Source organism: Priestia sp. YIM B13486 (genome assembly GCF_042787865.1).
GTDB lineage: Bacteria > Bacillota > Bacilli > Bacillales > Bacillaceae_H > Priestia > Priestia megaterium.
In genome coordinates, this window is the sequence record NZ_JBHZOZ010000001.1 from 115344 (window position 1) to 346029 (window position 230686).

A 230686-nucleotide genomic window follows, 5' to 3' on the forward strand; every position below is an offset into this window, starting at 1 on the left:
AAGCAAATCCGGATCTGGAAGGCTTTTGCTCATTAAATAGGAAGAAAATAAATTTTCTGAAATAGAAGAGGAAGCTACTTTTCCCTGTTCTACATCTTCTACCAATGACTGAATAGCGCCCATGATTTCGTGACGACTACCGTAATTGAGCGCGAAGTTTAAAATCAGCCCTGTGTTATGCTTTGTTTTTTCAATTGCGTTATCCACAGCTCGAATCGTATGGGCAGGGAGCTCACTTTTATCCCCCATAATACGAACTTGCACATTTTTTTCAATTAGCTCAGGCAGAAAGGTTGTTAAAAATTCCTCTGGCAGTTTCATTAAAAACTCGACTTCAGTTTTGGGGCGCTTCCAATTTTCAGTGGAAAATGCATATAAAGTTAATACTTTAACACCTAATTCATTGGCCAATCTGGTCACATGACGCACTACCTTCATTCCTTCATGATGGCCCATCATGCGAGGAAGAGCTCGTTTTTGCGCCCAACGACCGTTCCCATCCATAATAATTGCAATATGTTCAGGAACAGGGTGCTGTTTCACTTGATCTTTTCGTTCTGACAAAGACAGTGTATTTAAATCTTGACTTTTCTTCCATGCTTGAAATTTTCTTAACATGCAAAGGTCCCCCGTTGTACGCTCTCACATAAACGTGTGGCTTATGTGAGTTTTTTCTTACTACACATTATTAACAAAAAAACCCCCTGTAAACAATAGAGGGTCTTTTACAATATATTTTACCTTGAAATGACTTAAACTGCCATAATTTCTTCTTCTTTATCTTTCGCCACTTTATCCACTTTTACGATATGATCATCCGTTAGCTTTTGAATGTCATCACTGTAGCCGCGTAAATCGTCTTCAGTAATTTCACCTTTTTTCTCTAACTTTTTAAAATCATCGTTTGCATCACGGCGTACGTTACGAACCGCAACTTTTGCTTCTTCAGCATATTTTTTCACCATTTTCACTAACTCACGACGACGCTCTTCCGTTAAAGCAGGAATCGATAAACGGATAATAGTTCCATCGCTTGTAGGTGTTAACCCTAAGTCAGATTTCAAAATAGCTTTTTCAACTTCACCAATTTGTGATTTGTCATAAGGCTGAATAACAAGCATACGAGCTTCAGGCACGCTTACTTGCGCCAATTGGTTAATTGGTGTTGGTGCACCGTAGTATTCTACCGTTACGCGGTCAAGAAGTGACGCGCTTGCACGTCCAGCACGAATTGATGCTAGTTCGCGGCTAAATGATTGAATTGCTTTTTCCATTCTTTCTTTTGCGTTTTGCAACACTTGTTTTGGCATGTTTATTTCCCCTTTACAATTGTTCCAATGTTTTCGCCTGTAACGGCACGTTTAATATTGCCTTCTTCCGTAATTGAAAAAACAATTAGCGGAATATCATTGTCCATACATAATGAAGAAGCTGTAGAATCCATAACAGCTAGTCCATCTTTTAAAACATCAATATACGTTAATGTTTCGTATTTTACAGCATCAGGTACAAGCTTAGGATCCGCATTATAAACGCCATCTACGTTGTTTTTTGCCATTAAGATCACGTCAGCTTCGATTTCAGCTGCACGCAAAGCTGCTGTTGTATCTGTAGAGAAATAAGGGTTTCCTGTACCCGCGGCGAAAATAACAACGCGTTTTTTCTCAAGATGACGAACAGCTTTTCTTCTAATATAAGGCTCTGCTACTTGTCTCATCTCGATAGAAGTCTGAACTCGTGTTTGCACACCAATATTTTCTAAGCTATCTTGAAGAGCCAAAGAGTTCATTACTGTTGCTAGCATTCCCATATAATCAGCAGCGGCACGATCCATACCCATTTCACTGCCAATTTTACCACGCCAAATGTTTCCACCACCAACGACTACAGCAATTTCCACACCTAATTCATAAACGGCTTTTACTTGTTCAGCAACAGATTTGATGATAGATGGGTTAATACCAAAACCCTCTTCACCAGCTAATGCTTCTCCACTTAACTTTAATACGATACGATTATATTTTGCTTGACTCATGCTTACCTCCATCGTTAACGGTGAGATCTCTTTTGTAAAAAAGGGAACACACAGTGTTCCCTATACGGTCAAACCCTTACTTTTTAACTTGGTTCATTACTTCTTCAGCGAAGTTGTCTTGACGTTTCTCAATACCTTCTCCTACTTCAAAACGAACGAAGCTTTCAACAGTAGCGCCTTTGCTCTCAACGAACTGACGTACTTTTTGATCAGGATTTTTAACAAATGTTTGATCTAGTAAGCAAATATCTTCGAAGAATTTGCCAAGGCGACCTTCAACCATTTTTGCAACGATTTTTTCTGGTTTGCCTTCGTTTAATGCTTGTTGAGTTAATACTTCGCGCTCACGCTCAGTTTCTTCAGCAGAAACTTGGTCACGAGAGATGTATTTAGGGTTGATTGCAGCGATGTGCATAGCAACGTCTTTTGCAACAGCTTCTTCAGTTGTACCAGATAATACTGTTAACACACCGATACGTCCGCCAGCATGTAGGTAAGCACCGAATGCATCAGCATCAGTTTTTGTTGCTACAGCGAAACGACGTAGAGATAATTTTTCTCCGATTGTAGCGATTGCAGAGTTGATGTGTTCTTCAACAGTTGCACCGTTTTCCATTTTTTGAGTAGCAGCTTCAGCAGCGTCAGCTGGTTTGTTAGCTAAGATGTGAGCAGCTAATTCTTTTGTTAATTTTTGGAAACCTTCGTTTTTTGCAACGAAATCAGTTTCAGAGTTAACTTCTAAGATAACTGCTTCGTTACCTTGAGTTTCGATGTAAGTTAGACCTTCAGCAGCAATACGGTCTGATTTTTTAGCAGCTTTTGCAATACCTTTTTCACGTAAGAAATCGATTGCTTGCTCCATATCGCCGTTAGTTTCAGTTAACGCTTTTTTACAATCCATCATACCAGCGCCAGTTTTTTCACGTAATTCTTTTACCATTTGAGCAGTAATTGCCATAATGTGTAGCCTCCTTGTTTGGGTATGTAATTAATGTATATAAATGGGTTAAATCTTTTCAAAAAAAGGTGATAAAAGGCTATTCCCTCTTATCACCTTTCACGGAATTAAGCAGTAGTTGTTTCAGTTTCAACTGCTGTTTCTTCACCTTGTTTAGCTTCTAGAATAGCATCAGCAACTTTAGAAGTTAAAAGTTTAACAGCACGAATTGCATCATCGTTTGCAGGGATTACATAATCAATTTCGTCTGGATCACAGTTAGTGTCTACGATACCAACGATTGGAATGTGTAATTTTTTAGCTTCCGCTACTGCAATACGCTCTTTACGAGGGTCAATGATGAATAATGCATCTGGAAGTTGTTTCATATCTTTAATGCCGCCTAAGAATTTTTCAAGACGCTCTAACTCTTTTTTAAGTTGAACTACTTCTTTCTTAGGTAGTACTTCGAAAGTACCGTCTTCTTGCATTTTTTCGATATCTTTTAAACGTTTGATACGTTTTTGGATAGTTGAGAAGTTAGTTAATGTACCACCTAACCAACGTTGGTTAACAAAGTACATACCAGCGCGAGCTGCTTCTTCTTTAACAGAATCTTGAGCTTGTTTTTTCGTACCTACGAATAAAACAGTACCGCCGTCTGCAGCTAATTCTTTAACGAATTTGTACGCTTCTTCTACTTTCTTAACTGTTTTTTGAAGATCGATAATGTAGATGCCGTTACGCTCAGTGAAGATATATTTCTTCATCTTTGGGTTCCAACGGCGAGTTTGGTGACCGAAATGTACACCAGCTTCTAGTAATTGTTTCATTGAAATTACTGACATGTGTTTTTCCTCCTAATGGTTTTAAGTCTCCTCCGCTCATTTCATCTTCAGCCGAAACTACAAAAAGTAGCACCATCAACCGAATCAACAAGCGTGTGTAATAACACCAAAAACAAATATAGCACACTCCTTTTTCACAAGCAAGCGTTTCATTAAGTTTATTGATGAAATTTCAATAATAATTCAATTTCAGTTTTCCCTCTGTGTAAATGTTTTGCAATTTCTTCAATTGTTAAACCTTTCCCTTTTGAATAAACAGAAAATTCTTTTATCTCTTCATCTGACAAATCTTGAATTTGGTCTGTAGTTAATTCATCAAAAGGTGTGCGTATATGCTTCTGATTTTCTTCTATAGAAAGAAGTTCATGCAGCGACTGGGACGGCTCACTTTTTAGATCCACCCTTTGAACAGGCACGTCTTCTTCATCTACCAAAGGTGATTTTACGCTGCTTTTTTCCGCTTCCGAAGAAAGCGAAGTGGAACGCTCTCGAAGCTGCCTTAAAAACTGCTCGTTTTGTTCTTGAAATTCAGCCAGATATGAACTCATCGCAGCTTCCATTTTATTTATATTTTGCTGGTGCAAGCGTTCAATCCTTTTCACTTTGGTCACTTGCATATATAAAAGAATAATGCAAAACAGTGATAGACCATGAATTAAAAAACTAACTGTGAGTAAAAACCCCATCCTTTTACCTCTTCGCTAAATTATTTTACTTAAACTCGTACGCATTTTAAACAGCGCTTTCGAATGAATTTGAGAAATACGTGAAGTAGATAGCCCTAACAGCTGTGCGATTTCTGTAAAAGTTAACTCTTCTTTATAGAATAATGAAACAACGAGCTGCTCTTTTTCATTTAGCTGCTCGATAACTTCAGCAAGCTCTTGATATCGTTCTTCGTTAATTAGCTCCTCTTCAGGAGAGAGCGTTTTTTCATCTTTAATCGTATATTTTTGTTCTCCATCTTCATACTCTTTCGGCTGTTCTTCCATTGACAACACGTTAGCCAAAAAGCCTTCATTCATCGTATGAACGACATCTGCTTCTGTCATGCCTACTTCTTTTGCAACCTCACTTGGTGCAACTCTGCGCAAGTACCTTTGTTCAAGTGCTTCTGTTGCTTGCTCAATCCTTTTCGTCTTTTCCCTTGCGCTTCTTGATAACCAATCTTCTTTACGAAGCCCGTCTATTATCGCTCCTCGAATTCGAAAAGACGCATATGTATCAAACTTTAAGTCTCTACCGTAATCAAACTTTTCCAAAGCATCGTAAAGACCGATTAACCCTAAACTACGAAGCTCTTCTTTATGAATATTCTTCGGCAGCCCCACGCTAATCCGCTGAACGTGATAGTTAACGAGCGGCATATACTTTTTAACAAGCATGTTTCCCGCATGTGAGTCTTTCGTCTCTATCCATTCCTGCCAAATTTTATGTTCTTCAACTTCTTGTATACTTTTCAAGGGTCTTTCAACTCCTTTTTATAGCGCTATTAAACAGTCAGAGCGCGCTTTATATCGTTTTTATCCCTTCGTTAATCGTACGAACCTTTAAAATAGCCGTTTGAGGATCAAATTCAATTGTGCGTCCGTTGTGTCCTCCTGTAGCTTTTGCTGCAATTTCTACACTGTTTCTATGCAGCTCTCTCTCTACTGCTTGAACATTTCGAAGGCCAATTCGCATGACATCATTTCTTGGTTCAAATTGAAACATCTGCGCGCCTCCTGCTATTTTTGCTTTTAACAATTTTCTATGTGCGCCTTGTTTAATCAACATATTTATCAAATCAAAAATGGCTGTATCTGCATATTTTGCTCTATTAAAAGGACATTTAGCTCCGCTTGAATCCGGAAGCATCACATGGGCGAGCCCAGCTACTGAGTGAATAGAGTCATAAACGACAACTCCTACACATGATCCTAATCCCGCTGTTCGAAGCACTGCGGGTGCATGTGTAACATTCATCTCGGCAATTCCTACCTTAATCACTTGTTTATCATCTCTCACGATTCTTCAACTCCTAGAACCTTCAGCGTGATATCCATTATTCGTTTGGCTCACTGGAGGTGGTCTTCTAAAGAGAGCACTTTAGGTAAATTTAGAAGAACAATTAAACGGCTATCTACTTTAACGACTCCGTTTAAGTATTCTACAGCCGTTCCTTCAACTGTTTCAGGCACTGAAGCAATCGTTTTTTCATCAATATCCACTACATCATTTGCCGCATCGACAATCAAACCTGCTTCTACATCATTAAGACGAACCATAATAATACGTGTCAGCTCATGGTTAAGCTGTTCTTGCAAGTTAAAACGAGTGCGCAAATCAATAATCGGTGTAATAACACCGCGAAGGTTAATAACACCTTTTACATATTCTTTTACTCCAGGAACGCGTGTTATGTGCTGAATCTTTTCAATCGACTGCACTTCTTCTACTGAGATTCCGTACTCCTCGTCTCCTAATTGAAACACAATAATTTTCATGCCTTTCTCCCTTTCTTTTTACAGCATTTGTTATTTAATCAAAGCGTTGCAATCAATGATAAGTGCTACTTGTCCATCCCCTAAAATCGTGGCTCCTGAAATAGCAAACACACCCGGCAGATAATGACCTAGAGATTTTAAAACAATTTCCTGCTGACCGATAAAAGAATCAACAATTAACCCAGCGGTCTTTTCTCCTTTTTTCACGATGACTACTGAATAATGATCACCTTGTACTGAGTTAGGCACAGTGAATAGTTCTTTTAAATCAAGAAGAGGAATAATGGCTCCTCGAAAGTCAATAACCTTTTGACCGTGTACATGCATGACCTCTTTGGGCTGAACAATAGCTGTTTCAATAATCGAAGAAAGCGGCAAGGCATAGCGCTCTTCACTCATTTGCACGAGTAAAGCAGAAATGATAGACAGAGTGAGGGGCAGTTGAATAGAAAAACGCGAACCGTATCCTTCGTTAGAATCGATCGTTACAGAACCCCCTAGCGATTCAATCGTGTTTTTCACGACATCTAAACCTACTCCTCGTCCGGAAACATCTGAAATTTGCTCAGCCGTCGAAAAGCCCGAAGCAAAAATGAGCTCGTACACTTGTTTATCCGTCAGCGTTTCAGCTGTTTTCCCATCAACAATTCCTCGATCCAACGCTTTTTGCAGTACCTTTTCACGATTGATGCCCGCCCCGTCATCTTCTAAATCAATAAAGACATGATTTCCGCTATGATAAGCTTTAAGGCGAATCGTTCCCTTTTCATTCTTTCCGTTCTCTAAGCGTGCTTGAGGCATTTCAATTCCGTGGTCAACGGCATTTCTTAATAAGTGAACAAGCGGATCTCCAATTTCATCAATGACGGTTCGGTCCAGCTCTGTATCAGCTCCGACAATTTGAAGTTCAATTTGTTTCTCTAAATCTTTTGAAAGCTGTCTCACCATACGGGGAAAACGATTAAAAACGGTTTCTACAGACACCATACGCATATTTAAAATAATCGTTTGCAAGTCTCCCGAAATACGAGACATCCGCTCTACCGTTTCGTCTAATTCGCTATTATTCAATTCTTTTGATATTTGTTCTAACCTGCCTCTATCAATAACTAGTTCTTCAAACAAGTTCATGAGACTGTCCAAACGGTCAATATTAACTCGAATCGTCTTGTTATTTGAGGGCTGTCTTTTCTCTTCAACAGGCGATTTAGAAGGTGCTGACACAGTAACTTCCTGTATGGCTACTGCTACTTCTGGTGAAACAAGCTCCTCCATTTCTGTCTCCTTTTTTACGGGGACCGCAGCAATTTTCACACTTTCTACTTCAGAGACTTCCATAATGCTCGCCTGCAGCTTTTCTTGTGATTCGTTTGTTACTAATATAACGATAAAAGATGATTCGAATTTTTCTTGTTCGATATCTTGAACAGTTGGCGCTGACTTAATGACGTCTCCTGCTTGCTCTAACACATCAAATACCATATAAGCGCGTGCAGCTTTTAATAAGCAGGTGCGTTCAAGCTGTACGGTTATTTCAAACGCGTTAAACCCTTGGTCTGCCGTTTGGCTGAGCAGCGTTTGTACTAATTCATCGTACTCAATGGAAGAAGCTGCATGCTGTGCTACGGGTTCCTCTGCTACAATACACTGCAGCTTTTGAACAAGCAATTTGACATCAAGCTGACCATCGCCGCCTTCAGAAATAGATTGAACCATTATTTCTAGCGCATCGACTGATTCAAACAAAGCATCAAGAACTTCCGTATGAACGTCGAGTTGGTGATTTCGAACAGCATCTAACACGTTTTCCATTTTGTGAGTTAATTGTGCTAAATCATCAAATCCCATTGTTGCAGACATACCTTTTAACGTATGAGCAGACCGAAAAATTTCGTTTACATAGCCAAGATCATCGGTATTTTTTTCAAAACGCATTAGCTGGTCATTAACGTTTTGAAGATGTTCCCTGCTTTCTTCAATAAACACTTCTAGATATTGATTCATATCCATCGTAACTTTCCCTCCTATTTCTGTGCGTAGCGAGAAATAAAGCTTCCAACGTTTCGCAACGGTTCAATATAATCAACAAGTTTTGTAGAAACGGCTGATTTGGGCATCCCATAAATGACAGCTGTTTCTTCCGATTCAGCCAATATAAGCGCGTCTTTATTTTTCTTTAAATCAATAACCCCTTCCGTTCCATCCGCCCCCATTCCTGTCAACACAATAGCAAGTTTTTGATAACCTGAAATTTTACTAATTGACTGAAACAAACGATCCACTGAGGGGCGGTGTCCCTTTACAGGTGAAGAAGTATCTAAACAAATGCTAAGCTGTCCTTTTTTCTCTACAACCGTCATATGAAAACCTCCAGGCGCAATATAAGCACATCCTGAGCGAACGATTTCATTGTCTTTTGCTTCCTTCACTTCAATAGCAGCTAGCTGATTTAGTCTAACCGCTAATGATTTTGTAAAATTTGGAGGCATATGCTGCACAATAAAAATAGGTGCGTTTATGTCTTTTGAAACAGTTGATAATACTTCTTGTAGCGCACGCGGTCCTCCAGTAGAAGTGCCAATACAAATCATTTTGTTCACTTTCGTCCCCATCGGGAGGTTATATACACTGCTGTTTTGCACGTGCTGATGACTGCTTGAAGATATGTTGGCTTTACTAGCAAGCAATAGTTTAGAGATAAGCTCATCTTTCACTTTGTGTAAGTCCAGCGAAATAGCTCCCGAAGGTTTAGCAACAAAATCAACTGCGCCGTACTGCATAGCGGTCAGCGTATTTTCAGCACCTTCTATTGTTGTACTCGATAACATGACAACAGGAAGGGGCTTCACACGCATGAGCTGTTTTAACATATCTAAGCCATTCATTTTGGGCATTTCAATATCAAGTGTCACAATGTCTGGCGACAGCTCAAGCGCTTTTTTTAACCCTTCTTCACCGTTACGTGCGGTACCCACAACGTGAAAACGACTGTCACATGCTAAAAAATCGCCGATTAGTTTTCGCATAAATGCAGAATCATCTACAATAAGCACCTTTATTTCATTCACTCTAATTTCCTACCTTTCAAGAAAAAATCGTTTGAGGCGCCGAATAAACATTCCCTCGTTTTTAGCCGTTATCCTATTGTCTTGAGGAATAAGAATACTCACCATTTCTATTAGTGATATACTCGCTTTAGATGCTGGATTTTGAAGCAAAAAAGGCGTTTGGCGATTGACCGCTTTCTGGACAGCTTGATCGTTTGGTACAATACCTAATAGAGAAATAGATATGTTCAAAAACTGCTGAACAGCTTGGCTAAATCGTTCATACGTCTCATTTCCTTCTTTGTCAGAAAGCGTTTTGTTAATAATAAGACGAACCGGTGCTGATACAGAATAGGAAGCTGCTAGCTTAATAGCAGCGTAGGCATCAGTTATAGATGTAGGTTCTGGTGTTGTGACCACGATCATTTCATCTACAGCTTTTAAAAACTTAAGCACACTCTCTGACATGCCCGCTCCCATATCAAAAATCATATAATCATATTGATTTGTTAACGAATTCAATTCTTGTATTAAATGAGCAAGATCTGATGGAGACCATTCAAATACAGAGGAAATTCCTGTTCCACCAGCCACATAAGCTAAATTTTGAGGACCTTTTTTAATAATTTTCTGGATGGAAAGTTTTTTTTCTAGCAAATCGACCATCGTATATGAAGCAGTTTGCCCAATCAAAATATCAATATTTCCCATCCCTATATCCATATCAAAAAGAAGAAATCTTTGCTTTTGCTTCGTTAGCGCAAGAGATAAGTTTAATGATAGATTCGACTTTCCAACTCCTCCTTTTCCGCTTAACACGGCTAGTGTTTTACAATTCCTTAAAGAGTTTTGATGCTTCTTTAACACTTTTTCTCTTAAAACTGCTGCTTGATCATTCATCTTTCCAATCTCCAAACACATCGTCAATAAACTCTTTTATTTTAAATGCCGACACATCTTCTGGTACATCCTGCCCATTTGTTGTAAAAGCAGCCCGCTTGCCGCAATGATATAACATATTTAAAAGCGAGCCTTTACGGGTGGTTTCATCTTGCTTCGTAAAAATCAAGTGATCAACAGACAGACTAACAAAACGTTCATATACAGCTTTCATATCTGATACTTTTGACGTTAGGGCTAAAACAAGAAACGTTTGCAAATCTTCTTGAAACGTAATAATTTTCTTTAAATCATTTACATATTGCTGTTCTAAAAAGTTACGACCTGCTGTGTCAATAAAAATCACATCGTATGCTTCCGTTTCTAGCAAAGCTTTTTTAAAATCTGCTCCGTTATAACAAATCGTTAAAGGCGCATTCAAGATCGAAGCGTACGTCTTGAGCTGCTCAATCGCTGAAATTCTATACGTGTCAGTTGTAATAAATGCTATTTTTTGATTGTGTTCCAGGACACATTTTGCGGCCAATTTAGCAAGAGTTGTTGTTTTACCGACACCTGTTGGTCCTACTACACTTACATATTTTTTGAAAGGACCGCTCCATTCACTTTCTTTAAACTGATTGACAAACCAGCTCTTCGTCCACTCCATAAGTTGATTTGAGTTAGGGCGATGTAAGTAGTAGTACTCTAGCATAGAAGCCTCTATGCTTTTTAAAATAGCTTCGTCTATTTCTTGCAAACGCAAATAGGCAAACACATCCTCCACTGCTTTTGGATATGAACTTGAAGAAACCTTTGGCATTTGATTCATTTGTGAGACAAGAGTATTTAACTCACTGAGCTGCTGCTTCATAAAAGATTGATTATCTTCCATACTGGGTGCTGGCGGCGATGAATTCTTCTTTACGCTCAGCTTTTCTACAGAATCGACAGCTGCCAATACTTCTATTTTCGCCTTAGTAAATAAGCCAAGAAACCCTCCTGTTCGAATTTGTTTCGAATGTAAAATAACCGCTTCCTCACCTAAATCTGAACGAATGGCTTTCATAGCTTGCGGCATGGATGCTACTACGTATTTTTTTACTTTCATCAGATATCCACCACTCCAACACTTTGAACTTCAACATTTGCTTCTAGCTCGTTATATGATAAAACCGCCATATGGGGAAAATACCGCTCAGTGATTTGACGCACGTACATCCTCACCGCAGGAGAACATAACACAATTGGAGACTGTTCTTGAAAAGAAAGTGTTTCTGTTTGCTTGGCTATACTTTCCACGATAGCTTGTGAAACGTTAGGGTCTAGTGATAAATAATTCCCATGCTCCGTTTGTTGAACAGCTTCCGCCATCGTTTTTTCAACTTTTCCTGAAAGGGTAAGAACTCGGAGCAGACCTTCTTGGACCGTGTATTGACTGGTAATTTGTCTTGCGAGCCCTTGCCGGACGTATTCAGTTAACAAATCGGTGTCTGACGTCATTTTTCCGTAGTCGGCCAGCACCTCAAAAATAATGGGTAAATTTCGAATTGAGACGCTTTCTTTTAAAAGCTTTGCCAGTACCCTTTGAATGTCTCCAACGGAAAGAGGATTAGGCGTTACTTCCTCAATTAAAATAGGATACGTTTCTTTTGTGTGATCAATTAGTTGCTTTGTCTCCTGCCTTCCAATCAGCTCATGCGCATACGATTTTATAACTTCTGTTATGTGCGTAGACACAACCGACGGCGGGTCAACAACGGTATACCCGAACATCTCAGCCTGCTCCTTCACCGACTCACTAATCCATTTTGCAGGCATCTTAAAAGCTGGCTCTAACGTATCAATTCCTTCAATCAAATCATCATCCATTCCCGGACTGATTGCTAAATAGTGATCGAGCAGAAGCTCCCCTTTTGCCACTTCATTGCCCTTTATTTTAAGACAGTATTCGTTGGGCTGAAGCTGAATGTTATCTCTGATGCGAACAACCGGAATGACTAATCCTAGCTCAAGTGCCAGCTGTCGCCTAATCATCACAATTCGATCGAGCAGATCGCCTCCTTGATTCGTATCAGCAAGCGGAATTAATGCATACCCAAATTCAAATTCAATTGGATCAACGCTTAATAGATTGACAACACTCTCCGGACTTTTCATTTCATTGTCTTCCATCTCTTCTTCAGTAGGAGCCATTTCTTCACGAACCGCCTGATGCTTAGCCCGAGACAAATAATAGCCTCCCACTCCTAACAAAATAGCAATAGGCATTGTAATAACATCATTAATTGGCGTAATTAAACCAAGAGCCGCAATCGTTCCTCCAGTGACATAAAGCATAACTGGAAAAGCAAACAGCTGCTGTGTAATATCTTCGCTCAAATTACCTGTTGAAGCAGCTCTAGTGACGATAATACCTGTCGCTGTTGAAATCATAAGGGCTGGAATTTGACTCACTAACCCATCGCCTACTGTTAACAAAGTAAAGGTTTGGGATGCTTCAGTGATGGACATTCCCATTTGCAGCATACCGATAATAATCCCAAATAAGATATTAATAAGGGTGATGACAATCCCTGCAATGGCGTCACCTTTGACGAATTTACTGGCTCCATCCATTGCTCCATAAAAATCTGCTTCGCGCTGAATTTTTTCACGGCGGTCAATTGCTTGCTTTTCTGAAATCATACCTGCATTTAAATCTGCATCAATACTCATTTGTTTACCCGGCATCGCATCTAAGGTAAAGCGGGCAGCTACTTCAGAAACACGCTCCGCTCCTTTTGTAATAACGAGAAACTGAATGATAATTAAAATAATGAAGACAACAAAGCCCACTAACGGATTGCCTCCAATAACGAAGTGGCCAAATGTTTCCACCACTCCGCCTGCTTCTCCTGTTCCTAAGATTGAACGTGTCGTCGATACGTTCAAACCTAATCGAAACAGCGTAAGAACCAGCAGCAAAGACGGAAATACCGATAGCTCTAAAGGTTCTTTCATATTCATGGAAACGAGCAGTACAAGCAGTGCAAGAGAAATGTTAATCATGATTAAAATACTTAATAACCATGAAGGCAACGGAATAACAAGCATAACGATAATGAGTACAACACCTATAACAACTGGCAGTTCTCTTGCAGACATTAATTTTTCTCTCCTTACAATAGCGTAACGTTACATTTTATTTTGAATGCGGTATACGTAAGCTAATATTTCAGCCACCGCTTTAAAAAATTCTTCGGGTACTGCATCTCCTACTTTAGTTTGGTCAAAAAGTGCTCTTGCCAGCGGACGGTTCTCTACCATGATGATTTCATGGCTTTTGGCGATTCCTTTAATCTTTTGAGCAATAAAATCTACGCCGCTGGCTACAACATAGGGAGCATCCATTTTTTCTTCATCATATTTTAAAGCAATGGCATAATGAGTGGGGTTTGTAATGATGACATCTGCTTTTGGAACTTCTTGCATCATGCGAGACATTGCCATTTCCCGCTGCTTTTGCTTTATTTTTGATTTGATTAGAGGATCCCCTCCAATGTTTTTATGCTCATCTTTGATATCTTGCTTTGACATTCGAATATTTTTCTCGAAATCAAACTTTTGGTACAAATAATCAAGCAGCGATAAAAATAAAAGCATAAGCGAGGCTGCAAGTCCCATTTGAAAAACAAGCTTAGACAGCACAACCAGCGAGTCCCCTATACTTTTTTGAGATAAATTTAATACATCTTCTATGTGAATCCATAAGATAAAAAACGTGACGGCTCCGATACACATAATTTTCAGCGTTGACTTGATTAGTTCTACCAGCGCTCTCATGGCAAAAATCCGTTTGGCTCCGCTAATAGGGTTAATCTTTTCTAACTTAGGCTGAAGAGCCTCCGTGGAAAAAAGAATACCCACCTGCATATAATTCGCTCCGAGCGCAGCAATAAAAGCTGCGAGCATAACAGGACCTGCTGCAAGGGCTATTGAAGGAAGAAGGTGCTTAAACATTGCAAATACGCGCTCTGCCGTCACTTCCTCAAGCATATACGTTTGAAAAGCTTCTCTTAACAACTTCATCATTTGCTGTAAAAACTGTTTGGCTCCAAACAAAAAATAAAGAAAAACCATTAAAAGGATGAGCGCAGTTGTAACGTCTTGACTTTTAGCTACCTGTCCTTTTTTTCTAGAGTCTTGCTTTTTTTTAGGTGTAGCTTTTTCCGTTTTTTCTCCCGCGAAAAATTGCAAATCAACTTTTACTAAAAACAAAGCTACACCCCTCCTAATATGCGGATCATCGCGCGCATCGCTTCTATCATTTGTTCAAATATGATTTGCATCATATAAAACATGCTCCCCATCACGACAATCAGCAAAATAAAGGCAACAATAATTTTTACCGGAAACCCCACTACGAAAATATTTAACTGCGGGACGGTTCTTGCGACAATTCCAAGCGCGATATCGACTAAAAATAATGAACCTACCAAAGGCAAAGACATTTGAACAGCTACTAAAAACATCGATGAAAAAACAGTTATGATGTGTGTAGCAAATGCTTGGCTTCCCACAGGGAAAGCTACTTTGTCTAACGGAATAATTAAATAACTATTATAGATGCCGTCTATTAATAAATGATGTCCATTGGTCGATAATAAAAATAGGAGAGCAAATACATATAAATATTGACCTAGTATCGGACTTTGCGCCCCTGTCTGCGGATCTATTACGTTGGCAATCGCAAACCCAACTTGAAAATCGATGAGACCTCCGGCAATTTGAATAGCCATAATAAATACATACGCAGTCAAACCAATAAACAACCCAACAGCACATTCTTTTACTACTAAAAGTACAAACTGTGCATCTAACGAAACGACGGGTAAATCAATTGTTGTCGCAATAATGACGGATAGCGAGGCAGACAAACCTACCTTATGAACTGCCGGAATCGTTTTGTATGAAAATAGCGGAACCGTAATAAAAAAAGACGTTACCCGCACTAGCACTAGTAAAAACGCGGGATAGGATAAGATCAACTGACTCATAACTATCCTACGTACCGATACAGATTTGAAAAAATTTCATATGTAAATGAAATCATTTTTGATAACATCCACGGACCAAAAAATACAATCCCTACTAAGACCGCTACAATCTTAGGAACAAAAGCAAGAGTTTGCTCTTGAATTTGGGTAGTTGCTTGAAAAATACTAATAATGAGCCCAACTACAAGGGCCAGCAGCAATAAAGGGCCAGATACAATTAAGATCGTATACACGCCTTTTTCTGCTAACGAAATGACAAATTCTCCATTCATTGTCTATCACCTATTGAAAACTTATTAATAATGATTTAACAACTAAATTCCAGCCGTCAACCAGTACAAATAGTAAAATTTTAAACGGGAGCGAAATCATAACCGGAGGAAGCATCATCATTCCCATAGACATCAGCACGCTTGCTATAATCATATCGATAATGAGAAAAGGAATAAAAATCATAAATCCAATTTGAAATGCTGTCTTTAGCTCACTGATTGCATAAGCCGGAACGAGCGCAGTTAAGGGAATATCTTGAACAGAGGATGGTTTATCTATATCCGCATATTCTAAAAAAAGAGCTAAATCTTTTTGTCTTGTATGAGCACTCATAAATTCTTTCATTGGTTCAGCTGCTTTTTCATAGGCTTGATTCAGCGTGATTTTTTCTTTTAAAAGCGGCTGAAGCGCCTGTTCATTTACCTGAGAAAAAGTTGGCGCCATAATAAAAAACGTTAAAAACAGCGATAAACCAACTAATATTTGATTAGGAGGCATTTGCTGTGTCCCGAGCGATGTACGTACAAATGACAGCACAATGACAATTCGTATAAAGCAGGTCATCATAATTAAAATTCCAGGAGCTACCGAAAACACCGTCAACAGCAACAAAAGCTGGACAGACGTGGAAATATTTGTAGGACTGCTCGAGTTAAAGAGATTCATCACTTCATTCATCGTTCTTTTTGTTCCTTTCTAACTCTTTCAGTACGTTTTGCCTTTTTATTTTCATTTCATTCATTTCTCGCTGAAAAAGCTGCTGAAAAGAATGACTAGATTTCTCTTCTTTTTTAGAAGTCAATTTTTCTAAAAAAGACGGTAGTACGACTTTATATTCGCTCTCGTTTTTCTGTTGTTCCTCATACTGCGTGAGCAGCTGCTGTTTCTCTTGCCCTGTAATTTCTGAAAGAAGCTGCACATTTTCACCGACTCCGATGATAAAAAGCTGATTTCCAACTTTAACTACTTGTACAGATTTGCTGCTTCCAACATTTGTACCACCCAAGTTTTGTACTACTTTATTTTTTTGCAGCAGCCTTCCTTTTTTATTTACAAATTTTAAGAGCGCAAAAAGCAGCCCAATTACAAGTAAAAACGCGAATATCATCTTCACGATATCTCCAGCTGAAAGCGTAGGCGTCCCCTGGAGTTCAGTTTTTTCTTTTGAATCAGTACTCTCATTCTCTGAACACTTCTCCGTTTTTTCCAAACATTCTTTTACGGATGCAGATCCACTTTCTGCATAAACGATTTGATTTGATCCTGCTAATACGCTTATTAACAGCGCAGCAATTACGAATTTTCGCAGCAATGTCTGCCACCTCTTACTTCAACATAGTGTAAGATTAGCGGGAAAGCCCCGCCAATCTGTTGTTTATCCAATTGCTTTTGAAATTGCCTCTAATACTCGATCTGCTTGAAAAGGCTTAACGATAAAATCTTTTGCACCTGCTTGAATCGCATCAATCACCATTGCCTGCTGGCCCATGGCTGAACACATAATCACCTTAGCATCGCTTTTTATGCTTTTAATTTCTTTTAAGGCTGTAATTCCATCCATTTCAGGCATCGTAATATCCATTGTGACAAGATCTGGTGCATGCTCTTTAAATAACTCCACAGCCTGCTGGCCGTCTGCCGCTTCCGCTACTACTTCATATCCATTTTTCGTTAAAATATCTTTGATCATCATGCGCATGAATGCAGCATCGTCTACAATTAAAATTCGGTTTCCCATCTCTACTCCTCCTAAAAATCATTACTTTAGTTTGTTAATACGGTCTCTTTGACTAATAATATCGGTTACGCGAACGCCAAAATTCTCGTCAATGACGACCACTTCACCTTTTGCTATTAATTTGCTATTAATCAAGATATCTACTGGTTCGCCTGCTAGTTTATCAAGTTCAATGATTGCACCAGAAGATAATGCTAAAATCTCTTGAACCGTTCGCTTAGTCCTTCCAAGCTCCACGGTAACTTGAAGCGGGATATCAAGCAGCATGTCTAAATTTCGTGAATTCCCTTGAGGAGAAGACATGTGCTCGAACTCTGAAAACGATGCGGGCTGAACATCAACTGGTACATGAACAGGTTCTGCCTGCTGTGTTTCTTCATCCTGTATGTATTCAGCTGCCGGCGGTTCTGCTTGGTTTTCGTTAAGATCTGATTCTTTTTCAATAGAAGCTGCTGTATCTTCTGCGCTTGGAACTAAGAGCTCTTCCACCAAGCTTTTGGCAAAAGATATCGATGATAAAAGCTGCATAATATTCGAATCGATTAATGTGCCTACCTTCAAATTAAAAGAGACCTTTACAAAGACGTCATCTTGGGGAATCAGCTCTGTGCCTTCCCCTTTTTGAATATTTAAAATATCCAAGCTCGGCGGAGAGATATCAATTTTCTTTTGAAATACCGTGGACATAGACGTCGCTGCTGAACCCATCATTTGATTCATCGCTTCCTGCACTGCACTCAGCTTAATTTCATCCATGATTTCCGTCGGATTCTCACCCGTTCCACCAAGCATCAAATCTGAAATAACAGCTGCATCTTCATGTTTAATAACTAGCAAATTCGTACCAGAAAACCCTTCTGTATACTGAACTTGCACAGCGACATGAGGATTTGGAAATTCATTCGTCAGCTCTTCTTTATATACGAGCGATACAAACGGTGTGGTAATATCGACTTTTTGATTCAATAAAGCCGATAGCGCTGTTGCTGAACTGCCAAACGAAATATTTCCAATTTCGCCAAGCGCGTCTTTTTCCATTTCCGTAAAGTAATCGTCTACTTGACTTGACTTATTCGGCTCTGAAAACTCGTCAAGTGAAGAAGTTCCTTTTAACAACGCATCAATTTCATCTTGCGAAAGCATGTCATCGTTCATTCCTTTCGTTCCTCCTCTTAACATCATCTAGAATTTGCACAGCAACTTTCCGACTGACTTTTCCAGGCTGTGCAATAAATTTAGGTTGTTCCCCGACGTAAATAGTTAACGGATTATGAACGCTTGTTTGCAGTCGAATAACATCTCCTCCATCTAATGCTAGGAAATCTTCAATTGAAATATCCGCTTTTCCTAGCTCGGCTACAACCTGCAATTCCGCATCATTGATTTGTTCCTTTAGCTGCTCAACCTCTTGTACGTTAGGTTCTTTTTTAGAAGATTGCATCCAGTAATGAACGGACAGTTTGGACACAATCGGCTCAAGCGTAACGTGCGGAATACATAGATTGATCATGCCCGTTTCATCTCCAATTTGTACGTTTAATGAAATGACGATGACAATTTCATTTGGTGAAATTACCTGCAAAAACTGAGGATTCACTTCAAACTCTGATGTTTCAGGTTCAATTTCCGCAATAGAACTCCAAGCTTCTCTCATACTATCTAACGTTTTCTCTAACAAGTTTCGAATCAAGCTCGTTTCAATTTCCGTTAAGTTACTAATTTTCCCACCGCTCTCGCCTTGTCCCCCGAGCAAGCGGTCAAGCATCGCATAGGCAATGTTCGGATTGACTTCCATAATGATATGCCCTTCTAAAGGAGGGACGGCTATCACGTTTAAGATGGTTACTTTCGGAACAGAGCGAATGAACTCCTCATACGGAATTTGATCTACTGATACAACGGACACTTGTACAACGTTACGAAGCTGCGCCGAAAAGACGTTGATTAACATGCGCGCATAATTTTCATAAATTCGCGTCAAACTGCGAATCTGATCTTTTGAAAAACGCAGGGTGCGTTTAAAATCATATGTACGAATACGCTGTTTTTTATTTTCCTTTTTTAGCTCATCCGCATCCATCTCTCCGGTTGATAACGCGGATAATAGGGCGTCAATTTCATTTTGTGATAATACATCCCCTGCCACTAGCTTCCCTCCCTTTTTCTTTACTGCAACACTTTAGACGTTGTATAAATTTTAACAACATGTCCGTTTTCCATTAATTGATCAATTTGCTTTGCAATATCTGTTTCTAACGTGCTGAGTCCTTGCGTTCCTTCAAAATCTTGAGCACTCATATCTGAGAGCCTTTTGATAATAATGTCTCTTACTTGAAAATCTCTTTTTTGAAGCTCTGACGCTGCTTTTTTACTATCCATTTGAATTTTAAAAGAGATGCTGATGTAGTTATTGCTTTTTAAATTTGTTTTAATATCCGTTACATCCACAGAAGCTTTAATCACATCGTCAATAGATGGACCTTTTTCAGTACCTGCCTGCTCTGTATACTTTAGTGTCACGATAACAGCAATGCTTCCTATTAAAATAAGAGAAAGCATGATAATAATCATCTTACTAATTAGCTTATTTTTAAACACACTTTATTCCTCCGTCGTTTGCTGCAGCCCTAATATGTTAATTCGCTGATAATAGCTCGTCACTTTCTCATTCACTTCTTCAACTGAATCCTTTACCACTAGCTTTTTGTTATTCGTTAGCGTAATGGTCGTATCAGGAAATGCTTCAACCTGCTCGATGTAGAGTGCGTTTAACGTAAATGTTTTGCCGTTTAGCCTTGTTAAAGTGATCATAATTAACCGGAGTAATACCTACTCCTTCCTCCCGCCTATCGTTTTAGATTCACTAGCTCTTGCAGTATTTCATCGGATGTTGTAATAATTCTTGTGTTCGCTTGAAATCCGCGCTGTGCAACAATCATATCCGTGAATTCTTCCGATAAATCAACGTTGGACATTTCAAGGGCGCTTGAGACGAAGCTTCCTGTGCCGTTGGCTCCTGGAGCTCCTACTAAAGGACCTCCTGAGTTTACGCTTTGAGCAAATAAATTCCCCCCTGCTTTTTGCAGTCCTTCATTATTTGCAAATTTAGCAAGTTCGACAGTTTGATTACTGGAGATGTTCCCGTTAGCATCTATGATGTTAACCTTTCCATCTGCTCCTATACTGTAGCTCTTACTTGTTGAAGGAATATTTATATTCCCTCCTCCAGTTTTTTGCACGTACAGTCCATCACCCGTTACCAAATTACCACTGCTATCTAAATAAAAATTCCCCGCTCTTGTATAATAATTTGTGACTCCATCTCTTACTACAAAATAGCCGTCTCCAGAAATAGCTAAATCAAGCGGACGCCCCGTTGACTGAATGCTTCCTGCCGTTTGAACTGTATCAATTGTGCCAATTTGCGAACCTAATCCGACTTGTTTAGCATTAACACCTCCACGGTTAGCTCCTGGTGCTGTTGCTCCTGCTACCTGCTGACTTACTAAATCTTGAAACGTTGTACGTCCTTTTTTATAGCCGTATGTATTAACGTTGGCAATGTTATTTCCTAGGACATCTAATTTAGTTTGAAAATTTTTCATGCCGCTGATTCCTGAATACATCGAACGTAACATAAAATCACTCCTTAAATTTGGTTGGTTAACTGCTTACTTCTAAGATATCGTTTAGCGAAAGTACCGTATGATTTTCATCGTTGATCCTAAACGATACCTCATTGTTTTTGACGGATGCTGTTAAAATGACTCCTTGCTTTTTATTTCCTTCTTCATCTAACCACGCAGCGGTTTTACCAATTAACTCACTCCCTTTTAAAATAGGAGAAGCCTGTGACTGCGTTAAAAACGTATTGAGCGATGTGCTCATATTTGTCATTTGTTCAAGGGATGAAAACTGAGCCATTTGAGCAATAAAGTCTTTGTCTTCCATTGGATTCATTGGATCTTGATTTTGAAGCTGCGCAATCAAAAGCTTCAAAAAATCATCTTTGCCAAGCGAGCTGTTCCCCGTTTGCTTCACTGGTGTGTCCCTATTGCTTAAATACAAGTCAGACGTAATTTCATTTGTCATTGTTATCACCTATACGTTGTAGTTAATGAGCGCTGCTTCAAAAGAAGACAGAAAGGAAGCCGATTCTTCCAATTGCTGTGAATCTTGATCTTCTTCTTTTTTAAACGCTTCTTTTTCCTGTCTTTCTTTTTGCTGGTCGTTTTCATTGTTATACGACATCGCTTGTTCTGACAGTAGCACATCGATTTTATCAATTGATACATGCTGAGACGCGAGACCGTGCCGCAAAGTTGAAAGGTTGGCGTCCAATAACTCTTTTGTTTTTGCTGACGATACGACAATTCGCGCAACCGTTTCACTGTCTTTCTGAAGCATTTCAATTGAAATCGCACCTAGCTGTTTTGGAAATAACTTAATGAAAAGCTTGGATCTTCCCTCTTCAGTACTGATCGAAGCTTTACTCCATATTTTTTCAAGCTCGTTTACCAAATTGCTAGACTGTTGATAGTCAGATTTTGCTTGCCCTAGATAAATAGAGAACTGCTGAAGCTTAGGCATTTCTCCACTTCCAAAGGATGATGGCTGATTCTCTACTGTCGCTCCGGTTGTGTTTGTACCTGCAGAACTTTCGTTATTTTTTAAAGAGCTATTTGTATCTATACTTTCGCTGTGTACTACCACATCTTTTTTCCTTGGAAGCTGATTGAAAAACGGTATTTTTTCTTCTTTACGAAAAGCGTTCATATTTCTCACAGAACTTTCTGAAGATGTATGAACAGCGTCCACACCGACTTGATCAACGGATACATGCTGAGACGTGAGAGCTTGTCGTAATCTGAAAAGGCTGGCGTCTAACAGCTCTTTTGTTTTCGCTGACGATACAACTACTTGCGCAGTCGTTTCATTTTTTTGCTGAAGCACTTCAATTGAAATCGTACCTAGCTGCTTTGGCAATAACGTAACGAAAAGCTTGGATCTTCCCTTTTCAGCACTGAGCGAAGCTTTACTCCATATTTTTTGCAGCTCGTTTACCAGATCATTAGACTGTTGATGATCCAATTTCACTTGCCTTAAATCAATAGAAAACTGCGGCACTTTTTCTTCTTTAGCAAAAGCGTTCATATCTTTTACAGAACTTTCTGGAGCTGCTTGAACAGCGACCACATCGACTTGATCAACCGATACATGCTGAGAAGTCAGAACTTGCCGTAAAGTCGCAAGATTGGCGTCTAACAGCTCTTTTGTTTTCGCCGACGATACAACCACTTGCGTAATCGGTTCATTTTTTTGCTGAAGCACTTCAATTGAAATCGTACCTAGCTGTTTTGGAAATAACGTAATGAAAAGCTTGGATCTTCCCTCTTCAGCACTGAGCGAAGCTTTACTCCATATTTTTTGCAGCTCCTTTAACAGATTGTCAGACTGTTGATGATCAGATTTTACTTGCCTTAGATCAATAGAAAATTCTTGGACCTTAGGTACTTCATTAGATTTAAAAGATGATGGATTATTTTCTAACGTCGCCTCAGCCGTGTTAGCAGTGAAAGAAATTTCACTATCCTTTTTTAAACTATCCCTATCCATACTTTCGCTACGTAAAATCACATCTTTTTTCCATGGAAGCTGATTCAAAAACGGCACTTTTTCCTCTTTATGAACAGCGTCCATATCTCTTACAGAACTTTTTGGAGCCGCATGAACAACGGCGAAGAAACCAGCAGAGCGCTTTTTATGTAAGGTATCGGTTAATACACGTGGTTGTTTATGAATTTTCTCTATTTTTTCAGCAGCAGTTTTCCGCAAACCCTCAAGCTGCGAATTTGAAAGGGTCACTGACTGCAGCTGCGGTTTTTGTAGTTCTTCCATCAGCTGAGCGAACTCTGTTTGAAACGCAGATGATGTATTTTTACAAATGGTCAACAAGGTAGAAATAGAAGACAAATATTGTTCTTGACTGTCTGTTTCAGATGAAACAGGTGCCCGCTGCATGTCTGTTAACACGTGCTGCAGCTTTAGAAGCGGCTGTTCCAAATCTAGACTACTTGGAATACTGCTGAGCATATCGGCTAGATGTTCGTACAAGACAGATGGTTCATCTTCTTCACCTTCTGCTTCGCTTAACTGAATTGCCATTAACCCGACCGCCTTGAAGACGTCTTGGTCTACCGCTTGTTCATCGGATGATTTCTCCCCGCGCGTTAAAGGCTGCCCATCTAGTTGCTTAAGCTGCTGAACAACTTCTTCAAAAAAACCCTGAGTCTGAATAACAGCTGCTTTTTCATCGCAGTTTACCTTTGATGCAGCTGCTGGACGTAGTGAAATTTCCACTGTTTTCACCTCTGCTTTTATTCCTCGATCTGATCTGTTAACAATGTCGTATAGCGTGCAGCTACTTTTGGATCCATTTTTTCTAAGATTGCCGTTCTTGTACTCGCTTTGAACTGCTTAAGCATCGCGACCGCTTTGTCTTCTTTTAATTCGGCAAAGATAAGTGCTGCATTTTTAGGAGACATGTTTTCATAGGTAGCAATGACATCTTTTTTTGCCAGCTGATTGTTTTTTTGTTTTTTCGCTTCATCATCGGCTTTTTCTTCCATATCACGCATTTCAATTTTTAGTTCATCCTTTTGACGATCTTTTGTAGTGATCGTTTTCTCATAAGCTGCGATTTGCTTTTCTTTCGTGCTCAGCTTCTTTTGAAGGCTATCAACCTGCTTTTGTATTTCTTCATTGCTTTCTTGAATATTTTCATTTTTTTGCGACTGTTCACTTGATACAAACGGAATGGCGTGTGTAATACCTGAAACTTTATCATTTACATTAACGCCTAAAAGCGTCAGAACAATATAAGCCGCCAAGATGAGGAACACTGCTGGAATAAAGATTAAAAATAAAAACACTTGGCTTTTACTGTAAGACTTTTCTTCTTCGTACTCTTCTCTTAACTCTTTTTGATTAGCCATGTTTTCCACCTAATTCCTATGCAGCATATACTGCTGTAGCGACAGCTCATCCATTTGCTTCGCTTCTAACTGTTTTTCCGCGGTTATATAAGAATCGTAGTCTCTCTTTTTTAACTTTTCATACTTCTTTACTTCTATGTTCTTTTCTTCTAGCTTCAGTTTCTTTAAGTTCATTTGCTGTCTTGCAAACATGACCTCTTGTTGCAGCCTTTCAATCACTCGTTCGGCACTTGTTAAAAACTGCTGAAACGATGTAATTTCTAAAATAGAAAGCCCTTGCTTCATTTTGCCCGTATGCTGTTCAATTAGCGTTTCTTTTTCTTTTAGCTTTTTATAAAGCTTTTCACCCGCTGTTTCAAACTGCTGCAAGGATTGATTATATTGAGATAGCAGTTCATCCTTTTCATTTGACTTGATTGCCATTATTTTAGATAACCTAAATTCATATGCCATATTTACTCACCTTTCACAAACAGTTCACAGAGCTTTGTTACACTTGTTTCAAATGATGGATGTTCGTTCGTTTTTTGCTTTAAAAATGCATCAATGACAGGATGATAGTGGATGGCCTCATCAATGTAAGCAGAAGATCCTCTTTTGTAGGCACCTATGTTAATTAAGTCTTCAGAATTAGCATAGGTAGCCATTAATGAACGCAGTTTTTCAGCTGCTTCTTTGTGCCGTTCACTTACGATATGGTTCATCACGCGACTAACGCTTTTTAAGACATTGATGGCCGGATATTGACCTTTATTGGCCAGCTCCCGGTCTAGTACAATATGTCCGTCTATAATGCCTCGCACCGTATCCGAAATAGGTTCGTTCATATCATCACCGTCTACTAATACAGTGTAAAAAGCAGTAATAGATCCATGTTGATTAGTTCCTGTACGTTCAAGCAGCCTTGGCAAGCTAGCAAAAACAGATGGTGTATAACCTTTGGTAGTCGGAGGTTCACCTACGGCTAATCCAATTTCTCTTTGAGCCATTGCTACACGGGTAACAGAATCCATCATCATCATGACGCTCAGCCCCTCATCTCGAAAGTATTCAGCAATAGAAGTAGCTGTATATGCTGCTTTCATTCGAAGCAGAGCAGGCTGATCCGAGGTAGCAACTACTACAACGGAGCGCTTTAACCCTTCCTCTCCAAGATCTCGCTCAATAAACTCTCTAACTTCTCTTCCTCGCTCTCCTACAAGGGCAATGACATTGATATCTGCTTTTGTATTGCGTGCAATCATCCCGAGCAGCGTACTTTTACCAACACCGCTTCCTGCAAAAATACCTATGCGCTGCCCTTGACCTACTGTTAGCAAACTATCAATTGTTCGCACCCCTACTTCAATCGGCTGTTCAATAGGCGGACGCTCTAAGGGATTAGGGGGGTCTTGATCGGTTAAAACAAACGGCAAATATTGAGAAAGTTCAGACCCGTCTAAAGGGTTCCCTAACGAATCAAGCACTTGACCTATTAACTCTTTCCCCACGCTTACCTGCAGAGGTTTTTCTGTCGTTTCCACTAGGCAGCCAGGTCCGATATATCGAACAGACGTATAAGGCATTAAAACAACGTGCTCACCGTTAAAACCAACAACTTCTGCACGAATTTTATCTCCTCGTTCACTAAGATGAATAAAGCAAACATCTCCTATTGACGTTCTAGGTCCTTTAGATTCAATCATCATTCCTACTACTCGGCTGACTTTCCCGTACCGTTTAAAAGAAGATGTGCGCGGGATTTCATGAATGAGTTGTGCGACTTTCATGTTTACTCTCCTCTAACAAACGTTCTTTTAATTTTTTCTTCATTTCCGTTAACTGGCTATCAAAAGACGCAACAAGACGCCCATAAGAGGAGTCGATGACACAATCCATTTCCTGAAGATTTTCATCTGCATAAATAAATAGCCCGGTTTCTCCGTTCAACAAATCGAACAGTTCTCGTTTATGTTCACATACATATGCATATTTTTTCGGAGAAACAAAAAGCTGGATTTCTTTATGTTCTCTAACTTCTTTTAAAGACCTTGCAACAAGTGATAAAAATGATTCATCTCTTTGAAGCTGCTCATTTAAAATCGTTTCAGCTAGGGTGAAACCTAATTCAAAGATGATTTCTTCAGATTGATTTATATATTCGTAGTACTGATTCTTTGTTTCGTCAACAATGTTTCGCGACATGGCTAATACATGCTCATACTCTTGTTTTCCTTGAAGTAGCCCTTCTTCGTATCCTTCTTCATAGCCTCGCTTTTGTTCTTGTTGAAACAGCAGCACCTTCTCTTCTTCCCACTGCTTTTTCAAACGTTCAATTTCGTTTTGAACTTGTTTTCGGTAAGCGTCTGCCTCGGCCTTTATTATTTCAGCTTCACTGTGCGCTTGTTTAATAACATGCTGTGCATTTTCTTGCTGAAGATGCTCTTCTGTGGGCTCATCTTGTATCGGAAAACCAAACGGAATGACTTGAATGTGCTTCGCATTTTCGTCTGAAAGTTTGTTCGTATAAGTTGATTTAATGATATTAGACAATAATATCGTCTCCTCCACCTCGAGCTAGTACAATTTCACCAGCATCTTCTAAACGTCTAATTGCAGCAACGATACGTGACTGAGCTTCCTCTACATCTTTCAAACGCACAGGACCCATAAATTCCATTTCTTCTTTAAACGTTTCCACCATACGGCTAGACATATTTTTAAAAATAATAGATTTCACTTCTTCACTTGCTACTTTTAAGCTCAACAATAAATCATCATTTTCTACATCTCGTATCACACGCTGAATAGAACGGTTATCGAGCGTTACGATATCCTCAAATACAAACATTCGCTGTTTGATTTCTTCTGCTAATGCCGGATCTTGAATTTCAAGCGTATCAATAATAATTTTTTCAGTCGCTCGGTCTACTCCATTTAATACTTCAACTACTGCTTCTAAACCACCTGTTTGGGTATAGTCTTGGGTAACAGTAGCAGAAAGCTTTCTCTCTAAAATTTGCTCCACTTCATTAATGACTTCGGGAGACGTACTTCCCATCGTCGCAATCCGTCTTGCAATATCCGCTTGCCTTTCCTGAGGCAGTGATGATAAGATTTGTCCTACCTGCGGCGGCTCTAAGTAAGATAAAATAAGGGCAATCGTCTGAGGATGCTCATGCTGAATGAAATTTAACAGCTGCATAGGATCAGCTTTTCTGGCAAAATCAAACGGACGAACTTGCAAAGAAGAAGTTAATCGATTGATAATCATCATAGCCTGCTCTGGTCCAAGTGCTTTTTCTAACACCTGTTTCGCATAGCTTACTCCTCCTTTTTCAAGGTAGTTTTGAGCAAGCGTTATTTGTTCAAACTCATGAAGCACAGCTTCTTTTAAAGACGGCTCTACTTTTCTCACTGAAGAAATTTCAAGCGTTAGTTGCTCAATTTCATCTTCACTGAGATGTTTATAGATAGAAGCTGATACATCCGGACCGAGAGAAATCAACAAAATTGCTGCTTTTTGCTTTCCAGTTAACTCATTTTTTTGCATAGCCTTTACCATTAGCTTTCCTCCTAATCCTCACTAATCCATGTTCGCAGCAGTTTTGCAAACTCTTCCGGGTCTTGCTTCGCTAACGTTTCAAGATTGCTTTTTGTTTGCTGTTCAGCACTTAAAACAGGAGCTTTTTGTGCCGCTTCATATGCTTCAAAAGTTTCCTCGTACCCTTCATCATATTCCTCTTCATCAAAGTCTTGACGTCTTTTCCTAACCAACAGCACAATAAGAACAACAATAATAAGCAGCAGTGCTCCTCCGGTTATATACATCCACAATGGAATCGAACTTGCTGTGTTGTCAGCTGTTTCTTGTCCATTAAACGGCTGAACGGAAACGGTAATCTTATCGCTGACCGCGTTATCTGAGAGGGCTTTCGTATTTGCATCTTTTGAAATAGAAGTACGGACAATTGTACCTAACATTTTTTGAACGTCTGACTCAAGCGTATCGGAAACTTGTGATTTCCCTTTTGCATTGGACGGATCTATCATTACTTGAATGCCAAGATCTTGAATTTTGTATGGACTTTCGACGATTTCTTTATGAATTCTATTCACTTCATAATTAATTCGTTCTTCGTTTTTTTCGTAGTCTCCGTCTCCACTTGTTGTACTAGATGAGTAATTTGTTGTATCTTCTTCTCCTGTTCCAGCAACGCCTCCATCTTGAGCGTTTTTACCAGAAAATGTTTCATTAATTTTTTCAGCGCTAACGGCAATTCCTTGCATATTATCTTTATCAACAGGCTCTACTAGCTTTTCTTCGCGATTTTCCTGTGTAAAATCAAGATCTGCTGTAACAGAGACCATTACTTTGTCTTGACCGACCAGTCTTCCTAGCATTTGCTGTACTTGACGCTGAATATCTCGCTCAACTTCTTTTTTCGCTTCGTTCTGCGAAGCAAATGAGCTAGAAGCTGAATTCGTTTCGTTACCTTTTAAATCAAAGTACTCAAAATATTGGTTCATGATGACGATATTATCTGTAGGAAGGTTTGGCACACTTTTGGATACTAAATGATAAAGAGATTTAATTTGCTGATCATCAAATTTATAACCAGCCTTTGTATTAAGCACAATCGATGCTGATGCTTCTCCCTGCTTTTCATTCGCCCAGACGCTTTCATTGGGAAGGGTAATCATCACTTTTGCATCATTGACTCCTTGAATGTTTTTCATTAAGTTAGCCAATTCAGTTTGCATCGCATCGAGTTTTAACACATTAAATTCATTATCTGTCATACCAAAGCTCGCATTTTTCCCAAAAAACGAATAGTCGATACTTCCGCTATCAGGAATTCCTTGTGCAGCTAAATCAACTTTTAGCGAGTCAACGCTTTGTTCAGGCACCGAAATGGTTGTTCCGTTATCAGAGATTTCTGAAGGAACGCTTCTAGCATCAAGCTCTGCTTTGATTTGTCCTGTTTCTTGAGCCGATAGATTGCTATAAAGAGGGACAAATTTATCCTTGTTTAAAAAAACAGATGCTAAACTAATGACTAGAACAGCCGCAAGAGGAGCAGCGATAAGGGCTATTTTTTGTCCTTTTTTGCGGTTATTCCAAAAGACTTTCATCTTATCTCGATAAAGAGCTATTCTTTCATTCATGGTATTCCTCCGGTTATTACTATTTTCATTTTCTTTAATAACCGCTCAATTACATTTGCATTCTCATCATTTCCTGATAGGCTTCAACAGCTTTATTGCGTATTTCAAGAGCCGTTTGCATCGTAATACTTGCTTTTTGAGCAGTAATCATTACATCTTGGAGTTCGACGTTTTCTCCTTTAGCAAGCTTTTCAGTCGCTATATCCGAAGCGCGTTGAGTATTGTTTAACTCATTGATTGAGTCTTTTAAAAACGTTGAAAACTGTTGAGTTGTTTGTCCAGTGGTAGTAGAAGCTGCTGTTTTTGCTATGGCTATTTGATTGCTGATACCATTAATCATTTTATCGCTCCTTTATTTCCCAATTTCTAATGCCTTTGTTAATATACTTTTGTTTGTATTAAAGACCGTCACGTTTGCTTCATAAGATCGAGTAGCACTAATTAAATCCGTCATTTCCTTTAAAGGATCTACGTTCGGCATCTGCACGTACCCTTGGTCATTCGCATCTGGATGCGTCGGGTTATATACTAAATTAAAAGGAGTATTATCTTCTACGATATCTGTGACTTTTACACCATTGTTTTGATTTTTATTGATTTCGGAGTGTAAGACGGACGAAAAAGAAGGCGAACGATCAGACTGCATGACAACCATTTTTCTTTTGTAAGGCTGCCACTCACCATTAACGTACGTCCCTCTTGTCGTTTCAGCATTCGCCATATTAGATGAAACAACGTCCATCCTTAAACGATTGGCAGTTAAAGCTGAAGATGTAATATTCATATTTTGAAAAATAGTCAAACTTATTTACCTCCTCTAATGACTGTTTGAAGAGAATTAAATTTTCCATTTAAACGATCTACTAGCGCCTCATAGTAAATTTGATTTTCAGCCATATCCGCCATCTCTTTATCCATATCCACATTGTTTCCATTTGCTTGATAGGAAGTGTTTCCTTGCTGGGTAATCACTCGCTGGGATGAACCGGAAAATGGGATATGTTTTGAATCAGTCTGATATGCTTCTAACTCGTTATGTAATAAATCTCGGAATTCACTCGTACGCGATACGGTTTTCGATTTATAATTTGGAGTATCAACATTTGCAATATTTTGTGCAATCGTCTGCTGCTTTTGTGACGCGTAGCTAATTCCATTTTCAATTGTTTGAAAAGTAGTTGAAAACAAACTCACTTCTTACACCTGCTTATCTATTCTATTTTTCTCAAAATGAGACAAATTTCGACTTTAGTACCATAGAACTTATTGTAAGAAAAACTTCATGCAATGTCTATCCTTTTTTAAGAACTTTTGGACTATAAACCAAAATTTTCATTCGTTTTCCAAGCATATTTTAACATCAATGCTATACTTTAGCTCTATTTTTTTAATTTAAAATCAAAATATATACCATAAGTCCTGAACAATATGTAATAAAAGTAACGATTTGTAATCAACTAGTATCTTTTTACTATTTAAAGATTCTATAATATAATTTTTAGATTTTTATATGAACTTTGTTAAAGATTTATAAAAATAGTGAACGAATCGTCTTAACCCACAGCGAATCTTTTTGTACTGAGAGCATACAAAAAAGCACACGGGCAAAGCCCGTGTGCTTTTTTGTTCATAAACTTAGTTAGATTTTAATTTTTCAAGCTCTACTAAGAATTTGTTGTTAAGAACTTTAATGTAAGTTCCTTTCATTCCTAAAGAACGTGATTCGATAACGCCAGCACTTTCTAATTTACGTAGCGCATTTACGATTACTGAACGTGTAATTCCAACGCGGTCAGCAATTTTACTTGCTACTAATAGTCCTTCATTTCCATTTAACTCTTCAAAGATGTGCTCAATAGCTTCTAACTCACTGTATGATAATGAGCTAATTGCCATTTGTACAACAGCTTTGCTACGTGCTTCTTCTTCAATTTCTTCTGCTTTTTCACGAAGAATTTCCATACCTACTACCGTTGCACCGTATTCAGCAAGGATTAAATCATCGTCTTCGAACTGACGGTCTAAACGAGATAATACAAGCGTACCTAGACGCTCTCCGCCTCCGATAATTGGAACGATTGTTGTTAGTCCTGCATCAAATAAGTCTTTATTTTCAACTGGGAAAGCTGTATATTGACTTTCAATGTTTAAGTTAGAAGATGTTTCTTGAATGTTAAATAAGCTTTGAGTATATTCTTCTGGGAACTGGCGTGCTTCTAACATATCTTTCATGCGCGCATTCTCAATTTGCTGTTTAACAGCGATTCCTAATAATTTACCGCGACGGCTTACTACGAATACGTTTGATTCGATCACTTCGCAAAGTGTTTCAGCCATTTCTTTAAAGTTTACTGGTTTACCAGCTGCTTTTTGTAGCATTGCATTAATCTTTCTAGTTTTCCCTAATAAATCCATTAGTACTCTTCCTCCTGCGATTTCAGTTCTATAAAATAAATTGACTCAAATCTTTGTTTTTAGCGATTTTTTCTAATTTTTCTTCCACGTACTGTGGAGTAATCACAATTTTCTCTAATGTTACTTCTGGTGCTTCAAACGATAAATCCTCTAGCAAACGTTCTAAAATCGTATGAAGCCTTCTTGCACCAATATTGTCTGTATCTTGATTTACCTGATATGCAATTTCTGCAATCTTACGTATAGCATCGTCAGAAAATTCAATTTGTATACCTTCAGTTTCCAATAATGCCGCATATTGCTTTAATAACGCATTATCTGGCTCTACTAAAATGTTTATAAAATCTTCAACGGTTAGCTTCGTTAATTCAACGCGAATTGGGAATCGACCTTGCAATTCTGGAATTAAATCCGACGGTTTTGATACATGGAAAGCACCGGCTGCTACAAATAAAACATGATCAGTTTTGACTGCGCCATATTTTGTAACAATCGTTGACCCTTCTACAATTGGTAAAATATCTCGCTGTACGCCTTCACGTGAAACATCAGCGGAAGATGAATTACCACTTTTCTGAGCAATTTTATCAATTTCGTCAATGAAAATAATTCCGTATTGTTCTGCACGATTCACAGCTTCTTGCGTCACTTCATCCATATCAATCAATTTTTGCGCTTCTTCATTTGTTAATACTTTTCGTGCATCTTTAACAGTAAGTTTGCGCTTTTTTTGTTTTTTAGGCATAAAATTGCTTAAGGCATCCTGCATGTTCATGCCCATTTGTTCCATACCCGAACCTTGTAACATATCAAACATAGAAGGCTGTTGCTCTTCTACTTCAATTGTGACATAATGATTTTCAAGCTCTCCTAAAGCAAGCTGATGAGCAATCTGCTTGCGCTTCGTTGCAATATTCGTTTCCTCATCTTGATCAGGATCCGCATCGCTTGACTGTGTACCGTTTGAAAAAATCATTTCAAACGGATTTTTAAACGATTGCTGCTTCTTTTTACTTGGAACAAGAAGCTCTACTATCCGCTTGTTTGCATTTTCTTCTGCGCGATCACGCACGCCGTTCATTTTTTCTTCTTTCACAAGTCGAACTGACGTTTCCACTAAATCACGAACCATTGATTCTACATCGCGTCCTACATATCCAACTTCCGTAAATTTTGTTGCCTCAACCTTAATAAAAGGTGCACCGACAAGCTTAGCTAAGCGGCGTGCAATCTCGGTTTTACCCACACCTGTAGGACCAATCATTAAAATGTTTTTCGGCACAACTTCATCACGTAAAGATTCGTCTAACAGACCGCGTCGATAGCGATTTCGCAGCGCAACAGCGACCGCTTTCTTTGCCTTCGTTTGACCAATAATATACTGATCGAGCTTTTCTACAATTTGTCGAGGTGTTAAATGAGAATTCATAAAAAAATCCCCTTTCCTACAGTTCTTCTACAATAATATGATCATTTGTATAAACACATATCTCACTTGCTACATCTAAAGCTGCTTTTGCAATTTCTTTAGCTGTTAAATGTTCGCCTGCATGTTGTTTTAATGCACGTCCCGCTGATAAAGCATAATTTCCGCCTGATCCAATTGCTAAAATGCCGTCGTCCGGTTCAATAACTTCACCCGTTCCTGATACTAACAGTAAGTTATCTTTGTTCATAACAATAAGCATTGCTTCTAACTTTCGCAATACTTTGTCACTTCTCCATTGTTTAGCAAGCTCAACGGCTGCACGCTGAAGATTTCCGTTATACTCTTCAAGCTTCGTTTCAAATAATTCAAAAAGAGTGAATGCATCAGCTACTGAACCTGCAAAGCCGGCAAGAACTTGCCCTTGAAATAAACGTCTTACTTTTCGAGCAGTATGTTTCATAACAACAGCATTTCCGAACGTTACTTGTCCGTCCCCAGACATGGCACATTGACCGTTATGCTGAACCGCAAAAATCGTAGTAGCATGGAAAGTAGACAAATTAACTCCTCCTTTTATGCGCGAGGATGGTGATTCATATAAACTGCCTTTAAACGATCCTTCGTCACATGTGTGTATATTTGAGTGGTTGATAAATGTTCATGACCTAGCATTTCTTGAACTGTACGTAAATCTGCCCCTTCATTTAACATATGAGTCGCAAAAGTATGCCGCAAAACGTGTGGACTAATATGTATATTCTCAGCGGTCTTCTTTACTAACTGATCAATGACTAAGCGTATGCCTCGGTCTGTCAACGGTGTCCCCTTATAATTTAAAAAGAGCGAATGAGTATCAGAAGGAGCCTTTTTTAAAAGAAGCTTTCTTCCATTATCTATATATACTCTAAGAGCGTCCTTGGCATAACAGCCAAATGGCACGTACCGTTGTTTTTTCCCTTTGCCATATACGAGCAAAGTTTGAAGTGAAAAATCTATATCGCTAAGCTTAATAGATGCGCATTCACTCACTCGTATTCCGGTGGCATACAGCAATTCTAATAGAGACTGATTACGCTGCCCTAACGGAGTTGTTAAGTCATTCATTTGAAATAATTTCACAATCTCCTCTTCATACAGGAAGCGAGGATTTCGCTCCTCCTTTTTAGGAAGGGTAACGAGCGCAAATGGATTATCTTCTACTAATTCTTCTCTATTTAAGTAACGATAAAACGTTCTCAAACAAGAAATTTTGCGTGACATCGATCTTTTTGAATACTGCTTTTCATATAGGCGTGTTAAAAACAGCCTTGCATCAGCATATGTAACACTTTGTAGGTTTTGTATTTGCTCTTCCTGCATAAAAGACATGAAGATACCTATGTCTTTTTCATAGCAGTCAACTGTATATTTTGAATAGTTTTTCTCAATTTGTAAATATTCTAGAAAGGAATTTAATACATCTTTAACAAATTCCAATGTTATCACCTCACAAGGGCTACTAAATATTATCACAATTAAGTAGCCCTTGCAAACAATTTTGATTATTTTGTTGTAAAATTCTGAATAGTTTCCAATGCTCGTTTAGCAAGCGTTTCATTTCGTTCTTGTTTGTTTTTGATTCGCACTTCCAATTCTTTGAATAAGCCAAAGTTGGCATTCATCGGCTGGAAATTTTTTGCGTTTGTATGTGTGATATAGTGAGCCATACTGCCAATCGCCGTTTCCTGCGGCAATACAACCAATTCTTCACCAAGCACAAGTCGAGCTGCGTTCATTCCTGCCATTAATCCGCTCGCAGCTGATTCTACATATCCTTCTACTCCCGTCATTTGTCCAGCAAAGAATAAGTCATCACGCTCACGATATTGATACGTAGGCTTTAACAATTTAGGAGAATTAATAAACGTATTTCTATGCATAACTCCGTAGCGTACTACTTCTGCATTTTCTAAACCTGGGATTAAGCTTAATACTTCTTTTTGTGCTCCCCATTTTAAGTGTGTTTGGAAACCTACGATATTATATAGTGTACCTGCTGCATCATCTTGACGAAGCTGAACAACTGCATAAGGTCGCTTTCCTGTTTTCGGATCTTCTAACCCAACTGGTTTCATGGGTCCAAAGAGCATTGTTTTTTCTCCGCGTGAGGCCATTACTTCAATTGGCATACATCCTTCAAAATAAATTTCTTTCTCAAATTCTTTTAAAGGAACCGTCTCTGCATTGATTAATGCTTCATGAAAACGCTGGAATTCTTCTTTTGTCATCGGACAGTTTAAATAGGCAGCTTCCCCTTTGTCATAGCGAGATTTAAGATATACTTTATCCATATCAATGCTGTCTTTTTCAATAATAGGTGCAGCCGCATCGTAAAAATATAAATAATCTTCACTTGTTAACGCGCGCAGCTGTTCTGATAAATCTTTTGACGTTAACGGACCTGTTGCAATAACAGTTGGCCCTTGTGGAATTTCCGTAATCTCTTCATTAACAACCGTTACGTTCGGATGGTTTTTAACACTTTCCGTCACACGAGCGGCAAATTCGTGACGATCAACAGCCAGTGCTCCACCTGCTGGAACCGCACACTCGTCTGCTGAACGAATAATTACAGAGTCTAATAATCGCATTTCTTCTTTTAAAACACCCACTGCATTTGTTAATGTATTTGCACGCAGTGAATTACTACATACTAATTCAGCAAATTTGTCCGTATGATGAGCAGGTGTTTGCTTCACTGGTCTCATCTCATAAAGACGGACTTTCAAACCGCGCTTTGCGATTTGCCAAGCCGCTTCACTTCCAGCAAGACCTGCTCCGATAACATTAATTACTTGTTCATTCATTGTAAATCCTCCAACTTCATTTCTATCTTTTCTATCATTTTCCTTATTCATTCACTTGTCTGTTCCTTTTTTAACGGGACAAAGAAAATGCGACATTACTCAATGTCGCTAATAACGTTTCCATTTTAGCACATGAAGCAATGTCGCCGCATCTTATATAACTGCTATTTTTAAATTTAAAGTGTGGGAATTCATCCCATTCTCTTTTACTGCTGAGCTTCCTCTTTATAATCACAACTTGTACAGACGACTTGAGTTCCTTTTTTCTGTTTCTTCTCCACAAGCAGGTTTTCACATTTCGGACATTTTCTTGCAATCGGCTTATCCCAAGATACGAAGTCACAGCCCGGGAATCGATCACAGCCATAAAATGTACGCTTTTTCTTCGATTTTCGCTCAACGATATTTCCTTCTTCACATTTCGGGCACTTTACGCCAATCTCTTTTACAATTGGCTTTGTGTTGCGGCAGTCAGGGAAATTAGAGCATGCCATAAATTTTCCGTAGCGCCCCATTTTGTATACCATAGGTGAACCGCATTCTCCGCAATCTTCTCCGGCAGGTTCATCTTTAATCTCCACTTCGCGCATTTCTTTTTCAGCATGTTCTAAGCGTTTTTCAAAATCACTGTAAAATTCGTCAATAACACGCACCCATTGAACATTACCATCTTCCACTTCATCCAAATCGTTTTCCATTTTAGCTGTAAACTCTACATCTAAAATTTCCGGGAAAAACTCCAATACAAGCTCTAGTACAATTTCTCCAAGTTCTGTTGGAACAAAACGCTTGTTATCGAGCGCTACGTACCCGCGCTTTTGAATCGTGTCAAGTGTTGGAGCATATGTAGACGGTCGGCCAATGCCTAGCTCTTCTAATGTCTTGACTAAACGAGCTTCAGTATATCTTGGCGGCGGCTGTGTGAAGTGCTGCTTTTCATCGATGTCTTTAGAATAAGCTACTTCTCCTTCTTCTAAGTCTGGAAGAAGATTTTCTTTTTCCTCCACTTGATCATCATTGCCTTCAACATACACTTTCATAAAGCCTGGAAATTTAACTTTGGAGCCGTTTGCTCTAAATGTTACGTCTCCATTTTTCAAATCTACAGCCATTGTATCCATAATTGCAGGTGCCATTTGACTAGCAACGAAGCGCTCCCATACTAGCTTATACAGTCGATACTGATCACGCGATAAGAACTCTTTTACCTCTCCTGGTTTACGAAGAGCTGAAGTTGGACGAATCGCTTCGTGGGCATCTTGCGCGTTCGAATTTTTCTTTTCTTTACGCTTTTCCGTTGCCACAAACTGATTTCCGTATGCGTTCGTAATGTAATCTCTAGCTTCCGTTTGAGCTGTTTCTGAAATACGAGTAGAATCGGTACGCATATACGTGATAAGACCTACTGTACCTTCTTTTCCTAAATCAATTCCTTCATATAATTGCTGCGCAATCATCATTGTTTTTTTCGCTCGAAAGTTCAGTTTCCGCGCTGCCTCTTGCTGTAATGAAGACGTGGTAAAAGAAGGAGCCGCATTACGCTTTCGCTCACGTTTTGTTACTTTAGAAATTGAAAATTCATTTCCATCTAATTGTTTAACAATGTTGGTTACATCATTTTCATTCGATAGCTCTACTTTTTTTCCTTGATATTCGATCAACTGGCCTTCAAATTGGTCGTTCCCTTTTTGAAAAGTTGCTTTTACCGTCCAGTATTCTTCTGGGATAAACTTTGCAATTTCTTTTTCACGATCAATAATTAACCGCACTGCAATTGATTGAACCCTTCCGGCACTTAATCCTTTTTTCACTTTTTTCCACAGCAATGGACTGATGTTGTAGCCAACCAGCCTGTCAAGAATACGGCGTGCTTGTTGAGCATCTACTAAATCCATATTAATTGCTCGTGGATGTTTAAAAGATTCTTTAATCGCTTCTTTTGTAATCTCATTAAATACTACGCGGCAGTCCGATGCAATGTCTACATCCAAACTGTGCGCCAAGTGCCATGCAATCGCTTCTCCTTCACGGTCTGGATCGGCTGCTAGGTAAATCTTCTTTGCTTTTTTAGCCGCTGTTTTTAGTTCTTTTAAAACCGGGCCTTTCCCGCGAATTGTAATATATTTCGGATTGTAATCCTGTTCAATATCAATTCCCATTTGACTTTTAGGTAAATCGCGAACATGTCCCATCGATGCTTTTACTTTATATTTCTTTCCTAAATAACGTTCAATTGTTTTAGCCTTTGCAGGCGATTCTACAATTACTAGGTAGTCAGACATCTATTTGTTCCTCCTCAAGAGGTAGAATAAAATCTTCATTATTATTAAATATTTGGTTCTTGTTTGTCAAATGTCCAAAAGATAAGTCATACGATTTTACTACGTATCTCACTAGTATTTCATACCATGCAAGAATATGACTACTTTGAAACATTCATCTTATATACATCATTTCATCTGTAATATCAGCAGCGCTTTGCACAAGTTTTGCCCCTAATTGGATTAACTTATTCGTTCCACATGATGTTTCTTCAAAAATAGAACCCGGTATGGCAAATACTTCTCTTCCTTGCTGAAGCGCCTGGTCGGCGGTAATAAAAGATCCACTTCTTTCTTTTGCTTGCACCACCAACGTGCCTCCTGTTAATCCGCTAATGATTCTGTTTCTGCGAGGGAAAAACCATTTTGTCGGCTTCATAAACGGGGCATATTCAGAAAGCAGCAAATGATGCTGCGCAATTTCTCTTGCTAAATTTTGGTTTCCTCTTGGGTAAATATTATAAAACCCTCCGCCTAAAACTGCAATCGTTTTAGCTTTTTCAGCGATAGCCAGTTCATGAGCAGCCTGGTCAATCCCTAAGGCCAGTCCACTTACAACGACAAATTCTTCATGCAGCATCGGCTTAACAATATGAGTCAGAGCTGCAGTTCCATATGAAGTGGGGTTCCTTGTTCCTACAACGCTTAAGCTTGCCGTAGCGTGTAGGAGAGAAATCTTTCCTCTTGCAAATAATACCCAAGGCGGATCATAAATATGGCGCAAAAGTTCAGGATATTCATCATCTAGGATGGTGACACATTGAATATTCTCAGCGTCATATTTATCTAGAATATCTCGTATTGGAATAGTTTGCAAATCTTTTTTTATTTGATTAGCACGTTCAATCGAGAGAGTCAATAGTTTTTGAAGCTGTGATGGAGAGTACTCGTAGAGATTTTGTAATGAAGAATTCTGTTGAAGTAGCGTAAAAATTTGTTTCCAATTAACAGATGGACAATGTGCTAAATGAATTAATTTTTCCCGTAAATCAGACATTCTACAATCTCCTTTTTAAATGGACAAAATAGCCCCCAGTCAAAGGAGGCTATATGTCTTCTATTAATGAGTCTTACACTGCTCGTAAATGCCTTGTTCTTTTAACACTTTAATAAGTGTTTCTCCCATAACAGATGGTGTTTCAGCTACTTGGATACCGCACTCATTCATTGTTTTAATTTTTTCAGATGCTGTCCCTTTACCACCTGAAATAATAGCACCAGCATGGCCCATACGTTTTCCTGGAGGTGCTGTTTGACCGCCAATGAAGCCTACCACAGGTTTTGTCATGTTTGCTTTTACCCATTCTGCCGCTTCTTCTTCTGCCGTACCGCCGATTTCACCAATCATAATTACTGCATACGTATCTTCATCTTCATTAAACGCTTTTAATACATCGATAAAGTTCGTGCCGTTCACTGGGTCACCACCGATACCAACAGCTGTTGATTGGCCAATGCCAGCTTCAGAAAGTTGATGAACAGCTTCATATGTTAATGTACCAGAACGTGAAACTACACCTACATGACCTTTTTTGTGAATGTACCCTGGCATAATTCCAATTTTACATTCTTCCGGTGTAATAACACCTGGGCAGTTAGGTCCCACAAGGCGCGTACGTTTTCCTTCCATATAACGCTTTACTTTTACCATATCTAATACTGGAATACCTTCCGTAATACAAATAACTAAATCTAAATCTGCGTCAACTGCTTCAATAATGGAGTCAGCTGCGAATGCTGGCGGAACATATACAACAGAAGCCGTTGCGCCTGTTTTTTCTTTTGCCTCGGCAACCGTATTAAATACCGGAACACCTTCTACTTCTAAGCCGCCTTTACCTGGTGTTACGCCACCAACAATTTTCGTTCCATATTCTAACATTTGCTGTGTATGAAAAAGGCCAACTCCGCCTGTAATTCCTTGTACAATTACTTTTGTATCTTGATTAATAAATACGCTCATTCCTATCCCCCAGCCTTTCTATTTCACTAGTGAAACGATTTTTTGTGCGCCGTCTGCCATAGATTCAGCAGCTGTGATATTTAAGCCTGATTTTTGTAAAATTTCTTTTCCAAGTTCAACGTTTGTTCCTTCTAAGCGAACAACTAATGGAAGGCTTAATCCAACTTGTTTCGTTGCTTCAACAACACCTGTTGCAATAACATCACATTTCATAATCCCGCCGAAAATATTAACGAAAATACCTTTTACATTTTGGTCAGATAAAATAATTTTGAATGCTTCTGTTACTTTTTCAGCAGTTGCGCCGCCCCCAACATCCAGGAAGTTAGCAGGGTCGCCTCCGTAATGTTTAATAATATCCATCGTTGCCATTGCTAAACCTGCACCGTTTACCATACAACCGATATTACCATCTAGTGAAATGTAGCTTAAGTCGTATTTAGATGCTTCAATTTCTTTAGCATCTTCCTCTTCAAGGTCACGATATTCAAGAATATCTTTTTGACGATACAGCGCATTTGAATCAAAGTTTAACTTCGCATCCAATGCCATAACGTCTCCGTCACCTGTTACAACTAGAGGATTAATCTCTGCAATTGAGCAGTCTTTTTCAACAAATACTGTATATAAACCTGTCATGAACTTAACTGCTTTTCCAACTAGTTCTTTTGGAATATTAATATTAAATGCAAGTCTGCGAGCTTGGAATGCTTGTAAACCAATCGCAGGATCCACATATTCTTTAAAGATTTTTTCAGGCGTTTTTTCCGCCACTTCTTCAATTTCAGTTCCACCTTCTTCAGAACCCATCAATACAACTTGAGACGTTGCACGATCAAGAACTAAACCGATGTAGTATTCTTTCTTAATATCGCATCCCTCTTCAACTAACAAGCGCTTAACTTCTTTTCCTTCAGGGCCTGTTTGGTGTGTTACGAGGGTCTTTCCTAAAATATCTTGTGCATATGTACGAACTTCATCTAAGTTTTTTGCTACTTTGACACCGCCCGCTTTACCGCGTCCACCAGCATGGATTTGTGCTTTCACCACTGATACTTGTGAACCTAATTCCTTTGCTGCTTCAACTGCTTCTTCAACAGTAAAAGCTACTCGACCGTTTGGTACTGCAACCCCATATTTTCTGAGTAGTTCTTTTCCTTGATACTCATGGATATTCATTTCCCATCCTCCTAACATAATCAACCACAAAACTATACTGCACAAAATAGACTGCGCTTTCATTGTATAAAAATAATTGTCTAATTGTCTACTATTCTAGTGAAAAATATTGAAATAATAAGAAAATTGATATTTTTATGGAGATAGTACTTAACCATACCTTATGAGGTCAATGAGACTCTGCGGACGTTAAACGTACGGTTGATCATGTAAATCAACCTTCACAACTGAAGCGAACTGAGAGGAAAATAATTTACGAACTTCACCCTCTGCAATATCTCCACTTAAATAGGCTATATTCTTTTTGAGCCTAAAATCCCGCATGTGAAACATGCGCTAAAAAGCAGAGATATGCTTGGGTATCATGTTCTAGTTTACTTGGTTTTTTATTGGTGCAAAAGATCGGCGGTGTTCTGGCAAAATTCCATATTGTTCGATTGCTTCTAAATGTTGTTTTGTTCCATATCCCATATGTTTTTCGAATCCGTATGCAGGATAGCGTTCACCAAGTTCTTTCATCATTCGATCTCGCGTCACTTTTGCAATAACAGAACTTGCAGCAATGGAAATGCTTGTAGCATCGCCCTTGATGATTGACTGCTGCGAAATAGGCACCGGCAGCTTCATCGCATCAATAAGCAGTTCATCAGGCTGAACAGCTAGAAGTTCAATTGCTTCAGTCATTGCCTTTTTTGTTGCTTCATAAATATTAATAGAATCAATGACCTCTGCGTCTATAATACCTATACCGATAGCGACAGCGCTTTTACAAATTTCTTCATAAAATTCTTCTCGCTTTGCCTCTGATAACTTCTTTGAATCCGTCAAACCAGGGAGAAAAAAATCCGGCGGCAAAATAACAGCAGCAGCTACTACTGGTCCTGCTAACGGTCCTCTTCCTACTTCATCTACTCCGGCAATATAGGTTGCTCCTTGATTGTATAATTCGTTTTCATATGCCATCATTTCATCAAACTGTTTCTTCAAGCGCTCAGCGGCTTCAAATTGCCTTTGTTTTTGAATAATAACCTGCTGCACACCTTTACGCTCATCTTGCGCATATGCCTTAAATAAAGCATCTTCCGGGCTTCTCACTTGCTTTAGTTCTTCTTTTATTTCCTTAATACTCTTTTTCATTAGCTCCACCTTCTTTATATCAACATTTTCATGCGGCACTTTTACATAAAAAACGCCTCATGCTAAAAAGGCAGAGGCGTTTTTTGTTTCAGTTCGCAATGTATTGCTTACAGCTGCTGTTCAGCTTCACTTGGATCATCAAATGTAAAGGTGCCAATTTTATCCGTTCGAATTTCTCGAAGAACAAGCTCAGCCGTTTTATCGTAATCCACCATGCCGCCACCCATTAAACAGCCGCGGCGCGACCCAATTGCATCAAAAAGCTCTACAATGTCTTCAGGGATTTCATTTAAATCATAACGCTGCTTTAATTGTTCTGGGTAATGGCTAGTTAAGAAGCGCAGCGCATAAACAGCAACATCTTGCATATTTAAAATGGTATCTTTGATCGCACCCGTTGTCGCAAGCTTATATCCAACTGTTTCATCTTCAAACTTAGGCCACAAAATACCTGGCGTATCAAGTAGCTCCAGCTCATTTCCTACCTTAATCCACTGCTGTGCTTGCGTCACACCTGGACGATCTCCGGTCTTGGCGATTTTTTTACTGGCAAGGCGATTAATCAGCGTGGATTTACCAACGTTAGGAATCCCTACAATCATCGCTCGAATAGCGCGGGGTTTTTTGACTCCTTTTGCGCGCATACGGTCAAACTTCTCTTGAAGAAGTTCTTTGGAAGACGAAACAATTTGTTTCATTCCTTTACCTGCTTGTGCGTCAATAGCTAAGGCATAAATACCTTGTGCTTTGTAATAATCTAGCCACTGCTGAGTAACGCGCGGATCAGCTTTGTCCACTTTATTCAGCAATACGATTCTCGGCTTGTTCACAATAATCTCATCAATCATTGGATTTCGCGATGATTGCGGAATGCGTGCATCAACCAGTTCGTATACAATATCAATCAATTTTAGCTTTTCAGTTACTTGTCTTCTGGCCTTGGCCATGTGGCCAGGAAACCATTGAATTGTCATATTTTACTCACCTTTTATATTTTACTTTGCAAAACGCGCTTCTTTAATCGGCCAGTATACGGCGCTCGTTTTACCAAGCACCTTGTCCATGCTCACAAAGCCAATCTGACGGCTGTCTTTACTGTAGCGTCGATTGTCTCCCATCACGAACAAATAGCCTTCTGGCACGGTCTTTTTACCCGTTACGTCTTCTAGTTTAAAATCTTCGGTTAAATTACCGTCAATCACTTCTTTTTTATACTGATCTAAATAGGGTTCTTTATAAGCTTTTCCATTTACATATAGCGTATCATTTCGATACTCAATATGATCACCCGGCAGTCCGATAATACGTTTTATGTAATCTTTTTCCGCTGTAGCATGAAAAACAATAATATCAAAGCGATCAGGATCACCAATCTTATAGGAGAACTTATTTACAATCATTCGATTTTGGTCATGCAGCGTAGGCATCATAGAAAGTCCATCTACTACAATCGGTGCAAACAAGAAATAGCGAATTACAACAGCTAACAGTACGGCAATGGCGATTGCTTTTATCCATTCCCACAGTTCATTTTTCTTTCGAGCCATCTTCAGTCCTCCAACTCTTATGTCATACCTTTATTTTAAACGATAATGTTTGAAACGCCTAATAAATAAATAGAATAAAAAAATGATGACTTGTACGTCTATTTTTTACTGTCAGAGAACGAATCGTTCTAAAAAAACATTTGAAAAAAGGAGCTTGTATAAACAAGCTCCCCTTTACTATTATCGAATTTCTTTAATACGCGCAGCTTTACCACGTAATTCACGTAGGTAATAAAGTTTCGCACGGCGTACTTTACCGCGGCGCATTACTTCGATTTTTGCAATTTTTGGCGTATGAAGTGGGAATGTACGCTCTACACCTACACCGTAAGAAATCTTACGTACTGTAAATGTTTCGCTGATACCACCGCCACGACGCTTAATAACAACACCTTCAAATACCTGAACACGTTCACGAGTACCCTCAACGATATTTACGTGTACACGTACAGTATCACCAGGACGGAACGTAGGAAGATCTGTTTTTAATTGTTCTTTTGTAATCTCTTCGATTAATTTTTGCATCGCGTGTTTCAACTCCTTCCAACAGACGCTCATACCAATGCTTTTCAATCATTGCAGCGGAACATCGTTATAGGTGACCAGACATCTGCCCAAGCCACAAAATCTATCTTAGCACACTCTTATACCGTATGCAACAGAGTTTATGCATAAATTTTATGGATTTATGAAAGCTGATTTTCTTCTTTTAATTGAGCTACTAGTTTCTTTTGCTCTTCTGTTAGCTCTATCTTTTCAAGCATATCCGGTCTTCGAAGCAGCGTGCGCTTTAAAGACTCTTTTTGGCGCCACTGTTCAATTTTTTTATGATTTCCTGACATAAGTACTTCAGGAACCGTTAAGCCTCTAAAATCAGCGGGACGCGTATAGTGGGGGTGCTCTAGTAAACCGGTACTGTGTGAGTCCTGTACAGCTGAATGATTATTGCCAAGCACATCGGGAAGCAGGCGAACAACGCTATCGATCACAACCATTGCACCAAGCTCTCCTCCAGTTAATACATAGTCACCAATTGAAATTTCATCAGTTACCAGCTGCTCACGAATTCGTTCATCATATCCTTCGTAATGACCGCAAATAAAAATTAAATGCTCTTCTGCTGCTAGCTCTTCTGCTTTTGCCTGTGTATAGCGTTCGCCCTGCGGACAAAGCAAAACTACCCGGGGCTTCTTGGCTGTTTCAGTCAGCTTTTCTACAGCGTCAAAAATAGGCTGAGGCGTCAATACCATTCCAGCACCTCCGCCGTAAGGATAATCGTCCACATTTTGATGTTTGTTCGTAGAATATTCTCGGAAATTAACTACATTCAGTTCAACCGCATTTTTTTCCTGTGCTTTTTTCAAAATTGATTCACCAAAAACACCGTCAAACATAGAAGGAAATAGCGACAGTACATCAATTTTCATTAGTCCAATAACCCTTCCATTACTGTAATAACAATCTCTTTTTCATCTATATCAATAGATTGTACAACGTCGTCGATGTAAGGAATAAGAACTTCTTTTCCGCCTTTTTTAACAACCCACACATCATTAGCTCCCGGCGTTAAAATTTCTTTGACCGTTCCTACCTCTACTCCGTCTTCTGTTTTTACTGTACAGCCAATAATTTCGTGGAAATAGAATTCACCTTCTTCTAAATCCGTTAGCTGCTCCTCAGGGATTTTTACTTCGCAGTTTTTATACTGCTCAACATCATTTACGTTTTGATAGCCTTCGAATGTAAGCAGATCAAAATTTTTATGCCTGCGGTGGCTTGCTACTGTTACTTCTACCGGCTCGCTTTGCTTTTCTTTGAAGATATAAAGTTTATTTCCTTTTTCATAACGCTCATCAGCAAAATCCGTAGTTGATACAATACGAACTTCTCCTTTTACACCATGGGTATTCACAATTTTTCCAACCTTAAACCATTTCATACTTCTTCACCTCTATCTAATCTCAACAACTTTGCTATCTTTTATAATAATTGTTTTACTTTCTTTTATCTTTTCCCAATCATCGCCGATTTCTACCTCTACCAAGGCATCCAGTTCCGTTTCAACGAGTTCGCTCCCTAAAGGAAGCTTTTCTAATTGCGTCAGCTGAAAGTTCAACACTTCAATTTTTTCAAGGCGAGCGGATTTTTCTTTTTCAAACTGACTATGTAATAAAGAAGAACCTTTATTGGCTTTTTCCATGTGCTTTAACTGAAATTTCAGCTGTTCCATTTCTTTTTCAAGCGCCTGCTTGCGATTTATAAAACGATTTTCAAGATCTTGTTTGCTTGCTTCAGTTAACACTTGTTTCACAACCACTTTTTGAATAATGTTCAAAACGTTCCCTCCGCTCTCAAGATAGTGACCTTGTGCTTTTTACATGCATATTGAAATAGCTGCTTCTTGCTCGCAAAAGACTTACTGTGATCAAAACGTTCATCTTATCATAACATAAAAAAAGGGCGAGGTTATCCCTCTCCCTTTTTGATTACTCTTGAATTTTCACATACACTTTTTTACCTTGCTGTGATGCTGCTGCATTCACAACAGTTCGAATCGCTTTTGCAACGCGGCCTTGTTTGCCGATTACTTTGCCGACATCTTCTTGGTGAACAGTAAGAATGTACGTCACTTGACGTTCATCTTCTTGTTCCTCCACTTTAACATCAGCTGGGTAATCAACAAGCGGCTTTACAATTGTTTCGATTAGTGATGTCATCTCGAGTGAAATTATTTTCCTAATTTAGCATTATGGAATTTTTCCATGATGCCTTCGTTAGAGAAAAGGTTACGAACTGTATCAGATGGTTTAGCACCATTTTGTAACCATTTAAGAGCTAGCTCTTCATCGATTTTAACTTCAGCTGGTTGAACTACAGGATTGTAAGTTCCAACTACTTCGATGTAACGTCCATCACGTGGTGAACGAGAGTCTGCTGCTACGATACGATAGAAAGGAGATTTTTTAGCTCCCATACGTTTTAAACGAATTTTTACTGCCATTTTATAAAGCACCTCCGAATATGTTTCAACAAGATAATATAATATCAAATAGGTAAAATGTTTGTAAAGGTTTTTTTCTTAACACTAGAAAAATATTTTATTTTCTTTGGTTTTTCAGTCCAAATCAAGCGTTTTATCATGAAAAGAATGGAAGTTTCATACCCTTTTTCTTGCCTTTTGACATATTTGTCATTTGTTTCATCATTTTTTTCATGTCTTCAAATTGTTTAAGCAAACGGTTGACTTCTTGTACAGAACGTCCGCTTCCTTTTGCAATACGCTTTCTTCGACTTGCATTAATGATTTCAGGGTTTGTTTTTTCCGCTTTCGTCATAGAACGAATAATTGCTTCTACATGATTAATTTGCTTTTCATCCACCTGCAGGTTTTTGAGCCCCTTTACTTTATTGGCGCCCGGAAGCATACCAATCAGCTCATCAAGCGGTCCCATTTGACGCACCTGAGCAAGTTGATCTAAAAAGTCATCAAATGTAAATGACTGCGTGCGCAGCTTAGCTTCAAGCTCTTTTGCTTTTTCAGCATCTACATTTGCTTGAGCCTTTTCGATAAGCGTCAGCACATCACCCATACCTAAGATACGGGAAGCCATACGCTCTGGATGGAATGCTTCAATAGCATCCATTTTTTCTCCAAGACCGACAAACTTAATTGGTGTATCGGTTACTGCACGAATAGAAAGCGCTGCACCACCGCGCGTATCGCCGTCTAGTTTCGTTAATACAACTCCAGTTAATCCTAATTGCTTATTAAAGCTATCCGCAACGTTTACTGCATCTTGACCCGTCATCGCATCGACAACAAGGAAAATTTCGTCTGGGTTAGAAAGCTCTTTGATCTGTTCTAACTCCTCCATTAGATTTTCATCAACATGCAAACGTCCCGCTGTATCAATTAATACATAATCGTGATGCTCTTCTTTCGCATGAGCAATAGCTTGTTTCGCAATCTCCACAGGACTTACTTGATCACCTAATGAAAAAACAGACATGCTAAGCTGTTTTCCTAGTGTTTCAAGCTGTTTAATAGCTGCCGGACGATAAATATCTGCTGCTACAAGCAATGGATTACGGTTATATTTTTTACGTAATAAATTGGCAAGTTTACCGGTTGTTGTTGTTTTACCTGCACCTTGAAGTCCAACCATCATAATTACAGTTGGAGCTTTTGGAGCTACTGCAATCTTGCTTTGCTCTCCGCCCATAAGTGCAGTTAATTCTTCTTGTACAACCTTAATAACTTGTTGTCCAGGCGTTAAGCTCTTAAGAACGTCTTGACCTACAGCACGTTCGCTTACGCGCTTAACAAAGTCTTTTACTACTTTAAAGTTTACATCGGCTTCTAAAAGGGCAAGTCTAACTTCACGCATCATTTCTTTAACATCAGCTTCGTTAACTTTTCCTTTTCCTTTTAACTTTTGCAGTGTGCTTTGCAAACGGTCGGCTAATCCTTCAAATGCCATATACGCCGCCCCCTAATCTAATTTCTCGAGCGAATCAAGAAGAGAAGAAAGCTTACTGTTCTTGTGTAAGTCGGCTGCAAGTTCGTCTTTCAGTTGTTGAACAATTGATTGACGCTCTTGAAACCGTTGAAATAACAATAGCTTTTCCTCATATTGTTCAAGCATTTGCTCTGTACGTTTTATATTATCATAAACTGCTTGACGACTCACATCAAATTCTTCCGCTATTTCACCGAGGGAATAATCATCCAAGTAATAAAGTGACATATAACTTCTTTGTTTGGGCGTCAACAGCGCCTGATAGAAGTCAAATAAGTAATTCATTCTTGTTGTTTTTTCGAGCATATGCACGCTCTTTTCAACCATCTGACCGCCCCCTTGTTAAGTGAAAAGCCTTTACATGTTATTAGTTTAACTAGGCGAGGTTTGAATGTCAAGTTTTTTCCTTAACACCTCACATTTTCCCACTTAAAAGAGATGGAGATGGAGATATAACTAAATTACTTCAATTTAAAGAAGAATAAATATGAAACCTGCATCCACCCTGCTAATAAAAAAATCCGAACGATTAATCGTTCGGATCTCCCTTCAACTAAGATACTTATATCCCAGCCTCTTTTTAGATTACGCCTCTTTTTCTGTTTCTTCTTCTACAGCATTGGCAAATAACCCATAGATATATTGCTCCGTGTCAAACGGCTGAAGGTCGTCCACTTTTTCTCCAAGTCCAACGAATTTAACAGGAAGCTTCAGTTCGTTTCGAATGGCAAGAACAATTCCGCCTTTAGCCGTACCATCTAGTTTTGTTAACACAATTCCCGTCACGTTCGTTGCTTCTGAGAATGTTTTAGCCTGACTTAAAGCATTTTGACCCGTCGTCGCATCAAGTACAAGCAGTACCTCATGAGGAGCACCAGGAATTTCTCGTTCAATAACACGCTTTACTTTCTCTAATTCTTTCATTAAATTTACTTTATTTTGAAGGCGCCCTGCTGTATCACATAATAAAACATCTGCTTTTCGAGCCTTAGCTGACTGAACAGCGTCATACATGACAGCGGCAGGGTCAGAGCCTGCAGATTGCTTAATAACATCCACACCAACGCGTTCTCCCCATACTTCTAACTGCTCAATCGCACCGGCACGGAACGTATCTCCTGCTGCCATTACGACTTTTTTGCCTTCTTGTTTGAATTTATGCGCAATTTTTCCAATTGTTGTTGTTTTCCCAACGCCGTTTACCCCTACAAACAAAATCACCGTTAAATCATTTTGCTGCATATTCAGTTCACCAATCTGCTCTTCACCAGATTCATAAATATCAATTAATTTCTCAGAGATGACAGCCTGTACATCTTGAGGATCCTTAATATTACGGCGTTTCACTTCCGATTTTAAGTCATCAATTAAATCCAACACGGTAGCCACACCGACATCAGCACTAATTAAAATTTCTTCTAATTCCTCAAAAAACTCTTCGTCTACTTGACGATAGCGAGACACTAGATCATTCACGCGTTCTGAAAAAGAATTGCGCGTTTTTGATAGTCCATCTTTAAATTTTTGGGTAACAGAATCGGTTTGCATTGTAATTTTTTCTTTTAGTTTCTTAAAAAAGCTCATTCGTACCACCCTTTCATTCTATGAGTTAAACATATTGCTTTGATTCTTCTAAACGAACAGAGACTAATTTCGATACGCCAGATTCTTGCATTGTCACACCGTACAGTACATCAGCTTCTTCCATTGTACCTTTTCGGTGAGTAATAACAATGAACTGTGTTTGATTACTAAATTTGCGTAAATACGTAGCGAAGCGATGAACGTTTGCTTCATCAAGCGCTGCTTCCACCTCATCTAGCACACAAAAAGGCACCGGACGTACTTTCAAAATAGAAAACAGGAGAGCAATGGCTGTTAACGAACGCTCGCCGCCTGACAGCAACCCTAGATTCTGCAGTTTTTTCCCAGGAGGCTGGGCAACAATTTCCACACCTGTATTTAATAAATCTTTCGGATCTGTTAATTTTAAATCCGCTTTTCCTCCTCCGAATAGGGAAGAGAACACTGTACCAAATTCATTGCGGATACGAGAGAACGTATCAGAAAAACGTTTCTTCATTTCCTCGTCCATTTCTTCAATCACTTGATACAGCGTATTTTTCGCTTCGTCAAGGTCCGCTCGCTGCGTATTTAAAAATTCATAGCGCTCTGAAACGCGTTCGTATTGTTCAATAGAACCTAGGTTTACGGTTCCTAATTCATCAATTGCCAATTTAATGAGCTTGATTTTTTTCCTCGCTTCTTGAATATCTAATGTTAAAGGATATTTTTCTTTTGCTGCTTCAAAGCTAATTTCGTACTCTTCTGTCAGCTGCTGCAGACGGCTGTCTAGCTCTACGTCAATTCGATTGATTTTGACTTCTTCATCTTTTAAAGCATCCGCAATTTGTTTGTACTGACGCTGCAGCTCTTTTACAATCCTCTCTTCGTCTTCAAGTTTATTCTGGGCTTTCAACCGCTCTGATCTGGAGTCATCCATTAATTTTAACGTTTCTGTCTTTTCTTTTATTCGCTCATGCGCTGCTTCTTCGAGCTGAAGTTCACCCGAGTCGTTGCTCGTGATTTCACTCGTTAAAAGAGAAAGATCATCTGTAGTTTCAGATAAACGCTGAATGGTTTGATCAAGCTCAAAACACACTCTTTCATATTTTTCTTGCTGATTTGCGAGGAACTGTTCTTTTTTCGCAAGAAGGACTTTTACTTCTGTAAGCTCATGTTGAACCGTTTCTTTAGACGTTTGCTGTGTATGCTTGCGTGCAGCTAACTCTTCAATGTTTTTCTCTAATACATTTGCCTGCTGCTGATTTCCTTGCAAACTTGTATGGAGCTCATCAATTCGAGCAGACAAGCTCGTCTGATCTTGTCTAAAGCTAGCAATATCATGATCGTACATGGTTAAGCGGTCATTCACTGCTTTTTCTTCGATGTCAATTTGCTTTACTTCTCGGTCAGATTCCTGCTCTTTGTCTTTCAAGCGTTCCACAAATGCCTGCTGTTTATTAATTTCCTGCTGAAGCTCCTCAATCTGTGACTTTTTATCTTTCACATCTTGCTCGAGCACAAGCGTCTTTTGTTCCATCTCTTCTATTTTTGCCGTAATGGCTTCCACTTCACGCTGACGGCCTAACAAAGAGTTAGACTTTTGCTTCATTGAACCGCCTGTCATCGAACCACCGGGGTTGACGACATCTCCTTTAACGGTCACAAAACGATAGCGGTGCTGCACAAGACGGGCAAGTTCATTTGCACCTTTTAAATCATTTACTACAATAACGGTTCCAAGCAAATTTTTAATAACTCGGTCGTAGGTAGCTTCGTACTTAACAAGAGATGAAGCGATTCCTACATACGCTTCATGGCTCTCTAGCATAGAAATAGTTTGAGCGGGAACATAACGGTCTTTTACAGACGTCAGTGGTAAAAACGTAGCTCTCCCGTAACCATTTTGTTTCAAAAAGCCAATTGCCTGACGTGCACTTTGTTCGTCTTGAACGACAATATGCTGAGCTGCTCCTCCAAGGGCAATTTCAAGCGCTGTTTCATACTCTTTTGGCACATTAATTAGCTCAGCAATCGCGCCTTTGATACCTGCAAGCTTCTCATCACGCGCTTTTAATACTTCTTTTACACCGTGAAAATAACCTTCATAGTCTTCTTGCATCTCTTCCAGCATTTCTTTTCGTGATTTTGTCTGCTGTACGTACTGATAAGCTTGATAAAGAGTAGACTCTTGTTTGCGATAGGCTTGCCTTAATGACTCAAGCTTCTCTCCTTGCTGCTTATACACTTGTACAGCCTCCTGAAGCTCTTGACGAAACTGAGCAAGCCTTTTGATCGCCGCTTCTTTTCGCTGCGTTAATTCACGGCGCTGTTCTACGTATTGCTCGTTGGATTTTGTTAAACGCTGCTCTTTTTCAAACGTTTGCATTTTTTGCTGCTCTAAAAATGAAATTTCATTTCGGGCGGATGTTTGAGCGTTCGCTAATTCAAAATACTCGCTTTTCATCTGTTCAAGTTTTTCTTCTAGATTCTCGCTGTACTGCCTGAACAGCTGTTCCTGCTCAGTAAGCTTCAGACGTATCTCTTGTACTTCTTTTTGAGATTGCTCAAGATCTTTTCCTTCGCTGTCTTTTGCTTTACTTAGCTCTTGATGCTTATGAGTATACTCTTTTACTAAACGTTCCAGCTGCTCTTTATTTTGAAAGGCATTTTTCTTACGCTCTTTTAATACTTCTTTTTTGCCTTCTAGCTTTTCTACTTCTTCACTTACATATAGTAGTTTTTTATGTAAAGAGTCTAGTTGTTCATCTATTTGCTGAATGTGCAAACGAAGGGTCTGGATTTCTCCTTCACGCGTGCGAATATTCGTCGCGAGAGATTCTTCAAGCTGCTCGTGCTGAGCCATTTCAGCTTTTAATTTTTCCCATTTCTGATGAAGATCTTCAACTTCAAATACCGTAACAGCCACATCAATGTGCTCTAATTCTTCTTTTTTCTGCAAATAATCTTTTGCAATAGACGATTGAATCTGTAAAGGCTCTAACTGGCCTTCAATTTCATGAAGAATATCTACCACTCGATTTAAATTTTCTTGCGTTTCGAGAAGTCGGAGCTCCGCTTTTCGTTTACGCGTTTTGTATTTTAATACACCTGCAGCTTCTTCAAAAATTTTACGGCGCTCGTCAGATTTACTGCTTAGTACTTCTTCTACTTTTCCTTGACTGATAATCGAAAAAGCTTCTCTTCCAAGTCCTGAATCCATAAATAAATCGACAATATCTTTCAAGCGGCACGGCTGGTTGTTAATAAAAAATTCACTGTCTCCTGAGCGGTACACGCGCCTTGTAATACTAACTTCATGGTAGTCAAGCGGGAGAAACTGGTCATCATTTTCCAACGTCAGCGTTACGTCAGCCACGTTTACCGCACGGCGTGATTCGCTTCCCGCAAAAATAATGTCCTCCATTTTCCCTCCACGAAGCGATTTGGCTGACTGTTCTCCAAGCACCCAGCGTATGGCATCCGTAATGTTGCTTTTTCCGCTTCCATTCGGTCCTACTACCGCCGTTACACCTGGCACAAAATCTATCGATACTTTTTCTGCAAACGATTTGAACCCTGCAATATCTAATCGTTTGAGGAACATAGAAATCCCCCCTCACACTTGTAATCTTTTCATAGCAAATCCCCCTTTATAACGAATACGTTAAGAGGGGGATCATTTTATTTCGTTTGACTCGCTCTAATTTTCGTAATAGCTACTTGAGCCGCTTTTTGCTCTGCTTCTTTTTTCGAACGGCCTACACCAACGCCGAGCTCTTCACCATTTAACGATACGCGAGATAAGAATTCGCGATTATGCGCTGGACCTTTTTCTTGCAAAACTTTGTATTCTAATTGTCCAACTCCATCACGTTGAATCACTTCTTGAAGCTGGCTTTTGAAATCCATCACATGAGAAAAAGCACCTTCATTAATTTTTGGAAAGACAACTTTTTTTAGAATCGTTACTACCGTATCAAGCCCTTGGTCTAAATAAAGAGCTCCGATAAATGCTTCAAACACATCGGCCAGTAAAGCCGGTCTAGATCGGCCGCCTGTCATCTCTTCACCTTTTCCAAGTAACACTAGTTTACCAAAATCCATTTCATTTGCAAAAGTAACAAGCGACGGTTCGCACACAACTGCTGCACGAAGCTTCGTTAACTCACCTTCACTCATCGTTGGATATTTTTTAAATAAAAATTGTGATACGGTTAGCTCTAATACGGCATCTCCTAAAAACTCAAGACGCTCGTTGTCTTCATACGGTCTTCTGCGATGCTCATTCACATAGGATGAATGTGTAAATGCTTGAAAAAGAAGCGCTTCATTTGTAAACTGAATACCAATTTCCTTTTGAAACTCTGCAAAATTTTGCTTGAATTTCACGTTCATCTTTCGATCTCGATTTGAATATTGTTTAGGCATAAAATACCTCCGCTTACCTGCTTCAATTGTTTCGTAGTTTTTTCCTAACATCTCTCATTATAAAACGAGGTATCCTAAAAGATACACTACCTTTTCAAAAAAAAGAGGTCTTTTTTTGAAATTCTTAAAAAGAAGAGAAAGCCCCGCTGTTTAACGGGGCTTTTCATACATATACTACAGATTAAATTTGGCTCTGTATGTAATTAACTGCATCTCCTACAGTTGAAATTTTTTCAGCTTCTTCGTCAGAAATTTCGATATCAAATTCCTCTTCAAGCTCCATTACAAATTCAACTACGTCTAGAGAGTCAGCACCTAAGTCTTCTTTGAAACTAGATTCTAGTTTCACTTCACTTTTGTCTACACCAAGACGATCAACAATGATTGTTGTTACGCGTTCTAGTACCTCTGCCATTGTTCTTCACCTCCCCTCAAGTCATTATAGATGATTTCCATCTAAAATACTATGGTTGAATAATAAAGTTTATCGGCCGCCTAGTAAACGTCCCTTTGTACTTTATCACCAAATTACACTTTTCGTAAAGTGCCTTTTTTACATCACCATTCCGCCGTCAACGTGAATCGTTTGACCCGTAATATAACGGCTTGCATCTGATGCTAAAAACGCAACTGCGTTCGCAACATCCTCAGGCTGGCCGAAGCTTGCAAGAGGGATTTGCTTTAACATTTCCGCCTGCACTTCTTCATTCAATTTATCCGTCATGTCTGTTGCAATGAAACCAGGAGCAACTGCATTCACTGTAATATTGCGGCTCGCTAATTCTTTGGCAGTTGTTTTTGTTAAACCAATCACGCCTGATTTTGCTGCTACATAATTTGCTTGTCCAGCATTACCGCTGACGCCGACAATTGATGAAATATTAATGATACGTCCTGCGCGCTGCTTCATCATTTGACGAGTAACCGCTTTTGTACACAAAAATACGCCTTTTAAGTTTGTATTAATAACATCATCCCATTCGTCTTCTTTCATACGCATAAGAAGATTATCACGTGTGATGCCCGCGTTGTTCACTAAAATATCTACTGAACCAAATGTAGAAATCGCTTCTTTTATCATTGCTTGTACAGAATCACTTTCTGCCACATTTGCTTGTACAGCAATTGCATCCGTTCCTAATCCTTTAATTTCATCCACAACTTCAAGAGCTTTCGCTTCGCTGCCAGAATAGTTTACAACTACTTTAGCACCAAGCTTTCCCAGCTCAATTGCAACGGCACGACCAATTCCGCGAGAAGCGCCTGTTACAACCGCAACTTTCCCTTGTAACATGTTATTCTCCCCCTTTTAGTGCGTCAATCGTTGATTTTAATGATGTAAGATCATTAACAGCATACACAGCCGCACGGCGATTTACTTTTTTCACAAGACCTGATAATACTTTTCCTGGTCCAATTTCAACAAATGTATCTACACCTTCTGCAAGAAGTGTTTCAACTGTTTCTTCCCATCTCACTGGAGAATACAGTTGTTCCACTAGCTTGTTTTGAATATCTTGACTGTCAGTAACCGGCTTTGCTGTTACGTTTGCTATGACTGGAACTTTCGCATCGCTAAAGCCCACTGTTTCTAGCGTATCACGTAGTTTTTCAGCGGCTGGCTTCATTAAACTAGAGTGGAATGGACCGCTTACCACTAGAGGAATCACACGTTTTGCACCTTTTTCTTTGGCAAGAGCTCCTGCTTTTTCTACGCCATTTACCGTACCTGAAATAACAATTTGACCCGGACAGTTAATATTTGCAAGCTGAACAGCGTCGCCTTCGCTTGTAATTTGAGCGGTAACGGCTTCTAGATCTTCCGCTGACATGCCAAGCACTGCTGCCATTGTACCTTGACCTGCTGGTACAGCTTCGTCCATATAGCGACCTCTTTTGTGAACAGCAACAACGGCATCTTTAAACGATAAAACCTCAGCAGCCACAAGCGCACTGTATTCTCCTAGACTGTGACCCGCAACAAAATCGGGTGTAATTCCGCTCGTTTTAAATGCTTCAAGCAGCATTGTACTCGTTGTTAAAAGAGCAGGTTGAGCGTGATAAGTTAAAGTCAATTCTTCTTGAGGCCCTTCAAAAATAATGTTTGAAAGACTGAACCCTAAAGCTTCGTCAGCTGTATGAATCAGCTTTTTCGCTTCCTCTGTTCCATCATATAAATCTTTTCCCATACCAACAGTTTGTGACCCTTGGCCTGGAAAGATAAAAGCAATTTTCCCCATTTCTTATCTCTCCTTTTCTTCATTAGCAGTTTGTTCGATGGCTTTTTGAATAGTGGAAGACACATTGTTTTCCACCATATTCACAGCTTGCTTAATCGCGCTAAATACTGCATTCGCATCCGACGAACCGTGCGCTTTGATAACAGGCGCATGCAATCCAAACAGCCCTGCGCCTCCATATTCACTGTAATCCATTTTCGCTTTTAACCCCTGCAGCTGAGGCTTTAGCACCGCTGCGGCTAATTTGCTTTTTAACGTGCTCATTAATTCTTGTTTAATCATAGAAAACAAAGAAAGCGCCGTTCCCTCAATGCTCTTAAGAGTCATATTCCCTGTAAAACCATCTGTTACAACCACATCCGCTACGCCGTTTAGCAAATCACGGGATTCCACGTTGCCTACAAAATTAAGATCAGCATTTTTTAGTAGCTGAAAGGCTTGCTTTGTTAAATCATTTCCTTTTTTATCCTCAGTTCCAATGTTCAGCAGTCCCACTCTAGGAGCTTGAATGCCGCGTACTTTTTCGGCATACACAGACCCCATCACAGCGTACTGGAGCAAATGTTCAGGCTTGGCATCAACGTTTGCACCAACGTCTAGCATTAAAAAGCCTTTTCCATCTAGTGTCGGAAGCGTCGGAGCAAGTGCTGGACGTTCAATGCCTTTGATGCGACCTACAATAAAAAGTCCCGCTGTCATTAACGCCCCTGTATTTCCTGCTGAAATACAAGCATCAGCACGACCTTCGGCTACTTCATTTGCCATTAATACCATAGATGCTTGTTTTTTACGGCGCACAGCTCGCACTGGCTCATCAGTTGCATCAATGGTTTCTTCTGTATGAATAATCGAAATACGATCTGAATTTGTTAAATATTTTTTTATTTCTGATTCGTTTCCAATTAACGTAATATGTAATTCTTTAAATTGAGCAGTAGCTTTTTCTACACCTTCAATAATGGCTTTCGGTGCATGATCTCCGCCCATTGCATCAATAGCTAGTTTCATGTTGCGTCTCATCCTTTTTATTATTTATCCTTTGTAGAACGATACATTTTAAAAGTGCCAGAGAACACTTGCTCTTGCCCTACATAGCTGTTTACCTCAACGGTGGTTCGCACTTCACTAGTTGACAGAACTTTCGCTTTTGCTATCACTCGTTCATGAAGCTTAACAGGGCGATGATAACGGATCGACGCATCTGCTGTGAGCGCTAGTTCGTTGTTAATAACAGCGACAGCTAACGAATTAGCTTGCGCAAAAAGGTGGTGACCACGAGCGATTTGATTACGCTGAAACACATGCTCTGTTTTCACATCAAAAATAGATATCGCTGATTGATCTAGTTCAATGTCGATAACTTCTCCAATTACTTCTTCAATCGGAAGCGAACGCACTTCCTCGTCTAGTTGTTTTGAAGCTACATGCTTAATACGTTCTCGCAGTTCAGGAATCGACAACTCTAGGCGGTCTAATCGAATTGTTTGAACGCTCACTGAAAAACGGTCTGCTAGTTCTTCATCCGTAATAAATGGGTTTTCTTCAATTGTCGTTTTTAATAGCTGCTGTCTTTCTTTTTTACTGCGCTTCATTGTCCACCATCCGAACTTTTAATACTAGGTACTAATAGCAGTATATAATCATTGCCTTCTAATTGCAACATTTTTCACATGCTGTATTCTGTGCATTGACGTCGTATTAATGGCCACCAGCGGCTAACTCTTTCACTCTAAGCCGCTTTTTATCTTTATAGACGAAAAGAGATTGAGACATAACTAGATCACTTCAATCTAAAGATGAACAAATGGGGTAAAGGAGCTCGTATAGATTGCTTGTTACACCGCTACGGATTTCCGTGCAAGACTTCGCTTTCCGCGGCCGGCCGGTGATCCTCCTCGTCCCTTACGCTTCTGCGGGGTCTCATCTATTCCGCTTTCCCCGCAGAAGTGCCTTGCCCTTCACTTAACAGTTAGAAGCACCTACATACCTATCACATACATGAAATCTACGTTCATCATCACAATGAAAAAAATCCGAACGATTGATCGTTCGGATTTCCCTTCAACTAAACTACTTTGTTTCAGTCTCTTTTACTAATCAAATTTTTCTCCAGTCAATACGCCCGTTGCTTCTAGTTGTATTCTCAGCAGTGCAAACTGATCTTCTGTCCAAAAGCTGTCGGAATTTACAAGCTTAGCAGCATCTTCTCGAGCTACTTCAAGCGCACGGTAATCGTGCACCATATCGGCTACTTTAAACTCAGGCATCCCGCTTTGTTTTCTTCCAAAGAAATCACCAGGTCCACGAAGCTCTAAGTCTCTTTCTGATAACACAAATCCATCGTTTGTTTCCGTCATAATGGTCATTCGTTCTTTTCCAACTTCTGATTTCGGATCCGCGAGCAGAATGCAATACGACTGTGCATCGCCTCGTCCTACGCGTCCTCTTAGCTGATGAAGCTGAGATAACCCAAAGCGCTCTGCATCATAAATGACCATCACGGTTGCATTCGGAACGTTCACTCCAACTTCTACAACCGTTGTTGATACTAAAATCTGCACGTCATTTACGCTAAATTGTTTCATCACTTCTTCTTTTTCATCAGGTGACAATCTTCCGTGCATGAGACCAACGCTTGCTTTTCCATTAAAATAGTGAGTGAGTGTTGCATGTACATCAATTGCATTTTGAACATCCAGCTTGTCCGATTCTTCAATCAATGGACAAATAACGTAAGCTTGTCTGCCGTCATGTATTTCTTTTTCAACGAAATGTAAAATACGTTCAAGCATATCATGTTTTACCCAGTATGTTTCAATTGCCTTACGTCCTGCTGGCATTTCATCAATAATGGACACATCCATTTCTCCAAACACCGTAATAGCAAGAGTTCTCGGAATAGGAGTCGCCGTCATAAACAGTACATCCGGACTCTCTCCTTTTTCACGTAAAACCCGGCGCTGCCCAACTCCAAAGCGGTGCTGTTCATCCGTAATGACGAGCCCTAAGCTATTATATATAACTTCATCTTGAATTAAGGCATGTGTACCTACTAATACATGAACATCTCCGTCTTTCACTCGCTGAAGCAGCTCTCTTCTTGCTTTTCCTTTAACAGACCCTGTTAGCAAGCCTACGCTGATTCCTACCTTTTCAAGCATCGCAGTCAATGACTCAGCATGCTGTTCAGCTAAAATTTCAGTCGGTACCATTAAAGCACCTTGATGCCCTGCTAAAACAGTGGCGTATAAAGCAACCGCTGCTACGACTGTTTTACCAGACCCTACATCACCTTGCAGCAAGCGATTCATGCGATAAGGCGATTTCATATCGTGCGTAATTTCGTTTACTACACGTTTTTGAGCGTTTGTTAACGGAAACGGCAGCAAGTTCGTGAAGTTTACCAGCTCAGTTGAATCAAATGCTTGCTTCATTCCAGGTGTTTCTTCTCTTTCGCGCTTTCTAAGCGCCTGCATTTTTAATTGAAAAAGTAGAAATTCTTCATAGACAAATCGACGTCTTGCTTGTTTTAAATCTTCATGATCACGAGGTAAGTGAATACTTCTAACCGCTTCTTCACGCGTTACTAGTTTGTATCTAGAACGAATAGAGGCCGGGAGCATATCCTGAATGCTGCTGCCATAATTCTTCAACGCAAGAGAGACGAACTTCCGCATTCCTTTGACCGTTAAGCTGCCTTTAACCGAGTAAACAGGCTCAATCGTTTGATTTTTAACAAACGGAGAAAATTGAAGCTCCTGCAAGTTAATCGTTTGCCGATGCTGATCCCATTTCCCCGTAACCGTAACAGTTTGATCGATTTCTAACTTTGATTTATAGTAAGGGCGATTAAAACAAGTAACCGTAATCAAATAGCGGTTTACTAGCAGCCGAAACGTAAGGCGCGAACGTTTTTTTCCGTAATACGTAAGCGAAGGGACGCTGTGAACCTTTCCTTCTACGGTGACCTTTTCGTCATGCTTTGCTTCAGCCAAATCTTTTAGCTCATAATCTTCATAGCGGTATGGGAAATGTTCCAACAAGTCATGCACACTATGAATATGCATATCCTCTAATGCCTGTGCTGTTTCCTCTCCAATACCTTTAATGGTTTTAATTGAAATAGTTGTTAGTTCATTCACTTTTATTTAATGCAATACCAAAGATCTTCGCTTCAAGCTCGCGACCTGTTGGTGTTGCCGCTAAGCCTCCTTGTGCAGTTTCTCGTAATGCAACCGGCATTGTTTGACCAATTTTATACATAGCATCAATGACTTCATCACATGGAATACGACTTGTAATGCCTGCTAAGGCCATATCTGCTGCAATCATTGCATTCGCCGCTCCCATTGCGTTTCGTTTCACACATGGAACTTCTACTAGCCCCGCTACTGGGTCACATACTAATCCTAGCATATTTTTGAGAGTAATTGCCATTGCTTCAGCTGCCTGACTCGGTGTACCTCCTGCCATTTCAACAATCGCTGCAGCTGCCATACCTGAAGCTGAACCAACTTCTGCTTGACATCCGCCTGCTGCTCCTGAAATAGACGCATTATTGGCTACAACAAACCCAAAAGCACCTGATGTAAATAAAAATTCAATCATTTCTTTACGAGTTGGGTTTAGCTTATTTTGCACTGCAAACAGCGTTCCTGGCACTACTCCCGCAGATCCAGCAGTAGGTGTTGCACAGATTGTCCCCATTGCCGCATTTACTTCGTTTGTCGCTACAGCTTTGCTGACTGCATCTAAAATTAAATTTCCAGATAAAGATTTTCCACTTTGAATATAGTTTTGAAGCAGCACTGCATCTCCGCCTGTTAAACCTGTAACAGACTGTACCCCTTTTAATCCGCGTTCAACCGCTTCTTCCATAACCGTTAAGTTCCGGTCCATTTTTTCCATGATTTCTTCACGAGTAACTCCCGTGATATCTATTTCCTGTTGAATCATAATCTCTGCAATTTTTACATTTTGACTTTCTGCTAATTCTACTAGTTCTGCTACGTTTCGAAACATAGTAACCTCCGCTATCATTCTGTCTTATTTTCACTTTAGAATCATATACAATCACTCGGCCTCTGTTATTTTTTGCAGGCCGTTCACGTTCGTTCTATCCTATTCAACCATTCTTGTTACTTGAATAATGTGAGGCAATGTTTTTAACTCTTCAATGACATCATCTTCAATATTCGTATCCATTTCAATTGCCATAAGCGCTACTTCTCCGCGCTCTTTGCGAGATACTTCCATATGTCCGATATTAATTGAATGTTTCATCAAAATATTCGTAACGGTCGCAATGGCACCAAATCGGTCATTATGCACAACGAGAATAGCTGGATTCATGCCTGATAAATTTAATTCAAATCCGTTCAGCTCCGTAATTTGAATTTTCCCTCCGCCAATTGAAATTCCAACAACTTCAATTTCCTTTAATCCGTCGCTCATTTTGATGCGAGCAGTATTCGGATGATCTGTGATTGCCGCTTCCTCAACAAATGTGACGTCCATTCCTTCTTTTTTAGCTAAGTCCAAAGATTGCGGAATACGCTGGTCGAACGTATCAAAATCTAAAATACCGCCAATTAGCGCTACGTCTGTTCCGTGCCCTTTATACGTTTGAGCAAAAGAACCGTACAGTGAAACCACAACTTTTGTGGGCTGCTTGCCAAAAAGCGTTCGGGCAACGCGTCCAATACGCGCTGCACCAGCTGTATGTGAGCTAGATGGTCCAATCATTACCGGACCAATAATATCAAAGACAGATTTATATTTCATAAGGATTTTCCCCCTGCTATTTAGACATTGTTATTACTTATATGTTACTTGAGCTTTTGACTTTTTGGAAGCTTTGTTTCACGCTCTTAAAAAATTTAAAAATTCTCATTTTTATTAGGGATTCACGCATAAAAAAAGCGGTGTATTTATCCATAAAAAATAAGATAAGCACACCGCTTTTTTTGCTATATTATGCAGGAAAAGATGAATTACTTAAGCTGCTTCTTGCTCGGAAGCTACATCGTCTACTGTTTTAATTTTAAAGTTTTTAAAAACAACTGAACCTATAAACCCAGCTAATGCTCCCGCTAGTGCGCAAAGTACTGCACAAATTGTGACCTTCATAGGGTCATTAAACCCAAACATCACTGCAAGTCCTGCGATTGGCGTTGCCGTGCCTGCAGCATCATTTACCAATCCGAACAGAGCCACAACTACACCGGCTAGTGCACCTCCAACAAAGTTTGTAATGTAGATAGGAATCGGATTTGCTGAAATAATATTCGCTTGTGTTAAAGGTTCAACTGCAACTGAAATAGTTGTACGACGATCCCCAATTTTTAATCGATCAAACAGCACATAGTTCATGAAAGAAGAACCAAACACAGCAAGAGCTCCAATCGCCATAGGCAATCCCGTTAACCCTAGCATAGCCGTTAAAGCCATTGAGCTAAGCGGAGCCGTTGCTACTACTGTAATCACTCCCCCTAAAATAATTCCCATCAAAATAGGGCTAGCACTTGTTGTATCTTTGATAATTCCTCCAATATTTAAAAGCGTCGCATCTACAATAGGTGAGAATGCATTACCAATTAATCTTGTTAAAGGTGCTGCAATTAAGATGTTGCCTAATAAGTCTAGACCAGCAGGTGCCTTTTTCTCAATAAATTTCACTACAAATGCCATGAGGTATCCCGCAAAAAATCCAGGGAGCAAGCCTAGCCCTGAACACACCACCCCCATCATAAGAGCATATACAGGAGATACTCCTAACGCCAAAGCAACTAGTGCTGCCGCCGCAACTCCTCCCATTCCTCCTGCAGCCTTTCCTACTTCACCTAGGAATGAAATACCTAGTAAATCTCCTCCTACATATGACTGAAAGGCCTCTACGAGAAACGCAGCTACCGCTCCGCTTGCCAGAGCCCCCATTGCTTTCATGCCATAAGGTGCCTTGTTGCTAAACAACCAAAATAAAAATAAAACTAATAATAATAAACCTGTTCCTTTTAAAATATCCACTGTTGTCTCTCCTCTCATGCTGTTTTCTTTCACATTTGACTCAATCAGTTTTCAAAGCTACCATACAAACGGGTTCTTTTCAACTAATATACCTAACATACCGAACAATTACAACATTTAAAAGTAAAATAGTTCGTATTTAACTTAAAAAACACAAAAAAGAAGCACCCATCAGGAGGGATGCTTCTTTTTTTTGTTATTCAATCGCAAAAATGTAAGAATATAAAGGTTGATCTCCTTTATGAAGCTCTACCTCAACTTCTTCAAACGTTTCTTCTACAAACGATGTTAGCGCTTCAGCTTCATCATCTGAGACATCCTCTCCTTGAAGAATCGTAAGGATTTCCGCTTCGTCATCAATCATATAAGTCAAAAGCTTTTTCGCTGCTTCTAATTTCTCTGAATCTTTTACGACGATTTTCTTTTCGGCAATACCCATAAAATCGCCTTTAGCTAATTCAAGACCATCAATATTTGTATCGCGAACTGCATACGTTACTTGTCCTGTTTTCACGTGCTGTAGAGCTTCTGTCATTACTTCCTCGTTTTCTTTTAAGCTTTGCTGAGGATTAAATGATAGCAGCGCTGTCATTCCTTGAGGAACCGTTTTAGACGGGACAACCGAAACGTGACTGCCGGCAACAGCAGCCGCTTGGTTAGCAGCCATCACAATATTTCCGTTATTAGGTAAAATCAGTACCTGTTCAGCATTTGTTTCTTCAATCGCTTTGACAATATCCTCCGTACTTGGATTCATTGTTTGTCCGCCTTCAATGACAACCGTTGCCCCAAGGCTCTTGAACAATTCAGCAATTCCTTTTCCCATTGACACAGTAACAATGCCAAACGGCTGTTTTTCAGCATTTTTTACTGCAGGCTTTTCTTCACCTGAAACAATGCTGCTATGCTGTTCTCTCATGTTTTCAATCTTCATTTTAATTAAACTTCCATATTGCTGCCCGTAGTTTAACACTTCTCCAGGATGCTCAGCGTGAATATGAACTTTCACGATTTCATCATCAGATACTACAAGCAATGAGTCGCCCCATTTACTTAAGTCTTGACGAAACGTTTCTTCAGAAAATGTTTTAGCTGCAGGCTTATCCTCTTCCAGCCTTACCATAAATTCTGTACAATAGCCAAATTCAATATCTTCTGTATTCATATGGCTTTGCGCATGCTTATGATGCTCAGCATTTACGAGTTCATTCATCGAAGGAGCTGACATGGGTACACCCGGAAGTTTTTCACCTTTTAATTCAGCTAAAAACCCTTCATAAATTAAAACAAGCCCTTGGCCTCCGCTATCCACTACGCCTACTTCTTTTAACACGGGTAAAAGATCTGGCGTGCGATTTAACGAAGCATTAGCTTCCTTAAGTACTTCTTCCATGAACAGAATCATATCAGATTGCTTTTTAGCAACAGCCGCTGCTTTTTTAGCAGTATCCTTAGCTACTGTTAAAATAGTTCCTTCGATTGGTTTCATAACAGCTTTATAAGCAGTTTCTACCCCAAGCTCAAGAGCTTCAGCAAACTCAACTGTTGTAATCGCTGACTTTTGCTCAACCGATTTCGCAAAACCGCGGAATAATTGAGATAAAATAACTCCTGAATTACCGCGCGCGCCCATCAATAAGCCCTTAGACAAAGCTTGACTCACTTGGCCGATGTGATCAGATAGTTTATTTTTCACTTCTTTAGCACCAGACGTAATCGATAAGTTCATATTTGTTCCAGTATCACCATCTGGTACAGGAAAAACGTTCAGCGCATCTACATAATCTGCATTGTTAGATAGATGCTGGGCTCCTTGAAGCACCATTTCTCTAAACCGCTTTCCGTCCAACGTTGTCATTGACACGAATCTTCCTCCTTAATTAAACGTTCGTTACACGAACACCCTGCACATAAATATTTACTGAATCAACCGTTAAACCAACCGTTTGTTCCAGTGTGTATTTTACTTTTGTTTGCACATTATGAGCAATTTCAGAAATTTTTGTTCCATAGCTTACGATAATGTACATGTCGATATGTACGTCATCCTCTTCTTGTCTTACCACAATACCTCGTGTAAAGTTTTCTTTGCGAAGAATTTCTGTAAGACCATCTTTAAGCTGATTTTTTGAAGCCATTCCGACAATCCCGTAACAATCAACAGCTGCTCCTCCAGCAATTGTGGCAATTACATCTGTAGAGATATCAATTTGACCATACTTCGTTTTCATTTCGATGGACATACTCGTTCCCCTTTCTACTTTCATAGGTTATAAATATTCTACTATAATCAATCTCGTTTTAAAAGAGGCGTCCAGCTTGTCCCTTTTAAAGATGACAGTATTAGGTATCAACTTATCTTAAAATAAGTAATAGCCCAGGTTATACCTATTTCTACTCTCTATATTATTGAACATAGATTCATTTTATATGTCAAGGAAAATTTCTTGAAAGCTTTTCTCCAGAACTATTGCATTCTCTGTAAGGCTGTGATAAATTAATATAGTATTTCTCAAAACAGAATTGAGTAGTTTTTTTGGTGTTAGGAGGGAAAATCATGGCACGCAAATGTGTAGTAACTGGTAGAAAAGCTCGTTCAGGTAACGCACGTTCTCACGCAATGAACGCTACTAAGCGTAAATGGGGTGCTAACGTTCAAAAAGTACGTATCTTAGTGAACGGTAAACCAAAACGTGTGTACGTTTCAGCTAGAGCCCTTAAGTCTGGTAAAGTTCAACGCGTTTAATCTTTATAATGAAAAAGCACCATATTTTATGGTGCTTCTTTTATTATTCCGGCGTTGTTAATCTTTTTTGAACGAATTAAGCATGACCTTTACGATGCCACCTAAAAACTTTGGAAGTTTGATTGTATAGAATTTCATACTGTCCCTCCTAACCGTCTCCACACTTTATCTCCTTTTAAAGAAAGCCCTATGTCCTGCTCTCATTTTCCATACTTCATCACAAGCAACGTTTATCATTGCTTCTTACCATCATTAATATGCCTTTTGTAAATGAAAAAGTACCTCTTTGTTGAATAAGTTCATTGCTAATACATAAAGTTGAGCCGAGTTCTACTTCATGCTTATTGAGCGGATATTTGAAACCTTCTAGCGTAAGCTCTTTTACACCGCCTGCAAAAGGAACGAATGAAATATAGTGAAACTCCTTTAAACGATCAACATGATAAGTGCCTGGTTCAAACAATTGAATGATATTTTGATTGTCAATCATTTGTACATTCGCTTTCTTTTTTAACCCTTTGTACAGGAGCTGAATGCTTCCAAACATGTGGTCAAGCCTTCCACCTGTTGCTCCAAAGATACAAATACTGTCCGATTTTTGCCCTATTGCCCACTCAAAAGCAAGTTCCAAATCCGTTGCATCTTTTTCTGCAGGATACAATTCAACATCTTGTAATGCTTCTCTCACTAGCTTAAGCTGCGCATTTGTAATGGAATCAAAATCTCCGAATGCTTTTACGGGCAAAATGTCTTGTTGAAGAAGAAGGAATACGCCACGGTCTACTCCTACCCACTTTACATCATTTGATTGGTGCAGGGGTGGCATATGTTCATCCGGTCCCCCTGCTAGAATATGAATTTTCATTATGTATATGCTCCTTTTCTATTAAAAAATGGACGAAATAAATATGTTTTCTTTATCCTAAAAGAAAAAGCTGCTGTGTACAAGTTCTACTCGTTGTACACAGCAGCTTTTATTACTTACGCTTGAACAGTTGTGCGAATTTGACTAATTGCGCCAGCTCGATCTTCTTGGTTATAAATAGCTGAGCCAGCCACTAAGACATTTGCTCCTGCTTCCACACATTTTCTTGCTGTTTCTTCATTAATTCCTCCATCAACCTCTACTTCAATAGAAAGGTGACGAATTTCAATAAGCTGAGAGATTTGCTCAATTTTTGGCAACACACTTGGAATAAAGTTTTGTCCTCCAAAGCCTGGGTTCACCGTCATTAATAAAATAAGATCGATATCTTCTAAGATATGCTTTACCACGTCAATTGGCGTTGCAGGATTTAAAGCAACGCCTGCTTTCATGCCGTGCTCTTTAATTAATTGAATGGTGCGGTGCAAATGAGTACACGCTTCAGCATGTACCGTTAAAATATCAGCACCTGCCTTTGCAAACATTGGAACGTATTGATCTGGGTTTTCAATCATTAAATGCACATCTAATGGCAGTGTTGTGACAGGGCGTACAGCCTCAACGATAAGCGGTCCAATTGTAATATTAGGAACAAAATGGCCATCCATAACGTCGATATGGATGTAGTCTGCTCCACCTGCTTCAACTTCACGAATTTCTTCAGCAAGCTTTGAAAAATTGGCAGATAAAATGGAAGGTGCGATTTTTGTCATTTTTAATACCTCGGCTTTCTTTGCTTAATTTCCTCAATAAATTGCAAGTAATGTTCGTAGCGATAACTCGGAATTTCTTTTTGTTCGTATGCTTCTTTCACCGCACATTTTGGTTCTTTCACATGCAAACAACCTCGAAATTTACACTGTTCACTCAAACGCGACATTTCAGGAAAACAATCGGTTAACTCTTCTACTTCTAATGTTAAAAATTCTAGTGAGCTAAAGCCTGGCGTATCGGCTACTAAACCTTCACCAAACGAAATCAGTTCTACATGACGTGTTGTATGCTTTCCTCTTCCAAGTGACATTGAAATATCATTTGTCTTTAATTCAAGCTCTGGTTTAAGTGTATTTAACAGTGAAGATTTACCTACACCTGACTGTCCGGCAATAACCGTTACGCGATCTTCAAATAACGGCTGAATTTGTTCCATGCCTTTTTCTGTGACTGTCGACGTTAAAATGACCTCATATCCTATTTTACGATATTCTTCGGCATATTGCTCGATTTCTTGCTTTTGCTGCTGTGATAAAAGATCTACTTTTGAAATACAAATAATAGGTTCAATATGATTAGACTCCACTAACACTAAAAATCGGTCAAGAAGCATTGTGCTAAAATCAGGTTCAATCGCTGAAAAAACAAGCAGCGCCTGATCAACATTTGAAATAGGGGGACGAACTAATTCATTTTTACGTTCTTTAATTTCAAGTATATATCCTTCAAGCTTATTTTCCGCCTGAAATACTACATTGTCACCGACTAAAGGCGTTACCTTCTTTTTACGAAAAACACCTCGTCCTCGACATTGCGTTACTTGTCCGTCATGAAGAACATAATAAAATCCGCTAAGGGATTTAATAATTCTTCCTTCTGGCATAACCTCACTCCTATCACTCTGGATATTCAACGTCTTTTTCTTCAATAACTTCCCCGTCTCGGACAATTTTATAAGACGCCTTTTCATTTTCATCAACTAAAACATCGAACGATTCTTTTGTTGTTTCAGTAATCGTTAGTTCTTTAGCAGGAACGGACATATCGTTATCTGCATCTTCGATATAAATTTGTACTTTTTGCGGCTTTGGCTTTTCCTCTTCTGTTCCGGTGGCATCGCCTGTTTCCGTTGCGTCGCCTTGTTCCGTACTTGCTTCGGTGTCAGTCTCTTCTTTATACGGAATAGTCACATCCACTGACACCGTTTGAGGAGCTTTTGGCTCCTTGCCCATTGAGACTGTAATGGTGAGCTTATCACCTTGCTCGATACTCTGCTCCGCTGCAGGCTTTTGAGACATCACAAGACCTTTTTCAACAGTGTCGGAATACGCTGTTTTTACGTCCACTTCAATATCTTCATCTGATGCATAATCTTTTACGCTTTTTTCCGTCCAACCCGAGAAATCCTTTAATGTAATCTTCGGCGGACCCTTACTTACCCATAGCGTAACCGTTGTATCTTCCGGCACGACTTGTTCGGTTTCTTTAGGCGTCTGATCTGTAATATTGCCTTTCGGTTCTGTGCTTTCAACTTCGATGGATTGGATATCTTTATAATTCTGCTTTTCTAACAGACTTTTTACTTCCGTAAAGCTTCTTCCAATGTACCGGTTAAATGCTTCTTTTTTCTTTCCTGTACTTCGATAAATAATGACATTAGATCCTTCTTTGATAACGTCTCCCGCTTCTGGCATCGTTTTAACCACGTCGCCTTCTTCCACCTCATTATCGGATATATCTTTAGGATTCTTCACTTTAAAGCCTAAAGAAACTAAATCGGTTACTGCTGATTCATAATCTTGATTATGTAAATCAGGAACCTTTACGTCTTTTGGCAGTAATAAAGCCGGAATAAATGTAACAGCGGCTACGCTAGCAGCTGCTAGTAGCAAAAAAATTAAAACAAGCGTTACAATCAGCTTGCTTTTGCCTTTTTTCTTTTTCTTCTTTTTTTTCTTCGGCTTTAACTCTTCTTCCTCTTGTTCTTCCCGCTCTAAGTGAGGCGGTTTTCTCACAGGTACGTGCGTTTCTTCGGATTCAACAAAATCCTCCTTAATAACTGGAATGGCTTTTGTCACTTCTTCATCATCAGGCACCGTAAACCTTTGTTCATTATAACGATTTGGATGAACAGCAGACTGTAAATCCGCTTCGAGTTCTTCGACGGAACTGTATCGGTAAAATGGATCTTTAGTTGTTGCTTTTAATACAACATTCTCCACGCTTTGAGGGATAGATGGATTCCATCTTTTTGGAGAAGGTGTTTCTGTCTGTAAATGTTTTAATGCAATTGACACAGCCGATTCCCCAGAAAAAGGGACTCGACCCGTTAGCAATTCAAATAGGACGATGCCAAGCGAATAAATATCAGACCGCTTATTCGCAAGCCCTCCCCTTGCCTGTTCAGGAGATAAATAATGAACAGAGCCCAAAACAGAATTAGTATGCGTAATGGTTGTAGAACTTAGTGCTACGGCAATGCCGAAGTCAGTAACTTTAATGGTATCATCATGATCAATTAAAATATTTTGAGGCTTAATATCCCGGTGAATAATTCCGTACTGATGAGCATGGGCAATAGCTGATGTAATCTGCGTCATAATATGTATGGCTTTATCAAGAGATAGTGGTGATTCTTGCAGAATGTATTGCTTTAATGTCATACCCGGTACATATTCCATGATGATATAGTAAATATCTTCTTCTTCTCCAACATCATAAATGCTGACAATATTAGGATGAGCAATACTCGTAGCAGATTGTGCTTCTCGATGGAAACGCTTTATAAACGCATCGTCACTTGCAAAGTCTAAACGAAGCACTTTAATTGCCACATCACGATCCAAAATCATGTCGCGACCTAAATAGACGTTTGCCATTCCGCCTCCACCAATTACTTGCAATACCTTATAACGGTCGTTTAGCCGTCTACCTATTAGCAACACTCTCACCCACTTTCAGATGTAAAGTCCACAATTGCAAGTGTAATATTGTCTTCTCCACCAAGCTCATTTGCTAATTGAATCAGGCTCGTACCCTTTTCGTGAAGTGATGAACTTGTTGATAACGTTTCGTTCAGCTTTTGTTCCGTTACCTTATTTGTCAGTCCATCTGAACATAATAATAATCGATCTTCTTTTTCCACTTCAATTGTTTTTACATCTAAACTAACATTTTCTTCGGTACCTAGTGCTCGCAATAAGATATTTTTTCGTGGATGATGCTCAGCATCTTCTTTTGTGATTTGACCATTTTTTACGAGTTCATTCACAAGAGAATGATCTTCTGTTACTTGTTGAAATCCATATTCATTTGAAATATAGCATCTGCTGTCTCCTATATTACCAATCGCACAAAACGTATCGGCGCATAAAGCAAGTACAACTGTTGTACCCATACCTTTACACTCTTCATGCTCCTGAGCATACTGATAAATATCTTGATTAATTTGCGAAACATGCGTACGAATCCACTGCGTTGCCTCATCAGGAGACGTTACTTTGTCCGCTTCTTCCCACGCTATTTGCAATTTTTGAACCGCCATCTCACTGGCGACGTCGCCAGCTCGATGACCTCCCATACCATCAGCCACAATTGCAAGCAGCTGATTGTGTTGGTTCAAAAATACCCCTCCGTTATCTTCATTGTGTTGTCTAACTCTCCCTCGGTCTGTCATGAAGACAGTTGCCATACAATCACCTCGTCTCTTCTTTACGCTCCTTCGCACGTAATTGGCCACAAGCTGCATCGATATCATGACCTTGCTCACGACGAATAGTCACGTTAACGCCACGCTTTTTAAGCGTACGTTCAAATGCAAAAATCTGTTCACGCGGTGTACGAACATAATCACGCTCAGGCACATAGTTTACCGGAATCAAGTTCACGTGACATTTAACGTCTTTAATCAAATCCGCTAATTCCTCGGCATGCTCTACTTGATCGTTTACTCCTCCGAATAGACCATACTCAAAGCTAATACGTCTTCCCGTTTTATCCGTATAATATTTAATAGCTTCCATCAAATCAGGAAGTTTGTACGCACGGTTAATTGGCATTAAGCGTGAGCGGATGTCATTGTTTGGAGCGTGAAGTGAAATTGCAAAATTGATTTGCATTTTTTCATCAGCAAACTTATAGATTTTCGGAATGATTCCACTTGTCGATACTGTGATATGACGTGCACCAATATTTAATCCATCATCACTGTTAATTGTTTTTAAGAAGCGCATCATTTCATCATAGTTATCAAACGGCTCCCCAATACCCATAATTACGACAGAGCTCACGCGTTCTCCTTGTTCATCTAGCGCTTTTTGTACTTTTACTACTTGCGCTACGATTTCTCCAGCTTCTAAATTACGCTTTAAACCTCCAAGAGTAGACGCACAGAATGTACAGCCGATGCGACAGCCAACTTGAGTCGTTACGCAGACAGAATTTCCGTATTCATGACGCATAAGCACTGTTTCAATCGTATAACCGTCATGGAGTTCGAATAAAAACTTCATCGTGCCGTCCCCAGACGTTTGCTGAACAACTGTTTTTAATGTCGTTAATGCAAATTTGTCTTTTAATTGTTCACGTAATCCTTTAGATAAGTTTGACATATCGTCAAAGTCCGTTACGCGTTTAACATATAACCAGTCAAAAATTTGTTTAGCACGGAACTTCTTATCTCCGTGTTCTACTAACCAATTTTCTAGGTCGTGCATTTCTAATGAATAAATAGATGGTTTTTGCGGTTTTTCTTCTGCTTTTGCTTTCCTTTTAGCTACTTCTTCCATTTTTACACCTTCTTCTGTAAACATGCAATATAAAATCCATCGCTTTGTGCATCTGGCAGCAATTGAATTTCACCATGTTTTACGTTTTGTTTAAGCTTTTGCGGCATCCGTGCAGCAAGTGTTTCATCTTTTTGGAAATCAGCATGATCTGTTAAAAATGCTGCTACAACATCCCCATTTTCATCTCGGTCAATTGTACATGTACTATATACAAGGGTCCCACCTTTTTTTAATAAAGGCGCAACCGCATTTAAAATATCTTGTTGAATACGCGCCAGCTGCTTTACATCTTGCTCAGTTTTTGTATATTTCAAATCAGGTTTTCGTCTCATTACACCAAAACCTGAGCACGGGGCATCTACTAAGATGCGGTCAAACATTTCTTTATCAAACTGTTCGCCCGCTTTGCGGCTGTCTTGAACCGTCGGCTCAATATTGGTAAGATGCAGACGCTCTGCCTGCTGGGCAATCAGCTTTACTTTATGGTCATGAATGTCCAAGGAAATAACTTTACCACTGTTTTTAAGCTGCTCTGCAATATGAGTTGATTTTCCTCCCGGTGCAGCACAGCTATCTAAAATTAGCTCTTCTGCCTCTGCACCGAGCGCATGAGCCACTAACATAGAGCTTTCATCTTGAACGGTAAACATTCCTTCACGAAATGCTTGTGTATGAGCTGCATTTCCTTTTTGAACTTCTAGCGCTTCTTCTACAAAATGGCCTGGTTCTACAACAATCCCTTCTTTTTCAAGCGCTTCTTTTACTTCATTTTGCGTAAAGCGTGCACTGTTTACTCGGATTGTTTGTTTGGGGGCCATTAAATTAGCTAAACAGATTCCGCGTGTTTTGTCCAATCCATATTGTTCCACCCAGCGTTTTACAAGCCACAATGGATGACTCGTTTCAATCGCCAAGCGCTCCACAGGATTTTGTATTTCTTCTAAAGAAGGCGTGCCGCTGCGCTGAATATTTCGTAAAACGCCGTTTACCATTGAGGCAATTCCTTTGTGACCGCGTTTTTTGGCAATTTCTACTGCTTCATGAAGGATTGCCCGGTCCGGCACCCGGTCTAAATATACCATTTGGTAAAGAGATAAACGAAGCAGCACTCGCACCCAAGGCTGAAGCTTTTTTGGATTTTTCAAGAAAGGCGCTAACCCGTAATCTAACGTATCACGTCTTTGAATCGTTCCATACACAATTTCCGTTAACAGTCCTGCATCTTTTCCTTGAATACCCCGTTTTTGTATGCTGTTATTTAACAATAGATTGCTGAATGCCTGATTTTTTTCAATAGCTAGTAAAATATCTAAAGCTATGTCTCGAACGTTGTACTTACTCATTGACATCCCCTAATACTGTTCCGACTTCAACGGATGTACCTCGTAAATACTTCGCTGCATCCATACGTTTTTTTCCAGCCGGCTGAAGTTCCGTCACTTTAATAGCTGTTTCATTTCCAGTTGCTACTATAAATCCATCCTCTTCAAGTGATAAAACGGTACCCGGTTTGCCTGATGCGGATACTTTCTCTCCCCACCAAATTTTCATGACCTGACCGTCTGCTGTTGTATAAGCAACGGGCCAAGGGTGAAGTCCGCGGATATGGTTATAAATTTCTTCTCCTGTACGGGCCCAATCAATTTTCTCTTGTTCACGCTTAATGTTAGAAGCAAATGTCGCTTCGTCATCGTTTTGTTTAACCGGCGTAATTTCACCTTTTACAAGAGAAGGAATGGTTTCTGAAAGCAATTTTGCACCAGCAGCGCTGAGTTTATCATGAAGTGTGCCAACGTGATCACGTTCTTCAATCGGAACTTCTACCTGTGTTAAGATATCACCTGCATCTAATTTTTCTACCATATACATAATTGTAACACCAGTTTTCGGCTTACCTTGTAGAATTGAATAATGAATCGGCGCGCCTCCGCGCAGTTCAGGTAACAGAGAAGCATGCACGTTAATACAGCCGTATTTAGGCGCTTCTAAAATAGGGGTTGGTAAAATTTGACCAAAAGCCGCTGTTACAATTAGGTCAGGCTCATACGCTAACACTTGCTGATATTCTTCTTCTAAACGAATCTTTTCTGGCTGCAGTACAGGTATTTCATGCTTTAACGCCTCAACTTTTACAGGAGGAGGTGTTAATACGCGCTTGCGTCCTTTTGGTCGGTCCGGCTGTGTAACCACTGCGACCACTTCATATCCATCTTTAAGTAATGTTTGTAAAACCGGCACTGAAAAATCCGGCGTTCCCATAAATACGACTTTCATCGTGTAAAACCTACCCTTCTAGTTCATCCTCTTCGTAATACTTTGTTACTTTTTCCGTGAACAATACACCGTGTAAATGATCAATTTCATGCTGAATTGCTCGTGCTAAAAAACCTTTTGCTTCTATAAAATAAGGTTTTCCTTTACGGTTTTGCGCACGTACTTTCACATAATCAGCTCGAGCCACGTCACCAAAAAGGCCCGGAAAACTTAGGCAGCCTTCTGGACCGATTTGTTCGCCTCGTTGCTCAATAATTACCGGATTAATTAACTCAATTTTACCGTGTCGGTCATCCACGTCTACCACTGCCACTTGCTGCAGAACTCCTACCTGAGGAGCAGCTAGACCCACACCGTCTGCTTCAAGCATTAAATCATACATGCCGTTTAGTAATTTCGCTAATTTATTATCAAAGTTTTTAACGACTTCACATTCTTGTTCAAGTACTTCATTAGGATGGTAAACAAGCTTAAGCTTAGCCAAATAGGCACCTCCTTTATTCTTTCTATTTATATCCAAAAAGCTTCTTCTTTAACGCCATCAAGACGACTAGTTACATCATCGAGTATGGATTCAAATCAATAGTGATCGTTAAATTCTCCTTCTGCATTTCCGCTTGATAACGTTCTAATATATATTTCAACAGCGGAATCAGGCTTGGTTCCAGCTTGTATTTTAACATGCATTGATAGCGATATCTATCTTTTATCTTAGCAATCGGAGATGCGACTGGCCCTAAGATCGTTGTTTGCGGCGAAAGTTTCTGACTCAGATACTGCGAAATTTTGTCTGTAACAGACACCACTTTTGCAATATTTTCATGAGATACCGTTACAAGCGCCAAGTAAAAGAAAGGCGGATATTTGTGCATTTTACGAATTTCCATCTCGTGCTTATAAAACGAATCGTAATCATGCTGACTCGCAAGTTGAATGCTGTAGTGTTCAGGCGTGTACGTTTGAATCACTACTTCTCCTGGAAGTTTGTGGCGTCCTGCTCTTCCGCTTACTTGTGTTAAAAGCTGAAACGTTTTTTCAGATGCACGAAAGTCAGGTAAATTCAGCATCGTATCTGCTGTTAAAACGCCTACAAGCGTGACGTTTGGAAAGTCCAGTCCTTTCGCAATCATCTGCGTCCCTAGTAAAATTTGCGCTTCTCCACTTGCAAACTTGTTCAGGAGCTTTTCATGGGCGCCTTTTCGGCTTGTCGTATCAACATCCATTCGAACAACTCTAGCCTCGGGCAGCACTTTTGTTAATTCTTCTTCCACTTTTTGTGTACCAGACCCGAAAAAGCGGATATGTTCGCTGTGGCATTCTGGGCACTCAGTGTGCACATGTTCTTCGTGTCCGCAATAATGGCATTTTAATTTATTTTGATAGCGGTGATACGTTAGTGAAATTTCACAGTGCTCACATGTCGGAACGTAACCGCAGTCTCTGCACATAACAAAAGAAGAATGACCTCTTTTATTTAAAAATAAAACGATTTGCTCCCCTTTTTCCAAACGGTCTTTCATCTTTTCAAACAGCATAGTTGAAAACATAGAGCGGTTGCCGCTGCGAAGCTCTTCTCTCATATCAACGATATCCACCGAAGGCATTGATGACTTATTCATTCTTTGCTTTAACGTCAGTAGCTTATACACACCTTTTTGCGCTCTTGCAAAGGACTCAAGCGTTGGTGTTGCACTTCCTAAAATGACTGGACACTGATGATGCTGCCCTCGGTAAATAGCTACATCTCTTGCATGATAACGGGGGTTTTCTTCTTGTTTATAACTCGTCTCATGTTCTTCATCGATAATAAGAAGGCCCAAATTTTCAAATGGCGCAAATACAGCAGAGCGGGCCCCTACTACAACGGATACTTCTTTTCGCTGAATTTTTCGCCATTCATCGTATTTTTCCCCAGTAGACAAGCCGCTATGAAGTACAGCAACTTTTGAGCCGAATCGCTCTTTAAACCGCTTGACCATCTGAGGGGTAAGTGAAATCTCCGGAACAAGCATAATCGCTTCTTTCCCTTTTTTTAGCACTTGATCAATTGATTGGAGATACACTTCTGTTTTTCCGCTTCCGGTTACTCCGTACATTAAAAACACATCGTGAAGATTTTCTTCGATGTCCTGCAGAATCGGTGCGATTGCCTCAGCTTGTTCATCGGTCAATTGAAATGGCTTTGATGGTGTAAAGTATCGATCTTGATAAGGATCACGGTATATTTCAATTTCCGTTTCCGCTAAGAGTCCTTTGTTAATCAGCGCTTTTATAGGAGCGGAGGTAATCTGCAAATCTTCCGCTATTTCTTTTATGGCTACTTCTTCATTTCGATTCAGCATAAAAGACAGCACTTGTTTTTGCTTTTCTGCCTGCTTATTTAACTCGCTCATAAACTGGTGAATTTCTTCAAGGCTTTGATTCAGTTTTACGCCTTTTGCCGTTTTTTTGTTTCCTTTGTTTTTCACGACGTAGACGACTTCAATTAGACCTTTTTGAATATCACGGTGAAAAGCAGGAGCAGCGGCTGTTTTTTCTACTTCACTCCACTTCAGCGAGGATCTTGACTGAAAAAATGGCTTTACTTGCTCATGAAGCTGTTCGTATGCCTCTTTTGAAAGGAGTGACAGTTCTTTATCATATTTTGCTTTCATCGCCGCAGGCAGCATGACTTGAAAAGCCGATATCATAAAACAAAGCGTTTTTTCGGTTAGCCAGTGCCCAATCTCTAACAGTTCGGGAGTCAGAACCGGCGTTAAATCAAGCAGGTCAGCGATTGGTTTAACACGCTTAACTTCAGCCTCTTCTTTAAGAGCCACCACAAACCCTTGAACTTTTCTAGGACCAAACGGAACGACAACTCGCATACCCGGAACAATAATTCCTTTCCATTTATCGGGAATAGCGTAGTCAAAAGCTCGATCTGTTTGCTTAGCAGCCACGTCCACAATTACACTAGCTACACTCATTTTTTCAGCCCTTCTAACATTTCCTTCACTTCTTTTAACACCTCGGTAGCTACATCGTGTTTTGAAAGAATGGGAAGTTCTTTAGACTCTCCGCTTCGCTTATAGAGCGTTACAATATTTGTGTCCGTCCCAAAACCTGCTCCTTCTGTCGTCACGTTATTGGCTACAATCATATCCAAGTTTTTAGATGCAAGTTTCTTTTGTGCATATTCATCCACTTGTTCTGTTTCTGCTGCAAAGCCGACTAAAAGCTGGTGTTCTTTTCGCTCTCCAAGCGTGCGTAAAATATCTGTTGTTCTCTCTAGCTCTAGTACTGCTTCACCAGGCTGCTTTTTCATCTTTTGATCAAACACATGCTTTGGTCGGTAATCTGCCACTGCGGCTGATTTAATGACAACATCTGCTTCATGATAGCGCTGCATAACAGCTTCAAGCATCTGCTGCGCACTTTCAATTTGAACAACCTGCACTCCTTTTGGATACTCTAAATTCGTCGGTCCCGTTACAAGTGTTACCGATGCGCCTAATTTAGCAGCTTGTTCTGCAAGGGCATAGCCCATTTTCCCAGTAGAGCGATTGGTGAAAAATCGGACGGGATCAATGCGTTCTACCGTAGGTCCTGCTGTAACCAATATATTCACACCTTCAAGGATCTTTTGTGTATGTGATGCTTGTGAAAAATAAGATCCGATTAGTGAAACAATTGTTTCTGGCTCTTCAAGACGACCTTTTCCTACATAACCGCATGCCAAATACCCTTCTCCAGGTTCTACAAAAGAGTAACCAAATGATGAAAGAGTGCTCATATTTTTTTTAACAGCTGGATGATCGTACATATGAACATTCATTGCAGGTGCAATCCACACAGGTGCAGTAGCAGCCAGCAGCGTTGTGGAAATCATATCATCTGCAAGACCATTTGCTATTTTCCCTATCATATTTGCCGTAGCAGGAGCTACTAAAATTAAATCAGGCCAGTCTGCTAAATCAATATGTGCAATTACAGATGGATCTTTTTCATCAAACGTATCTGTATAAACTGGGTTTCGAGACAGAGCTTGAAACGTAAGCGGCGTTACGAACTCGCATGCTGAAGCAGTCATCATTACTTTAACTTCCGCTCCCGCTTGTACTAATTTACTTGTTAAAGCTGCAGCTTTATATACGGCGATTCCGCCGCTAACACATAATAAAATTCGTTTTCCCTTCATCATTATGCCCCCATCTATTTATCCCGCTCAACCAGCATCCGCTTGTTTACTCGGGTAACTATCTAAAGCTTTTCAATTCAATTATTATACCATTTTTGTAGTGAGACATTCACTATCCTGCTTGAACACAGATAAAAGCATCAAAAAAATAACAACCTATAAAGTAGGTTGTTATTTTTTCACTTACTGATGTTTAGAATCTTCTTCTGCTACACCTTGCTTATAGCTTAATTGTTCAGCATTAATTTCTTCTAAAGCACAGCCTACAAACTTATAAGAAACCGGCTTTTCAATCGGCGTATCATTGTGAAGCTGTAATTGACGTGCACGTTTTGCAGCTACTGTCACAAGCGTGTACTTAGAATCTAATTTTTCCATTAGGGAATCAATTGATGGATAAAGCATGTTTATTCTACCTCCAGCATTCTTTTATAGCGCGCAGAAATACGATCACGACGGCAGTGTTCAGCCGTTACGATAGCACGGATGCGAGCACAAGCATTTTCTACTTTGTCATTTTCTACAACATAATCGTAGGCGTCCATAAGTTCAATTTCTTCTTTTGCCACGCGCATACGGTTATTGATTAAATCTTCTGTTTCAGTACCGCGGTTTACGATACGACTTTTAAGCTCTGATAAACTCGGCGGTGCCAAGAAGATGAACAAACCTTCTGGAAATGCTTCTTTCACTTGAAGAGCACCTTGCACTTCAATTTCTAGAAATACGTCTTTTCCTTCAGATAACGTTTGTTCTACATAATCAACCGGGGTACCGTAGTAGTTACCTACGTATTCAGCCCACTCTAATAATTTCTTGTTTTCAATCATGCGCTCAAACTCTTCGCGTGGTTTGAAGAAATAGTCAACGCCGTCTACTTCACCTTCGCGGGGCTTTCTTGTTGTTGCAGAGATAGAATACTGCAATTTAATGTCTTCTTGCTCAAACAATGCTTTTCGTACCGTTCCTTTTCCAACACCTGATGGTCCGGAAAGAACAATTAATAAACCTCTTTCAATCATCGGTTCAAGTGACCTACCCTTCTAATAATTCTTCTTTGTTTATAAGTCGCTGTGACACAGTTTCTGGCTGTACAGGAGCTAAAATAACATGATCGCTATCCATAACAATAACAGATCGTGTTTTACGTCCTTGCGTTGCATCTATTAAAGAGCCTCGATCTTTTGCATCTTGAATAATGCGTTTGATTGGAGCTGATTCAGGATGAACGACAGAGATTATACGATTAGAAGAAATAAAATTTCCAAATCCAACGTTCACTAATTTACCGCTCATAAGAAGCCTCCTGCTATACCAATATAATCTTTATCTTACACGAAGGCTATTCAATATTTTGAACCTGCTCTTTTATGCGTTCTAATTGTGCTTTCATACTAATAACATACTGAGCAATAGTACCATTGTTTGCCTTCGCACCGATTGTATTCATTTCACGATTCAGCTCTTGAACAAGAAAATCCAGCTTGCGTCCTACTGAATCAGGTGTATTTAATGCTTGAATAAATTGTGAAACATGACTTTGAATTCGCGTAAGTTCTTCGCTAATATCTGCTTTTTCAGCAAAAATAGCTACTTCAGTCAGCACTCGCTGCTCATCGAAAGTACCTTCTAAATAGTCGCTCAGCTTTCTTTTAATACGCTCGCGATATTGTTCAGCAACTTCAGGAGCAAGCTGTGTAATTTTTTCGCGAATGTCTTGAATGTCCTGTAAGTACCCCATTAAATCGTGATACAGCTCTGATCCCTCTCGTTTCCGCATATCCACTAACTGATGCACAGCAGCTTCAACGGCTTCAAAGATTGCACCATGAATACTCGTCTGATCAGCTTCTTCTTCATAAGTTGTCATCACTTCAGGCATGTGTAAAATGTCTTGAATTTGAACAGATTGTGACAGCCCATGCTTTTCTTTTACTTGCTGCAACGCATGCATGTATTCATCAAGCAGCTGCCAATCCGTCTGCAGTTTCTTTTTTGCCATTTCTTCACCTGAAATAGTAACAAATACTTCTACTCTACCACGTTTTATGTATGTTTGAACGATTTTTTTTATTTTATCTTCAATTTCAATTAATTGTCTTGGCATACGAATAACAATTTCACAAAAACGATGATTAACAGACTTCATTTCGACTGTTACTGATCGATTTTCCACTTCCGCTTTTCCGCGGCCAAAACCAGTCATACTTTTTATCATTATCATCACATCCACTATGTACATCTTACATAAAAAGTATCATAAAAGAAAGTGTTAGCAAAAAAAAGAAATCTCTCTTCTTTATTCAACCTGTAAAGGCTGCCTTCATGAGTTTTCTCATTTGGGACAGCCTGTATTAAAGTATAGCACAATTTATGAAGGTTTTCTTGTTAAAAGTGAACCGGCAAGTAAAAAAGTTGGAAGACTTGCAAGTCCTAAAATAACGAGCCATTCCCGCGGTGCAATGGCCATTGTATGGAAAATAGGCTGCAGGGGCGGATAGTAGATAGCCACCAGCATAAGGATAATAGATGAAATAACGGCTCCTACAAGATATAAGTTCTGAAATGGATTGCGATCAAAGATTGATTTTTCACTTCGGCAGTCAAATACGTGAATAAGCTGTGCCATAACAAGTGTGGCAAATGCAATCGTCTGAGCATACTGCAGACGATCTGGGTCATTGTCGTAGACAATCATGAATGCAGCAAGTGTAGCAGCTCCAATTAAAAATCCGCGGCTGACTACTTTCCACCCTAATCCTCTTGCAAAAATACCTTCGCGCGGATGCCTTGGATGGCGCTTCATCACGTTGTCCTCCGGCTGGTCTAAGCCAAGAGCCATCGCAGGCAAACCGTCTGTTACTAAGTTTACCCATAGTATTTGAATGGGCACTAGCGGAAGCGGAAGTGCTAAAATCATCGCAAAGAGCATAACTAAGATTTCTCCTACATTTGATGCAAGCAAGTAACGAATAAACTTTCGAATATTTTCATAGATGTTTCGTCCTTCTTTGATCGCTGATTTAATAGTAGCAAAATTATCATCAAGCAAAACGAGTGAAGACGCTTCTTTTGCTACGTCTGTCCCGGTGATGCCCATCGCGATGCCTATGTCTGCTGCTTTAATAGCCGGTGCATCATTTACGCCGTCGCCCGTCATAGCTACAATGTGATCTTTTGCTTGAAGAGCTTTAACAATTTTAAGTTTATGTTCAGGCGATACCCTGGCATATACGTAAACATCATCCACTACTTCTTCTAGCTCTTCCTGCGTCATTTTGGATAAATCCGTTCCTTCCAAGACTTGACCGTTTTTCGGTAAAATGCCTAACTGTTTTGCAATCGCCTGTGCTGTAATGACGTGGTCACCTGTAATCATAACGGTTTTGATTCCTGCGTCTCGGCATTCTTTGACCGCTTGCTTGACTTCTGGTCTTGGCGGATCAATCATTCCTTGAAGCCCGAGGAAAGTAAGGTCTTTTTCCGCTTCATTCTCTGTATGAACGCTCTCATGGTCTCCTAACGGCCGATAAGCAATCGCAATGGTTCGAAGCGCTTGGCTAGCTAACTGATCGATTGCTCCTTTTACTTCATTATGAACCGTTACCGACAGCGTTTGTTGTCTGCTTTCCCACAAAATATTTTTGCTGTTTACAAGCAGCACATCAGGAGCACCTTTTGTTATGACATAGCGCTTATGAGATGCGTCTTCAATGACTACACTCATCATTTTGCGCGTTGAATCAAATGGAAACTCTTCAATAATCGTAAACTGCTTTTGAATGTTTTCTTTTGTCAGCCCCGCTTTCATCGCGGCCACAAGCAAAGCCGCTTCAGTAGGATCCCCGTCGATGACATATTCTTTATCTTTTCTCGAAATGGACGTTTGATTGCAAAGCAGACCAAACACCAAAAGCTGCTGAAGCGATTTTTCACTCCGTGTATCAACTTCTCTTTCCTCTCGCGAAAATACGCCCGTAGGTTCATACCCTGTCCCTGATACCCTCCACGTCATTCCTCCTGACCAGAGGTGAGTAACCGTCATTTTATTTTGCGTTAATGTGCCCGTTTTGTCTGAGCAAATGACTGACGCGCATCCTAGTGTTTCAACAGCAGGAAGTTTGCGTACAATGGATCTTTGCTTAATCATGCGCTGTACACCAAGAGATAGCGCCACGGTTACGATGGCAGGAAGACCTTCGGGTATGGCAGCAACAGCTAAGGAAACTCCCGCTAAGAACATACTGTATAAATCATGACCTTGCAGCACACCAATCCCGACAACTAATACAGTAAGTGCAAGAGCTACAACGATTAAAATTTTACCTAATTGCTCTAACTTCCGTTGAAGAGGAGTAATCATGGCTTCAGCATTTTGAAGCAAATCAGCAATTTGTCCCATCGCTGTTTTCATTCCAGTCCCTACAACGATACCTGTTCCGCTTCCTCGCGTCACAAGCGTACCCATAAACGCCATATTGTCCTGATCTCCAAGCGGCACTTCATCTCCTGGCAAAGCTTTTATTTGCTTGGCAACAGGCAAAGACTCTCCCGTAAGCGCTGATTCTTCAATTTCTAGACTTTTGGCTTCCATAATTCGAAGGTCAGCCCCGATACGGTCTCCGCTCGAAAACTTTACAACGTCTCCTACTACCAGCTCTTTAGATGGTAACTTAACCCATTTTCCTTCACGCATAGCTGCTACTTGAGGAGCAGAAAGCTCTTTTAATGCATGAAGAGATTTCTCGGCTTTTCTTTCTTGAAAAAAACCTAGAAATCCATTAATTACTACAATGGCAATAATAGCAACCGCATCGATGTATTCGCCTAAAAGCCCTGAAATAAGCGTGGCAGCTAGTAAAACCAGTACCATAAAATCTTTAAACTGCTCTAGAAACACAAGAATGGCCGGTTTTTTCTCTCCTTCAGTCAATTCATTAAATCCTTGCTGCTGCTGACGTGCTTTTACTTCTTTGTGTGTAAGACCATGCTGTCTGTCTGTTTTTGTTACTTCTACTATTGCTTTTTCACCTAATTCATACCATTTCATTGCATCTTTTCACACCCTTTTATTTGTAAATGCACCTATTAGATTGTTACAATCTTATATCGTATGCTTATTCAGACTCGTCCTAAAAAATGCTATACTTTTCTATAGGACAATTTTCAATTACTTAAGGATGTGAGCACTATGTCATTTGATGGTATTTTTACATATGGCATTTTACAAGAATTATCTGAGACCTTGGTTTCAGGACGAATTTCAAAAATATATCAGCCGTTTCCAAACGAGTTGATTTTACAAGTACGCGCTAAAGGTGAAAACCGCAAACTTTTAATCTCAGCTCACCCTAACTATTCACGCGTTCATTTTACAAATGAGCCCTATGAAAATCCATCTGAGCCTCCTATGTTTTGTATGCTTCTTCGCAAACATTTAGAAGGCAGCATTATTGAACAAGTGTATCAGCTTGGATTAGACCGCATTTTAGTCATTGAAACAAAAGGACGAAATGAAATTGGCGACGTGACGTACAAGCAGCTTATTATTGAAATCATGGGAAGACATAGTAATGTTGTGCTTGTAGATAAAGAAAAACAAACGATTATCGACAGCATTAAACACGTTCCAATGGCCTTGAACAGGCACCGTACGCTTCTACCCGGAGCACCTTACGTACTGCCTCCTAGTCAAGATAAGCTTCATCCATTTGAAGCCGATGAAGAAACCGTGGTTAAAAAAATTGATTTTAATAGCGGAAAGTTAGCCACCCAGCTAGTGCAAACCTTCTCGGGGCTTTCTCCTTTAATTGCAAATGAAGTGGTGTTTCGCTCTGGCTTAGCAAATCGTTCTACCCTTCCAAAATCATTCGTCGAAACGATGACGCTGATCAAAGAAGGTCAGTTTACACCGACTCTGACAACCGTTAATCAAAAAGACTACTTTTATTTACTGGAATTAACGCATTTAGAGGGTACGAAAAAAACGTATGCAACCATCAGCGAGCTTCTTGACCGCTATTACTACGGGAAAGCAGAGCGAGATCGTGTAAAGCAGCAAGCGCATGATTTAGTACAGTTTATTTCTACCGAGAAAAAGAAAAATGAGAAAAAAATAAAAAAACTTGAGCAAACGCTGCAAAATGCAGAAAAAGCATCTGATTACCAGCTAGCCGGTGAACTCCTTACCGCAAATTTACACCTTGTCAAAAAAGGAGATGCGAAAGTGGATGTTATTAATTATTATGATGAAAATAGCGGTACACTTACGATTTCATTAGATCCGCAAAAATCACCGTCTCAAAATGCTCAAAGCTATTTCACAAAGTATCAAAAAGCGAAAAATTCCGTTTCGATTGTAATCGAACAAATTGAAAAAGCAAACGAAGAAGTACAGTATTTTGAATCACTTATTCAGCAAATGGATACTGCTACTCACAAAGACATTGCAGAGATTCGTGAAGAGCTTGTGGAAGAAGGATATTTGCGCAACCGTCAGCAAAAACAAGCGAAAAAACAAAAAAACACTACGCCTACACTTGAACAATACGTTTCAAGCGACGGCACGACGATTTTAGTTGGAAAAAACAATAAGCAAAATGAGTATTTAACAAATCGCCTTGCTGCTCGTGATGACGTTTGGTTTCATACAAAAGATATACCGGGTTCTCACGTTGTTATCCGCAGCCAAGAGCCTTCAGAAGAAACAATTTTAGAAGCGGCTCATCTTGCTGCTTACTTTAGTAAAGCTAAAAATTCAAGTTCGGTACCCGTGGACTATACAAAAATTCGCCACGTAAAAAAACCAAGCGGTGCCAAGCCTGGTTTTGTGACGTACGATAACCAGCAAACGGTGTACGTAACGCCTAGCGAAGAACTTGTACTGAAGCTGCGTCAGTCATAATAAAAACCCCCTTTCTATATAGAAAGGGGGTTTTTATTATAGACCTAGTTTAGTTCATCCATGAAGGGTCTGAAGGGTTTTCACGCCATTTAAATAGCTTGTCCATCGCTTCTTCTTCAATGTATCCCGCTTCGTTTGCCGCTTCTACTAGCGTAGAGTAGTCTGTTAGCGAATAAACCTGAAGTTCTTTTTCTTTAAACAGCTGACGCGCTTTTTCCAGCTCATATGTAAAGATAGACACAACTCCAAGCACTTCACACCCCTGCGCTTTTAATGCATCGACTGCGGTAAACACACTTCCTCCAGTTGAAATCAAATCTTCAATCACAACTACTTTTTGACCTTTTGTTACTTTTCCTTCGATTTGATTTCCTTGGCCATGTTCTTTTGCTTTGCTTCGCACATAGCACATTGGAAGCTCTAGCGCTTCACTTACCCATGCTGCATGAGGGATACCAGCTGTAGCGGTACCGGCAATCACTTCTGCATTGGCAAAATACGTTTTAATTAAATGCTGCAGACCTTTTGCAATTTCTTTTCGCACTTTCGGGTAGCTAAGCGTTAGACGGTTGTCACAATAAATAGGTGACTTAATTCCAGAGGCCCACGTAAACGGCTCGTTTGGTTGAAGGCTTACTGCCTCAATATCAATTAATTGTTTTGCAATTTCTTTTCGTAGTTTTGTCATCGCGTAATACGCTCCCCTTTCCACTGCTGTAACATCTCATAATATGCTTTAAGCGGGTCTTTTGCTTTAGTAATAGAACGTCCAACGACAATGGCACTTGAGCCATATTCTCTCGCTAGCTGAGGTGTTGCCACACGGACTTGGTCATCTACTGAATCTGTGCCCATACGAATACCCGGCGTTACGGTCAAAAAGTCCTCTCCTGCTGCTTTTCGAATCGAAGGGACTTCATGAGTAGAACATACAACGCCGTCAAGTCCGCTTTTTTTAGCAAGCGCTGCATAATGCGTAACCACTTCTTGCATCGAATGTGTAATGAGCTGCTGCTCTTTTAGCATTTCATCAGATGTACTCGTTAGCTGAGTAACCGCAATACAATCCGGGCGCTTTTTGCCGGCAGCGGTTCCTAAGTCAAGTCCTTCAACGGCTGCTTGCATCATGTTCATTCCGCCCGCTGCGTGAACGTTAACCAAATCCACTTCAAGAGAAGCTAAAGACTTCATCCCTTGCTTTACCGTATTGGGAATATCATGAAGCTTTAAGTCTAAAAAGATTTGGTGGTTTTGCTCTTTTAATGCAGAAATAATGGATAACCCTTCTTTATAAAACAGTTCCATGCCTACTTTCACAAATAATGACTCTTGTTGAAAAGGCATTAAAAACTGCTGTACATCGTTAATTGATGAAAAATCAAGAGCAATGATTAACGGTTGCTTCACGCTTTTTCCAGCTCCTTCCGATACATTCTGAAACATGCTCGTATCCTAATGATGTTAATAGCCTTGGCAGTTCGTCAATGATGGTTGGGCATACATACGGGTCAACAAAGTTTGCTGTACCAACCGCCACTGCACTTGCACCTGCATATAGGAACTCGAGTGCATCTTCAGCAGTCGTCACTCCGCCCATACCGATAATTGGAATGTTCACTTTTTGGCTCACTTCATATACCATTCGAATCGCTACCGGTTTAATTGATGGGCCTGACAGTCCGCCTGTGCCGTTCGCTAAAACCGGCTGAGCTGTTTTCAAATCCAGACGCATCCCGAGAAGCGTATTGATCATCGTTAAGCCATCCGCACCAGCTTCTTCAACAGCCATCGCCATGTCTACAATATTGGACACGTTTGGTGATAGTTTAACATAAACTGGAACATTTGAAACATCTTTTACTGCTTTCGTTAAACGAGCAGCAATGACAGGATCTACGCCAAACGCAATTCCGCCTTCTTTTACGTTAGGACATGAAATATTCAATTCAAGTGCTTTTACATTTGATACGGTTGAAATTTCTTTTGCCACGTGCACATATTCTTCAATTGAAGCACCGGCTACGTTCGCGATAATCGGCACATCATATTGCTGAAGCCAAACGAGCTCTTCATTCATTACTTTTTCTAACCCAGGATTTTGTAATCCGATTGCATTTAACATTCCTGCAGATGTTTCCGCTACGCGAGGAGTTGGATTGCCAAAACGAGTTTCAGCAGTAGTCGCTTTAATCATAATGGCTCCAAGTGCATCAAGTGAATAAAATTGAGCATACTCACGTCCAAATCCAAAACAGCCGGATGCTGGCATAATTGGATTTTTCAAATCTAATCCTGGCAATGTCGTTTTTAGCATGCTCATAGAAGCACCTCCCCTGCTTGAAAGACGGGACCGTCGCTGCAGATTTTTTTATACGCCGTAGAATCTTCACTTTCTCTGCATACACATGCAAAACAAGCGCCGATTCCACAACCCATTCTTTCTTCTAAAGAAATGTAAAGCGGCTTGTTTGTATAATTATTTTCTAGTGCTTTCAACATCGGAGTTGGACCGCATGAAAACATAACATCATATGAAAACTGCTGCTCGTCAATCACCGTTGTGACAAAACCTTTTGTTCCGTAAGAGCCGTCTACCGTTGCAATATATGTTTCTCCTAAAGCTAAAAACTCTCGCTCGTAAAATACGTCTGCTTTTGATTGAAAGCCTAAGACGTGAATAACCTGCACGCCTTTTTCACGAAGTCTTTTTGAAAGCTCATAGAGCGGAGGCACTCCAATGCCTCCCCCTACTAATAAAGCGGTTTGACCTGCCTCTATGGTATCTAATGGAAAACCGTGGCCAAGCGGACCTAACACGTCAATCGACTGTCCGGCTTGTTTTTCGGCAAGCAGCGATGTTCCCGCCCCTTCTGCACGGTAAATCATCGTAAATTGTTCGTGCGTTTGGTCAATTTCTGCAATACTGATTGGTCTGCGAAGCAGTGGCAAATAGTCGTTGTTGACGCGGATATGCACAAACTGCCCCGGCTCATTCATGAAACGAACAAGCTCGCCTTGAAGGGTTAATTCATATACATTGTGTGTTAACGGTCGCTGACTGACGACTTGCATCATTTCATGTTTGATCATACGGTTGTCACCTCTTTAGTTGGACGAACTTTTTTCATTGGTATTGTATGGAAGCTGATCGTTTCAAGCACTCGTAAAATCGCTTCTGCTGTATCAAGTGATGTTAAGCAAGGTACACCATTTTCAACTGCTTCACGGCGAATTTTAAATCCGTCACGCGCAGGCTGTTTTCCTTTTGTTAGCGTGTTGATGACAAGCTGCGCTTCACCTTTTCGTATCACATCTAAAAGATTGTGATCTTCATGATGAATTTTATTTACTACTTTTACGCGAATGTCTTCTTTTGTAAACGTTGAAGCTGTTCCTTCCGTTGCAATCACCTGGTAGCCGATGTTAGCAAAACGCTTCGCAAGCGCTGTTGCCTCTTCTTTGTCTTTATCCGCTACTGTCATAAGTACTGAACCGTACGGCTTAATGGACATACCTGACGCAATTAGTCCTTTATATAATGCTTTTTCGTACGTTGAATCTTGCCCCATTACTTCTCCAGTAGATTTCATTTCAGGTCCAAGCGTAATATCTACGCGACGCAGCTTTGCAAATGAGAAGACCGGCACTTTTACGTAGACGCCTTCTTCTTCAGGGTGCATGCCTGATTCATAACCAAGCTCTCGCAAACTTGTTCCTAAAATAACTTTTGTTGCGACATTCGCCATCGGAATACGCGTAATTTTACTTAAGAACGGCACCGTACGGCTTGAACGAGGATTTACTTCAAGAACAAACACTTCTCCTTTTGATAAGACGAACTGAATGTTGAGCAGTCCAATAATGTTTAAGCCTTTTGCAATACGTGTTGTGTAATCAATGATTGTATCTTTTACATCCTGTGACAGAGTTTGCGGTGGATATACAGCAATGGAGTCACCTGAGTGTACACCGGCGCGCTCTACATGTTCCATAATCCCTGGAATAACCACTGTTTCACCGTCTGAAATGGCATCGACTTCAATTTCTTTTCCAGTTAAGTAGCGGTCGATTAACACAGGGTGATCAGCGTGTACTTTTACCGCGTGTTTCATATAGTGAAGCAGTTCTTCTTCTTTATATACAATTTCCATTGCGCGTCCGCCTAGTACATATGAAGGTCGTACAAGCACCGGATAACCAATTTCTTTTGCCACAACCACTGCTTCTTCTACGGATGTAACCGTCTTTCCAAGCGGCTGAGGTACTTCTAAACGTGCTAGCGTCGCTTCGAATTTTTTACGATCTTCCGCTGCGTCTAAGCTTTCAAGCGACGTTCCTAAAATCTTGACCCCTCTTGCTTCTAGCTCGTCTGCTAAGTTGATTGCTGTTTGACCACCGAACTGTACAACCACACCTTCTGGTTTTTCTAAATCGATGATATGCATCACATCTTCAATCGTCAGCGGCTCGAAGTATAATTTATCTGAAATACTGAAGTCAGTTGATACTGTTTCTGGATTGTTATTGACAATAATCGCCTCGTATCCAGCTTCTTTAATCGCCCACACGGAGTGAACTGTTGCATAGTCAAACTCAATTCCTTGCCCGATGCGGATTGGTCCTGACCCTAACACTACAACGCTTTTACGATCTGTAACAATCGATTCGTTTTCATCTTCAAACGTGCCGTAGAAATATGGTGTTGTAGATTCAAATTCAGCTGCACATGTATCTACCGTTTTGTACACTGGCATCACGCCATTTTGTTTGCGGAAGTCATATACTTCACGCTCTGTTTGATTCCATAGCTTAGCAATCGTGCAGTCTGCAAATCCCATTTCTTTTGCTTCCTGTAAAACTTCTACGTTATGAATCTCTTCTTTTAACACATTTTCAAAAGCAATCACTTTTTCAAGTTTTACTAAGAAGAAGAGATCGATTTTGCTCCACTCGTGAATTTGCTGAATCGTTACGCCACGGCGAATCGCTTCTGCGATGTAGAATAATCGCTCATCACCAGCTTTGCGAATACGTTTTTCAATAATTGCATCATCAAATTCATGCGCATCTTTCAGCTCTAAGTGATGAACGTTTGACTCTAGTGAGCGTACGGCTTTTAAAATTGACTCTTCGAACGTGCGGCCAATTGCCATTACTTCACCTGTTGCTTTCATCTGTGTACCTAGTTTACGATTAGCTGATTCAAATTTATCAAACGGCCAGCGTGGAATTTTAGATACGATGTAATCTAGTGCCGGTTCGAAACATGCGTATGTCTTCCCAGTTACCGGGTTCATCATTTCATCTAATGTTAAGCCTACCGCAATTTTTGCTGCTAATTTTGCAATTGGATACCCTGTTGCTTTTGATGCTAAAGCCGATGAGCGGCTTACGCGAGGGTTTACTTCAATTACGTAATACTGGAAGCTTTCTGGATCTAGTGCTAGCTGAACGTTACATCCGCCTTCGATTTTAAGCGCTCGGATAATTGTTAGTGACGCATTTCTAAGCAGCTGATACTCACGGTCGCTTAGCGTTTGGCTTGGTGCTACAACAATTGAATCTCCCGTATGAATACCGACCGGATCAAAGTTTTCCATATTACATACTACAATCGCATTATCGTTTGCATCGCGCATTACTTCATATTCAATTTCTTTAAAGCCTGCAATGCTTTTCTCAAGTAAGCACTGTGTTACAGGACTGTGTTTTAATCCACTTGTTACAATTTCAATCAACTCTTGCTCGTTGTTACAAATTCCGCCTCCCGTACCGCCAAGCGTATAAGCAGGACGCACGATTACCGGATAGTTTACTTGTTCAACAAACGCATACGCTTCGTCTAGCGAATGAATGATTTCACTTGCTGGGACAGGCTGATTTAGTTCATTCATTAGTGAACGGAACTGCTCACGGTCTTCAGCTTGTTCAATCGCCGATAATTTTGTCCCGAGAATTTCTACATTAAATTCTTCTAAAATACCCGTTTCATGTAATTCTACCGCTAAGTTCAATCCCGTTTGACCGCCAAGCGTTGGAAGCAGTGCATCAGGGCGTTCTTTACGAATAATTGAGCTTACAAATTCAACCGTTAGAGGTTCAATATATACTTTATCTGCCATTTCTGAGTCTGTCATGATTGTTGCAGGATTGGAATTCACAAGAATAACTTTGTATCCTTCTTCTTTTAGGGCAATACACGCTTGCGCTCCTGCATAGTCAAACTCTGCCGCCTGTCCGATGACGATTGGTCCTGATCCGATTACGAGAATTGTGTTAATATCTTGACGTTTTGGCATTAGCAATTACCTACTTTCTGATTGTTTTTCATAAGATTCATAAATTCGTTGAACAATCCGTTTGCATCTTCAGGTCCCGGTGATGCTTCAGGGTGATATTGAACCGTGAATGCCGGATATTCTTTATGCTTTACTCCTTCAACTGTTCCATCGTTAAGCGCAACGTGCGTCACTTCTAATGGCGTGTTGACAAGAGATGGCTCACATACTGTATAGCCGTGGTTTTGAGATGTAAGAGCTACTTTATTGGTTTTTAGATCCTTTACAGGATGGTTGGATCCACGATGACCAAATTTCATTTTTTCTGTATCTGCTCCGCATGCTAGCGCAAACAGCTGATGTCCTAAACAAATTCCGAAAAGAGGAACCTTTCCTAAAACCCCTTGAATCATCTCGATTGCTTCAGGTACGTCTTTTGGGTCTCCAGGTCCGTTGCTCAACATGATGCCATCTGGATTTAATTGAAGAATTTCTTGCGCAGTTACGTTATAAGGAACCACAATCACGTCGCATTGACGAGCTGTTAATTCACGTAAAATTCCGTGTTTCATTCCAAAGTCAACGAGTACCACTTTTTTACCTCTGCCTGGGCTTGGATAAGGCTTCACTGTTGATACTTTTTTAACTGAATCAGTCGGAAGTTCATGATTTTGAAGCTGTGCTACCACTTCTTCTACATTGACTTCCATGTTGCACACGCGTCCGCGAAGCGCACCGTGCTGACGAATTTTTCTCGTTAATTTTCTCGTGTCGATTCCAGCTAATCCTGGAATATCTTTTTGTTTTAAAAATTCATCTACTGATAGTTCGCTTCTGAAGTTTGAAGGAGCATCACAAATTTCTTTTACAATCAAACCGTGTACAGCTGGTTCAATCGACTCAAAGTCATCGCGGTTAATACCGTAGTTTCCGATTAAAGGATATGTTAATGTCACAATTTGTGCACAGTATGATGGATCAGATAGAATTTCTTGATATCCTGTCATTCCCGTGTTGAAAACAACTTCTCCTGTCATTTCTTTGTCGCTGCCGAATCCTTTTCCGATAAATACTGTTCCATCTTCTAAAATTAGTTGACGTTGCATGCTTTAACATCCTCCCATACTCGTTTACCTTCTACTAATGTCATTACCGGCCAACCTTTGCATACCCAGTTAGCAAACGGCGTATTTTTACCTTTTGATACAAATTCTTCTGGATTAATTGCTTTTTCCGTTTCAAGATCAATGATAGTTAAATCTGCTGTTTTCCCTACTTCGATGGTGCCATAGGGAAGGTTGAACGTGTCAGCAGGCTTGTTTGTTAAATATGATACTAGCTGCTCTAGCGTCATTACTTCTTTTAATACTAAGTTTGTATAAAGAAGCGGGAAAGCTGTTTCAAGTCCCACAATCCCAAACGGCGCAAGCTCCATGCCTTCTGCTTTTTCGTCCGCTGTGTGCGGTGCATGATCAGTGGCGATAAAATCAAGCGTTCCATCTAATAAAGCTTCAATTAATGCCTGTTGATCATCTTTTCCTCGAAGCGGGGGATTCATTTTAAAGTTTGAATCAAGCCCAGGGATGTCTTCCTCATTTAGCAGTAAATGATGAGGCGTTACTTCTGCGGTTACGCGAATACCTGCTTTTTTTGCATCTCGAATGGCGCGAATGGATTCTTTTGTACTTACGTGACACACATGATAGTGACAGTTTGCTGCTTCAGCAAGCAGTACATCTCGTGCAATTTGAACGGCTTCACAGATAGAAGGAATACCGTTTAGTCCATGTTCTTTTGCAAATTTTCCGTCGTGGACGCAGCCTTTGTTGATTAAATCATTATCTTCACAGTGTGCAACGATTGCTTTATTTAATGAAGCGGCTTTCTTCATCGCTTCTAGCATCATTCCTGTTGACTGAACGCCTACTCCATCATCTGTAAAAGCAAATGCGCCCGCTTCTTTTAAGCCTTCAAAGTCCGTTAGTTCTTTTCCTAATTGGCGAGTGGTAATCGATGCGTATGGCAATACGCGAACATGTGCTGTTTCTTCAATACGCTTGTTTACCCACTCCATTTGTTCAACAGTATCGGGAACTGGACGCGTGTTTGGCATTGCAGCAATTGCTGTAAAACCGCCCTTTGCCGCTGCTAGAGTACCCGTTTCAATCGTTTCTTTCTTTTCTCCCCCTGGCTCGCGCAAGTGAACGTGGACATCGATTAAACCCGGTGATAAGAAGTTCCCGCCTGCATCAATGACTTCTTCATTCTCCACGTCGATGTGTGAAGCTATTTCAGCAATTACACCATTTTCAATTTTCAGTTCGACTTGTTCAATTTTTCCTTCATTTAACCATGTAGCATTTTTGATAATTGTTGTCATTATTAAGTCCCCTTTCAATTGGTTGTAGCGCTCTTGCTAATACTGCCATGCGAATGTACACGCCATTTTGCATTTGTTTAAAAATTCTTGATCGTTCACATTCAACGAGCTCATCTGCAATTTCGACTCCTCTGTTTACAGGAGCTGGATGAAGGATAATGCTATGTGATTTCATTTTCCGCTCTCGTTCAACGGTTAATCCGAAGCGGCTGTGGTAGTTCTGTGCAAGCTCTGAAGTGTTCTCTTCATGCCTTTCAAATTGAATACGCAGCAGCATCACAACATCGACCGTTTCGATTGCTTCATCGATATCAAGATATGTACCGTGTCTGTTCTCTTCATCTTTCCATTCTTCAGGTCCCGCAAAATATACGGTCGCCCCTAGTTTTGTCAGCATTTCAGCATTCGATCTCGCTACGCGGCTATGTCGCAAATCTCCGACTATTGCAACTTTTAATCCTTTAAACGAGCCGAACTCTTGGCGAATCGTCAGTAGATCAAGCAGACACTGAGTTGGATGCTGACCGCATCCGTCTCCTGCATTAATGATGGGAATCGATACTTTTTCCTGCAGTGCTTCATAATAACGATCTTGCGGGTGGCGAATAACAACTGATTGAACGCCGATTGAAGCTAATGTTTCAATCGTGTCATAAAGCGTTTCTCCTTTTTGGACGCTTGAAGTTGTTACTTCAAACGGAATTGTTGTTAATCCTAGCTGCTGTTCTGCCATTTCAAAGCTGCATCGAGTACGCGTGCTCGCTTCAAAAAATAAGTTGGCAACAAACATTTTCTCTTCCGGTTTCCATCCTTGTTTATTCGTTCGATAGTTTTCAGCGCTGTCTAAAATCTCTAGAATTTCATTTGTTTCTAGTGTTGAGACTGTCACTAAATGTTTCATATCGATTCCCTCCATTTTTGCTTTCCTCGCATTTCTTTATAAAAAACACCCTTTCTAACTTAGAAAGGGTGTAAGAAAACAAGCTTCGTCTATAACGCGCTTTTCACACACCCTTAGAAACCTCTCTGGATTTCAATTAAAAGGCGTTCTATGAAATTTTTCGTGCTGACGTTTCTTGAACGTTTTCTGCTTCTTTTATCTTCTCTTTCGGCAGAACTAGATTCAGCAGAACTCCCATGATAGCAGACAGTGCCATGCTATCAATCTTTACATGTTCTGAGATATCTAAGTGTGCTCCTCCGATTCCTAATACTAAGATAATCGAAGCAATCATTAAGTTTCGTTTTGATCCAAGGTCTACCTTTGCATCCACCATCATTCGCAAGCCCGATGAAGCAATGATTCCGAATAAGAGAATCGAAATCCCGCCCATGACCGGCGTTGGTATACTTGAAATAAGAGCGTTGATTTTTCCGACAAACCCGAACAAAATCGCGAAGACTGCTGCTCCTGCTATCACAAATACGCTAAGCACCTTTGTGATGGCTAACACTCCGATGTTCTCACCGTATGTTGTATTTGGCGGTCCGCCGATCAGCGCAGCAAGCATAGTTGCTACTCCGTCTCCTAAAATCGATCTGTGCAGCCCTGGCTTTTCAATATAATTTCGATCCACAATCTTATTTAAGACGAGAATGTGTCCGATATGTTCTGAGAGTGTTACGACTGCTACAGGTACCATGATAAGCACAATCCCTAATGAAATGGACGGCGTGTATGTGACGAATGGCACGTAGAAGTGAGGTACTTCAATCCACTCTGCTTTCACTACCTTTGAAAAGTCTACCAATCCTTGTGTATAAGCGAAGATGTATCCACCGATAATTCCCATCAGTACCGGAATCAGACTGATAATGTTTTTAAAGAAGATTGAGCAAGCAACTGTTATCACTAGTGTCACAAGCGCAACCATCAGGTAAGTTAAGCTGTAATTTCCTTTTGCATCGTTCATAGCCATGCCTACTGCTGTATTAGCCAGTCCTAAGCCTATAACCATAATAACTGGTCCTACTACAACCGGAGGAAGCAGCTTCATAATCCAATTGATTCCTGTTCCTTTTATAATCAAAGCAACAATTCCATAAACAAGTCCGGCTAAGAAACAACCAACCATCGTTTCTTCAGGTCCAAACGAAGCTTTGGCGAAAATGATTGGCGTGATGAACGCGAACGATGAACCAAGATAAGAAGGAATTTGACCTCTTGTAATGAGCAGGAAAGCAAGCGTTCCTACCCCGCTTGAAATCAAAGCAATTGCCGGGCTGAACCCAACTAGGAATGGCACTAACACCGTCGACCCAAACATTGCAAACAAATGCTGCAGACTCAATGTTAACCAATTTATTGCTTTTGGTTTATCATGTATATCAAGTACAAAATCTCGTTGTTGACTCATATGTTTTTCCTCCTATCACTATTAAAAAACCTCTTTACGCAGAGGCAAAGAGGTTTTCAGCATACAAGGAAGACGCTATACCGCAGTATAGTTTCCCTTGTATAGTGACCCCCCTTTTGCAGCCTCACGGGACTACCATTTAAAAGGGTATATAATTTATTTTTCGTAAATAGACACGTGGTCTTTTTCGTCTACTTCCATTAAATGCACCGCAATTTTTTCACTTTTAGCTGTCGGTACGTTTTTGCCAACGTAGTCTGCTCGAATCGGCAGCTCGCGGTGCCCTCTATCCACTAAGACAGCCAGCTGAATGAGTTCAGGTCGGCCGATATCAATCAGTGCATCAAGTGCTGCTCGAACCGTACGGCCCGTATATAACACATCGTCTACTAAGATGACGTTCTTATTTGCAATATCTGTCGGAATATCTGATCCTTTTACGAGAGGCTCATCATTGCTTGTCACTTTCGATAAATCATCTCGGTAAAGCGTGATGTCTAGTTCTCCGACTGGCAATGTATTTCCTTCAATTTGTGCAATTCGTTCTGCTAAACGTTTTGCGATATAAATACCTCGCGTTTTAATCCCCACTAGCACACAATTTTCGATTCCTTTATTCTTTTCAATAATCTCATGTGCAATTCGAGTTAAAGCGCGGCGAATAGCCTGTTCGTCAAGTACGGTAGCTTTTACGTTCACTGTTTTTCACCTCAAGTTGTTGACATAAAAAAATCCTCTTGCCTTGAGGCAAGAGGATTTGGTTTTAGATATATTTCTTCAAAAAGGCTATAAATATGCCTTTTCTGCACCGTTTCCTTCTCAGCCTCTCTGGACTGTTCTTAAAGGTTCTTATTAAGTTAATACAAGTATGCCATCACTTATGGCAGTTGTCAACTTCTTTTTTCAATAAGCTCTAGCATCTCATTAAACTCTTTTGGAGCCGGTGCTTCAAATTCCATATATTCATTTGTACGAGGGTGAATAAAGCCTAATACACCTGCATGAAGCGCTTGTCCGTCAATCGGAAGCGTTTTTTTCGGTCCGTACTTCGGATCCCCGGCAAGCGGAAAGCCAATATACTTCATATGAACGCGAATTTGGTGTGTTCGCCCCGTTTCTAGCTTACATTCGACTAGTGAAAAATCTTTAAAACGCTGCAATACAGTAAAGTGTGTCACTGCATCACGACTGTTTTCATCAGTTACCGTCATGCTTTGACGATCTTGCTTATCTCGGCCGATTGGCGCATCAATTGTACCGTGATCGTGCGCAATTACTCCGTGAACGATAGCTTTATAACGACGCGTCACTGTTTTAGCTACAAGCTGACTAACTAGTGATTCATGAGCTAAATCATTTTTTGCAACCATAAGTAAACCGGATGTATCTTTATCAATTCGATGAACGATACCAGGGCGCATAACGCCGTTAATACCCGATAAATCTTTACAGTGAGCCATTAGGCCGTTTACAAGCGTGCCGCTATGATGACCAGGAGCTGGATGTACAACCATGCCGCGAGGTTTATTTACAACAAGCACATCTTGATCTTCATAATAAATATCTAAATCCATTTCTTCCGCTACCACATCAAGCTCTTCTAATTCCGGCACTTCGATAATAATAGCGTCTCCTGTTTTACATTTATAGTTTCCTTTGACGGTTTTATCGTTCACTTTTGCGTGACCTTCTTTAATCCATTGCTGCACTTGTGAACGTGACCATTCTGCATTTACAGTCGAAAGTACTTTATCAATACGTTCTCCCGCTTGTTCTTCATTTATAACTGTTTCAATTACATTCATTCTTTGTGCTCCTTCTTCATTTTCCCTTCAAACAGCGTCATAATAAACATGATGATTACTCCGACCACAAGTGCCGAATCAGCTACGTTAAAAATCGGAAAATCATACGTAAAGATGTATGTATTTACGAAATCAACTACTTCTTTACGGACCACTCGATCAATAAAGTTTCCAATGGCGCCGCCTAACATTAATGCTAGCGCAATACCGAACCATTTATCTTGTTTTTTGAGCTTTTGAATATAAATTATTAAACCGACTACCACAACCACCGTAATGAGATAAAAGAACCACATCTGTCCTTGTAAAATCCCCCACGCGGCTCCTCTGTTACGATGAGAGGTAATGTAAAGAAAGTTTTCAATTACGGTGATGCTTTGTCCATAATACATTTCTTTTACAATCATCCATTTTGTTACCTGATCAATAAGTATAACAGCTAAAGCGATAAGATAATAAAACACAAACGTTTTCCTCCCGCAATAAAATCAAACGAATCCATACTAAAGCATTTTAGCACATAATTCATTTTTTTTCTCGCTTCTCACCATAAAACAAATAAATCTTCATTTGTGCGGGCCGTCGGCATTACTTTTAATTTATGAATAGACATCACTTCGCCAGTTAGTTCATCAATTCCAAACGCACCAACGTCAAGCTTTGCTAACGCGTGTTCTACATCTTTTAAATCGGCTTTAATCATTTCTATCACGTAACGTTCCTTTTCATCTATATAACCAGATTGTTCTGTAGCATATCTCAATAGGCGATCTTGTAATTCTTCTTTAATAAGAGCTAATTCCTGTCCAATGGAAAGATAATTTTCATACATTCAAACGCCTCCTGTGCTGATAAGATGAAGTATTAATGATGTTAGGTTTACCGAGTTTTCCATCGAATCTACAACACAAGTTTTTCCTAAGGCTTTAAATGCTTTATACCATTGTATTTGGGAATTTCGTACAGCAAAAAACACGCCCAAAAAGGACGTGTTTTTGTTAATTACTGCTGAACGTAGTGATTTTTTACAACATCCGCACAGCGTGTACATAAAGTCGGGTGATCTTGATCTTGGCCAACTGTTGGTGATACAACCCAGCAGCGCTCACACTTCTCACCTTCTGCTTTACTTACAACAATTGAAGCATAGCTGAATTTTTGTGCTTCAGCAGGTGCTTCACCTTCTGCTACCTCAAGATCTGAAACGATGAAGAGTTGACCTACATTTTCAGAAATAGATGCTAACAGTTCTTTCGTATCTGCTGTTGGATACAGCGTTAATTTTGCTTCTAAAGACTTACCTATTACTTTTTCATTACGAGCCTGTTCTAGCGCTTTTAATACTTCATCACGAAGCTCCATGAATGCATCCCATTTCTCTACTAATTGATCTGCTCCTTCGATTTCTTGAACCTCTGGCATATCAACTAGCTGCACGCTTTCTTCCGTTACATTTGGAATGTGAACCCATACTTCGTCTGCTGTATGAGAAAGAATTGGAGACACTAATTTCGTTAACGATAATAACGTTTCATAAAGGACCGTTTGAATGCTGCGGCGCTCTACATTATTTTCTGCTTCGATGTACAATACATCTTTTGCAAAGTCTAAGTAGAATGAACTCATATCAATTGTACAGAAATTATGCACTGCGTGATAAATGCTTGAGAATTCATATGAATCATAAGATTTTTTCACTTTATCAATTAATTTGTTCAGCTTCACAAGCATGTAGCGGTCTACTTCACGAAGGTCTTCAACAGCTACAGCATCAGTTGTTGGATTAAAGTCCGCTAAGTTTCCTAGTAAGAAACGGAACGTGTTGCGGATTTTACGATATACTTCTGCTACTTGTTTTAAAATGTTATCAGATACACGAACATCAGCTTGGTAATCTACAGAAGCTACCCATAAACGTAAAATATCTGCACCTAGTTGTTTCATTACTTTTTCTGGAATTACAACGTTTCCTAATGACTTACTCATTTTGCGACCTTCACCGTCTAAAGCAAATCCGTGGCTAAGTACCCCTTTATAAGGTGCTTCACCCGTTACAGCTACGCTTGTAGAAAGACTTGAATTAAACCAGCCGCGGTATTGGTCAGAACCTTCTAAATACAAATCAGCCGGACGCTGTAAGTCTTCACGTTCTTCAAGAACAGCTTGATGTGAAGAACCAGAGTCAAACCATACGTCCATGATGTCTGTTTCTTTTGTGAAGCGGCCATTTGGGCTTCCTTCATGAGTAAAGCCTTCCGGAAGCAAGTCTTTTGCTTCACGCTCAAACCATACGTTTGATCCATGTTCTCTAAATAGATTTGATACGTGTTCAATTGTTTCATCCGTAATGATTGGCTCATCATTTTCAGCATAAAATACCGGAATTGGAACGCCCCATGCACGTTGACGAGAAATACACCAGTCTCCGCGGTCACGCACCATGTTATAAAGTCGCGTTTCACCCCAAGTAGGCACCCATTTTGTTTTTTCTACTGCTTTTAATAAATCTTCACGGAAATCTTTAATAGACGCAAACCACTGTGCCGTTGCACGGAAAATTGTTGGTTTCTTTGTACGCCAGTCATGTGGGTATGAGTGGGTAATGAAACTTAATTTTAACAGCGCGCCTTCTTCTTCTAGTTTGTCTGTAATCGGCTTATTCGCTTTATCATAGAATAACCCTTCAAATCCTGGTGCTTCATTCGTCATATGACCCTTACTGTCGACTGGACAAAGAACTTCCAAACCGTATTTTTGACCAACGATAAAGTCGTCTTCCCCGTGTCCCGGTGCTGTATGAACACACCCAGTACCAGCATCCGTTGTTACGTGATCGCCAAGAACAACTAATGAATCACGCTTGTAGATTGGATGCTCAGCTACTACACGCTCAAGTTCTGAACCTTTTACCGTACGAAGCGTCTTATAGTCAGCCCATTCAATTTCTTTAGCAACTGTTTCAATCAGTTCAGTTGCCACTACATATTTTGCTCCATCTGCTTCAACTACGCTGTACTGAAGCTCAGGATTGACGGCAATCCCTTGGTTAGCTGGCATTGTCCATGGTGTTGTCGTCCAAATGATGAATTTTTCATCTTGTTCAAGCACACCTTTACCATCTTTTACGTTAAATGCTACGTAAATAGAAGCTGAACGTTTGTCATAGTACTCAATTTCCGCTTCTGCTAAAGCAGATTCACTTGAAGGGGACCAGTACACTGGTTTTAACCCTTTGTAGATGTAGCCTTTTTTCGCCATGTCACCAAACACTTTGATTTGTTGCGCTTCGTACTGCGGCTGAAGCGTTACATATGGATTATCCCAATCTCCGCGTACACCTAAACGCTTGAACTGCTCACGCTGGCCGTTTACTTGTTCCCAAGCATACTGTTCGCAAAGCTTACGGAACTCAGCTACCGTCATTTCTTTGCGGTTTACTTTTTTATTTTTTGTTAAAGCTGTTTCAATTGGCAAACCGTGTGTATCCCAGCCTGGTACATAAGGTGCACAGAAGCCTGACATCGACTTATAGCGAACGATAAAATCTTTTAAAATTTTATTTAATGCATGTCCCATGTGAATATCGCCATTCGCATATGGAGGTCCATCATGCAGGACAAATAGCGGACGGCCTTCCGTACGTTTTTGTACTTTTTCATAAATATTCATTTCAGCCCACTGTTCTTGCATTTTAGGCTCGCGGTTTGGTAAATTTCCACGCATTGGAAATTCAGTTTTTGGCATCAATAATGTATCTTTATATTCCATGTTTTACCCTCCAAAAAAAAACGTAAATTTCATATCTTTTTGTACCATAACAAAAAGACCTCCTCATCCCAAAAAGGGACGAGAAGGCCTCCCGCGGTACCACCCTAGTAGATTTGCTGCACGCAAATCCTCTTTGCATTCGTAACGTGAATAAACCGCCACTGCTTACTATCATCAGTTCAGCAATGGTACTCTAGGGTGATTTTCACTTTTTTGTTTGTTATCGAGCTCACACCATCCTCGATTCGCTTTGACAAACTAAAAAAGCTACTGTCCCTGTCTCCGTACTGTTTGATATGAAATTTCATCTGTTACCAAATTATATGACAACAAAACGTGAGAAGTCAAGATGATGTCTTGACTAGTCAATTTTTTCTTCTAGCGCTGGCATCTCATAATCCATCAACTGATCCCAGTCGTCGCTGTTTAACATTTCAAGCTGTGCTTCGATTAACATTTTGAAACGAGTTCTAAATACTTTAGACTGCTTTTTCGTCTCCTCAATGTCCATCGCAATTTTACGAGACTTAGACAATGCTTCATTAATAATACGGTCCGCATTTTTTTCTGCTTCTTTTATAATGAGCTTCGCTTCTTTTTCAGCGTTTCGCTTCACATCTTCCGCTGCTTCTTGAGCAATTAAAATTGATTTATTTAATGTTTCTTCGATGTTAGTAAAATGTCCAAGACGATCTGTTAATTCAGATACTCTTCCTTCTAACTCCTTTTTATCACGCATGACTAGCTCATAGTCTTTAATTACTTGGTCAAGAAACTCATTTACTTCATCTTCATCATATCCGCGAAACCCGCGATTAAACTCTTTGTTATGAATATCCAAAGGGGTTAAAGGCATCTAGGCCACCTCCGTGTTGTCTCATTACATCATTAGTAATGGTTTATTCGACATATTTTTAAAATTTCCTGCTAGTAGATTTCTTTATTTCTGCTTTCCTACAACAATTCGCCATTTTTCTTTTTTAGTTTTTCCTTCAAGTGAAACGATACGACTTCTGCCGTGACCACGAAGCGACAAAATATCACCTTCATGACATTCAAAAGAAGGCTGTTCAATGACTTTAAAATTTACTTTTACCGCTCCATTTGCAATAAACGGCTGGACTTTTTGTCTTGATAAATTGTGAATGGTCGACAGCAAAACATCAAGCCTCATTGAAGAAACTGTATAAACGTGTTCAATCAGCTCTTCTTTTACCACATGCAGCTGCTCTCTTTGAATAGAAGAAAGTGAAACTTTGGCTTTTCCAATTGATGTTAAATTCATCTCAATATAAGAAGAAATTTCCTCTGCAGCTACAAGCTGAATATCGTCTCCCGCGACCAAAATATCTCCAAATTTTGAACGGCGCAGTCCTAAGGACATCGCCGAACCAAGAACTTGAGGATGTTCAATTGTCACAAACTTTTTAGGATAATTGAGCTCGTACATATGCAACTGAAAATCTTCGCTTTGAGGTACATAGTAATCCGGATATAGCAGCGCGCGCTTGCGTTCAGCAAACGGTTGTCCACCATCAAATGAAACTTGAACCTCTCCTTCAGTCCCGACCATAGCTGTCACAATCTGCTGCTCTCTTGGATCTAAAAAGTCCGTTAATTTTGGGCTGTATTGATGTAGGACATCTTCTTTCCACTGAAGAACCTGGTCAATAAATCCATGTTCTTCTTGCCTAAAATGTTCATAAATAGACATATTATTACTCCTACTATTGGTATGTAAAAAAGGAATCCAGCGATTCCTTTTTTAAATAAAACCTACCACATTATTAAGTGAATACACGCCTCTTTCAGCAAATCGCAATAAAAAGATTGCAACAAGAGGTGAAATATCAATCATGCCAATAGGCGGAATGATTTTACGAAAAGGCTCTAAGTAAGGCTCACAAATACTGCCAAGCAGCTGACCAAACTTAGACGCCCTTACATCGGGTACCCAAGACATCAAAATGTAAATAATCAGTGCCCATGAGTAAAGCCCAATTAATTTTCCAAGAATCCCAAAAACGATGTCCAAAAACTACCACCTCTTTACGTTTGTTGTATCGTGTTCCCCCATCATATCTGAAATGCTTCCGCTTACGTCTACATTATCAGGTGTACATAAAAAGATGTCGGTTCCAATTTTTTGAATGTCCCCGCCTAAAGCATAAACTGTACCACTTAAAAAGTCGACAATTCTCACTGCTTGATCTCGTTGAATGCGCTGTAAATTCACAACTACGACTTTACGATTTTTTAAATGATCCGTAATTTCTTGTGCTTCGGCATAGACGCGAGGTTCGCAAAGCATCATTTTTGATGATTTTTGAACGCTTTGCAAGCTAATCACATTTTGCTGCTGATTCGGCTGCTGACTAGCTTTCGCTGCTGGTCTCGACTGCTGTACGGGCTCTTCTACCGACTCTTCTTGTTCGTAATGTTCTTCTACATATTCAGTATCGTCATCAAGAGCAAAAAAACTTCTAAAGCGATTTTTCATACTCATCTTGAATTACACCTCCTTAACGTTCATTCCCAACTAACGTGGTTCCTAGTCGAATGAATGTTGCTCCTTCTTCAATTGCAATTGCATAATCGTTTGACATTCCCATTGATAGCTCTGTACACGGTGCATATGGCAAGTTTAGTTCTTGTATGCGACTCTGCAATTTTTTTAGACCTTGAAAACAGCTGCGAAGCGTAGACTCGTCATCTGTGTGAGGAGCCATGGTCATCAATCCGACCACTTGAATATTTGTAAATTCTTCAAGGGATTTAATAAATGGAATTACGTCTTCTACAGCAAGGCCATGCTTGGATTGTTCTTCGGCAACATTAACTTGTACAAAACATTTTATACGATGCCCTGCGCGTTTATCAATTTCTTTTGCTAAAGATACTCGGTCTAGTGAATGAATATAGTCAACTTTATCAATCACATTTTTTACTTTTCTTGTTTGTAAGCTTCCGATAAAATGCCAGGTCGCTTTCTCACCGATTGATTCATACTTTTCTAGAAGACCTTCATCCCTGTTTTCTCCAAGATGTAAAATGCCTGCATCCACTGCTTCTGCTGCTCGTTTTGTGGAAACGTATTTTGTTACAGCAATCAGCTCTACATCTTCTCGATTTCGATTAACTTTTTTACACGCTTCAGCAATTGTTTGTTGAACTGCTTCTAGATTTTCACTTACGCTAGCTGTCACTATGTAATTACTCCTCCTTAAAGCCTATGAAGTTAAACATGCGTCCTGTTTTCCCTTGGTCGCGGCGATGTGAGAAGAACAGGTCATCTTCACAGCTTGTACAATACGACGATGTTAAAATTCGTTCCGGCAATACGCCTGCGTTTTGAATCAGCAGCTTATTGACTTTTTTTAAATTAAGCGCGTATTGTCCAGGGCTTACTTCTTGATATCCATTTTGGCCAACTACTTCGTTTACTTGTGTAATGACGCGGTTATCGACAACATAACAGCAATCTTCAATCGAAGGGCCAATCGCCACGTAAATATCTTCAACCGGAACATTTTCTTGCTCTACCCAACGTCGAATCATATTTCCTGCAATATCTTTCACTGTTCCCTTCCACCCGGCATGAGCTAGACCAACTAAATGGTGATCAGGCGCATAGAAGTACAGCGGAACACAATCTGCATAACATAAAGCTAACAAAATATCAGATTCATTTGTATAAATGCCATCCGTTGCTTTTATGCCCTCTTCATACTTGTAGAGTCCTTTTGCACAGTCGGCTTTTGTTACTTTTTGAACAGTTGCTTCATGTACTTGTTCAGCACATACAAAGCTTTCAAAAGACATGTCTAGTTCGGCTGCTAAAATTTTTCTATTTGTAATAACATCTTCTACGTTATCGTTTACGTGAAGCCCTAGGTTAAAAGAAGCAAATGGAGGTTTACTCACGCCACCATTTTTTGTGGTGAAACCAGCAACAAGCATATCATTCTTTTCTACCCAAGGGCTCAGCCACATAAACGACTCGTGATGGCTTTTTTTTAATGGCTCAGGATTCATGTATGTGACACATCCCTTGTTTCATTTCTTCTCACATATTGTACCACAGATTGCTAGGTGCTGTTGACAAAAAACTAATTCTCTTCAGGCTGAAATGCGTCTTTATAACGTACTAAAATGACATCAGAACCAATTTTCACAATATTTTTCCACGGAATCACAATTTCATCATCTTTTCCAAAGAAGCCCAATACACGAGAGCCTCCGATAATGACGGCCTGTATTTTTCCCGTTGTTAAGTCAATATCAATATCCCCTACATTTCCAAGTTTTTTGCCATCAGCTACATTCACTACATCTTTCAGCTGGAATTCTGAAATCTTTAACATGCTCTCTCCTCCTATAGCCAACTTTATTCCTTAGCCTATATATATTTTCAAATTTTGATTTCATGAAGGAAAAGCTTATTTTTTCTCTGCCATTCTCGTTCTATAGGCATTTTGTCCACTAATTACACAGCTTTTCATCAAGAGACATTCTCAACGAGTAGCTAGAAGTCCTCACAGCAATAGGAAACCGGATATGAATATCTTTTGGTCATGTATTATACATTGATATATACAAAATAAGCACCGTGTCTGTTTTTATAGACACGATGCTTATTAAGTTGAACATCAAATAAAGTGAATGGTATTAATTGTATGAACGCGAGCAGCTGCCAGTTTAGATAGCTTTTGTTAACTTTGAATATTTTTATTCATCTGTTTAATAGCAGCTTTTTCTAAACGAGAAACCTGCGCTTGAGAAATACCAATTTCTTCAGCAACTTCCATCTGTGTTTTACCTTGAAAGAAGCGCTTTCGTAAAATTAGTTTTTCTCGCTCGTTCAATCTTCTCATACCTTCTTGCAAAGCAATTTCTTCAATCCAAGTTGAATCACGGTTGCGTTCATCGCTTAGCTGATCCATGACATAGATTGGGTCTCCACCATCATTGTAAATAGGTTCAAATAGAGAAACCGGATCTTGGATAGCATCTAAAGCAAACACAATTTCTTCATGCGGCACTTCTAGGACTTTTGAAATTTCCTCAGCTGTAGGTTCCTTGGATGTTTCACTCATAAGCCTTTCACGAACTTGAAGAGCTTTATAAGCAATATCACGAAGGGAACGAGAAACACGGATTGGATTATTGTCACGTAAATAGCGGCGAATTTCCCCTATAATCATTGGGACAGCATATGTAGAAAACTTCACGTTTTGACTTAAATCAAAATTGTCAATGGATTTCATTAATCCAATACATCCAACCTGAAATAAGTCATCAACAAATTCTCCACGATTGTTAAAACGTTGAATCACGCTGAGTACGAGACGTAAATTTCCGCTTACTAGCTTTTCTCTTGCTGTTCCATCTCCAGCCTGCATTTGTTTAAACAACTTTCGCATTTCTTCATTTTTTAATACGGGAAGTTTCGAAGTATCTACTCCACAAATTTCTACTTTATTTCTTGTCAACTCTTTCCCTCCTAACAGGAGATGATGTTCTGAATTCAGTATCTCCTCCGAAGGAAAAAATATGCACTTTTACAATTCTGACAATTCCACGCTAAAAAAGCTGATTGTATAGGATGCTTCTCAGCCCTTATACAATCAGCTTTTTTACTTAAACCATTTTATTAAATTCTTTTCGCAGCCGTTTAATAATTCGTTTTTCAAGCCTTGAAATATAAGACTGAGAAATGCCTAGCATATCAGCTACATCTTTTTGCGTTTTTTCTTCTCCGCCGGCTAGCCCAAAGCGCAGCTCCATAATTTGCTTTTCACGATCATTTAATTGGTGCAGTGCTTTCAACAAAAGTTTTCGATCTACATTGGCTTCTAGGTCTTTTGTGATGATATCTTCTTCGGTTCCCATCACGTCAGATAATAGCAGTTCGTTTCCATCCCAATCAATATTTAACGGCTCATCAAATGAAACTTCAGATCGAATTTTATTGTTGCGGCGCAAATACATTAAAATTTCATTTTCAATACAGCGAGAGGCGTACGTCGCTAGCTTAATTTTCTTTTCAGGATTAAATGTGTTTACTGCTTTAATTAAACCGATGGTGCCGATGCTAATTAAATCCTCAATATTGATTCCCGTATTTTCAAACTTGCGGGCAATATAAACAACCAGTCGCAAATTACGCTCAATCAACAGTGAACGTGCTGCTTCATCTCCTGATGGAAGTTTTTTCAGGAGTACTTCTTCTTCATCTTTTGTTAAAGGCGGTGGAAGAGCTTCACTTCCTCCTATATAGTACACTTCATCTGTTTTTAGCTTAAGTTTAATTAATAATTTGTACCACCATAATTGAAATCGAATTCGATATGTAGCCATTCTGTATCCTCCTTTATTTGTTCACACCTTTTACGATGCGGAACTTACTTCTCCAATAACAATGAGCTTCGGATGAACAATACATTCATATTGCTTCTCCACTGAAAGCGTTGTATGACTAATACCTACTAATACTTTAGTGACTTCAATCGTATTGGACTGATGCACCAGCCTTACCATATCTGGCTTTAGAGCAAGAAGCAGCTGATTGGCTTGGCCCACGCTTCGATAAGGGACAAAGCGGACTTTTGAATACCACTCTTGATCAATATCTTCGCTGTGTGAAAAGGATTGGACATTTTTGCTTAATTCCATTAAGCCTTCAGGCAATATTTCTTTTAAAGAATCTGCTGTAACAATCATAACCGGGGTTTTCGTCAGCGGATCTACAAGCTGGTTTCCACTATCAATAAGTCCTTTCATCGACAGAGTCTGTTCGTTTAAAATAACTTCCACATCTACCAGCTGATCAAATGTAATGTTTTTCATTCGCAAATCATCAACTCGTGCTTTTGAAAAATAAGATAATAGCGGAAAACCGATAAGAACAAATATCCAGCTAATAGGATCACCAAACTGTGGAGATTTTGTGTCAACCATTTGATTAAGAACAAGAAACTGATCTTGAAATAAAAAGTGAACGCCCATTAATCCTCCACCAACAACAAAGGTTGCAAAATAAAACGTTAATAAATTCTCAAAGAAAAAGCGCAGTCGTTTATAACCAAACGTCATCAATACCATAAAAAAAGAGAATAAAATTTTAATAGCAGGGTGAACCATAAGATGAGAAAAAGGCGTAAACATAAGAAGGACAATTAATGAACCGATAAAGCCGCCAAGCAAAAGCCGCCACCACTTGTAATTCCGTTTAAGTACAACTGCACATAACATTAGTAAAATCGTATCTAACCCAAAATTCAGCATCCATATTAAATCTAAATAGATTGGCAATGTTTATAACCTCTCCATTCTTTCTGAATTTTTCTGTTAAAAATTAGTATATAGTACATCCTATTAGAAAGTCTGTCAGTTCATGCCGAGAAACAAGCAGTATTTTTGAGGAAATCATTCGATATTTGTCACACCACTTTTAGAAAGAAAACATAAACCCTTTAAAGGCATCATATTGACCATGTCGAATGTTTTTTATATTCTTTTTGAGTTTTCTAGATTCATTGCATAAAAAAAGACCTCTGTATAAAACAGAGGTCTTGGTTTTTTATTTTCTTAGCGTCTACGATTACGGTTTCGTAAGAATGTTGGAATATCTAGCGCATCTTCAGACTGTGGCTGAGATGGACGCGTATATTCTTGCTGTACAGGTTCTTCACGCTTTACTTCACGCTTCGGCTGTGGAGCCGGCTGCTGCGTCGATTGCTGCATGCGATTCGCCGATAACGAAGGACGACCTGGTTTTGGCTGTGATAAATCTTGGTCACTAAAGCCAGTTGCAATAACTGTAACAACAATCTCGTCTTTTAGGTTTTCGTTAATAACAGATCCAAAGATCATGTTCACTTCTTGGTCAGAAGCCGAAGCAACGATATCTGCAGCTTCTTGTACTTCGTAAAGACTTAGGTTTGTACCGCCTGTGATGTTCATTAATACACCTTGAGCTCCATCGATAGATGTTTCAAGAAGTGGACTTGAAATAGCTTTTTTAGCCGCTTCAGCAGCGCGGTTTTCACCAGTTGCAATACCGATACCCATAAGTGCAGATCCTTTGTTAGACATAATTGTTTTCACGTCAGCGAAGTCTAAGTTAATTAATCCAGGAACTGCGATTAAATCTGAAATACCTTGCACACCTTGTCGCAATACGTTATCCGCTTCACGGAACGCTTCTAGCATTGGCGTGTTTTTATCAACGATTTCCAATAAGCGATCATTTGGAATAACAATCAGCGTGTCCACTGCTTCTTTCATTGACGCAATGCCGCCTGCCGCTTGAGTAGAACGCTTACGACCTTCGAACGTAAACGGACGAGTAACAACACCTACCGTTAGTGCTCCTAGCTCACGAGCAATTTGGGCAATGACTGGAGCTGCACCAGTTCCAGTTCCTCCACCCATACCAGCCGTTACGAAAACCATATCTGCACCTTTTAGGGCTTCTTGGATTTGTTCCTTACTTTCTTCGGCTGCTTTTTTACCAACCTCTGGATTAGCACCTGCACCTAATCCTCTTGTTAATTTAGCGCCGATTTGCATTTTTGTTTCAGCTTTTGATAAATTTAATGCTTGTGCATCTGTATTAACTGCAATAAATTCTACACCTTGGACGCCATGTTCAATCATTCGGTTAACCGCGTTGTTACCGCCGCCTCCGACACCGATTACTTTAATCGTCGCTAATTGGTCTACACTTGTATCAAACTCCAACATGATAGTTCCTCCTAATTCTTCGAAATTACCAATCCGTAACGTTAATCAAAGAAGTATCCAAAAAACTTCTTCATTAAATTTTGGTCATTTTTCTTTTTCGGCTGCTCAGCTGATTGTTGCGGCTGCTGTGGTTTCGGGCTAGGTTTGATCATTTCTTGCTCAATCGGCTCTTCTTCCACAACTGGCGCTCCAATTTCCCGGCCTTGTATTTTAGCATTTTTGTATGCAAATTTTATTAATCCTACGCCTGTTGTATAATGCGGCTCACGTACTCCAATATAATCAGGCACTGCTATGCGCACGTTATTCTTTAAAATCACTTGAGCTAGCTCAAGAATACCAGGCATCGCTACTACTCCGCCTGTTAAAACAAATCCTCCTGGAATATCTTTGTATCCTAGGCGATTTACCTCTTGCGTAATCATATCTAAAATCTCTTCTAGTCTAGCTTCAATAATATCAGAGATTTCGAGCTGATTAAACTGCTGATGCTGATCGCTTCCAATAATCGGTACACTAAATACTTCTTCTTCAGAAGCATGATCGTAGAAAGCATGTCCATGCTTTATCTTAATATTTTCCGCATCTTCAGTCGATGTGCGAAGGCCAATCGATAAATCCTTGGTAATGTGCTCTCCGCCAACAGCTAGTACATTTGTTACTTTCAAATGTCCTTGGTCAAAGATCGCAACCGTTGTTGAACCTCCACCGATATCTACCAGTGCGACACCTAAGTTTTTTTCATCACGAGATAATGCAATTGAACCAGCGGCTAGAGGCTGTAAACAAATATCACTGATTTCTAAACCAGCTCTTTCTACACAGCGTAATAAGTTATGTAAAACCGTTCTAGATCCCGTTATGATTGTGCCTTCCATTTCTAAACGTACCCCAATCATACCTCTAGGATCATTAATACCTTCTAAGCCATCTACAATAAATTGCTTTGGAATAACATCAATGATTTCACGATCTGGCGGGATAGACATGACTTGAGCAGCATCAATTACTCGATGAATATCTTCGTTTGTAATTTCACGATTCTCGCTTGACACGGCTACTACTCCGTGACAATCCTGTAAAAATACATGATTTCCGCTTATGCCCACTACAACCTTTTTAATTGTAATGCCTACCATTCGTTCAGCTTGTTCTACTGCTTTTCTAATAGATTGAACTGTTGCATCTATATCAACGATAGAACCTTTTTTTAGTCCGTGTGATTTAACATTCCCTACACCAATGATATTCAATGAATCGTTACTCATCTCTCCGATGATTACTTTCACACTGGATGTACCGATGTCTAAACTAACGTATATTTCATTGCTGTTCATTCTTTGGCACCTCCTTTTTCTTTCTGCACATGTCATCTTAATAAATTAAGAAGAACAACAATATTAATTTTTTATTATATGAAAATATTCAACAAATACATCTGTTTCCCTTTTGTAAAATCAATTTTTTTCAAGTTTTTCACAGACTTTATCTCTTTCAAAGAACAAAACGTTCTGGTTTTGACTTTTTTTTAGATTTAAGCCTAAAATTCACTGAAAAAAGCTATTTAACTACAAGTCTACACTAAGATGTACACTGAGAAAAGCGAAACTTACCTAGAACAAATATTACATTTCCATTTCACAGCAACGGAGAAGAAAATCATATGTATGCAGAATACTTGCATGTGATTATACAATGTACGAGGGCTAGTTTGCCAGTCTCAACTCATCTATTTCCTTTAATTAACACTTATAAAAAATAATTACTGCTTGCTCTTTTTATAAGGTTTAAATGCATATCCTTCTTCTAAATCAATAATACCTTTTTGATCATCACTTAATTTACTTGCAATAGCTGGGTAATGAACAATTTTATCAGAGAAGTTGCTAATTTTCCCGCTTACTTCACGCGTATCATTCATAAACACCTCGATGTGAAGAGGTTCTGATTTTGTCGGCGCGTAGTAAATCTCAGAAATAGCCCCTTTTATGCTCTTAGGCGTTTTAGCTAATTCTTGAACCATGCTTTGTATAGCGTCTCCGTCTTTCCAGTCAATTAGCAGTGGAGCGTCGGATGACACTTTCTTAGCACTTACTTCTTTTAGAACTTTTCCATTTTCATTCACAGGGAAATATTTATTCCCCGAGGTTACATATGCAATTCTTGCGTACTCTTTTACGTCGATTACGACCTTATTAGGAAATGTTTTGTGAATGACAGCTTCCTTTACCTCAGGGTTTTTTTCGACTTTTTCTTGAATTTGATCAGCATCAGCTTTCCAGTAGCTGGTTTTTTTGGACAGACCACTCGCTTTGACAATATCCTTATCACTTACATGTTTATTCCCTTGTACTTCAATGTTAGAAACATTACTCAGAGAAGATTGAGAATATACAATAAATAAAATAAGGATGAAAAAGAGTGATAAATACAAAATCAGCCGTCTATTTGCTTTTTGCTTTCGCTGTTCTTGCAGCTTCGGTACCCGATCTTCTAAAACAATTAACTTACCTTTTTCCATTTTTTTCACCCTTATCCATTTGAGAAAATAAACGAGGAATTACCATCTATTTATTTCCAATCTTTGCTTCATGAGAATATCCCCATTATAGCATAGAATAAACACATAAAAGCTACCTTTTCACGCATAACCATACAGCCACGGGCTGGGTAATTAGCGACCAATAATCTCAACTTCTGTATGAATATCAATATCGAATTTCTCTTTAATTGTTTTCTTAACATGAGCAATTAAATTCAGCACATCTGAAGCCGTTGCATCTCCTGTGTTGACAATGAAGTTCGCATGCTGTTCACTAATTTGCGCTCCGCCTACTGAAAAACCTTTTAAGTTGGACTTTTCAATTAAGTCTCCTGCATAATTTGGAAGCGGATTTCTAAAAATACTGCCTGCACAAGGGAAATTCCAAGGCTGTGTTTCACGGCGATAGTCTTTATTTTTCTGCATGACCGCCACAATATCATCTTTCGTTCCCTTTTTCAAACGCAGCACGGCTTCTACACATACTCCGGGACGGTCTTTTTGTAGAATTGAATGACGATACGAAAATTGAAGCTCTTCATTTGTCAGCCACTCAAGAGTGCCATCTTCAAATAAAATCAGCGCTTTTTCGACTACATGAGACATATCAGAACCATGGGCACCTGCATTCATATAAACAGCGCCTCCCACAGATCCAGGAATTCCACTTGAAAACTCCAGCCCAGACAGGCCTTGTTTTGTAATAACTGTTGCAAGCTTGATGCTAGGGTATCCCCCACCTACAGTAACCGTCTCTCCATCTACTGTTAAATCATCTAATCCGGCTCCGAGCTTAATGACCACACCTTCAATTCCCTTATCAGAAACAAGAAGATTAGATCCTCGACCAATCGCTCTCCATTTCACGCCGTGTTTTTTAATAATATCCATTGTAACTTTTAAGTGATCAACAGAATCAGGTTCTACAAGCACATCTGCTGGACCACCAATTTTCATTGTTGTATGTTTTGCTAGCGGTTCATTTTCACGAACCTTTCCAATATTCGCTTCGACTAACTCTTTTACTAACGCTTCCATAAGAACCTCCTAAAACCCTCTTTGCTGTTATAAAACTTTCATGTCAATGCGCCCTTACTTCTAATGCATAAGAATAATAAGAACAGATTCATAACTAAGCAGCAGCACCTTGTAAGATACCTTTTTTCTACCAAGGCACTCTATTCTGTTGTCAATTTCATCATTTTTATTTATCGTATGACATTCACCCATAGAATGTACGTTCATCTGCTATATAAAGTAATTTTGATTGTTTTTTTATCGTTTTTCATTTAGAAGTTAAACACATGCTGACAGTCATAAAAAAACGCTACGCTCATAAGTGCACATACGTTCACCTACTCACTAAGATAAAACATTTAACCTTACACATCATACCATAGTTGGACTCAAAATTGGTTATCACAACATTACATTTTAAAAACATTTCATACAAAAATATCATCTACCTGTAAAAAATCGAAAATAAACCGCCAACAAAATCCGGCGTGCACTTGGATTTAAGATGACGGTTTACTTCAGTAGACCATTGCCTACTTGACATTATACAATTTTTTTCAATTAATAGCGAGAATATCTACTAACATTTAACAAAACTCCAACTGCTGCCAGCATGAGCGTCAGCGATGATCCACCGTAACTTAAAAATGGAAGCGTAATTCCCGTAACAGGCATAAGACCTGTTACCACTCCTATATTAATCATGACTTGAATCGCAACCATTGAAATAATTCCTAAGGCTAAAAACGTTCCGTAAAGATCAGGAGCTCCGAGCGCTACTTTAATTCCTCTCCAAAGCAATAAGCTAAACAAAAGCAAAACAAGCGTTCCCCCGATGAAACCGAGCTCTTCTGCCAGAATAGCAAAAATAAAATCAGTTTGAGGCTCCGGCAAATAAAAGAACTTTTGTCTACTTTGCCCTAACCCTAATCCAAGCAATCCCCCTGGCCCAATTGCATAAAGAGATTGAATGATTTGAAACCCGCTTCCAAGCGGATCTTCCCAAGGATTTAAAAATGAAGTGATGCGTTTAATCCGATAAGGAGCCGATAAAACAAGCCCTACAAAACCGGCAACGCCAAGCAACCCAAGACCTGCAAAGTGACTTACTTTTGCTCCTGAAACAAAAATCATGACTAAACAAGTTCCAACAAGCACCGTTCCCGTTCCTAAATCCGGCTGCATCATAATAATGCCAAACGGTAAGAAAACCAGTAATAACGCCGGTAACATGCCTTTTCTAAAAGATGTAATTTTCTTCTGGTTTTCTGATAAATATTTCGCTAAAAATATAATCATAGCAAACTTCATAAATTCTGAAGGCTGAATCGAAAACGCTCCAACTCCTATCCAACTTTGCGACCCATTCCGTACTAGCCCTACTCCCGGAATCAATACAAGTACCAGCATAACAAAGCAAATGATTACAATTGGCTTCGCCCACGTACGCCACATCCAATAATCAATATTCATGATGACAAACATCGCGCATACTCCAAGCCCTGCAAATAAGAGCTGGCGTTTAGCAAAGAAAAAAGAATCATTAAACTTGTATGTAGCCCATACCGCACTTGCGCTGTATACCATGATAAGGCCGATGGTTAGCAAGGAAAGCGTAACGATTATGAGAAAAAAATCTGGGGTAGACCTTTTTGTCGACACTGTCACACACCTCTAAAAATAGATTAGGGCTAGTGTATTTTCTAGGTGTTTAGACAAGCCCTTATTTCAGTTTATGCACAGATTCAATAAAGATGTCACCACGTTCTTCAAAAGTTTTAAATTGATCCCAGCTTGCACAAGCAGGAGATAATAAAATAACATCTTCTTCATCTGAACAAGCATATGCTTCTGAAACTGCTTGTTTAACATTATCGACACGTTTTACAATTTGTATTCCCGCTTCTTTTGCTACGCGTTCAATTTTAGGAGCCGTTTCACCAAATGTAATCACAGCTTTCACATTTTTAAACTCTTCTTTTAAATCATCAAACTCATTGCCGCGATCGAGTCCACCTGCAAGTAGAATCGTCGGCTGCGAAAAAGCGGAAAGAGCTACTTTTGTAGCAAGCATATTCGTAGCTTTAGAGTCATTATAAAACTTACGTTTGTTGATTGTCGTGACATATTGAACGCGATGTTTAACACCAGCAAACGTTGTGAGCACGCGGTAGATAGCTTCATTTGAACAGCCGTACAGCTTCACAACGGATACAGCTGCTAAAATGTTTTCTTGATTATGTTTGCCTGGCAGCACCACATCTTTTAAGGACATCACTTCTTCATCTTTAAAGAAAATCGTTTCGTTTTTAATATACGCTCCTTCTGTCGTTTGAGCTGTAACAGAAAAAGGTACTTTTGTCGCTTTAACATCTGCACTAGCTTTCATCACTAGCTCATCATCCGCATTAATAACGGCAAAGTCTTCACTTGTTTGATTGTTAAAGAGATTTGCTTTCGCTTTGATATATTCCTCTTTTGTGCCATGATAGTCTAAGTGAGCATCAAACAAATTCAATAATAAAGAGATTCTCGGACGGAATTTTTCAATTCCCATCAGCTGAAAAGAAGAAAGCTCCGTTACAATTACATTGTCCTTTGTTGCTTTTTGCGCCACTTCACAAGCTACTGTTCCAATATTTCCAGCAATCAGCGGCTGCTTTTGATCTTCTTCTAACATTTTATAAATTAGCGTTGTTGTTGTTGTCTTCCCATTGCTTCCCGTAATTCCGATAAAAGGCGCTTCGCTAATTTCATAAGCCAATTCTACCTCTGTTAAAATCGGAATATTTCGCTTTAATGCTTCTTGCAATAGAACATTTGAATACGGAATCCCAGGGTTTTTTACAATAACATCCGCTTTGTCTAAAAGCTCAAGCGGATGATGTCCACTGACAACTTCAATGCCCGTTTTTTCTAATTCCTGTGCTGCTACGTTCTCTTCGTACGGTTTTTGATCATTAACGACTACTTTAGCACCAAGCTGTTTAACTAACTGAGCAGCTGCTAAACCGCTCTTGGCTAATCCTAAAATAAGTACTTGTTTACCTTGATACGTATTGACTGATTTCATTTAAATCCACACCTCGATATAAATTCCAAGCATTGCAAATAATAGTCCTACAGCCCAAAAAGTCATAACTACGCGCCATTCCGACCAGCCGCTTAGCTCGTAATGGTGATGAAGCGGGCTCATTTTAAACACACGTTTTCCTGTTGTTTTGAAAGATGCGACTTGAATAATAACAGATAGTGTTTCAATAACAAACACACCACCGATAATAACAAGCAAGAATTCCATTTTCATTAAGACAGCCACCGTAGCGATAGCTCCTCCTAGCGCTAAAGAACCCGTATCTCCCATAAATACTTTTGCAGGATGGGCATTAAAAACTAAAAATCCTAACACAGCTCCTACTACAGCAACTGAGAAAATAGATAGTTCAAACTGCTCTGCATTCCAAGCAAGAACTGCAAATGCACCAAAAGCAATCGCACTTGTACCAGATACAAGTCCGTCTAATCCATCCGTCAAGTTAACCGCGTTTGAAAAACCAACAAGCCAGATGATGAGGAAAACAACATAAAACCAACCTAAATCGATTGGGTCTTTAATTCCAGGAATCGTCACTTCAGTTGAAAACTCAAACTGTCTTGCAATAAAGTAAAAAATAATTGAAATGACAACCTGACCTAAAAACTTTTGTTTAGATGTTAATCCAAGGTTACGCTTTAACACTACTTTTATAAAATCATCTAAAAATCCTAATAAACCAAATCCGATTGTGACAAATAATAATAGAAACGTCTTATATGTAAGTTCTGCATACTGATTGACCATAATAAGAGTTGCCACAATAATAGATAATAAAATCATGATACCGCCCATTGTAGGTGTACCTGATTTTTTCTGGTGAGATTTCGGGCCTTCATCACGAATACTTTGACCAAACTTTAATCTTCTTAAGAAGGGAATAAAAATCGGCGACAATACAACCGTAATCAAAAAGGCTACGCCGATTGTCAATAAAATTGATTGTTCTAGCACGATGTTCCCTCCTTAACTTCCAACTCATTCCGACTCATTTTGTTCTCTACCCATTTCATTACTACTTTCGCTCCTCAATCATTTTGCGTGCTACTTCTCGATCGTCAAAATCGAATACTTTTTTACCAATAATTTGATAGGTCTCGTGCCCTTTTCCAGCAATGACAATAACATCATCTGCATGCGCTGTTTCCACTGCATAGCGAATAGCTTCTGCACGATCAGCAATCGTCACATAGTTATCTGTATCCAAACCTTCTTCCATATCTTTTAAAATAACCAATGGATCTTCACTTCGTGGATTATCAGATGTCAAAATAGCTTGTGTACTGTATTCAGCTGCAATTCGAGCCATGATTGGTCGTTTTGTACGATCTCGATCTCCGCCACAACCAACAATAACATATATATTGCGTTTTGCGAATTCTTTTACAGTTTTTAACACGTTCTCTAAGCTGTCCGGCGTGTGGGCATAATCAACGATAACCGTAAAATCTTGCTCCGCATCAACCACTTCAAAACGCCCAGATACGCCTTCTAACACTTTTATTTCCTCGACAATAACTGACAGAGGGATACCTGATACTAAACATGAAGCCGTAGCCGCTAATACGTTGTAGACGCTGAATTTCCCAATAAGCTTCATCTCTACACGAACCGTTTCTGTCGGTGTTGTCAAGTCGAACGTTGTGCCGCTGTTTGTAATTTGAATATTGGTTGCACGAATATCACTTTCACGGTCAATACCATAGGTAATCACTGTAGCGGCCGTGTTTTTAATATATTCCTCGGTTGCCGCATCATCAGCATTAAGAACAGCAAATTTAGGACGATTATGGTTATAAGCGTTTCCTAACTGTGCAAATAGCAACCCTTTCGCACGACGATAATCTTCCATTGTATGATGATAATCCAGGTGATCTTGCGTTAAGTTACTAAATACCGCAACGTCAAAGTCGCACCCGTGTACGCGTCCTAAGTCAAGTGCATGAGATGATACTTCCATCATCGCTACTTCTACATTCTCCTCCACCATTTGGTGAAATGTTTTTTGGAGCGTCAGCGATTCAGGCGTTGTGTTTTTCACATCATAAGACGTATCACCAATACGAATTTCAATCGTTCCAATTAGACCCGTCTTTTTATGTTGTGATTTAAAGATATGCTCAATTAAATGTGTAATCGTTGTTTTTCCATTTGTGCCTGTTACACCAATTAAATGCATTTTTTGTGTAGGCTGATTGTAGAAAGCATCCGCTAGCACTGCCATTGCTCGTTTTGTACTCTTCACGCGTACAACAGGCACTTCTACATCCACAGGCTTTTCTGCTAAGATTGCTACTGCCCCTTTTTCCACAGCCATCTGTGCAAAGTTATGACCATCAACTGTATAGCCGTCTATACAAATGAACAATGCTCCGGGCTTAACTTCTCTTGAATCCATTTCAATTGACGTAATATCAATATTCTGTTCAGGAAGCTGAACAAAATCATGTAAATGTGTTAGTAGTTCTCGTAAATCCATTCCTACCATGTCCTCTCTATTTGTAAAGTGAAACGTTTGTTATAAGACGCTATGGCAACTATTCTTCTTTTTCTAGCACCTAACCTATTACATTTTACAGAAAAAGAAGCCCGGAGGGAACACCCCCAAGGCTTATTTGTTGATTTCATGTTCACACGCAGAGTAACCTGCTGATTATCATGCAAGGAAGAATAGTGGTTTATAGAGATTTTTATTTTCCCATATAAATTCTAACCGTTTCGCCTTCTTTAACTTTCGTTCCGGCTGCAGGAGACTGCTTGACCACTTTATCTCCTTCGCCACTCACATCTAATTTTAAATTAAGTAGCTGTTCTTGTAACTCTTTTTTTGACATTCCTACGACATTTGGTACTTTTATCATTGGTGTGTCCAGCCACGTTAACTCTTTTTCAATTTGTCCTTTACGCGGTTTAACGTCCATCACACGCAAACTGTCTTCAATCATTTTACCTACAATCGGAGCTGCTACAACTCCACCAAACTGAATAGTGCCTTTTGGGTTATCAACCGCAACATACACGACAATTTCAGGGTTATCTGCTGGTGCAACACCGATAAAAGAAACGATGTGATTATTTTTCAAATACTTTCCATTTTGAGCTTTCTGCGCAGTACCCGTCTTTCCTCCAACGCGGTACCCTTCCACAAAAGCTCCTTTTCCGCTTCCTTGTGCTACTACACTTTCAAGAGCAAAACGCACTTGCTTAGACGTTTCCTCGGAAATAACTTTTCGCTTAGCAACCGGCTTATGACTGCTTACAACTTTTCCGGTAGTTGGATCTACCCACTCTTTGGCAATATAAGGTTCATAAAGCGTTCCACCGTTTACGGCTGCGGAAACAGCAGCTACTTGTTGAATAGGCGTAACAGCAACCCCTTGCCCAAAAGCTGTTGTAGCTTGTTCAACCGGACCTACGCGCTCAAGCGGGAACAATATCCCTTTTGCTTCCCCTTGTAAATCAATACCTGTTTTTTGACCAAAGCCAAATTCTTTAATGTATTTGAACAATTTCTCTTTTCCTAAACGTTCCCCAAGCTCCACAAAACCAGGGTTACATGAGTTCTGTACAACTTCTAAAAAAGACTGCTGTCCATGTCCGCCTTTTTTCCAGCAGCGAAGTCTCGCTCCGCCAACTTCCGCGGCTCCATCGTCGTAAAATTGATCTTTTAGTAAATCCACTTTCTTTTCTTCAAGAGCAGCTGCCAGTGTAATAATCTTAAACGTCGATCCGGGCTCATATACGCTCCAGATTGGAAGATTGCGATTATACACCTCAGGCTTCACATTTTTAAAATCCGTGGGATCAAAGCCCGGACGACTAGACATACCTAAAATTTCACCGTTTTTAGGATTCATGGCAATGGCAATCATACCATCTGGATTATAAGCTGTCTGAGCATTATCCAACTCACGCTCCATGATCGTTTGCACACGTGAATCGATGGTCAATCTCAAATCCAGCCCGTCCACAGGTGCTGTGTAGTCATCGGCTATATTGGGCATCTTTTTACCTTTAGCATCCGAATACAATTTAACTGAACCTTTTTGTCCTTTTAGCTCTTTATCATAATATAATTCAAGGCCTGTTAACCCTTGATTATCTACTCCCGCAAAGCCTAATACATGCGACAAATAACTTCCAAACGGATAGTACCGCTTCGAATCCTCAGCTATATATACGCCTTTTAAATTTAAATTTCGCACTTCATTTGCTTTCGCATGTGAAATTTTTCTTCCTTCAGGACGCAAATACACGCTAGAAGAAGCTTTTGTTATTTGCTCATATACTTTTTCTTTTGATGCTCCCAGCACTTTTGCTAACTTTTCAGCCGTAACAGCTGGATTTTCAACTTGTCTTGGCATAACTAAAACGGTCGGTGCACTTTTATTTGTAGCAAGTGCCACATCATTGCGATCTAGTATCTTTCCTCTTTCAGGTTCAAAAGGAATATTCCGACTCCATAAGTCTTTGGCTTTTTCAGTTAGCGTATCCCCAGTCAGCAACTGTACATATCCAAGCCTTGTATCAATAATCAAAAACACAATAAAACCGACAAACAAAACAATGGCTAGCCTTTTACGAACTGTGACTCCTGATACCCGCATATATTAGAACCTCCTCTGAATCGGCTCGTTCCAATATATGCTTGTACAGGATTCACTAGAACTTAATTTCTAGTCAAGTTGCTTATCGTCTTTTTTACTATCAGACTCACTTTTTTCCGTTTCTTTTAACTTATTTAACGTACTTGAAAATTCTTTGGGCGTTTCAAGTTCTACTTTCAGGTAGGTTCCTGCTTTTAACGGATCGCCTGCCTTAATACTTTGACTTACAACATAACCATTTTCAAGTGCGCTAGGTCGAACGTTGACAAATTCACTAAAGCGTATAACATCACGATGTGAAAAACCTGTTAAATCAGGCATTGTGGCTTTTCCATTTGTCTTAATAAACACGCGTTGACCAGTGACAATGGTATCAGAAGTCGGTGATTGGCTTTCTACCGTATCTCCTTTACCTATTACAACAGGAACAAGGCCTTTTTGTTTTAAGTCTTTCACGGCACTATCAACTGATTCGTTAACGTAAGACTTAAGCGTAATTTCTGAATCTACTTTTTTATCTTCTGTTTTCTTTCCGTCTTCGTCTGTTTTTTCAGGCTCCACCCCTAAGTACTGCAGGCTGTTTTTCATCACCGGATTAAATACGGCTGTAAGCGGCGCAGTACCTGTCTCTTGAGGCGTAAGAGTTGGATTTTTAACGGCTACATAAACAAGCAGCTTTGGATCTTTAGCAGGTGCAAAGCCCATAAAGGAAATGAAATTTTTCCCGTGTCCATGCAAGTAGCCTCCGGTAGGACCAGGAATTTGAGCTGTTCCCGTCTTTCCAGCGACATCGTATCCTTCAATCGCGTAAGGTTTCCCTGTTCCGTCATCAGAAGAAACAACGGTTTCTAAAATATCTAGCGTTTCGTTCGCTGCTTTTTTAGAAATAGGTTGTCCTACTACGGTAGGTTTTGTTTTCTTAATCGTTTTCTTATTTGTTTCATCGACTACTTGTTTAATCACGTAAGGCTTCATCATTTTTCCGTCATTTGCAATCGCAGTAGCCGCTTGAATTTCTTGAATAGGCGTAAAAGCGGACGCCTGTCCAAATGCAGTAGTTACGCGGTCTCTCGGGTACTTCGTCACTAACTTGCTAGAAGCTTCGTTTGGCAAGTCAATTCCCGTTTTATCCATAAAGCCAAACTTGTCCAAGTATTTATACAAACGGTCGGTGCCCAATTTTTCGTTGGCTAAAATGGCTACCGCTACATTTGAAGACCTTTGAATTCCTTCATTAAATGTAATAGCTCCCCAGCCGACTCCGCCGTTGTGATCGTTAATCGGAACGCTGTTTTTCGTTACTTTATAAGATCCCGACTGATAGCGGTCTTCGCCGTTATAGACCCCTGCATCAATCGCGGCTGCTAGCGTAAAGATTTTCATCGTTGAACCAAGTTCATAGCTGTTTTCAACAAACGGATTACGATAAGACGTGATATCACGAATATTTGGGTCAAATGAAGGACGATTTGACATCGCCAAAATTTCACCGGTTTTCGGATTTACTACCGTTGCCATTAGCTCTTCTGGTTTATATTCTTTAGCAGCAGCTGTCATTGCATCCTCTAAAAACGTTTGAATTTTTTCATCAATTGTAAGCGTGACACTGTCTCCATTTTTCGGAGCTACAATTGACTCTTTTGGATCCGGAAGCTTAATTCCATTTTTAGCAGCTTCGTATTTTACATATCCATCTTCTTCAGAAAGCTGCTTATCAAATACTTTTTCAATTCCCATTTTCCCTACGATTTTACCCGTATCATCTTTTTGTGCGTATCCTAAAATACTTGAAGCGAATACACCGTTTGGATAGAAGCGCTTCGAATCGCGTAAAAACGTGATGCCTGGGAGATTTAGTTTTTCAATTTTTTGCTTTAGCACGTTATCAATGTCACGTCCGCCTGGGCCAAGTTCGACTTGGAAGGTACCACGTTTAATTCCTCTCGTTAACATGCTGTCAATTTTCGATTCGTCCATCTTTAATAATGGGGCTAATTTTTCAGCCGTTTTTTCTGGGTCTACTACGTGCTGCGGGTGATCTTTGTCTTTTGTTTGTTTTTTATCTAAGATCGCCACAACCGTATAAGCACCCGTGTCTTGGGCGATTGCTTCTCCGTTTCGATCGTAAATCGTACCGCGCTGTCCTTCAATTTTAGACGTTCGCGTATGCTGTTTTTGTGCAATTTCGGCTAAAGCTTCTCCGTCTGCTTTGCCCGTCGCTTGGATGTAAAAGAACCTGATGGCTAATACAAAAAAGAGCAATGCAAATATTAAAATTAATATTGCTGCTCCTGTACTAATATTGCTATTTTTTCTTGGCGTAGTCATCGCAATTAATCGTTAACGACTTTTACGTTATTTTCATTCAATTTTAGTCCAAGTTCTTTTGCTTTTGTCCAAATACGATCGTATGCACTTAACTCTGTTACCTGTAATTTTAACTCATTGTTTTTTGCCTCTTGCTTGTCAATCTTTCCATCGAGTGATTGCACTTCTTCACTGATGCTATAAAGCGAAGATTGATTTGAAATGATTTGCACAGACCCAAACAGCATGAGTGCGACAAATCCAGAATACACAATTTTTTCACCAACCGTAATTTTTCTTTTTGTCTTTCGAACAACTTGACGTACCGTCTTTTGCTGCTTCTGCTGCTGATCTTGCTCTCTTACTTTGTATGCTACATTGTTCATTCTCGTCCCCTCCTCTTTGATAAAACCCTTTAATTACACTAATTTCTCAACAATTCGAAGTTTTGCCGAACGCGCGCGCTTATTTTCTTCTATCTCTTCTTCTGAAGGTAAAATAGGTTTTCTTGTAATAACTTTCATTTTAGGTTTAAATTCTTCTGGAATAATCGGCAGTCCATGCGGAAGCTGCGGAACCGTGCTTGCATTTTTAAACGCCACTTTACAAATTCGATCTTCAAGTGAGTGGAAGGTAATAACACTTACACGTCCACCTTTTTTGATCACATCCATAGCCTGTTCAATTGCATCTTCAAATACTTGAAGCTCATCATTTACAGCAATTCGAATAGCCTGGAAAATTCGTTTCGCCGGATGTCCACCCGTTCGTCTAGCTGGCGCTGGAATACCATCTTTAATAAGATCAACCAGCTCTAGCGTCGTTTCAATTGGTTTAGACTCTCGATATGCTTCAATCTTGCGGGCAATTTGTTTTGAAAACTTTTCTTCTCCGTATTGGAAAAAGATTTTCACAAGTTTTTCATAAGGCCATTCATTTACTACGTTGTACGCAGAAAACATTGAGTTTTGATCCATGCGCATATCAAGCGGGGCATCATGATGAAAGCTGAACCCTCGCTCTGGTGTATCCAACTGAGGAGACGAGACTCCAAGGTCAAATAATACTCCGTCTACTTCTTCAATTCCGTGTTCCATTAGCTGCTCTTTTAAATAGCGAAAATTACTTTTGATTAGAATAACTCTGTCTAGATACGGGGCCAATTTCTCTTTTGCATTTGCAAGAGCGACATCGTCTTGATCAAACGCAATTAATTTCCCTTTTTCTGATAGCTGTTTTACGATATATTCACTATGACCTGCTCCGCCAAGCGTGCAGTCGACATATACTCCATCCGGCTTAATATTTAAGCCTTCCGCTGCTTCTTTAAGCAAAACAGTTGTGTGATTAAACATTATGACACCTACTTCTTTCTAAACTACTTAGTTATGTATACAAAAAGCAAAAAACGGTGTTTTTCTTTGATATATATACACGTTTATATTATATATCAAAGTTCAACATTATTTCAGCTATTTATATAAGAATTAAGTAGAATTTTGTCTTTTTGTCACAAATAGTGTCATTTTGTTAAAGGTAGGACATATTCGTAGAATAAAATGTAAGGAATATAAGGTTTTTTTGCACAATTAGAAATAAATACCTTATAAGGATTCAATTGGTTAACATTCACCTTGTAGACTTTTTCTCTTTTCCAAAATAAAAATCCTGCTTTTCAGCAGGATTTTATTAGACATAACAGACTTTTAACTGGTGATTTAATTCGACTTCAGCACTTAGTAAATCTGACACAAATTGCATACCACAACCATTTAAATAATACATAATATTCCACATGCGTTCTTGTGGAGCATTGTAGGGACGAAGAGCAAGTTCAATTTGAGCATATTTTGAATGCTTCACTTCATGCTTAATTAGCTGTTTGGATTCGACAATCTTTTGAATGGTTTCAAACTGCTTTTGAATAATCGCTCGATTTTTAAGCATGACTTCATCAAATGTTTTGTCTTCTTTTTGAATATTTTCACGAAGAGTTTTATGAATTTTTTCGAAATCTTCTTTCGCTTTTTCAAAATACATTTCGTATGGGTTGTGAACTTCTGTCTTAAGCCAGTGCTCCCTCTCTGCATCTACACCTTCGTTCACTACGTTCGAAAGGTCTAACTGAAGTTCATCCATATACTTCTCAATATGTCTTTCTACGATTGCATAGGATAACCTAGGGACCACGGGAGGCATTTTAAAGCTAAATAAAGAAAATGCTTTTTCAAGCTCTGCCCAATACGCTACTTCCCCCGGACCTGCAATAAACGCAAGGGTAGGAAGTAAGTACTCCTGCATAAGAGGTCTAGTCACAACGTTGTTACTAAGAAGCTCAGGCGTTTGTTTAGCAATTTGAACCAGCTCTTCTTTAGACAGCGCGAGTTCATTTTGCTTTCCAACAAACTGCTCTTGTTCTGGATCTCTTTCTAAAAGTACTCTGTTTTCATTGTGTGAATAAAAGAGATGAGCCGTTTCTTCTCCCACTTCAATCATTCGTCCGTATTGTTTTTGAATCTCAGTTTGCTGTTCCATAACGGCTGACGATAATTTGTCATTTTGTTCAATTAACGTCACAAAGAAAGAAGATTCAATGCTGCGCACTTCTTTAGAAGCTGCATCCATTAAAATAAGACCTGACTCTGCGAACATTGTGGTAACCAAATGAGCAAAGAAATCGACATAGGTACGTGATTTATCTAACGCTTCTAAAACAAAGTGTAATACCTGGTTTGTATGGGCCGTTTCATTAAACGTTTGAAATACATCACGAACCCAGCTTCTACAGGCCTCATGGTCTAGTTCAATTTGAGAAACCATTTGCTTTTTCTTTAAAGAATGCTTTAGCGTTTTCTTTAAAAGCTGGTTGTTATGCTCTGTGTATACATGGTTAATCTCAGCAAAATCATGATCTTCTCCAGCAATCCAAAATACCGGAAGCACGGGCACGTTTAAAGCTTCCTCTTGTTGTTTAGCTAGGAGCACAATTGAAATCACTTTATGAATGGTGTACAAAGGACCGGTAAGCAGCCCCGCTTGCTGACCTCCAACGACCACTACGCTGTTAGGATCTTTTAGCTTTTCAATATTTTCAATCGTCTTAGAAGATGCTCCGTAGCGCTTATTAAAATCAAGCAGATACTCAGCAAGCTGTTCTCTTGGATAAGACTGCTTTTGAACATCCGCTAAACGTTTTTCATATACGTCTTTTTCGTGTATATTATAATGAAAAAAGGAAAGTGCTTGCTTTTCACCTTTTATGTAATCGTTCGTTAGTTTGTTTCCCGCCTTTAAAGAGACGTCTGTAATCTCCATGAAAGAACTTCCTTTCTTTTCCTAATACTTATATTCTCTACATATAGCTTCATTATCCATAATGTAACTGCCCACGTCTAGTAACATGCTTTACAGAGAGGAAATACGAAAAGCGATTCCACCTATATTTAATACAATATGTGCAATAAGAAACAAAACAAAATTCATCCGAAAGAACCCTTTCGCGATAAGCTTCATTTCTAAGTCATGTTTGACTTTCCAATGTACAAACATCATAATCATTGCTACAACTAAAAGGACTAACGCAATCAACCACAAAAAAGAGTGCCCGAAAATTTCCACAGCTGCATAATGCACGGACAAAATAAGAAAAACCGTAGTAATGTATGTTGCTATGTGGACAGATTTCCTTTTATTTTTCGTCAGTTTGCGTAAAAGCATGTATAGAATAAAAAAACCAACGAGCGGCAGAGTGACAAACGTCGCAAAAACTCCAGCAATAAAACTTCCCATGTTAATCACCCTTTTCTTCTTCGATTCCTTTTATTGACCCATATAAAAAGTCAACAATAGGCGTCGACGTTCTTTTTTCAGCAGCTTGTGTTTGAATATAGCCTAAAATAGCATCAATTTCTGTTTGCCGCCCCTTCTGTATATCTTTTAGCATAGAAGATTGATTTGTACTCGTGCGCGAACAAACCCCCAGCGCATTTTCCCAATAATTAAAAGCTGAATCCAGTTTTAACACAGCGGCAATCTCTTCAAACAATAGACGCATCGTTTTATAAAAGTAGCCGTTATGAATCAGCTGCCCATTTTTTACCCCATACAGCGCCGTAAGAGGATTGATGAGCGCATTTACAACTAATTTCTTCACCAGCATCGCATACCAATCTGTTTCAATCACCCAAGGAAAATTCACAATTGGCAAGATAGACTCCATTTCTCCTCTGTATGAAGCAATACGGGTTGTTCCTATTCCTGTATGATGGACGCTATCCATATTTGTACGCATTGCCCCGTGTTCAACTGTACCCAAATAGAGAGTGCTCTGGGGGAGATTTTTAAGAATTTCAATATGGCTCATACCGTTTTGGATAAACAAAAGGGGAGTATGTATAGTAAGGGTTTTGATAAAAGGAATAATCTCTTTTAAATGATACTGTTTTACAGTAATAATGATTAGATCTGCTTCTTTTATGTTTTTTTCCAGAGGGATAGCACTCACTTTTTTAGTGTGATGTTCCCCTTGTCTATGTAAGGTAATTCCATTATCGTTAATACACTTTGCTTGAGTTTTTGTTTTCGTATACAAGGTTACATCATAACAATCTGATAAATACGCGCTAAACAACAGACCTAATGATCCGCCTCCAATAATACCTATAGTTTTCATCGTATTTTTTGTTCCTCTTTCCATTATTGAGTTTCATTTTAGCAAAAAAATGCTTTGAATTAAATGCATTCTTAAAATTTTACCTATTCATATAGCCCGTGTGATTAAAAATCACCGGGCTTATTGTAAATTATTTAGAGTGATCCCGTTTTTTTCTATTATACGGGATACACCGGATGTTTACGACGGCTAAAGGTCACATTCTTTGTTTCATATAATCGAAAGCGGTCAATTAAAGTTAGACGCAGTTCGTTAGCAGGAACGATGTCGTCAATAATAAGTTCAGAAGCCAGCGTATAGATATCGATGTGTTCTTTATACTCCTGCTGTTTCTGTTTAACAAACATAAACCGCTCTTTCGGATCTTCAATTTCATTAATTTTATTAGAATAGACGGCATTTACTGCCGCTTCAGGACCCATTACGGCAATTTGAGCAGTAGGTAATGCAAGGCAGCAATCCGGTTCAAAAGCTGGACCAGCCATAGCGTAAAGCCCTGCGCCATAAGCTTTGCGCATGACCACGGAAATTTTAGGAACTGTAGCTGAACTCATCGCTGCAATCAATTTTGCACCATGTCTAATGATGCCTGCTCTTTCTACTTTGGTTCCAATCATAAATCCAGGTACATCCGCTAAAAATAGCAAAGGAATATGGAAGGCATCGCACAGTTGAATAAATTTTGCTCCTTTATCTGCTGAATCTACAAACAGCACTCCTCCTTTGACCTTCGGCTGATTGGCAATAATCCCTACTACTTTTCCATCTATTCGTGCAAGCCCTGTTACCAATTCGGCGGCAAACAGTTTTTTCACTTCAAAGAAGCTTCCTTCGTCAATAAGGGTATCAATTGCTTCATAGATATCAAATGGAACATTTTGATTCTCCGGAATTAGTTCTACTAAATCCTTTGTCTGCTTAGGCTCTTTAGCTTTTTGTACTTTAGGCTTCTCTTGATAGTTTTGTGGAAAGTAGGTTAAATAAGATTTGGCATAGGAAATAGCTTCTTCTTCAGAATAAGCTAACACATCTCCACATCCGCTAACGCTGCAGTGCATATGTGCTCCTCCCATTTCTTCTAGCGTAACCTTTTCTCCAATAACAGCTTCGGCCATACGCGGCGAACCTAAGTACATAGAAGCGTTTCCATCTACCATCACAACAATATCACAAAATGCAGGGATATATGCTCCTCCAGCTGCTGACGGACCGAAGAGCAAACAAATTTGAGGAATGACGCCGGAAAGTTTTACTTGATTGTGAAAGATCCGTCCAGCTCCTCGGCGGTTTGGAAACATATCTAATTGATCCGTAATACGCGCTCCTGCAGAATCCACTAGGTAGAGCAAAGGCACATGCAGTTTTTCTGCTACTTCTTGAATCCGAATAATTTTCTCTACTGTTCTGGCCCCCCAAGACCCTGCTTTTACAGTAGAGTCATTAGCCATTACACAAACCGTTTCACCGTTTACTTTCCCAATTGCAGTTACAACACCGTCTGCCGGCAACCCTTCAGCTTTATTATTTGCAAACATGCCGTCTTCTTCATATTTCCCGTCATCAAATAAAAGGGCTAAACGATCTCTTACAAAAAGCTTCTGTTGTTTTGCAAGTTTCTCTTTGTACTTCTCCGCGTTGCCACGCTCTACTTTTTGACGATTTTCATCATATTTTTTCTGAGATTCACCTGTATGTATCATGATATCTCTCCTTTATGAGTTATGAAATAGTCACCAAAACGTCGCCTTCGTTCACAAAATCCCCCACGGCTATATGGACAGTCTCTGCAATACCAGCTTGATCGCTTTCAATAGGAATTTCCATTTTCATAGATTCTAATACAACAACAACTTCTCCTTTGGCTACACTTGCACCTTGCTGAACAAACACATTAAATACCATGCCTGCCATTGTCGCTTTGATTTCACTCATTGTGGTGCTCCTCCTTTATTTAATACGGTTGATAATAACGATGTGTTATAGGTGCCTTTTTCATATAGCTCTTCATTTAACAACTGCTTAAATAGAGGAATATTCGTTTTGATTCCCTCTACAACAGCTTCTGTAAAATATGATTTAGCTAGTTCAATTGCATTTGAACGCGTACGACCAGTAATAATAACTTTTGCAATCATTGGATCATAAAAAGGTGTAACCGCATTCATATCACTGTAGCCGCTGTCTACGCGCGCATAGGTTCGCTCCGGCAAGTGATAACCCGTAATTTTTCCCGGAGCCGGTAAAAAAGTAAACGGATCTTCTGCATAAATTCGAAATTCAATGGCATAGTTATTTGCTGCTATTTCCTCTTGCACACGTGGAAGCTTTTCTCCGCGCGCAGCTAAGATCTGCCACTTAACTAAATCGACCCCTGCAATTTGCTCGGTGATCGGATGCTCAACTTGCAGCCGCGTATTCATTTCAAGAAAATAAAAATTTTCGTCTTCATCCACAATAAACTCCACCGTACCTGCATTATAATATCCGATTGCTTTAGCCGCTTGAACGGCTTGGTTTTGCATGGCTTGTCGCGTACTTTCTTTTAAAGAAAGCGCAGGGGCTTCTTCAATCACTTTTTGATTTCTTCTTTGTACGGAACAATCACGTTCAAAAAGATGAACGACATTACCATGCTGATCTCCAAACACCTGTACTTCGATATGTTTTGCGTTTGTGATAAGCTTTTCAATAAACATTCCTTCTTGACCAAAATATGCTTTTGCTCTTGCTTTTGTGGAGGCATACGCTTGTTTTACTGCTTCTTCGTTATCGCAGCGCACCATCCCAATTCCGCCGCCGCCTCCGCTTGCTTTTAACATAACGGGATATCCAATTAGACTCGCTACTTTACAAGCCTCTTCAACTGACGTCACATCGCCTTCGCTGCCGGGGACAACAGGTACACCCGCTTCTTTCATCGCGGCACGAGCAGCAATTTTGTCGCCCATCATCGAAATGATTTTGGGAGAAGGACCGATAAAACAAAAACCTTCATCAATCGCTCTTTTAGCAAATGCACTATTTTCCGATAAAAATCCATACCCAGGATGAATGGCATCTACTTTTTCTTCATGACTAATTCGCAGCAATTCTTCTACATTCAAATATGACTTTTGCACAGGAGGCTCTCCAATTCGACGTGCTTTTGTAGCTGCTTGAACATAAGGAAGCTCTGCATCTGCATCGGAATAGACAGCCACCGTTTCAATGCCCATTTGTTTGCATGTATGAATAATACGAAGAGCAATTTCTCCTCGATTTGCAATCAGTATTTTTTTCACCTTTCTCTCCCCTTTCCTCAAATTTCTACTTTCCCCCATATAATTCTACAATAATTTTAAAACTCCTCTACAATTTTTGAAAACGCTTTCTATTTGAATCTCGCTTTTCTTTTGCTTCCTTTCTAAAAAGTGATGCTTATAGTAATGTATTCTTCGTATTTAACTGAAAGAATTCATTTTTCCTCATGCGCATTGAATATTCGTTCACCAATCATGAAAACAGAATATTTTGTATTTTTGTTATATAATATTAGATGAACGAACCAAGCCAGTTCGTTTGTCTAGCAAGGAAACATAACAAGGGGGATATGGGATGAATTACGAAGTGAAGCATTTAAAAATTAATTTTAAAACGCTAGAAGAGTTCAAGAAATTCAAAGAATATGGCATTCAAGAACTTTCAATGCTAGAAGAATTACATGCCAAAATTTCCGATAATGAAATAAATTCTCCGTTTTACGGTATTTATTTTGGAAATAGCTTAGTGGCTCGGATGAGTCTCTATAAGCGAAACAAACAGTACGATCAATATTTCGAGCCGCCTCAAACGTATATTGAAGTGTGGAAACTCGAAGTGCTCAGCGATTTTCAGCGCAAAGGATTGGGTCAAACGCTCGTTGAATACGCCAAATCCTTTCAATTACCTATCAAAACAAGCCCACGAGTAAAATCGAGTGATTTTTGGTCAAAAATGGGGTTCGTACCTGTAACATATGATATCGATCGTGATTTAGGAGAAAACCCTCTTGTTTGGCTACCAAGCGGTGTAAGCGAACAAAAATAAACAGCTGATTTCCAGCTGTTTATTTTATATCTATGTGGTATATATGATCAACATGAAGTAGGGAGCATTCAAACTGTCGCTTTACTTTTGAACTTTTTCTAGATTTAAATTTTTATCCACTTGAAATTTCACTTTTCTACTTTTTTCATCCTCTTTTAATACAACCATTTTACGAGCCCTCTCCATAATTTCAATAAGAGCTTTATAGTCATCTTCCACAATTAACAAGTTGTTTTGCAAAGCTTTTTTTTCTTTTTCCAAAATCGTTACTTTTTCTTGTAAACGTTCAATCTTTTGCTGCAGTTCTTCATTAGCTTCGAGAAGCTCTGACGAGTGCCTTTGCCCTTGATCTACATTTTCTAAATATTTAATTACCTCATTAAGCGAAATATGTTTCTCTGCTTCCATATATGATAAGCGTGCAGGCTGCTCGTCATCTTTTGAAACAGTTCTTGCTTTTAATTCTTTTCTCTGTTTTTTCGCAAGATCAATACCAGTCTTGTATTGTTTGCGCACAAAAGAATTCCAGCGGAAGCCACAAGCTGCTGATGTTCGTGTAAGTTTCTTCCCCACTTCTTCAAATGCAGCTAGCTGAGTGCCACCTTCACGTATATGACGCAGTACAATTTCTGCGAGTAATAAATCTTCATCATGAGTCCATGCATCTTGACGAGAAGAAGTCATTTTTCTATCCCTCCTTATCCGTACTTATTAAATGAATATGCACCTACTAGATAAGATAGACTATTGTTCCTCTTCTCAATCAAGAAAATCTTTCATATACTTTGAAGCAAAATGGGAAACCCGTGATTCTTTCATCTTTCGCTTATTAACTATATTGCTATGGAAATGCAGTTCATAACTATGTTTTTTTAACGATGACCTTTTGAACCGCTTCTTCATGCTCAGGCGACTCCCACAATATCGAGCAGCGATGAATTTCTTGTTCCATCCGATTCCAAACCCGGCTTTGCTCCCATTTCTCAATAGCGATTTCTTTGTAAGCTTGCAATACCTGGGTCGGTTTATGAGTGATAGGGGCTAACCACTCCTCACACCTCATAGTTAGTTCTTTAAACGACGTGACATAGGAAAGAAATCCAATTTGCTTTGCTCGTTCTACTCCATACAGCTGAGCACTGTAGATCATTTCCATCGCTTCTTGATAACGCAGCTTTTCAAGAAGAATGGTTCCTCCTCCCCAGCCTGTTGTAATTCCTAAATTCCCTTGAATAAAGCCCATTTCGCTATGTGTTGCACTTATACGGAAGTCACATGCAATCGCAAGTTCACATCCTCCTCCAACCGATGTTCCATTCAAAAGGGCAACTGTGGGTTTTGGGAGTGTTAAAATCTCATAAAGAATTTTCCCCATTTTCGTTAACATTTGAGACGCCTCTTTCGAAGTCTTTAGCTCATGAAATACACTTAAATCTCCTCCACTGCAAAATGCATCTGAACCAGCCCCTGTAATTACGAAAGCTTTTACTAACTGATCATGTTTCACATAATCTACAGCTTGCTGCAGTTCATTCATAACATCATAATCAATAGCATTACGCTTTTCAGGACGATTAATCACAAACGTAGCAATGCCTTGGCTTGTAGTAAACAGCTCGCTTTTTTTCATGCTTTTTCCTCCTTATAGACAAGGTATGAATCCTTTTACAACAGTAATTGTTTATTTAAAAAGAGTTCTTGTTCTATAAGAAAAATCCTTCTCTCCCAAAGGGTAGAGAAGGAAAAAAGGCAAAAAAAATAAAAGACCCTTTAAGAGGGTCTTTTATTTAAATAAGCAATTATTTGCTTACTACGTCATTTCCTTTGTAAGTACCACAAGCTTTACATACGCGGTGTGATAGTTTCATTTCACCACAATTTGGGCACTCTACCATACCAGGAACTTGTAATTTAAAGTGCGTACGACGCGTTCTTTTCTTCATTTTAGATGTTCTTCTAAAAGGTACAGCCATTATTCCCACCTCCTTAAAAGAATTTTAAAATCATATGAAGGCCCGAAAGCCGGATCTTCGCATTTTTATTTCTTTTTGTCTTTAAAGAAATTTTCGAGTACGGCTAAGCGGGGATCTACTTTTTCCTGCTTTTCTTCTTCGGTAACAACTTCCCAGTCTTTTCCTGACTGTGGAGCAGCTCCTGCCGCTTGCTGATTTTCACTAAATACCTGCAGAGGAATTTCAACAATAATTAACTCTTGAATCAAAGGTTGTAAATCAACCGTTTCTCCCTCTACAATGCGTACTTCAGCATCTTCTTCATAATCAGCATTCACATTCAATAAAAACGTTTCAGTTGCGTTAATTTCAAACGGATACGGAACGTCAACTAATGTACGAGCACAAGGCAACGTCATTTTTCCTGAAATTTTAAGGTGAAACGTTACTTTCGAAGAGCTAATGTCGGCTCTTCCTTTCACGTTTACATCTGACATTCTACGAATTTGAGGATCAGCATTCATAAACTCTTTGCCGTCAATCACTTCGTCAAATGTTAGACCTTTATTTTGCAACTGATACAATTGATGTATTGTCCATTTCATTGTTAATCACCTCAAGGCAACAAAGGTTATTATAGCTTTCACAAGATTATTTGTCAATATTTTTTCTTTACACTATAATGTACTTAAATATGCTTTTTTGTAAAAATTTCTTACCTTCATAAAAAAATGTTTTTAAAACAAAGAGCTAGACTAAAAATAATAAATTAAAAGGAGACATTATGCAAGCAGTTGGAATAATTGTCGAATATAATCCTTTTCATAACGGACACGCTTATCATTTGCAGCAAGCGAAACAACAAACCGGAGCAGATTGTGTGATTGCTGTGATGAGCGGGCACTTTTTGCAGCGCGGAGAGCCTGCTCTTGTATCAAAATGGTCCCGCACAAGAATGGCTTTAGCGGCTGGTGCAGACTTAGTCGTTGAATTACCCTATGCTTTTTCTACTCAAAAAGCTGAAACATTCGCAGGCGGCGCTATTTCTATTTTAGAATCCCTTCGCGCTGACTTTGTATGCTTTGGCAGCGAAAATGGTAATATTGACTCATTTACTCGCACCGCTGATTTGCTCGAAGCTCATGAATCAGAACTATCCGCTTTAATTCAACAAGAGATGAAAAAAGGGAACAGTTATCCAAAAGCAGCTTCCAATGCTTTCTTACAGCTTTTCACGGAGGCTCCTATTGATCTATCTCAGCCAAATAATGTGCTTGGAATGAGCTATGTAGCTGCCATTAAAAAACAGCATGCATCTATTAAACCATATACAATCACTCGAATTCAATCACATTATCACGATGATTCCCTGTCTTCCTCTTTTATTTCAAGTGCTACAAGCATACGTAAAGCTATTTTTGACAGCAGCAGCCATGGGGACCTGAGCAAGCACATGCCAGTTAGTACAGCAAATGAATTAGCAGCTTACAAGCAAGCACACGGACAGTTACATCATTGGGAGCATTATTTCCCATTTTTAAAATACAAATTATTAACTACTCCGCTTTATGACTTACAGCGTATTTATGAAATAGAAGAAGGTATTGAACATCGGCTCCTATCTTATATTTCTTCAGCTACTTCATTTGAAGATTTTTTAACAAATGTTAAAACGAAGCGATATACGAGAACCCGTTTACAGCGCATGTGCGTTCACCTTTTAACCAATACAACAAAAAGTGAGATGCAACAAGCTGATCCTTATATTCGCTTATTGGGAATGTCAAAGACAGGACAAGGCTATTTAAAAACGATTAAGAAAAAGCTGTCCCTTCCTATTGTATCCACTGTATCGCAATGTAAACTAAAAGAAATTGATACCGATATTAAAGCGACACATGTTTATAGTATGCCGTTTCAAGAGCCTCTGCGCTCTCAATTTATGAAACAAGAATACACGCAGCCTCCTATCATTTGGCCATAAAAAAATCGTCTGCAACAGACGATTTTTTTATGGCTTCAGCTTTTCCAAATACGTTACGGCGTCCGAAAATGAATCTACGGGTACAATTTTCATATCACTGTCTATTTTTTTAGCTGTCTTCACTGCTTCTCGGTAGTTAGAGCTCGCAGCCCCTTTTTCATTTGGTGCAAAGAAAATCTCTGCTCCTTCTTTATCTGCGGCTACAATTTTTTGCGAAATACCTCCGATTGGTCCTACCTCTCCTTTATCATTGATAGTCCCTGTACCTGCAACGCGATGGCCTTTTGTCATGTCCTCTTTAACAAGCTGATTATAAATTTCAAGCGAGAACATCAGTCCAGCTGAAGGCCCTCCTATTTTTTCAGTATCAATATGTATATCGGGCTTAACTTTTAGTTCTTGGTTCGTTTCTAAGGCAATTCCTAGGCCTACTCGTTTCGGCTCGTCAGGAAATGCTTTAACTTTTAGAGTATGTTTGCTTTCTTCGCCATCTCTTTTTACATAAATTGACACTGAATCTCCTGCTTTTTTAGTCGATACGTAGTTGATTAAGTCCTCAGCAGTTTGAATTTTTTCCCCGTCTACTTTCGTTACTACATCTCCAACATGAAGTTTTCCATGTGCAGGCATATTTTCTACGACATATGTAACATATACGCCTTTATTGAGATAGGAAACGCTCTTTCCAGCTGCTTCGTATGCTACTGAAATAGCGGCATTTTTTGATGTATCCATCATATGTAATTGCCTTGTCGAGTAATCTTCATCGCTTTCACCTTGCTGCAAAATTTGCTTTGTAGGGAAAATTTCATGAAAGTCCTGTATTTTCGCAAGACCATATGAAAGAGGAGTTGCTCTGCCCATTCTTACAGTTGTCAGCATAAACGTCCCTTTTTCATGGTATCCATCTTCTACCTTAATAATAGGCGCAAGTTCTTCTGCCATTCCAGGCTTTGTAATGTAGTACGGCAAAGGATAAAAACAAAGCATTGCCACCACTGCAATAACAGCCAAATATACCAAAATTCTAATTCTAGATTTCACTTTTTTTGTTCTCCTTCCAATAATCAATTGCTTGTAGGATAGAAGGCAACTGCTCATGTGCTGCTTGTTCACCAATTGAAATCATTTCTTGAATGTTTGTAAACGCTCTGGAACTAAAAGTATCGAGATTAGGACGAATCATAATGTCTGAAGCAATGGTCCGATGAGCTACTAGCTCATCTTGCAAAATATCTAAACTTTGCATAATGACATCAAAAATAGAGCTGATTTCTGCATTCACTTTCGCTTTTGATACATCGACTCCAATAACAATATCAGATCCCATTTCTTTTACAACCGATACAGGAATACGGTCCACTACCCCGCCGTCTACAAGCAATCGTCCATCAATTACTTCGGGAGCAAAGATTCCTGGAATTGAAATACTTGCTCTCACCGCTTCAGCGATAGGTCCTTTTTTAAACACCACTTTCTCTCCTGTTTTCAAATCTGTCGCTACAATGGCAAACGGTATAGACAGCTGTTCAATGGTTCTATTTTGCGTAAAGGTGCGAACCAACGATTTCACTCTGTTTCCCGTAATAAATCCCATTTTAGGCACGGTAAAATCCAAATAATACTTTCGTTTGAACGTTAGCGCCATTTTATAAAGAGTTGCTAGTTCAATACCTGACGCATATAGTGCACCAACTAAAGCTCCCATGCTGCTGCCAGCTAGAAAATCAATAGGAATGTTATTTTCTGTTAGCGTTTTGATTACTCCTAAATGTGCAAAACCTCTAGCTCCACCTGAGCCTAACGCAACTCCTATTTTTGGGCTTTCCACTTTACCTGCCCCCTCGTTTTACCTTATAGACTTCTAAAAATGTAAAAACATTTGATGAGCTTCTCTATCATTGTTGCCCTGTATTCGGTAGGACTATTCTTCATTTTCTATTTGTTCATTTAGTATGAAGCTAAAGATATGTTTTGCTCAATACACGGTGGTTATTAAGCATTATACTATACTGAAGGTTGTTTTAAGAAATTCTTTCTCTTCGCTTGCTGCGTATACGTTTTTTTACTCCTCGACTATCCTAGAAGTGCATTGATTTATGTATATGAATTGTATTTCCAAATGTGACAAGACGCCTTTTTATTCAGTATGAATTTATTTTCTCCTTACTCATAGGCATAAAGTCGATGCATAGCTTCGTATATTGATATATAGAAGAACTTGTACATTTGCCTAAAACTCCTCATTTCATTCATATCAAGATGACATGAGCTTAGAAAAGGAGATGAATCGTTCGTTGAATAAATCAATGGTGAAAACACTTCTGCTCGGGACGAGCGTAACGCTTCTCGCTATTGCGCTTATTGTATATCCAAAAGAAGCGCTAGAAGGTTCAGTAAGAGGTCTCAACACATGGTGGAAGGTCGTCTTTCCTTCTCTGCTGCCCTTTTTTATTGTTTCAGAAATGCTTATTGGGTTTGGCGTAGTGAAGTTCATTGGGATCTTATTAGAGCCGTTTATGAGGCCTTTATTCCGAGTACCTGGAGTAGGGGGTTTTGCTTTAGCAATGGGCATGGCTTCTGGGTTTCCTTCAGGAGCAAAAATCACTTCCCGGCTGCGTCAAGAAAAGCAGCTAACAGCTATAGAAGCTGAAAGACTCGTATCATTTACTAACTCATCTAACCCTATTTTTATTTTTGGAGCTGTGGCAGTTGGCTTTTTTCACAATCCAGCTGTCGGTATCATATTAGCTCTCTCTCATTACATAGGGAATATTTGTGTAGGACTGGTAATGCGTTTTTATGGATCAGCAAAACCGAAAGGACAAGTAACTCAAAAACCTTCTTTATCGTTAGCTTTTCATGAAATGCATAAAACGCGTTTAAAAGATAAGCGTCCTATCGGGAAGCTTCTAGGAGATGCGGTTACTTCTGCTGTTCAATCTCTCTTAATGATTGGCGGTTTTATCATTTTATTTTCTGTATTAAACAAACTTTTATATGTTACTCATATTACGGCCGTTTTAAGCAGCGGTCTAGCTTATTTATTTTCCCTTTGTCATATAGGGACTGAACTGAGCCTTCCTTTTATTTCAGGGCTTTTTGAAATCACGCTAGGAAGCCGTCTAGCAAGTGAAGCGCCAGACACGCTGGTGTTTCATCAAATTATCATCGTTAGCTTTGTATTAGGCTTCAGCGGTTTCTCCGTTCAAGCACAAGTGGCTAGTATACTCGCCGAAACAGATATTCGATTTTTCCCGTTTTTTATTGCACGCATTTTTCACGGCTGTTTTGCGGTAGTATTCACTATTTTTCTATGGGGTCCTCTTCGAGAATCCATTACTACTTTTCAAGCATCTGAAGGAGCACTGCCGGTTTCTTCTCACTTGGAGTCCGTTACGATTCTATCGCAGTGGCTAAACGTGTACGGTCCGCTCTTAACGATTTTTACGCTGTGCTGCTATATTTATATATATTCAAAACGAACGTTTCTTCATCGTTCCCAGTAAAAAAAGAACGCGACGTTTTCTTATCGGCAAAGAAAACGTCACGTTCTTTTTTATCTTATTTTTGAGACAGCTGTTCAAATTTTTCCGCAAGCGCTTCTCTAACAGGGGGAGGAACTAATTCAGAAATATTCCCGCCATATTTAGCTACTTCTTTTACAATACTAGAACTTAAAAACGAGTATTGATTATTTGTCATCATAAATAACGTTTCGATTTCTTTATCTAATACGCGATTTACAGATGTGATTTGCATTTCGTACTCAAAATCCGATACTGCACGTAAACCTCTTAAAATGGTCTTTGCCTGCTTTTCTTTTGCATATTCCATTAATAATCCACTATACGACTCTACTACCACATTAGGAAGTGATTTTGTTACTTCTTTCAGCAAAGCTACTCGCTCTTCCCCTGTAAATAAAGGACTTTTTGAAGAGTTATTTAAAACAACCACATAAATCGTATCAAATACATTTGCGCCTCGTTTAATAATATCAAAATGTCCATTTGTAACTGGATCAAAGCTTCCTGGACAAACAGCTATACTGCCCATACGTATCCCCTTTCTACATCTAACAGCTCATTGATTTAGTCAACTGATTCTTCTTTTTTGTATGTATAAATAGAAACACCAATGATACCGTACGTTTCGCTTTTTATTTTTTCAAATAAACCAATCTCATCATCTAACTGTACATCATGAGAATGCTCCGCTACAATAATTCCTGTTTTTGCTAGAAGATTTTCTTCACTTACCGTTTCGATAAGCGCTTTCAACTTTTGTGCTTTATACGGTGGATCAAGCAAAAGTAAATCGACCGTCAGCTCCCTTTTCTTTATCGCTTTCAGTGCACGTTCTGCATCATTTCGATACACTTCAGCGCGGTCTTCTAACCGGCAAGATGCTAAGTTTGCTTTAATCGTCTGAATCGCTTTGCCATCCCGATCCACAAAAATGACTTTATCTATTCCTCGGCTTAGAGCTTCAATTCCCAAGCCACCGCTTCCACCGAACAAATCAAGAGCTGTTCCACCTTCAAAAAACGGTCCAATCATATTAAAAATAGCTTCTTTCACCTTATCTGTTGTAGGGCGGGTTGAGTATCCTGGAACCGCCTTTAACGCATGGCCTTTATATAAACCTGCTACTACTCTCATCCTTATCACTACCTTACTTTTACTTCCTTATTCTTCATTATCCTAACATATTTTGAATTACAAAGACTAGCAAAAATCCTCAATTTATTCAATGCTGTATACATTCTATGCAGTAACCAGCAGCTTGCTTTTATGCTGGACTTTTACCGCCGTGTCCTTAGATACACTGATTCTTTTCTAAAAGATACACCTATGAAGATCATTCGGCATTTCGTTCATAGAAGAATTCCTTTACTTTAATATGTCATAACAAACGTAAATTTACCCTTTTTCTCTGTTATGTTATCAGTCTTTTATGTATTAAAAAGTGAATTTCACAAGACAGGTATATGAACGTTTAAAACGGACATACTGACTAGTAACAACATCATCTAACCGATGTTGTTGCCAACCGCGGAGAAGACTTACGTTTCCCCATAAGTTCTTCCTCCGGTTTCTCCTCTCCCTTTGCCTTCATCAAGGTGCTTGTAATCGCAGAGGTGATTACACCCCTTTATTGAAGGGCCCTACAATGAGTAGTTGTAGGGATTTTTTTATTTACTCTTAAAATATTCAGTGATACATTAAACTACGTGAGTTTGCTTTTTTAATACATAAAGGGGGAAATACATATGATTCAGCGTTTTATTGAGCTCGGAGAAGGGTATTCAGATATTTATGAGCTGTTAGAGATTGTCAAAAGCAACAAACACCGTCTTGCTCATCTTATTATGCTGCGAACAGTAAAAGAAGATCGACAAGTAGCTTCTTTTGTCGCTGTCTTGCATCCAACAGCTGAAGGGAATTTCCAACCGCTTTACGTTTGCCGAGAAGGAATTGTTTTAAAACAAAACGACAGCAAGCGCGTTGAGTTATTTAAACGAGCTGCTGAGGAAGCGGGAAAAGAAATTGTGGTACTCGATGTCAAACCATCTACTACATTTCCAGAAACAGCACTCTACTATCAGCACCTTATTGGCATTTTGCGAATGAACCGCTTTATTCCGCCAATGCAATAATCTCATCCCTGCCTATTCGTTTACTAAGGGCAAGTAAAATAAAAAAAAGGAATGTAAATAACATTCCTTTTTTGTTTAAATTCCTATCTTATAGTCATATTCCTTCGCCTTATCCGGCTTTGAATTTTCGAATTCTGTTTTTAAAAACGGCCGATAAGAAGGATCTACTTTCTTCACAAAAGGTAGAGACTGAAGTTTATGGATTGTTTTTCCAATGCCATCTTGGTTGCAATATAAGACAACATACTTTAATTCTTTAGATACGTAATGTACATTTCCGTACTTTCGCAATGCTTTTGCTTGCTTAACAGAATGCACATACGCCACAATTCCTTGACGTTCAACAAACATATTTAGTTCCCCTTTTGCATACGTTATATTGGTTTTCTTTATCATAAATTCTTTTATATGAAGTAGGTGCTTTATGTATGAATTTAGATGATATCTGGATGCTCTTTCTTACTCATTTTAACGAGCAGAGAGCTATTGAACAAGTCATTTTCAAAAAAATCACAAATATGCCCTTTTTGTATATAAACACATCAATTAAGCGTAGAAAAATAGATGAGCTTCTAGAAGCTTCATCTATTTTTGCTACATCCAATACAAATGCTACGTGGCGCTCAACTTTTGTCAGAAGTCAGCATCTTACTTATGTTTATCAGCATAGGTTTTACGTTCCACAGCGTAAAATGGCCTGCTGCGGAAATTCCTGTGCTGATTGCGTTCGATTTATACAGTGAACGGCTTATGCGCTGCACCCACAGCTTCCACCAGATCCGCAGCCACCGCCGCAGCTGCTTCCCGTATCAAAAAACGGATTTCCCGTTGGTACTTTCACATGCTCTGAAACAGCTTGACCAAGGATAACGCTAATTTCATCAAGCAGCTTTTGTAATTCACTTTCTGCTTTTTTGAACGCAGCGATTGTCGCGTGTAAATCAACTTGACGCTTTACATCACGTACTTGTCTCGTAATGGTTTTATAATCAGGATGATATTTTCCAAATCGCTGAACATCCTCATACTGTTCCTTTATTTTCACAAATTCAGCAATTAATGCCTGTGCATGTGAATCTTTATTTAATCTATATAAACATTGACGATAGTTCTCGGCTACGTCTGATTGTAGCACCATGTTCGCTACGTGATCAGACTCATCGAGTAATTCAACAGTTCTCATTGTTGTCAGCATGGCTGTGCACCTCCGTTTTTATCTTATCACGTTTTGGATCTAAAGAAAAAGAACTTGCTAAAACAGCTTACACTGATTTACTACAAGTTCTACTTTTTAACTATATAATTTCAACCGTAAAGGTATTCCTCACTTGATAACTTTCTTCTTTAGATTTCATCAGTTCAATCGTAACAGTATGAGATCCTTTTGGAAGATCACTTAAAACAAAGGCTGCTTGCTTCATTTCTTTAAATGGTTTTCCATCTACTGTAATTTGCAGGAATCCACTCTCTGTTGAAAATGAAAACCCGTTTAGAATACATTCGACGTATACATTCTGTCCTTTCACATGCTGGTGTACCATCAGTGAAGGTTTTGTATTCATTGCACCAAACGTTTCAGCTGCCCGCGGCTGAGAGGAAATTTTAGTTTCAGGTTTTGGTTTATCATGGTTGCATCCTAGCAGAGAAACTACACATAAGGCCGTCGTTAATAGTAAGCGCATAATACCATTCCTTTATCATTCGTTTCTCCATAGTGTTTACAAACTCTTTGTTTTTACTCATGACGTGCAAAAATCTCTGCATCGCTATGTATGCAGAGATCATTGATTTTTCATGGACTGAAACATATGAAACATCATGTTTGCCATTTGAATCGAATTCGAAAACTTTTCGACTTTATGAGGAATCGTTTGTTTGTAGTAGTGCTTGGATTCTAATTCAAATTTCTCCAGTTCTTCAGGATTTCTAGATAAACGCCGGTACCACATTGGCTGTTCACGAACAAAGTCGTTGAGTTTAGGACGAGACTGCATATACTCGTATATATCTTTTCTCATTGCGTTTAATCTTTCCTAAAGCCAAATGGATTCCCTGGCCCGGAAGCTCCTCCTCCACCGGATGGCTTAGATGGTTGAAATTGCTGCAGTACTTGTTGAATATTCGAAATAGCTGAATTTACATTTGTGATATGATTTTGCATTTGATTCAAGTCCATGTTTTTCAGCGAGGATACAATTGTACCCATAATATCTTTTTTCTCCTCTGTTGCAGCAGCTGGTTCAGCCTTTGCACTTTCTTCTGAACGATATGCCTCCCACATTGGATCTTCTGCACCGAATAAATACCAATCTTCATAAAGCTCTTTCCACGTTTTTTGCTGCTTTCGAACCTGTTCTACTAATTTTGGATGTGATTTTACAAATTGTTTAAATTCCACAACGGACGGATGAAGCTCTCGTTTGGTTTCCTTCACAGTCACTCACCTCATACTTAAATATAGCCTACTATATCTTAGAAAAAGAGAGCTCGTTTCGTGCACCTATTTCAAAAAAATTTTTATAGCTGTTTTTTTGAAGAAGCACGAACTGTGAACCAGTATGTAATGAAAATAGATAAAATGCTTAGCCAAAATGTAAAATAACCAATTTCAGACATATACGCATTGAGCATGCTGTATCTTGGCATCATAGAAAAAACGTAATCAATGATATCATTATGTACGGCCCATACAGCGGCAACAGCTAAATGCCATAATTTAATCCGGTAAAACGGCACGTATAAAAGCCCTTGAAAAGCCATTGCTGCATGAGAAGCCATTAACATAAGCATCATCCAATCAATGTATCCTGTTAACACATAGACCAATACATTCATTACGACGGCCCAAATCCCGTATTTAAACAGCGTGATCATGGCCAAAGCTTCAAACAGTGAAAAATGCTTTCCAAGTAAAAGACCGATAAGTACAATAACAAAAAACAAGCTTGCCGTTGGACTATCAGGCACAAATAATAAAAACTTCTTAGGCGTTTCCGCTAATTGACTCCCATACCAAATATATCCATATATTGTTCCTAGTATATTCACAATCAGCAAAAGCGTTAAAAAACGCTTATCTTTTAAGGTATACCATAACCAAGCCATTTAGAAAGTCTCCTTTACATTTAATCTCTTCTTTATTATGTACAGTTTTTGAACAATAGCAAGCACCTATCTCCTTGATGTGAAACACTACATTAAATAAATTCAAAAAAACCAGCCCTTTGGCTGGTTTTCACTATTCTTTTCCTAAGTTGCCGACAAACTCCGAGAGCGTTTTCAATTCTTTATCTGAACCTTTGAAAACACCTTTTGGCATATTGCCTCTACCATTTTTTGCAATATTGGCGATTTCTTCAGGAGATAAATCAATTCCTGTTAAAGCCGGAGCCGCAGGGCCTCCCTGTAAGTTATCACCATGACAGGTCAAGCACGTTTGCTCTTGCATGATTTTGTAGCCTTCTGAATTTTTGTCAATCGCTACTTCTTCTCTAATTTTCCCTTGCTCTTCACGCGCTTTCCAATCCACCTGTGTCGCTGACTGCCACGTTAGGAAATAGACTGCTGCTATAGCCAAAAGCATGAATCCTGTTGCAAACGGCCTCTTAGCTGGTCTTCTTTCTGGTCCTCGATCAATGAACGGAGCAAGCATTAATGCGCCAAATGCAATCCCTGGAATAATAAATGCACCTATAATATTATATGGACCAGAAGCAAATGAATATTTAAGCAACTGATATAGGAACAAAAAATACCAGTCAGGAAGAGGCAAGTACCCCGTATCAGTCGGATCGGCAATACGTTCAAGAGGAGATGGATGAGCGATGGTTAAACATAGATAACCGATTAAAAAAACTGCCCCTACCATCCATTCTTTTAGTAAAAAGTTTGGCCAGAATGCTTCTGTTTTCCCTGGAAATTCAGAGTAATCTTTTGGAATATTGGGTTTTCGTTCTGCAGGAACACGTGAATCTCCAACAAACTTCATCCCTTTACCACGATGCATGTTCTCCCTCCTTTTTCTCACTGTTCTAGTGAAAGTACTAACAACGGAGTATGTGCTTGATGCATATGATGACTAGTGTGATTGAATACTTGAATAAAGCGTATAAAATTTTATAGTGGTCCTGAAATTCCTTGTTTACGAATCATTAAGAAGTGGGCACCCATTAAGCCAAGTAGGGCTCCGGGTAAAAAGAATACGTGAATGGCGAAAAAGCGAGTTAGTGTTTGAGCACCAACGATGTCTGGATGTCCTGAGAGTAATGTCTTCACTTGCTGGCCTATAATTGGTGTGGATTCAGCAATTTGCAAACCTACTTTCGTTGCAAAGAGCGCTTTCATATCCCACGGCAACAAATAACCTGTAAAACCTAAACCTAACATAACAAAGAAAATTAACACACCCACAATCCAGTTTAACTCGCGGGGTTTTTTGTATGCTCCTTGGAAGAAAACACGAAGTGTATGTAAAAACATCATGACGATAACCAAACTTGCTCCCCAGTGATGCATACCTCGAACAATTTGTCCGAAAGCGACTTCATTTTGCAGATAATAAACGGATTCCCATGCATTTTTTATATCTGGTACATAATACATGGTTAAAAACATGCCTGATAAAATTTGAATAACGGTAACAAAAAACGTTAATCCACCAAAACAATACACAAATGCTGAAAAGTGATGTGCAGGATTTACGTGCTCTGGCACTTCATGATCGGCCACATCTCGCCATAAAGGAGTAATATCTAGCCGTTCATCCACCCAGTCATAGATTTTATTCAACATTTTCTATGCCCCTCCTTGTGGTTTGGCTTTTCCTAGATATAACGTACCGCCTTTTACTTTTTGAACGTATACATCTAACGGTCCCATCGGTGGTGTCCCCGGTACATTTTTACCGCTTTTTTCATACATTCCCCCATGACAAGGACAGTAGAAACGGTGTGGATAGTTTTTGTCACCAGCCCAGTTAACCGTACAGCCTAAATGCTTACAAATTGGTGACAGCGCGACGATTTCACCTTTATCAGTTTTGTACACCCAAGCCGATCTTGGCTCTTCTGATTTATGCCACGCATCCACTTGCTTGATTTTAAAATCGACACGTTTCGGCTCTTTTGTAATGTCTTTAACCTGCGCCACAGCTACTAAATCCTGACCCGCTTCTTTTTCTAAAATTGGATCTACTGCAAAGCGCACCATTGGCATTAACATTCCAGCAGCCATGAATCCCCCTACACCAGTGAGCGTATAGTTTAAAAACTGTCGTCTTGATACCCGATCACCCATGCTTTTCCCCCCTTTAAAAAAGTTCAGTCCAGAGAATTTTGGACACATGATGGACCATTCTATTAAACTAGGACATAATCATGATATATTAATATTTCTGGAAGGTCAATACAATAAAAACCTAAAACATGGAAATAACCTTTATTTTTCTAAATTTTTTGTTATTATTTTGTTTGCGCTTCCATTGCTTATTCTACAGTCTTTTTAAACACTCCATTTCTCTACAAAAATCGGTAAGAGCTGTTGAACTTGTTCATGTATGAGCGTATACTTATGCGACTCATCTATATGCTCAAGCGGTAAAGCAGGTATCCAAATGCAGTACGCCCCTATTTCTTTTTCAAACTGCAGCCAGTCTCGGTCGCTAGTAAGCACAAAAAGATGTTTGACTTCATTGTCATTTATATGCTCATTCCAACGAAGTAATGTTTCATAAACAGCAGCTACTCCATCTTTTTTTAAGTATGTAAAACTAGGTGTTAAAATCACTCTTCCTTTAAATTGCCTCTCTAACTCTTCAGTAAGAGCAGTCGTATATTCACTCATAGATGCAGTAAGCTTTAAATCTTCTCCGAAATCAATCGGAATGAGTGGAACCAATACAGTATCAACATAACTTTTGGATTGTAAGTACACATCCATTTCCTTGGCCTGAAGCTTCAACTTCCTTCTCCTCTCAGCAAGCCCGCTAAAGCTTGTCTTATTTATTTTCCAAAATGAATAAGGAGATAAAAAAAGAGATTGACCTTTTTCTAAGAAGCTAGCCAATCCCTCAGTTATCTACTGTACATAATGGTTATTTAAATATTCGCTTAAGCGCTGAAATTCCTCTTTATCGTTTTCATCTAATGCTTTATCAATTAGTTCCATGATTTTTGATCGCTGAAACTTCTGAATAGATTCTTCCAATATTTGCTCAGCTAATACTCTGTCTTTTTCATTTGTATGATTAGCTTTTGGCATATACGGATTGTCTTCCAGTACAGCCACATATTGAGGCGATGAATACAACGATCGGAAGTTTAATTGAATATAAATGTCTTCTTCTCGATTCAAACGAATATCATGAAATGATTTTTCTGCATCGGTTGTCATGATATTTTCTTTATAAAAACGAAATGGAGGGTCTTCCACACAGTGCGTGGACATCACCATCCCGCGAGGACAAAACTGTGCTTGCTCAACGAAGTGAACTCGTTTCATCAATTGATCATGGCTCATCAAATAATTTAAAATCCATACACATTCTCTTCGCTTCAGCTGATAATTCGTTAAAAACCAGCGAACAAATTCTTTTTTCTCGTTGACAGTAACAGGGGTCGTCATATTCTCACTTCCCTCCTCTGTGTTTAAACTCTCAGTTAAAACACCTTTTACAGTTATTTATTCCACACGGCAGCAATAAAATCCTCTGAACTATTATTTATTCTTCTAATTGAAATAATATGTCTTGAATTTCATCTACTGTTGGATCCATTGCTAATAAGGCTTGGAAAATCCCCTTCGCTTTCGAGCGCTGTCCTTCTTCTAATAAGAAGTAGCCATACTCTTCTAAAAACGCATACTCTTCTTTAAAAACAGTATATGCAGATTCGTAGTATTTTAGCGCTTCTTCATAATTTTCTAATTCTTGGTGAGCTTTTGCTAAATCCCATTCAAAATGAGGGTCATGCTCATTATATTCTTTGGCGTGCTCTATATTCTCTACTACATCTTCATATCTCTCTTGACTCATATAAAGTTTAGAGAGAGTTAAAATGGCTTCAATATACCCTGGATCTAGTGCAATCGCTTGTTGAAATGCCGATTCAGCGTCTTCTTCTAGACCGCGCTTTAATGCTATCTTCCCCTTAAAAAAGTAAAGTTCTTTTTGAAATTCATCCTGCGCAATACCTTCGTTAACAGCCACCGCAGCCTCTTCTAGCATCTCTTCATGTTCATATGATTTTGCTAAATATAAATAAAGAGAATGGTACTCACGGTCTAGCTCTTTTAGTTCTGTGAACTTTTCAATAGCGGTCTGATAATGACCTGCTTGATACGCTGAAATCGCATATTCAAATAGTGTGTTAATCTCAAGCTTATCTTTTAGCGCTTGATCAAAGTAAGGAAGCGCTTCTTCAAACTGGCCGATACCTGCTAAACTTTCAGCTAATCGCTGACGAAGATCCGTGCCGTTAAATTCTTTTTCTGTTTTTAGCAGCGTTTGATAAAAAGGAATCGCCTTTTGATAAATTCCTTGACTGCTGTAAAATTCACCGAGCCCAAAATCTATAACCGGCTCATTTGGAAGCATTTTTTTCGCTTCCATTAACTTTTGCTCACTTACTTCACTAAGGCCTTGCATTTGATATAAGTCAGCTACAAGAAGCAGAGCTGGCACGTAGTTATCATCTTCGCTGCTAATTTGATTTAAAATATGAATCGCTTCTTCTTCTTCTTCTAAATCGATAAGCATTTCAGCTTTTAATAAATACAGCTCGCCTTCTTCTGGGTATTTAGCGATGAGCTCGTCTATTAAAGGCAGCGCATCATTTACTAGTCCCCACTCTTGAAGCTGTTCAGCCATTAAAAATTTTTCTTCGTCTGTAGCTTTATCTTTCAATTCATGAATAAGGGCAAGACCTTTTTCAATTTCATTGGATTCTACGTAACCTATCGCGCGGTCTAGTTCTTTCACACACAATTCTCCTTTATTATTACATTCACTTTTTATATACAAATAAAACGAATTAATTTTCTATTTTTTCCAAACCGAAGCAAGAACACATGCTTCTATACACCATGATAAAATAGTTTGAGCGTTTGTTCAACAAATCAATTTGAACGCGCTTACATTTTTCGAATAAAAATCCGAACGAGTTTGATTCTCTATCAAGAATATCAATTCATCGTTCGGATTTTCCTTCAACCAAAATGCGCTTGTTCCAGCCTCTTTCTTATTCGCTTAGTTTATCAAGATCTTCAAAGAAAGTAGGATAGGAGACGTGAATAGCTTCACTTCTCATTAGTGTTACCTCTCCCGTTGCAATGGCTGCTGCGACCGCAAGCATCATTCCAATTCGATGATCTCCATAGCTGTCTACTTCACCGCTTTTTAGAGCCGTCTTGCCTTCAATGATGAGGCCATCAGCTGTTGGAGTAACAGAGGCACCTAGCTTGCTTAACTCCGTTGCAACCGTATCGATACGGTTCGTTTCTTTTACTTTTAATTCTTCGGCATCTTTAATAACTGTTTTCCCATTCGCCTGAGTCGCCAAAAGAGCGATCACTGGAATTTCATCAATTAAACGAGGAATTAAATCCCCCCCAATTTCAATCCCTTTCAACTGAGACGTTTCAATCGTCAAATCGCCAATAGGCTCTCCATTTTGAATACGTTCATTAGAAATTGTAAGGCGTGCACCCATTTGCTGAAGCACATCAATAATACCTGTTCTTGTAGGATTGAGTCCGACGTTTTTCAAAACGATTCGGCTGTTTGGAACAATGGCTCCTGCAACAAGAAAGAACGCAGCTGAAGAAATGTCACCAGGTACGTATACATCCGTTCCGCGCAGAGATTGTCCTCCTTCAATGCTTACAGTCGTTCCATCTACCTCTACGTCTACTCCAAAGGCGCGAAGCATACGCTCTGTATGGTCCCGTGATGTAAAAGGCTCGGTTACTTTTGTTGTGCCTTCCGCATGAAGTCCCGCAAGTAAAATCGCTGATTTTACTTGTGCACTTGCTACAGGAGAATGGTAATGAATTGCTTTTAAAGCTCCTCCTCGAGTGGATAAAGGCGTATATTGGCCGTGCTCACGCCCATCAATCTTTGCACCCATAGAGCGCAGGGGCACCGTAACGCGACTCATAGGACGCTTGGCAATCGACTCATCTCCAATTAGAGACGTATGAAATGGCACACCTGCAAGAATCCCAAGCATTAAACGAGTAGTCGTTCCTGAATTTCCTACATCTAAGATGGAAGCAGGTTCACTTAACCCTTCGATACCTTTACCTTCCACTTCGACATACTCGTCTTCTCTTTTAATCGATACGCCCATCTTTTCAAAACACGAAATCGTACTTAAGCAATCTTCCCCCGCTAAAAAATGATTAATCGTTGTTTTCCCTTCTGCCATCGCTCCGAACATCACAGCTCTGTGAGAAATCGATTTATCTCCAGGAATAGAAATTTCTCCTTGGAGAGATGAAAGATTAGTTTTTAATTGTTTTCCACTCATTTCATTCACACCTTTCGTACATTAAGAAATAAACGTCTGATATTGATGCTGATGGAGACACGCTCTTGCCCGCTTTCTATCTTCCTCTGTTTGAAAGCTCAAACGTAATACTCCGTATATGTCTTCTCGTGTTTCTAAAATTCGAATGTTTGTAATACTGATTTCATCTTCTGCTAAATAACCCGTTACTTCTGAAATAATCCCCGGATAGTCAGGAACATCCACATAGAGATCATAAAAGGATGGAATCGCTCCTTTGGTTCGTACAGGAAGCTGATCTCTAAATTGTTTTGCTTGTGAAAAATATGTATAGATATCGTTCGCGTCTTTTCGTTCGATCATATTTCGCACGTCGTTCATTTCTTCAAGCCAGTGGTCAAACATTGAAAGAAGCGCATCCTGGTTATGAAGCAAGATATCTCTCCACATCGCTGGACTGCTTGAAGCAATACGTGTAATATCACGAAACCCTCCAGCTGCAAGCTGCGAAACTAGCTGGTTGTCTTGTTGGTAATATTCTGCTTGATGAACAAGGCTTGCAGCAATAATATGAGGAAAATGGCTGATGACACCCGCTAATTTATCATGTTCTTTTGGTGACATCACAATAATTTTGGCTTTTGTACCACTTAGCAATTCCTTTAAACTGCCTAAAGCCTCCGAAGAAGTAGAAGATGAAGGTGTTAATACATACATTGCATTTTCAAACAAATGAGCTTTAGAAGCAGCTACTCCGCTTTTATGAGACCCCGCCATTGGGTGACCGCCGATAAACTCAATACCTTTAGCAATAAGAGCTTCCGCTGTTTTCACGACCTCTTCTTTTGTACTTCCTACGTCTGTGACGATAACAGACTGTTTAAGCGTAAAATGTTCTAACTGTTTTAGCACTTCCGCTGCTTGAGTGACCGGAATGGCAATAACAATATAATCCGCTTGCTCCGCGCCTTGTTGTAAAGAAGAAGCCGCTTGGTCAATTACACCTAGGGTTTTGGCAAGCTCCAGCTGCTCTTGATTAATGTCAAAACCTATTACATCAAGATGATGATGCGTCTTTTTTATATTAAGTGCCAGCGATCCTCCAATTAACCCCAAACCTATAACAAAAACATTTTCTTTCACTTTCCTTCACCTCATTGTACATATGAAGATGAGAGTGTGAAATCACACTCTCATCTTTTACTATATTAGGTATTAAGCTTTCGCTGCTGCTTGGTTAACAAACTGCTGAAGCAATTCAATAATTTGTTCATTTTGTTCTTTTGTTCCCACTGTAATACGAACGGAAGTTGGGAAGCCTAATGCATTCCCTGAACGAACAATAAATCCGCGTTGCAATAAAAATTGAAACACTTCATCGCCTTGACGACCAAAATCGATTAGAACAAAATTAGTGAAAGACGGATAATAGTTTAAGCCATTCTTATTACAGAAAGCATAGTATTGCTGCAAACCTTCTTCATTTTTCTTTTTACACTCTTCAATGAACGCTTGGTCTTCAAGAGCAACAATTGCTGCTTTTTGAGCCATGCGGCTTGTATTAAAAGGTTCACGAGCCGGCTCAATTTTTTGTAGCAATGATTCGTTTGCAATACCGTAACCAATGCGCAAAGAAGCTAAGCCGTATGCTTTTGAAAATGTGCGAAGTACAATTAAGTTTTCGTATTCATTCAAAAACTCTACCGTATCCGGATAGTCGGCTTGATCTGCTGCATACTCAAAATAGGCTTCATCCATAACGATTAATGTATGCTTAGGAACTTGTTTCATAAAAGAAATTAACTCATCGCCCTTCACATACGTTCCCGTTGGGTTATTAGGACTGCATACCCACACAATTGTCGTATTTTCATCAATTGCACGAAGCATAGCATCTAAATCATGATCTCCGCCGCGCAGCGGTACTTCACGAATTTCTGCACCTTCAATTACGGCATTGTGCTTATATTGAGGAAATGACGGCGTCGGCATGACAGTATTTGTATCAGCCGATAGCAAAGCTCGGCAAATAATTTGAATGACTTCATCAGACCCATTTCCAAAAATCAGCTGATCTTGCTCTACGCCTACGTGCTTTGCTACTGCTGCACGTAGTTCAGCTGCATAGCCGTCTGGATAAAGCGCCATATTTTCGATTTCTGCAGCAATCGCCTCTTTTACTAAAGCAGAACTGCCGTAAGGATTTTCATTAGATGCTAATTTTACAACGCGATCTAAATTAAATTCACGCTTTACTTCTTCAATTGGCTTACCTGGTTTATATGGAGATAAAGTTAGTAATTGTTCTTTTACCTTCAACGTGTTACACCTCGCATTTTTGTATAGGCGAAACGATGGATGCAACATACTCCTCAATTTGATTTAATCCGTCCCGGCGTGTATCCTTATTTAAAAGAACTTGTTCAAGCTGGCCAATTTTATTAACAATTGCACTTCCAATTACAATGCCGTCGCTATGTTCCTTTAACACCTCTACTTGTTCACTTGTTGAAATCCCAAAACCGACGGCAACCGGTATAGAAGCTGCTGCTTTCACATCTTCTAAAAAGGTGCCAATATCAGCTGGCAACGTAGAGCGAACCCCAGTAACGCCTAAAGACGACACGCAGTATAAGAAGCCTGTTGCATCTGCAGCGATTTTTTGGATACGCTCTTTAGATGTAGGAGCAACCATTGAAATGTACGCAACTTCATTTTCAGCGGCAAGCTCTCGGATACGGCCACTCTCTTCGTACGGTAAATCCGGAATTAGCACTCCATCTATTTCATTTTCTCGCATTAACGCGAAAAAGGATTCTAAACCTAATTGTAACACAGGATTAAAATAGGTAAAGAGAATTACCGGTATTTTCACACCTTTTTTTCTCATCACCGATACAAGCTTAATGGCTTTTGAAATAGACATGCCGCCAGATAAAGCTCTTTTAGATGCCTCTTGAATAATTGGACCATCTGCTAAAGGGTCAGAATATGGTACGCCCAGTTCTAAAATAGAAGCACCTTGCTTTTGCAAAGACAAAGCAATTTCCACCGTTGCATCTTCATGAGGATCTCCTGCTGTAATAAATGGAATAAACAATGTTTCATGTTTAGGTAGTCTCGCTTCAAACGTATTCATGTTCTTCTTCCTTCCCTTCTAGCAAGTTTACTAATGTATGAACGTCCTTATCTCCTCGACCTGACAAGCAAATTAAAATGGTTTCTTCTTTCGTCATGCTTTTAGCCAGTTCAAATGCTTTTGCCAGCGCATGGGCGGACTCAATAGCCGGGATGATTCCCTCTGTTTTCGCCAGCAGCTGAAGAGCTTCGATTGACTCATCATCCGTTACACTTTCATATTCTACTCGGCCAATAGATGAAAGGTGAGAATGCTCTGGACCGATACCTGGATAATCCAAACCTGCTGAAATAGAATAAGGCTCTGTAATCTGACCATTTTCATCTTGAAGTAAATACGTGAGCGTTCCGTGAATAACACCTTTTGTGCCTTTAGCCATTTTAGCAGCATGGAGGGCTGTATTTAGTCCTTTCCCTCCTGCTTCTACGCCGATCAAGCGTACATTTTCTTCTTTAATAAAATCATAAAACATTCCGATTGCATTACTGCCGCCTCCGACGCATGCCACGACAGCATTCGGAAGTTTGCCTTCTACCGCTGTAAACTGTTCTTTTGCTTCTTCTCCAATAATTTTTTGGAAATCTCGAACCATTTTAGGATAAGGGTGCGGTCCAATAGCCGAACCAATTAAGTAAAAATGATCTTCACAATGTTGAACCCAATAGCGAATCGCTTCATTTGTTGCATCTTTTAGCGTTTTTGTTCCAGAAGTTGCAGGAATGACTTCCGCTCCTAGAAGCTTCATGCGAAAGACGTTCAATGCCTGACGTTCAATATCTTCTTCTCCCATGAATACTTTACATTCCATTCCGAACTTTGCAGCTACTGTAGCTGTGGCTACCCCATGCTGACCCGCTCCTGTTTCAGCAATAATTTTTGTTTTTCCCATACGTTTAGCAAGTAAAATCTGTCCAATGGCATTATTGATTTTGTGAGCACCCGTATGATTTAAGTCTTCACGTTTTAAATAAATTTTTGCCCCGCCGAGCGTTTCGGTAATATTATCAGCATATGTTAAAGCTGTTGGTCGCCCAGAGTAGTTAACAAGTAAGGATAGATACTCATCTTTAAATGCCGGATCTTTCATTGCTTGATTCAAAGCTGCTTCTACTTCTTCAAGTGGCTTCATTAATGTTTCAGGTACGTATTTTCCGCCAAATTCACCAAAGCGGCCAAATTCATCAGGATGATTGTATGTCATAGTATGATCTTCCTTTCAATCTCTATAATTTTTGTATAGTCCTTCGTTCCATTTGTTTCAATACCGCCAGAAATATCAATCGCCTCAGGCTTGTAGGGTAACAAGTTCTCAATGTTACAAGCATTGATTCCTCCAGCAATAAAGCATTTTTTACCTAACCTTTGGGCAGCTGATTCATACTGAGGAACGAAACTCCAATCAAAAGCGACGCCCGTTCCTCCAAATTGTTCTTTAACCTTGCTATCAATTACATACCCGTCAGCCTCTTCATATACATGCATTTGCTGCACCGTTTCTTTATTGTGAGGGAGCGCTTTCCACACTTCATATCCACGCTGCTTTAACCGACGTACGTCCGCAGCTGTTTCTTGCCCGTGGCACTGAATTACGCCTAAATTTGTTACGGAGGCAATTTCAATTATTTGATCTACCGGTGTATTAACAAATACCCCTACTAGCGAGACTTGTTTTTTTATTTCATCCGTTACAAACTCATTTACTCGTTCAGGCTTTACATATCGTTTACTTCTAGGATAGAAAATAAAGCCAATGTGAGTAGCAGCCGACTTTTCAATTAAAGCTATATCTTGTTTTGATCGAATACCACAGTACTTAATGAGCATATTCACTTTCCCCAAACAGCTTTTCAATCGCTTTGGTTTGATTATCCTGCCTCATAAGCGATTCCCCTACTAAAATAGCTTTTGCTCCCGCTTCTTTTACGTAGGAAACATCATCGTATAAGTAAATTCCGCTTTCACTCACTAACAGCTGATTTTTCGGAACATGCTTGGCGATTTCTTTGGTCTGCTGCACGCTGGTTTCAAACGTGTGAAGATTTCGATTATTAATGCCAATAATCTTCGGGGTAAATACAGCTAGCAGCTTTTCAAGCGTTTCTAGAGAATGCACTTCTACTAAACAATCTAACTCTTTTTCAGCAGCTTGAAGATAAAGCTCTTGCAATTTTAATGGTTCAAGTGCTTCTCCAATGAGTAAAATAGCGTCAGCACCGATTCTTGCACTTTCTTCCACTTGAATGGAATCAATGATGAAATCCTTGCGAAGCACAGGGATAGAGACATGCTGTTTAATGTCACTTAAAAACGTTCGATTCCCTTGAAAATAGTGCTGATCTGTTAACACAGACAAAGCATCTGCTTTCCCTTTCTCGTAGGCTTTAGCAATTTCCACAGGCTGAAAATTCTCTTTTATTAATCCTTTGGAAGGAGAAGCTTTTTTCACTTCTGCAATAAGAGCCAGCTCTCGATTCGGATTTGATAAAGCGTCTAAAAATGATCGTTTTGCAACATTTTGCTGTTCGGGTAACTGTAGGTTTTGAATTTCTTCTTTTTTTGTTTCAATAATTTTATTGAGCATGTTCAACCACCTTTTTCGATTTCAATCGTTGTAATTGTGTGTATGCAGCACCTGATTCAATTGTTTCTAAAGCTACAGCTACTCCTTCTTCAAAAGTAGAAACATTTCCGCTAACGTAAATAGCTGCAGCAGAGTTTAATACGACTGCGTTTTTAGCAGTTACATTGCTTTTATTTAAAAATAGCGATTCAATAAGCTCGGCACTCGATTTCGCATCTTCTACCACTAAGTCTTCAAGCTTCCCTCTCTGTAAGTGTACATCCTCTGGTGCAAGCGCATATTCTGTAATGACATTGCCCTGTACTTCTACAACATCCGTTACATCCGTGGCACTGATTTCATCTAAACCGTCTCTGCCCGCAACCAGAAGGACGTGGTTAGCTCCCAGTACAACAAGCGCTTCTGCTAATTTTCGTGCAAGCTCAATGGAATAAACGCCAATTACTTGCTTTGTGCAGTTAGTAGGGTTTGCTAATGGACCTAATGCATTAAAAACCGTTCTAAATCCTAATTCCTTTCGAGTAGCAGCAACATGTTTCATAGCAGGGTGATAAAGCGGCGCAAATAAAAAGGACATATTGAGGTCAGCCACCGCATTTTTCACTTCTTTTTCATTTCCTTGAATCCATATATCCAGATGTTCTAACACGTCGGCACTTCCGCTTTTAGAAGATACGGCTCGGTTCCCATGTTTCGCAACCTTTACTCCCGCAGCAGATGCCACAATCGCACTAGCCGTTGAGATATTAAACGTAGAGGCCCCGTCTCCTCCGGTACCGCATGTATCTACTACGTTTAATTCTTCTAGAGAAATAGCATTCATATTATTTTTCATACCTCGGACAAAACCAACAATTTCATCGACGGTTTCTCCTCGATACGTTAAGATGGTTAGCACGCTAGCAATTTGAGCTGCCGGGACTTTACCGTTCATAATATCATTCATAATTTTTTCTGCTTCTTCCGCTGAAAGTGACTCACCGCGCAAACACTTTTTTAACAATTCTTTAAACATATACATCCTCCTTTTTATCGTAGATGTCTTGGGCTAATTGAATTGTTTTGATTAAAGCGCTAGCTTTATTGCGGGTTTCTTTCCACTCAAGCTCCGGTTTTGAGTCAGCAACCACTCCTGCTCCAGCCTGGATATAAGCGGTCTGGTCTTTCAAAAGAATGGTCCGAATCGCAATGCACGAATCAATGTTTCCATCAAATCCGAGATATGCTACGGTTCCTGCATATACATTTCGCGCAACTGGTTCAATTTCATTTAAGATTTGCATCGCTCGCACTTTTGGAGCGCCAGATACGGTACCCGCTGGAAATGCAGAAAGCAGCGCATCAATGGGATGTACTTTTTCGTCAAGGCGCCCTGTCACTTTAGAAATCAAGTGCATGACGTGCGAAAAGTTAACCTGCTGCATTAATACTGGTGTTTGGACACTTCCATACTGTGCAACTCGGCCGATGTCATTTCTTGCTAAGTCCACGAGCATATAGTGTTCTGCCCGCTCTTTTTCATCGTTAATTAAGTCTTCGTATAAGCGCGCATCTTCTTCTGCATCCCTGCCACGTCTTCTCGTTCCTGCAATCGGATGAATTTCTAAATGGCCGTTTTCAATTTGAATCAACCGCTCAGGAGAACTTCCAATTAGCTCCACGCCTTTTACTTTCACGTAAAATAAATAAGGGGACGGATTAACTAATCGCAATACTCTGTAAATATCAAATCCAGCTACGGTCGTATCAATTTGAAATCTCTGCGACAATACGGCTTGAAAAACATCTCCGCTTTTAATGTATTCCTTAATTTTTTCCACATCTTGCACAAATTTATCTTTTTGGTATGACGATGTTACGCCTTCAAAGCTAACTTCGCGCTGCTCGCTTTCAAACATCATTGGCTTTTCTTTCACCGTCTGCGCTATTCTTTCAACATATCTATTGATCTCTGCTAAAGCTTCACCGTATTTTTCTTTTTTCTGCTGCTCTTTGTCTTGCTCATTAAGCTGAATGTAGTGAATCACCATAAGCTCTTTTGTTTGATGATTGTAAGCAAGCATCGTTTGACAATAGATAAAGTGAAAAGTAGGCATGTTCAAATCATTTTGGGCATGTACGTTCACTTTTTCAATTTGCGATACTGCGTCGTAGCTGATAAACCCTACTGCTCCTCCTTTAAAAGGAAGTGCAAGGTCTGGTACTTTCACTTTCAGCTCTTGCTGAATTTTACAAAACACCTCTTTAAAGCTATCTCCTTGCAGCATAGGCTGAAGCTGCTTATTTTTTGCTAGATAGGTTCCTTTTTCTTCCTCAACATACAAAAATGGATTTAAGCCAATAAAAGAATAATTGGACCATGGTGATGATTCATCATTACTTTCAAGCAAATATACGGCTTCATCTTTTACTTGTTGAAAAAGATCAACAGGTGTCATGCTATCGATAAATATTTTTTTTATAATTGGAATGGTTAAATACTCTGTAGAGTCTTCTAAAAAAGAAGTATACGTGTTCGTCATATCTTTCAATCCTCCATTTCATGGAGAATGAGAATAGATGAGGTTATATAAAAGAGGATATAATAAATAAACCCAAAGACACATCAAAAATGGGCCTTTGGGTATACGAATGGTAAAATTCACTCAACTAAACTCTGCTCAACTGTCTCATTCTCGTCTACCCTAATCTCAACTAAACTGTCTATTGTTTTCTCATAACTAAAATCTCTAAACTAACTTGTTACCAATTGTAGTACGTTTCAAATCCATTTGTCAACTACTATCTACTTGGCTTTAGACGAAACTAAGCTTTAAGCTCTTCATTCAGCAGTTTAAGAATCACTTCATCTTCTACTTGTTGAACAAAAGGTTTGCCTATGCCTTCAAGCAGTACCATGTGAACATTGCTTGATTTAGACTTCTTGTCCGCTTTCATTCTTACGAGCAGTTTTTCAGCTGAAAGATGCTTTGGGACAGACGTCTTGTAGCCAAATTTTTCAAACCATTTCGCAATGTCGTCCACAGAGAACTGACTTTTTTCAAGAACATTGCTGACTTTCATAGCAAACAGCATACCAATCGCTACGCCTTCTCCGTGACTGATTTGTCCATAGCCGCACTCCGCTTCGATCGCATGCCCTAGCGTATGTCCAAAGTTCAGGTGAGCGCGAACGCCAGCTTCTGTCTCATCTTCTTTTACAACAGATGCTTTGACTAAAATACCGTTTTGAATAGCATAAATTAATTTTTCATCTTGTAAATCAGTCAGCGATTGTATATTTTGCTGAAGCCATTTATAAAATGCTTCATCGTGAATAAAAGCGTGTTTAATCACTTCTGCAAAACCGGAACGCCATTCTCTTTCGGGAAGCGTTTTAAGAAGATCAATATCATAAACAACCGCTTCAGGCTGATAAAAAGCACCAATCATATTTTTTCCAAGCTCATGATTAATGGCTACTTTACCGCCTACAGCACTATCGTGAGCAAGAAGCGTCGTTGGCACTTGAATAAAAGAAATTCCTCTCATATAAGTAGCGGCTACAAATCCAGCTAAATCGCCTACTACTCCTCCCCCAAAAGCAATAACGAGCGTATTGCGGTCAAGCTGCTGTTCGAGCGCAAATGTCTGACAATCGTAGTAATGTTGAAATGACTTTGCATGTTCACCGCTTGGCACTACGTATTTAGCCACTTTAAATTTTGTCTCAATCGCTTTTACAGCCGCTTCTCCATAATATGAATCTACAGCTGAATCGGTGATGATTAACACGGACGACAGATTAGGTTTTACACTCTCGATAATAGAAGGCAGCTTTTCAATTAATCCATTTCCTAAATAAAGAGGGTATGTTTTAGATAAAGTTTGAATATCAATTTGCAACATTAAAACTCCCTCGCATGTGCACGCATTTTCTCAATATTTTCAGCAATTAAATCAATTCGGTCTTGTCCAAACTGTTCGATTAGCGCATCAGCCAATTCCCAAGCTACAACGGCTTCTGCTACAACGCTTGCCGCCGGCACAGCGCAGCTGTCTGAACGTTCGATGCTTGCCTCGAAGGCTTCTTTTGTTTCAATATCAACACTTTTTAACGGCTTGTAAAGCGTTGGAATAGGCTTCATTACTCCGCGTACTACAATTGGCATACCTGTTGTCATGCCGCCTTCAAAGCCGCCTAAGTTGTTTGTTTTACGGGTATACCCGTTCTTTTCATCCCATAGAATTTCGTCATGAACTTCGCTTCCTGGTCTGCGAGCCGCTTCAAATCCAATCCCAAACTCAACGCCTTTAAATGCATTAATGCTCATAACAGCTGCAGCAATCTTCGCATCTAATTTACGATCGTAATGAACATAGCTGCCTACTCCTGCTGGCACGCCTTCAATAATAACTTCTACTACGCCTCCGATAGAATCGCCATTTTTCTTAGCATCATCGATTGCTTGCATCATGTCCTTCTCAACAGCTGAGTCAAAACATCTTACTGGAGAAGCTTCAGTGACTTCTTGCAGTTCCTCTAAGCTTTTGTATTGAGGCGGATTTGCCTGTACGCCGCCAATTTCTAATACATGTCCAGCTACAGAAATCCCGAACTGAGCAAGGATTTGACGAGCGACTGCACCTGCTGCTACCCTTACAGTTGTTTCGCGAGCTGAAGAACGTTCTAATACATTTCTCATATCGCGATGACCATATTTAATAGCGCCGTTTAAATCGGCATGCCCTGGTCTTGGTCTTGAGATTTTGCGCTTTACTTCTTCTGATTCTTCTTCAGAAATTGGCTCGATGCCCATAATTTTTGTCCAGTGTTTCCAGTCGTTATTTTCTACCGCTAACGTAATAGGAGATCCTAGCGTATAGCCGTGGCGGACACCGCTTAAAATTTCCGCTTGATCTTTTTCAATTTGCATACGTCTTCCGCGACCATGACCTTTTTGTCTTCGCGCTAAATCTGTATTGATGTCTTCGGCTGTTAAAGGAAGCCCTGCCGGAACACCCTCTAAAATAGTAGTCAATTGTGGACCATGTGATTCTCCTGCTGTTAAATATCGCATAATCGTACCTCCGCTTAATATGTATTATTCGTCAGAATTTTTCCATTTTTAAATATGACTATACCATACTATAACATAAGAATGTACAAAAAGTTTCACCTCAGCTTTTAAGAAACCGCTTCAGGTTGTCTCAATTAAATGGTCTTTACTTTTCTGTAAAAAAACGTATCAGCCGTTTCAAATCCATACTTTTGCGGAGTAAAAACCTGTTCTGTGCTACCTACAAATAAGATGCCGCCAGGTGCTAAAGCTCTGCTAAATTTTTCATATAAAGCATGCTTTGCTTCATCTGTAAAATAAATAAGCACATTTCGACAAACAATCAAGTCAACGTTTTTTGGAAAAGAGTCTGACAGTAAGTTATGTTTCTGAAAAACAACTGTTTTTTTGATTTTTTCATCTAATAAGTACCCGGTTCCTCTTTGTTGAAAGTACTTATTTTTCATCGAAACAGGCATCTCCTGAAGTGAACGTTCATCATAAAAGCCTATTTTTGCTTTTTCTATCACTTTTTCATCCAAATCAGTCGCTAATATAGAAATACGCGAAAGAGGAAAAAATGTTGATAAAACCATCGCTAGTGTATATGGCTCTTCCCCTGTTGAACAGGCAGCGCTCCACACTTTCAGGTCTGTTTTTCCTTTTACAAGAGCCGGTAAAATTTTTTGCTCCAATATATCCCACCGCTGATAGTTACGATAAAACTCTGACACGTTAATCGTCATCCGATCTAAAAACTCCTCAAGCAGTTCGCTGTTACTGCTCATTGCTCGATAATATTCAAAAAAACTAGAAAAACCTTTTTTTTCATACAAGGAGGTGAGGCGGCGTTTCATTTGAGACTGCTTATATAGTGATAAATCAATGCCTGTTTTTATTTTTATTTTCTCCACAAACGCGTTGTATTCATCTATCATTTTTAACTCTCCTTTCTCATTTCTATACGTTTATGTTAGACGTATAAGGAAATAAAACCTTTATATACGCTTAGCTTCTTATTAATATATCGGAATACATTGTGAAAATGTTTATGTAGAGAGATATTCGCAATCAATAGCCTAGAACCTATGTATAAACACAATAAAAAAGACGAATGAAAAATCATTCGTCTCCTTGCGCTATTTAAATTAGTAAATCCAAGCGTCTGCGTCTTTTTTATAGAAAGTCAGCTCTTCACTTTCAAAGAATAAGCTGATTTCACGCTCCGCACTTTCTGGTGAATCTGAGCCGTGAATAATATTCTTATCGACAATCAGTCCATAATCACCTCGAATAGTTCCAGGAAGCGCTTCTTGAGGGTTAGTTTTCCCCACCATTTGACGTGATACTGAAATCACGTTTTCACCTTCCCATACCATAGCAAAAACTGGACCTGATGTGATAAATTTCACTAACTCACCGAAGAAAGGTTTCTCTTTATGTTCACCGTAGTGTGTTTCAGCTAATTCCTGCGAAATATGCATAAGCTTAGCTCCGACTAATTGAAAACCTTTTTTCTCAAAGCGAGAAATAACCTCACCAATAATGCTTCTTTGTACCCCGTCTGGTTTGACCATTAAAAACGTTTTTTGTATCATTTTACTCTCCACCCCTGAAGTTCATGATATGTAAACAAGTTTTGAAAGCGCAATCACACCTCATGAAGATATTAACATTGTTTCGAGCAGTTTACAACTTATGAAAGTAAATAAATCAAAATTTCCGTTTTCCAATGTACTTCGCAATTTGATGCAGCGTTTTTTTCGCCTTGTTTGGCGGCAGTTCTTCTAAAATGCTCATCGCTTTTTGCAGATAACGATCGCTCATCTCAAATGAACGTTCAATGGCGTTAGAAGATTTAATATCAGAAATAATTTCATTGATCAGCTCTTGCTCATATTCCCTCTCGAAAAGCTGTTCTACTTTATCTCGAAACTCAGCATTTTCAATGGCATACAAAACTGGCAGCGTAATATTTCCTTGCAGTAAGTCGCTGCCAACTGGTTTCCCAAGCTGTTCTTCTGATGAGATAAAATCTAAAATGTCATCGGTAATTTGAAATGACATTCCAACGTAATATCCAAACCAAAATAAACGTTTATGTATATCTTCAGGAGCTTCCGCTGCAATTGCACCTAACTGACAGCTTGCAGCAATTAGCAGTGCCGTTTTACGTTTAATTCTACGCAGATACACGCGTAAGTTTTGGTTTAGGTTGTATTTGTCCTTAATCTGTTCAATTTCACCGAGCGTTAATTCCACCATCGTATTAGATAAAATTTTATGTGCTTCCACATCTTTAACCTCACTCATAACTTCAAGCGCACGAGCAAAGATGTAATCCCCTGTATACATAGCAATACGATTGTCCCATTTTGCCTTAATCGTTGGTTTTCCGCGTCGCTTATCAGCGTCATCAATAACATCATCATGAACAAGAGACGCCATGTGAATCAGCTCAAGCGCTACTGCCACGTGTTTGATTTGGTCGATGTTGTAATGCCCAAATTTAGCTGCCAACAAAACAAATACAGGGCGAATTCGTTTCCCCCCTGCTTGTAAAAGGTGAAGAGAAGCATCTGTGATAAGTGTTTCATCGGTATGAACAGTTTGTTCAAGTTCTTTCTCAATAAGGGTAATATCCGTATTCAAAAAAGCGTACATCATTTTTAGTTTCATTGGACTCACCTTGCATTATATATTCATTCTTTACTCCTTATCCTACAGGCTGTTGCACCTGTAGGACAAGCTTTTTCTCTTTTATCGTTTGTACCCTAGATGCATCGCTGCTACTCCACCTGTGTAAGATTTCACTTCAACATCTGTCAAACCGGCTTCACGGAACATATCAGCCAATTGCTTTTGACCTGGAAAGTCCCTTGCTGACTCTTGAAGCCATGAATATTCATCATAGCTTTTAGCGACCATCTTTCCAAGCGCAGGCATAATATACTTAAAGTAAAGCAAGTACATTTGTCGGTAGCCGATCATCGTGGGCTGAGACGTTTCAAGGCAAACCACTTTTCCGCCAGGTTTCACGACGCGCTGCATTTCCTTTAACACTTGAAGGTAATCGGGCACGTTGCGCAGTCCGAATCCAATCGTTACATAGTCAAATGAATTATCTTCAAAAGGAAGTTCCATTGCATTGCCATGTAGTAAGGTAATATTTGAAAAAGGTGAGTTTTTTACTTTCTCTTCACCAATCTTTAGCATATTTTGACTAAAATCCAGGCCAACTGCCTCTCCTGTTTCTCCAACTGCTTCAGCCATAGCTAGCGTCCAATCCGCAGTTCCGCAACAAACATCTAAAGCTTTTGTTCCTTTTTGAACATTCATTCGCTTCATCGTATCTTTACGCCATGCCTTATGACGCTGAAAACTAATAACAGAATTCATTTGATCATAATTTTTGTATATTTTTTCAAATACGCCATGGACACGCTGTTCTTTTGATTGCTGCATATCTCTATCCTTCTCCTACGACATTTTTCAGCACTTCTAAGCTAGATGTAAGTTCATCTAAGTGCTCTCTTAAAAACTCATTCATCACAAATTCACTTCGTAAGTATCCTCTAACAATGTTTACAGACTGTTGAGTATACGAATAAAGGTATTCTTTTATTTGTTCTTGATTCATACCAATTTGTTTGCAATAGTTTAGCAAGAGAGTAGGCTCTTTATGCTGTAACGACTTTAATTGCTTTAATATCCCGTTCAAATACGCTGCATGTTTTAAAAGTTCTTTCCACTCTTCACGTTCAAAATAGTCACATAAGCATCTTACAAACGATGATTCTGCTGCTAAAAAACTATTCATAACGTCGTGTGGATTAGTAGAGCGATTGTTATAAATGTGTATCTTAGCGATATTAATTTCTTTAATAGCAGATGCTATAACTTTCATTAAATTCAGCTGGTTGCTTTGAGCTAAATAGTAATAGTACAGGCCGCTGTAATAATCTCCGGCCAAAACTACCAGCTGCCGCTCATGCAGCTTTCCTTCATTTCCGCTAACATTTTGAGTGGAGACTAGATCGTGGGTATCAAGTGCGGTTTGAACGAGCATCACAGATAGCACAGAGCTGTTCTTTTTTTCTTCTTCCATTGAGAGAGTATCTAAGAACGAACACATGTACAGTAATCTATTTTCATCAATACGCGGATGATGAATATATTTTTTTACATATGGATGACTTAATTCAACATGAAGCTGTTCTTTCATGTTGGCCACAATATCATAGATGGTTTTTACGCTCATCATCCTTGTCTCCCTTTCCATCACTATTTGTTTAAAGTTCTTTTAACTCCAAATCGATAGTGTCAATTATAACATAATTACATTATAAAATATCCTTTAAATTCTTTTGAAGCTTTTTCACGGTTTAAATCATTTAGCTGCTCATCCGCTTGAACACCGTTCATCTACATACCATCTGGATTTCTTAGACAGTAATTTAAGATATTGCTTTTAGTTTCACCATGTTTTTCCTGTTCTTATTCATTTATTTTAAATATAAATAAAAGCAGGAAAATCCCTGCTTATTTTTTCGTATCGGATTCAATTTCTCCGTGAACAGTCTGAATGACGGCTTTGCCACGAATTTTAATTGCGGATGTATGCTCAGTAAACTGCGCAATCATTACTTCGCCTTTATCTAGTTTTTCTGAATGATGAAATCGCGTATCTGCTCCTCGCGTTAAGCCAATTACGTTAACTCCATCTTCGACCGCTTTAATGACAATATACTCCGGCGTTCCTTTTTGTGTCATATTCTCTTCTCCTTCATCATCCACATTATGATTTAATCAGTGATAAAACTTCAGCTCTAGAACTTGCATCGTGTTCTAACACTCCGCGTACAGCAGAAGTGATTGTCATAGCTCCAGGCTTTTTAATGCCGCGCATGGTCATACACATGTGCTCTGCTTCCACTACTACCATTACCCCGTGCGGCTCTAATGTTTCTACAATAGAATCCGCCACTGTAGATGTAATTCTCTCCTGAAGCTGAGGACGTTTTGCAACAGCTTCTACTGCTCTTGCCAGCTTACTTAAACCGGTCACTCGTCCGCCTTTTGGAATATACGCAACATGAGCTTTTCCATAAAAAGGAACTAAGTGATGTTCACACATAGAGTAAAAAGGAATATCTTTTACAAGCACTAGCTCTTCATGATCTTCTCCAAAAACTGTTTTAAAATGTTCTTTTGGATCTTCATTCAACCCGGAAAAGACTTCCTCATACATTTTAGCTACTCGCTTTGGTGTATCTAATAATCCTTCACGGTTTGGATCTTCGCCAATTGCTTCTAAAATTAGTCTCACGGCTTGTTCGATCTGTGGTTTATTTACAGATGACATGTTGTTGCCCTCCAATTCGTTGCATTACGACTTTATGAAAAAAATTCTAGCATATGTATATACCAAAGGCAAAAAAGAAAGGTCGCAAATGTGCGACCTTTCAAAGCTCTTCATCAACGGCTATGAATAAAGCCATTTTATGTAGATATTATTTTACAGCATCTTTAAGAGCTTTACCTGGTTTGAATGCAGGAACTTTGCTAGCAGGAATTTCGATTTCTTCGCCAGTTTGTGGATTGCGTCCTTTACGAGCAGCACGTTCACGTACTTCGAAGTTACCAAAACCGATAAGTTGAACTTTGTCCTCAGCTTTTAAAGCTTCTAAAATTGTATCGAAAACAGCATCAACTGCTTTTGTAGCATCCTTTTTTGAAAGCTCACTTGCTTCTGCAACAGCATTAATTAATTCTGTCTTGTTCATGCCATTCACCTCCTCCCAAAATCGGATCATATAATAACTAAAAACCTTGTTAGAAAAGGAATCTAGTAATTCGTTATATCTCATTCTTTAACAAAACAAATGGATATTATACATAACCTATGTATCGACAAGCCTAATCATAAACGATTGAACTAAATAATTCAATGTTTTTCATTCATCTGCCATATGTATGTAGTGAAAACAGTATGATCGATCGATTTCTGTTAAAAGATTAACATATTGAACAAGGCATAGCAAGCAGAAAATAACGCAGGAATAGGATAACCACGCGATCTATCACAATATATGTAAAGTTTTGTATGATCTATCCAAAAAGAAGAGGCTCCTTTATGAGGAGCCTAACGTTACATGCTTATAGAATAATCGCGATTAAACCTCCGGATCCTTCGTTAATAATCCGTTCTAGCGTTTCTTTTAACTTGTATCGTGCATTTTCAGGCATCAGCGACAGCTTTCCTTGAATCCCTTCTCTTACGATTGAACTTAGAGAGCGGCCAAATATATCTGAATTCCAAATTGAAAGCGGATCATCTTCAAAGTCTTGCATCAAATAACGAACTAATTCTTCGCTTTGCTTCTCCGTTCCGATAATCGGCGCAAATTCTGATTCTACATCCACTTTAATCATGTGTATTGAAGGTGCCACTGCTTTTAAACGAACTCCAAAACGCGATCCTTGGCGAATAATTTCAGGCTCATCAAGGCTCATATCCGAAAGCGAAGGTGCAGCTACACCATAACCCGTTTGTTTAACCATACGAAGGGCATCAGAGACTTGATCATACTCGGTTTTTGCATGCACAAAATCTTGCATTAACTGCAGCAAATGATCTCTTCCGCGAATTTCTACTCCCACGATTTCTTTCAAGATCTGGTCGTATAAGTCATCTGGAGCATATAAGTCAATTTCAGCAATTCCCTGCCCCATCTCAATTCCGGCTAATCGAGCCTGATCGATAAACTCAAACTGGCTAAATTGCTCTACTACCCGTTCAACGTCTCTCAGCCTCTTAATATCTTTTACCGTTTCTTTAACGGCTTCTTGATAGCTTTCACGCAGCCAATGTTTATCTTTTAAAACCATTACCCAGCTTGGTAGATTAACGTTGACTTCTAATACAGGGAACTCGTAGAGTGCTTCTCTTAATACGTTCATCACATCAGTATCGCGCATGCTTTCCACACTCATCGCTAATACTGGAATATCATATTTTTCATTAAGCTTTGCACGAAGCTTTTCTGTATCAGGATGATATGGCTGTACGGTATTAATAACCATGATAAATGGTTTCCCTACTTCTTTTAGTTCATTAATGACGCGCTCTTCTGCTTCCACGTAATCTTGACGAGGTATATCTCCAATTGAGCCATCTGTTGTAATGACGACACCAATCGTTGAGTGTTCTTGAATTACCTTTCTCGTTCCAATTTCAGCCGCTTCGTGAAATGGAATTGGTTCTTCATACCAAGGTGTATTGATCATTCGAGGTCCGTTTTCATCTTCGTACCCTTTAGCGCCTGGCACCGTATATCCTACACAATCTACTAACCGTATGTTAACTTCTAGCCCGTCATCTACCAAAACATTAACTGCTTGATTCGGTACGAATTTCGGCTCAGTTGTCATAATCGTTTTTCCAGCTGCACTTTGTGGTAGTTCATCTTGTGTGCGAGCTCTTTCTGCCTCGTTCTCGATGTGAGGCAGGACCACCAGCTCCATAAATTTTTTAATAAATGTAGATTTTCCTGTTCGAACTGCTCCCACCACACCTAAATATATATCGCCTCCTGTACGTTCAGCGATATCTTTAAATACATCCACCTTTTCCAAAAGATCCCCTCCGATCTATGAGTTCATGGAATATGACATCCATTGCGAGAGTAAATTAGGACACTATATAGTTATGACGTTGTCCTATTAAAATATGACTTTTGATAGAAAAATTTATGATTTTTTTCATGCACATGCTGACTTAGTCATTCTGATTATCATTATTGGTGTACAAGAAAGAGAAAACCCCTTCTCTCTGAATATTATTCAAGGAGAAGGGGTTCATGACTTATTTTTTTAAAAATATTGGTTCATTCTTATCGTTGACTGTATAAGGAAGAGAGTAAGCAGGTACAAAATCACTGTTTTCCACAAGGAGCTTTCGTATATCTTCACCAGGTTTGTAGGAGCTTTTATGCTTTTGAATGGCATCATACAAATCAGGACGATAATCTACAAATACATCTCCCTGTCCATTAACAATTAAAGAAAGACTATTCCCTGTATATGGGCTAGTAACGACAGGAGGCTCTTTCATATTCAATTTTTTATAATTAATAGAGAATACGCCGGGAGCGATGACCTCTTTAAACGGTACGTACCCTTTATGATTTTGACGGTATATATTCAAATGTACGTTAACATCTTGAATCGTATCCGCCATTCGTAAGTCTAATAATTTAACCTTGGGCTTTGTTTCTGCATCCACAAGTACGTACGCAAATATCCCTCCGCTTTCATACGAATTACCAGGTGCGTCTTGCATGTATCTAGGAACAATTTTCGTAAAGTCAATCGGATATTTTTGATAAATCGGCGTGTCCATATCTTTCGTTTTTATTGGCAATAAGCCTCCGCTTTCTTGTTTAAATTGATCAACCGCCGTTTGCACGAAAGCAACTTGATCTTTATAAGGAACTTGATTTTGAGACATTCTTTCTGCCGGGTACAAACAACCGGATAATACAAAAATGGTTACCCCAACAATAGACGTTAGCATGAATTTTTTCATTTTCCTCACCCTACCATATGTACATTAAGCATCTGTCGGCCCGCTGAATACAACAATTACCATAATAAGACCTGCTACAATCATAAGCGAATAGGCAATGAAAGCGAGTACAATTTTACCAATGCGGTTCGTAATTTTATAACGACTAAAGTAAATAGAAAATACCGAAATAAACATAAATACAATGGAGCCCAATGAAATCCACATCTTTAACAAACCTGGCGACAAACTGCATCCACTCCTTTTTTCACCGTTATTATAACATAAGGACTTATAGTTAAGATGGATATTGATAGAACTTTCTAAATTAACTATTTATTTACCTTCCAGTGATTCATGCTCTATAGTAATTACTTTCCTATTAAATTGACAAATTCCTGCTTATTCACATAAAAAAATCGAAGCGAAGGGGGCTCTTCGCTTCGATCATAACTAAATATTCCCATACTAACAGTTCTACTCATCTTTATTTACACGTTATTTTATGCAAGTAAATGATTTTGGGTATCACTAATTGCCTATTTTTTCATATTTCTTTGCACTTAATTTAATTTTTCTCCTAAAACATTCGCTAAATCTTCCATTTCATGTGTTTTAGTACGAGACATAAGCGCGTCTACTGCATCCTTTGCCTTCACATCATTAAACAGTACATTATATAAAGCATCAGCAATCGGCATTTTTACGTCATATTTTTGAGATAGCTGGTAAGCTGCTTTCGTCGTGCGTACACCTTCTACAACCATTCCCATATTTTCTAATACTTCGTCTAAATTTTTGCCTTTTCCAAGAAGATTACCAGCGCGCCAATTTCGAGAATGAACGCTTGTACACGTTACAATCAAGTCTCCAATCCCGGTTAAACCTGAGAACGTCAAAGGATTGGCACCAAGCACAGTACCTAAACGAGCGATTTCAGCCAAGCCACGAGTCATAAGAGCGGCCTTCGCATTGTCACCATATCCAAGTCCATCCGTAATACCAGCAGCAAGAGCAATAATATTTTTTAACGCTCCCCCAATTTCCACACCAATCACATCAGGATTTGTATAAACACGGAAGTACTGCTGATTATTAAATAAATCCTGCACTTTTTCTGCTGCTTGTATATTTGTTGAAGCTGACGTCACAGTTGTGGGCTGCCTTCTACTTACTTCTTCAGCATGACTCGGACCTGATAAGACAACGATGTCTTTTGTATCAATTTCTTGTTGAATCATTTGAGATATACGTAAAAGAGAATCCGGTTCAATCCCTTTACTTACGTGAACAATTGTAAATAGTTCATCGGTAAGGGATTTTAGCTGCTGCAACACTTCACGAATGGCCTTCGTTGGAACAGCTAAAATAAGGGTTTCAACACCTTCTATTGCCTTTTCTAATGACGTAAAACCTTTAATCTGATGAGGAAGCTCTACACCAGGCAAATATTTTTCATTCTTATGCGTCTCGTTGATTTGATCAATGACTTGTTGTCTATGTCCCCAAATGCGAACATCGTGTCCATTTTCCGCCAATACGAAAGCTAATGCAGTTCCCCAGCTTCCTGCTCCTAGTACAGCTATTCTTTCCACGCCGATCACATCCTCTGTTATTTTCTTGGTCTTGCAATAATTTTAATTGGAGTTCCTTCAAATCCAAAAGCTTCACGAAGCTTATTTTCTAAGAAACGTTTATATGAAAAATGCATTAGCTCAGGATCATTTACAAACACAACAAAAGTTGGCGGCTTGATTGCTACTTGAGTTGTGTAATAGATTTTCAAGCGGTTGCCGTTGTGAGTAGGCGTAGGGTTCATTGCTACTGCATCCATAATCACATCATTTAAGATGCTTGTTTCTACACGTACCGCATGGCTTTCGCTTGCAAGATCAATCATCGGCAATAGCGTATGCGTACGTTTTTTCGTTTTAGCTGAAAGGAATACAATTGGAGCATATGTTAAGAACTGAAAATGCTCACGTATATTCTCTTCAAATTTTTTCATTGTTTTTTCATCTTTTTCTACTGTATCCCATTTGTTCACAACGATGACAACAGCTTTTCCAGCTTCTTGTGCATAGCCAGCAATTTTCTTATCTTGTTCAATAATACCCTCTTCAGCATTTAATACAACTAAGACAACATCTGAGCGTTCAATTGCCTTTAATGCGCGCAGTACGCTGTATTTTTCAGTACTCTCGTACACTTTTCCACGCTTTCTCATTCCAGCTGTATCAATAACAACATATTCTTGATCTTCTTTTGTAAACTTTGTATCAATGGCATCGCGTGTCGTGCCGGCAAGATCACTGACAATAACACGGTCTTCACCTAGAAGAGCATTAACTAATGAAGATTTCCCTACGTTAGGACGACCAATCAATGAAAATTTAATGACGTCTTCTCCGTAATCTTCGTCTTTTTCTTTTGGAAAGTGCTTAGCTGCCTCGTCTAGCAGGTCACCTAAACCTAAACCATGCGTTCCTGAGATTGGGAACGGTTCTCCATATCCTAGTGCGTAGAAATCATAGATTAATTCTCTCATTTCAGGATTATCTACTTTATTAACAGCTAGGACAACGGGCTTTTTGGATTTGTATAAAATTTTCGCCACTTCTTCATCAGCTGCAGTAATTCCATCGCGTCCATTCACTAGAAAAATGATTACGTCCGCTTCATCAATTGCAATTTCTGCCTGCTGTTTGATCTGTTCTAAAAATGGCTCATCTCCAATATCAATACCGCCGGTATCAATAATGTTAAAGTCCACATTCAGCCACTCACCTGAACTATAGATACGATCACGAGTTACACCCGGAATATCTTCTACAATAGATACTCGCTCTCCTACAATTCGGTTGAAAATTGTTGATTTTCCTACGTTGGGACGACCAACAATCGCAATAATTGGTTTTGGCATACGATTCTTCCCTTTCCTTGATCTTTTTTATGTATCGGCAACCAGTCTTTAATCGACTAAAGGTATTTATCTACATGTACAAATAAATAAGATCATTCTTTTTTCAAAAATTGAGGCCATGCAGCGTGGCATGACCTCTACTAATCGATCATAAGCGATAAAGCAGGCTTTTTATCAGCTCTATTTTACACCAGGCTGATTAACTGCCTATCCGCTGAATAAGCATTACTCTTTCAATCAAACAATTTTATCAAAAATCACCGGTAACAACAATATAATTTTACGAAATCTCTTCTTCTATTTGTAAGTACTTTGCTTTTGCCTGTGAGACTTCAGCACGTACAAATCTAAATAAGCAGAGAAATAAACCAGCATCTCCCAAATAAACATAGCTCCTACTGCTGTTGCTAAAACGTCGAGTGTCCGAAGAGACCCTACTTCATAAGATGCAATATCTCGAATGACAACTGCGTATAAAAAATCTCCTCCAACTACACCTAAAATGATCGCTGCGAATCTTTTTTCAGCATCTTTAATCACCATAAAGCAAATATATAAGATAAGTCCAGTCAAAATCCACTTACGATCAATAAAAATCCATACAGGATCATAGAGCTCAAGTAAACAAAAACCAGCATAGGCAATTATTATAATGCCGCATACAATAACATAATATAACTGCTGAAACCTGCTGTAGCCTGAAGCATAAACACACGCTACTCCCACTAAAAACAAAGCGGTGTAGCTAAATGAAAACTGAGCCATATGCATGTTCATTCCGCTTAGGAGTATACTGATTAATATAACGGCTGCTACCTTCCAACGTCTAGGTGTTTTGGGCATAAGAAAAGTCGCAACAATCCATCCCATCCACGAAAGCCAATAAAAGAAAATTCCGTCCACTGAATATGGCACCTCCTCTACCTGTCATCAGTATGTATCAATTTGGTAAAACTTAATCGGGGTTTTAGAATAGAACCCCTTATTTTGGACAACCTATCAGAAAAAAGGAGGGAATCTAAAATGGGAAAAGATCGTCAAGAGAAAAAATTAAAAGAATCAAAACGAGTTGAATCTGACCGTGATCAAGGACTTCACTATCCGGGAGCAACTAGCTTGCAAAGTCCTGAAGAAGCACGCGAGTTAAATGAGCATAAATAAAAAAATGCGCTGACTAAGTCAGCGCATTTTTTTATTTTAAAACTGGATGTGAAACAGGATAGGAACGTTCTTTCTTTCCTGTAAACAAAAAGAGAACTCCTCCCACTAACAATAGTGCTCCTGACAAATAAAATCCGAATTCCATACTTCCAAGTTTATCTGCAAAATATCCGGTAATGTAAGGTGCAAAGATCGATGACAGCATGCCGCTGAAGTTGAAAAAACCGTACACTTTAGAGTACATGGACGATGGAGTAATATCCGCCATATACGAAATCAAAATCGGATCTAATGCTAATTTACCTATCAAACCGTACACAATTAAGCCGATTAATAGCCAAGAATAACCCTCTGTATAGGGAATAAAAAATTGACACAAAGCGCCCGCTACTGACAAACTCACAATTAATGCTTTTTTATTTGCAATTCGATCAGATATATACCCAAAGAAGATTGCTCCTGGAATAGACGCCCAAGGTACTAAAGATGCTACGATGCCTGTTTGAGCCCCTTCTAAGCCTCGCGAGTGCTGCAAATAATAAGGAAGCCAAGTCAGCATCCCAAAAAATCCGTAAAGAGAGCAGAAGATTAAAATGTATACGAAAATATGTTTTTTTGTAAATAATACTTTTAGCGACTGCTTTGTTTCTTTATTTAGCGAATTTTTTTCTTGATCCCTTTGCTTATCTTTTACAAAGAAAGCTATTAAAATAGCTATTACTATAGTTGGAATAGCAAATAAGTAAAAAGTAAACTGCCAGTCTTTTTCTAACATATATGTAATGTATGTAGAACCGATAAAACCAAGTGATATACCAAAAGCCATTCCACTATTAATGAGCGCCGACACTAAACCTCGGTATCGTTCAGATGTGATGCTTGAAGAAATTCCGTATTGTGAACCATAATACGTTCCTTCTCCAAGTCCTGTCAGCGCCCGCATAAGTAAGAACATACCGAAAGTAGTTGTAAGTCCTGTAAAAAATGTGGCAACTCCAAACAAGATGTATCCAGCTACTAAGATCTTAACTCGACCAAATCGATCTGCCAAAAAACCCGTTGGAATTTGCATAGCTGCATACGCTGCAAAAAATACGGTAGACATTAGCCCAAGTTCAGCTTTATTAAGATCCCACTGCGCACCGATATCTCCCATAACCGGAGATAAAATATTACGATCTGCATACATGAAAACCCAGCCTAAAAAGAAAAGAAAAATTGTAAATACAGGATGTCCCTTTTTCATTACGCCACCTCTTTTTTTCTGATTTTTCTGTCTATTTTACTTATTATAAGGGGCTAACGTTTGGGATTTCATGCTTTTTGTCACTTCTTCTGCCAACATTTTTTGTTTTTTAAAATAAAAACGCGATCATTCATCTTTTAAAGAAATAAAAAAGCACGCAGTCAACTGCATGCTTTTTTATGATCTGTTATTAAATGTTTCTATAGATACATTTCGCTGAGTCAGCCAGCTATGGGTATCCCCTGTAATAACTAGAGGCATTTGCTGAAGCTTAGCAATAGAAGTTGCTCCTAGCGCAGCCATGATGAACGTTAACTCCTCATGCATCTCGGCTATCTCTTCTACAACTGCTTCTAAACCAGACTTCATTAAAATGGATAAAAAATATCCTGCCATTCCCGTTGCAGAAGCTCCTAACGCAATAGACTTAGCAATATCCATAGAGGTTTGAATACCTCCCGAACCAATAATGGATATACCTTCTACGTGCTGAGATACTTCTGCTAAAGAAGCTGCCGTAGAAATTCCCCAATCATTAAAGAAGTGAAAATGTTTTGCTCGTCTTTCATTTTCGATTTTCGAAAAATTGGTACCACCGTACCCACCAATATCAACGATTTCAACACCAACATCTTTAAGTTTTTGCACTGCTTGAGCGCTCATCCCAAAACCTACTTCTTTGACAATTACAGGAACGGTTACTTCTCGGACAATGCGTTCAATACGACGTAATGCATCGGTGAAATCACGATCTCCCTCCGGCATGACCAGTTCTTGTATAACATTTAAATGAATTTGAAGTCCATTTGCTTCAAGCATATCAACTGCTTTTTTAGCTTGTTCAACTGTAGCTTCACTGCCTAGGTTGGCAAAAATAATTCCGTTAGGGTTTTCTTGACGCACTACTCTGTATGATTGTTCTTCCTTTTCATCTTTAATCGCAGCCATCTGCGATCCAACGGCCATTGCTAATTGACCATGATGAGCAATTTGAGCAAACGAACGGTTAATCCGTTCCGTTTCTTGTCCGCCACCGCCCGTCATAGCATTTATAAAAATTGGCGAACTTAACAAAAGTTCGCCAATTTTTGTATCAATATGAACATCGTGCACGCCAGTATTTGGCAAGCTATTATGAACGAAGCGAATATCATCTAGCCCGTGCAGCCGATGCTGTCCCGTTTGAATCGCATGATGAATGTGATCAATTTTACGTTTTGCTCTGCTCACAAATCATCACCATTACTTATCTTAATTTTTTTAATTGATCCCCAATCATATCACCTAATTGGAAACCTTTTGACTCTTCTTGTAATTCATAGTCACCGTAATCTTCTTGTTCTTCTTCCTCAAGATCACGAATGCTTAACGAAACGCGTCGTTCTTGTTCATTCACATCAAGTACTTTCACCGTCACTTTTTCGCCTTCAGAAAGCACTTCATGCGGTGTCCCGATATGCTTATGGGAAATTTGAGAAATGTGTACAAGTCCTTCTACTCCAGGTAGAACTTCCACAAAAGCTCCAAAAGATACAAGTCTTTTAACGGTTCCATCTACTACATCACCTTGGCGAAGCTTCGTAGAAATGTTGGACCATGGACCTTCTAACGTATCTTTAATAGATAATGAAACACGCCCCGTTGATTTGTCAACAGACAATACTTTGACTTTCACAGCATCTCCCTCAGCTACTACGTCTGAAGGTTTTTCTACACGCGTATGTGAAAGCTGAGAAATGTGCACTAACCCATCTACTCCGCCTACATCTACAAACGCTCCAAAGTCTGTTAAGCGCTGAACGGTTCCTTCTAAAACCTGACCTTCTTTTAATGACTCAAGAACATTTTCTTTTTGTTGTACAAGCTCTTCTTCTACAACTGCACGATGCGAAAGGATCACGCGATTTTTTTCTTTATCTAATTCCACTACTTTGACCGTAAGAGTTTGATCTTGATACTCTGCAAAATCATCAACGAAATGAGTTTCAACAAGAGAAGCTGGAATGAACCCTCTCACACCAATATCTACTACTAATCCGCCTTTGACAATTTCTTTGACTACCGCTTCAAACACTTCACCTGAAGAAAGTTTTGCTTCTAAACCATCCCATGCTTTTTCAGCATCTACAGCCCGTTTAGATAGCACAAGCAAATCGTCTTCCACTTTAATTACTTTCGCTTCGACTTCGGCACCTTCTTGGATTACATCGCCTGCTTTTTCAATATGTAAGCTCGCTAATTCACTAATTGGAATAATACCGTCTAGTTTGCTGTTAGGTACATCTACATACACTTGCTTTTCTTCTACTTTTGTAATAGTACCTTTTACTGTTTCTCCTACTTCTAATGACGTTACCTCTACTTGATTCATATCTTCTGTCATCGTCTTTTCCTCCTCCAATATCCATCTACAATATGTATTCCCTTGTAAGAGTTCTTCACTCTTTTAGCTCATCATTATTGTATATAGCTCTGTATAGAAAAAACTCTCTTTGTTACTAACTTCTAATAAATAGAATCTTTTGTCAAGTCATAAGGTTACAAACTATTGATATTTTTCAATTAATTCACCAATGCTTTTCATAATAACTTCGGTCACTTCGTCGGCTGGTGCTTTTCGTTCGCGAAGCTCATCCATCTGAATTGGCGGTCCGTACACTACTTTTAACCTTGCAAAACGCTTATATGGACCAATAACAGCACAAGGCACAACAGCTGCTTTTGAACGCAAAGCAAAAAAGCCTACTCCAGCCATCCCTTTTCCTAATTTCCCATCTTTACTTCTTGTTCCTTCGGGAAATAATCCAAGCACTTTTCCTTCTTTTAAAATCTTTAACCCCTGGCGCAAAGCTTCACGATCTGCCATCCCGCGCTTTACAGGGAATGTTTCTAACTTTGGCAGAACCGTCTTCAGAAAAGGTGCTTTAAACAGCTCTGCTTTTGCCATAAACGAAATGGGCCTTGGACATGTCACACCTACAGTAGGCGGATCTAAGTTGTCAATATGATTTGAACAAAGCAACACTCCGCCTTCTGAAGGGATATTTTCTGCACCGATTACTTCATAACGATAAACTGGTGTTAAAATGCCTTTTACAATGGCACGTGCAAACATATAAAAGCTCAAAATCATCCAATCCTTTCTTTTGTAATAGAAAGTATTTTTTCTACAACTCCTTCAATCGATAAAGAAGTTGTATCGATTTCAATTGCATCTTCAGCTTTTTTAAGAGGTGCTACTTCGCGCTCAGAATCCAGCTTGTCTCTGCGGGCAATTTCTTCTTTTAAACGCTCTAAATTTGATTCAAAACCTTTTTTTATGTTTTCGTCGTGGCGTCGCTGTGCTCTTTCATCCACAGACGCTAATAAAAAGATTTTAACTTCTGCGTGAGGAAGCACGTGTGTACCGATATCACGTCCATCCATTACAACGCCTCCATCTTTAGCAAGGCCCTGCTGTCTCGCTACCATCTCTTCACGAACTGCACGATGTTTCGCTACGATGGATACAGAGTTAGTTACTTCTGCCGAACGAATTTCACCTGTAACATTCTGTCCATTCAAGATGACTACCTGTCCAGATTCAGACGGCTTTAAATCGATTACTGTTTCGTTAAGCAAATGCAATAGCTCTTCTTCATTTTGCAAATCTACCTGGTTTTTCTGCGCTTGATACGTTAGAGCACGGTACATCGCTCCTGTATCAACATAAATATATGATAAGGTTTCTGCTATAATCTTTGCCACTGTACTTTTCCCAGCAGCTGCAGGACCGTCAATCGCGATTGAAATTTGTTTTTCCATAAGTGCCTCCCTTAATTTCAAAACAGGAACAAACCACTTTCATCTTTTATACAATGAGCCATTTTATATGAAGCGTTTATAAACGAAAAAAAGAGCAGGGGGTCTTCTCCTGCCTGGTGTTCACTGCATGTTTCTTTCCTAGTTATTCTACCATACGTCCGACTACTGGTCGAATGTTTCAATAATTTTATTAAAATTATTTTTGCTAACTCCCTCATACTGAATAACCTTTGAGAAATATGTACTGTGACTGCTAGATAGTAAAATACATTGGGCAATTATTAAAAACACAAATTGAATAACCACTAATTTAATTAAAATTCGTTCTATTCGATTCACCTTTTTTCTCCTTTTGTAAGAAGTAATACCTTTGCTTACAGTTTAGGAAAGAGAAGTTTTTTTTATACGCTAAAGAAGACCTTTTCTTCTTAGGTCGAGCTGACGCTTTAAGGTATAACGAATCATCATTTCTTTCGTTTGTTTTTCCATATTCATAAATTTAATAGATAGCTGACCTACTTTACAAGGAGTCGGGGCGGTAATTCGTACAACTTCCCCTTTTAATTCAAGATGCTGCAAAGCTCCCTCACGATTAGGAAGACTTAATCGTACAACAACCGAATCTTTCTCATTAAAAAGCAGCGAGTGATGGAAGGAGCCGGCTATTCCACCTGCACTGATGTTTTTAGTCATGATTTCCATTACATCCTGCTGTTCTTGTTCACTTTCTATCACCGCCTTCACTGTAAGCGGCACACGGAAAAAATTTCTTCTTTGGCTGGATTTTAACTTTTTATCGCCCGGGTAAAAGAGCTTCACAACAGGCATGCCTTTTATTTCACGCCCTGTTACTTCAGTTGGAAAGGTATATACATTTTGATCATATCCAATAAACGCAGCAAGCAATTTTGTACCTTTTAGTAAAAAAGCACTTCGCTGCGTTTCTTCATTTAGCGGATAGCTAATATAAATCACGTCTTCCGTAAACTCAACTACTTTACACCGATATGTTTGTTGTAATGTAGACTCTCTGTGCCCGCTCTCTAACGTCAACCTCATTCCCGCTTTTATCATCTTCTCTCTCCTTCAGTTCCACTATATACACTTTTTCCCTTTATTTAAACATAGTCAAATATGTTTATTTTGTAAATATAAATTAGTTATTTAGACTCAATAAAATATTACAAAACACAAAAACCAGTGTCTATAGACACTGGTTTTTATCAACTTTACACTTCATTATATAAAGGTTCTGAGTTTTGTAGTTTTTCGACTTTTTCTTCAAAACCCGTATCGGCATTGATGAAAATACGATACGTATCATTTTTTATTGTCCCTAAAAACTCATAGCATAGCACTTCTTCGTTTAAATCATTCGTAATAATTGCCAAGCGTTCTTCCATCACTTTTACATTCGAGTTCAGCTTGGTTTTTGCCTGTTCTTTCGAAATTTTAGGTTTTGGAATATCTCTTGTACGATGTTTTAATAAGAAGTCTTTAGCTGAGAAACCAATCACAGATCCATCTTCTAAAGACATTTTCATTTTAACTGAATCCGGATAAATCCGAACTCCACTTTCCGTTTGCTCTACGAATGTAAAGACTCCCATATTATCATATTGAGCGCTTTCAGCCATCACTAGGCTTTCAAAACGATGATCTTTTAAAAACTTAGTCGCTTTGTTCATAGCATCGTTTAAACTAATATTTTGTTTTTTAATATCTCGATCTTCGAGCACCCAAAGCGGATATCCACCTTTTTGTGTAATATCCATATACGTCTCTTGTTTAGTCTTTGGATCTGTAATGGTTAAGCTGTACACCTCATAATCGGCATCTTTTCCGCTCTTTACAATATGAATTTGTTCATTTCCTTTTAAATTCAAAAACGAACGCGCCACTTGTTTTGCCACATCTTCACTAACTTCTCTACCTTTTAATTGATGAAAAGCGTTTTTTTCCTGCTCATTCGTTGCATTCATAACGCCTAAATCTGTTTCGGCAAAAGAATCCATACTTTTTTCAACGGTTTTTAATCCGTCAATAATCGTATTGTCCCCTTGCTTTTCTTTTGTGGCTAAGGCTAGCTCAACATCCATCCAGCGCAAGTTATTATCAATGACTAGATGCTGTACTTGGCGCATTTCATTTTGAATTTCGCCTGACTGATCATAAAGCGAATTTAACGTTTTATACTCTTTATCTGTTAGGGGGGATTTGCTTAAATCCCTTACCGCCACTTTATACGTAAAGTCACCAACATCTGAAAGAAACTCTTCTGTTTTATTGAACGGTAAAAGCGATAAAGGCAGCTGTCCTACATTGTTATGAGCTTCAGAAGTTAAACGCCATACTTCTGCAAGCGCGGGCGAAAGCTGATCTCTCGAACTCATGGCGAGCGTGCCACCAATTTTATCATTTAATAAATCTAGCTGATATGACAAATCATGAAATGCTCGTTGATACGTATTCTCCGCTTGAAGCAGCACAGCATCTTTTTCTTGATGTTCGCTATACCCCCAATACCCTACACCTACAACACCAATAGCTAATAATACAATTAAAATTGTTCGAATCATGTTTCCTTCACCTCTCTTTATCGACAGAAAATGTGTTTCCCGATTTGCTTAATTTGAGGACGTGACCAAATCCATGCGCTTGTTGCTGTATCCGGATTAAAGTAATAAATAGCATTCCCAGTAGGATCCCATCCGTTAATCGCATCCATAACCGCTTTTTTAGATGTTGGATTGGGTTCAAGCCAAATTTGCCCATCTGCTACGGCAGTAAATGCACGCGGTTCAAAAATAACTCCAGCGACTGTATTTGGAAATGACGGACTGTTAACTCGGTTCAAAATAACGGCCGCTACGGCTACTTGGCCATTATATGGTTCACCCCGTGCTTCACCATGCACGGCATTTGCCATGAGCTGAATATCATTTTGTGAAAAACCGCTTGGTACATTCACCGCTGTTGGCTTTTGTGCTTTTTCTTTCTGTTGTTCAGAATTTCCTTTAGACGTATTACGCTGCGGCTGACTGGCAGGTTTTTTTGCTTGAGAAGATCCGCTTTGTGCTTTTTGCTGACCATTGTTCCCCCTGCTTTTCCCACTGCTACCGCTTCCTTTAGACTGTTGATCAAGAGGCTGACCGCCATAGTGCGTAAACTTATTCCCTTTTCTAATTTGATTTTTCACATAGTTTTCGTGATATTTTGTTGCGTTGGCTAATTTAATCTTTGTTTGCCAGCCTGCTAAACCGTCAATCTTTTTAATGCCAAATTCATATTGAAAATTGCGCAGCGCCCAGTATGTGCTCCATCCAAATACACCGTCAATTTTCCCATTATAATAACCTAAATACTGAAGTCTCGACTGCAGCTCAATAACGTCATCTCCAACTGCTCCGTGTTGAATGACTTGATTTGAAAACGCGTGAGCGGCCTTTGGACTCACAACGGATGCTGCAATAAATGAACATATGCATATGAGACATGCATACTTTTTAAAACATCGAAATGATAACATGACAAAACCTCCTACATCGTATGTAACTGATAAGATGATAGGAGTATTTTTTGTAAAGGTTGTTTTTTTATACAAGATGCGCAAAATTTACCGAAATGAAAAAAACTCAGCTCGTAAATCTCTCAAAAAAAGATTTACAAGCTGAGCCTAGACAATCGATGGCTGTTTGGCCTTTTTTACTTTTCTTAACGCCAGCCACCATAAATAAATCATAAATGGAATAATAATAAATACCCAATGATCCATTGTTTTTAAAATATAATCATATGTTCCATGTAAAATGAGCGGCGCAAATACGGAGTACAGCGTCCACTTCGTTTTTTCCTTTCCTTCAGAAAACTTTGCTTTCCCTAAATAATACCCCATAATGACGCCGAATAAAGCATGACTAGATACGGGTAAAAAGGCTCTTCCTAGCGCTGATTCTAAACCATTTGCAAATAAATATAAAATATTTTCAACGGTAGCAAAACCTAATGAAACAGCTGCCCCGTAAACAATTCCATCATAATGCTCATCAAATTCCACATGCTGATAAATCGTGAAATATAAAATGAACCATTTGAAAAATTCTTCTAAAAAGCTTGTCGTAAAAAATGCTTGAAGAAAAGGTGATTGAAAAACGTGTTCTTCACCAAATACATATTGAATAAACATAATTGGCAAAACAAGCATTGCTCCAAAAATAAATGTTTTTAATACCATTGAAATAGGCTCAGTTTCATATTCATCTTTCAAATAAAAAAAACTTAACAATGCCAATCCTGGCGCAATGCCTGCAGATACAATCGCCAACATAAATAGCGCCTCATCTCCTCTATTTTTTTTAATAGTAACATGTTATCTTTAGGATGAAAATCTCCGTCTATAATGTCCTTATCTTTATATGTAAATGCTCACATAACTTGCTGTCGATTTACAAAGCCTAACAAAGACCTTAAACAAGTATACCAAAAAATGTATCATACTTATATGAAAAATTGAAAGGAGCTCTTTATGAAAACTGTTTATATTCTTCACACCGGCGGCACAATCTCTATGAAAGAAGACATGGCAACTGGATCAGTAACACCAGATATTCAAAATCCGCTTCACCGCTCAACATCATCTGTTTCAGGTATGGCCAATGTAATCGTAGAAGAAGCATTTCATCTGCCTTCTCCTCACATTACTCCTAAAGAAATGCTTATACTTTCAAAAAAAATACGCGATAAAATTAATGAAGGCAAAATTGATGCAGTCGTGCTAACCCACGGTACGGACACGCTGGAAGAAACCGCTTATTTTTTAGATTTAACAGTGCATACAGATATTCCAATTGTCTTAACTGGAGCCATGAGATCAAGCAATGAAATTGGTTCAGACGGTCCTTATAATTTTATATCTGCGGTTCGGGTGGCTATTAGTGACGGTGCAAAAGGAAAAGGTGTCTTAGTTGTGATGAACGATGAAATTCATACCGCTGAAAATGTGACCAAGACCCACACAAGCAACGTGGCGACATTTCAAAGCCCTCAGTACGGGCCAATAGGATTAATCACAAAACGCGGCGTATCTTTTCACCACATGCCTACAGAACACGAATTTTATCCTGTCAATCAGATAGATAAACAAATCACTTTATTAAAAGCTTATGCAGGAATGGACGACCATTTATTTCAAGCAGTGGCTTCAATGAATGTTGATGGACTTGTAATTGAAGCCCTCGGCCAAGGAAATCTACCTCCTCTCACAATTCCAGGCATTCAATTGCTTTTAGAGCGAAAGATACCCATCGTGCTCGTTTCCCGCTGTTTTAATGGAATTGCTCAAGATGTATATGGATATGAAGGCGGCGGCAAGCAGTTGAAAGAGATGGGCGTTATTTTTTCAAATGGCTTAAATGGTCCTAAAGCACGCATTAAACTGTTAGTTGCTCTCCAAGTAACAACGAATCATGATGAACTGCAGCAGCTATTTAATCATTAGTAAAACAACGCATAGAAGCCTATGCGTTGTTTTTATTGATAATATGAGAAGCAATTGATTTTCCATGAAAACGTCCATTTTCGATAAAAATCTCATTAGCATTGTTTCCTGCAGCAATCACACCAGCGATATAAATTCCTTCTACGTTTGTTTCCATGGTCTCTTCGTTAAAAGAAGGGCGGCCTGTTTCATCATCTAATTCCACACCCATTTTTGTTAAGAACGAATGATCAGGGTGATACCCAGTCATCGCAAAAACGAAATCGTTACTAATCGTAGATTCTTTCCCTTCCTGTTCATATGTTACCGTTTCATCCGTTATCTTTGTTACATGAGCATTAAAATGCATCCTAATTGTCCCATTTCGAACCAGAGCCTCAAATTCAGGCAATATCCAAGGTTTTACGCTAGGTGAGTAATCTGAGCCACGATAAATAACCGTCACCCTTGCATCACACTTCACCAATTCCAGAGCTGCATCGACGCTAGAATTTTTTCCGCCTATAACGACTACATCTTTATCAAAGTACGGATGCGCTTCTTTAAAATAATGAAATACCTTTGATAAATCTTCACCAGGCACATTCATATAATTAGGATGATCGTAATAGCCTGTAGCTATAATGACATTCTCCGCTTCATATGTCTCTTTAGATGTTGTGACAATAAATTGGTTTTCCGCTTGTTTGTCTACTTGCAAGACACGTTCAAACGGCTGAATTCGAACTTGCCTGCGCTTCACCACTTCTCGGTAGTAAGCAAGAGCTTGGTTGCGCACAGGCTTACGATTTTCGGTAATAAAAGGGACATCCCCAATTTCTAGTTTTTCACTCGAACTAAAAAACGTTTGGTGGGTCGGATAGTTATAAATGGCATTCACAATGTTCCCTTTTTCAATTACAAGGGCATCAATACCTGTATGTTGAAGCTCGATAGCTGCTGAAAGGCCGCATGGTCCTCCGCCAACAATAATTACTTTTTCTTTCTTCATGCCTGTCACTCCTTCAGTTGTAAACGCACCTTTTTTTTATTTTAACGCAGTGTAAAACAAAAAAATCTCCTCATTAATGATAGGAGATTTTTTCTATTTACGCAATTGTTCTGCTGTTCTGTTTTTAAATCCAGCCTCTGAAACGAGAGCCTTCTGCCATTTTTCTTACGCCTATCATATAAGCAGCTAGACGCATGTCGACTTTTCGAGTTGTAGAGGTTTCGTAGATGTTATTAAATGATTTAACCATTACTTTTTCAAGCTTTTCTTCTACTTCTTCTTCCGTCCAATAATAACCTTGGTTATTTTGCACCCATTCAAAATAAGAGACTGTTACACCGCCGGCACTTGCCAAAACGTCTGGAACTAATAAAATTCCTCTCTCTGACAAAATGCGCGTTGCTTCAAGAGTTGTTGGTCCATTTGCTGCTTCTACTACAATACTCGCTTGAATGTTATGGGCGTTTTCTTCTGTAATTTGATTTTCAATCGCAGCTGGAACTAGGATGTCACAGTCAAGTTCAAGCAGCTCTTTGTTGCTGATTGTATTATTGAATAATTTTGTTACTGTACCAAAGCTATCGCGTCGATCTAATAAATAATCAATGTCTAAACCGTTAGGGTCATGCAGCGCTCCGTACGCATCGGATATCCCTACAATTTTAGCGCCAGCGTCGTGCATGAACTTAGCTAAAAAGCTCCCTGCATTTCCAAACCCTTGTACTACTACCCGTGCACCTTGTAATTCAATGCCTCGTTTTTTCGCTGCTTCACGAATACAAATAGTTACTCCTTTTGCAGTCGCTGTTTCACGGCCGTGCGAACCACCTAAGACAAGGGGCTTTCCAGTAATAAAGCCCGGTGAGTTAAATTCATCAATCCGGCTGTATTCATCCATCATCCAAGCCATAATTTGTGAATTTGTAAACACATCCGGCGCTGGAATATCCTTTGTTGGTCCAACAATTTGGCTAATCGCACGAACATATCCGCGGCTTAAACGCTCTAATTCTCCAAAAGACATATTTCGAGGATCACAAACAATTCCACCTTTTCCTCCACCGTAAGGAAGGTCAACGATTCCACATTTTAAACTCATCCATATAGATAGAGCTTTTACTTCTTTTTCAGTTACGTTTGGGTGAAAACGAATTCCGCCTTTCGTAGGACCAACTGCATCGTTATGCTGCGCTCGGTGACCTGTAAAAATCTTAACTGATCCGTCATCCATACGAACAGGAATTTTTACTGTCATCATTCGTAATGGCTCTTTTAATAGTTCATACACTTCATCAGGATAGCCTAGTTTTTCTAACGCTTTATGTATCACTGTTTGTGTAGATTTTAAAACATCATGCTTCTCTTCTTGACTATTTTTACTGTCTTGCATCTTGTCGGCTACCATCTGTAAACCTCCTAAAATGTATCGAAAATTATTCGTTTTTAATTGAATGGTGCTTCTTTCATGACATAGTATACACCCTTAGTTTTACATTGCAAAGGAAAATATCGAACTTTTAGTATTTTTTGTGTTCTTCTAAGAAAACGCTTCCAATAACTTTACAAGGTATGCTACAATGTTTTAAGTCTGCCTCTTTTCTAGTATGCTTTAATCGTCTAAAAAAAATAAAAAACACCCGGTGATAAAGAGCACTTTCAACAACTTTGTACAAGCTGAAAGTGCAGCCACTCTTATTTTAATAAAAGTGCTTTATCCTTCACGGGTGTAATTATTTCAATTAAACAATTAAGAAAAGACAGAATTAATATACTCCAAAGCTCTCTTTTCTACTAACATTTTTCCATATTCATTTACGCGGTGCTTTGTAATTGTAGAGGGATTTCCATACTCCGCCAAAACCGCAATCATATTCCCAACTTCAGCCGGTGACAGCATGTGATAATCCAACAGCACGTAAAAACGTTTTTCAAATGAATAGAGCACGCTATCCGTATCGTAAAAGTTTGACATGCGCTTGGTCAGCTGAATGACATCTTCAAATGAATCAAACTCAAAAAACATGTCTTCGCTTTCATCTAGCATGACCTGCATTTCAATGAAGTCCTCGAACTCGTCTTCATCGAACTCACCGTAGCTGGTTTCTTCTTCATACTGCTTCGTCACAAATACAACCATTCCCTGTGCTTGAAGTGAAAAAACTTCTACCGAAAGAGAATTTGTAGGTTCAAAGTTCAGTTCTTGAGAAGCTTGCTCTATCATCTCACGAAAAAGCTGTTTTACTTTGAATGTATCTGTCCATAGATCTTCTTTTGTTAACCCTCTTTCTTGTAAATCATCGTAGGTCAAAAAAACTTTTAGCTTATTATAGTTTAATCGTTCAAGCCTCATTAGCGTCCCTCCCCGCTTGCACTCATAACCACATGGTTCGATAATGCAGTATATGTATTTTTTGGAAAACGGTTCGTGATGTTTACTTACGAGTTTACAGGTTTATGATAGGAAAGACAAGCTATTCTCAATCAATTTCTGCTAATTTTTTTGTTAGCCAGCTGTTCCACTCTTCTTTTGTATTTCCTAAAATAAACGGCTGGGCCTCGCCTTTTCTTTTGCTATCTAAACCATCAAACACATAACCGCCTAACCCTACTTTGAGATGCGGGAATTTCTTTATCATTTGGTTCGTCAAGTTTAGTGTTTTCTCGGCATTTTCCATCATTGTGCATGACATAAATAAAAACGTTGGGTCTACTTCTTTAACAATTAACTCGACATCTTTATCTTCAATGCTGCTTCCTAAATAAATAACCTCAAACCCTTTACGGCGTAAAAATAGCGTAAAGACTAGGAGTCCCACTTCATGTGTCTCATTAGGTCCGCATACAGCAATCGCTTTAGGCAATAAGCCATTTGAAGGCAGCGAATAAAAAATCATGCTGATACGCGTTTTTAATACTTGAGTCGTATAATGCTCATGAGCACTTGTAATTTGCCCTTTTTCCCACATATCTCCAACCGTCACGAGTAGAGAACCCAAAATATCAATAACCACTTTTTCTACCGAATACAGGCTAAAAGCATGATTAATTAAATCCTGTGCTTTTCCTTCTTCAAAAGATAAAAGCATCGTTAACAGCTCATCCCTAATTTTTTGAGGGGAATCTACTTCTCCTTCTTCTTCAAACGTTCCTACTGTACTGCTTTCCGTTTCTAATAACGAAACCGCTTGACTGATGGTAAAACCTCCGCTCACTTTTTCCGTGAGCCATTTTAATTTCCGCAAATCTTCCTCTGTATATAACCGATGCCCCGAATCGTTGCGGACAGGATTTAAAATTTGATAACGTCGTTCCCATGCACGCAAAGTTCCCGGCTGGATTCCGACCATATTTGAGATGGCTTTAATATTATACTTCCCTTCGTGAGCCATACGTAACCTCCAACTACTCTTCGTGAACTGTATCTATTAATTGAATTATAGGATAAGTTATCCTGTGTGTAAAATTTGTATATGCTATGTAAAGAGTTTGTTCAAGGCTATTCTTTCCTTTTTAAAGTAATATAATGCGTTTGGGCTCTAGCTTGTAAACGGAGAGGCAAAGAGGTTGTACCATATCCGTTACTGACAAAAAGAGGAATCTTTCTTTTTTCTTTCAGCCCTCCTAATTCATACATACCCAAATTAAATAAGCGTATCTGTCCCCCGTGTGTATGCCCGCTCAAAATTAAATCTACTTTTGATTCTTCATCTACATAATAGATAACATCAGGATTATGGCTTAGAAGAATGGTAAGCTGTTCAGGTTCAATGGAAGAAACGGCTCGCTTTAGATTCATCTGACCTTCTGATAAATCATCTACCCCCGCAAAGTGGCAGGTAGTACCATATTTAGAAACCGCAAAGGCATGCTCATTTTTAAGGGCAATAACTCCTTCATCTTTAAGCATCTGCTTCAATTGCATCTGACTTACTTCGTAATCATTATTTCCCCACACAAAATAGACGGGTCCTAGCGTTTTAAGCTGTTGAATATTTTGACGAGCCCGCACTAAAGGGACTCCTCCTTCTAGTAAATCACCGCCTATGATCACAAAATCTACTTCGCCCGGTATTTTTTCCAACAGCTTCGACGAAACTGTTCGCTTATGTATATCCGATATAAAAAACAGGCGCAAAGGCTGCTGATTTTCAAGAAATCTTGATAAATGAATCGTTCTTTTTTCGACATATGTACGATGGGCTTCTGAAAACATAAAAATCAGCAAGCCTATGCCTAACGCTAAAACAATTAAAAGAATAACCATATATTCTCCTTCTTTTCATTTTATACCCGATGTGTTTCCTTTAAAGAAGAAAGGGCATAAATTATCGCAATTGTTAACAAACCTACTACTTGATAAAGTGCAATTGCACTTAACGATAAAATTCCTATCACACATAGACATGAAACAAGGTATTCATGCCATTTTACCTTATAGCCTTTTAGAAGCAACCGACTTTGCAGAAACACTTTACGAACTGCCGCCGACAGACAAAAAAGAGCCGTAAAAAACAAGATTATAACACTAAACACATCTAACGGATGTAAAATCATTTGAATAAGTAAATAGGTTAACGAAGCTTTTGAGCCTACAGCCGTTAAACTGCTGATATAATAACTGCATAACCACGCAGCCAGCAAGTTAAACCAATCCCTCACAAAAAAACCCCCTTCACTAAACTTCTATGTAAAAAGAGGCTTTTTCATGCGATTCTATTTGTTTTCATGATATAAATTAATTCCATAGGTTGACTGCATCCAGCGGAACGTTTCTTTTCGGTGCTCCCATGTTTCAGGCGTCGCCCATAGCTCTTTGCTTCTTTTAATAATCTCACAGCGCAAATCTTGAAAAGTCTTTTCTGCTTTCTCGCTTTTTTTCTGCAGCTGTACAGTATAAAAGTAAAGTGAGACTGTAAGCAATAGAAACATCAAATGTCCCATGTTGCCTAACAAAAATGAAAAAAATTCGCTAAACGTCGTAAAAAAACCGCTTTGAAATATGAAAAAAAAGTAGCTAATAACAGCCGTTACACTGGCTAAAAACAAAAGCTTCCATTTTTTCTCTTTAGCTTTCAGCTTATTGACTGTCTCTTTTCTTTTAATAACGCTAGCTAATATATATTGAAGTGTTTCATCGTTTTCAAAGTCTATCACTTTGTTTTCCATTATTCCACCCCCCCCCTCGTATGCTAGTACAACATATGAGGGAACATAAAAGATTATGTGGGTAGTATTGAAAATAATGGCTGTTTCCTTAACCTTTACTGCATTAATTCTTCTGGCTGTGCAGATTCCCCTTTTGATTTTCGTATCTGCAGGCCCAATAAAAAATCAATGAGAAAATGAGTAAAAATCGTGACATACAAATTTTCAGTCCACCAAAAAAGCAACCCTATTAAAAAGCTTAAAAACACAACCGAAATAAAAAGAAACCACTTTTTTAAATATCGAATGTGAACCAGTGCAAATACAATACTCGCCCAAAAGAGGCCAAACTGAACTTGTATAACCCCTCGAAATAATATTTCTTCTGAACATGCAACAATTAGGCAAATAAGGATCAGATGAGGAACAGAACGATTAGCAAATAAACGTTCATTGATCCCTCCGTCATCGTATAAATGCTCAGGTACGCATTTCATTAGAAGTATATCTCCTCCTACTACCAAGAGAGCTGTTCCTCCCCCGTACAATAAAATAGAAGACCAATCCAGCTGAAAAAACTGCAAAAAGGAATTCCACGAATCGAATGTAAAAAAACCGATGCCTAAAGCAATGAAGCAGATGAGCAGCTGTGTTACATATAAATTTTTAACTAGCTCTGCATCTGTCATGGATGAAATAAGCTCTTGCTGTGATTTTGCCATTATATCTCTCCTTGACGAAGCAAACGAGCTAATTCTAATTCCCAGCCTTGAAATGTCCATTGCTCCTGCTCACCATTTGTTTTTTTATAGTTTTCTAAATCCAAGCCGCAGCAATCGCAACAATTCTCAAGCTCTGATTTTCCCGTTTCATCGAAATAGCCAAGCAGCACGTGACGACGGCATTCTTTTGTCTTAATAAACCCCTTCATCGCACGATACTTGTCATGTTTGTTTCGAAGACGTTTATTTACAGCTGCAACAATCGTTTCATGCAGCGATGCAGGAATTTTCCAGGGTTCAACATGTTCATTTTTCACTACATTTTCTCTGTACAAATAATAACGAATAAATCGCCAATGTGTTTCTTGAACACCTACTGTATAGAGAAAGTGAGACTCTACTTGTTTTAAAGGAATGGCCTGATCATGGTTTCGTAAATACGACAAGCAGTATAAGATAGTATCTGAAGAAGGAAGCTCAATTTCAAGTAAAGAATGAGCAAAATCATCGTCTCCTTCAGCATAAAGCAAGATCGCAATACTGTTTCGCTGATCGCGTCCACTTCTTCCAATTTCCTGTACATATGCTTCTAGCTGCGTAGGTGTATGAAAATGAATAACAAAGCGAACATTCGATTTGTTAACCCCCATTCCAAATGCACTTGTGCAGCAAATGATATCAAGCTGATTTTCTAAAAATTGCTGTTGAACAAGCATTCTTTCATTCGGTTCCATTCCCCCATGGTAATACTGCACTCGCTGTATCCCATTTTCCTTTAGAAGCTGTGTTAACGCTTCTGTCCAAGATCGGCTGGAACAATAGATAATTCCCGGACCTTGCAGTTCACTAACGTACATCAGTAATTTCTCTTTTTTTTCTTCAATACTTGCAACAAAATCAACTTTCATCGCAATATTACTTCGATTCATGGAATAGATGTGCTCGTTGACAGCAGGAAGCGATAAGTAGCGCTTAATATCTTCCACTACTTCCCTAGTCGCAGTTCCCGTTAGTGCTAGACATAGTGGACTGCCAAGTTCCTTCCATATATCTCCTAGCTGTAGATAATCTAAACGAAAATCATGTCCCCACTGAGAAATACAATGCGCCTCGTCCACAACAAAAAGGCCTACCTTTGCCTGCTTTAATGCTTCTACTACAACAGCATTTTGCAAAATTTCAGGAGATGCATAAATAAAACGATAAAAAGCTAAATTTTTTAGCGCTCGTTGTTTTTCTTCTTGTTGTAGGAAACTATTTAAGGCAATAACTCGCTTTTCTCCGCTTGCCTTTAGTTGTTGAACTTGATCTTCCATCAGTGAAATTAAAGGAGATACAATCAGCACCGGTCGGTTCAACAAATAAGCTGGGAGCTGATAGCACAATGATTTTCCTGTTCCTGTAGGAAGAACCGCTAACACATTATGACCGGTTAAAATATCTTGAATAATCTCTTTTTGTCCTAGTCGAAATTGGCTATAGCCAAATTGTTTCTGTAGAAGTTGTTCTATCTTCACATCAAACACCACTTTTTTTATTATCAGGTAAAATGTTTTGCTAATACGAGACGAATCTGAAAATAGGTAACGTCGTCTTTTACTTCTTCTTTTATCATCTTTAATTTATTTGTACGCAAACCTTCAAAGGCTGAGATAATTTTTTCCTGCTGCTTAGGCGATACGTATGCATCGATTGAAAAAGATGGAACAAACAGAGCTAATTCTGCAATATGGTCTTCAATTGTACTTTCTTTTAAACGCCTTATATAAGCAATTTCTTCAAGCGTCTTGCCTTTTTGAAGCCAGCTATACGTTTTTAACGTCGAGCTTGTCAAAGGCAATTCTAAATATAGATCACGTAAAAAAGAAGACAGTACATGAAAGCTTTCATTATTTTTACTTACTTTTTCAATGATATGGTGAATAACGCCTAAAAGTTGAATATGAACATAATGCTCATCGAGTTCATATTGATATGCTAACTGATTTTTTGTAAAGCCTACTCTTTGGTATCCAGTCAGCTGCAAAACAAAAAGAGACGCGTCCCGTTCCGTGCAGCCTTTCAAGCACGTTCGGAGCTCTTCGAATAGCTCGGCGGCTAACTCTTGACGCGTTTGCTTTTGAGACATAATATACGTTTTGACCCATTGAATGACCTCAGCATTTTTGGAAATGGGTAAAAACCCTTTTTGAAAATACTGTAGGTTTGATAAGGTCTGAATGAACAAAGTGATTCTTGCTAAAAATAATTGAGTACTGCTTGCGAATTTCCATCCGTCTAAAGCTGGATGAAAGGGTCGAGCCGTCAGTTCATCTTCAAGGCGTGCTTGTCCCTTATCTGTCATCACATACTTTTGATTTTCAGTTTCTTCAATATACTGCTGTTCTTTTAAATATGCAACGCAGGTTTCAAAAGACCGTTTATCTAAGTAAACAAATGACTGAAAAAGAAACGAAATTCCAAAAATTTTTCCGTCTTGAATCGTTTGAGCTGACTTTTTACCTGTTAATAAATGATAAATACCATAGGCGGTTCGCTCACCTTTTAACTGTTTTATACAAAATAAAATGCTAACTTGAATATAATTCAAAGGTGTCAACTTCCTTTCTCATTCATTGTACCAAAAGTGACCAATAGCATGTGAGATAAAGGCTTTTTAGCTCTTTCCTTTATGTATTAAAACGTTTGGGTAAGTGAAGAAACCTTGATTTGATAAGCATTCTCAGTGACTTTTCTATTGAAAAGTTTTATAAATCATTTTACAATGAATAAGGAGAAATTTCACTCTTGATTCGCGAAGAGATTATATAATGAGAAATTTTCGAACACTTTACAGGAGGTCTTGTTATGCCAAAATATACAATTGTTGATAAAGATACTTGCATCGCATGCGGCGCTTGCGGAGCAGCAGCACCAGACATTTATGATTATGATGATGAAGGTATTGCATTCGTAACACTAGATGATAACCAAGGTGTAGTAGAAATTCCAGAAGATCTAGAAGATGATATGATGGATGCAATGGAAGGCTGCCCTACGGATTCAATTCGCGTAGCGGATGAAAAATTCGAAGGCGATGCTAATAAATTCGAATAAGTATTGAGCAAACCTGTAGTGTACATGCTGCAGGTTTTTTTATATATAAAAATCGCTCTCCCCGGGAGAGCGATTGAATTAAACAGCAATGCGACGCGTGATCCACTGCTTCATTTTTGAAAACAATAAGACAAAGATAACCCCTGTTGCTGCTCCTTTTATTAAGTTAAACGGCAAAATACCTGCAACGATATATTGACGTGCTTGTTCACTAGACATTTCTGGCGATTGCAAGAAGATTGTATACGCTGGTAAGAAGACATAATAATTTAAGACAGCCATGAGTACCGTCATTACCACCGTACCCGTAACCAAACCTATCGTTACGCCTTTAGCCGTTTTAAATCGGTTGAACATGTATGATACAGGAAGAACGAACAGTAAACCAGCCACAAAGTTAGCCACTTGACCAACTGGAACCCCTGTAGCACTTCCTTGAATTAAATAATTCAATAAATTTTTTATTCCTTCTACTATAACAGCAGCCATCGGTCCAAATACAAGTGCTGCTACGAGTGCAGGAATTTCGCTAAAATCAATTGTTAAAAACGGAGGTAATCCAGGAATTGGAAAATTAATCATCATTAAAATATAAGCAATACTACTTAACATTCCTAGTATGACCAGCTTTTGAGTTTTCTTACTTTGTTGCATCTTGCCTCTCTCCTTCTTTGTGATCCACTCTTCAAAGAAGAAAGGTTCAACTTTATATCCCCACGCAAAAACCTCCCAACAAATGATTCGTTGAGAGGAGACATGGCAGGCATATTTAATAAACGTTCATCACATTAAGTTTTGAACGCTGAACCTCCACCTTCTCCCATCCAGACTGTACTGTCGGCTTTGGAATTTCACCAAATCTGCTCGTATGTATTACATATAAGCTCGCGGGCTCAAAACAATTTGTTTTTTACCGCCGGTCGGGAATTTCACCCTGCCCCGAAGATAGACCAATATTTAATTATGAATTTATTATATGTTATCTCGAATTAAAAGTAAATAAAGAAGTTTTTTAATTCCTATTAAATTGATGTATTTTATAAACTTCATTACTGTTTTATATGTAAAATAAGGAAATAAGTGCATAACCAACAGCATTATGACATATTTATAGTTTCAATTTTACGTTTATAATTGTGTATTTGATAACTAATCGTAAAGTTTGAAAAATACAATTGACAGAATTTTTTTAACATGGTAAATTATCAAATATTTGATGATAGTAAAATCCAAGGGAGATGTTCACGTCATGTATAATGTATTAGTAGCTGATTCAATTAGCAATGAAGGTCTTGCTCCACTACTTGAAGCTCCTCATGTGAATCTTACGCGAAAAAAAGTTGAAGAAGTTGAGAATGATTTGCATACGTACGATGCGCTTTTAGTACGGAGTGCTACGACGGTTACAGAGGATTTGCTGGCAAAAATGCCGAATTTAAAAATTGTTGCTCGCGCTGGAGTAGGTGTCGATAATATTGATATTGAAGCCTCAACCAAACGAGGGGTTGTCGTTATTAACGCGCCGAACGGAAATACCATTTCAACGGCGGAACATACATTTGCTATGATGGCTAGCTTGTTTCGGCATATTCCCCAAGGAAATGCTTCAGTCAAAGCGCGCGAATGGAACCGCTCAGCATTTGTTGGAACAGAGCTTAATCGCAAACACCTGGGCATTATCGGATTTGGACGAATTGGCTCAGAGCTTGCCAAACGCGCAAAAGCCTTCAATATGAGCGTTCACGTTTACGATCCTTTTTTAACCTCTTCCCGAGCTGAAAAGCTAGGCGTAGAACTATTATCCCTGGATGAATTACTAGCAGCAGCGGATGTTATTACCGTGCACACTCCGCTTACCAAAGAAACAAAGGGATTGCTCAATCATGACACGTTAGCCAAAACAAAGAAGGGCGTGTTTTTATTAAACTGCGCACGCGGCGGGATCATTGATGAAAAAGCCTTAGTTCATTATTTAGAAATTGGCCATGTTCAAGGTGCAGCTATTGACGTATTTGAAGTTGAGCCGCCGATTGATAACCCTTTGTTACATTTTGATCAAGTTATTACAACTCCCCATTTAGGAGCTTCTACAAAAGAAGCCCAGCTTAACGTTGCTGAAGACGTGGCACATGACGTTTTGCGTTTTCTAGAAGGTAATCCTGTAAGCTCATCCATTAATTTACCGACGCTTTCTAAAGAAGTTTTTGAAAAAATTCAGCCGTTTACGAGCCTTACTAAACAAATAGGAGCTATTTTATCTCAATGCATGCGAGAACCTGTTCAGCATATCTCTATCTCCTACGGAGGTACAGTGACGGATTTGGAAACCACTTATATTACACGGAGCTTATTATCAGGCTTTTTGACTCATCGTATCGACTCACCTGTTAACGAAGTCAATGCTTCTATGATTGCCAAAGAACGGGGAATTACATTTGGTGAAAAAACATCGGAAGATACGCAAGGATATTCCAATATGATTGACGTTACCGTAACAGGCGAACAGCGTACATTTACCATTACGGGCACCTATATAGCAGGGTATGGACCTCGAATTGTTAATATTGATTCGTTTGATATTGATTTTTATCCGGAAGGACACCTTCTTTATATCCGTCACAGTGATCAGCCCGGAGTTATTGGAAATGTAGGGAAAGTACTTGGAGATTTACGTATTAACATTGCTACCATGCAAGTGGGCCGTAAGCAAAAAGGCGGAGAAGCCATTATGATGCTTACGTTTGATAAGCTTTTAGATGATTCTGTCATCTCTTCGTTAAAACAAACAAACGAAATTGTGACCATACAGCGTATTGAATTGTGACATTGAAAAAAAGAGCCTGAGCGGCTCTTTTTTTATGGACTTATTTTTAACACTTGTCCTGTATTTAACATCGTATTTTCTAAATGATTCCACTTTCTTAGCTGATCCATATCTACTTCATATTTGACTGCGAGCTCAGATAATGTATCTCCTTGATGGATAAGAATACAGTTATCAGAAGTCTGATGTAACTGCTGAAAAACCGTGGCAGCTAAATCGCTTTTTACGTATGCCGATAGTTTTTGCTTGTCCAATTTGGCAAGTGGGTTTACTGCATTGGTTTTATCCGGATTCCAACTTCCTTGATGAACTTCAAAATGCAAATGTGCACCTGAAGAGCGCCCTGTATTGCCAACTCGTCCAATGTTTTGACCAGCGGCTACACGATTTCCTTCTGCAACAAAACGTTCCTCTAGATGAGCATAAACCGTTTCATATCCATTTGTTTGTTTGATAAAAACAACCTGTCCATATGTATTTGAATAATAAGAGCGGCTCACCACTCCTTTTGCGACAGCATACACCTGTTTACCAACAGGTGCTGCTATATCAATTCCAAAGTGTTTGGCGTGACGTGAACCAAATATATCAGTTAAGACTCCTTCAACCGGCCACTCCCACTGCTTCTCTTCTGCTTTTACCATTTGCCCGCCCAAAAATAAAAGACCTATACACAATCCCATTACTAATACAACCAATATTCTTCTTAACACGTCAATCATGAAGAAAGAACCTCCTATGTAGATCATTGCACACAAAACATACTATATGCCAATTCTTTCTCTTTTAGACTTGTTTATAGAAAAAATAAAGAGATGTGATTCTCCACTGAATCACATCTCTTTGTTATTCTTATTATTTCAGCCGAACAAACTGTTATTTAGCATATGTTTACTTTGGCAGTTTGATGAAGAAAGTTGTTCCTTCATTTAATTCACTTTCAACCGCAATGATCCCTTGATGTGCCTCCACGATATTTTTGGCGATTGCAAGCCCAAGACCAGTTCCTGACTTCCCTCTCGTTCTGGCTTTATCCGCTTTATAAAATCGTTCAAATACAAATGGAAGATCTTCTTTCGGAATGCCTGCTCCTGTATCTTGAACAGAAAGATGGATTTCGGATTGACTTTTATCAAGATGCAGCTTTACTTCTCCGTAGTCATCCGTATGACGAATAGCATTATCAATTAAGTTTGTCAGCACTTGTTCCATACGGTCTGAATCAATCATCGCTTCAAATTCATCTTCTACTTTTCCATTAAGAGACAGTTTAATATGTTTTTCTTTAGCTAACCCTTGAAACTTACGCAAAACACGTTCTGTAAATTCAACCATTGCTACAGATTCTAAGTGAAGCTGCACATGTCCCGCTTCCATTCGCGCCAAATCTAAAAGTTCATTTACAAGCCGGCCCATACGGAGTGATTCATCATAAATCACCTGTGCAATTTCTTTCTTTTCTTCATCCGTACTTGCAATATCGTCAATAATAGCTTCACTATAACCTTGAAGCATAGAAATAGGTGTACGCAATTCATGAGACACGTTTGCAATAAAATCTTTTCTCGATTTATCAAGTTTACGCTCTTCAGACATATCCCGTAGTACGGCTACAGCACCGCGAATTTTCGTTTGATTATAGAGCGGTGACATTAAAATGACCCACGTTTTCCCTTGGATTTTCAATTCTGCACTTCGCTCCGTTTCAGTCTCTACTACCGTTTGAAACAAATGGACAACGTTTGCTGGAAGCTCAGGCACCTGCTGATTGTTGACATCCTGCTCGTAATACCAAGTCTGAAGAAAATGCTCCGCTGGGGGATTGGTAATTAAAATCGACCCGTCTCTACTAAACGTAATAACACCGTCTGCCATACTGCTTAAAATACTTGAAAGCTGCTCTTTTTCCTGATTAAGCGCATTGAGGTTAAACTTTAACTGCCTGCCCATTTGATTAAAAGCAATCGCTAACTCTCCAATTTCATCGTGAGTTAAAATAGGTACTTTTGTATCAAAGTTGCCTTTTGTTACTTCAAATGCCGCCTGCCTCATTTTTCTAAGAGGCGCTGTAATTCGAGTGGATAAGAAAAAAGCAAAGATAGTAGTTAAAATAATAGCAATACCTGCAGCCAATAAAATGAACTTAGTCGTATATTGAGCGGGTTCTTCAATTTCAGAAAGAGATTGATACAAATAAACGCCGCCTGTCGGTTTGTTATCTTTCATTAAAGGTACACCGACAACAAACATTAAAGGTTCATCACTCGTGTCTTTCTTTGTGGTCATGTACATTTTTTCCCGTATTACTTTACCTTTTTCAACCACTTGATTTAGCTGATCGTTTTGTTTAACAATGGCCGAAATAGCTTTCTTATTTTCTTTATCAGGATGTGTGGAATGCCAATAAAAATCTTTGTCTTGAACAATAACTACACTTGCTTGGTCTGCAAGTTCACGAGCAATGGATAGTCCTAGTTTTTCATCGTCCGTTTCCTGCACAATGGTAGAGATTTTAGCAGCCGTTTTAGTTAAACGGTTTTCTGCATCTACAACATGATAATTTTCAAAAAACTGAAGCAATAAAATAGTCAAAATAAATAAAACAAGCGTGACGAGCAATAGGATAGTAAACCATAGTTTACCAACTACACTTCTCCAAAACATCAGTTATTTTCAACCTCAAATTTATACCCTACTCCCCATACGGTTACAATCATTTTCGCCGCTTGGGACGATACACGATTTAACTTTTCACGCAAACGCTTGACGTGCGTATCTACCGTACGAAGATCTCCAAAGAAATCATAATGCCATACTTCACGCAGCAGCTGCTCTCTGTCATATACTTTATCTGGCGTTTTTGCGAGATAGCATAATAATTCATATTCTTTTGGAGTTAAGTTAACTTCTTTTCCGTCTGCTGTAACGCGATGTGCATCATTATCAATCGTTAAGTGATCAAAGACAATAAGATTTTTCACGCTCGTTTCTGGTTGAATAAACGTTGCTTGAGAAGAACGTCGAAGCAGTGCTTTTACGCGAAGAACCACTTCTCTTGGGCTAAACGGCTTAACGATATAATCATCTGTGCCTACTTCAAACCCTTGGACTCTGTTTACTTCTTCCCCTTTAGCTGTAAGCATGATAATAGGAGTTGCTTTTTTCTCCCGAATTTGTTTACAAACCTCAATACCATCTATGCCGGGCATCATTAAATCTAATACAATCAAATCATAATCTATGTGTAACGCTTTTTCGATTGCTTCATGCCCATCGGCTGCTTCTTCAATGATGTATCCTTCTTTTTCTAAGTACATTTTTAACAATCGTCTAATGCGATCTTCATCGTCTACTAGCAGTAACCTTTGTTCGTTTTGCATGTATTTTCAACCTCCTAGTCTTAGTGTACAAAAAAAAACCGGCGAGTTCTACTTATGATACCCAAACAATGTGACAATTCGTGAACACCTTTACGAAAAACAGCTTTTTTTACCAAAAAGAGGCTGAGACGCAACGAAATCCATGCAATCTACAGCTGAATAAATAAAATAAAGAAGCTAGTAGGGATCGCTTGTTCCACGGCTATAAGCACCTACATACACGAAACTTGCGTTCACCATCTCAATGAAAAAATCCGAACGAATGAGATTCTCCATCAAGAATCTCATTCGTTCGGATCTTCCTTCAACTAAAATATCTTTGTTTCAGCCTCTATTCTATTTTTAAAGGTTACGCATATGAATGTAAACCTGCAATAATTAGGTTCACAGCCACTAAGTTGAACATAATGATGGCAAATCCGCCAACTGCAAGCCAAGCTGATTTTTCACCGTGCCACCCTTTAGACAGCCGAAGATGAAGAAAAGCAGCGTAAAATAAAAATGTGATCAGCGCCCACACCTCTTTAGGGTCCCACCCCCAAAAGCGCGTCCAGGCCATCTGAGCCCAAATCATAGCAAAAATAAGTGCTCCTAGTGTAAAAATAGGAAACCCAATTGCCACTGCTCTGTAGCTTACTTCATCAAGCAAGTCGCTGTTTACCTGCTTCACAAGCGGCTGCAGCGCGGCTCCAATTCGCTTCCGTAAAATGAAACGAATCAGCCAATATAAGACAAAGCCGCCGCCTAACGACCAAATAACCGTATTTAATTTTTTAGCATTGATAATAGCGGGCATATCAATAAGCGGCTGTATATCGTTCCCGGCTGTCCACTCACTTTGATGCGGCCCCACTAGCGGAACCATATGATATACGACTTGCTCTTGTTCTCCACTTTTATTAATCCAATTAAATGATGACTCGTAGTGAGCCGCATTAAAAGCCAGCGTCACCGCTACAAACCCAAGCGTACTAATAAGCGTATACAGGATGAATTCCAGCCAAAATGCTTTTTTATTTCGCTTGGATTGGTCAATCGTTTTGATTAAATAAATCAATCCTGCAACAAAGCTAATGGAAAGCACGGCTTCACCCGTAGCTGCGGTTGTAACGTGAATATGCAGCCAATTCGTTTGAAGAGCCGGTATCAGCGGCGTAATTTCAGTTGGAAACATGCTTGCATAAGCAATGATCAAAAGAGCCACCGGCAATGCAAACAATCCAAGCATGCTAAGACGATAAATAAAGTAAATAACAATAAATGCGCCAACAAGCATCATGCCAAAAAACGTCGTAAATTCAAATAAATTACTAACAGGAGCGTGGCCTGATGCAATCCACCTTGTAATAAAGTAGCCAATCTGTGCAATAAAGCCGATGATGGTAACCGCAATTCCAAACGTTGCCCACTTTGTTTTCTTTTGAGCTGCTCGCTTATCTCGAATAGCTCCTCCGAAAAAAAAGGTTGCAACTAAATAAGCAATAAACGCCACATACAGTAAATTACTACTTATACTCGCGTAATCCATGCTTTTTCCTCCTATTTTGTTTCTTTATCATTTTGGTCCTTTAGCTGTGTAAGGGATGTTGATTCTAATAAACCATTTAGTTCTTTTTTTAGCCCATACCAGTTTTTATTTGTATGTGCGGCCAACCATATCTCATTATTGACTTTTTGAATCCACATGCGGCGATGATTCCAATACATCCCTTGAATTACACCAATCATAAAGATGGCTCCGCCAATTCCTAAAAACCAAAGCGTATAGTCTCTGCGAACGGTTAATCCCGTTACATTTTTCGTTTCCACACCAGCAAAGGTCATTTTATAATCGTTATTTCCTAGCGGCTCCAAGTTCTCTCTAATTCCAACAAAAGCAACTTCCCCTTTTTTATGCTGAGGGGTAATCATTTTAAATACAAAAGCGGGATTGTTAGGCACTCTGGTCTTTGTATTTGGATTTCCTTCATCATCAAAGAAAAAGTCTGGAAAGTAACTCATGAGCTTGACTTTATATCCGTTTTTTAGATCATATGTTTCTTTTGGATTATGTAAATCTACTGTAAGTGAACCAACGTTTCTATTTGCATTTTTATCTGTTAAATGGAAAGACATAGAGCTAAACTCATTTAACTTGAAGTCCACTTGGTACATGGCATATCCTTCAAACTTAAGCGGCTGATTCACACGAATCTCTGAATCTTTTATTTTCTTTAATTTTGGATCTGCTCCCGGTATAAGCTTTCCTTCGCGCTTATACAAACTAACATCCGCTTCATATTTTTTGGCCACTTTATTATTCCCTGCACGATCAATTGCTTCTTGAAACACGGCGCTTTCGCTATCTTTATCATACATTTCAACAGTAAAACGATGGTTTTTCAAAAAATACTCTCCGTTCGTCCCGGGAATAACTTTTGTTTCACCTTCACGGATCCAAAGAACTTCATCTATATACATACCTGGTACAAACCTAAGCATAGCACCTAGTAAAAAGATAATGAGACCGATATGATTAACGTATGGACCCCATCTTGAGAAGCGTCCTTTTTCAGCCAGCAGATTGCCGTTTTCTTCACGAATAGAGTATCTTCTTTTTTTAAGCATACTTTTTACATGTTCATAATCTTGATCCGTCCACGATGATGAAGTGCTATATAAACGCTGTCTTTTTAAGAAGTTTGGATGTTTTGTTACACTCTGCCTTTTTAGAGCACGGTACAAAGGCACTACTCGATCTAAACTGCAAATGACTAACGACATTCCTAAAGCAGCAATTAAAAGCAAGTACCACCACGATTCGTAGAGATGATGAAAACCTAACTTATAATAAAGCTCTCCTGTCCATCCATATTCCTTTTGGTAATACTCATCTGCTGTCACATTAGGAGGTATGTAAGCTTCTTGAGGATAAATGGTTCCGACTGCAGACGCAACAAGCGTCACAATAATGATCCAAATACCTACTTTTACAGAAGAGAAAAAGTTCCATATTTTATCGATAACTGTTTTATTGTACGTTTGCGATCGCCTTGCGCTTCCTTCATAACGCATATCTACTAATTTATCAGTTGTTTCTTCTGCAATCGGCTTACCACAGGCTTCACACAAAATCGTACCATGCGGGTTAACGTGTCCACATTCACATTTTACGTGTTTCATTGTCAACACTCCCTATGGTTTAATTTCTTCCATATATTCTTTTATTTTAGATTCTTCCAATCCCCCAATAAAACTGTCTACAATCTTTCCGTTTTTATCAATTAAAAATGTAGTCGGCAGAGGATCTATTCCGTATGCACCCAACACTTGTGAATCTTTATCCATCAAAATCGGAAAAGATAGCTCATACTGTTTAGCAAATTGCTCTACTGCTATATTCGTTTCTGCAACGTTAACAGCTAGAATTTCGACACCTTGCTTTTTATATGATGCATACTGCTTTTCCATAGCCGGCATCTCTTGTTTACAGGGCTTGCACCATGTTCCCCAAAAATTCAAAAAAACTCCTTTGCCTTTGTAATCTGATAGCTGATGAGTTTCTCCATTAACATCTCTTAATATAAAGTCAGGTGCCTTATCTCCTACTGATACCTTTTGTTTATCAGCAAAAAATTGAGCATAAAGGGTATATCCAACCGCGCACAGCAAAACTGCCAATATAACTGTTCGAATAATCAAGCGCTTTTTTTTCATGGCACGAACTCCTTTTAACCGCTTTCAATACACTTTTTTCTACCATTATATCATTTTTGTGGTAGTGGCTTTCCAATAATATTTCGACGTTTCTGTGAAGTCTTCCTCTCATTCTACAAGTTCGACATTTTTTCGAAAAACCTTGCTTGTTTTTCTAATTCACGACATTTTTCATAAAAAAAAACAGGTAAGTGAAAATTACTTACCTGTTTGAGACATTGAATATAATTGTTTGACTTCATGCGCTGTAAGCTCACGAGCTTCTCCTGCATTTAATCCGCGTAAATCTAAAGGTCCGTAGCGTTCACGTTTTAATTTTAAGACAGAATGCCCAATTGCATCGAACATGCGACGTACTTGACGATTTTTCCCTTCATGAATCGTCAATTCCACAATCGCCGTCTGCTTACTTTTATCAATAGAAAGAACTTTTGCACGAGCTGGTGCTGTTTTTCCGTCCTCTAGCATCACACCGCGCTGCAGCTGTCTGATTTTTTCACGACTTGGAATTCCTTTAATTTTAGCTACATACACTTTGTCCACTTCAAATTTAGGGTGCATTAGCTGATTAGCAAATTCACCGTCGTTTGTTAAAAGAAGTAAACCCGACGTATCATAGTCTAGACGTCCAATTGGATAAATTCTTTCTTCTACATGTGGAAAGAAGTCAACGACTGTTTTTCTTCCCTTGTCGTCGTTAGCAGCTGAAATTACGCCTCTTGGTTTGTATAACATAAAATAAACGGGCGCTTCGCTTTCTACAGGCACTTCGTCTACTTCAATTTTATCGTTAGGACCTACTTTCGTGCCCAATTCTCTTACAACTTTTCCATTTACTTTCACTCGGCCTTGACCGATTAATTCTTCAGCTTTACGTCTTGATGCTACACCTGCGTGAGCAATCACTTTTTGTAATCGTTCCATTAACACTTCACCTCTTGTAACATCTTACTTGTTTACGAAGTAATACACAAGTGTATTTGCCACTCAGAGGTAGAATTTTCGATTTCTTACCGGCCAAACACAAGGATTACAATGACAACTGAGGCAATAATTCCTACCAAATCTGCCAGTAAACCAACCTTCAGCGCATCTCCCATTTTTTTAATGCCAACCGCTCCGAAATAAACCGTTAAAATATAAAATGTGGTATCTGTACTTCCCTGCATGGTCGATGCCAAACGACCGATAAAAGAATCAGGTCCGTATGTAGAAATTAGATCCGTCGTGATACCAAGAGCAGCCGTTCCAGATATCGGTTTGATAAGAGCTAAAGGTACAATTTCAGCCGGAACGCCGACTGCTTGCAGCATAGGTTTTAAAACAGATAAGAAAAAATCAAGCGCTCCTGAAGCTCGAAAAATAGAGATGCTCACTAACATGCCGACTAAGTAAGGAATGATGGAAAAAGCAATTTGTAATCCGTCTTTCCCTCCCTCTACAAACTTTTCATACGTAGGAATTTTTTTATAGGTTCCATAAAGTAAAATGCATCCTACAATAAGAGGAATAAACATCAATGATACTTGATTAAGCATAGTCATTTTCGTTTTCCTCCTTTTCGTGTACGTCGATAATAAAAGAAGCGATCAATGATGATAGCTCCTATCGTAGCTACAACAGTTGCTAAAAGCGTGGTACCGACAATTTCAGTAGGATTAGCCGAGTTATACGTAATCCGAATGGCAATAACTGTGGTTGGTATAAGTGTTAAACTGGTTGTGTTAAGTGCTAAAAGTGTGATCATAGAGCGGCTTGCTTCGTCTCTATCGCCGTTTAGCTTTTTAAGCTGCTCCATCGCTTTAATGCCAAGAGGAGTTGCCGCATTCCCGAGCCCAAACATATTCGCCATCATATTGGACAATATGTACCCTAAGGCCGGATGATCTTTTGGAACATCAGGGAAAAGTCTTGTAATGATGGGTCGAAACAGTTTCGCTAACTTGTCGAGAAGCCCTGCACTTTGAGCAATATTCATCATCCCTAACCAAAAGACAAGGACGCTGATTAACCCAATGCTGATGGTCACTGCTTCGCCTGCTCCTTGAAAAATTGCTTTGTTTACATCACCGATTTTTCCATTTATAATCGCAAAAACAATTCCGATAATGGTCAGCAGCATCCAAATAATATTAACCATCTGTTTTGGCTCCAGACTGAATAAACATTAATCGCTTCACTTTATCAAAAAAACCTTTTTGCTGCTCGGACTGCTTTTCGAAATAAATTGGAACACTGTCAATCGTCTCTCCACTTCTATAAATATCGAGCTTTCCTACCACATTTGGAACTTCCCCTGTTTCTTTCCACTGCTTTTTAGGCTGAATTAACGTTGTTTTTACTTCTACAGAGCTTTGTTCTTTCTTTGTGAGCGGATAGACGACATTTCGTTTAATATACAACTGATCTTTATAGAAAGAATCCTTTATATCTACCAATTCTCCTTTTGCAGCTAAACTGGTCATATCATATTTATCAAATGCATTTTCATACATGGAAATGTGATCGTTCCAATCATCTGGAGCATTAATCGTTACGGCAATTAAGTCCATTCCATCTTTTGTAGCAGTTGTCACAAGCGTTCGTTTTGCTAATTTTGTATACCCTGTTTTTCCGCCAGTACAGTATGCATATAGTGTTGTCAGCAGTTTATTTTTGTTTTTCCACACTCGATCCCATTTCTCTTCAGGATGCTTCATTCGATAGACTTTTGTTCCTGAAATCTCTTTAAAAATTTTATTATTCATTGCATAGCGCATGAGCAGAGCCATATCGTGCGCAGTTGAGCGATGATTTTCATGATCGTCTAATCCATGCGGATTTTGAAATGTTGTGTTTGTCATGCCAATTTCTTCTGCTTTTTTATTCATCAAATAAACAAATCCATCTTCGCTTCCTCCAACGGCTTCTGCGATAGCTACAGCAGCATCATTACCTGAACGAAGCATCAAGCCATATACTAAATCTTTTAATTTTATTTTTTCACCTTCAACTAAATACACAGAAGAACCTTCAACACCAACTGCGCTGTGGCTCACGGTAACTGTTTTATTTATTTTGCCAGATTCAATCGCCAGTATTGCTGTCATAATTTTTGTAATGCTAGCAATTCGGCTAACTTGATCTGCATTTTTAGCATATAACACTCTCCCTGATTTCTGTTCCATCAAAATAGCACTATGAGCACTTACGCTCCCCGCTGCAGATGATATGGAAGGCCAACCGCTGAGACATAGCAATACAATAAATAGATAGATGATACTTTTTTTGCTTCTTTTCATGTCATCCCCGTCCCTCTACCTGTTTGTACAAGTTTATGCTCGTCTTTTTTGGTTATGAATGAAAAGATTTGTCCATACAAAAAAGAACATAGAAAAAACTCTATGTTCTTTTACATTTTCACTTCATTTCTTGAAACGATTGAAAAAACAAATCTGCTTCTTGATCGGTTCCTTCTTGTAATAAATCTTCTGGAAGCGGCGGCAGCTCTTCGATACTTTTAAGGCCAAAATAGCCTAAAAATTCTTTTGTCGTTCCGTATAAGATGGCCCGCCCTGCGCCTTCCGCTCGTCCCACTTCCTTTAATAAAACTTTTCCAATTAAAGTTTGAAGAGGTCTTTCCGTTTTCACTCCGCGAATCTCTTCGATTTCAGCTCTTGTAATTGGCTGCTTATACGCTACAATAGCTAACGTTTCAAGCGCTGCTTGTGATAATGATTGATTAGCGGGAGCTTCTACGAGCTTCTCAATATATGGTGCATAGTCTTTTTTTGTGACAAGCTGATAGGACCCTCCTATTTCAACAAGTGTAACTCCTCTGAACTTACACTCTTGCTCTAAGCTCTCCAAAGCACCTTGAATGTCTTCATGAGGCTTTTCTATAATCTCAGCTAACCGGCTAATGGATAGACCTTCATCACCAGAAACGAAAAGTAAGCTCTCAATAATAGCCTGTAGATTATTCGTTGTCATTCCTCTTCATTCCTTTCTCGATACGATACATAAAGCTCATCTAGATTGTGCTGCTGTTCCACAACGATTTCATTTTCTTTCATTAATTCCAGCACAGCTAAAAACGTTACAACAATATGATCACGCTCTTGATAAGGAAACAGCTGATAAAAACTTTTTTTCCCTTTAAAGACTTTTAATTCATTCACAATTTCACTCATGCGCTTGTCAATTGGAATGTCTTGCCTTGCTATTTTCGTCTGCATAGGCTTTTTATTTTGCTTTCGTTTCATCAACTTTTGAAAAGCACTTAGCATATCATACAGTGATATATCCAATCCTTCATCCTGAAGCTGCGTACGTTCTTCTGCATTTATTTGCACATTACTTGGAGGTTTTGTATACACATGACTTTGGTCTTCTTCCAGCTTTTGAAGCTCTACAGCCGCTTCTTTAAACTTTCGATATTCAATTAAGCGCTGCATCAATTCTTCACGCGGATCTTCTTCATCGACCATTTCAATTTCATCCATATCTTCTTCATACGTAGGCAGAAGCATTTTACTTTTAATTTGAAGCAAAGTTGCTGCCATGACTAGATATTCACTGGCAACGTCTAGCTGAAGCTCATTCATTGTATGTATAAACATCATATATTGCTCAGTAATTGTCGCTACTGGGATATCGTAAATATCAATTTCAAATCGGTTAATCAAATGCAGAAGAAGATCTAAAGGTCCTTCAAACGCATCTACTTTTACACTATACTCCACTTTTATCTCACCAACACTTTTCAATTGCTTATCATTTCTGCTGCTTTATATAACGTTACTATCATTAGTATAGAGGATTATAGACACATGTCCAATACAAATTAACGTAAAAATAGGTCATTTGCCCATACAAAAAGTTTAAACATACATATGATGTCAAGGTAATAAGATTTTGAAATGGCTGAAGGAGGAACTCGCATGGGTGAAAAATCTTGTGGATACGGTAGCGGTTTCGCTTTAATTGTTGTACTGTTTATTTTATTAATTATTGTTGGTTGTTCTTGCTTACGCTTCTAACCACACATATTGAATAAAAACAAACGTGTTCGCCATACCTTGAGCACGTTTGTCTCTTTAAAGGCACCGCGCTGATGAATAGCTAATTTTTGTGATACACTACATATAGAGCCTTACCAGGAGGGAACAAGATTGTATTCACAAGCCTATATTGATTATTTAGTTCATTTTCATGGCGACCGGGATTACTTTGAATGTCATGAACTGCTAGAAGAACACTGGAAAAAAGACCAAAGAGGACACCGCAATATTATTTGGGTTGGCCTTATTCAAATTGCTGTTTCACTCTATCATCATCGACGCCAAAATTTCGCTGGAGCCAAAAGAACGATGCAAAAGACGCTGGCAATTTTAACGAAGGAAGAAGAAAATATTGCACAGCTTGGACTTAATTATCCTTCACTGCTTAAACTTCTTCGCAAACAATTAGCTTTAATCGATACCTATCAGCCATATAAAAGTATTAACTTGCCCATTGAAGATCCAGCATTATTACGAGCTTGCAAACAAAGAAGCACTGATAAACAGCTTGTCTGGTTATCAGCTTCTAATCTGCAAAATGATGCGATTGTTCATCGTCACAGCACGCGAGATCGGTCAGATGTGATTGCGGAAAGGCAAGCGAACTTATTGGCAAAACAAAACAACAGGTAGCTTCTAGCTACCTGTTGTTTTATGATGACTAAGATGTGAAAGAAGCTTTCACACCTTACCTAATCATGCTTTTTTTATTCATCCGCCTGACACTTTTCATAAAACGGAGCGATAATTTCACTCGGCTTAATTTGTGCAGTCGTATACATTTCTTTAAGAGCTTTAATCATTTTTTTGCCAATGCCCTGTTGGCGGTGTGAAGGGTTTACACTGACGTGTTGAACCTCAATCAAACTTTTATCGAGCATGGAAATGCCAACAATCCCAATAATATCTTCTTCTTGCTTCCAAAGATACAGCTGCCAATGTTCGTTTTGCTCATATTCTTTCATCGTTTGTTGAAGTTTTTTTAAATCTTTTTCCGTAGGTACAAACGATAGAAGACCCATGGCAATTTTTTCATAGTTTCGTTTATAGCGAATAAGCATACGATTCTCCCTCGTCCTCAAACTTTCCTACAAATTAATGCGCTGCGTTTTTTACTGCTTTTATCATACAAAATTTATAAGTAAATAGCAATATTACACAAAAGCTTGTCCTATGTCATGCGTGTATGAGAAACCTAATCTATTACGCTTTTTGAGCTGTTGCGCGAAGAAAAAACGCCGTAACCCCCTGTAAAAGGTTGTTATGACGTTTTATTAGCTAATATCCATTTATAGCAGTATGCTCTTATTCTTCCCAGACTTTTACTTCTTTCATTACGTCGCCATTTTTCATTTTTAACACTGTATCAAGTCCTTCTGTTACTTTTCCAAATACAGTGTGAACACCGTTCAAATGAGGCTGTGGCTCATGAACAAGAAAGAACTGACTGCCGCCTGTGTCTTTACCAGCATGTGCCATTGATAGAGAACCCGCTTCATGTTTGTGAGGGTTTCCTTCTGTTTCACATTTAATTGAGTAGCCAGGGCCGCCAGCACCTGTACCAGTTGGGTCTCCTCCTTGAGAAACAAATCCAGGGATAACGCGGTGGAACGTTACGCCATTGTAGAATCCTTCATTAGCTAACTTTTCAAAGTTTTCTACTGTTCCTGGTGCTTCGTTCGGAAATAAATCGATTAGAATTTTTTCGCCATTTTCCATTAGAATACTTGCTTTTTTCATATAAATGACCTCCAATATATGTATTAGTACCGCTATAGGCTCTGTTTTCCCTATCAAAGCGGCAAAACGTAAAAATTGTAAGTGCCACCTAGAGTAGAACACTTACATTTATAAACTCACTCTATTCTACTACAAACAAGCTCATGAATTCAATGAATGCACTTTTTCACTTTCTTCTCGTAGGGCTCTAAATAAAAAATAGTAGTTGTGAGATGAAACTTTTTATAGTATCATCCGTCTAATACAGTGATGGAGATACATAGATTTCATTTCATATAGAAATCTACGCCTCTAGACTGATTTATGGGAAAATGATGAATTGACTCTGTTACTTCAGACCTGCCCGTATTATAATAGGGCAAGTATGGGATTAAAGGAGGAAAAAGGTTTGAAATTAACGATAAAAGCAATGATGGTGACATTAGGTCTTCTTCTATTCCTAACCGCACCCTTAAAAAGTTTTGCAGATGCTGCTCCGGGCGATGTTATTATTACATTAGGTCAGGACTTAACCAGCTCTCAGAAGCAACAGGTATTAAATGACCTTGATGCGCCAAGCAATGCTCAAACAGTAACCGTGACAAACCAAGAAGAGCATGAATATTTAGGTGACTTTATTCCAAAGGCTACTATTGGATCTCGTGCTATTTCATCTTCTAGTATTACCCTTGGTTCAAAAGATTCAGGTTTAAGCGTATCAACTCAAAATATTAATGGTATTACAGACGACATGTATATTAATGCTTTGATGACCGCCGGCGTTAAAGATGCAAAAATCCAGATTACCGCTCCATTTGAAGTATCTGGTACAGCTGCTTTAACAGGTATTATGAAAGCATATGAAGTTCAAACAGATCAAAAAATCCCAGAAGAAGTAAAAAAAGCAGCCAATGAAGAGATGGTCCAGACATCTGAGCTTGGTGAAAAAATCGGTAAAGAAAAAGCAGCGCAGTTTATGGCAACGATTAAAGAAGAAATTGCCAAAGAAAATCCTCAAACAAAGGACGATTTACGCACGTTAATTCAGCGAGTGGCTGATGATTTAGGTATTAAATTAACAGATTCAGAGCTTAATACACTTGTTGATTTTTTCAATCGTTTAAAAGATATGAACATCGATTGGAATCAAGTAAAAGACCAACTTTCTGCGACAAAGGAAAAAGTAACAACATTTCTTCAGTCAGAAGAAGGCCAATCATTTCTTGATAAATTAAAGCAATTCTTTGTTGATATTATTAATGCTATTAAATCGTTATTCTCATAAAAAAAAGAGCCTCTTGAACAAGAGGCTCTTTTTTTTACGTTAATCACTCGTTACTTTTTTACCGTCACCTTGTATTTCACGTCATTTTTTACAATGTCTTCATACGTTTCGCGTTTTACGACTAGCTGTGCTTCTCCATCTTCCACGAACACGACAGCTGGCTTTGGCAAACGGTTATAGTGACTTGCCATAGAATAACCGTATGCGCCTGTACAAAACATCGCTAATAAATCATCTGGGTTTGCTTTTGGAAGGTGTACATCCCACATCAGCATATCCCCCGATTCGCAGCACTTACCCGCAATAGATACAAGCTCATCACTCTCATCATTCATTCGATTGGCAATGACCGCTTCATATTTCGCTTGATACAGCGCAGGACGGATATTGTCGTTCATTCCTCCGTCAATGGCTACATATTCACGTACATTAGGTACATGCTTACGAGAACCAATTGAATACAGAGTCGTTCCAGCATCTCCTACAAGAGAGCGGCCGGGCTCAATCCAAATTTCAGGGATTTCTACCTCTAACTGTTTAGACTGCTTTTTGACCTCTTCTATAATAACTTCCACATACTGCGAAACAGGAATAGGCTGATCTTCTTCCGTATAACGAATGCCAAAGCCGCCGCCTAAATTTAATACTTGCGGAACAAATTCTATACGTTGTTTCCACTCTTTCATTTTTGCAAAAAGCTTTTGAGTCGCCATAATAAATCCGGTTGTTTCAAAAATTTGAGATCCTATATGACAGTGAATACCTAAAAGTTCTAGCCCCTTGCTATCTTGCACAAGACGCACAGCTTCGTCTGCTTGACCGTTTTGAAGATCAAACCCAAACTTCGAGTCTTCCTGCCCTGTCAAGATATAATCATGTGTATGAGCTTCAATTCCGGGTGTTAATCTGAGAAGAACAGGCATCTTTTTTGGATACTGTTCCGTTATTTCCTGAAGCAATGCAATTTCATAAAAATTATCAACTACAATGCATCCTACATCTTCTTTGATGGCCATTTCTAGTTCTGCTCGGCTTTTATTGTTTCCATGAAAATGAATCCGTTCTTTCGGAAAGTCAGCTGCTAAAGCCGTATACAGTTCTCCTCCCGAAACAACGTCTAACGAAAGACCTTCTTCATGAACGACTTGGACCATGGCAATTGTAGAAAAAGCTTTGCTTGCATAAGCGACCTGTGCTTTTACCCCATGCTTTTCAAATGTTTCTTTAAATCCTCTAGCACGCTGCCGAATTAAAGCCACGTCATATACGTAAAGGGGTGTCCCAAAATTTGATGCTAATTCAAGCGTATCAACTCCACCAATTTCAAGATGGCCCTGTTTATTTATGCGACTTGTTCCGTGTAAAAACATGTTTAGACCCCGTTCCTGTGTATAGTGTAAAAAAGACAGTTAACGGCAATTCGCTGCTAACTGTCTAAATATTTATTATTTTCCATATTTAAAACAAATCTATCACATCTTCATACAGGTTTCAACCACCTATTTTGTTTAAGGTTTTGCAGGCTGGCGGTCTTTATCCTGCGGATGCACAATACTAGGTCGCGGATTTGCTCCAGGAACCGGTGTACGAATAATAATCTGCCATAAAGCCTGCGGGTTGAATGGAAGAAACGGCCACAAATAAGGCGTATTCAATGATTTTAATCGCGCCATATAGAGAATGATACACGTTGTTGCAATAAGAAACCCTGGAGTATGAAAGGCCGCCACAAAAATTAACAGAAACAATCGCAGCATTTTATTTGCTACTGCTAACTCATAGCTTGGCGTTGAAAAAGAACCAATGGACGCAATAGCTACATAAAGAATAACTTCCGGAACAAACAATCCTACATCAATGGCAATCTGTCCAATGAGTGCTGCAGCAATTAAACCCATAGCAGTAGCAAGCGGTGTCGGCGTATGAATGGCGGCCATCCTCAGGAACTCAACCCCTAGATCGGCTAAGAAAATCTGGATAACTGTCGGAATATTTGTTGCTTCGTTTGGCCCAATAAATTGCAATTTTGCCGGCAGCAGATCTGGCTCAAGTACAAATAACAGCCATAGCGGTAATAAGAAAAGAGACGCAAGAATTCCTAAAAACCGTATCCAGCGTATAAAGGTACCTACAGAAGGAGACTGCCTGTATTCTTCTGCATGCTGCACGTGATGAAACAGCGTAGTTGGTGTAATAATAACGCTTGGTGATGTATCGGTAATAATAATGACATGCCCCTCTAGTACATGAGCTGCTGCTGTGTCCGGACGTTCTGTATAGCGTACCATTGGAAAAGGATTAATTCCTTGTTTGACTAAAAACTCTTCAATGGATTTGTCAGCCATAGGCAAACCATCTACATCGATAGCTTCCAGTTCATCTTTTATCAGTTTAACCAGTCCTGGATCAGCTACCCCCTTTATGTACCCAATCGCTACGTCCAGTTTCGAACGTTCGCCTACCTTCATAATTTCAAAACGAAATCTTCCGTCACGGATTCGTCTTCTCGTTAACGCTGTATTGATAATGATGTTTTCAGTGTATCCATCTCTTGCTCCGCGAATCACTTTCTCTGTATCCGCTTCTTCAGGCGATCTGCCGGGATACGTACGCACATCGACTTCAAAGCCAACTTCTTCACCGTCAATTAAAACGAATAACAGTCCTGATAAAACAGAAACCATTCCATCATCCAGCGTTTTTAAAGGCTTTACTTGCTGATGAATAAGACGGTTTTCAACAATATCCTTTAGCTTCGCTCGTTCAACTTCATTATCATTAATTTGAACGAGCACTTTTGTAATTTCAATAATAAATGAACTATCGCACAGTCCTGTTACATAGTAAACATGAACTTCTCGATCCAGAATAAGTAGTTTACGCACGCCCACATCAAAGCTTGTATTCATACTAGCGTTTTCTTTGAACCACTGATCGTTTTTTTGCACTTTTGAAAAAATAGCTGTTTTCTGCTCTGCTGGCTTACCCAAACGAACCGCTCCTTTCTAAAATAAGTCGTGCCGCTTTTTCTGTAATAGGACATCCCAGTTTAACATCATCCATCCTAGCCATTTTGCCGATATCCCCTATTCCTACAACTAAGGGAATATCGAGCTGATCCAAGCAGTAAACTGTATCTCCATTAATTCGTCCGACTTCTAACTCTTGAATTCCGCTTTTATCCACGCCGTAATGCGATATTTCTCCAAAACGATCGATGGTTACATCCACTCTTGTCCATTCGCTTTGATGAGTACGTGATGCCACGGCAATCACTCCAAGAACTTCTACTTGAGGATGCTTTGCTACGTGCAGCAAAGCGATCTCTCCCGGTCCTTCCTCTAAGAAACCGCTATCGTCGAACATCACAAAGACGGGATCATATGGTGCTTGAAGGATTAGCTCTACCGTTTGACTGCCTGTTAACGTAGTAGGGTTTCCATATGACCTCGAAATGCATCTGCCACCAACCGATTTAGCTACATGCTCAATTGCTTTGCGAGCATATTCATCGCCATCCGTTACAATAATGATCCTTCTTTTTTTCATAATCTTTTATCCTTTCGGTTTAAAGATTAACGCGATAATAAAAGCAAATAAAATAGCTGCTGAAATTCCAGCCGAGGTAAGTTCAAAAATCCCAATCCCAATCCCGATAAATCCATGGTCATCCGCTTGCTTCATCGCTCCGTGCAGCAAAGAATGACCAAAGCTTGTAATTGGAACCGTCGCTCCGGCGCCAGCAAATTCAATTAACTTATCATAAAGACCAAATCCATCTAAAATCGCTCCTGCAACTACAAACGAACTCATAACATGCGCTGGAGTAAGCTTAGCAAAATCAAGCAGCAGCTGCCCAATAACGCAAATGATTCCTCCTACAGCAAAAGCTATTACATACTCCATTGATCATCCCCCTCCCCAATATGTTCTAAGACGACGCCATGAGCAATTGTTGGAATTGACTCTTTTTGCTGAATCATCGTTGGACTTAAAAGAGCTCCTGTTGCCACCATAAACACTTTCTTTAAGTTTCCTGATTTTAATTCATTTAAAATATGCCCATACGTGACAATAGCCGAGCAGCCGCAGCCGCTTCCTCCTGCAAATACATTTTGATCAGGGCGATATACCATTAATCCGCAATCATTATGATTGGTTGATATATCGTAGCCTTCGTCCTTGAGCAGCTGTTTTAAGATTGGACTTCCTACACCAGATAAATCTCCTGTTAAAATAAGATCATACTCGCTTGGAGCAACGTTTAAGTCTTCCAAATGTCTTTGAATGGTATCTGCAGCAGCTGGTGCCATAGCAGAACCCATGTCGTTTGCATTTTTAATCCCGTAATCCATTACCCGACCAATCGTTGCAGACGTGAGACGGACAATACCTTTTTCTTTCGAGACCAGCGCTGCCCCTGCTCCCGTAATGGTTGCCGTTGCTGTATCTGGTTTTTGTCCTCCGTACTCGGTAGGATTTCGAAATTGGCGCTCAGCCGTTGCGTTATGACTGCTCGCTGATGCAATAACACGATTAGCAAACCCTGCATCTACAAGAGCTGCTCCCGTTGCGAGCGTTTCCATTGATGTGGAGCAAGCGCCAAACATGCATAGAAATGGAATTTGGTTATGTCGGGCTACAAAATTAGCCGTTACGTTTTGATTTAATAAATCTCCAGCCAAAAACAAATCAACGTCTTCATATGATAAATTTACTTTTTGCAAACAGGAATCAATAGATTCCGTCATCAGCCTTCTTTCAGCTAACTCCCAGTTGTCTTCTTCACAGTGCAAATCTTTATGTGTAATATCAAATGTTTCTCCTAACGGTCCATCTGCTTCTTTTGGTCCTACTGCTGTTCCTGTAGCATTAATGTAAATAGGATTTTCATAAACCCACGTTTGCTTTCCAGTTTTTCTCATAATCCCCCTCTTTTCATAGCAAATAAGTTTTAAAAAGGTATCGAATGATTCCTACAATATAAGCGGAAACCGTTCCAAATACGATTACGTTTCCAGCTAGCTTGAACATATTCGTCGCAACCCCGAGAACAATCCCTTCACTTCGATGTTCGAGCGCTGCACTCGTCATGGAATTGGCAAAACCCGTAACAGGGACGGCTGAACCTGCACCTGCGAATTGACCAATACGATCATATATCCCAAACCCAGTTAAGAGAGCAGATATTAAAATAAGGGTTGCAACGGTAGGATTACCTGCATTTTTTTCATTAAAGTCAAAAAATGCAATATAGAAATTTTGAATTACCTGTCCTAATGTACAAATGATTCCCCCTACCAAAAAGGCTTTTAGGCAATTTGCCACATATGAAGGTTTAGGCTGAAATGGTTTAATGCTTTCTTGATAGTTATCTTTTAATTTTTGATTATTTGCCATGTTACATACATCCTTTTCTTATTGATTAACAAAATAAATCCAATGAAATAATGATCCGCATACTTTGCCTAGTACAATGGCCATTAACAATAAAATAAGCTTGCCTTCCATTCCTATCCGTTTCGTTAACGTCGGCAATACATTAAGCACTTCTGTTAACGCTGCTGCCAGCATCCCAATAAAAATACCGCTCGTTAGACCTATGATCATAATAAGCACCGCAGGAAACTGCCACGTGTATTGATGAAGACTGCACCACCCGCCTGTAACAGCACCACCCACCACTCCCCATTCATATGCTTGAATATATTTCATGGTTTTGGTCAGCTGCATCAAACGCGGAATAATGCCCAGCACCGTTAAAAATGCTACAAACCCAGCACCTGCAGCCAGTCCTCCCGCAAGTCCAATTACAATGGTCATCACAATGTTAATGATCATCAATTTTTTTCATACTTTCTTTATTCTCGTGCATAATGACGTATTGATCTAAGTCTTGCTGGTAATTAAACATTTCGACTTCGAGAGGACTAGGCTCTTCATTAATTCGTTTTCTAAAGACATGGTTAAAAAACAGAATCATTCCCAGGCCTAAACCGATAGAGTAAGGCACTTGAATCAGCAAAGGCTGCTTATCTCTCAGACCGGTCAGCATATAGAACAATTTTTGATGTACTTGTCTCATACTCACATCTTCGTGAAAGTTCATAATTGCTAAAGCAGCTCCGATGAAGAGAAGAAACCAAACAGCTAGAAAAAACAAAAAGGAATATTGTTTCTTTTTATACACGACCTCTACAATCGTTTGAGCGGGTCCAATCGTCTGAATGTCTAAATGCGGATACTGAGAGGCAACTTTTTGAATTACCTTCATTAAATCAACAATGATAATATTTCGATCACTCATACTGACTTGATATACAACTAGCTTTTCAATTTGCTTTTGAACAGAATCTCCTGCTATAACCATTGCTAATTGTCCAATATTTACAGCCTGATCAGGTTTTACTTGAATACGATGCCTCATTTTAAGATAAAGAACGTTTTCCATTCATATCACACCTTACGATTCATTATCTCCCTGTACGTGTAGTATGGATTTTCTTAAATTTTCTAATTCACGTTTCTGAACAGACCATTAATTACCAAATGAAAAAAGCAATCCGTTTCACTATTCTTGTTTGAATAGCAAAACGGATTGCTTCTTAAGTATTACGTATCATTCATATGCAGCTTCATTTGTTTTAAGATTTTCTTCTCAAGCCTCGATACCTGAACTTGAGAAATTCCCAGCCTTGCGGCCACTTCGGACTGAGTTTGATCTTTGTAATACCTCAAATAGACAATGAGCTTTTCACGCTCATCAAGTTCTTCAATTGCTTCTTTTAAGGCAATTTTATCAAACCACTTCGCTTCCGTATGATCAGCAATTTGGTCAAGAAGGGTAATTGGATCTCCATCATTTTCATAGACGGTCTCGTGAATAGATGAAGGAGCACGATTAGCTTCTTGAGCTAGCACTACTTCTTCAGGAGTGAGATCCAAATGTTCTGCAACCTCAGCGACTGTAGGGACGCGTCCAAGTAATTTGGAAAGCTCGTCTTTTGCCTTACGTATTTTATTGCTCATTTCTTTCAGAGAACGACTAACCTTTACCGTGCCATCATCACGAATAAATCGCTGAATTTCACCAATAATCATTGGAACAGCATATGTTGAAAATTTAACATCATACGATAAGTCAAATTTATCAACGGACTTTAATAGCCCTATGCATCCAATTTGAAATAAATCATCGGGCTCATAACCACGGTTAATAAAACGTTGAACAACCGACCAAACGAGCCGCATATTTTTTTGGACGATTGTATCTCGTGCAATTTGATCACCTTGCTGACTGCGCTTGATGAGGTCTTTAACTTCATGATCCTTTAAATACGGTTCGTTTTTATTTTTTTTGACCTCCACATCCATTGGCAAGTCTCCTTAATTACATAGCGCTTTACTATTTGTTAAGTGCTTTTTTAAATATAAGGTCGTACCTTCTAATACAGTAGACTCCACTCGAATTTCGTCCATAAAGTTTTCCATTATGGTGAAACCCATTCCAGAACGTTCTAGATCTGGTTTCGTTGTGTATAAAGGCTGCTTGGCTTCATCCACGTTATCGATACCAATTCCTTCATCACGAATCATCAGCTCGACTACACCGTCTTCATGAAGCGTCACAGAAATATATACCACACCATCCGGATTGCTTTCGTAGCCGTGAATAATAGCATTTGTTACTGCTTCAGATACGACTGTTTTAATTTCTGTTAACTCATCCATTGTTGGATCTAACTGCGTAATAAATGATGCTACCGTGACGCGAGCAAACGATTCATTTTGACTAAGCGCGGAAAATTGGAGGTTCATTTGATTTTTCATTATGCCACCCCCAATTTTTGAAGCGCGTTTTCTTCATTAGGTTCAAAACGAATAATTTTAAATAAGCCTGACATATTAAACAAACGTTCTATGGCAGGAGAAATAGCGCATACAACCATTTCCCCGCCGTTATTATGAACCTGTTTGTATCTCCCTAAAATAACCCCCAAGCCAGAGCTGTCCATAAAGGTTAAATGCTGTAAATTTAAAATCAAATGGCTGATAGATTCCTTCTCTATCGCTTCGGTGATTTTGCTTCTTAGCTCTTCTGCCGTATGATGATCTAATTCTCCTGTTAATCGAACCAACAAGACATCTTGTTTGAATTCCAATTCAATCGAAAGACTCACTATACAAACCTCCTCGGAAATCTTATAGTCAGTCTTTCGCTGCCGACAGAATAGAATCCTTCTCACCGACAAAACTAGTTCTATTTCGTCACATTTAGCTGTTTAAGATGTTTGAGAGAAAATAGAGAATGTACGTTTGAATATCTTCCACCAAGAAGCAGCATCGATATCTTCTTTTGCAAGAAGCGGTGAAGAACTAACTACTTTGTTATCCTTCTTAATGGTCAACGTTCCAATTTTGTCGCCTTTTTGAATAGGCGCATTTAGCTTCTCGTTCATTTTCACTTCTGTTTTAACGTCTTTGGCTGCATTTCCTTTTTTCAATAAAACAGAAATAGGCTCGGACGTAACAGCTGTTACCTGATCTTCGCTCCCCTTGTTTACATCTATCTTGGTAATAACGTCTCCTTTTTTGTATAAAGGCTTCGTTGTATATTGACTGAATGCGTAGTCTAACATTTTGGTTACTTGATTATTGCGATCTTTTGGCGTGCTTGCACCGAATACAACCGCTAACACGCGCATATTTCCCTTTTTAGCGGTAGCTGTTAGGCAATACTTAGCTTGACCTGTAAATCCGGTTTTGAGTCCATCAACGCCGGGATAAAACTTTACTAAGCGATTTGTATTTACTAACCAAAACTTCTTATCTGTATCCGTGCGCAAATAAGCTTCGTATTTACTTGTATAGTTAATAATTTTTTCATACTTTAGCAGCTCTCTGCCCATCATGGCCATATCATGAGCTGTACTATAGTGATTTTCTACAGGCAGGCCTGTCGGATTTTGAAATTTTGTATGAGTCAAACCAAGCTCTTTGGCTTTTTGGTTCATCTTTGCTACAAATTTTTCTTCTGATCCAGCTAAATATTCAGCCATTGCCATAGAAGCATCGTTACCGGAACCTATCGCAATCCCTTTTAGCAAATCATTTACCGTCATTTCTTCTCCGGGCTCTAAAAAGATTTGTGAGCCTCCCATTGAAGCGGCATATTCACTTGCCCGCACTTTATCTTTTAAGGTAATTTTCCCTTTATCCAAAGCCTCCATAATTAAAATCATTGTCATAATTTTAGTCATACTGGCAGGGGGAAGTTCTTGATTACTATTTTTTTCGTATAGAATTTTTCCTGTATCCCGTTCAATTAAAATAGCTGACCTAGCACTGTCAGCAAGCTCGGAATTCTTTTTTTCTGCGGCTAAAACAGGTTGCGTCATAAGTGGAAATAAAAATATGACAACGAGTAACTTTACAATAGTTCGCTTCATCTCCACAAACCTCCATTCTTTATACAACCTATTTTTTCCAAGGTATAATCGATTTATACTAAGGGAAATAAAAAAAGCATCGAGAAATTCTCGATGCTTGAAGTCATATTTTCTTCTTATTTTTGATAAGCTGGAAGCTGCTTTACTACTTCTTTTACAAGCGATAAAAACTGCTGTTTTACTTTTTCAGTCGTTTCAATTACTTCTTCATGATTTAACGGCTGATCTAAAATACCAGCTGCCATATTAGAAATACAAGAAATACCTAGCACTTTCATACCTGCATGGCGTGCCACAATAACTTCTGGCACTGTAGACATACCGACCGCGTCTCCCCCGATAATGCGAAGCATACGCACTTCAGCAGGCGTTTCATATGTTGGACCTGTATTTCCTACATATACACCTTCTTGTAAGGCGATATTTAAATCAGCTCCTACCTTCTTCGCTAATTGACGAAGATCCTTGCAGTAAGCAGTTGACATATCCGGGAATCTTACTCCGAAATCAGAGTCATTAGGTCCAATCAAAGGATTGGTTCCAAAATTATTAATATGATCAGAAATAATCATTAAGTCTCCTGGATTAAAGGATTCGTTTACTCCGCCCGCTGCATTCGTTACAATCAACGTTTCTACACCGATTTCTTTCATTACGCGCACTGGAAATGTTACTTTATCAAGAGCGTACCCTTCATAAAAGTGAAAACGTCCTTGCATAGCTACAACCGGTACGTCATAAATAGTACCTATTACTAATTGACCTGCATGACCTTCAACTGTTGAAACCGGGAACTCAGGAATGTCGTTATACGGAATTTTTACCGCGCCTTCAATTTCGTCAGCTAATACCCCTAGTCCAGAGCCTAAAATAAGCCCAATTGTTGGTGTAACAGCTGATTGATTTTTAATATATGCTGCTGCTTTTTCAATATATTCTTTTTTCATACTCCATTCCCCCTGCTTAATTCAACTCTTTTAAAAAACTTTTTCCATGCTTAGGCATTGCTACGCCAAAATTTTCTGCTACCGTTGCGCCAATATCCGCAAACGTTTGACGAATAGAAAGTTCTTTTCCTTCTTGCATGCCTTTATTGTACACAAGAAGCGGCACGTATTCACGCGTATGGTCTGTCCCATGATGAACAGGGTCATTTCCATGATCCGCTGTAATAATCAATAAATCATCTTCTTTTAATAAATCAAATACTTCTTCTAAGCGTGCATCATATTCTTCAAGTGCTTGCCCATATCCTTGTGGATCGCGGCGATGACCATAGAGAGCATCAAAATCAACTAAATTTAAGAAGCTTAAGCCTGTGAAGTCCATGTTTAATGTATCAACTAGCTTATCCATGCCGTCCATATTCGATTTGGTACGAAGAGATTTTGTTACCCCTTCTCCGTCGTAAATATCAGAAATTTTACCGATAGCAATAACATCGATGTCATTGTCTTTTAATTCATTCATTACTGTACGTCCAAAAGGCTTTAATGCATAGTCATGACGATTGGATGTACGTGTAAAGTTACCTGGTTCACCTAAAAACGGGCGAGCGATAACACGTCCAATCATATATGGATCATCAAGCGTTAATTCACGAGCAATCTCACAAATTTTGTACAATTCATCAATTGGAACAATTTCTTCATGAGCAGCAATTTGCAAAACAGAATCTGCTGATGTATAGACGATTAAGTCACCTGTTTCCATATGCTGTTTTCCTAGCTCATCCAAAATTTCTGTACCAGACGCTGGTTTGTTCCCAATGATTTTTCGACCTGTTTTTTCTTCTAATTGTGAAATCAGTTCTTCTGGAAATCCATCTGGAAATACATTAAAAGGCGTATCAATATTAAGACCCATAATTTCCCAATGACCTGTCATTGTATCTTTTCCTGCAGAAGCTTCCTGCATTTTTGTATAGTAAGCCAACGGTTTTTCGGCTTTATCGATTCCTTTAATTTCACGGATATTGCTTAGGCCAAGCTTAGCCATATTAGGCATACGAAGACCGTTGCAGTGCTCTGCAATATGACCAAACGTATCCGCACCTTTATCATTGTATTTTTCAGCATCCGGTGATTCACCGATACCCACTGAATCCATGACAATTAAAAATACGCGTTTATATGTATGCGCCATTTTATTCCCTCCAAATATCAATTTATTTATTCTCTATAAAATTCCCGTTTGGAAATAATTTAACCATCTTCTCTTATTGGTCAGAAGTCTGACCTCTCTATTAGTATAGACGCTTTTTATTTTTTTGTACACATGAATGAAAGTGTTTTCAATCAAAAAAACCAATGTCTATGAACTCATTGGACATTGGAATCTTCCTACGCTCGCGGATGAAACTGATTGTATACATCTTTTAAACGTGCTTTTGTAACATGTGTATAAATTTGAGTGGTCGAAATATCCGCATGCCCCAGCATTTCTTGAACGGCTCTCAAGTCCGCGCCGTTCTCTAACAAATGAGTAGCAAACGAATGCCGTAACGTATGTGGAGTTAATTCTTTTTCAATTTTTGCTTCAGAAGCTAACTTTTTTAATATTTTCCAAAACCCCTGCCTTGTTAAACGCCTTCCGTGATGATTAACAAAGAGTGCTTTGTCCTGTTCCTTTTGCTTTGTTAAAACACTCCGGCTATGCTGTAAATACTCTTCGATAGCCTCCGTTGCCAACCTTCCGATGGGGACAATTCTTTCTTTATTTCCTTTTCCGATACAACGAATAAATCCCATCGTCAAATGTGCATCATCAATATTTAAGTTAACGAGTTCAGACACACGAATTCCAGTAGCATAAAGCAACTCAAGCATCGCTTTGTCTCGTATGCCAAAAGGCGTCGAAGTATCAAACACATTTAACAGCGCCTCTACTTCTTCTGCATTTAGCACTTTTGGAAGCTTGCGCTCAAGCTGCGGGGTATCAATATGAACAGATGGATCTGTATCCGCTGCTTTTTCTCTTAGTAAGAATTGATGAAAAGATCTAGTTGAAGCCACATGTCTCGCAATCGTTTTAGATGACTTTTGCTGATCACTTAAATATTTCAGAAAATTAACGATGTGGAGTCTTGTTACTTCATTAAATGATTTGAGCTGCTCTACATGCTCTAAATATTGAGCATACTTTTTTAAATCTCGTTCATACGAATCAATTGTATTTTTCGCTAGTCCCCGCTCTACTACTAAATAATGAATAAAATCTTGAATTTGATCATTCAATAGCCTCTACTCCCCGTTTTGATAAAACATAAATAAACGCTCTAGCCACGTCTGATCTTTGTTCACACTTGCTTGCATGACCTTAACTGCTGAACCCGACGGCTCATCATAACGTTTATAATTTTGATACTCTTGAGATACCCATATCATTCCAAAATAAAACAAAAGAGTAAACCCGGTAAATAAGATAAATACTTTACATGTATTATATACCATTTCAGCCCATGATTTCATGAAACAATTCCTCCAATTTTTGATTCTATTAGAAGATATGCCAATTGGGACAGGTTTTATACATGTTTCTTGCCTTTATACACTGAGTTCTCTCCTGCTCATTTCCTTTCTTTCTATAAAACCATGTAGCTTATAAACTCGTTATTTTTTTATTTATGTACAACAAAAAACCTTCTCCATTAGGGAAAAGGCTTTTACTGCTTGCCTTCTTTATCCTGACAGCGATGGCAAATGCCATGAAATGTCAAGCGGTGATCTTTAATTTTAAAATTCCATTGCTTTTCCACAATTTCTTCAACGTCTTCAAGCAAATCTTCTTGAATTTCGTCCACAGATCCACATTCCATACACACAAGGTGATGATGAAAGTGTGCGGCTCCTTCTTGTCTTAAATCGTAGCGAGAAACGCCATCGCCAAAGTTTATTTTATCAACAATTTTAAGTTCAGTTAACAATTCTAACGTACGATAAACAGTTGCCAATCCAATTTCCGGAGACTTTTCCTTGACGAGGAGATATACATCTTCGGCACTTAAATGATCCTCTTCATGTTCAAGAAGTACTCTTACAGTCGCCTCACGTTGAGGTGTCAATTTATAGCTAGCTGAGTGCAACTGCTGCTTAATTCGCTCAATTCGACTTTCCATAATTATTCCCTCCCTCGCCATTCACTAATCCATTATATCAGATGTGTCGAGGGTGTCAAAATAAAGTTATTATTAATAAGAAAAAAGAATTCTTTTTACTTAATACTTATTCTTATTTATTTAATAGAGCCATTACACTTTTCATTAAAGTAGGTGATACGTAAGCTTCAATTGTAGCTGCACAGGCAACCAAACATATCATAGCAATCATGGTTCCGCTGTAGCGTAAAAATGAGGCGGAAATAGGCTCCGCTGCTTTTTTAAAAAACTGCTGCCGCACAAGCTTCAAAGAAAAGGCAACTGAAGCTGCAGACAAGATCAGAAATGCCGGTATGAGAAAGATATTTTGCGGCATAACAGATACAAAAGATAGCGCAAACCCAGAGAGTCCCATTTGATTGACTAAAAAGCCTACGGTAAAACCAATCACCATTCCTTTTAAAAACAGCAAAATTAACACTACAGGCAAACCAATAATGGCGATTCCTAATATCCAAATGAGCCCCAAGTATTTAACATTATGAAAAAAACTTTGCTGAAACATTTCAACGCTGCTTGCTACTTCTCCGCTCTTTACCTGTCCGAAAAACCGGTTTAAATAGAAGTACAGGTCTTCTTTTTGATCAAGCGTTAAACTATTTACAACAATAGCCCCAAAAATGATTCCCATTAAAAACAGCACGGTCACAAACAAATAAATAGAACTGTTTTCTTGAAAATGTCTTGCATACGATAATGGCAATTGTTTTTTTCTCATCGTCTTCCTCCTATTAATCGCTTAATAGAGTGTATGATAGAGTACAAAAACTATGCCAAGAATCTTTTGAATCTATCAAATAAAAAAGAGGATGAAACATAATGAAATCTACATTCACCATCACCTTAAAAAAATCCGAACGAATTTGATTCCCTATCAAGAATCTCTATTCATCGTTCGGATGTTCCTTTAACTAAAATATGGTTGTCACACATTTTTTTAGTTAGAGATACACGCATGCCTGTTTTTTCTCACACCAAATGACGTTTCAATGTAAACCTCTAATTGCTAGATTGCCGTTCGTATGTAAAAGAAAAAACTCTCTTACTCTCCTAACCCGCTTTTTAACTGTAAGTACTGCACAGCATAGGCTGTTTTTGCATCATAAATTTCCTTGTTTTGAATAAGAGTAAGGGCCTCATCTACCGTAACTTCCATCACTTCAACAAATTCATCTTCGTCTAATTCCGCTTTGGTGGTCATCACTTTTAAATCTTCCGCTAAATAAAGGTGCACCAACTCATCCGCAAAACCTGGTGATGTATAAAAAGAAATAATATGGCTAAGCGAATCTGTCGTATAGCCCGTTTCTTCTTCTAACTCACGTTTTGCCGTCACAATCGGCTCTTCTCCTTTTTCTAGCTTGCCGGCTGGAATTTCGACTAAAATACGATCCATCGGCCTGCGATACTGTTTGACCATAACCATTTTGTGGTCGCTTGTTAACGCAATGACAGCTACGGCTCCAGGGTGCTTAACTACTTCTCTTGTACTCGTTTTTCCGTTTGGAAGCTCTACTTCTTCTAAGTACAAATCAATCACTCTGCCTCCAAATAGCTTTTCAGAAGACAGCATTTTTTCTGTTAAATGATCCATTTTCTACACCTCGTTCTATTTTTTTGACTCTTACATATATTCTATCATACGAACCTTGGGAGGTAGAAAAAATGAAAGTTTATGTTCACGAGAAGCAAATCATTTTGGTCGGTAAAGCATGGGAAATCAAGCAAAAGTTAAAAGAATACGGCGAACAATTTCAGTATGTAGATGAATGGACGAACGCTATCTCTCAAAATTTTAATTCTTACAAACAAGCAGACTGCAGACACTAATTGTGCTGCAGTTTTCTAATCTTCTTATTTGAGTTTCCCTCTATCATAGCGCTACAATAGATAGAAACAAGTAAAAAAT

General features: G+C 39.1%; 243 protein-coding genes, 1 riboswitch and 1 other annotated feature (1 of these 245 running past the window's edge). Of the genes, 15 read left to right on the top strand and 228 right to left on the bottom strand.

The window, feature by feature from the left end; all coding sequences use genetic code 11:
* The 70 genes from ACFX4G_RS00515 to ACFX4G_RS00860 all read right to left on the bottom strand — a co-directional run.
* Window positions 1-618, bottom strand: partial view of an undecaprenyl pyrophosphate synthase gene (locus tag ACFX4G_RS00515; RefSeq protein WP_028410833.1) — the 5' portion only. Its footprint begins 165 nt before the window's first position; 618 of the gene's 783 nt are visible here — the first part of the coding sequence; its start codon is at window positions 616-618; its stop codon lies off the left edge, out of view.
* 134 nt (window positions 619-752) lie between these two features.
* The gene (gene frr / locus ACFX4G_RS00520; RefSeq protein ID WP_013058847.1) at window positions 753-1310 is read right to left on the bottom strand and encodes a ribosome recycling factor; all 558 of its coding nucleotides are present in this window, start codon (window positions 1308-1310) and stop codon (window positions 753-755) included.
* Between the two features lie 2 nt (window positions 1311-1312).
* Window positions 1313-2035 carry a UMP kinase gene (gene pyrH / locus ACFX4G_RS00525; protein ID WP_013058848.1) on the bottom strand — a complete coding sequence of 241 codons (723 nt, stop codon included), beginning with the start codon at window positions 2033-2035 and terminating at the stop codon, window positions 1313-1315.
* A 76-nt stretch (window positions 2036-2111) separates the two neighbouring features.
* The gene (gene tsf, locus ACFX4G_RS00530) at window positions 2112-2993 is read right to left on the bottom strand and encodes a translation elongation factor Ts (RefSeq protein ID WP_013058849.1); all 882 of its coding nucleotides are present in this window, start codon (window positions 2991-2993) and stop codon (window positions 2112-2114) included.
* 107 nt (window positions 2994-3100) lie between these two features.
* Window positions 3101-3820, bottom strand: coding sequence for a 30S ribosomal protein S2 (gene rpsB, locus ACFX4G_RS00535; protein WP_013058850.1), 720 nt, complete (start codon window positions 3818-3820; stop codon window positions 3101-3103).
* A gap of 158 nt (window positions 3821-3978) precedes the next feature.
* The gene (locus ACFX4G_RS00540) at window positions 3979-4506 is read right to left on the bottom strand and encodes a hypothetical protein (protein ID WP_377572579.1); all 528 of its coding nucleotides are present in this window, start codon (window positions 4504-4506) and stop codon (window positions 3979-3981) included.
* A gap of 15 nt (window positions 4507-4521) precedes the next feature.
* A complete protein-coding gene (locus ACFX4G_RS00545; protein WP_043976506.1) occupies window positions 4522-5283 on the bottom strand; it encodes a FliA/WhiG family RNA polymerase sigma factor in 762 nt (253 codons plus the stop codon).
* A 49-nt stretch (window positions 5284-5332) separates the two neighbouring features.
* Window positions 5333-5827, bottom strand: a complete 495-nt coding sequence (locus ACFX4G_RS00550) for a chemotaxis protein CheD (RefSeq protein ID WP_016765382.1) — start codon at window positions 5825-5827, stop codon at window positions 5333-5335.
* 50 nt (window positions 5828-5877) lie between these two features.
* A complete protein-coding gene (locus ACFX4G_RS00555; protein WP_014458457.1) occupies window positions 5878-6306 on the bottom strand; it encodes a chemotaxis protein CheW in 429 nt (142 codons plus the stop codon).
* A 30-nt stretch (window positions 6307-6336) separates the two neighbouring features.
* Window positions 6337-8316: a chemotaxis protein CheW gene (locus ACFX4G_RS00560; protein WP_377572581.1), complete on the bottom strand. Its 1980-nt coding sequence runs from the start codon at window positions 8314-8316 to the stop codon at window positions 6337-6339.
* A 14-nt stretch (window positions 8317-8330) separates the two neighbouring features.
* Window positions 8331-9374 carry a protein-glutamate methylesterase/protein-glutamine glutaminase gene (locus ACFX4G_RS00565; RefSeq protein ID WP_097824497.1) on the bottom strand — a complete coding sequence of 348 codons (1044 nt, stop codon included), beginning with the start codon at window positions 9372-9374 and terminating at the stop codon, window positions 8331-8333.
* A 9-nt stretch (window positions 9375-9383) separates the two neighbouring features.
* The gene (locus ACFX4G_RS00570; protein WP_377572583.1) at window positions 9384-10253 is read right to left on the bottom strand and encodes a MinD/ParA family protein; all 870 of its coding nucleotides are present in this window, start codon (window positions 10251-10253) and stop codon (window positions 9384-9386) included.
* Window positions 10246-11343, bottom strand: a complete 1098-nt coding sequence (flhF, locus tag ACFX4G_RS00575) for a flagellar biosynthesis GTPase FlhF (RefSeq protein ID WP_377572585.1) — start codon at window positions 11341-11343, stop codon at window positions 10246-10248. Before flhF ends, ACFX4G_RS00570 begins: the two co-directional genes overlap by 8 nt.
* Complete coding sequence (gene flhA / locus ACFX4G_RS00580) at window positions 11343-13379, bottom strand: flagellar biosynthesis protein FlhA (protein ID WP_060745982.1); 2037 nt, start codon at window positions 13377-13379, stop codon at window positions 11343-11345. The genes flhF and flhA overlap by 1 nt, the downstream gene beginning before the upstream one ends.
* Window positions 13380-13409: 30 nt before the next feature.
* Window positions 13410-14492 (bottom strand): flagellar biosynthesis protein FlhB, encoded by a 1083-nt coding sequence (flhB, locus tag ACFX4G_RS00585; protein WP_377572587.1) that lies wholly within the window; start codon window positions 14490-14492, stop codon window positions 13410-13412.
* Between the two features lie 2 nt (window positions 14493-14494).
* Window positions 14495-15271, bottom strand: coding sequence for a flagellar biosynthetic protein FliR (fliR, locus tag ACFX4G_RS00590; RefSeq protein ID WP_025750309.1), 777 nt, complete (start codon window positions 15269-15271; stop codon window positions 14495-14497).
* Window positions 15272-15273: 2 nt separating this feature from the next.
* Window positions 15274-15543 carry a flagellar biosynthesis protein FliQ gene (gene fliQ / locus ACFX4G_RS00595; protein WP_016765390.1) on the bottom strand — a complete coding sequence of 90 codons (270 nt, stop codon included), beginning with the start codon at window positions 15541-15543 and terminating at the stop codon, window positions 15274-15276.
* Window positions 15544-15553: 10 nt separating this feature from the next.
* Window positions 15554-16222: a flagellar type III secretion system pore protein FliP gene (gene fliP / locus ACFX4G_RS00600; RefSeq protein ID WP_377572589.1), complete on the bottom strand. Its 669-nt coding sequence runs from the start codon at window positions 16220-16222 to the stop codon at window positions 15554-15556.
* Entirely contained in the window at window positions 16215-16856 is a 642-nt protein-coding gene (locus ACFX4G_RS00605) for a flagellar biosynthetic protein FliO (protein ID WP_097824500.1), read from the bottom strand. The genes fliP and ACFX4G_RS00605 overlap by 8 nt, the downstream gene beginning before the upstream one ends.
* Before the next feature lie 63 nt (window positions 16857-16919).
* The gene (locus ACFX4G_RS00610; RefSeq protein WP_028410821.1) at window positions 16920-17282 is read right to left on the bottom strand and encodes a response regulator; all 363 of its coding nucleotides are present in this window, start codon (window positions 17280-17282) and stop codon (window positions 16920-16922) included.
* Between the two features lie 21 nt (window positions 17283-17303).
* Window positions 17304-18437 carry a flagellar motor switch phosphatase FliY gene (gene fliY, locus ACFX4G_RS00615; RefSeq protein ID WP_377572591.1) on the bottom strand — a complete coding sequence of 378 codons (1134 nt, stop codon included), beginning with the start codon at window positions 18435-18437 and terminating at the stop codon, window positions 17304-17306.
* Window positions 18427-19428 (bottom strand): flagellar motor switch protein FliM, encoded by a 1002-nt coding sequence (gene fliM / locus ACFX4G_RS00620; RefSeq protein WP_377572593.1) that lies wholly within the window; start codon window positions 19426-19428, stop codon window positions 18427-18429. The genes fliY and fliM overlap by 11 nt, the downstream gene beginning before the upstream one ends.
* 20 nt (window positions 19429-19448) lie before the next feature.
* Entirely contained in the window at window positions 19449-19880 is a 432-nt protein-coding gene (gene fliL / locus ACFX4G_RS00625; RefSeq protein WP_377572595.1) for a flagellar basal body-associated protein FliL, read from the bottom strand.
* A 3-nt stretch (window positions 19881-19883) separates the two neighbouring features.
* On the bottom strand, window positions 19884-20093 hold the full coding sequence (locus ACFX4G_RS00630; protein WP_097824504.1) for a flagellar FlbD family protein: 210 nt from the start codon (window positions 20091-20093) through the stop codon (window positions 19884-19886).
* A 35-nt stretch (window positions 20094-20128) separates the two neighbouring features.
* Window positions 20129-20920 (bottom strand): flagellar basal body rod protein FlgG, encoded by a 792-nt coding sequence (gene flgG, locus ACFX4G_RS00635; protein WP_013084789.1) that lies wholly within the window; start codon window positions 20918-20920, stop codon window positions 20129-20131.
* A gap of 25 nt (window positions 20921-20945) precedes the next feature.
* On the bottom strand, window positions 20946-21374 hold the full coding sequence (flgD, locus tag ACFX4G_RS00640; protein WP_097824505.1) for a flagellar hook assembly protein FlgD: 429 nt from the start codon (window positions 21372-21374) through the stop codon (window positions 20946-20948).
* Between the two features lie 9 nt (window positions 21375-21383).
* Window positions 21384-23642 carry a flagellar hook-length control protein FliK gene (locus ACFX4G_RS00645; RefSeq protein ID WP_377572599.1) on the bottom strand — a complete coding sequence of 753 codons (2259 nt, stop codon included), beginning with the start codon at window positions 23640-23642 and terminating at the stop codon, window positions 21384-21386.
* A 17-nt stretch (window positions 23643-23659) separates the two neighbouring features.
* Window positions 23660-24277 (bottom strand): MotE family protein, encoded by a 618-nt coding sequence (locus tag ACFX4G_RS00650; protein ID WP_377572601.1) that lies wholly within the window; start codon window positions 24275-24277, stop codon window positions 23660-23662.
* 9 nt (window positions 24278-24286) lie between these two features.
* A complete protein-coding gene (gene fliJ, locus ACFX4G_RS00655) occupies window positions 24287-24730 on the bottom strand; it encodes a flagellar export protein FliJ (RefSeq protein WP_013058874.1) in 444 nt (147 codons plus the stop codon).
* A 2-nt stretch (window positions 24731-24732) separates the two neighbouring features.
* On the bottom strand, window positions 24733-26046 hold the full coding sequence (gene fliI, locus ACFX4G_RS00660) for a flagellar protein export ATPase FliI (RefSeq protein WP_097824508.1): 1314 nt from the start codon (window positions 26044-26046) through the stop codon (window positions 24733-24735).
* Window positions 26021-26809 carry a flagellar assembly protein FliH gene (gene fliH, locus ACFX4G_RS00665; protein WP_043976479.1) on the bottom strand — a complete coding sequence of 263 codons (789 nt, stop codon included), beginning with the start codon at window positions 26807-26809 and terminating at the stop codon, window positions 26021-26023. Before fliH ends, fliI begins: the two co-directional genes overlap by 26 nt.
* Entirely contained in the window at window positions 26802-27821 is a 1020-nt protein-coding gene (fliG, locus tag ACFX4G_RS00670; RefSeq protein ID WP_377572603.1) for a flagellar motor switch protein FliG, read from the bottom strand. The genes fliH and fliG overlap by 8 nt, the downstream gene beginning before the upstream one ends.
* An 11-nt stretch (window positions 27822-27832) precedes the next feature.
* Window positions 27833-29425 (bottom strand): flagellar basal-body MS-ring/collar protein FliF, encoded by a 1593-nt coding sequence (gene fliF / locus ACFX4G_RS00675; protein WP_230183168.1) that lies wholly within the window; start codon window positions 29423-29425, stop codon window positions 27833-27835.
* 49 nt (window positions 29426-29474) lie between these two features.
* Window positions 29475-29765, bottom strand: a complete 291-nt coding sequence (fliE, locus tag ACFX4G_RS00680) for a flagellar hook-basal body complex protein FliE (RefSeq protein WP_162214913.1) — start codon at window positions 29763-29765, stop codon at window positions 29475-29477.
* Window positions 29766-29777: 12 nt separating this feature from the next.
* Window positions 29778-30227, bottom strand: a complete 450-nt coding sequence (gene flgC / locus ACFX4G_RS00685) for a flagellar basal body rod protein FlgC (RefSeq protein WP_013084799.1) — start codon at window positions 30225-30227, stop codon at window positions 29778-29780.
* A gap of 2 nt (window positions 30228-30229) precedes the next feature.
* Window positions 30230-30619 (bottom strand): flagellar basal body rod protein FlgB, encoded by a 390-nt coding sequence (flgB, locus tag ACFX4G_RS00690; protein WP_043976473.1) that lies wholly within the window; start codon window positions 30617-30619, stop codon window positions 30230-30232.
* 441 nt (window positions 30620-31060) lie between these two features.
* Window positions 31061-31840, bottom strand: a complete 780-nt coding sequence (gene codY, locus ACFX4G_RS00695; protein ID WP_013058882.1) for a GTP-sensing pleiotropic transcriptional regulator CodY — start codon at window positions 31838-31840, stop codon at window positions 31061-31063.
* Between the two features lie 28 nt (window positions 31841-31868).
* A complete protein-coding gene (gene hslU / locus ACFX4G_RS00700; protein WP_013084801.1) occupies window positions 31869-33269 on the bottom strand; it encodes an ATP-dependent protease ATPase subunit HslU in 1401 nt (466 codons plus the stop codon).
* Between the two features lie 16 nt (window positions 33270-33285).
* Window positions 33286-33828 carry an ATP-dependent protease subunit HslV gene (hslV, locus tag ACFX4G_RS00705; protein WP_013058884.1) on the bottom strand — a complete coding sequence of 181 codons (543 nt, stop codon included), beginning with the start codon at window positions 33826-33828 and terminating at the stop codon, window positions 33286-33288.
* 14 nt (window positions 33829-33842) lie between these two features.
* Window positions 33843-34745 carry a tyrosine recombinase XerC gene (gene xerC, locus ACFX4G_RS00710; protein ID WP_014458427.1) on the bottom strand — a complete coding sequence of 301 codons (903 nt, stop codon included), beginning with the start codon at window positions 34743-34745 and terminating at the stop codon, window positions 33843-33845.
* A 65-nt stretch (window positions 34746-34810) separates the two neighbouring features.
* The gene (gene trmFO, locus ACFX4G_RS00715) at window positions 34811-36115 is read right to left on the bottom strand and encodes an FADH(2)-oxidizing methylenetetrahydrofolate--tRNA-(uracil(54)-C(5))-methyltransferase TrmFO (RefSeq protein WP_028410805.1); all 1305 of its coding nucleotides are present in this window, start codon (window positions 36113-36115) and stop codon (window positions 34811-34813) included.
* Between the two features lie 206 nt (window positions 36116-36321).
* Window positions 36322-38397, bottom strand: a complete 2076-nt coding sequence (gene topA / locus ACFX4G_RS00720; RefSeq protein ID WP_028410804.1) for a type I DNA topoisomerase — start codon at window positions 38395-38397, stop codon at window positions 36322-36324.
* A 154-nt stretch (window positions 38398-38551) separates the two neighbouring features.
* The gene (dprA, locus tag ACFX4G_RS00725) at window positions 38552-39433 is read right to left on the bottom strand and encodes a DNA-processing protein DprA (protein ID WP_043976470.1); all 882 of its coding nucleotides are present in this window, start codon (window positions 39431-39433) and stop codon (window positions 38552-38554) included.
* A gap of 63 nt (window positions 39434-39496) precedes the next feature.
* Window positions 39497-40399 (bottom strand): succinate--CoA ligase subunit alpha, encoded by a 903-nt coding sequence (gene sucD / locus ACFX4G_RS00730; protein WP_013058889.1) that lies wholly within the window; start codon window positions 40397-40399, stop codon window positions 39497-39499.
* Window positions 40400-40417: 18 nt separating this feature from the next.
* Complete coding sequence (gene sucC / locus ACFX4G_RS00735) at window positions 40418-41578, bottom strand: ADP-forming succinate--CoA ligase subunit beta (RefSeq protein WP_013058890.1); 1161 nt, start codon at window positions 41576-41578, stop codon at window positions 40418-40420.
* 369 nt (window positions 41579-41947) lie between these two features.
* On the bottom strand, window positions 41948-42715 hold the full coding sequence (locus ACFX4G_RS00740; RefSeq protein WP_237074160.1) for a ribonuclease HII: 768 nt from the start codon (window positions 42713-42715) through the stop codon (window positions 41948-41950).
* A 107-nt stretch (window positions 42716-42822) separates the two neighbouring features.
* Entirely contained in the window at window positions 42823-43689 is an 867-nt protein-coding gene (ylqF, locus tag ACFX4G_RS00745) for a ribosome biogenesis GTPase YlqF (RefSeq protein WP_028410801.1), read from the bottom strand.
* Between the two features lie 21 nt (window positions 43690-43710).
* Window positions 43711-44262 (bottom strand): signal peptidase I, encoded by a 552-nt coding sequence (gene lepB, locus ACFX4G_RS00750; protein ID WP_013058893.1) that lies wholly within the window; start codon window positions 44260-44262, stop codon window positions 43711-43713.
* 180 nt (window positions 44263-44442) lie between these two features.
* Window positions 44443-44787, bottom strand: a complete 345-nt coding sequence (rplS, locus tag ACFX4G_RS00755) for a 50S ribosomal protein L19 (protein ID WP_013084808.1) — start codon at window positions 44785-44787, stop codon at window positions 44443-44445.
* A gap of 161 nt (window positions 44788-44948) precedes the next feature.
* On the bottom strand, window positions 44949-45689 hold the full coding sequence (gene trmD / locus ACFX4G_RS00760) for a tRNA (guanosine(37)-N1)-methyltransferase TrmD (protein WP_097824512.1): 741 nt from the start codon (window positions 45687-45689) through the stop codon (window positions 44949-44951).
* Window positions 45689-46201: a ribosome maturation factor RimM gene (gene rimM, locus ACFX4G_RS00765; protein ID WP_340446960.1), complete on the bottom strand. Its 513-nt coding sequence runs from the start codon at window positions 46199-46201 to the stop codon at window positions 45689-45691. Before rimM ends, trmD begins: the two co-directional genes overlap by 1 nt.
* A gap of 12 nt (window positions 46202-46213) precedes the next feature.
* Window positions 46214-46597, bottom strand: a complete 384-nt coding sequence (locus ACFX4G_RS00770; RefSeq protein ID WP_097824513.1) for a YlqD family protein — start codon at window positions 46595-46597, stop codon at window positions 46214-46216.
* Window positions 46598-46748: 151 nt separating this feature from the next.
* Window positions 46749-46979: a KH domain-containing protein gene (locus ACFX4G_RS00775; RefSeq protein WP_013058898.1), complete on the bottom strand. Its 231-nt coding sequence runs from the start codon at window positions 46977-46979 to the stop codon at window positions 46749-46751.
* A gap of 11 nt (window positions 46980-46990) precedes the next feature.
* Window positions 46991-47263: a 30S ribosomal protein S16 gene (gene rpsP / locus ACFX4G_RS00780; RefSeq protein WP_013058899.1), complete on the bottom strand. Its 273-nt coding sequence runs from the start codon at window positions 47261-47263 to the stop codon at window positions 46991-46993.
* A 136-nt stretch (window positions 47264-47399) separates the two neighbouring features.
* Entirely contained in the window at window positions 47400-48743 is a 1344-nt protein-coding gene (gene ffh, locus ACFX4G_RS00785; protein WP_013058900.1) for a signal recognition particle protein, read from the bottom strand.
* Window positions 48744-48755: 12 nt separating this feature from the next.
* Window positions 48756-49088, bottom strand: a complete 333-nt coding sequence (locus ACFX4G_RS00790; protein WP_025750337.1) for a putative DNA-binding protein — start codon at window positions 49086-49088, stop codon at window positions 48756-48758.
* Between the two features lie 279 nt (window positions 49089-49367).
* Window positions 49368-50366, bottom strand: a complete 999-nt coding sequence (ftsY, locus tag ACFX4G_RS00795; RefSeq protein WP_013058902.1) for a signal recognition particle-docking protein FtsY — start codon at window positions 50364-50366, stop codon at window positions 49368-49370.
* Between the two features lie 25 nt (window positions 50367-50391).
* Window positions 50392-53952: a chromosome segregation protein SMC gene (gene smc / locus ACFX4G_RS00800; protein ID WP_377572607.1), complete on the bottom strand. Its 3561-nt coding sequence runs from the start codon at window positions 53950-53952 to the stop codon at window positions 50392-50394.
* Between the two features lie 77 nt (window positions 53953-54029).
* Entirely contained in the window at window positions 54030-54776 is a 747-nt protein-coding gene (gene rnc, locus ACFX4G_RS00805; protein ID WP_013058904.1) for a ribonuclease III, read from the bottom strand.
* A gap of 181 nt (window positions 54777-54957) precedes the next feature.
* On the bottom strand, window positions 54958-55191 hold the full coding sequence (gene acpP, locus ACFX4G_RS00810; RefSeq protein ID WP_013058905.1) for an acyl carrier protein: 234 nt from the start codon (window positions 55189-55191) through the stop codon (window positions 54958-54960).
* A gap of 138 nt (window positions 55192-55329) precedes the next feature.
* Complete coding sequence (gene fabG / locus ACFX4G_RS00815) at window positions 55330-56070, bottom strand: 3-oxoacyl-[acyl-carrier-protein] reductase (RefSeq protein ID WP_013058906.1); 741 nt, start codon at window positions 56068-56070, stop codon at window positions 55330-55332.
* Window position 56071: 1 nt separating this feature from the next.
* Entirely contained in the window at window positions 56072-57016 is a 945-nt protein-coding gene (gene fabD / locus ACFX4G_RS00820; RefSeq protein WP_043976457.1) for an ACP S-malonyltransferase, read from the bottom strand.
* Window positions 57017-57019: 3 nt separating this feature from the next.
* Entirely contained in the window at window positions 57020-58024 is a 1005-nt protein-coding gene (gene plsX / locus ACFX4G_RS00825; protein WP_028410795.1) for a phosphate acyltransferase PlsX, read from the bottom strand.
* Window positions 58025-58044: 20 nt separating this feature from the next.
* Window positions 58045-58608: a transcription factor FapR gene (gene fapR / locus ACFX4G_RS00830; protein WP_013058909.1), complete on the bottom strand. Its 564-nt coding sequence runs from the start codon at window positions 58606-58608 to the stop codon at window positions 58045-58047.
* Between the two features lie 501 nt (window positions 58609-59109).
* Entirely contained in the window at window positions 59110-61158 is a 2049-nt protein-coding gene (gene recG / locus ACFX4G_RS00835; RefSeq protein ID WP_025750343.1) for an ATP-dependent DNA helicase RecG, read from the bottom strand.
* Window positions 61151-62038, bottom strand: coding sequence for an L-serine ammonia-lyase, iron-sulfur-dependent, subunit alpha (sdaAA, locus tag ACFX4G_RS00840; RefSeq protein ID WP_014458410.1), 888 nt, complete (start codon window positions 62036-62038; stop codon window positions 61151-61153). The genes recG and sdaAA overlap by 8 nt, the downstream gene beginning before the upstream one ends.
* Before the next feature lie 99 nt (window positions 62039-62137).
* The gene (sdaAB, locus tag ACFX4G_RS00845) at window positions 62138-62800 is read right to left on the bottom strand and encodes an L-serine ammonia-lyase, iron-sulfur-dependent subunit beta (RefSeq protein WP_013058911.1); all 663 of its coding nucleotides are present in this window, start codon (window positions 62798-62800) and stop codon (window positions 62138-62140) included.
* A gap of 213 nt (window positions 62801-63013) precedes the next feature.
* The gene (locus ACFX4G_RS00850) at window positions 63014-64042 is read right to left on the bottom strand and encodes a PTS sugar transporter subunit IIC (RefSeq protein ID WP_016765419.1); all 1029 of its coding nucleotides are present in this window, start codon (window positions 64040-64042) and stop codon (window positions 63014-63016) included.
* 196 nt (window positions 64043-64238) lie between these two features.
* Complete coding sequence (locus ACFX4G_RS00855; RefSeq protein WP_029320552.1) at window positions 64239-65906, bottom strand: DAK2 domain-containing protein; 1668 nt, start codon at window positions 65904-65906, stop codon at window positions 64239-64241.
* A 16-nt stretch (window positions 65907-65922) separates the two neighbouring features.
* On the bottom strand, window positions 65923-66285 hold the full coding sequence (locus ACFX4G_RS00860; protein ID WP_013058913.1) for an Asp23/Gls24 family envelope stress response protein: 363 nt from the start codon (window positions 66283-66285) through the stop codon (window positions 65923-65925).
* Window positions 66286-66599: 314 nt separating this feature from the next.
* On the opposite strand from ACFX4G_RS00860, the gene rpmB reads away from it, so the two are divergent.
* Window positions 66600-66788 carry a 50S ribosomal protein L28 gene (gene rpmB, locus ACFX4G_RS00865; protein WP_013058914.1) on the top strand — a complete coding sequence of 63 codons (189 nt, stop codon included), beginning with the start codon at window positions 66600-66602 and terminating at the stop codon, window positions 66786-66788.
* Window positions 66789-66845: 57 nt separating this feature from the next.
* On the opposite strand, the gene spoVM is transcribed toward rpmB, so the two are convergent.
* The 17 genes from spoVM to ACFX4G_RS00950 all read right to left on the bottom strand — a co-directional run bounded on the left by spoVM (window position 66846) and on the right by ACFX4G_RS00950 (window position 84718).
* Entirely contained in the window at window positions 66846-66926 is an 81-nt protein-coding gene (gene spoVM / locus ACFX4G_RS00870; RefSeq protein ID WP_016765421.1) for a stage V sporulation protein SpoVM, read from the bottom strand.
* A 79-nt stretch (window positions 66927-67005) separates the two neighbouring features.
* Window positions 67006-67653 carry a thiamine diphosphokinase gene (locus ACFX4G_RS00875; protein ID WP_377572610.1) on the bottom strand — a complete coding sequence of 216 codons (648 nt, stop codon included), beginning with the start codon at window positions 67651-67653 and terminating at the stop codon, window positions 67006-67008.
* 116 nt (window positions 67654-67769) lie between these two features.
* Window positions 67770-68426, bottom strand: coding sequence for a ribulose-phosphate 3-epimerase (gene rpe / locus ACFX4G_RS00880; RefSeq protein ID WP_013058916.1), 657 nt, complete (start codon window positions 68424-68426; stop codon window positions 67770-67772).
* A 2-nt stretch (window positions 68427-68428) separates the two neighbouring features.
* Entirely contained in the window at window positions 68429-69310 is an 882-nt protein-coding gene (gene rsgA / locus ACFX4G_RS00885; RefSeq protein WP_013058917.1) for a ribosome small subunit-dependent GTPase A, read from the bottom strand.
* Between the two features lie 13 nt (window positions 69311-69323).
* Window positions 69324-71369 (bottom strand): Stk1 family PASTA domain-containing Ser/Thr kinase, encoded by a 2046-nt coding sequence (gene pknB / locus ACFX4G_RS00890; protein WP_028410789.1) that lies wholly within the window; start codon window positions 71367-71369, stop codon window positions 69324-69326.
* A 5-nt stretch (window positions 71370-71374) separates the two neighbouring features.
* Complete coding sequence (locus tag ACFX4G_RS00895; protein WP_013058919.1) at window positions 71375-72118, bottom strand: Stp1/IreP family PP2C-type Ser/Thr phosphatase; 744 nt, start codon at window positions 72116-72118, stop codon at window positions 71375-71377.
* A gap of 4 nt (window positions 72119-72122) precedes the next feature.
* On the bottom strand, window positions 72123-73214 hold the full coding sequence (gene rlmN, locus ACFX4G_RS00900; protein WP_013058920.1) for a dual-specificity RNA methyltransferase RlmN: 1092 nt from the start codon (window positions 73212-73214) through the stop codon (window positions 72123-72125).
* 2 nt (window positions 73215-73216) lie between these two features.
* Window positions 73217-74557 (bottom strand): 16S rRNA (cytosine(967)-C(5))-methyltransferase RsmB, encoded by a 1341-nt coding sequence (gene rsmB, locus ACFX4G_RS00905; RefSeq protein WP_029320537.1) that lies wholly within the window; start codon window positions 74555-74557, stop codon window positions 73217-73219.
* Window positions 74550-75488, bottom strand: coding sequence for a methionyl-tRNA formyltransferase (gene fmt / locus ACFX4G_RS00910; protein ID WP_377572612.1), 939 nt, complete (start codon window positions 75486-75488; stop codon window positions 74550-74552). Before fmt ends, rsmB begins: the two co-directional genes overlap by 8 nt.
* A 10-nt stretch (window positions 75489-75498) precedes the next feature.
* Window positions 75499-75972, bottom strand: a complete 474-nt coding sequence (gene def / locus ACFX4G_RS00915) for a peptide deformylase (protein ID WP_013084828.1) — start codon at window positions 75970-75972, stop codon at window positions 75499-75501.
* A gap of 70 nt (window positions 75973-76042) precedes the next feature.
* Window positions 76043-78457, bottom strand: a complete 2415-nt coding sequence (gene priA, locus ACFX4G_RS00920) for a primosomal protein N' (RefSeq protein WP_377572614.1) — start codon at window positions 78455-78457, stop codon at window positions 76043-76045.
* Window positions 78454-79671: a bifunctional phosphopantothenoylcysteine decarboxylase/phosphopantothenate--cysteine ligase CoaBC gene (coaBC, locus tag ACFX4G_RS00925; RefSeq protein ID WP_097824520.1), complete on the bottom strand. Its 1218-nt coding sequence runs from the start codon at window positions 79669-79671 to the stop codon at window positions 78454-78456. The genes priA and coaBC overlap by 4 nt, the downstream gene beginning before the upstream one ends.
* Before the next feature lie 180 nt (window positions 79672-79851).
* Window positions 79852-80073, bottom strand: a complete 222-nt coding sequence (gene rpoZ, locus ACFX4G_RS00930) for a DNA-directed RNA polymerase subunit omega (RefSeq protein WP_013058926.1) — start codon at window positions 80071-80073, stop codon at window positions 79852-79854.
* Window positions 80074-80075: 2 nt separating this feature from the next.
* Complete coding sequence (gene gmk, locus ACFX4G_RS00935; protein ID WP_013058927.1) at window positions 80076-80690, bottom strand: guanylate kinase; 615 nt, start codon at window positions 80688-80690, stop codon at window positions 80076-80078.
* 13 nt (window positions 80691-80703) lie between these two features.
* Window positions 80704-80964 carry a DUF370 domain-containing protein gene (locus tag ACFX4G_RS00940; RefSeq protein ID WP_013084831.1) on the bottom strand — a complete coding sequence of 87 codons (261 nt, stop codon included), beginning with the start codon at window positions 80962-80964 and terminating at the stop codon, window positions 80704-80706.
* Window positions 80965-81010: 46 nt separating this feature from the next.
* Entirely contained in the window at window positions 81011-81886 is an 876-nt protein-coding gene (locus ACFX4G_RS00945) for a YicC/YloC family endoribonuclease (protein WP_016765431.1), read from the bottom strand.
* A 153-nt stretch (window positions 81887-82039) separates the two neighbouring features.
* A complete protein-coding gene (locus tag ACFX4G_RS00950) occupies window positions 82040-84718 on the bottom strand; it encodes a calcium-translocating P-type ATPase, SERCA-type (protein WP_097824521.1) in 2679 nt (892 codons plus the stop codon).
* A 141-nt stretch (window positions 84719-84859) separates the two neighbouring features.
* Here ACFX4G_RS00950 and ACFX4G_RS00955 point away from each other — a divergent pair, with 141 nt between their 5' ends.
* The gene (locus ACFX4G_RS00955; protein WP_025750356.1) at window positions 84860-86572 is read left to right on the top strand and encodes an Rqc2 family fibronectin-binding protein; all 1713 of its coding nucleotides are present in this window, start codon (window positions 84860-84862) and stop codon (window positions 86570-86572) included.
* Window positions 86573-86621: 49 nt separating this feature from the next.
* On the opposite strand, the gene pyrE is transcribed toward ACFX4G_RS00955, so the two are convergent.
* From pyrE to ACFX4G_RS01165, 42 genes are all read right to left on the bottom strand, one after another.
* The gene (pyrE, locus tag ACFX4G_RS00960; RefSeq protein WP_013058931.1) at window positions 86622-87260 is read right to left on the bottom strand and encodes an orotate phosphoribosyltransferase; all 639 of its coding nucleotides are present in this window, start codon (window positions 87258-87260) and stop codon (window positions 86622-86624) included.
* Entirely contained in the window at window positions 87257-87979 is a 723-nt protein-coding gene (gene pyrF, locus ACFX4G_RS00965) for an orotidine-5'-phosphate decarboxylase (RefSeq protein WP_013058932.1), read from the bottom strand. The genes pyrE and pyrF overlap by 4 nt, the downstream gene beginning before the upstream one ends.
* A complete protein-coding gene (locus tag ACFX4G_RS00970; protein ID WP_013058933.1) occupies window positions 87951-88892 on the bottom strand; it encodes a dihydroorotate dehydrogenase in 942 nt (313 codons plus the stop codon). Before ACFX4G_RS00970 ends, pyrF begins: the two co-directional genes overlap by 29 nt.
* Entirely contained in the window at window positions 88889-89662 is a 774-nt protein-coding gene (locus ACFX4G_RS00975) for a dihydroorotate dehydrogenase electron transfer subunit (protein WP_013058934.1), read from the bottom strand. The genes ACFX4G_RS00970 and ACFX4G_RS00975 overlap by 4 nt, the downstream gene beginning before the upstream one ends.
* Complete coding sequence (gene carB / locus ACFX4G_RS00980; protein ID WP_377572618.1) at window positions 89659-92871, bottom strand: carbamoyl-phosphate synthase large subunit; 3213 nt, start codon at window positions 92869-92871, stop codon at window positions 89659-89661. Before carB ends, ACFX4G_RS00975 begins: the two co-directional genes overlap by 4 nt.
* Window positions 92871-93956, bottom strand: a complete 1086-nt coding sequence (locus tag ACFX4G_RS00985) for a carbamoyl phosphate synthase small subunit (protein WP_043976434.1) — start codon at window positions 93954-93956, stop codon at window positions 92871-92873. Before ACFX4G_RS00985 ends, carB begins: the two co-directional genes overlap by 1 nt.
* Window positions 93941-95230 (bottom strand): dihydroorotase, encoded by a 1290-nt coding sequence (locus ACFX4G_RS00990; RefSeq protein WP_043976431.1) that lies wholly within the window; start codon window positions 95228-95230, stop codon window positions 93941-93943. The genes ACFX4G_RS00985 and ACFX4G_RS00990 overlap by 16 nt, the downstream gene beginning before the upstream one ends.
* Window positions 95193-96131: an aspartate carbamoyltransferase catalytic subunit gene (locus ACFX4G_RS00995; protein ID WP_013058938.1), complete on the bottom strand. Its 939-nt coding sequence runs from the start codon at window positions 96129-96131 to the stop codon at window positions 95193-95195. Before ACFX4G_RS00995 ends, ACFX4G_RS00990 begins: the two co-directional genes overlap by 38 nt.
* A 148-nt stretch (window positions 96132-96279) precedes the next feature.
* Window positions 96280-97587 carry a uracil-xanthine permease family protein gene (locus ACFX4G_RS01000; protein ID WP_097824524.1) on the bottom strand — a complete coding sequence of 436 codons (1308 nt, stop codon included), beginning with the start codon at window positions 97585-97587 and terminating at the stop codon, window positions 96280-96282.
* A gap of 156 nt (window positions 97588-97743) precedes the next feature.
* The gene (gene pyrR / locus ACFX4G_RS01005; protein WP_013058940.1) at window positions 97744-98286 is read right to left on the bottom strand and encodes a bifunctional pyr operon transcriptional regulator/uracil phosphoribosyltransferase PyrR; all 543 of its coding nucleotides are present in this window, start codon (window positions 98284-98286) and stop codon (window positions 97744-97746) included.
* A gap of 191 nt (window positions 98287-98477) precedes the next feature.
* Entirely contained in the window at window positions 98478-99392 is a 915-nt protein-coding gene (locus tag ACFX4G_RS01010; RefSeq protein ID WP_013058941.1) for an RluA family pseudouridine synthase, read from the bottom strand.
* Entirely contained in the window at window positions 99389-99856 is a 468-nt protein-coding gene (gene lspA, locus ACFX4G_RS01015; RefSeq protein WP_013084844.1) for a signal peptidase II, read from the bottom strand. Before lspA ends, ACFX4G_RS01010 begins: the two co-directional genes overlap by 4 nt.
* A gap of 80 nt (window positions 99857-99936) precedes the next feature.
* Entirely contained in the window at window positions 99937-100224 is a 288-nt protein-coding gene (locus ACFX4G_RS01020) for a conjugal transfer protein TraR (protein ID WP_013084845.1), read from the bottom strand.
* Window positions 100225-100394: 170 nt separating this feature from the next.
* Entirely contained in the window at window positions 100395-103160 is a 2766-nt protein-coding gene (gene ileS / locus ACFX4G_RS01025) for an isoleucine--tRNA ligase (RefSeq protein WP_377572621.1), read from the bottom strand.
* 71 nt (window positions 103161-103231) lie between these two features.
* Window positions 103232-103452, bottom strand: a binding site (T-box leader).
* A 69-nt stretch (window positions 103453-103521) separates the two neighbouring features.
* Window positions 103522-104016 (bottom strand): DivIVA domain-containing protein, encoded by a 495-nt coding sequence (locus ACFX4G_RS01030; protein ID WP_013058945.1) that lies wholly within the window; start codon window positions 104014-104016, stop codon window positions 103522-103524.
* Window positions 104017-104100: 84 nt separating this feature from the next.
* Complete coding sequence (locus tag ACFX4G_RS01035) at window positions 104101-104874, bottom strand: YlmH family RNA-binding protein (RefSeq protein ID WP_377572623.1); 774 nt, start codon at window positions 104872-104874, stop codon at window positions 104101-104103.
* 51 nt (window positions 104875-104925) lie between these two features.
* Window positions 104926-105195: a YggT family protein gene (locus ACFX4G_RS01040; RefSeq protein WP_013058947.1), complete on the bottom strand. Its 270-nt coding sequence runs from the start codon at window positions 105193-105195 to the stop codon at window positions 104926-104928.
* 3 nt (window positions 105196-105198) lie between these two features.
* On the bottom strand, window positions 105199-105666 hold the full coding sequence (locus ACFX4G_RS01045) for a cell division protein SepF (protein WP_028410770.1): 468 nt from the start codon (window positions 105664-105666) through the stop codon (window positions 105199-105201).
* Window positions 105667-105682: 16 nt separating this feature from the next.
* On the bottom strand, window positions 105683-106366 hold the full coding sequence (locus ACFX4G_RS01050; protein ID WP_097824527.1) for a YggS family pyridoxal phosphate-dependent enzyme: 684 nt from the start codon (window positions 106364-106366) through the stop codon (window positions 105683-105685).
* Between the two features lie 7 nt (window positions 106367-106373).
* Window positions 106374-107195, bottom strand: coding sequence for a peptidoglycan editing factor PgeF (gene pgeF, locus ACFX4G_RS01055; protein WP_097824528.1), 822 nt, complete (start codon window positions 107193-107195; stop codon window positions 106374-106376).
* Between the two features lie 74 nt (window positions 107196-107269).
* Window positions 107270-107524, bottom strand: coding sequence for a YlmC/YmxH family sporulation protein (locus tag ACFX4G_RS01060; RefSeq protein ID WP_013058951.1), 255 nt, complete (start codon window positions 107522-107524; stop codon window positions 107270-107272).
* 348 nt (window positions 107525-107872) lie between these two features.
* Complete coding sequence (gene sigG / locus ACFX4G_RS01065) at window positions 107873-108652, bottom strand: RNA polymerase sporulation sigma factor SigG (protein ID WP_013058952.1); 780 nt, start codon at window positions 108650-108652, stop codon at window positions 107873-107875.
* A 148-nt stretch (window positions 108653-108800) separates the two neighbouring features.
* A complete protein-coding gene (gene sigE / locus ACFX4G_RS01070) occupies window positions 108801-109520 on the bottom strand; it encodes an RNA polymerase sporulation sigma factor SigE (RefSeq protein WP_013058953.1) in 720 nt (239 codons plus the stop codon).
* Between the two features lie 30 nt (window positions 109521-109550).
* Window positions 109551-110474: a sigma-E processing peptidase SpoIIGA gene (gene spoIIGA / locus ACFX4G_RS01075; protein WP_013084851.1), complete on the bottom strand. Its 924-nt coding sequence runs from the start codon at window positions 110472-110474 to the stop codon at window positions 109551-109553.
* A gap of 276 nt (window positions 110475-110750) precedes the next feature.
* A complete protein-coding gene (gene ftsZ / locus ACFX4G_RS01080; protein ID WP_013058955.1) occupies window positions 110751-111908 on the bottom strand; it encodes a cell division protein FtsZ in 1158 nt (385 codons plus the stop codon).
* Between the two features lie 41 nt (window positions 111909-111949).
* Window positions 111950-113245, bottom strand: coding sequence for a cell division protein FtsA (ftsA, locus tag ACFX4G_RS01085; protein ID WP_013058956.1), 1296 nt, complete (start codon window positions 113243-113245; stop codon window positions 111950-111952).
* Between the two features lie 425 nt (window positions 113246-113670).
* Window positions 113671-114429: a cell division protein FtsQ/DivIB gene (locus tag ACFX4G_RS01090; protein ID WP_016765445.1), complete on the bottom strand. Its 759-nt coding sequence runs from the start codon at window positions 114427-114429 to the stop codon at window positions 113671-113673.
* Window positions 114430-114582: 153 nt separating this feature from the next.
* Window positions 114583-115488: a UDP-N-acetylmuramate dehydrogenase gene (gene murB, locus ACFX4G_RS01095; RefSeq protein WP_013058958.1), complete on the bottom strand. Its 906-nt coding sequence runs from the start codon at window positions 115486-115488 to the stop codon at window positions 114583-114585.
* Window positions 115489-116028: 540 nt separating this feature from the next.
* Window positions 116029-117129 carry a stage V sporulation protein E gene (gene spoVE / locus ACFX4G_RS01100; protein WP_013058959.1) on the bottom strand — a complete coding sequence of 367 codons (1101 nt, stop codon included), beginning with the start codon at window positions 117127-117129 and terminating at the stop codon, window positions 116029-116031.
* 61 nt (window positions 117130-117190) lie between these two features.
* Window positions 117191-118540 carry a UDP-N-acetylmuramoyl-L-alanine--D-glutamate ligase gene (gene murD / locus ACFX4G_RS01105; protein WP_377572626.1) on the bottom strand — a complete coding sequence of 450 codons (1350 nt, stop codon included), beginning with the start codon at window positions 118538-118540 and terminating at the stop codon, window positions 117191-117193.
* On the bottom strand, window positions 118541-119515 hold the full coding sequence (mraY, locus tag ACFX4G_RS01110) for a phospho-N-acetylmuramoyl-pentapeptide-transferase (protein WP_013058961.1): 975 nt from the start codon (window positions 119513-119515) through the stop codon (window positions 118541-118543).
* 61 nt (window positions 119516-119576) lie between these two features.
* Window positions 119577-121040 carry a UDP-N-acetylmuramoyl-L-alanyl-D-glutamate--2,6-diaminopimelate ligase gene (locus ACFX4G_RS01115; protein WP_377572628.1) on the bottom strand — a complete coding sequence of 488 codons (1464 nt, stop codon included), beginning with the start codon at window positions 121038-121040 and terminating at the stop codon, window positions 119577-119579.
* 211 nt (window positions 121041-121251) lie between these two features.
* Window positions 121252-123168 (bottom strand): stage V sporulation protein D, encoded by a 1917-nt coding sequence (locus ACFX4G_RS01120; protein WP_013084856.1) that lies wholly within the window; start codon window positions 123166-123168, stop codon window positions 121252-121254.
* A 69-nt stretch (window positions 123169-123237) separates the two neighbouring features.
* Window positions 123238-125496 (bottom strand): penicillin-binding protein, encoded by a 2259-nt coding sequence (locus ACFX4G_RS01125; RefSeq protein ID WP_016765447.1) that lies wholly within the window; start codon window positions 125494-125496, stop codon window positions 123238-123240.
* Between the two features lie 5 nt (window positions 125497-125501).
* Window positions 125502-125861 (bottom strand): cell division protein FtsL, encoded by a 360-nt coding sequence (ftsL, locus tag ACFX4G_RS01130; protein ID WP_013058965.1) that lies wholly within the window; start codon window positions 125859-125861, stop codon window positions 125502-125504.
* Window positions 125862-125894: 33 nt separating this feature from the next.
* Window positions 125895-126830: a 16S rRNA (cytosine(1402)-N(4))-methyltransferase RsmH gene (rsmH, locus tag ACFX4G_RS01135; protein ID WP_013084858.1), complete on the bottom strand. Its 936-nt coding sequence runs from the start codon at window positions 126828-126830 to the stop codon at window positions 125895-125897.
* A gap of 334 nt (window positions 126831-127164) precedes the next feature.
* Entirely contained in the window at window positions 127165-128790 is a 1626-nt protein-coding gene (gene bshC, locus ACFX4G_RS01140) for a bacillithiol biosynthesis cysteine-adding enzyme BshC (RefSeq protein WP_377572630.1), read from the bottom strand.
* Between the two features lie 90 nt (window positions 128791-128880).
* Window positions 128881-129264, bottom strand: coding sequence for a DUF3397 domain-containing protein (locus ACFX4G_RS01145; protein WP_013058968.1), 384 nt, complete (start codon window positions 129262-129264; stop codon window positions 128881-128883).
* Between the two features lies 1 nt (window position 129265).
* A complete protein-coding gene (locus tag ACFX4G_RS01150) occupies window positions 129266-130147 on the bottom strand; it encodes a 2-dehydropantoate 2-reductase (RefSeq protein WP_043976715.1) in 882 nt (293 codons plus the stop codon).
* Window positions 130148-130305: 158 nt separating this feature from the next.
* On the bottom strand, window positions 130306-131847 hold the full coding sequence (locus ACFX4G_RS01155; RefSeq protein WP_377572633.1) for an acyl-CoA carboxylase subunit beta: 1542 nt from the start codon (window positions 131845-131847) through the stop codon (window positions 130306-130308).
* A 19-nt stretch (window positions 131848-131866) separates the two neighbouring features.
* Window positions 131867-132079, bottom strand: a complete 213-nt coding sequence (locus ACFX4G_RS01160) for a biotin/lipoyl-containing protein (protein ID WP_013058971.1) — start codon at window positions 132077-132079, stop codon at window positions 131867-131869.
* Window positions 132076-133428, bottom strand: coding sequence for an acetyl-CoA carboxylase biotin carboxylase subunit (locus ACFX4G_RS01165; protein ID WP_377572635.1), 1353 nt, complete (start codon window positions 133426-133428; stop codon window positions 132076-132078). The genes ACFX4G_RS01160 and ACFX4G_RS01165 overlap by 4 nt, the downstream gene beginning before the upstream one ends.
* A gap of 313 nt (window positions 133429-133741) precedes the next feature.
* Between ACFX4G_RS01165 and ACFX4G_RS01170 the strand changes: the two genes are divergently transcribed.
* On the top strand, window positions 133742-134212 hold the full coding sequence (locus tag ACFX4G_RS01170) for an N-acetyltransferase (protein ID WP_377572637.1): 471 nt from the start codon (window positions 133742-133744) through the stop codon (window positions 134210-134212).
* A gap of 81 nt (window positions 134213-134293) precedes the next feature.
* Here ACFX4G_RS01170 and ACFX4G_RS01175 read toward each other — a convergent pair whose 3' ends face one another.
* The 4 genes from ACFX4G_RS01175 to ACFX4G_RS01190 form a co-directional block, all read right to left on the bottom strand.
* A complete protein-coding gene (locus ACFX4G_RS01175) occupies window positions 134294-134896 on the bottom strand; it encodes an RsfA family transcriptional regulator (RefSeq protein WP_013058974.1) in 603 nt (200 codons plus the stop codon).
* Window positions 134897-135074: 178 nt separating this feature from the next.
* Window positions 135075-135842: an enoyl-CoA hydratase/isomerase family protein gene (locus ACFX4G_RS01180; RefSeq protein WP_013084864.1), complete on the bottom strand. Its 768-nt coding sequence runs from the start codon at window positions 135840-135842 to the stop codon at window positions 135075-135077.
* A gap of 169 nt (window positions 135843-136011) precedes the next feature.
* Window positions 136012-136185, bottom strand: coding sequence for a 50S ribosomal protein L32 (gene rpmF, locus ACFX4G_RS01185; RefSeq protein ID WP_013058976.1), 174 nt, complete (start codon window positions 136183-136185; stop codon window positions 136012-136014).
* A gap of 65 nt (window positions 136186-136250) precedes the next feature.
* Window positions 136251-136769, bottom strand: a complete 519-nt coding sequence (locus ACFX4G_RS01190; protein ID WP_013084865.1) for a YceD family protein — start codon at window positions 136767-136769, stop codon at window positions 136251-136253.
* A gap of 179 nt (window positions 136770-136948) precedes the next feature.
* Here ACFX4G_RS01190 and ACFX4G_RS01195 point away from each other — a divergent pair, with 179 nt between their 5' ends.
* Window positions 136949-138148: a nucleotidyltransferase gene (locus ACFX4G_RS01195; RefSeq protein ID WP_097824537.1), complete on the top strand. Its 1200-nt coding sequence runs from the start codon at window positions 136949-136951 to the stop codon at window positions 138146-138148.
* 27 nt (window positions 138149-138175) lie between these two features.
* On the opposite strand, the gene ACFX4G_RS01200 is transcribed toward ACFX4G_RS01195, so the two are convergent.
* Together ACFX4G_RS01200 and ACFX4G_RS01205 are read right to left on the bottom strand one after the other, a co-directional pair.
* A complete protein-coding gene (locus ACFX4G_RS01200) occupies window positions 138176-139192 on the bottom strand; it encodes a SepM family pheromone-processing serine protease (RefSeq protein WP_377572640.1) in 1017 nt (338 codons plus the stop codon).
* Window positions 139182-139979, bottom strand: a complete 798-nt coding sequence (locus ACFX4G_RS01205) for a patatin-like phospholipase family protein (protein ID WP_377572642.1) — start codon at window positions 139977-139979, stop codon at window positions 139182-139184. The genes ACFX4G_RS01200 and ACFX4G_RS01205 overlap by 11 nt, the downstream gene beginning before the upstream one ends.
* 466 nt (window positions 139980-140445) lie before the next feature.
* On the opposite strand from ACFX4G_RS01205, the gene ylbJ reads away from it, so the two are divergent.
* Window positions 140446-141657: a sporulation integral membrane protein YlbJ gene (gene ylbJ / locus ACFX4G_RS01210; protein ID WP_377572644.1), complete on the top strand. Its 1212-nt coding sequence runs from the start codon at window positions 140446-140448 to the stop codon at window positions 141655-141657.
* A 55-nt stretch (window positions 141658-141712) separates the two neighbouring features.
* On the opposite strand, the gene coaD is transcribed toward ylbJ, so the two are convergent.
* Together coaD and rsmD are read right to left on the bottom strand one after the other, a co-directional pair.
* Window positions 141713-142207 carry a pantetheine-phosphate adenylyltransferase gene (gene coaD, locus ACFX4G_RS01215; protein WP_013058982.1) on the bottom strand — a complete coding sequence of 165 codons (495 nt, stop codon included), beginning with the start codon at window positions 142205-142207 and terminating at the stop codon, window positions 141713-141715.
* Window positions 142208-142242: 35 nt separating this feature from the next.
* On the bottom strand, window positions 142243-142812 hold the full coding sequence (rsmD, locus tag ACFX4G_RS01220) for a 16S rRNA (guanine(966)-N(2))-methyltransferase RsmD (RefSeq protein WP_034649113.1): 570 nt from the start codon (window positions 142810-142812) through the stop codon (window positions 142243-142245).
* 611 nt (window positions 142813-143423) lie between these two features.
* Here rsmD and ACFX4G_RS01225 point away from each other — a divergent pair.
* On the top strand, window positions 143424-143810 hold the full coding sequence (locus tag ACFX4G_RS01225) for a DUF7147 family protein (RefSeq protein WP_013084871.1): 387 nt from the start codon (window positions 143424-143426) through the stop codon (window positions 143808-143810).
* A gap of 75 nt (window positions 143811-143885) precedes the next feature.
* On the opposite strand, the gene ACFX4G_RS01230 is transcribed toward ACFX4G_RS01225, so the two are convergent.
* Window positions 143886-144161 carry a YlbG family protein gene (locus ACFX4G_RS01230; RefSeq protein ID WP_316910370.1) on the bottom strand — a complete coding sequence of 92 codons (276 nt, stop codon included), beginning with the start codon at window positions 144159-144161 and terminating at the stop codon, window positions 143886-143888.
* Between the two features lie 77 nt (window positions 144162-144238).
* Here ACFX4G_RS01230 and ACFX4G_RS01235 point away from each other — a divergent pair, with 77 nt between their 5' ends.
* Complete coding sequence (locus ACFX4G_RS01235) at window positions 144239-144553, top strand: hypothetical protein (RefSeq protein ID WP_377572647.1); 315 nt, start codon at window positions 144239-144241, stop codon at window positions 144551-144553.
* A gap of 5 nt (window positions 144554-144558) precedes the next feature.
* On the opposite strand, the gene ACFX4G_RS01240 is transcribed toward ACFX4G_RS01235, so the two are convergent.
* The 36 genes from ACFX4G_RS01240 to ACFX4G_RS01415 form a co-directional block, all read right to left on the bottom strand.
* Entirely contained in the window at window positions 144559-145005 is a 447-nt protein-coding gene (locus ACFX4G_RS01240) for a YlbF/YmcA family competence regulator (protein ID WP_016765457.1), read from the bottom strand.
* Window positions 145006-145105: 100 nt separating this feature from the next.
* Window positions 145106-145492, bottom strand: a complete 387-nt coding sequence (locus ACFX4G_RS01245; protein ID WP_377572649.1) for a carbohydrate-binding protein — start codon at window positions 145490-145492, stop codon at window positions 145106-145108.
* A 99-nt stretch (window positions 145493-145591) separates the two neighbouring features.
* A complete protein-coding gene (locus tag ACFX4G_RS01250; RefSeq protein WP_013058988.1) occupies window positions 145592-145828 on the bottom strand; it encodes a YlbE-like family protein in 237 nt (78 codons plus the stop codon).
* Window positions 145829-145833: 5 nt separating this feature from the next.
* Window positions 145834-146244, bottom strand: a complete 411-nt coding sequence (gene ylbD, locus ACFX4G_RS01255; RefSeq protein WP_377572651.1) for a YlbD family protein — start codon at window positions 146242-146244, stop codon at window positions 145834-145836.
* 83 nt (window positions 146245-146327) lie between these two features.
* Complete coding sequence (gene lhaT / locus ACFX4G_RS01260; protein WP_013084876.1) at window positions 146328-146915, bottom strand: lipoprotein heptaprenylglyceryl N-acetyltransferase LhaT; 588 nt, start codon at window positions 146913-146915, stop codon at window positions 146328-146330.
* A gap of 133 nt (window positions 146916-147048) precedes the next feature.
* The gene (locus tag ACFX4G_RS01265) at window positions 147049-147816 is read right to left on the bottom strand and encodes a menaquinol-cytochrome c reductase cytochrome b/c subunit (protein ID WP_025750391.1); all 768 of its coding nucleotides are present in this window, start codon (window positions 147814-147816) and stop codon (window positions 147049-147051) included.
* Between the two features lie 110 nt (window positions 147817-147926).
* A complete protein-coding gene (gene qcrB, locus ACFX4G_RS01270) occupies window positions 147927-148601 on the bottom strand; it encodes a menaquinol-cytochrome c reductase cytochrome b subunit (RefSeq protein ID WP_013058992.1) in 675 nt (224 codons plus the stop codon).
* Between the two features lie 3 nt (window positions 148602-148604).
* Window positions 148605-149105, bottom strand: coding sequence for a QcrA and Rieske domain-containing protein (locus tag ACFX4G_RS01275; RefSeq protein ID WP_013058993.1), 501 nt, complete (start codon window positions 149103-149105; stop codon window positions 148605-148607).
* A gap of 204 nt (window positions 149106-149309) precedes the next feature.
* Window positions 149310-149768, bottom strand: coding sequence for a YpiF family protein (locus tag ACFX4G_RS01280; RefSeq protein ID WP_025750392.1), 459 nt, complete (start codon window positions 149766-149768; stop codon window positions 149310-149312).
* Window positions 149769-149885: 117 nt separating this feature from the next.
* On the bottom strand, window positions 149886-150431 hold the full coding sequence (locus ACFX4G_RS01285; protein WP_377572654.1) for a ReoY family proteolytic degradation factor: 546 nt from the start codon (window positions 150429-150431) through the stop codon (window positions 149886-149888).
* 97 nt (window positions 150432-150528) lie between these two features.
* On the bottom strand, window positions 150529-151791 hold the full coding sequence (locus tag ACFX4G_RS01290) for a tetratricopeptide repeat protein (protein WP_272911060.1): 1263 nt from the start codon (window positions 151789-151791) through the stop codon (window positions 150529-150531).
* Between the two features lie 253 nt (window positions 151792-152044).
* The gene (gene aroA, locus ACFX4G_RS01295) at window positions 152045-153334 is read right to left on the bottom strand and encodes a 3-phosphoshikimate 1-carboxyvinyltransferase (RefSeq protein ID WP_043976400.1); all 1290 of its coding nucleotides are present in this window, start codon (window positions 153332-153334) and stop codon (window positions 152045-152047) included.
* 21 nt (window positions 153335-153355) lie between these two features.
* Window positions 153356-154456: a prephenate dehydrogenase gene (locus ACFX4G_RS01300; RefSeq protein ID WP_043976398.1), complete on the bottom strand. Its 1101-nt coding sequence runs from the start codon at window positions 154454-154456 to the stop codon at window positions 153356-153358.
* Between the two features lie 72 nt (window positions 154457-154528).
* A complete protein-coding gene (gene hisC, locus ACFX4G_RS01305) occupies window positions 154529-155632 on the bottom strand; it encodes a histidinol-phosphate transaminase (protein ID WP_377572656.1) in 1104 nt (367 codons plus the stop codon).
* A gap of 4 nt (window positions 155633-155636) precedes the next feature.
* Window positions 155637-156452, bottom strand: coding sequence for a tryptophan synthase subunit alpha (trpA, locus tag ACFX4G_RS01310; RefSeq protein WP_013084883.1), 816 nt, complete (start codon window positions 156450-156452; stop codon window positions 155637-155639).
* Complete coding sequence (gene trpB, locus ACFX4G_RS01315; protein ID WP_013059002.1) at window positions 156439-157653, bottom strand: tryptophan synthase subunit beta; 1215 nt, start codon at window positions 157651-157653, stop codon at window positions 156439-156441. The genes trpA and trpB overlap by 14 nt, the downstream gene beginning before the upstream one ends.
* Window positions 157650-158276, bottom strand: a complete 627-nt coding sequence (locus tag ACFX4G_RS01320; protein ID WP_377572658.1) for a phosphoribosylanthranilate isomerase — start codon at window positions 158274-158276, stop codon at window positions 157650-157652. Before ACFX4G_RS01320 ends, trpB begins: the two co-directional genes overlap by 4 nt.
* The gene (gene trpC, locus ACFX4G_RS01325; RefSeq protein WP_013084885.1) at window positions 158266-159033 is read right to left on the bottom strand and encodes an indole-3-glycerol phosphate synthase TrpC; all 768 of its coding nucleotides are present in this window, start codon (window positions 159031-159033) and stop codon (window positions 158266-158268) included. The genes ACFX4G_RS01320 and trpC overlap by 11 nt, the downstream gene beginning before the upstream one ends.
* On the bottom strand, window positions 159023-160048 hold the full coding sequence (gene trpD / locus ACFX4G_RS01330) for an anthranilate phosphoribosyltransferase (protein WP_377572660.1): 1026 nt from the start codon (window positions 160046-160048) through the stop codon (window positions 159023-159025). The genes trpC and trpD overlap by 11 nt, the downstream gene beginning before the upstream one ends.
* Window positions 160041-161555 carry an anthranilate synthase component I gene (gene trpE, locus ACFX4G_RS01335; RefSeq protein WP_043976388.1) on the bottom strand — a complete coding sequence of 505 codons (1515 nt, stop codon included), beginning with the start codon at window positions 161553-161555 and terminating at the stop codon, window positions 160041-160043. The genes trpD and trpE overlap by 8 nt, the downstream gene beginning before the upstream one ends.
* 283 nt (window positions 161556-161838) lie before the next feature.
* On the bottom strand, window positions 161839-162921 hold the full coding sequence (gene aroB, locus ACFX4G_RS01340; RefSeq protein WP_377572662.1) for a 3-dehydroquinate synthase: 1083 nt from the start codon (window positions 162919-162921) through the stop codon (window positions 161839-161841).
* Window positions 162921-164093, bottom strand: a complete 1173-nt coding sequence (gene aroC, locus ACFX4G_RS01345; protein WP_013059008.1) for a chorismate synthase — start codon at window positions 164091-164093, stop codon at window positions 162921-162923. Before aroC ends, aroB begins: the two co-directional genes overlap by 1 nt.
* Window positions 164094-164227: 134 nt before the next feature.
* Window positions 164228-165010 (bottom strand): CheR family methyltransferase, encoded by a 783-nt coding sequence (locus ACFX4G_RS01350; RefSeq protein WP_377572664.1) that lies wholly within the window; start codon window positions 165008-165010, stop codon window positions 164228-164230.
* Window positions 165011-165220: 210 nt separating this feature from the next.
* Window positions 165221-165670: a nucleoside-diphosphate kinase gene (gene ndk, locus ACFX4G_RS01355; RefSeq protein WP_013059010.1), complete on the bottom strand. Its 450-nt coding sequence runs from the start codon at window positions 165668-165670 to the stop codon at window positions 165221-165223.
* A 115-nt stretch (window positions 165671-165785) separates the two neighbouring features.
* On the bottom strand, window positions 165786-166751 hold the full coding sequence (gene hepT / locus ACFX4G_RS01360; RefSeq protein ID WP_377572666.1) for a heptaprenyl diphosphate synthase component II: 966 nt from the start codon (window positions 166749-166751) through the stop codon (window positions 165786-165788).
* Between the two features lie 81 nt (window positions 166752-166832).
* Window positions 166833-167537: a demethylmenaquinone methyltransferase gene (locus tag ACFX4G_RS01365; RefSeq protein WP_013059012.1), complete on the bottom strand. Its 705-nt coding sequence runs from the start codon at window positions 167535-167537 to the stop codon at window positions 166833-166835.
* Between the two features lie 4 nt (window positions 167538-167541).
* A complete protein-coding gene (locus tag ACFX4G_RS01370; protein ID WP_244856518.1) occupies window positions 167542-168333 on the bottom strand; it encodes a heptaprenyl diphosphate synthase component 1 in 792 nt (263 codons plus the stop codon).
* A gap of 281 nt (window positions 168334-168614) precedes the next feature.
* Entirely contained in the window at window positions 168615-168845 is a 231-nt protein-coding gene (gene mtrB, locus ACFX4G_RS01375) for a trp RNA-binding attenuation protein MtrB (protein WP_013059014.1), read from the bottom strand.
* 25 nt (window positions 168846-168870) lie between these two features.
* Complete coding sequence (folE, locus tag ACFX4G_RS01380) at window positions 168871-169437, bottom strand: GTP cyclohydrolase I FolE (RefSeq protein ID WP_013059015.1); 567 nt, start codon at window positions 169435-169437, stop codon at window positions 168871-168873.
* 148 nt (window positions 169438-169585) lie between these two features.
* Entirely contained in the window at window positions 169586-169858 is a 273-nt protein-coding gene (locus tag ACFX4G_RS01385; RefSeq protein WP_013059016.1) for an HU family DNA-binding protein, read from the bottom strand.
* Between the two features lie 373 nt (window positions 169859-170231).
* On the bottom strand, window positions 170232-171710 hold the full coding sequence (gene spoIVA, locus ACFX4G_RS01390) for a stage IV sporulation protein A (RefSeq protein ID WP_013059017.1): 1479 nt from the start codon (window positions 171708-171710) through the stop codon (window positions 170232-170234).
* A 229-nt stretch (window positions 171711-171939) separates the two neighbouring features.
* Window positions 171940-172662 carry a hypothetical protein gene (locus ACFX4G_RS01395; protein ID WP_377572669.1) on the bottom strand — a complete coding sequence of 241 codons (723 nt, stop codon included), beginning with the start codon at window positions 172660-172662 and terminating at the stop codon, window positions 171940-171942.
* A 24-nt stretch (window positions 172663-172686) separates the two neighbouring features.
* On the bottom strand, window positions 172687-172890 hold the full coding sequence (locus tag ACFX4G_RS01400) for a DUF2768 domain-containing protein (protein ID WP_013059020.1): 204 nt from the start codon (window positions 172888-172890) through the stop codon (window positions 172687-172689).
* Window positions 172891-173204: 314 nt separating this feature from the next.
* On the bottom strand, window positions 173205-174236 hold the full coding sequence (locus ACFX4G_RS01405; RefSeq protein WP_013084894.1) for an NAD(P)H-dependent glycerol-3-phosphate dehydrogenase: 1032 nt from the start codon (window positions 174234-174236) through the stop codon (window positions 173205-173207).
* A 17-nt stretch (window positions 174237-174253) separates the two neighbouring features.
* Window positions 174254-175564 carry a ribosome biogenesis GTPase Der gene (gene der / locus ACFX4G_RS01410; RefSeq protein ID WP_013059022.1) on the bottom strand — a complete coding sequence of 437 codons (1311 nt, stop codon included), beginning with the start codon at window positions 175562-175564 and terminating at the stop codon, window positions 174254-174256.
* A 297-nt stretch (window positions 175565-175861) separates the two neighbouring features.
* On the bottom strand, window positions 175862-176467 hold the full coding sequence (locus ACFX4G_RS01415; RefSeq protein ID WP_377572671.1) for a YphA family membrane protein: 606 nt from the start codon (window positions 176465-176467) through the stop codon (window positions 175862-175864).
* Between the two features lie 120 nt (window positions 176468-176587).
* Between ACFX4G_RS01415 and ACFX4G_RS01420 the strand changes: the two genes are divergently transcribed.
* Window positions 176588-176725 carry a YpzI family protein gene (locus tag ACFX4G_RS01420; RefSeq protein ID WP_013059024.1) on the top strand — a complete coding sequence of 46 codons (138 nt, stop codon included), beginning with the start codon at window positions 176588-176590 and terminating at the stop codon, window positions 176723-176725.
* A 31-nt stretch (window positions 176726-176756) separates the two neighbouring features.
* Here the strand turns inward: ACFX4G_RS01420 and ACFX4G_RS01425 are convergent, their stop codons facing one another.
* From ACFX4G_RS01425 to prsW, 10 genes are all read right to left on the bottom strand, one after another.
* Window positions 176757-177971, bottom strand: a complete 1215-nt coding sequence (locus tag ACFX4G_RS01425; RefSeq protein WP_377572673.1) for an MFS transporter — start codon at window positions 177969-177971, stop codon at window positions 176757-176759.
* Window positions 177972-178148: 177 nt separating this feature from the next.
* Window positions 178149-179201 (bottom strand): type 2 isopentenyl-diphosphate Delta-isomerase, encoded by a 1053-nt coding sequence (gene fni / locus ACFX4G_RS01430; protein ID WP_377572675.1) that lies wholly within the window; start codon window positions 179199-179201, stop codon window positions 178149-178151.
* Window positions 179202-179217: 16 nt separating this feature from the next.
* A complete protein-coding gene (rpsA, locus tag ACFX4G_RS01435) occupies window positions 179218-180354 on the bottom strand; it encodes a 30S ribosomal protein S1 (RefSeq protein ID WP_013059027.1) in 1137 nt (378 codons plus the stop codon).
* 162 nt (window positions 180355-180516) lie between these two features.
* On the bottom strand, window positions 180517-181104 hold the full coding sequence (locus ACFX4G_RS01440) for a lysophospholipid acyltransferase family protein (RefSeq protein WP_043976371.1): 588 nt from the start codon (window positions 181102-181104) through the stop codon (window positions 180517-180519).
* Window positions 181101-181775, bottom strand: coding sequence for a (d)CMP kinase (cmk, locus tag ACFX4G_RS01445; RefSeq protein ID WP_043976370.1), 675 nt, complete (start codon window positions 181773-181775; stop codon window positions 181101-181103). Before cmk ends, ACFX4G_RS01440 begins: the two co-directional genes overlap by 4 nt.
* Before the next feature lie 162 nt (window positions 181776-181937).
* Window positions 181938-182114, bottom strand: coding sequence for a YpfB family protein (locus ACFX4G_RS01450; protein WP_013059030.1), 177 nt, complete (start codon window positions 182112-182114; stop codon window positions 181938-181940).
* 69 nt (window positions 182115-182183) lie between these two features.
* Window positions 182184-182849, bottom strand: a complete 666-nt coding sequence (locus ACFX4G_RS01455) for a flagellar brake protein (protein WP_377572677.1) — start codon at window positions 182847-182849, stop codon at window positions 182184-182186.
* 155 nt (window positions 182850-183004) lie between these two features.
* Complete coding sequence (gene ypeB / locus ACFX4G_RS01460; protein ID WP_029320395.1) at window positions 183005-184354, bottom strand: germination protein YpeB; 1350 nt, start codon at window positions 184352-184354, stop codon at window positions 183005-183007.
* Between the two features lie 17 nt (window positions 184355-184371).
* Window positions 184372-185304, bottom strand: coding sequence for a spore cortex-lytic enzyme (sleB, locus tag ACFX4G_RS01465; RefSeq protein WP_043976367.1), 933 nt, complete (start codon window positions 185302-185304; stop codon window positions 184372-184374).
* Window positions 185305-185451: 147 nt separating this feature from the next.
* Window positions 185452-186102: a glutamic-type intramembrane protease PrsW gene (gene prsW, locus ACFX4G_RS01470; protein WP_013059034.1), complete on the bottom strand. Its 651-nt coding sequence runs from the start codon at window positions 186100-186102 to the stop codon at window positions 185452-185454.
* A 198-nt stretch (window positions 186103-186300) separates the two neighbouring features.
* On the opposite strand from prsW, the gene ACFX4G_RS01475 reads away from it, so the two are divergent.
* Window positions 186301-187272, top strand: coding sequence for an asparaginase (locus ACFX4G_RS01475; RefSeq protein WP_013084903.1), 972 nt, complete (start codon window positions 186301-186303; stop codon window positions 187270-187272).
* 19 nt (window positions 187273-187291) lie between these two features.
* Here ACFX4G_RS01475 and ACFX4G_RS01480 read toward each other — a convergent pair whose 3' ends face one another.
* The 10 genes from ACFX4G_RS01480 to ACFX4G_RS01525 all read right to left on the bottom strand — a co-directional run bounded on the left by ACFX4G_RS01480 (window position 187292) and on the right by ACFX4G_RS01525 (window position 196720).
* Window positions 187292-188263, bottom strand: a complete 972-nt coding sequence (locus ACFX4G_RS01480) for a YpdA family putative bacillithiol disulfide reductase (protein ID WP_318330943.1) — start codon at window positions 188261-188263, stop codon at window positions 187292-187294.
* Between the two features lie 124 nt (window positions 188264-188387).
* Complete coding sequence (locus tag ACFX4G_RS01485; RefSeq protein WP_370506064.1) at window positions 188388-189653, bottom strand: Glu/Leu/Phe/Val family dehydrogenase; 1266 nt, start codon at window positions 189651-189653, stop codon at window positions 188388-188390.
* Window positions 189654-190010: 357 nt separating this feature from the next.
* Entirely contained in the window at window positions 190011-190613 is a 603-nt protein-coding gene (locus ACFX4G_RS01490) for a genetic competence negative regulator (RefSeq protein WP_043976361.1), read from the bottom strand.
* Between the two features lie 127 nt (window positions 190614-190740).
* Complete coding sequence (locus ACFX4G_RS01495; RefSeq protein WP_025750422.1) at window positions 190741-191652, bottom strand: MerR family transcriptional regulator; 912 nt, start codon at window positions 191650-191652, stop codon at window positions 190741-190743.
* 107 nt (window positions 191653-191759) lie between these two features.
* The gene (locus ACFX4G_RS01500; protein WP_377572679.1) at window positions 191760-192527 is read right to left on the bottom strand and encodes a metallophosphoesterase; all 768 of its coding nucleotides are present in this window, start codon (window positions 192525-192527) and stop codon (window positions 191760-191762) included.
* A 20-nt stretch (window positions 192528-192547) separates the two neighbouring features.
* Window positions 192548-192922, bottom strand: a complete 375-nt coding sequence (locus tag ACFX4G_RS01505) for a hypothetical protein (RefSeq protein WP_013084909.1) — start codon at window positions 192920-192922, stop codon at window positions 192548-192550.
* A 54-nt stretch (window positions 192923-192976) separates the two neighbouring features.
* Window positions 192977-193429, bottom strand: coding sequence for a DUF2663 family protein (locus tag ACFX4G_RS01510; RefSeq protein ID WP_097824550.1), 453 nt, complete (start codon window positions 193427-193429; stop codon window positions 192977-192979).
* Between the two features lie 95 nt (window positions 193430-193524).
* Entirely contained in the window at window positions 193525-194130 is a 606-nt protein-coding gene (locus tag ACFX4G_RS01515; protein ID WP_280158610.1) for a CPBP family intramembrane glutamic endopeptidase, read from the bottom strand.
* Window positions 194130-195647 (bottom strand): RecQ family ATP-dependent DNA helicase, encoded by a 1518-nt coding sequence (locus ACFX4G_RS01520; protein WP_097824552.1) that lies wholly within the window; start codon window positions 195645-195647, stop codon window positions 194130-194132. The genes ACFX4G_RS01515 and ACFX4G_RS01520 overlap by 1 nt, the downstream gene beginning before the upstream one ends.
* 23 nt (window positions 195648-195670) lie before the next feature.
* On the bottom strand, window positions 195671-196720 hold the full coding sequence (locus tag ACFX4G_RS01525; protein WP_043976350.1) for a YpbB family protein: 1050 nt from the start codon (window positions 196718-196720) through the stop codon (window positions 195671-195673).
* A gap of 257 nt (window positions 196721-196977) precedes the next feature.
* On the opposite strand from ACFX4G_RS01525, the gene ACFX4G_RS01530 reads away from it, so the two are divergent.
* Window positions 196978-197226, top strand: coding sequence for a ferredoxin (locus ACFX4G_RS01530; RefSeq protein WP_013059046.1), 249 nt, complete (start codon window positions 196978-196980; stop codon window positions 197224-197226).
* Between the two features lie 78 nt (window positions 197227-197304).
* Here ACFX4G_RS01530 and ACFX4G_RS01535 read toward each other — a convergent pair whose 3' ends face one another.
* Window positions 197305-197880: an ECF transporter S component gene (locus ACFX4G_RS01535; RefSeq protein ID WP_013084915.1), complete on the bottom strand. Its 576-nt coding sequence runs from the start codon at window positions 197878-197880 to the stop codon at window positions 197305-197307.
* A 154-nt stretch (window positions 197881-198034) separates the two neighbouring features.
* A riboswitch (FMN riboswitch) is annotated at window positions 198035-198177 on the bottom strand.
* A 298-nt stretch (window positions 198178-198475) separates the two neighbouring features.
* Here ACFX4G_RS01535 and serA point away from each other — a divergent pair.
* Window positions 198476-200050, top strand: coding sequence for a phosphoglycerate dehydrogenase (gene serA / locus ACFX4G_RS01540; protein WP_377572683.1), 1575 nt, complete (start codon window positions 198476-198478; stop codon window positions 200048-200050).
* A gap of 32 nt (window positions 200051-200082) precedes the next feature.
* Here serA and ACFX4G_RS01545 read toward each other — a convergent pair whose 3' ends face one another.
* The 12 genes from ACFX4G_RS01545 to ACFX4G_RS01600 form a co-directional block, all read right to left on the bottom strand.
* The gene (locus ACFX4G_RS01545) at window positions 200083-200772 is read right to left on the bottom strand and encodes a peptidoglycan DD-metalloendopeptidase family protein (RefSeq protein WP_097824553.1); all 690 of its coding nucleotides are present in this window, start codon (window positions 200770-200772) and stop codon (window positions 200083-200085) included.
* Window positions 200773-200941: 169 nt separating this feature from the next.
* Window positions 200942-202714, bottom strand: a complete 1773-nt coding sequence (locus ACFX4G_RS01550) for an ATP-binding protein (RefSeq protein ID WP_013084918.1) — start codon at window positions 202712-202714, stop codon at window positions 200942-200944.
* Window positions 202714-203430 carry a response regulator transcription factor gene (locus ACFX4G_RS01555; protein ID WP_013059051.1) on the bottom strand — a complete coding sequence of 239 codons (717 nt, stop codon included), beginning with the start codon at window positions 203428-203430 and terminating at the stop codon, window positions 202714-202716. Before ACFX4G_RS01555 ends, ACFX4G_RS01550 begins: the two co-directional genes overlap by 1 nt.
* Window positions 203431-203779: 349 nt before the next feature.
* A complete protein-coding gene (gene ccsB, locus ACFX4G_RS01560) occupies window positions 203780-204958 on the bottom strand; it encodes a c-type cytochrome biogenesis protein CcsB (RefSeq protein WP_025750430.1) in 1179 nt (392 codons plus the stop codon).
* An 11-nt stretch (window positions 204959-204969) separates the two neighbouring features.
* Window positions 204970-206592, bottom strand: coding sequence for a cytochrome c biogenesis protein ResB (gene resB / locus ACFX4G_RS01565; RefSeq protein ID WP_377572685.1), 1623 nt, complete (start codon window positions 206590-206592; stop codon window positions 204970-204972).
* Window positions 206593-206604: 12 nt separating this feature from the next.
* Window positions 206605-207126, bottom strand: a complete 522-nt coding sequence (gene resA / locus ACFX4G_RS01570) for a thiol-disulfide oxidoreductase ResA (RefSeq protein WP_013059054.1) — start codon at window positions 207124-207126, stop codon at window positions 206605-206607.
* Window positions 207127-207324: 198 nt separating this feature from the next.
* On the bottom strand, window positions 207325-208050 hold the full coding sequence (locus ACFX4G_RS01575) for a pseudouridine synthase (RefSeq protein WP_013059055.1): 726 nt from the start codon (window positions 208048-208050) through the stop codon (window positions 207325-207327).
* 86 nt (window positions 208051-208136) lie between these two features.
* Window positions 208137-208670 (bottom strand): spore maturation protein, encoded by a 534-nt coding sequence (locus tag ACFX4G_RS01580; RefSeq protein WP_013084923.1) that lies wholly within the window; start codon window positions 208668-208670, stop codon window positions 208137-208139.
* Complete coding sequence (locus ACFX4G_RS01585; protein WP_013059057.1) at window positions 208667-209266, bottom strand: nucleoside recognition domain-containing protein; 600 nt, start codon at window positions 209264-209266, stop codon at window positions 208667-208669. Before ACFX4G_RS01585 ends, ACFX4G_RS01580 begins: the two co-directional genes overlap by 4 nt.
* Entirely contained in the window at window positions 209259-210407 is a 1149-nt protein-coding gene (locus ACFX4G_RS01590) for a D-alanyl-D-alanine carboxypeptidase family protein (protein WP_097824555.1), read from the bottom strand. The genes ACFX4G_RS01585 and ACFX4G_RS01590 overlap by 8 nt, the downstream gene beginning before the upstream one ends.
* A gap of 118 nt (window positions 210408-210525) precedes the next feature.
* Window positions 210526-211098 carry an SMC-Scp complex subunit ScpB gene (scpB, locus tag ACFX4G_RS01595; protein WP_230183126.1) on the bottom strand — a complete coding sequence of 191 codons (573 nt, stop codon included), beginning with the start codon at window positions 211096-211098 and terminating at the stop codon, window positions 210526-210528.
* Window positions 211095-211850: a segregation/condensation protein A gene (locus ACFX4G_RS01600; protein ID WP_097824557.1), complete on the bottom strand. Its 756-nt coding sequence runs from the start codon at window positions 211848-211850 to the stop codon at window positions 211095-211097. Before ACFX4G_RS01600 ends, scpB begins: the two co-directional genes overlap by 4 nt.
* Window positions 211851-212048: 198 nt before the next feature.
* Between ACFX4G_RS01600 and ACFX4G_RS01605 the strand changes: the two genes are divergently transcribed.
* Together ACFX4G_RS01605 and ACFX4G_RS01610 are read left to right on the top strand one after the other, a co-directional pair.
* Window positions 212049-212147, top strand: coding sequence for a YjcZ family sporulation protein (locus ACFX4G_RS01605; protein ID WP_170836726.1), 99 nt, complete (start codon window positions 212049-212051; stop codon window positions 212145-212147).
* 132 nt (window positions 212148-212279) lie between these two features.
* The gene (locus tag ACFX4G_RS01610) at window positions 212280-212801 is read left to right on the top strand and encodes a DUF309 domain-containing protein (RefSeq protein ID WP_097824558.1); all 522 of its coding nucleotides are present in this window, start codon (window positions 212280-212282) and stop codon (window positions 212799-212801) included.
* Between the two features lie 74 nt (window positions 212802-212875).
* Here the strand turns inward: ACFX4G_RS01610 and ACFX4G_RS01615 are convergent, their stop codons facing one another.
* Both ACFX4G_RS01615 and ACFX4G_RS01620 read right to left on the bottom strand, forming a co-directional pair.
* Window positions 212876-213229: a GNAT family N-acetyltransferase gene (locus ACFX4G_RS01615; RefSeq protein WP_013059063.1), complete on the bottom strand. Its 354-nt coding sequence runs from the start codon at window positions 213227-213229 to the stop codon at window positions 212876-212878.
* Window positions 213230-213473: 244 nt separating this feature from the next.
* Window positions 213474-213908, bottom strand: coding sequence for a peptidylprolyl isomerase (locus ACFX4G_RS01620; protein WP_013059064.1), 435 nt, complete (start codon window positions 213906-213908; stop codon window positions 213474-213476).
* Between the two features lie 388 nt (window positions 213909-214296).
* Here ACFX4G_RS01620 and ACFX4G_RS01625 point away from each other — a divergent pair, with 388 nt between their 5' ends.
* Entirely contained in the window at window positions 214297-215172 is an 876-nt protein-coding gene (locus ACFX4G_RS01625) for a DUF1002 domain-containing protein (protein ID WP_013059065.1), read from the top strand.
* Window positions 215173-215222: 50 nt separating this feature from the next.
* Here ACFX4G_RS01625 and lysA read toward each other — a convergent pair whose 3' ends face one another.
* The 19 genes from lysA to ACFX4G_RS01720 all read right to left on the bottom strand — a co-directional run bounded on the left by lysA (window position 215223) and on the right by ACFX4G_RS01720 (window position 230371).
* Window positions 215223-216542, bottom strand: a complete 1320-nt coding sequence (gene lysA, locus ACFX4G_RS01630; RefSeq protein WP_377572689.1) for a diaminopimelate decarboxylase — start codon at window positions 216540-216542, stop codon at window positions 215223-215225.
* 138 nt (window positions 216543-216680) lie between these two features.
* Complete coding sequence (locus tag ACFX4G_RS01635; RefSeq protein ID WP_097824560.1) at window positions 216681-218162, bottom strand: spore germination protein; 1482 nt, start codon at window positions 218160-218162, stop codon at window positions 216681-216683.
* Window positions 218155-218721 (bottom strand): stage V sporulation protein SpoVABEA, encoded by a 567-nt coding sequence (gene spoVAEA, locus ACFX4G_RS01640; RefSeq protein WP_097824561.1) that lies wholly within the window; start codon window positions 218719-218721, stop codon window positions 218155-218157. Before spoVAEA ends, ACFX4G_RS01635 begins: the two co-directional genes overlap by 8 nt.
* Before the next feature lie 6 nt (window positions 218722-218727).
* Window positions 218728-219078 (bottom strand): stage V sporulation protein AE, encoded by a 351-nt coding sequence (spoVAE, locus tag ACFX4G_RS01645; protein WP_025750441.1) that lies wholly within the window; start codon window positions 219076-219078, stop codon window positions 218728-218730.
* Window positions 219066-220097, bottom strand: a complete 1032-nt coding sequence (spoVAD, locus tag ACFX4G_RS01650; RefSeq protein WP_097824562.1) for a stage V sporulation protein AD — start codon at window positions 220095-220097, stop codon at window positions 219066-219068. The genes spoVAE and spoVAD overlap by 13 nt, the downstream gene beginning before the upstream one ends.
* 13 nt (window positions 220098-220110) lie before the next feature.
* Complete coding sequence (spoVAC, locus tag ACFX4G_RS01655; protein WP_097824563.1) at window positions 220111-220572, bottom strand: stage V sporulation protein AC; 462 nt, start codon at window positions 220570-220572, stop codon at window positions 220111-220113.
* An 18-nt stretch (window positions 220573-220590) separates the two neighbouring features.
* On the bottom strand, window positions 220591-221013 hold the full coding sequence (locus tag ACFX4G_RS01660; RefSeq protein WP_014458301.1) for a stage V sporulation protein AB: 423 nt from the start codon (window positions 221011-221013) through the stop codon (window positions 220591-220593).
* On the bottom strand, window positions 221003-221623 hold the full coding sequence (locus ACFX4G_RS01665; RefSeq protein ID WP_097824564.1) for a stage V sporulation protein AA: 621 nt from the start codon (window positions 221621-221623) through the stop codon (window positions 221003-221005). Before ACFX4G_RS01665 ends, ACFX4G_RS01660 begins: the two co-directional genes overlap by 11 nt.
* 161 nt (window positions 221624-221784) lie before the next feature.
* Entirely contained in the window at window positions 221785-222546 is a 762-nt protein-coding gene (sigF, locus tag ACFX4G_RS01670; protein ID WP_013059074.1) for an RNA polymerase sporulation sigma factor SigF, read from the bottom strand.
* Between the two features lie 12 nt (window positions 222547-222558).
* Window positions 222559-223002: an anti-sigma F factor gene (gene spoIIAB, locus ACFX4G_RS01675; protein WP_013084935.1), complete on the bottom strand. Its 444-nt coding sequence runs from the start codon at window positions 223000-223002 to the stop codon at window positions 222559-222561.
* Window positions 223002-223352 carry an anti-sigma F factor antagonist gene (gene spoIIAA, locus ACFX4G_RS01680; protein WP_013059076.1) on the bottom strand — a complete coding sequence of 117 codons (351 nt, stop codon included), beginning with the start codon at window positions 223350-223352 and terminating at the stop codon, window positions 223002-223004. The genes spoIIAB and spoIIAA overlap by 1 nt, the downstream gene beginning before the upstream one ends.
* A gap of 102 nt (window positions 223353-223454) precedes the next feature.
* Complete coding sequence (locus ACFX4G_RS01685; RefSeq protein WP_028410701.1) at window positions 223455-224621, bottom strand: D-alanyl-D-alanine carboxypeptidase family protein; 1167 nt, start codon at window positions 224619-224621, stop codon at window positions 223455-223457.
* Between the two features lie 116 nt (window positions 224622-224737).
* Window positions 224738-225568 carry a purine-nucleoside phosphorylase gene (locus ACFX4G_RS01690; RefSeq protein WP_097824565.1) on the bottom strand — a complete coding sequence of 277 codons (831 nt, stop codon included), beginning with the start codon at window positions 225566-225568 and terminating at the stop codon, window positions 224738-224740.
* A gap of 16 nt (window positions 225569-225584) precedes the next feature.
* A complete protein-coding gene (deoB, locus tag ACFX4G_RS01695; protein WP_013084939.1) occupies window positions 225585-226766 on the bottom strand; it encodes a phosphopentomutase in 1182 nt (393 codons plus the stop codon).
* A gap of 197 nt (window positions 226767-226963) precedes the next feature.
* Window positions 226964-227857, bottom strand: coding sequence for a site-specific tyrosine recombinase XerD (xerD, locus tag ACFX4G_RS01700; protein WP_013059080.1), 894 nt, complete (start codon window positions 227855-227857; stop codon window positions 226964-226966).
* Between the two features lie 6 nt (window positions 227858-227863).
* A complete protein-coding gene (locus ACFX4G_RS01705; protein WP_013059081.1) occupies window positions 227864-228091 on the bottom strand; it encodes a YqzK family protein in 228 nt (75 codons plus the stop codon).
* A 194-nt stretch (window positions 228092-228285) separates the two neighbouring features.
* A complete protein-coding gene (gene fur, locus ACFX4G_RS01710) occupies window positions 228286-228738 on the bottom strand; it encodes a ferric iron uptake transcriptional regulator (protein ID WP_377572694.1) in 453 nt (150 codons plus the stop codon).
* A gap of 112 nt (window positions 228739-228850) precedes the next feature.
* Window positions 228851-229495, bottom strand: a complete 645-nt coding sequence (spoIIM, locus tag ACFX4G_RS01715) for a stage II sporulation protein M (RefSeq protein ID WP_013084941.1) — start codon at window positions 229493-229495, stop codon at window positions 228851-228853.
* A 324-nt stretch (window positions 229496-229819) separates the two neighbouring features.
* Window positions 229820-230371 carry an NUDIX hydrolase gene (locus ACFX4G_RS01720; RefSeq protein ID WP_013059084.1) on the bottom strand — a complete coding sequence of 184 codons (552 nt, stop codon included), beginning with the start codon at window positions 230369-230371 and terminating at the stop codon, window positions 229820-229822.
* A gap of 71 nt (window positions 230372-230442) precedes the next feature.
* On the opposite strand from ACFX4G_RS01720, the gene mciZ reads away from it, so the two are divergent.
* Window positions 230443-230607, top strand: a complete 165-nt coding sequence (mciZ, locus tag ACFX4G_RS01725; RefSeq protein ID WP_013059085.1) for a Z-ring formation inhibitor MciZ — start codon at window positions 230443-230445, stop codon at window positions 230605-230607.
* The last annotated feature ends 79 nt before the right edge of the window (window positions 230608-230686 follow it).

Coding starts and splice junctions, on each gene's coding strand:
- frr (WP_013058847.1), bottom strand. CDS start 1,310: ATGCCAAAACAAGTGTTGCAAAACGCAAAAGAAAGAATGGAAAAAGCA.
- pyrH (WP_013058848.1), bottom strand. CDS start 2,035: ATGAGTCAAGCAAAATATAATCGTATCGTATTAAAGTTAAGTGGAGAA.
- tsf (WP_013058849.1), bottom strand. CDS start 2,993: ATGGCAATTACTGCTCAAATGGTAAAAGAATTACGTGAAAAAACTGGC.
- rpsB (WP_013058850.1), bottom strand. CDS start 3,820: ATGTCAGTAATTTCAATGAAACAATTACTAGAAGCTGGTGTACATTTC.
- ACFX4G_RS00540 (WP_377572579.1), bottom strand. CDS start 4,506: ATGGGGTTTTTACTCACAGTTAGTTTTTTAATTCATGGTCTATCACTG.
- ACFX4G_RS00555 (WP_014458457.1), bottom strand. CDS start 6,306: ATGAAAATTATTGTGTTTCAATTAGGAGACGAGGAGTACGGAATCTCA.
- ACFX4G_RS00560 (WP_377572581.1), bottom strand. CDS start 8,316: ATGGATATGAATCAATATCTAGAAGTGTTTATTGAAGAAAGCAGGGAA.
- ACFX4G_RS00570 (WP_377572583.1), bottom strand. CDS start 10,253: ATGAATGATCAAGCAGCAGTTTTAAGAGAAAAAGTGTTAAAGAAGCAT.
- flhF (WP_377572585.1), bottom strand. CDS start 11,343: ATGAAAGTAAAAAAATACGTAGTAGCATCCATGCCGCAAGCTATGAAA.
- flhA (WP_060745982.1), bottom strand. CDS start 13,379: ATGTCTGCAAGAGAACTGCCAGTTGTTATAGGTGTTGTACTCATTATC.
- fliR (WP_025750309.1), bottom strand. CDS start 15,271: ATGAGTCAGTTGATCTTATCCTATCCCGCGTTTTTACTAGTGCTAGTG.
- fliQ (WP_016765390.1), bottom strand. CDS start 15,543: ATGAATGGAGAATTTGTCATTTCGTTAGCAGAAAAAGGCGTGTATACG.
- fliP (WP_377572589.1), bottom strand. CDS start 16,222: ATGAATGAAGTGATGAATCTCTTTAACTCGAGCAGTCCTACAAATATT.
- ACFX4G_RS00610 (WP_028410821.1), bottom strand. CDS start 17,282: ATGGGAAACCGAATTTTAATTGTAGACGATGCTGCATTCATGCGCATG.
- fliY (WP_377572591.1), bottom strand. CDS start 18,437: ATGAACGATGACATGCTTTCGCAAGATGAAATTGATGCGTTGTTAAAA.
- ACFX4G_RS00630 (WP_097824504.1), bottom strand. CDS start 20,093: ATGATCACTTTAACAAGGCTAAACGGCAAAACATTTACGTTAAACGCA.
- flgG (WP_013084789.1), bottom strand. CDS start 20,920: ATGTTACGTTCGATGTATTCAGGAATCAGCGGCATGAAAAATTTTCAA.
- flgD (WP_097824505.1), bottom strand. CDS start 21,374: ATGACAAATGAAATTACGTCTGACTTGTATTTAAGCAATAGGGACACA.
- ACFX4G_RS00650 (WP_377572601.1), bottom strand. CDS start 24,277: ATGGCTAATCAAAAAGAGTTAAGAGAAGAGTACGAAGAAGAAAAGTCT.
- fliJ (WP_013058874.1), bottom strand. CDS start 24,730: ATGGCATATGAATTTAGGTTATCTAAAATAATGGCAATCAAGTCAAAT.
- fliI (WP_097824508.1), bottom strand. CDS start 26,046: ATGAAAGTCGCACAACTCATTCATGAAATCCCGCGCACATCTTCTTTT.
- fliG (WP_377572603.1), bottom strand. CDS start 27,821: ATGGTAAAGGCTATGCAAAAAAATGAGTTAACTGGAAAGCAAAAAGCA.
- fliF (WP_230183168.1), bottom strand. CDS start 29,425: ATGAATGAAAGAATAGCTCTTTATCGAGATAAGATGAAAGTCTTTTGG.
- fliE (WP_162214913.1), bottom strand. CDS start 29,765: ATGATTAATGGTATCAGCAATCAAATAGCCATAGCAAAAACAGCAGCT.
- codY (WP_013058882.1), bottom strand. CDS start 31,840: ATGGATTTATTAGGGAAAACTAGAAAGATTAATGCAATGCTACAAAAA.
- hslU (WP_013084801.1), bottom strand. CDS start 33,269: ATGAATTCTCATTTAACACCTCGACAAATTGTAGAAAAGCTCGATCAG.
- trmFO (WP_028410805.1), bottom strand. CDS start 36,115: ATGAATGAACAAGTAATTAATGTTATCGGAGCAGGTCTTGCTGGAAGT.
- topA (WP_028410804.1), bottom strand. CDS start 38,397: ATGTCTGACTACCTAGTAATTGTAGAATCGCCTGCAAAGGCTAAAACA.
- dprA (WP_043976470.1), bottom strand. CDS start 39,433: ATGTCTGATTTACGGGAAAAATTAATTCATTTAGCACATTGTCCATCT.
- sucD (WP_013058889.1), bottom strand. CDS start 40,399: ATGAGCGTATTTATTAATCAAGATACAAAAGTAATTGTACAAGGAATT.
- sucC (WP_013058890.1), bottom strand. CDS start 41,578: ATGAATATCCATGAGTATCAAGGAAAAGAACTACTCAGAAAATATGGG.
- ACFX4G_RS00740 (WP_237074160.1), bottom strand. CDS start 42,715: ATGAAAAAGAGTATTAAGGAAATAAAAGAAGAACTAAAGCAAGTGAGA.
- ylqF (WP_028410801.1), bottom strand. CDS start 43,689: ATGACAATTCAATGGTTTCCTGGCCACATGGCCAAGGCCAGAAGACAA.
- lepB (WP_013058893.1), bottom strand. CDS start 44,262: ATGGCTCGAAAGAAAAATGAACTGTGGGAATGGATAAAAGCAATCGCC.
- rplS (WP_013084808.1), bottom strand. CDS start 44,787: ATGCAAAAATTAATCGAAGAGATTACAAAAGAACAATTAAAAACAGAT.
- trmD (WP_097824512.1), bottom strand. CDS start 45,689: ATGAAAATTGATGTACTGTCGCTATTTCCTTCTATGTTTGACGGTGTT.
- rimM (WP_340446960.1), bottom strand. CDS start 46,201: ATGAAATGGTTTAAGGTTGGAAAAATTGTGAATACCCATGGTGTAAAA.
- ACFX4G_RS00775 (WP_013058898.1), bottom strand. CDS start 46,979: ATGACATCACTAATCGAAACAATTGTAAAGCCGCTTGTTGATTACCCA.
- rpsP (WP_013058899.1), bottom strand. CDS start 47,263: ATGGCAGTAAAAATTCGTTTAAAACGTATGGGAGCTAAAAAATCTCCT.
- ffh (WP_013058900.1), bottom strand. CDS start 48,743: ATGGCATTTGAAGGATTAGCCGACCGTTTGCAAAGCACACTGCAAAAG.
- ACFX4G_RS00790 (WP_025750337.1), bottom strand. CDS start 49,088: ATGCTCGAAAAAACAACAAGAATGAATTACTTATTTGACTTCTATCAG.
- ftsY (WP_013058902.1), bottom strand. CDS start 50,366: ATGAGCTTTTTTAAGAAACTAAAAGAAAAAATTACAATGCAAACCGAT.
- smc (WP_377572607.1), bottom strand. CDS start 53,952: ATGTTCCTCAAACGATTAGATATTGCAGGGTTCAAATCGTTTGCAGAA.
- rnc (WP_013058904.1), bottom strand. CDS start 54,776: ATGCCTAAACAATATTCAAATCGAGATCGAAAGATGAACGTGAAATTC.
- acpP (WP_013058905.1), bottom strand. CDS start 55,191: ATGGCAGAGGTACTAGAACGCGTAACAACAATCATTGTTGATCGTCTT.
- fabG (WP_013058906.1), bottom strand. CDS start 56,070: ATGTTACAAGGGAAAGTTGCGGTTGTAACAGGCGCTTCTCGCGGAATT.
- fabD (WP_043976457.1), bottom strand. CDS start 57,016: ATGGGGAAAATTGCTTTTATCTTTCCAGGCCAAGGGTCACAAACTGTT.
- plsX (WP_028410795.1), bottom strand. CDS start 58,024: ATGAAACTAGCTATTGATGCAATGGGCGGAGATCATGCACCGAAAGCC.
- fapR (WP_013058909.1), bottom strand. CDS start 58,608: ATGAAGCGCAGTAAAAAAGAAAGACAGCAGCTATTAAAAACGACAATT.
- sdaAA (WP_014458410.1), bottom strand. CDS start 62,038: ATGTTTCGAAACGTAGCAGAACTAGTAGAATTAGCAGAAAGTCAAAAT.
- sdaAB (WP_013058911.1), bottom strand. CDS start 62,800: ATGAAATATAAATCTGTCTTTGATATTATTGGTCCGGTAATGATTGGA.
- ACFX4G_RS00860 (WP_013058913.1), bottom strand. CDS start 66,285: ATGTCCATCGAAATGAAAACGAAGTATGGTCAAATTGATATCTCTACA.
- rpmB (WP_013058914.1), top strand. CDS start 66,600: ATGGCACGCAAATGTGTAGTAACTGGTAGAAAAGCTCGTTCAGGTAAC.
- spoVM (WP_016765421.1), bottom strand. CDS start 66,926: ATGAAATTCTATACAATCAAACTTCCAAAGTTTTTAGGTGGCATCGTA.
- ACFX4G_RS00875 (WP_377572610.1), bottom strand. CDS start 67,653: ATGAAAATTCATATTCTAGCAGGGGGACCGGATGAACATATGCCACCC.
- rpe (WP_013058916.1), bottom strand. CDS start 68,426: ATGACAAAAATCGCACCTTCCATTTTATCTGCCAATTTTTCAAAGCTT.
- rsgA (WP_013058917.1), bottom strand. CDS start 69,310: ATGCCAGAAGGAAGAATTATTAAATCCCTTAGCGGATTTTATTATGTT.
- ACFX4G_RS00895 (WP_013058919.1), bottom strand. CDS start 72,118: ATGGCAACTGTCTTCATGACAGACCGAGGGAGAGTTAGACAACACAAT.
- rlmN (WP_013058920.1), bottom strand. CDS start 73,214: ATGGAAGAAGTAGCTAAAAGGAAAGCAAAAGCAGAAGAAAAACCGCAA.
- rsmB (WP_029320537.1), bottom strand. CDS start 74,557: ATGAGTAAGTACAACGTTCGAGACATAGCTTTAGATATTTTACTAGCT.
- fmt (WP_377572612.1), bottom strand. CDS start 75,488: ATGAAAGTCGTATTTATGGGAACGCCGGATTTTTCAGTGCCGGTTTTA.
- priA (WP_377572614.1), bottom strand. CDS start 78,457: ATGAGTGTAGCTAGTGTAATTGTGGACGTGGCTGCTAAGCAAACAGAT.
- coaBC (WP_097824520.1), bottom strand. CDS start 79,671: ATGATGAAGGGAAAACGAATTTTATTATGTGTTAGCGGCGGAATCGCC.
- rpoZ (WP_013058926.1), bottom strand. CDS start 80,073: ATGCTTTATCCATCAATTGATTCCCTAATGGAAAAATTAGATTCTAAG.
- gmk (WP_013058927.1), bottom strand. CDS start 80,690: ATGATTGAAAGAGGTTTATTAATTGTTCTTTCCGGACCATCAGGTGTT.
- ACFX4G_RS00940 (WP_013084831.1), bottom strand. CDS start 80,964: ATGAGCGGTAAATTAGTGAACGTTGGATTTGGAAATTTTATTTCTTCT.
- ACFX4G_RS00945 (WP_016765431.1), bottom strand. CDS start 81,886: ATGATAAAAAGTATGACTGGTTTTGGCCGCGGAAAAGCGGAAGTGGAA.
- ACFX4G_RS00950 (WP_097824521.1), bottom strand. CDS start 84,718: ATGAAATGGTATGAATTAGGTGAAAAAGCAATAGTAGAAGTAACAAAA.
- ACFX4G_RS00955 (WP_025750356.1), top strand. CDS start 84,860: ATGTCATTTGATGGTATTTTTACATATGGCATTTTACAAGAATTATCT.
- pyrE (WP_013058931.1), bottom strand. CDS start 87,260: ATGACAAAACTACGAAAAGAAATTGCAAAACAATTAATTGATATTGAG.
- ACFX4G_RS00970 (WP_013058933.1), bottom strand. CDS start 88,892: ATGAGCATGCTAAAAACGACATTGCCAGGATTAGATTTGAAAAATCCA.
- ACFX4G_RS00975 (WP_013058934.1), bottom strand. CDS start 89,662: ATGATCAAACATGAAATGATGCAAGTCGTCAGTCAGCGACCGTTAACA.
- carB (WP_377572618.1), bottom strand. CDS start 92,871: ATGCCAAAACGTCAAGATATTAACACAATTCTCGTAATCGGATCAGGA.
- ACFX4G_RS00985 (WP_043976434.1), bottom strand. CDS start 93,956: ATGCAACGTCAACTAATTTTAGAAGATGGAACAGTATTTATCGGAAAA.
- ACFX4G_RS00990 (WP_043976431.1), bottom strand. CDS start 95,230: ATGACAACAATTATCAAAAATGCTACATGGTTAAATGAAGGAAAAATT.
- ACFX4G_RS00995 (WP_013058938.1), bottom strand. CDS start 96,131: ATGAAACATTTAGTGACAGTCTCAACACTAGAAACAAATGAAATTCTA.
- ACFX4G_RS01000 (WP_097824524.1), bottom strand. CDS start 97,587: ATGAGTCAACAACGAGATTTTGTACTTGATATACATGATAAACCAAAA.
- ACFX4G_RS01010 (WP_013058941.1), bottom strand. CDS start 99,392: ATGAATGTAATTGAAACAGTTATAAATGAAGAACAAGCGGGAGAACGT.
- ACFX4G_RS01020 (WP_013084845.1), bottom strand. CDS start 100,224: ATGTATGAAAATTATCTTTCCATTGGACAGGAATTAGCTCTTATTAAA.
- ileS (WP_377572621.1), bottom strand. CDS start 103,160: ATGGAATATAAAGATACATTATTGATGCCAAAAACTGAATTTCCAATG.
- ACFX4G_RS01030 (WP_013058945.1), bottom strand. CDS start 104,016: ATGCCTTTAACCCCTTTGGATATTCATAACAAAGAGTTTAATCGCGGG.
- ACFX4G_RS01035 (WP_377572623.1), bottom strand. CDS start 104,874: ATGTCTATTTATGAACATTTTAGGCAAGAAGAACATGGATTTATTGAC.
- ACFX4G_RS01045 (WP_028410770.1), bottom strand. CDS start 105,666: ATGAGTATGAAAAATCGCTTTAGAAGTTTTTTTGCTCTTGATGACGAT.
- pgeF (WP_097824528.1), bottom strand. CDS start 107,195: ATGAATCCTGAGCCATTAAAAAAAAGCCATCACGAGTCGTTTATGTGG.
- ACFX4G_RS01060 (WP_013058951.1), bottom strand. CDS start 107,524: ATGTTAAAGATTTCAGAATTCCAGCTGAAAGATGTAGTGAATGTAGCT.
- sigE (WP_013058953.1), bottom strand. CDS start 109,520: ATGGCTACATATCGAATTCGATTTCAATTATGGTGGTACAAATTATTA.
- ftsZ (WP_013058955.1), bottom strand. CDS start 111,908: ATGTTGGAGTTTGATACAAGTGTAGACCAATTAGCGACGATTAAAGTA.
- ftsA (WP_013058956.1), bottom strand. CDS start 113,245: ATGAACAGCAATGAAATATACGTTAGTTTAGACATCGGTACATCCAGT.
- ACFX4G_RS01090 (WP_016765445.1), bottom strand. CDS start 114,429: ATGGAAAAAGGTAAGTTAATTGTTTTAGAAGATCGGGTACCGAAGCTG.
- murB (WP_013058958.1), bottom strand. CDS start 115,488: ATGGAAGCGTTAGTAAAAGAGTTAGTCGAAGCGAATATTGGAAAGGTT.
- murD (WP_377572626.1), bottom strand. CDS start 118,540: ATGAAATCAGTCAATACGTATCAAGGTAAACAAGTACTTATTTTAGGA.
- ACFX4G_RS01115 (WP_377572628.1), bottom strand. CDS start 121,040: ATGGATTTACGAGAACTACTAACACATTTACATGATTTTGTTCAGCTT.
- ACFX4G_RS01120 (WP_013084856.1), bottom strand. CDS start 123,168: ATGCGGGTATCAGGAGTCACAGTTCGTAAAAGGCTAGCCATTGTTTTG.
- ACFX4G_RS01125 (WP_016765447.1), bottom strand. CDS start 125,496: ATGACTACGCCAAGAAAAAATAGCAATATTAGTACAGGAGCAGCAATA.
- ftsL (WP_013058965.1), bottom strand. CDS start 125,861: ATGAACAATGTAGCATACAAAGTAAGAGAGCAAGATCAGCAGCAGAAG.
- rsmH (WP_013084858.1), bottom strand. CDS start 126,830: ATGTTTAATCACACAACTGTTTTGCTTAAAGAAGCAGCGGAAGGCTTA.
- bshC (WP_377572630.1), bottom strand. CDS start 128,790: ATGGAGATTACAGACGTCTCTTTAAAGGCGGGAAACAAACTAACGAAC.
- ACFX4G_RS01145 (WP_013058968.1), bottom strand. CDS start 129,264: ATGGGAAGTTTTATTGCTGGAGTTTTTGCGACGTTTGTCACTCTGCCG.
- ACFX4G_RS01150 (WP_043976715.1), bottom strand. CDS start 130,147: ATGAAAACTATAGGTATTATTGGAGGCGGATCATTAGGTCTGTTGTTT.
- ACFX4G_RS01155 (WP_377572633.1), bottom strand. CDS start 131,847: ATGATACATACAGGTGAATCTCAGAAAAAATATGATGAAAATCGTCAA.
- ACFX4G_RS01160 (WP_013058971.1), bottom strand. CDS start 132,079: ATGAGTGAAATCAAAGCGACAATGGCAGGCATGGTATTTAATGTGTTT.
- ACFX4G_RS01170 (WP_377572637.1), top strand. CDS start 133,742: ATGAATTACGAAGTGAAGCATTTAAAAATTAATTTTAAAACGCTAGAA.
- ACFX4G_RS01175 (WP_013058974.1), bottom strand. CDS start 134,896: ATGACTTCTTCTCGTCAAGATGCATGGACTCATGATGAAGATTTATTA.
- ACFX4G_RS01180 (WP_013084864.1), bottom strand. CDS start 135,842: ATGAAAAAAAGCGAGCTGTTTACTACAAGCCAAGGCATTGCTACGTTT.
- rpmF (WP_013058976.1), bottom strand. CDS start 136,185: ATGGCTGTACCTTTTAGAAGAACATCTAAAATGAAGAAAAGAACGCGT.
- ACFX4G_RS01190 (WP_013084865.1), bottom strand. CDS start 136,769: ATGAAATGGACAATACATCAATTGTATCAGTTGCAAAATAAAGGTCTA.
- ACFX4G_RS01195 (WP_097824537.1), top strand. CDS start 136,949: ATGCAAGCAGTTGGAATAATTGTCGAATATAATCCTTTTCATAACGGA.
- coaD (WP_013058982.1), bottom strand. CDS start 142,207: ATGGGCAGTATAGCTGTTTGTCCAGGAAGCTTTGATCCAGTTACAAAT.
- rsmD (WP_034649113.1), bottom strand. CDS start 142,812: ATGAGAGTAGTAGCAGGTTTATATAAAGGCCATGCGTTAAAGGCGGTT.
- ACFX4G_RS01225 (WP_013084871.1), top strand. CDS start 143,424: ATGATTCAGCGTTTTATTGAGCTCGGAGAAGGGTATTCAGATATTTAT.
- ACFX4G_RS01230 (WP_316910370.1), bottom strand. CDS start 144,161: ATGTTTGTTGAACGTCAAGGAATTGTGGCGTATGTGCATTCTGTTAAG.
- ACFX4G_RS01235 (WP_377572647.1), top strand. CDS start 144,239: ATGAATTTAGATGATATCTGGATGCTCTTTCTTACTCATTTTAACGAG.
- ACFX4G_RS01240 (WP_016765457.1), bottom strand. CDS start 145,005: ATGCTGACAACAATGAGAACTGTTGAATTACTCGATGAGTCTGATCAC.
- ACFX4G_RS01245 (WP_377572649.1), bottom strand. CDS start 145,492: ATGCGCTTACTATTAACGACGGCCTTATGTGTAGTTTCTCTGCTAGGA.
- ACFX4G_RS01250 (WP_013058988.1), bottom strand. CDS start 145,828: ATGAGAAAAGATATATACGAGTATATGCAGTCTCGTCCTAAACTCAAC.
- lhaT (WP_013084876.1), bottom strand. CDS start 146,915: ATGGCTTGGTTATGGTATACCTTAAAAGATAAGCGTTTTTTAACGCTT.
- ACFX4G_RS01265 (WP_025750391.1), bottom strand. CDS start 147,816: ATGCATCGTGGTAAAGGGATGAAGTTTGTTGGAGATTCACGTGTTCCT.
- qcrB (WP_013058992.1), bottom strand. CDS start 148,601: ATGTTGAATAAAATCTATGACTGGGTGGATGAACGGCTAGATATTACT.
- ACFX4G_RS01275 (WP_013058993.1), bottom strand. CDS start 149,105: ATGGGTGATCGGGTATCAAGACGACAGTTTTTAAACTATACGCTCACT.
- ACFX4G_RS01285 (WP_377572654.1), bottom strand. CDS start 150,431: ATGACGACCCCTGTTACTGTCAACGAGAAAAAAGAATTTGTTCGCTGG.
- aroA (WP_043976400.1), bottom strand. CDS start 153,334: ATGAGTGGAAAACAATTAAAAACTAATCTTTCATCTCTCCAAGGAGAA.
- trpA (WP_013084883.1), bottom strand. CDS start 156,452: ATGAATACGTTTGAAGCGAGACTACCTAAACATGAAACATTGTTTATT.
- trpB (WP_013059002.1), bottom strand. CDS start 157,653: ATGACATACAATCATCCTGATGAATTTGGCCGCTTTGGTGAATTTGGC.
- ACFX4G_RS01320 (WP_377572658.1), bottom strand. CDS start 158,276: ATGCTCATTAAGTACTGTGGTATTCGATCAAAACAAGATATAGCTTTA.
- trpC (WP_013084885.1), bottom strand. CDS start 159,033: ATGCTCAATAAAATTATTGAAACAAAAAAAGAAGAAATTCAAAACCTA.
- trpD (WP_377572660.1), bottom strand. CDS start 160,048: ATGTTTAAAGAATTGTTAAAAAAGTGTTTGCGCGGTGAGTCACTTTCA.
- trpE (WP_043976388.1), bottom strand. CDS start 161,555: ATGACGAACACGTATACTTCTTTTTTAGAAGACTCTACAGAGTATTTA.
- aroB (WP_377572662.1), bottom strand. CDS start 162,921: ATGTTGCAAATTGATATTCAAACTTTATCTAAAACATACCCTCTTTAT.
- aroC (WP_013059008.1), bottom strand. CDS start 164,093: ATGCGATATTTAACAGCAGGAGAATCACATGGTCCACAATTGACTACT.
- ACFX4G_RS01350 (WP_377572664.1), bottom strand. CDS start 165,010: ATGATAGATGAATACAACGCGTTTGTGGAGAAAATAAAAATAAAAACA.
- ndk (WP_013059010.1), bottom strand. CDS start 165,670: ATGATACAAAAAACGTTTTTAATGGTCAAACCAGACGGGGTACAAAGA.
- hepT (WP_377572666.1), bottom strand. CDS start 166,751: ATGAAACTAAAAATGATGTACGCTTTTTTGAATACGGATATTACCCTT.
- ACFX4G_RS01365 (WP_013059012.1), bottom strand. CDS start 167,537: ATGCAGCAATCAAAAGAACAGCGTGTCCATGGCGTATTTGAAAAAATA.
- ACFX4G_RS01370 (WP_244856518.1), bottom strand. CDS start 168,333: ATGAGCGTAAAAACCATCTATGATATTGTGGCCAACATGAAAGAACAG.
- mtrB (WP_013059014.1), bottom strand. CDS start 168,845: ATGACACAAAAAGGAACGCCGGAGTATATTGTCATTAAAGCGGTCGAA.
- folE (WP_013059015.1), bottom strand. CDS start 169,437: ATGTCATCTGTAAATAAACCACAGATCGAACAAGCCGTGAGACTAATT.
- ACFX4G_RS01385 (WP_013059016.1), bottom strand. CDS start 169,858: ATGAACAAGACAGAATTAATTAATGCTGTTGCAGAAGCAAGTGAGCTT.
- ACFX4G_RS01395 (WP_377572669.1), bottom strand. CDS start 172,662: ATGAAAAAATTCATGCTAACGTCTATTGTTGGGGTAACCATTTTTGTA.
- der (WP_013059022.1), bottom strand. CDS start 175,564: ATGCCAAAACCAATTATTGCGATTGTTGGTCGTCCCAACGTAGGAAAA.
- ACFX4G_RS01420 (WP_013059024.1), top strand. CDS start 176,588: ATGGGAAAAGATCGTCAAGAGAAAAAATTAAAAGAATCAAAACGAGTT.
- ACFX4G_RS01425 (WP_377572673.1), bottom strand. CDS start 177,971: ATGAAAAAGGGACATCCTGTATTTACAATTTTTCTTTTCTTTTTAGGC.
- rpsA (WP_013059027.1), bottom strand. CDS start 180,354: ATGACAGAAGATATGAATCAAGTAGAGGTAACGTCATTAGAAGTAGGA.
- ACFX4G_RS01440 (WP_043976371.1), bottom strand. CDS start 181,104: ATGATTTTGAGCTTTTATATGTTTGCACGTGCCATTGTAAAAGGCATT.
- cmk (WP_043976370.1), bottom strand. CDS start 181,775: ATGGAAAAACAAATTTCAATCGCGATTGACGGTCCTGCAGCTGCTGGG.
- ACFX4G_RS01455 (WP_377572677.1), bottom strand. CDS start 182,849: ATGATAAAAGCGGGAATGAGGTTGACGTTAGAGAGCGGGCACAGAGAG.
- ypeB (WP_029320395.1), bottom strand. CDS start 184,354: ATGATTCGAACAATTTTAATTGTATTATTAGCTATTGGTGTTGTAGGT.
- sleB (WP_043976367.1), bottom strand. CDS start 185,304: ATGTTATCATTTCGATGTTTTAAAAAGTATGCATGTCTCATATGCATA.
- prsW (WP_013059034.1), bottom strand. CDS start 186,102: ATGTTGGCGATTGTATCTGCAGGCATTGCGCCAGGATTGGCATTGTTA.
- ACFX4G_RS01475 (WP_013084903.1), top strand. CDS start 186,301: ATGAAAACTGTTTATATTCTTCACACCGGCGGCACAATCTCTATGAAA.
- ACFX4G_RS01480 (WP_318330943.1), bottom strand. CDS start 188,263: ATGAAGAAAGAAAAAGTAATTATTGTTGGCGGAGGACCATGCGGCCTT.
- ACFX4G_RS01485 (WP_370506064.1), bottom strand. CDS start 189,653: ATGCAAGACAGTAAAAATAGTCAAGAAGAGAAGCATGATGTTTTAAAA.
- ACFX4G_RS01490 (WP_043976361.1), bottom strand. CDS start 190,613: ATGAGGCTTGAACGATTAAACTATAATAAGCTAAAAGTTTTTTTGACC.
- ACFX4G_RS01495 (WP_025750422.1), bottom strand. CDS start 191,652: ATGGCTCACGAAGGGAAGTATAATATTAAAGCCATCTCAAATATGGTC.
- ACFX4G_RS01500 (WP_377572679.1), bottom strand. CDS start 192,527: ATGGTTATTCTTTTAATTGTTTTAGCGTTAGGCATAGGCTTGCTGATT.
- ACFX4G_RS01510 (WP_097824550.1), bottom strand. CDS start 193,429: ATGGAAAACAAAGTGATAGACTTTGAAAACGATGAAACACTTCAATAT.
- ACFX4G_RS01515 (WP_280158610.1), bottom strand. CDS start 194,130: ATGGCAAAATCACAGCAAGAGCTTATTTCATCCATGACAGATGCAGAG.
- ACFX4G_RS01530 (WP_013059046.1), top strand. CDS start 196,978: ATGCCAAAATATACAATTGTTGATAAAGATACTTGCATCGCATGCGGC.
- ACFX4G_RS01535 (WP_013084915.1), bottom strand. CDS start 197,880: ATGCAACAAAGTAAGAAAACTCAAAAGCTGGTCATACTAGGAATGTTA.
- serA (WP_377572683.1), top strand. CDS start 198,476: ATGTATAATGTATTAGTAGCTGATTCAATTAGCAATGAAGGTCTTGCT.
- ACFX4G_RS01545 (WP_097824553.1), bottom strand. CDS start 200,772: ATGATTGACGTGTTAAGAAGAATATTGGTTGTATTAGTAATGGGATTG.
- ACFX4G_RS01550 (WP_013084918.1), bottom strand. CDS start 202,714: ATGTTTTGGAGAAGTGTAGTTGGTAAACTATGGTTTACTATCCTATTG.
- ACFX4G_RS01555 (WP_013059051.1), bottom strand. CDS start 203,430: ATGCAAAACGAACAAAGGTTACTGCTAGTAGACGATGAAGATCGCATT.
- ccsB (WP_025750430.1), bottom strand. CDS start 204,958: ATGGATTACGCGAGTATAAGTAGTAATTTACTGTATGTGGCGTTTATT.
- resB (WP_377572685.1), bottom strand. CDS start 206,592: ATGAAACACGTAAAATGTGAATGTGGACACGTTAACCCGCATGGTACG.
- resA (WP_013059054.1), bottom strand. CDS start 207,126: ATGAAAAAAAAGCGCTTGATTATTCGAACAGTTATATTGGCAGTTTTG.
- ACFX4G_RS01575 (WP_013059055.1), bottom strand. CDS start 208,050: ATGGAACGATTACAAAAAGTGATTGCTCACGCAGGTGTAGCATCAAGA.
- ACFX4G_RS01580 (WP_013084923.1), bottom strand. CDS start 208,670: ATGACTATGCTTAATCAAGTATCATTGATGTTTATTCCTCTTATTGTA.
- ACFX4G_RS01585 (WP_013059057.1), bottom strand. CDS start 209,266: ATGGTTAATATTATTTGGATGCTGCTGACCATTATCGGAATTGTTTTT.
- ACFX4G_RS01590 (WP_097824555.1), bottom strand. CDS start 210,407: ATGAAAAGAAGCAAAAAAAGTATCATCTATCTATTTATTGTATTGCTA.
- scpB (WP_230183126.1), bottom strand. CDS start 211,098: ATGACAACGAATAATCTACAGGCTATTATTGAGAGCTTACTTTTCGTT.
- ACFX4G_RS01605 (WP_170836726.1), top strand. CDS start 212,049: ATGGGTGAAAAATCTTGTGGATACGGTAGCGGTTTCGCTTTAATTGTT.
- ACFX4G_RS01615 (WP_013059063.1), bottom strand. CDS start 213,229: ATGCTTATTCGCTATAAACGAAACTATGAAAAAATTGCCATGGGTCTT.
- ACFX4G_RS01620 (WP_013059064.1), bottom strand. CDS start 213,908: ATGAAAAAAGCAAGTATTCTAATGGAAAATGGCGAAAAAATTCTAATC.
- lysA (WP_377572689.1), bottom strand. CDS start 216,542: ATGTTTTTACACGGAACAAGTCGCATAAATAAACAGGGCCATCTTGAA.
- spoVAEA (WP_097824561.1), bottom strand. CDS start 218,721: ATGAAAAAAAGAAGGATCATTATTGTAACGGATGGCGATGAATATGCT.
- spoVAE (WP_025750441.1), bottom strand. CDS start 219,078: ATGGAGTATGTAATAGCTTTTGCTGTAGGAGGAATCATTTGCGTTATT.
- spoVAD (WP_097824562.1), bottom strand. CDS start 220,097: ATGAGAAAAACTGGAAAGCAAACGTGGGTTTATGAAAATCCTATTTAC.
- spoVAC (WP_097824563.1), bottom strand. CDS start 220,572: ATGGCAAATAATCAAAAATTAAAAGATAACTATCAAGAAAGCATTAAA.
- ACFX4G_RS01660 (WP_014458301.1), bottom strand. CDS start 221,013: ATGATCATTAACATTGTGATGACCATTGTAATTGGACTTGCGGGAGGA.
- ACFX4G_RS01665 (WP_097824564.1), bottom strand. CDS start 221,623: ATGGAAAACGTTCTTTATCTTAAAATGAGGCATCGTATTCAAGTAAAA.
- sigF (WP_013059074.1), bottom strand. CDS start 222,546: ATGGATGTGGAGGTCAAAAAAAATAAAAACGAACCGTATTTAAAGGAT.
- spoIIAB (WP_013084935.1), bottom strand. CDS start 223,002: ATGAAAAATCAAATGAACCTCCAATTTTCCGCGCTTAGTCAAAATGAA.
- ACFX4G_RS01685 (WP_028410701.1), bottom strand. CDS start 224,621: ATGAAGCGAACTATTGTAAAGTTACTCGTTGTCATATTTTTATTTCCA.
- ACFX4G_RS01690 (WP_097824565.1), bottom strand. CDS start 225,568: ATGAAAAAAGAATATATTGAAAAAGCAGCAGCATATATTAAAAATCAA.
- deoB (WP_013084939.1), bottom strand. CDS start 226,766: ATGGCGCATACATATAAACGCGTATTTTTAATTGTCATGGATTCAGTG.
- ACFX4G_RS01705 (WP_013059081.1), bottom strand. CDS start 228,091: ATGAAATCATGGGCTGAAATGGTATATAATACATGTAAAGTATTTATC.
- fur (WP_377572694.1), bottom strand. CDS start 228,738: ATGGAAAGTCGAATTGAGCGAATTAAGCAGCAGTTGCACTCAGCTAGC.
- spoIIM (WP_013084941.1), bottom strand. CDS start 229,495: ATGAGAAAAAAACAATTGCCATTATCGTATGCAAGACATTTTCAAGAA.
- ACFX4G_RS01720 (WP_013059084.1), bottom strand. CDS start 230,371: ATGGATCATTTAACAGAAAAAATGCTGTCTTCTGAAAAGCTATTTGGA.
- mciZ (WP_013059085.1), top strand. CDS start 230,443: ATGAAAGTTTATGTTCACGAGAAGCAAATCATTTTGGTCGGTAAAGCA.